The organism is Streptomyces sp. NBC_00670 (genome assembly GCF_036226765.1).
Lineage (GTDB): Bacteria > Actinomycetota > Actinomycetes > Streptomycetales > Streptomycetaceae > Streptomyces.
In genome coordinates this window covers 3,711,679-3,942,364 of record NZ_CP109017.1, presented here as the reverse complement: position 1 = coordinate 3,942,364, position 230,686 = coordinate 3,711,679, and the positions used below count along the sequence as shown (strand labels likewise).

At 72.7% G+C, this 230,686-nt stretch carries 188 protein-coding genes, 4 tRNA genes and 3 pseudogenes (2 of these 195 running past the window's edge); 96 read left to right on the top strand and 99 right to left on the bottom strand.

The genetic code is table 11. The annotated features are described in order from the left end of the window. The 3 genes from clpB to OIE12_RS17510 all read right to left on the bottom strand — a co-directional run. Nucleotides 1-1,863: the 5' portion of an ATP-dependent chaperone ClpB gene (gene clpB, locus OIE12_RS17520; protein WP_329136403.1), read on the bottom strand. It extends 735 nt beyond the left edge of the window; only the first 1,863 of its 2,598 coding nucleotides appear in the window; it begins with the start codon at nucleotides 1,861-1,863; its stop codon lies off the left edge, out of view. A gap of 345 nt (nucleotides 1,864-2,208) precedes the next feature. After that, a complete protein-coding gene (locus tag OIE12_RS17515; RefSeq protein ID WP_030381983.1) occupies nucleotides 2,209-2,565 on the bottom strand; it encodes a hypothetical protein in 357 nt (118 codons plus the stop codon). Continuing rightward, nucleotides 2,562-2,963 (bottom strand): hypothetical protein, encoded by a 402-nt coding sequence (locus OIE12_RS17510; protein ID WP_329136401.1) that lies wholly within the window; start codon nucleotides 2,961-2,963, stop codon nucleotides 2,562-2,564. The genes OIE12_RS17515 and OIE12_RS17510 overlap by 4 nt, the downstream gene beginning before the upstream one ends. Nucleotides 2,964-3,119: 156 nt before the next feature. On the opposite strand from OIE12_RS17510, the gene OIE12_RS17505 reads away from it, so the two are divergent. After that, nucleotides 3,120-4,103, top strand: coding sequence for a helix-turn-helix transcriptional regulator (locus OIE12_RS17505; RefSeq protein ID WP_329136399.1), 984 nt, complete (start codon nucleotides 3,120-3,122; stop codon nucleotides 4,101-4,103). A gap of 86 nt (nucleotides 4,104-4,189) precedes the next feature. On the opposite strand, the gene OIE12_RS17500 is transcribed toward OIE12_RS17505, so the two are convergent. The 7 genes from OIE12_RS17500 to OIE12_RS17470 all read right to left on the bottom strand — a co-directional run bounded on the left by OIE12_RS17500 (nucleotide 4,190) and on the right by OIE12_RS17470 (nucleotide 12,988). Then, nucleotides 4,190-5,224, bottom strand: a complete 1,035-nt coding sequence (locus OIE12_RS17500) for a helix-turn-helix transcriptional regulator (RefSeq protein WP_329136397.1) — start codon at nucleotides 5,222-5,224, stop codon at nucleotides 4,190-4,192. Between the two features lie 274 nt (nucleotides 5,225-5,498). Continuing rightward, a complete protein-coding gene (locus tag OIE12_RS17495) occupies nucleotides 5,499-6,632 on the bottom strand; it encodes a sugar ABC transporter substrate-binding protein (protein ID WP_329136395.1) in 1,134 nt (377 codons plus the stop codon). A gap of 391 nt (nucleotides 6,633-7,023) precedes the next feature. Next, nucleotides 7,024-7,488, bottom strand: a complete 465-nt coding sequence (locus OIE12_RS17490) for a heat shock protein transcriptional repressor HspR (RefSeq protein WP_329136393.1) — start codon at nucleotides 7,486-7,488, stop codon at nucleotides 7,024-7,026. Nucleotides 7,489-7,495: 7 nt separating this feature from the next. Continuing rightward, nucleotides 7,496-8,686 carry a molecular chaperone DnaJ gene (dnaJ, locus tag OIE12_RS17485; protein ID WP_329136392.1) on the bottom strand — a complete coding sequence of 397 codons (1,191 nt, stop codon included), beginning with the start codon at nucleotides 8,684-8,686 and terminating at the stop codon, nucleotides 7,496-7,498. Nucleotides 8,687-8,719: 33 nt separating this feature from the next. Beyond that, on the bottom strand, nucleotides 8,720-9,397 hold the full coding sequence (grpE, locus tag OIE12_RS17480) for a nucleotide exchange factor GrpE (protein ID WP_329136390.1): 678 nt from the start codon (nucleotides 9,395-9,397) through the stop codon (nucleotides 8,720-8,722). Next, nucleotides 9,394-11,244, bottom strand: coding sequence for a molecular chaperone DnaK (dnaK, locus tag OIE12_RS17475; RefSeq protein WP_329136388.1), 1,851 nt, complete (start codon nucleotides 11,242-11,244; stop codon nucleotides 9,394-9,396). The genes grpE and dnaK overlap by 4 nt, the downstream gene beginning before the upstream one ends. Nucleotides 11,245-11,392: 148 nt before the next feature. Further along, entirely contained in the window at nucleotides 11,393-12,988 is a 1,596-nt protein-coding gene (locus OIE12_RS17470; RefSeq protein WP_329136386.1) for an MFS transporter, read from the bottom strand. 259 nt (nucleotides 12,989-13,247) lie between these two features. Between OIE12_RS17470 and OIE12_RS17465 the strand changes: the two genes are divergently transcribed. Then, nucleotides 13,248-13,949, top strand: a complete 702-nt coding sequence (locus OIE12_RS17465; protein ID WP_329136384.1) for a TetR/AcrR family transcriptional regulator — start codon at nucleotides 13,248-13,250, stop codon at nucleotides 13,947-13,949. A 43-nt stretch (nucleotides 13,950-13,992) separates the two neighbouring features. Here OIE12_RS17465 and OIE12_RS17460 read toward each other — a convergent pair whose 3' ends face one another. Further along, nucleotides 13,993-15,018, bottom strand: coding sequence for an undecaprenyl/decaprenyl-phosphate alpha-N-acetylglucosaminyl 1-phosphate transferase (locus OIE12_RS17460; RefSeq protein ID WP_329136383.1), 1,026 nt, complete (start codon nucleotides 15,016-15,018; stop codon nucleotides 13,993-13,995). A gap of 235 nt (nucleotides 15,019-15,253) precedes the next feature. On the opposite strand from OIE12_RS17460, the gene OIE12_RS17455 reads away from it, so the two are divergent. The 9 genes from OIE12_RS17455 (at nucleotide 15,254) to OIE12_RS17415 (ending at nucleotide 26,072) form a co-directional block, all read left to right on the top strand. After that, complete coding sequence (locus OIE12_RS17455) at nucleotides 15,254-17,542, top strand: (Fe-S)-binding protein (protein ID WP_329136381.1); 2,289 nt, start codon at nucleotides 15,254-15,256, stop codon at nucleotides 17,540-17,542. Nucleotides 17,543-17,778: 236 nt separating this feature from the next. Continuing rightward, entirely contained in the window at nucleotides 17,779-19,230 is a 1,452-nt protein-coding gene (locus OIE12_RS17450) for an FG-GAP and VCBS repeat-containing protein (RefSeq protein ID WP_329136379.1), read from the top strand. A 78-nt stretch (nucleotides 19,231-19,308) separates the two neighbouring features. After that, complete coding sequence (locus tag OIE12_RS17445; RefSeq protein ID WP_329136377.1) at nucleotides 19,309-20,784, top strand: FG-GAP-like repeat-containing protein; 1,476 nt, start codon at nucleotides 19,309-19,311, stop codon at nucleotides 20,782-20,784. Between the two features lie 80 nt (nucleotides 20,785-20,864). Then, nucleotides 20,865-21,002 (top strand): hypothetical protein, encoded by a 138-nt coding sequence (locus tag OIE12_RS17440; RefSeq protein WP_329136375.1) that lies wholly within the window; start codon nucleotides 20,865-20,867, stop codon nucleotides 21,000-21,002. A gap of 187 nt (nucleotides 21,003-21,189) precedes the next feature. Further along, nucleotides 21,190-22,425: an FG-GAP and VCBS repeat-containing protein gene (locus OIE12_RS17435; protein WP_329136373.1), complete on the top strand. Its 1,236-nt coding sequence runs from the start codon at nucleotides 21,190-21,192 to the stop codon at nucleotides 22,423-22,425. Nucleotides 22,426-22,510: 85 nt separating this feature from the next. Then, nucleotides 22,511-23,551: a Yip1 family protein gene (locus tag OIE12_RS17430; protein WP_329136371.1), complete on the top strand. Its 1,041-nt coding sequence runs from the start codon at nucleotides 22,511-22,513 to the stop codon at nucleotides 23,549-23,551. Between the two features lie 612 nt (nucleotides 23,552-24,163). Continuing rightward, the gene (thyA, locus tag OIE12_RS17425; RefSeq protein WP_329136369.1) at nucleotides 24,164-25,060 is read left to right on the top strand and encodes a thymidylate synthase; all 897 of its coding nucleotides are present in this window, start codon (nucleotides 24,164-24,166) and stop codon (nucleotides 25,058-25,060) included. Beyond that, nucleotides 25,057-25,605 (top strand): dihydrofolate reductase, encoded by a 549-nt coding sequence (locus OIE12_RS17420; RefSeq protein ID WP_329136367.1) that lies wholly within the window; start codon nucleotides 25,057-25,059, stop codon nucleotides 25,603-25,605. Before thyA ends, OIE12_RS17420 begins: the two co-directional genes overlap by 4 nt. Then, a complete protein-coding gene (locus OIE12_RS17415; protein WP_329136365.1) occupies nucleotides 25,602-26,072 on the top strand; it encodes an HIT family protein in 471 nt (156 codons plus the stop codon). The genes OIE12_RS17420 and OIE12_RS17415 overlap by 4 nt, the downstream gene beginning before the upstream one ends. On the opposite strand, the gene OIE12_RS17410 is transcribed toward OIE12_RS17415, so the two are convergent. The 3 genes from OIE12_RS17410 to OIE12_RS17400 are packed head-to-tail and all read right to left on the bottom strand — an operon-like array spanning nucleotide 26,050 to nucleotide 28,455. Further along, nucleotides 26,050-26,958: a deoxycytidylate deaminase gene (locus OIE12_RS17410; protein ID WP_329136362.1), complete on the bottom strand. Its 909-nt coding sequence runs from the start codon at nucleotides 26,956-26,958 to the stop codon at nucleotides 26,050-26,052. The two genes, OIE12_RS17415 and OIE12_RS17410, sit on opposite strands and share 23 nt — an antisense overlap. Nucleotides 26,959-26,983: 25 nt before the next feature. Further along, a complete protein-coding gene (locus OIE12_RS17405; protein ID WP_329136360.1) occupies nucleotides 26,984-27,610 on the bottom strand; it encodes an adenylyltransferase/cytidyltransferase family protein in 627 nt (208 codons plus the stop codon). Nucleotides 27,611-27,666: 56 nt separating this feature from the next. After that, nucleotides 27,667-28,455 carry a DUF3152 domain-containing protein gene (locus OIE12_RS17400; RefSeq protein WP_329136358.1) on the bottom strand — a complete coding sequence of 263 codons (789 nt, stop codon included), beginning with the start codon at nucleotides 28,453-28,455 and terminating at the stop codon, nucleotides 27,667-27,669. A gap of 347 nt (nucleotides 28,456-28,802) precedes the next feature. On the opposite strand from OIE12_RS17400, the gene OIE12_RS17395 reads away from it, so the two are divergent. The 4 genes from OIE12_RS17395 to OIE12_RS17380 all read left to right on the top strand — a co-directional run bounded on the left by OIE12_RS17395 (nucleotide 28,803) and on the right by OIE12_RS17380 (nucleotide 31,807). Then, nucleotides 28,803-29,489, top strand: a complete 687-nt coding sequence (locus tag OIE12_RS17395) for a response regulator transcription factor (protein ID WP_329136356.1) — start codon at nucleotides 28,803-28,805, stop codon at nucleotides 29,487-29,489. Between the two features lie 113 nt (nucleotides 29,490-29,602). Further along, entirely contained in the window at nucleotides 29,603-31,075 is a 1,473-nt protein-coding gene (locus OIE12_RS17390; RefSeq protein ID WP_443054055.1) for an ATP-binding protein, read from the top strand. Nucleotides 31,076-31,086: 11 nt separating this feature from the next. Further along, entirely contained in the window at nucleotides 31,087-31,692 is a 606-nt protein-coding gene (locus tag OIE12_RS17385) for a hypothetical protein (RefSeq protein WP_329136352.1), read from the top strand. A 41-nt stretch (nucleotides 31,693-31,733) separates the two neighbouring features. Continuing rightward, nucleotides 31,734-31,807 (top strand) — tRNA-Gly (locus OIE12_RS17380). Nucleotides 31,808-31,904: 97 nt separating this feature from the next. On the opposite strand, the gene OIE12_RS17375 is transcribed toward OIE12_RS17380, so the two are convergent. The 5 genes and pseudogenes from OIE12_RS17375 to OIE12_RS17355 form a co-directional block, all read right to left on the bottom strand. Next, nucleotides 31,905-32,627, bottom strand: coding sequence for a DUF5677 domain-containing protein (locus OIE12_RS17375; protein WP_329136349.1), 723 nt, complete (start codon nucleotides 32,625-32,627; stop codon nucleotides 31,905-31,907). A 153-nt stretch (nucleotides 32,628-32,780) separates the two neighbouring features. Then, a pseudogene (locus tag OIE12_RS17370) lies at nucleotides 32,781-33,041 on the bottom strand (tyrosine-type recombinase/integrase); the annotation flags it as partial. Further along, nucleotides 33,038-33,214, bottom strand: a pseudogene (locus OIE12_RS17365) (sigma-70 family RNA polymerase sigma factor); the annotation flags it as partial. The pseudogenes OIE12_RS17370 and OIE12_RS17365, both read right to left, overlap by 4 nt. Then, complete coding sequence (locus tag OIE12_RS17360) at nucleotides 33,165-33,542, bottom strand: Scr1 family TA system antitoxin-like transcriptional regulator (RefSeq protein ID WP_329136347.1); 378 nt, start codon at nucleotides 33,540-33,542, stop codon at nucleotides 33,165-33,167. The pseudogene OIE12_RS17365 and the gene OIE12_RS17360, both read right to left, overlap by 50 nt. A 493-nt stretch (nucleotides 33,543-34,035) precedes the next feature. Further along, nucleotides 34,036-35,073: a hypothetical protein gene (locus OIE12_RS17355; protein ID WP_329136346.1), complete on the bottom strand. Its 1,038-nt coding sequence runs from the start codon at nucleotides 35,071-35,073 to the stop codon at nucleotides 34,036-34,038. Nucleotides 35,074-35,902: 829 nt separating this feature from the next. Here OIE12_RS17355 and OIE12_RS17350 point away from each other — a divergent pair. Together OIE12_RS17350 and OIE12_RS17345 are read left to right on the top strand one after the other, a co-directional pair. Beyond that, complete coding sequence (locus tag OIE12_RS17350; protein WP_329136344.1) at nucleotides 35,903-36,424, top strand: SLATT domain-containing protein; 522 nt, start codon at nucleotides 35,903-35,905, stop codon at nucleotides 36,422-36,424. Nucleotides 36,425-36,426: 2 nt separating this feature from the next. Beyond that, entirely contained in the window at nucleotides 36,427-37,305 is an 879-nt protein-coding gene (locus OIE12_RS17345; RefSeq protein WP_329136340.1) for an SMODS domain-containing nucleotidyltransferase, read from the top strand. Between the two features lie 190 nt (nucleotides 37,306-37,495). Here the strand turns inward: OIE12_RS17345 and OIE12_RS17340 are convergent, their stop codons facing one another. Continuing rightward, nucleotides 37,496-38,716 carry an IS256 family transposase gene (locus OIE12_RS17340; protein WP_329136339.1) on the bottom strand — a complete coding sequence of 407 codons (1,221 nt, stop codon included), beginning with the start codon at nucleotides 38,714-38,716 and terminating at the stop codon, nucleotides 37,496-37,498. Between the two features lie 693 nt (nucleotides 38,717-39,409). Between OIE12_RS17340 and OIE12_RS17335 the strand changes: the two genes are divergently transcribed. From OIE12_RS17335 to OIE12_RS17325, 3 genes are read left to right on the top strand one after another with little or no spacing between them, the layout of a single operon-like run. After that, nucleotides 39,410-40,219: an alpha/beta fold hydrolase gene (locus OIE12_RS17335; protein ID WP_329142017.1), complete on the top strand. Its 810-nt coding sequence runs from the start codon at nucleotides 39,410-39,412 to the stop codon at nucleotides 40,217-40,219. After that, entirely contained in the window at nucleotides 40,219-41,481 is a 1,263-nt protein-coding gene (locus OIE12_RS17330) for a PP2C family protein-serine/threonine phosphatase (protein ID WP_329136337.1), read from the top strand. Before OIE12_RS17335 ends, OIE12_RS17330 begins: the two co-directional genes overlap by 1 nt. Continuing rightward, nucleotides 41,478-41,837, top strand: a complete 360-nt coding sequence (locus OIE12_RS17325; RefSeq protein ID WP_329136335.1) for an STAS domain-containing protein — start codon at nucleotides 41,478-41,480, stop codon at nucleotides 41,835-41,837. The genes OIE12_RS17330 and OIE12_RS17325 overlap by 4 nt, the downstream gene beginning before the upstream one ends. Nucleotides 41,838-42,031: 194 nt before the next feature. Here the strand turns inward: OIE12_RS17325 and OIE12_RS17320 are convergent, their stop codons facing one another. Both OIE12_RS17320 and OIE12_RS17315 read right to left on the bottom strand, forming a co-directional pair. Then, complete coding sequence (locus OIE12_RS17320; protein ID WP_329136333.1) at nucleotides 42,032-42,799, bottom strand: hypothetical protein; 768 nt, start codon at nucleotides 42,797-42,799, stop codon at nucleotides 42,032-42,034. Between the two features lie 264 nt (nucleotides 42,800-43,063). Next, nucleotides 43,064-43,462, bottom strand: a complete 399-nt coding sequence (locus tag OIE12_RS17315) for an ArsR/SmtB family transcription factor (RefSeq protein WP_329136331.1) — start codon at nucleotides 43,460-43,462, stop codon at nucleotides 43,064-43,066. 77 nt (nucleotides 43,463-43,539) lie between these two features. Here OIE12_RS17315 and OIE12_RS17310 point away from each other — a divergent pair, with 77 nt between their 5' ends. The 3 genes from OIE12_RS17310 to OIE12_RS17300 all read left to right on the top strand — a co-directional run bounded on the left by OIE12_RS17310 (nucleotide 43,540) and on the right by OIE12_RS17300 (nucleotide 44,800). Beyond that, nucleotides 43,540-44,013 (top strand): ArsI/CadI family heavy metal resistance metalloenzyme, encoded by a 474-nt coding sequence (locus OIE12_RS17310; protein ID WP_329136329.1) that lies wholly within the window; start codon nucleotides 43,540-43,542, stop codon nucleotides 44,011-44,013. Between the two features lie 152 nt (nucleotides 44,014-44,165). Continuing rightward, nucleotides 44,166-44,381 (top strand): type II toxin-antitoxin system VapB family antitoxin, encoded by a 216-nt coding sequence (locus tag OIE12_RS17305; protein WP_329136327.1) that lies wholly within the window; start codon nucleotides 44,166-44,168, stop codon nucleotides 44,379-44,381. Continuing rightward, nucleotides 44,378-44,800, top strand: a complete 423-nt coding sequence (locus OIE12_RS17300) for a PIN domain nuclease (protein ID WP_329136325.1) — start codon at nucleotides 44,378-44,380, stop codon at nucleotides 44,798-44,800. Before OIE12_RS17305 ends, OIE12_RS17300 begins: the two co-directional genes overlap by 4 nt. 176 nt (nucleotides 44,801-44,976) lie before the next feature. Here OIE12_RS17300 and OIE12_RS17295 read toward each other — a convergent pair whose 3' ends face one another. The 3 genes from OIE12_RS17295 to OIE12_RS17285 all read right to left on the bottom strand — a co-directional run bounded on the left by OIE12_RS17295 (nucleotide 44,977) and on the right by OIE12_RS17285 (nucleotide 47,697). Then, entirely contained in the window at nucleotides 44,977-45,360 is a 384-nt protein-coding gene (locus tag OIE12_RS17295; protein WP_329136323.1) for a DUF6188 family protein, read from the bottom strand. Nucleotides 45,361-45,368: 8 nt separating this feature from the next. Then, nucleotides 45,369-45,614: a hypothetical protein gene (locus tag OIE12_RS17290; protein WP_329136321.1), complete on the bottom strand. Its 246-nt coding sequence runs from the start codon at nucleotides 45,612-45,614 to the stop codon at nucleotides 45,369-45,371. Between the two features lie 502 nt (nucleotides 45,615-46,116). Next, nucleotides 46,117-47,697, bottom strand: a complete 1,581-nt coding sequence (locus tag OIE12_RS17285; RefSeq protein ID WP_329136319.1) for an MFS transporter — start codon at nucleotides 47,695-47,697, stop codon at nucleotides 46,117-46,119. Between the two features lie 123 nt (nucleotides 47,698-47,820). Between OIE12_RS17285 and OIE12_RS17280 the strand changes: the two genes are divergently transcribed. The 3 genes from OIE12_RS17280 to OIE12_RS17270 all read left to right on the top strand — a co-directional run bounded on the left by OIE12_RS17280 (nucleotide 47,821) and on the right by OIE12_RS17270 (nucleotide 51,688). Beyond that, entirely contained in the window at nucleotides 47,821-48,852 is a 1,032-nt protein-coding gene (locus OIE12_RS17280) for an Lrp/AsnC family transcriptional regulator (RefSeq protein WP_329136317.1), read from the top strand. A gap of 197 nt (nucleotides 48,853-49,049) precedes the next feature. Next, complete coding sequence (locus tag OIE12_RS17275) at nucleotides 49,050-50,489, top strand: MFS transporter (protein WP_443053842.1); 1,440 nt, start codon at nucleotides 49,050-49,052, stop codon at nucleotides 50,487-50,489. Beyond that, nucleotides 50,486-51,688, top strand: coding sequence for an FAD-dependent monooxygenase (locus OIE12_RS17270; RefSeq protein ID WP_329136315.1), 1,203 nt, complete (start codon nucleotides 50,486-50,488; stop codon nucleotides 51,686-51,688). The genes OIE12_RS17275 and OIE12_RS17270 overlap by 4 nt, the downstream gene beginning before the upstream one ends. 7 nt (nucleotides 51,689-51,695) lie before the next feature. On the opposite strand, the gene OIE12_RS17265 is transcribed toward OIE12_RS17270, so the two are convergent. From OIE12_RS17265 to OIE12_RS17255, 3 genes are read right to left on the bottom strand one after another with little or no spacing between them, the layout of a single operon-like run. Continuing rightward, nucleotides 51,696-52,412: a response regulator transcription factor gene (locus OIE12_RS17265; protein ID WP_329136313.1), complete on the bottom strand. Its 717-nt coding sequence runs from the start codon at nucleotides 52,410-52,412 to the stop codon at nucleotides 51,696-51,698. Continuing rightward, nucleotides 52,409-53,710, bottom strand: a complete 1,302-nt coding sequence (locus OIE12_RS17260) for a sensor histidine kinase (protein WP_329136311.1) — start codon at nucleotides 53,708-53,710, stop codon at nucleotides 52,409-52,411. The genes OIE12_RS17265 and OIE12_RS17260 overlap by 4 nt, the downstream gene beginning before the upstream one ends. Nucleotides 53,711-53,717: 7 nt before the next feature. Continuing rightward, complete coding sequence (locus tag OIE12_RS17255) at nucleotides 53,718-55,997, bottom strand: MMPL family transporter (RefSeq protein ID WP_329136309.1); 2,280 nt, start codon at nucleotides 55,995-55,997, stop codon at nucleotides 53,718-53,720. 220 nt (nucleotides 55,998-56,217) lie between these two features. Between OIE12_RS17255 and OIE12_RS17250 the strand changes: the two genes are divergently transcribed. Further along, nucleotides 56,218-56,724: a universal stress protein gene (locus tag OIE12_RS17250; protein WP_329136307.1), complete on the top strand. Its 507-nt coding sequence runs from the start codon at nucleotides 56,218-56,220 to the stop codon at nucleotides 56,722-56,724. Nucleotides 56,725-57,249: 525 nt separating this feature from the next. Here OIE12_RS17250 and OIE12_RS17245 read toward each other — a convergent pair. From OIE12_RS17245 to OIE12_RS17230, 4 genes and pseudogenes are all read right to left on the bottom strand, one after another. Continuing rightward, on the bottom strand, nucleotides 57,250-57,972 hold the full coding sequence (locus OIE12_RS17245) for a hypothetical protein (RefSeq protein ID WP_329136306.1): 723 nt from the start codon (nucleotides 57,970-57,972) through the stop codon (nucleotides 57,250-57,252). Nucleotides 57,973-58,049: 77 nt separating this feature from the next. Next, nucleotides 58,050-58,721, bottom strand: a pseudogene (locus OIE12_RS17240) (serine/threonine-protein kinase); the annotation flags it as partial. A 289-nt stretch (nucleotides 58,722-59,010) separates the two neighbouring features. Beyond that, complete coding sequence (locus OIE12_RS17235) at nucleotides 59,011-60,663, bottom strand: subtype B tannase (RefSeq protein WP_329136305.1); 1,653 nt, start codon at nucleotides 60,661-60,663, stop codon at nucleotides 59,011-59,013. Between the two features lie 124 nt (nucleotides 60,664-60,787). Continuing rightward, nucleotides 60,788-61,525: a DUF5701 family protein gene (locus OIE12_RS17230; RefSeq protein ID WP_329136304.1), complete on the bottom strand. Its 738-nt coding sequence runs from the start codon at nucleotides 61,523-61,525 to the stop codon at nucleotides 60,788-60,790. A 150-nt stretch (nucleotides 61,526-61,675) separates the two neighbouring features. On the opposite strand from OIE12_RS17230, the gene OIE12_RS17225 reads away from it, so the two are divergent. The 6 genes from OIE12_RS17225 (at nucleotide 61,676) to OIE12_RS17200 (ending at nucleotide 65,431) form a co-directional block, all read left to right on the top strand. After that, entirely contained in the window at nucleotides 61,676-62,425 is a 750-nt protein-coding gene (locus OIE12_RS17225; protein WP_329136302.1) for a DUF4328 domain-containing protein, read from the top strand. A 71-nt stretch (nucleotides 62,426-62,496) separates the two neighbouring features. Then, a complete protein-coding gene (locus tag OIE12_RS17220) occupies nucleotides 62,497-63,045 on the top strand; it encodes a GNAT family N-acetyltransferase (RefSeq protein WP_329136300.1) in 549 nt (182 codons plus the stop codon). A gap of 165 nt (nucleotides 63,046-63,210) precedes the next feature. Then, nucleotides 63,211-63,564 (top strand): LPXTG cell wall anchor domain-containing protein, encoded by a 354-nt coding sequence (locus OIE12_RS17215; RefSeq protein WP_329136298.1) that lies wholly within the window; start codon nucleotides 63,211-63,213, stop codon nucleotides 63,562-63,564. Beyond that, complete coding sequence (locus OIE12_RS17210) at nucleotides 63,561-64,208, top strand: class F sortase (protein ID WP_329136296.1); 648 nt, start codon at nucleotides 63,561-63,563, stop codon at nucleotides 64,206-64,208. The genes OIE12_RS17215 and OIE12_RS17210 overlap by 4 nt, the downstream gene beginning before the upstream one ends. A gap of 88 nt (nucleotides 64,209-64,296) precedes the next feature. Beyond that, nucleotides 64,297-64,788 carry an RNA polymerase sigma factor gene (locus OIE12_RS17205; protein ID WP_030376802.1) on the top strand — a complete coding sequence of 164 codons (492 nt, stop codon included), beginning with the start codon at nucleotides 64,297-64,299 and terminating at the stop codon, nucleotides 64,786-64,788. Next, nucleotides 64,772-65,431: a hypothetical protein gene (locus OIE12_RS17200; protein ID WP_443053841.1), complete on the top strand. Its 660-nt coding sequence runs from the start codon at nucleotides 64,772-64,774 to the stop codon at nucleotides 65,429-65,431. Before OIE12_RS17205 ends, OIE12_RS17200 begins: the two co-directional genes overlap by 17 nt. Before the next feature lie 26 nt (nucleotides 65,432-65,457). Here OIE12_RS17200 and OIE12_RS17195 read toward each other — a convergent pair whose 3' ends face one another. Continuing rightward, a complete protein-coding gene (locus OIE12_RS17195; RefSeq protein WP_329136293.1) occupies nucleotides 65,458-66,585 on the bottom strand; it encodes a sugar ABC transporter substrate-binding protein in 1,128 nt (375 codons plus the stop codon). A 133-nt stretch (nucleotides 66,586-66,718) separates the two neighbouring features. Further along, a complete protein-coding gene (locus tag OIE12_RS17190) occupies nucleotides 66,719-67,678 on the bottom strand; it encodes a MerR family transcriptional regulator (protein WP_329136291.1) in 960 nt (319 codons plus the stop codon). Nucleotides 67,679-67,838: 160 nt separating this feature from the next. Between OIE12_RS17190 and OIE12_RS17185 the strand changes: the two genes are divergently transcribed. Further along, entirely contained in the window at nucleotides 67,839-69,380 is a 1,542-nt protein-coding gene (locus OIE12_RS17185) for an alpha/beta hydrolase (protein WP_329136289.1), read from the top strand. A gap of 78 nt (nucleotides 69,381-69,458) precedes the next feature. Here the strand turns inward: OIE12_RS17185 and OIE12_RS17180 are convergent, their stop codons facing one another. Next, on the bottom strand, nucleotides 69,459-70,193 hold the full coding sequence (locus OIE12_RS17180; RefSeq protein ID WP_329136287.1) for a TetR/AcrR family transcriptional regulator: 735 nt from the start codon (nucleotides 70,191-70,193) through the stop codon (nucleotides 69,459-69,461). Between the two features lie 169 nt (nucleotides 70,194-70,362). On the opposite strand from OIE12_RS17180, the gene OIE12_RS17175 reads away from it, so the two are divergent. From OIE12_RS17175 to OIE12_RS17165, 3 genes are all read left to right on the top strand, one after another. Next, on the top strand, nucleotides 70,363-71,400 hold the full coding sequence (locus OIE12_RS17175; RefSeq protein WP_329136285.1) for a medium chain dehydrogenase/reductase family protein: 1,038 nt from the start codon (nucleotides 70,363-70,365) through the stop codon (nucleotides 71,398-71,400). 138 nt (nucleotides 71,401-71,538) lie between these two features. Further along, nucleotides 71,539-72,783 (top strand): hypothetical protein, encoded by a 1,245-nt coding sequence (locus OIE12_RS17170; protein WP_329136283.1) that lies wholly within the window; start codon nucleotides 71,539-71,541, stop codon nucleotides 72,781-72,783. Beyond that, a complete protein-coding gene (locus tag OIE12_RS17165) occupies nucleotides 72,780-73,328 on the top strand; it encodes a hypothetical protein (protein WP_329136281.1) in 549 nt (182 codons plus the stop codon). Before OIE12_RS17170 ends, OIE12_RS17165 begins: the two co-directional genes overlap by 4 nt. On the opposite strand, the gene OIE12_RS17160 is transcribed toward OIE12_RS17165, so the two are convergent. After that, entirely contained in the window at nucleotides 73,268-75,853 is a 2,586-nt protein-coding gene (locus tag OIE12_RS17160; protein ID WP_329136279.1) for a tetratricopeptide repeat protein, read from the bottom strand. The two genes, OIE12_RS17165 and OIE12_RS17160, sit on opposite strands and share 61 nt — an antisense overlap. A gap of 198 nt (nucleotides 75,854-76,051) precedes the next feature. On the opposite strand from OIE12_RS17160, the gene OIE12_RS17155 reads away from it, so the two are divergent. The 5 genes from OIE12_RS17155 (at nucleotide 76,052) to OIE12_RS17135 (ending at nucleotide 85,946) form a co-directional block, all read left to right on the top strand. Beyond that, nucleotides 76,052-79,162 (top strand): AfsR/SARP family transcriptional regulator, encoded by a 3,111-nt coding sequence (locus OIE12_RS17155; protein ID WP_329136278.1) that lies wholly within the window; start codon nucleotides 76,052-76,054, stop codon nucleotides 79,160-79,162. A gap of 277 nt (nucleotides 79,163-79,439) precedes the next feature. Continuing rightward, complete coding sequence (sigJ, locus tag OIE12_RS17150) at nucleotides 79,440-80,384, top strand: RNA polymerase sigma factor SigJ (protein WP_329136275.1); 945 nt, start codon at nucleotides 79,440-79,442, stop codon at nucleotides 80,382-80,384. Between the two features lie 173 nt (nucleotides 80,385-80,557). Next, entirely contained in the window at nucleotides 80,558-81,778 is a 1,221-nt protein-coding gene (locus OIE12_RS17145) for an NAD(P)/FAD-dependent oxidoreductase (protein WP_329136272.1), read from the top strand. 135 nt (nucleotides 81,779-81,913) lie between these two features. Continuing rightward, nucleotides 81,914-83,659 (top strand): hypothetical protein, encoded by a 1,746-nt coding sequence (locus OIE12_RS17140; protein WP_329136270.1) that lies wholly within the window; start codon nucleotides 81,914-81,916, stop codon nucleotides 83,657-83,659. 178 nt (nucleotides 83,660-83,837) lie between these two features. After that, nucleotides 83,838-85,946 (top strand): TerD family protein, encoded by a 2,109-nt coding sequence (locus OIE12_RS17135; RefSeq protein WP_329136268.1) that lies wholly within the window; start codon nucleotides 83,838-83,840, stop codon nucleotides 85,944-85,946. 9 nt (nucleotides 85,947-85,955) lie between these two features. Here the strand turns inward: OIE12_RS17135 and OIE12_RS17130 are convergent, their stop codons facing one another. After that, a complete protein-coding gene (locus tag OIE12_RS17130) occupies nucleotides 85,956-86,612 on the bottom strand; it encodes a class I SAM-dependent methyltransferase (protein WP_329136266.1) in 657 nt (218 codons plus the stop codon). Continuing rightward, a complete protein-coding gene (locus OIE12_RS17125) occupies nucleotides 86,599-90,378 on the bottom strand; it encodes a helix-turn-helix transcriptional regulator (protein WP_329136264.1) in 3,780 nt (1,259 codons plus the stop codon). The genes OIE12_RS17130 and OIE12_RS17125 overlap by 14 nt, the downstream gene beginning before the upstream one ends. A gap of 387 nt (nucleotides 90,379-90,765) precedes the next feature. Between OIE12_RS17125 and OIE12_RS17120 the strand changes: the two genes are divergently transcribed. The 3 genes from OIE12_RS17120 (at nucleotide 90,766) to OIE12_RS17110 (ending at nucleotide 94,337) form a co-directional block, all read left to right on the top strand. After that, nucleotides 90,766-91,428, top strand: coding sequence for a helix-turn-helix transcriptional regulator (locus OIE12_RS17120; RefSeq protein ID WP_329136262.1), 663 nt, complete (start codon nucleotides 90,766-90,768; stop codon nucleotides 91,426-91,428). A gap of 183 nt (nucleotides 91,429-91,611) precedes the next feature. Further along, complete coding sequence (locus OIE12_RS17115) at nucleotides 91,612-92,286, top strand: DUF4255 domain-containing protein (RefSeq protein WP_329142011.1); 675 nt, start codon at nucleotides 91,612-91,614, stop codon at nucleotides 92,284-92,286. Next, nucleotides 92,283-94,337 (top strand): ATP-binding protein, encoded by a 2,055-nt coding sequence (locus tag OIE12_RS17110; protein WP_329136261.1) that lies wholly within the window; start codon nucleotides 92,283-92,285, stop codon nucleotides 94,335-94,337. Before OIE12_RS17115 ends, OIE12_RS17110 begins: the two co-directional genes overlap by 4 nt. Nucleotides 94,338-94,388: 51 nt before the next feature. Here the strand turns inward: OIE12_RS17110 and OIE12_RS17105 are convergent, their stop codons facing one another. Beyond that, complete coding sequence (locus OIE12_RS17105) at nucleotides 94,389-95,822, bottom strand: RICIN domain-containing protein (RefSeq protein WP_329136259.1); 1,434 nt, start codon at nucleotides 95,820-95,822, stop codon at nucleotides 94,389-94,391. Between the two features lie 533 nt (nucleotides 95,823-96,355). Between OIE12_RS17105 and OIE12_RS17100 the strand changes: the two genes are divergently transcribed. The 12 genes from OIE12_RS17100 to OIE12_RS17045 all read left to right on the top strand — a co-directional run bounded on the left by OIE12_RS17100 (nucleotide 96,356) and on the right by OIE12_RS17045 (nucleotide 110,684). Beyond that, a complete protein-coding gene (locus OIE12_RS17100) occupies nucleotides 96,356-97,948 on the top strand; it encodes a phage tail sheath subtilisin-like domain-containing protein (RefSeq protein ID WP_329136257.1) in 1,593 nt (530 codons plus the stop codon). Between the two features lie 95 nt (nucleotides 97,949-98,043). Beyond that, nucleotides 98,044-98,493: a phage tail protein gene (locus OIE12_RS17095; protein ID WP_329136255.1), complete on the top strand. Its 450-nt coding sequence runs from the start codon at nucleotides 98,044-98,046 to the stop codon at nucleotides 98,491-98,493. After that, nucleotides 98,493-99,005, top strand: a complete 513-nt coding sequence (locus tag OIE12_RS17090; RefSeq protein WP_329136253.1) for a hypothetical protein — start codon at nucleotides 98,493-98,495, stop codon at nucleotides 99,003-99,005. Before OIE12_RS17095 ends, OIE12_RS17090 begins: the two co-directional genes overlap by 1 nt. Further along, entirely contained in the window at nucleotides 99,002-99,160 is a 159-nt protein-coding gene (locus OIE12_RS17085; RefSeq protein WP_329136251.1) for a DUF6760 family protein, read from the top strand. The genes OIE12_RS17090 and OIE12_RS17085 overlap by 4 nt, the downstream gene beginning before the upstream one ends. A gap of 3 nt (nucleotides 99,161-99,163) precedes the next feature. Then, a complete protein-coding gene (locus OIE12_RS17080; protein WP_329136249.1) occupies nucleotides 99,164-102,802 on the top strand; it encodes a hypothetical protein in 3,639 nt (1,212 codons plus the stop codon). Nucleotides 102,803-102,861: 59 nt separating this feature from the next. Next, complete coding sequence (locus tag OIE12_RS17075) at nucleotides 102,862-103,284, top strand: phage tail protein (protein WP_329136247.1); 423 nt, start codon at nucleotides 102,862-102,864, stop codon at nucleotides 103,282-103,284. 65 nt (nucleotides 103,285-103,349) lie between these two features. After that, nucleotides 103,350-104,063 carry a CIS tube protein gene (locus OIE12_RS17070; protein ID WP_329136245.1) on the top strand — a complete coding sequence of 238 codons (714 nt, stop codon included), beginning with the start codon at nucleotides 103,350-103,352 and terminating at the stop codon, nucleotides 104,061-104,063. Beyond that, nucleotides 104,063-105,982, top strand: coding sequence for a VgrG-related protein (locus OIE12_RS17065; protein WP_329136243.1), 1,920 nt, complete (start codon nucleotides 104,063-104,065; stop codon nucleotides 105,980-105,982). Before OIE12_RS17070 ends, OIE12_RS17065 begins: the two co-directional genes overlap by 1 nt. Before the next feature lie 32 nt (nucleotides 105,983-106,014). Further along, the gene (locus OIE12_RS17060) at nucleotides 106,015-106,467 is read left to right on the top strand and encodes a GPW/gp25 family protein (RefSeq protein ID WP_329136241.1); all 453 of its coding nucleotides are present in this window, start codon (nucleotides 106,015-106,017) and stop codon (nucleotides 106,465-106,467) included. After that, nucleotides 106,467-108,425: a putative baseplate assembly protein gene (locus OIE12_RS17055; protein WP_329136239.1), complete on the top strand. Its 1,959-nt coding sequence runs from the start codon at nucleotides 106,467-106,469 to the stop codon at nucleotides 108,423-108,425. Before OIE12_RS17060 ends, OIE12_RS17055 begins: the two co-directional genes overlap by 1 nt. A gap of 256 nt (nucleotides 108,426-108,681) precedes the next feature. Next, nucleotides 108,682-109,254: a phage tail protein gene (locus OIE12_RS17050; protein ID WP_329136238.1), complete on the top strand. Its 573-nt coding sequence runs from the start codon at nucleotides 108,682-108,684 to the stop codon at nucleotides 109,252-109,254. Continuing rightward, nucleotides 109,251-110,684 carry an NADase-type glycan-binding domain-containing protein gene (locus OIE12_RS17045; protein ID WP_329136236.1) on the top strand — a complete coding sequence of 478 codons (1,434 nt, stop codon included), beginning with the start codon at nucleotides 109,251-109,253 and terminating at the stop codon, nucleotides 110,682-110,684. Before OIE12_RS17050 ends, OIE12_RS17045 begins: the two co-directional genes overlap by 4 nt. 45 nt (nucleotides 110,685-110,729) lie before the next feature. Here the strand turns inward: OIE12_RS17045 and OIE12_RS17040 are convergent, their stop codons facing one another. Next, on the bottom strand, nucleotides 110,730-111,491 hold the full coding sequence (locus tag OIE12_RS17040; RefSeq protein WP_030376832.1) for a DUF4142 domain-containing protein: 762 nt from the start codon (nucleotides 111,489-111,491) through the stop codon (nucleotides 110,730-110,732). A 163-nt stretch (nucleotides 111,492-111,654) separates the two neighbouring features. Continuing rightward, nucleotides 111,655-113,028, bottom strand: a complete 1,374-nt coding sequence (locus tag OIE12_RS17035) for a helix-turn-helix domain-containing protein (RefSeq protein WP_329136234.1) — start codon at nucleotides 113,026-113,028, stop codon at nucleotides 111,655-111,657. Between the two features lie 164 nt (nucleotides 113,029-113,192). Here OIE12_RS17035 and OIE12_RS17030 point away from each other — a divergent pair, with 164 nt between their 5' ends. Together OIE12_RS17030 and OIE12_RS17025 are read left to right on the top strand one after the other, a co-directional pair. Then, nucleotides 113,193-113,387, top strand: a complete 195-nt coding sequence (locus OIE12_RS17030; RefSeq protein WP_329136232.1) for a hypothetical protein — start codon at nucleotides 113,193-113,195, stop codon at nucleotides 113,385-113,387. Between the two features lie 68 nt (nucleotides 113,388-113,455). After that, nucleotides 113,456-117,817, top strand: a complete 4,362-nt coding sequence (locus OIE12_RS17025) for an NACHT domain-containing protein (RefSeq protein ID WP_329136230.1) — start codon at nucleotides 113,456-113,458, stop codon at nucleotides 117,815-117,817. A 12-nt stretch (nucleotides 117,818-117,829) separates the two neighbouring features. Here the strand turns inward: OIE12_RS17025 and OIE12_RS17020 are convergent, their stop codons facing one another. The 4 genes from OIE12_RS17020 to OIE12_RS17005 all read right to left on the bottom strand — a co-directional run bounded on the left by OIE12_RS17020 (nucleotide 117,830) and on the right by OIE12_RS17005 (nucleotide 123,855). Then, the gene (locus OIE12_RS17020; RefSeq protein WP_329136229.1) at nucleotides 117,830-119,227 is read right to left on the bottom strand and encodes an extracellular solute-binding protein; all 1,398 of its coding nucleotides are present in this window, start codon (nucleotides 119,225-119,227) and stop codon (nucleotides 117,830-117,832) included. After that, on the bottom strand, nucleotides 119,224-122,010 hold the full coding sequence (locus OIE12_RS17015; protein ID WP_329136227.1) for a substrate-binding domain-containing protein: 2,787 nt from the start codon (nucleotides 122,008-122,010) through the stop codon (nucleotides 119,224-119,226). Before OIE12_RS17015 ends, OIE12_RS17020 begins: the two co-directional genes overlap by 4 nt. A 4-nt stretch (nucleotides 122,011-122,014) precedes the next feature. Continuing rightward, on the bottom strand, nucleotides 122,015-122,386 hold the full coding sequence (locus tag OIE12_RS17010) for a hypothetical protein (RefSeq protein WP_329136225.1): 372 nt from the start codon (nucleotides 122,384-122,386) through the stop codon (nucleotides 122,015-122,017). A gap of 233 nt (nucleotides 122,387-122,619) precedes the next feature. Further along, on the bottom strand, nucleotides 122,620-123,855 hold the full coding sequence (locus OIE12_RS17005; protein ID WP_329136223.1) for a hypothetical protein: 1,236 nt from the start codon (nucleotides 123,853-123,855) through the stop codon (nucleotides 122,620-122,622). Between the two features lie 244 nt (nucleotides 123,856-124,099). On the opposite strand from OIE12_RS17005, the gene OIE12_RS17000 reads away from it, so the two are divergent. Together OIE12_RS17000 and OIE12_RS16995 are read left to right on the top strand one after the other, a co-directional pair. Then, nucleotides 124,100-125,008 carry a hypothetical protein gene (locus tag OIE12_RS17000; protein WP_329136221.1) on the top strand — a complete coding sequence of 303 codons (909 nt, stop codon included), beginning with the start codon at nucleotides 124,100-124,102 and terminating at the stop codon, nucleotides 125,006-125,008. A gap of 93 nt (nucleotides 125,009-125,101) precedes the next feature. Continuing rightward, nucleotides 125,102-125,890 carry an alpha/beta fold hydrolase gene (locus OIE12_RS16995; RefSeq protein ID WP_329136219.1) on the top strand — a complete coding sequence of 263 codons (789 nt, stop codon included), beginning with the start codon at nucleotides 125,102-125,104 and terminating at the stop codon, nucleotides 125,888-125,890. Between the two features lie 4 nt (nucleotides 125,891-125,894). Here the strand turns inward: OIE12_RS16995 and OIE12_RS16990 are convergent, their stop codons facing one another. Beyond that, complete coding sequence (locus OIE12_RS16990; protein WP_329136217.1) at nucleotides 125,895-126,851, bottom strand: SDR family NAD(P)-dependent oxidoreductase; 957 nt, start codon at nucleotides 126,849-126,851, stop codon at nucleotides 125,895-125,897. 113 nt (nucleotides 126,852-126,964) lie between these two features. Here OIE12_RS16990 and OIE12_RS16985 point away from each other — a divergent pair, with 113 nt between their 5' ends. Together OIE12_RS16985 and OIE12_RS16980 are read left to right on the top strand one after the other, a co-directional pair. After that, nucleotides 126,965-127,804 carry a helix-turn-helix transcriptional regulator gene (locus OIE12_RS16985; RefSeq protein ID WP_329136215.1) on the top strand — a complete coding sequence of 280 codons (840 nt, stop codon included), beginning with the start codon at nucleotides 126,965-126,967 and terminating at the stop codon, nucleotides 127,802-127,804. Between the two features lie 172 nt (nucleotides 127,805-127,976). Next, nucleotides 127,977-128,423 carry a DUF7144 family membrane protein gene (locus OIE12_RS16980; protein ID WP_329136213.1) on the top strand — a complete coding sequence of 149 codons (447 nt, stop codon included), beginning with the start codon at nucleotides 127,977-127,979 and terminating at the stop codon, nucleotides 128,421-128,423. A 68-nt stretch (nucleotides 128,424-128,491) separates the two neighbouring features. On the opposite strand, the gene OIE12_RS16975 is transcribed toward OIE12_RS16980, so the two are convergent. Then, a complete protein-coding gene (locus tag OIE12_RS16975) occupies nucleotides 128,492-130,564 on the bottom strand; it encodes a PhoX family protein (RefSeq protein ID WP_329136212.1) in 2,073 nt (690 codons plus the stop codon). A 267-nt stretch (nucleotides 130,565-130,831) separates the two neighbouring features. Between OIE12_RS16975 and OIE12_RS16970 the strand changes: the two genes are divergently transcribed. The 4 genes from OIE12_RS16970 (at nucleotide 130,832) to OIE12_RS16955 (ending at nucleotide 137,543) form a co-directional block, all read left to right on the top strand. After that, nucleotides 130,832-132,124 carry a VWA domain-containing protein gene (locus tag OIE12_RS16970; RefSeq protein ID WP_329136210.1) on the top strand — a complete coding sequence of 431 codons (1,293 nt, stop codon included), beginning with the start codon at nucleotides 130,832-130,834 and terminating at the stop codon, nucleotides 132,122-132,124. Nucleotides 132,125-132,220: 96 nt separating this feature from the next. Beyond that, a complete protein-coding gene (metG, locus tag OIE12_RS16965) occupies nucleotides 132,221-133,837 on the top strand; it encodes a methionine--tRNA ligase (RefSeq protein ID WP_329136208.1) in 1,617 nt (538 codons plus the stop codon). A 297-nt stretch (nucleotides 133,838-134,134) separates the two neighbouring features. Next, nucleotides 134,135-136,351 carry a protein kinase domain-containing protein gene (locus tag OIE12_RS16960; protein WP_329136206.1) on the top strand — a complete coding sequence of 739 codons (2,217 nt, stop codon included), beginning with the start codon at nucleotides 134,135-134,137 and terminating at the stop codon, nucleotides 136,349-136,351. A gap of 298 nt (nucleotides 136,352-136,649) precedes the next feature. Then, on the top strand, nucleotides 136,650-137,543 hold the full coding sequence (locus tag OIE12_RS16955) for a hypothetical protein (RefSeq protein WP_329136204.1): 894 nt from the start codon (nucleotides 136,650-136,652) through the stop codon (nucleotides 137,541-137,543). A 19-nt stretch (nucleotides 137,544-137,562) separates the two neighbouring features. Here OIE12_RS16955 and OIE12_RS16950 read toward each other — a convergent pair whose 3' ends face one another. Continuing rightward, entirely contained in the window at nucleotides 137,563-138,405 is an 843-nt protein-coding gene (locus tag OIE12_RS16950) for an alpha/beta fold hydrolase (RefSeq protein ID WP_329136202.1), read from the bottom strand. A 146-nt stretch (nucleotides 138,406-138,551) separates the two neighbouring features. On the opposite strand from OIE12_RS16950, the gene OIE12_RS16945 reads away from it, so the two are divergent. From OIE12_RS16945 to OIE12_RS16925, 5 genes are all read left to right on the top strand, one after another. Beyond that, nucleotides 138,552-140,006, top strand: coding sequence for an AAA family ATPase (locus OIE12_RS16945; protein WP_329136200.1), 1,455 nt, complete (start codon nucleotides 138,552-138,554; stop codon nucleotides 140,004-140,006). Nucleotides 140,007-140,152: 146 nt separating this feature from the next. Further along, a complete protein-coding gene (locus OIE12_RS16940; RefSeq protein WP_329136198.1) occupies nucleotides 140,153-140,716 on the top strand; it encodes a hypothetical protein in 564 nt (187 codons plus the stop codon). Between the two features lie 13 nt (nucleotides 140,717-140,729). Next, a complete protein-coding gene (locus tag OIE12_RS16935) occupies nucleotides 140,730-142,055 on the top strand; it encodes a peptidoglycan-binding domain-containing protein (protein WP_329136196.1) in 1,326 nt (441 codons plus the stop codon). Continuing rightward, the gene (locus OIE12_RS16930; protein WP_329136194.1) at nucleotides 142,052-142,783 is read left to right on the top strand and encodes an ABC transporter ATP-binding protein; all 732 of its coding nucleotides are present in this window, start codon (nucleotides 142,052-142,054) and stop codon (nucleotides 142,781-142,783) included. Before OIE12_RS16935 ends, OIE12_RS16930 begins: the two co-directional genes overlap by 4 nt. Next, on the top strand, nucleotides 142,780-143,988 hold the full coding sequence (locus tag OIE12_RS16925; protein WP_329136192.1) for an ABC transporter permease: 1,209 nt from the start codon (nucleotides 142,780-142,782) through the stop codon (nucleotides 143,986-143,988). Before OIE12_RS16930 ends, OIE12_RS16925 begins: the two co-directional genes overlap by 4 nt. 25 nt (nucleotides 143,989-144,013) lie before the next feature. Here OIE12_RS16925 and OIE12_RS16920 read toward each other — a convergent pair whose 3' ends face one another. Together OIE12_RS16920 and OIE12_RS16915 are read right to left on the bottom strand one after the other, a co-directional pair. Next, a complete protein-coding gene (locus OIE12_RS16920) occupies nucleotides 144,014-145,639 on the bottom strand; it encodes a sensor histidine kinase (RefSeq protein ID WP_329136191.1) in 1,626 nt (541 codons plus the stop codon). Next, entirely contained in the window at nucleotides 145,636-146,370 is a 735-nt protein-coding gene (locus OIE12_RS16915; protein WP_329136189.1) for a response regulator transcription factor, read from the bottom strand. The genes OIE12_RS16920 and OIE12_RS16915 overlap by 4 nt, the downstream gene beginning before the upstream one ends. A 280-nt stretch (nucleotides 146,371-146,650) precedes the next feature. Between OIE12_RS16915 and OIE12_RS16910 the strand changes: the two genes are divergently transcribed. Beyond that, a complete protein-coding gene (locus tag OIE12_RS16910) occupies nucleotides 146,651-146,965 on the top strand; it encodes an SH3 domain-containing protein (protein WP_329136187.1) in 315 nt (104 codons plus the stop codon). Between the two features lie 181 nt (nucleotides 146,966-147,146). Here the strand turns inward: OIE12_RS16910 and aspS are convergent, their stop codons facing one another. Then, on the bottom strand, nucleotides 147,147-148,910 hold the full coding sequence (aspS, locus tag OIE12_RS16905; RefSeq protein WP_329136185.1) for an aspartate--tRNA ligase: 1,764 nt from the start codon (nucleotides 148,908-148,910) through the stop codon (nucleotides 147,147-147,149). 236 nt (nucleotides 148,911-149,146) lie between these two features. On the opposite strand from aspS, the gene OIE12_RS16900 reads away from it, so the two are divergent. Further along, nucleotides 149,147-151,318: a SpoIIE family protein phosphatase gene (locus tag OIE12_RS16900; RefSeq protein ID WP_329136182.1), complete on the top strand. Its 2,172-nt coding sequence runs from the start codon at nucleotides 149,147-149,149 to the stop codon at nucleotides 151,316-151,318. An 18-nt stretch (nucleotides 151,319-151,336) separates the two neighbouring features. Here OIE12_RS16900 and OIE12_RS16895 read toward each other — a convergent pair whose 3' ends face one another. The 3 genes from OIE12_RS16895 to OIE12_RS16885 all read right to left on the bottom strand — a co-directional run bounded on the left by OIE12_RS16895 (nucleotide 151,337) and on the right by OIE12_RS16885 (nucleotide 154,119). Continuing rightward, complete coding sequence (locus OIE12_RS16895; protein ID WP_329136180.1) at nucleotides 151,337-152,362, bottom strand: AI-2E family transporter; 1,026 nt, start codon at nucleotides 152,360-152,362, stop codon at nucleotides 151,337-151,339. A gap of 124 nt (nucleotides 152,363-152,486) precedes the next feature. Next, nucleotides 152,487-153,467, bottom strand: a complete 981-nt coding sequence (locus OIE12_RS16890) for a pirin family protein (RefSeq protein ID WP_329136178.1) — start codon at nucleotides 153,465-153,467, stop codon at nucleotides 152,487-152,489. Nucleotides 153,468-153,621: 154 nt separating this feature from the next. Continuing rightward, the gene (locus tag OIE12_RS16885) at nucleotides 153,622-154,119 is read right to left on the bottom strand and encodes an SseB family protein (RefSeq protein WP_006138571.1); all 498 of its coding nucleotides are present in this window, start codon (nucleotides 154,117-154,119) and stop codon (nucleotides 153,622-153,624) included. A gap of 196 nt (nucleotides 154,120-154,315) precedes the next feature. Here OIE12_RS16885 and OIE12_RS16880 point away from each other — a divergent pair, with 196 nt between their 5' ends. From OIE12_RS16880 to OIE12_RS16870, 3 genes are all read left to right on the top strand, one after another. Further along, nucleotides 154,316-156,142, top strand: coding sequence for an acyl-CoA dehydrogenase (locus OIE12_RS16880; RefSeq protein ID WP_329136176.1), 1,827 nt, complete (start codon nucleotides 154,316-154,318; stop codon nucleotides 156,140-156,142). A 160-nt stretch (nucleotides 156,143-156,302) separates the two neighbouring features. Beyond that, nucleotides 156,303-157,625 (top strand): M18 family aminopeptidase, encoded by a 1,323-nt coding sequence (locus tag OIE12_RS16875; protein ID WP_329136174.1) that lies wholly within the window; start codon nucleotides 156,303-156,305, stop codon nucleotides 157,623-157,625. Between the two features lie 183 nt (nucleotides 157,626-157,808). Further along, nucleotides 157,809-158,066, top strand: coding sequence for a DUF6458 family protein (locus OIE12_RS16870; protein ID WP_030376873.1), 258 nt, complete (start codon nucleotides 157,809-157,811; stop codon nucleotides 158,064-158,066). Between the two features lie 45 nt (nucleotides 158,067-158,111). On the opposite strand, the gene OIE12_RS16865 is transcribed toward OIE12_RS16870, so the two are convergent. Next, nucleotides 158,112-159,965, bottom strand: a complete 1,854-nt coding sequence (locus OIE12_RS16865; protein ID WP_329136172.1) for a thioredoxin-like domain-containing protein — start codon at nucleotides 159,963-159,965, stop codon at nucleotides 158,112-158,114. Nucleotides 159,966-160,084: 119 nt separating this feature from the next. On the opposite strand from OIE12_RS16865, the gene OIE12_RS16860 reads away from it, so the two are divergent. Continuing rightward, on the top strand, nucleotides 160,085-160,582 hold the full coding sequence (locus OIE12_RS16860) for an LURP-one-related/scramblase family protein (RefSeq protein WP_329136170.1): 498 nt from the start codon (nucleotides 160,085-160,087) through the stop codon (nucleotides 160,580-160,582). A 30-nt stretch (nucleotides 160,583-160,612) separates the two neighbouring features. Here the strand turns inward: OIE12_RS16860 and OIE12_RS16855 are convergent, their stop codons facing one another. Next, nucleotides 160,613-161,407, bottom strand: coding sequence for a carbon-nitrogen family hydrolase (locus OIE12_RS16855; protein WP_329142009.1), 795 nt, complete (start codon nucleotides 161,405-161,407; stop codon nucleotides 160,613-160,615). A 229-nt stretch (nucleotides 161,408-161,636) separates the two neighbouring features. Here OIE12_RS16855 and OIE12_RS16850 point away from each other — a divergent pair, with 229 nt between their 5' ends. Then, complete coding sequence (locus OIE12_RS16850) at nucleotides 161,637-162,461, top strand: maleylpyruvate isomerase family mycothiol-dependent enzyme (protein WP_329136168.1); 825 nt, start codon at nucleotides 161,637-161,639, stop codon at nucleotides 162,459-162,461. A 37-nt stretch (nucleotides 162,462-162,498) separates the two neighbouring features. On the opposite strand, the gene OIE12_RS16845 is transcribed toward OIE12_RS16850, so the two are convergent. Both OIE12_RS16845 and OIE12_RS16840 read right to left on the bottom strand, forming a co-directional pair. Continuing rightward, nucleotides 162,499-163,812, bottom strand: a complete 1,314-nt coding sequence (locus tag OIE12_RS16845) for an MFS transporter (protein WP_329136166.1) — start codon at nucleotides 163,810-163,812, stop codon at nucleotides 162,499-162,501. Then, nucleotides 163,809-164,513: a GntR family transcriptional regulator gene (locus OIE12_RS16840; RefSeq protein WP_329136164.1), complete on the bottom strand. Its 705-nt coding sequence runs from the start codon at nucleotides 164,511-164,513 to the stop codon at nucleotides 163,809-163,811. Before OIE12_RS16840 ends, OIE12_RS16845 begins: the two co-directional genes overlap by 4 nt. Nucleotides 164,514-164,844: 331 nt before the next feature. Between OIE12_RS16840 and OIE12_RS16835 the strand changes: the two genes are divergently transcribed. Next, nucleotides 164,845-165,768, top strand: coding sequence for a D-alanyl-D-alanine carboxypeptidase family protein (locus OIE12_RS16835; RefSeq protein WP_443054054.1), 924 nt, complete (start codon nucleotides 164,845-164,847; stop codon nucleotides 165,766-165,768). Nucleotides 165,769-165,878: 110 nt separating this feature from the next. Here OIE12_RS16835 and OIE12_RS16830 read toward each other — a convergent pair whose 3' ends face one another. From OIE12_RS16830 to OIE12_RS16815, 4 genes are all read right to left on the bottom strand, one after another. Beyond that, nucleotides 165,879-167,354, bottom strand: coding sequence for a dihydrolipoamide acetyltransferase family protein (locus tag OIE12_RS16830; protein ID WP_329136160.1), 1,476 nt, complete (start codon nucleotides 167,352-167,354; stop codon nucleotides 165,879-165,881). Between the two features lie 10 nt (nucleotides 167,355-167,364). Beyond that, nucleotides 167,365-168,342 carry an alpha-ketoacid dehydrogenase subunit beta gene (locus tag OIE12_RS16825; RefSeq protein WP_329136158.1) on the bottom strand — a complete coding sequence of 326 codons (978 nt, stop codon included), beginning with the start codon at nucleotides 168,340-168,342 and terminating at the stop codon, nucleotides 167,365-167,367. A 1-nt stretch (nucleotide 168,343) separates the two neighbouring features. Continuing rightward, nucleotides 168,344-169,723 (bottom strand): pyruvate dehydrogenase (acetyl-transferring) E1 component subunit alpha, encoded by a 1,380-nt coding sequence (gene pdhA / locus OIE12_RS16820; RefSeq protein ID WP_329136156.1) that lies wholly within the window; start codon nucleotides 169,721-169,723, stop codon nucleotides 168,344-168,346. Nucleotides 169,724-170,220: 497 nt separating this feature from the next. Beyond that, on the bottom strand, nucleotides 170,221-171,825 hold the full coding sequence (locus tag OIE12_RS16815; protein WP_329136154.1) for a protein kinase domain-containing protein: 1,605 nt from the start codon (nucleotides 171,823-171,825) through the stop codon (nucleotides 170,221-170,223). Nucleotides 171,826-172,213: 388 nt separating this feature from the next. On the opposite strand from OIE12_RS16815, the gene OIE12_RS16810 reads away from it, so the two are divergent. Further along, on the top strand, nucleotides 172,214-173,920 hold the full coding sequence (locus OIE12_RS16810) for a Stk1 family PASTA domain-containing Ser/Thr kinase (RefSeq protein WP_329136152.1): 1,707 nt from the start codon (nucleotides 172,214-172,216) through the stop codon (nucleotides 173,918-173,920). A 102-nt stretch (nucleotides 173,921-174,022) separates the two neighbouring features. Here OIE12_RS16810 and OIE12_RS16805 read toward each other — a convergent pair whose 3' ends face one another. Next, complete coding sequence (locus OIE12_RS16805; RefSeq protein WP_329136150.1) at nucleotides 174,023-174,562, bottom strand: bacterial proteasome activator family protein; 540 nt, start codon at nucleotides 174,560-174,562, stop codon at nucleotides 174,023-174,025. A 172-nt stretch (nucleotides 174,563-174,734) separates the two neighbouring features. Here OIE12_RS16805 and OIE12_RS16800 point away from each other — a divergent pair, with 172 nt between their 5' ends. Next, a complete protein-coding gene (locus tag OIE12_RS16800; protein ID WP_329136148.1) occupies nucleotides 174,735-175,601 on the top strand; it encodes a hypothetical protein in 867 nt (288 codons plus the stop codon). A gap of 45 nt (nucleotides 175,602-175,646) precedes the next feature. Here the strand turns inward: OIE12_RS16800 and OIE12_RS16795 are convergent, their stop codons facing one another. From OIE12_RS16795 to pdhA (OIE12_RS16765), 7 genes are all read right to left on the bottom strand, one after another. Next, nucleotides 175,647-176,627, bottom strand: coding sequence for an NAD(P)H-quinone oxidoreductase (locus OIE12_RS16795; RefSeq protein ID WP_329136145.1), 981 nt, complete (start codon nucleotides 176,625-176,627; stop codon nucleotides 175,647-175,649). 86 nt (nucleotides 176,628-176,713) lie between these two features. Next, nucleotides 176,714-177,820 (bottom strand): potassium channel family protein, encoded by a 1,107-nt coding sequence (locus OIE12_RS16790; protein ID WP_329136144.1) that lies wholly within the window; start codon nucleotides 177,818-177,820, stop codon nucleotides 176,714-176,716. Between the two features lie 51 nt (nucleotides 177,821-177,871). Beyond that, nucleotides 177,872-179,368 carry a molybdopterin molybdotransferase MoeA gene (locus OIE12_RS16785; RefSeq protein WP_329136143.1) on the bottom strand — a complete coding sequence of 499 codons (1,497 nt, stop codon included), beginning with the start codon at nucleotides 179,366-179,368 and terminating at the stop codon, nucleotides 177,872-177,874. Next, nucleotides 179,365-180,471, bottom strand: coding sequence for an NTP transferase domain-containing protein (locus OIE12_RS16780; RefSeq protein ID WP_329136142.1), 1,107 nt, complete (start codon nucleotides 180,469-180,471; stop codon nucleotides 179,365-179,367). The genes OIE12_RS16785 and OIE12_RS16780 overlap by 4 nt, the downstream gene beginning before the upstream one ends. Nucleotides 180,472-180,541: 70 nt before the next feature. Then, nucleotides 180,542-181,870, bottom strand: coding sequence for a dihydrolipoamide acetyltransferase family protein (locus tag OIE12_RS16775; RefSeq protein ID WP_329136140.1), 1,329 nt, complete (start codon nucleotides 181,868-181,870; stop codon nucleotides 180,542-180,544). After that, nucleotides 181,870-182,874, bottom strand: coding sequence for an alpha-ketoacid dehydrogenase subunit beta (locus OIE12_RS16770; protein WP_329136138.1), 1,005 nt, complete (start codon nucleotides 182,872-182,874; stop codon nucleotides 181,870-181,872). The genes OIE12_RS16775 and OIE12_RS16770 overlap by 1 nt, the downstream gene beginning before the upstream one ends. Beyond that, entirely contained in the window at nucleotides 182,871-184,046 is a 1,176-nt protein-coding gene (pdhA, locus tag OIE12_RS16765; RefSeq protein ID WP_329136136.1) for a pyruvate dehydrogenase (acetyl-transferring) E1 component subunit alpha, read from the bottom strand. Before pdhA (OIE12_RS16765) ends, OIE12_RS16770 begins: the two co-directional genes overlap by 4 nt. A gap of 175 nt (nucleotides 184,047-184,221) precedes the next feature. On the opposite strand from pdhA (OIE12_RS16765), the gene OIE12_RS16760 reads away from it, so the two are divergent. After that, on the top strand, nucleotides 184,222-184,752 hold the full coding sequence (locus tag OIE12_RS16760) for an Lrp/AsnC family transcriptional regulator (protein WP_329136134.1): 531 nt from the start codon (nucleotides 184,222-184,224) through the stop codon (nucleotides 184,750-184,752). A 35-nt stretch (nucleotides 184,753-184,787) separates the two neighbouring features. Here OIE12_RS16760 and OIE12_RS16755 read toward each other — a convergent pair whose 3' ends face one another. Continuing rightward, on the bottom strand, nucleotides 184,788-185,375 hold the full coding sequence (locus tag OIE12_RS16755; RefSeq protein WP_329136132.1) for a TetR/AcrR family transcriptional regulator: 588 nt from the start codon (nucleotides 185,373-185,375) through the stop codon (nucleotides 184,788-184,790). Beyond that, a complete protein-coding gene (locus OIE12_RS16750; protein WP_329136130.1) occupies nucleotides 185,372-186,886 on the bottom strand; it encodes a 3-hydroxyacyl-CoA dehydrogenase in 1,515 nt (504 codons plus the stop codon). The genes OIE12_RS16755 and OIE12_RS16750 overlap by 4 nt, the downstream gene beginning before the upstream one ends. A 143-nt stretch (nucleotides 186,887-187,029) precedes the next feature. Between OIE12_RS16750 and paaN the strand changes: the two genes are divergently transcribed. Continuing rightward, a complete protein-coding gene (paaN, locus tag OIE12_RS16745; RefSeq protein ID WP_329136128.1) occupies nucleotides 187,030-188,736 on the top strand; it encodes a phenylacetic acid degradation protein PaaN in 1,707 nt (568 codons plus the stop codon). A gap of 279 nt (nucleotides 188,737-189,015) precedes the next feature. On the opposite strand, the gene OIE12_RS16740 is transcribed toward paaN, so the two are convergent. The 7 genes from OIE12_RS16740 to OIE12_RS16710 form a co-directional block, all read right to left on the bottom strand. Beyond that, on the bottom strand, nucleotides 189,016-189,819 hold the full coding sequence (locus OIE12_RS16740) for a TrmH family RNA methyltransferase (protein ID WP_329136126.1): 804 nt from the start codon (nucleotides 189,817-189,819) through the stop codon (nucleotides 189,016-189,018). Next, complete coding sequence (locus tag OIE12_RS16735; RefSeq protein ID WP_443054053.1) at nucleotides 189,816-191,135, bottom strand: HTTM domain-containing protein; 1,320 nt, start codon at nucleotides 191,133-191,135, stop codon at nucleotides 189,816-189,818. The genes OIE12_RS16740 and OIE12_RS16735 overlap by 4 nt, the downstream gene beginning before the upstream one ends. Before the next feature lie 14 nt (nucleotides 191,136-191,149). Then, nucleotides 191,150-191,887: a DUF5819 family protein gene (locus OIE12_RS16730; protein ID WP_443054052.1), complete on the bottom strand. Its 738-nt coding sequence runs from the start codon at nucleotides 191,885-191,887 to the stop codon at nucleotides 191,150-191,152. Nucleotides 191,888-191,979: 92 nt separating this feature from the next. After that, entirely contained in the window at nucleotides 191,980-192,327 is a 348-nt protein-coding gene (locus OIE12_RS16725; protein ID WP_030376901.1) for a rhodanese-like domain-containing protein, read from the bottom strand. Between the two features lie 73 nt (nucleotides 192,328-192,400). Further along, nucleotides 192,401-193,234 carry a J domain-containing protein gene (locus OIE12_RS16720; protein ID WP_329136120.1) on the bottom strand — a complete coding sequence of 278 codons (834 nt, stop codon included), beginning with the start codon at nucleotides 193,232-193,234 and terminating at the stop codon, nucleotides 192,401-192,403. A 24-nt stretch (nucleotides 193,235-193,258) separates the two neighbouring features. After that, nucleotides 193,259-194,710, bottom strand: a complete 1,452-nt coding sequence (locus OIE12_RS16715; RefSeq protein ID WP_329136118.1) for a DUF2252 domain-containing protein — start codon at nucleotides 194,708-194,710, stop codon at nucleotides 193,259-193,261. 134 nt (nucleotides 194,711-194,844) lie between these two features. Beyond that, nucleotides 194,845-194,931, bottom strand: a tRNA-Leu gene (locus OIE12_RS16710). Nucleotides 194,932-195,474: 543 nt separating this feature from the next. On the opposite strand from OIE12_RS16710, the gene OIE12_RS16705 reads away from it, so the two are divergent. The 6 genes from OIE12_RS16705 to pknB all read left to right on the top strand — a co-directional run bounded on the left by OIE12_RS16705 (nucleotide 195,475) and on the right by pknB (nucleotide 203,631). Continuing rightward, the gene (locus OIE12_RS16705) at nucleotides 195,475-196,323 is read left to right on the top strand and encodes an FhaA domain-containing protein (RefSeq protein WP_030376904.1); all 849 of its coding nucleotides are present in this window, start codon (nucleotides 195,475-195,477) and stop codon (nucleotides 196,321-196,323) included. Between the two features lie 10 nt (nucleotides 196,324-196,333). Next, entirely contained in the window at nucleotides 196,334-196,858 is a 525-nt protein-coding gene (locus tag OIE12_RS16700; RefSeq protein WP_030376905.1) for an FHA domain-containing protein FhaB/FipA, read from the top strand. A 128-nt stretch (nucleotides 196,859-196,986) separates the two neighbouring features. Then, on the top strand, nucleotides 196,987-198,495 hold the full coding sequence (locus OIE12_RS16695) for a Stp1/IreP family PP2C-type Ser/Thr phosphatase (protein WP_329136115.1): 1,509 nt from the start codon (nucleotides 196,987-196,989) through the stop codon (nucleotides 198,493-198,495). Between the two features lie 27 nt (nucleotides 198,496-198,522). Beyond that, on the top strand, nucleotides 198,523-199,962 hold the full coding sequence (locus OIE12_RS16690) for an FtsW/RodA/SpoVE family cell cycle protein (protein ID WP_329136113.1): 1,440 nt from the start codon (nucleotides 198,523-198,525) through the stop codon (nucleotides 199,960-199,962). Beyond that, complete coding sequence (locus OIE12_RS16685) at nucleotides 199,959-201,443, top strand: peptidoglycan D,D-transpeptidase FtsI family protein (protein ID WP_329136111.1); 1,485 nt, start codon at nucleotides 199,959-199,961, stop codon at nucleotides 201,441-201,443. The genes OIE12_RS16690 and OIE12_RS16685 overlap by 4 nt, the downstream gene beginning before the upstream one ends. 169 nt (nucleotides 201,444-201,612) lie before the next feature. After that, nucleotides 201,613-203,631 (top strand): Stk1 family PASTA domain-containing Ser/Thr kinase, encoded by a 2,019-nt coding sequence (gene pknB, locus OIE12_RS16680; protein ID WP_329136109.1) that lies wholly within the window; start codon nucleotides 201,613-201,615, stop codon nucleotides 203,629-203,631. Nucleotides 203,632-203,739: 108 nt separating this feature from the next. On the opposite strand, the gene OIE12_RS16675 is transcribed toward pknB, so the two are convergent. The 5 genes from OIE12_RS16675 to OIE12_RS16655 form a co-directional block, all read right to left on the bottom strand. After that, entirely contained in the window at nucleotides 203,740-204,549 is an 810-nt protein-coding gene (locus OIE12_RS16675; RefSeq protein ID WP_443053839.1) for a class E sortase, read from the bottom strand. A gap of 80 nt (nucleotides 204,550-204,629) precedes the next feature. Continuing rightward, nucleotides 204,630-205,988: a class E sortase gene (locus OIE12_RS16670; protein WP_329142006.1), complete on the bottom strand. Its 1,359-nt coding sequence runs from the start codon at nucleotides 205,986-205,988 to the stop codon at nucleotides 204,630-204,632. Between the two features lie 317 nt (nucleotides 205,989-206,305). Next, the gene (locus OIE12_RS16665; protein WP_030376912.1) at nucleotides 206,306-206,944 is read right to left on the bottom strand and encodes an aminodeoxychorismate/anthranilate synthase component II; all 639 of its coding nucleotides are present in this window, start codon (nucleotides 206,942-206,944) and stop codon (nucleotides 206,306-206,308) included. After that, complete coding sequence (locus tag OIE12_RS16660) at nucleotides 206,941-207,138, bottom strand: hypothetical protein (RefSeq protein WP_199806829.1); 198 nt, start codon at nucleotides 207,136-207,138, stop codon at nucleotides 206,941-206,943. The genes OIE12_RS16665 and OIE12_RS16660 overlap by 4 nt, the downstream gene beginning before the upstream one ends. A 93-nt stretch (nucleotides 207,139-207,231) precedes the next feature. Then, entirely contained in the window at nucleotides 207,232-208,107 is an 876-nt protein-coding gene (locus tag OIE12_RS16655; RefSeq protein WP_329136103.1) for a DUF881 domain-containing protein, read from the bottom strand. 153 nt (nucleotides 208,108-208,260) lie between these two features. Here OIE12_RS16655 and crgA point away from each other — a divergent pair, with 153 nt between their 5' ends. Further along, on the top strand, nucleotides 208,261-208,518 hold the full coding sequence (gene crgA, locus OIE12_RS16650; RefSeq protein WP_030376914.1) for a cell division protein CrgA: 258 nt from the start codon (nucleotides 208,261-208,263) through the stop codon (nucleotides 208,516-208,518). Between the two features lie 284 nt (nucleotides 208,519-208,802). On the opposite strand, the gene OIE12_RS16645 is transcribed toward crgA, so the two are convergent. Together OIE12_RS16645 and OIE12_RS16640 are read right to left on the bottom strand one after the other, a co-directional pair. After that, entirely contained in the window at nucleotides 208,803-209,714 is a 912-nt protein-coding gene (locus tag OIE12_RS16645) for a rhomboid family intramembrane serine protease (RefSeq protein ID WP_329136100.1), read from the bottom strand. Between the two features lie 130 nt (nucleotides 209,715-209,844). Then, the gene (locus tag OIE12_RS16640) at nucleotides 209,845-210,378 is read right to left on the bottom strand and encodes a peptidylprolyl isomerase (protein ID WP_329136098.1); all 534 of its coding nucleotides are present in this window, start codon (nucleotides 210,376-210,378) and stop codon (nucleotides 209,845-209,847) included. 188 nt (nucleotides 210,379-210,566) lie between these two features. Here OIE12_RS16640 and OIE12_RS16635 point away from each other — a divergent pair, with 188 nt between their 5' ends. Beyond that, nucleotides 210,567-211,271, top strand: coding sequence for a DUF5324 family protein (locus OIE12_RS16635; RefSeq protein WP_329136096.1), 705 nt, complete (start codon nucleotides 210,567-210,569; stop codon nucleotides 211,269-211,271). Between the two features lie 416 nt (nucleotides 211,272-211,687). On the opposite strand, the gene OIE12_RS16630 is transcribed toward OIE12_RS16635, so the two are convergent. Next, a tRNA-Ala gene (locus OIE12_RS16630) sits at nucleotides 211,688-211,760 on the bottom strand. A 184-nt stretch (nucleotides 211,761-211,944) separates the two neighbouring features. Here OIE12_RS16630 and OIE12_RS16625 point away from each other — a divergent pair. Both OIE12_RS16625 and OIE12_RS16620 read left to right on the top strand, forming a co-directional pair. Then, on the top strand, nucleotides 211,945-212,493 hold the full coding sequence (locus OIE12_RS16625; protein ID WP_329136093.1) for a helix-turn-helix domain-containing protein: 549 nt from the start codon (nucleotides 211,945-211,947) through the stop codon (nucleotides 212,491-212,493). Nucleotides 212,494-212,555: 62 nt separating this feature from the next. Beyond that, nucleotides 212,556-214,151: a serine/threonine-protein kinase gene (locus OIE12_RS16620; protein WP_329136091.1), complete on the top strand. Its 1,596-nt coding sequence runs from the start codon at nucleotides 212,556-212,558 to the stop codon at nucleotides 214,149-214,151. 42 nt (nucleotides 214,152-214,193) lie between these two features. On the opposite strand, the gene OIE12_RS16615 is transcribed toward OIE12_RS16620, so the two are convergent. Together OIE12_RS16615 and OIE12_RS16610 are read right to left on the bottom strand one after the other, a co-directional pair. Further along, the gene (locus OIE12_RS16615; protein ID WP_329136089.1) at nucleotides 214,194-215,576 is read right to left on the bottom strand and encodes a hypothetical protein; all 1,383 of its coding nucleotides are present in this window, start codon (nucleotides 215,574-215,576) and stop codon (nucleotides 214,194-214,196) included. Nucleotides 215,577-215,884: 308 nt separating this feature from the next. After that, on the bottom strand, nucleotides 215,885-216,013 hold the full coding sequence (locus OIE12_RS16610) for a DLW-39 family protein (protein WP_003999697.1): 129 nt from the start codon (nucleotides 216,011-216,013) through the stop codon (nucleotides 215,885-215,887). 261 nt (nucleotides 216,014-216,274) lie between these two features. On the opposite strand from OIE12_RS16610, the gene OIE12_RS16605 reads away from it, so the two are divergent. Together OIE12_RS16605 and OIE12_RS16600 are read left to right on the top strand one after the other, a co-directional pair. Continuing rightward, nucleotides 216,275-216,685: a DUF6344 domain-containing protein gene (locus tag OIE12_RS16605; protein WP_329136086.1), complete on the top strand. Its 411-nt coding sequence runs from the start codon at nucleotides 216,275-216,277 to the stop codon at nucleotides 216,683-216,685. 197 nt (nucleotides 216,686-216,882) lie between these two features. Then, on the top strand, nucleotides 216,883-217,743 hold the full coding sequence (locus tag OIE12_RS16600; RefSeq protein ID WP_329136085.1) for a glycosyltransferase family 2 protein: 861 nt from the start codon (nucleotides 216,883-216,885) through the stop codon (nucleotides 217,741-217,743). Nucleotides 217,744-217,787: 44 nt separating this feature from the next. On the opposite strand, the gene OIE12_RS16595 is transcribed toward OIE12_RS16600, so the two are convergent. The 10 genes from OIE12_RS16595 to dnaA all read right to left on the bottom strand — a co-directional run. Beyond that, complete coding sequence (locus tag OIE12_RS16595) at nucleotides 217,788-218,708, bottom strand: FkbM family methyltransferase (protein ID WP_329142004.1); 921 nt, start codon at nucleotides 218,706-218,708, stop codon at nucleotides 217,788-217,790. A 99-nt stretch (nucleotides 218,709-218,807) separates the two neighbouring features. After that, a tRNA-Ile gene (locus OIE12_RS16590) sits at nucleotides 218,808-218,881 on the bottom strand. Between the two features lie 119 nt (nucleotides 218,882-219,000). Continuing rightward, a complete protein-coding gene (locus OIE12_RS16585; RefSeq protein ID WP_329136083.1) occupies nucleotides 219,001-219,765 on the bottom strand; it encodes a DUF3566 domain-containing protein in 765 nt (254 codons plus the stop codon). A gap of 18 nt (nucleotides 219,766-219,783) precedes the next feature. Further along, nucleotides 219,784-222,378 carry a DNA gyrase subunit A gene (gene gyrA, locus OIE12_RS16580; protein ID WP_329136080.1) on the bottom strand — a complete coding sequence of 865 codons (2,595 nt, stop codon included), beginning with the start codon at nucleotides 222,376-222,378 and terminating at the stop codon, nucleotides 219,784-219,786. A gap of 42 nt (nucleotides 222,379-222,420) precedes the next feature. Next, complete coding sequence (gene gyrB, locus OIE12_RS16575; protein ID WP_329136078.1) at nucleotides 222,421-224,520, bottom strand: DNA topoisomerase (ATP-hydrolyzing) subunit B; 2,100 nt, start codon at nucleotides 224,518-224,520, stop codon at nucleotides 222,421-222,423. A 503-nt stretch (nucleotides 224,521-225,023) separates the two neighbouring features. Continuing rightward, on the bottom strand, nucleotides 225,024-225,629 hold the full coding sequence (locus tag OIE12_RS16570; RefSeq protein ID WP_329136076.1) for a DUF721 domain-containing protein: 606 nt from the start codon (nucleotides 225,627-225,629) through the stop codon (nucleotides 225,024-225,026). Further along, nucleotides 225,626-226,747 carry a DNA replication/repair protein RecF gene (gene recF / locus OIE12_RS16565; protein WP_329136074.1) on the bottom strand — a complete coding sequence of 374 codons (1,122 nt, stop codon included), beginning with the start codon at nucleotides 226,745-226,747 and terminating at the stop codon, nucleotides 225,626-225,628. The genes OIE12_RS16570 and recF overlap by 4 nt, the downstream gene beginning before the upstream one ends. A 79-nt stretch (nucleotides 226,748-226,826) precedes the next feature. Next, nucleotides 226,827-227,702, bottom strand: coding sequence for a phosphogluconate dehydrogenase (NAD(+)-dependent, decarboxylating) (gnd, locus tag OIE12_RS16560; protein WP_329136071.1), 876 nt, complete (start codon nucleotides 227,700-227,702; stop codon nucleotides 226,827-226,829). Nucleotides 227,703-227,998: 296 nt separating this feature from the next. Beyond that, entirely contained in the window at nucleotides 227,999-229,129 is a 1,131-nt protein-coding gene (dnaN, locus tag OIE12_RS16555; protein ID WP_329136069.1) for a DNA polymerase III subunit beta, read from the bottom strand. 921 nt (nucleotides 229,130-230,050) lie between these two features. After that, nucleotides 230,051-230,686 carry the 3' portion of a chromosomal replication initiator protein DnaA gene (dnaA, locus tag OIE12_RS16550; protein WP_443054050.1) on the bottom strand. The gene runs 1,443 nt beyond the window's last position, so the window shows 636 of its 2,079 coding nt (coding positions 1,444-2,079); its start codon lies beyond the right edge, outside the window; the stop codon is at nucleotides 230,051-230,053.

Below are 230,686 nucleotides of genomic sequence, written 5' to 3'. Positions count from 1 at the left end.
CGCCTTGGCGAGTTCCGTCTTGCCGACGCCGGTGGGGCCGAGGAAGAGGAACGAGCCGGTGGGGCGGTCCGGGTCGGCGATGCCGGCCCGCGAGCGCCGTACGGCGTCGGAGACGGCCCGCACGGCCTCGGCCTGACCGATGAGCCGCTTGCCGAGCTCCTCCTCCATGCGGAGCAGCTTCTGCGTCTCGCCCTCCATCAGGCGCCCGGCGGGGATGCCGGTCCAGGAGGCGACGACGTCGGCGATGTCGTCGGAGCCGACCTCCTCCTTGACCATGGTGTCCCGCGCGACCTCTTCTTCTGCCTCGCTGGCCTCCTCCAGGTCGCGCTCCAGGTCGGGGATCTCGCCGTAGAGCAGCTTGGAGGCGGTGTCGAAGTCGCCGTCGCGCTGGGCGCGTTCGGCCTGGCCGCGCAGGTCGTCGAGCTTCTCCTTCAGCTCGCCGACGCGGTTGAGGGACTGCTTCTCCTTCTCCCAGCGGGCGGTCAGCCCGCGCAGCTCCTCCTCCTTGTCGGCGAGGTCGCGGCGCAGCCGCTCCAGGCGGTCGCGGGAGGCGGCGTCGGTCTCCTTGTCCAGCGCCAGCTCCTCCATGCGCAGCCGGTCGACGGCGCGCTGGAGTTCGTCGATCTCGACGGGCGAGGAGTCGATCTCCATGCGCAGCCGGGAGGCGGCCTCGTCGACGAGGTCGATCGCCTTGTCGGGCAGGAAGCGGGAGGTGATGTACCGGTCGGAGAGGGTGGCGGCGGCCACCAGCGCCGAGTCCGCGATCTGCACCTTGTGGTGGGCCTCGTAGCGGCCCTTGAGCCCGCGCAGGATCGCGATGGAGTCCTCGACGGTGGGCTCGGCGACCATCACCTGCTGGAACCGGCGCTCCAGGGCGGGGTCCTTCTCGATCCGCTCGCGGTACTCGTCCAGCGTGGTGGCGCCCACCATGCGCAGTTCGCCGCGGGCCAGCATCGGCTTGAGCATGTTGCCGGCGTCCATCGCGGAGTCGCCGCCGGCGCCCGCGCCGACGACGGTGTGCAGCTCGTCGATGAAGGTGACGACCTGCCCGTCGGAGTCCTTGATCTCCGCGAGGACGGTCTTCAGGCGTTCCTCGAACTCGCCGCGGTACTTGGCGCCCGCGACCATCGCGCCGAGGTCGAGCGCGACCAGCCGCTTGTCCTTCAGCGACTCGGGCACGTCGCCCTTGACGATGCGCTGGGCGAGGCCCTCGACGACGGCGGTCTTGCCGACGCCGGGCTCGCCGATGAGCACGGGGTTGTTCTTGGTGCGGCGGGAGAGCACCTGCACCACGCGGCGGATCTCCTGGTCCCGGCCGATGACCGGGTCCAGGCGGCCCTCGCGGGCGGCGGCGGTGAGGTCCGTGCCGAACTTCTCCAGGGCCTTGTACTGGCCCTCCGGGTCGGGCGTGGTCACCCGGCGTCCTCCTCTGGCCTTCTGGAAGGCCTCCAGCAGCTTCTTGGCAGTGGCACCCTGCCCGGAGAGCACCTCGGCGGCCCGGCCGCCCTTGGCGGCGGTGCCGATGAGCAGGTGCTCGGTGGACAGGTACTCGTCGCCGAGGTCCTTGGCGCGGGCCTGCGCGTCCGCGATGACGGCGAGCAGCTCGCGGTTGGGTTGCGGGGGCGCGACGGTGGAGCCGGTGACGCTGGGCAGGGCGGCGAGGGCGCGCTCGGTGTCCGTGCGTACGGCGGCCTGGTCCGCGCCGGTGGCGGCGAGCAGGTCGATGACGTTCTCGTTGTCCTGGCCCTCCAGCAGCGCGAGCAGCAGGTGGGCGGGGGTGAGGTCCGGGTGGCCCTCCGACACGGCACGGTTGCCGGCCGCGGCGATCGCGTCACGGCTCCTGTTGGTCAGCTCGGCGTCCACGGTTGCGTGTCCCTCCTCGAACTCGAACTCGGTCTGACTTGAGCGGCGTCGACAAAGTTGAGTCTACTCCGCGCAGGTTGAGTTCGGGGAGCGGCCCGGGGAGGCGGCGCGCGGGTGGGTGGGCACGAAGACGGTCGCGCCCGCGCGGCGGAGCCGCGGATCGGCACAGCCCCGCGCCCCTTTTCCTGTGGCGGGCGTCAGTTTTCGGCCATCCGTGGGCGATTCGGAACAAACCCATACCAGGAGGGTTCCCCACAAACTGCAGCGGCGTCACCGTGTTCAGGTCACGGTGACGCCGCTGCGGGGGGAAGCGCCTGAGCGATCTTTTACGACGGGGGAATCGCGTCAGGCACTGCGGGGGGTGGCCGAGATGGTCCTCAGGTCGGGTACCTCGTGGGGGGAGTCGGGAGTGTCGGTGCCGTCCAGCCGGTGGTCGCGCTGGTCGAGGTTGACGAAGATCATGCCGTAGCGGATGGCGCACCGGACCGGCTGCGGCGCCCCCCGAGGCCGTCGCAGACAGCGGTACGCCCGTACGTCCTCGTCCTCGTCACGGGTGACGACGACGGGCTCTCCGAACACGGTCACCATCAACGAGTCACCGGGGTGGGGGATCGCGGTGACGAGGTCGATGAAGTGCCAGCCGGAGCGGTAGGCGGTGGCCATCTCGCGCCGGAAGGACCGGTCGTCGGGCGGAGTGGTCATGCTTCCGCGTCCGTCGGTGCCGACCAGCCGACGTCTCCCGGGTTCGCGACCGGAGCGCCCCAGCCCACGTCACCCGGGGTGGCGGCGGCCTGGATGCCCCAGCCGACGTCACCGGAGGTGGCGGCGGTCACCGCACCCCAGCCCACGTCACCGGAGGTGGTGGCCGGCGCGACGCCCCAGCCCACATCGCCGGACGTGGCGGCCGGCGCGATGCCCCAGCCCACGTCACCGGAGCCGGAGTCGGCGGAGGTCACCGCTCCCCAGCCCACGTCGCCGAGGCCGGCGGACTGCACCGCCGTGGTCGACGCCGTACGGGCCGGGGTGCCCCAGCCGACGTCGAGAGGACCGGCAGCCGCACCACCGGCCAGTGCGACGGCGACGACGGCAGTGGCAAGCACCGAGCGAAGCATTTTCTTCTTCATGGTCGGCTTCGTCCTCACTTGATGGCTTCCTCTCCCCCCGTCTGATGAAGACGATGGCTCATTCAGGCACGTCAATGCCACAGAGGAGATGCATCATGTTCCTGCACGTTCAGGACCCTGGGGGGTGGAGATTTGCCGACAAAGCGCACAAAACCGACACATCCTCACGGCGTGACAGAACTCTGCCCTGAGGGTTCCCGTCTCTACGCCAGTGCGCTGAGCTCCGGGCGCGTCTCCCGGGCGGAGGTGGAGCCCGCTCCCTGCCTGCTCGAATTCGCGCTCCTCCACCCGGATCCGGACGACCCCGACTGGCTCCGTCCGGTTCCCCCCTCGATCGCGCTCGCCCAGCAGATCCAGCCGCTGGAACGCGAGATCCAGGACCGCAGGCGGCTCACCCTCGACCTCGCGGACGCCTTCCAGCCCTTTCTCGCGCTGAGCGCGCAGAAGCCCGCCACCACGCACGCCATCACCGTGCTGGAGGGCAACGCCCGCATCCACGCCGCGCTGGACGTGGCCGTGGCCGAGGCACGCACCGAGGTGCTCACCGTGCAGCCGGGCGGCAGCCGTCCGGAACACATCCTGAGCCAGGCGCTGGAACGCAGCAAGCCGCTCATAGAGCGCGGCCTGGCGATGCGCACGCTCTACCAGCACACCGTCCGGCACAGTCAGAGCACCTTCGCCTATGTGGACCAGATGGCGGGTGCGAAGGTTGAGATACGCACGCTGGAACAGCTCATCGAGCGGCTGATCATCTGCGACGACACCGTGGCGTTCATCCCCGCGCAGGACGACAACCAGATCGCCCTGGAGCTGCGCCACCCCGGGCTCGTGCAGTACCTCATCAAGGTCTTCGAGCACCTGTGGCAGCGGGCGACGCCGCTGATGGACGAGGTGCCCTACGAGTCGACGCCCGAGGGCATCACCGGGGTGCAGCGGTCGATCGCCAAGCTGCTGATCGAGGGGCACGTGGACGAGGCGATCGCGCGCCGGCTGGGCATGAACGTACGCACCTGCCGGGCGCACATCGCCAAGCTGGCGGCCGCGCTGGGCAGCGGCAGCCGGGCCCAACTGGGCTATCTCATCGCCCAGTCGGGGATTCTGGAGCGGGAGCACTGAGGTCCGGAGCGGGGGTGCCGGGGTCTGGGCGGGAGCACTGAGGTCCGGCCGTGCGCCGACGGCGCACAATCGCCGTCGTACGCCCCTCAACGCGCCGTGCGCGCCTCTCCCGCCGGGGCGGGGACCGGGAGGAGTCCCGGGGTGCCCGGCGGGCCGTCCAGGCCCGCCTGGGCGATCCGCACGCCCAGCTGCGTCCGGCTCGCCGCCCCCAGCGTCTCCGACAGCCGCGCGATGTGCGCGCGGCAGGTGCGCACGCTGATCCCCAGCCGCTCCGCCACGGCCGCGTCCTGGTGTCCCTCCGCGAGCAGCGCGGCGATGGACCGTTCGCGGTGGGTGATGCCGTCGATGCCGGTCTTCGGCAGCGGCGAGGTGAGCGGGATCGCGAGGCGCCACAGCCGTTCGAAGACGGTGACCAGGTACTCCACCAGCGCGGGGTGGCGCAGTTCGAGCGCCACCGTCCGGTCGGAGTTGGCGGGGATGAAGGCGACCGTGCGGTCGAACAGGATCAGCCGCTCGGTGACCTCGTCGAGCGTACGGGCCTCGGCCGCCCCGTCCATCAGCTCCAGGTAGGTGTGCAACCCCTGCCCGTGCCGGGCGACATGGGTGTACAGGTCCCGCATCCGCACCCCCCGCCGGCGCATCTCGAGCCCCCGGTGCAGCCCTTCGGCGAGCTCGTCCTCGCGCCGGATGCCGCCCGGCTGCACCGTGAGCACCTCGGAGACGCAGCCGGCGGTCGCCTCGTCCACCGCGGCGCGGATCCGCGGCAGTCCGTCCAGGACGCGGATCGCGGACCGTTCGGCCGGGGGCTGTTCACGGCCGCCGAGCCCGGCGTACCACTCCACGGCGGCGACCGCCGCGCCCACCCGGGTGCGGCTGGCGCTCACCTCGTCGTGCAGTCCGCGCAGCAGCCGGGTCATGACCTCCTGCGGCGGGGTCGGCACCAGCCAGTCCATGTCGTCCGGATCGGGGTGCAGCAGGGCCAGTTCGACCAGGCAGGGCACCGGGTCGGCGTCCGTGCGGGGGATCCGGCCGCGCCGTACGGCCCGGGAGTAGACGCGGTGGCCGGCCTCGCACAGGTGGTCAGCACCGTGCGGATGCGTGTCCGTCCCGTGCCCGGCCATCTCCCACCCCTGGCTCCCGCCCTCGACTTCCCGCGCCGCCCCGGGGCTTCCGTACGCCCTCGGGTTCCCGCGCAGCGCAACTATGCGCGGACCCGCCCGCCTCCGCAACACGGGCCCTCCCCGAGACTGCCCGCGATTGTTCTCGAACAGGCCGGTTTTCCCCTTCCTTCTTCCGGCCCGGCACGGGCGGGAAGCGAAGAACGCGTCGGACGGGGGCGGGAAACGCGGAAGCCCGGCGGTCGGTGACCGCCGGGCTTCCTGACGTGCGTGCGGGCTACTTCAGCCCGAGCCGGTCGCAGTCCGCCTTGTACTTGGCGGTGCAGATCTCCTTGAGGGTCCAGATGCTGTCCTTCAGGACCGTGTCCTGAACGTTGTCCTTGGTGAGGGCGACGACCTGCACCAGCATCGAGGGGATCTTCTTGGTCGTCGGGCTGTCCACGGAGTCGCGGGTCAGCGCGTCGAACTCGATCGACCGGCCCTGCACCTTGGCCACCGCCATCTCCGCGGCGTTGGTGGCCTCCTCCGGGTACGGCTTGTAGACGCTCATGTACTGCTGGCCGGCGATGATCCGCTGCACGGCCGGCAGTTCCGCGTCCTGGCCGGTCACCGGCGGGATCTTGGCGGCGCCGGCCTCCTTCAGCGCGTCGATGGCGGCGCCGGCCATGCCGTCGTTGGCGGAGTACACCGCGTCGATGTTGTCCACGCCGACCGCGGCGATCGCCTGCGCCATGTCCTTCTTGGCGTTCTCCGGCTTCCAGTCGACGACGTCGTACGACTTGACGACGTTCACCTTGTTCTGGAGTTCGCTGAGCGCGCCCTTCTTGAACTGGGCCGCGTTGGGGTCGGCCTTGGAGCCGTTCATCATGACGACCTTGCCGGTCCCCGACTTGCTGCCGAGCGCCTCGACGACGGCACGGCCCTGCACCTGGCCGACCAGCTCGTTGTCGAAGGAGATGTACGCGTCGACCGGGCCCTGCGCCAGCCGGTCGTAGGCGATGACGGGGATGCCGGCGTCCTTGGCCTTGCGCACGGTGGCCTTGATCGCCTCGGCGTTCACCGCGTCCAGCAGGATGATGTCGACCTTGTCGTGGATCATCCCCTCCATCTGCGCGCTCTGCCGGTTGGCGTCTGCCTCGGCGTTGGCGTAGACGACCTTGCCCTGGTTCTTGGTCAGGACACGGACCTGGTCCTTGATGATCGGGTAGTCGAACTTCTCGTAACGCTGGTTCTCCTTCTCCGGGAGAAGCAGGCCCACCGTGATGTCGTTGCCCTTGTCCGGCGTCGCCGAGGCGTCGTCGCTGCCGACGCCGTCGATCAGGCCGCATGCGCTCAGGGACAGGGCCGCGGTCGCGGCGGACAGCGCCAGGAGGGTGCGACGCGCGGTCTTGCGGGTGTTACGAGTGTTCACATCAGGTGCCTTCCGGACAGGAGGGAGCGTGCGCGGGCCATGTGGCTGAAAGCCAACGCGTGCACGGCACTCAGCGTCAAGGAGTACCGGTTAACGACATGGCAACAGCCGTCCTGTGAGAGGTCCGTGAATGATCAAGGAGTAACGGTGCGCATGTCGCTTCGCGTTGTTCATGCAATCACACGAATGACCGCGAGCGTCGAGCAGTCTCACAAGAAGACAGAAAGAGCGGGGAATCGGGGCAAGCCACCGGACGAAAACCCCCGGGAACGACGAGAGCCGGGAGACCCTGCGGTCTCCCGGCTCCCTGGCCGGAATCGGCCCCTCCAGCCTCTGCTGCTCCGTCAGCCGGACGCCGGGCCGGACATCGGCAAAGACGTCGGCCGAGACGTCAGTCGGCGGCCTGCGGGGGCTGGCGCTTGGGGCGCCACACCACCAGCGCACTGGTCTGCTGCACCTCCTGGTACGGCACCAGATCGCGCCGGTAGGAGGCGTGCACCGCCGCCTCGCGCTGCCGCATCGCCGCCGCCGCGCCCTCGACCGTCGACTGGAGCTCGGCCACGCGCTGCTGGAGCGCGGCGACCTGGTTCTCCAGTTCGATGATCCGCTTGATGCCGGCCAGGTTGATGCCCTCGTCCTGCGACAACTGCTGCACCTGGCGGAGCAGTTCGATGTCGCGGGCCGAGTAGCGGCGGCCGCGCCCGGCGGTGCGGTCGGGCGAGACCAGACCCAGCCGGTCGTACTGACGAAGGGTCTGCGGGTGCAGTCCGGACAGCTGTGCCGCCACCGAGATGACGTACACCGGGGTTTCTTCCGTCAGTTCGTACGGATTGCGACGACGACCGGATGTGTCCATGGCGTCCTCATGCTCCCTTCGCGGACTCGAACAGCTCCGCCCGCGGGTCCTCCCCCGCGGTCGCCTCGCGATACGCCTCCAGCGCGTCACGAGCCTTCCCCGACACGTCCTTGGGCACACTCACCTCGACGGTGACCAGCAGGTCCCCGCGGGAGCCGTCCTTGCGGACCGCGCCCTTGCCGCGGGCGCGCATCGTGCGCCCGTTGGGCGTGCCCGGGGGCAGCTTCAGGGTGACGGGCGGGCCGCCCAGGGTGGGCACCCGCACCTCGCCGCCGAGCGCCGCCTCCGCGAAGGTGACGGGGACCGTGACGGTGAGGTTGTCGTCCTTGCGGCCGAACACCGGGTGCGTCCCGACGTGCACGACGACGTAGAGGTCGCCCGCCGGGCCGCCGCGCTCGCCGGGGGCGCCCTTGCCGCGCAGCCGGATCCGCTGCCCGTCGCTGACGCCCGCCGGGATGCGCACCTGCATGGTGCGCGAGGACTTCGCGCGCCCGGAGCCCTTGCAGACCTCGCAGGGGTCCTCGGCGATCAGGCCGCGGCCCTTGCAGTCCGGGCACGGGTCGGTCAGCGAGAAGCCGCCGCCGGAGCCGCGCGCCACCTGTCCCGTACCGACGCAGGTCGGGCACACGCGCGGTGTGCCGTTCTTGTCGCCGGTGCCCGAACAGGCCTTGCACGGCTGCTGGCTGGACATCCGCAGCGGCACCGTGGCGCCGTCGACCGCCTCCGTGAAGCTCAGCGAGACCTCGGACTCCACGTCCTGGCCGCGCCGCGGCTGGGTGCGTGTGCCGGTGCCCGCGCCGCCGCGGTTGAACAGGCCCCCGAAGACGTCACCGAGTCCGCCGCCGAAGCCGCCCTGCGCACCGCCGCCCCCGCCCTGGGCGCCGCCTCCGAAGAGGTCGCCCAGGTCGAAGTTGAACGTTCCGCCGCCGCCGGCACCGGGGCCCGGACGGAACCCGCCGTTGCCGAACAGCGTCCGGGCCTCGTCGTACTCCTTGCGCTTCTTGGGGTCCCCGAGGACGTCGTTCGCCTCGGAGATCTCCTTGAAACGTTCCTCCGCCTTGGCGTTGCCCTTGTTGGCGTCCGGGTGGAACTCGCGGGCGAGCTTCCGGTACGCCTTCTTGATCTCGGCCTCGGTGGCGTCCTTGGGGACGCCGAGGACCTTGTAGTAGTCCTTCTCGATGAAGTCCTTGGTGCTCATCCCCGACGTCCCTCCTTCCTTGCGTGTGCGAGCTCAGCCCTCGTCCGGGCCACCGCTCTCCTTGTCGTCTGCGTCGGCGCCCTTGGCACCCTCGGCCTCGGCGGAGTCCGCCAGAGCCGTCTGCGCGCCGGGCTGGGGCTCGGCGACCGCCACCCGCGCGGGGCGGATGGTGCGCTCACCGAGGCGATACCCCGGCTGCAGAATCGCCACGCACGTCGTCTCGGTGACGTCCGGCGCGTAACTGTGCATCAGGGCCTCGTGGATCGTCGGGTCGAAGGGCTCGCCCTCCTTGCCGAACTGCTGCAGACCCAGCTTGGCCGCCACCGTCTCCAGCGACTCGGCCACCGACTTGAAGCCGCCGACCAGTTCGTCGTGGTCGCGCGCGCGGCCGATGTCGTCGAGCACGGGCAGGAGCTCGGACAGGAGGCTCGCGGTGGCGATCTCCTTGACCGTGACCCGGTCGCGCTCGACCCGGCGCCGGTAGTTCTGGTACTCGGCCTGCAGCCGCTGGAGGTCCGCGGTGCGCTCGCCGAGGGCGGTGCGCACCTGGTCCAGCTGGGCCGTCAGACCGGCCGTCTGAGCGGCGTCCCCGGCCGGGGCCGCCCCCTCCTCCTTGGCGGAGGAGGCGGCCTTCGGCTCGGCGTCGTCGGAGGTCGCGCCGGAGGGGACGTCGGGCTGCTGCTCGTCGAAGCCCGGGGTCTCCTCCGTCACGCGGCACCGTCCTTGCGCTCGTCGTCGACGATCTCGGCGTCCACCACGTCGTCGTCGGCCTTCGGCTGGCCGGCGCCGGCGCCCGCCTCGGCGCCACCGGCGGCCTGCTGGGCCTGGGCGTCGGCGTACAGGGCCTGGCCCAGCTTCTGCGAGACGGCGGCGACCTTCTCCGTGGCGGTACGGATTTCAGCGGTGTCCTCGCCCTTGAGCGTCTCCTTCAGCTCGCCGAGCGCGGTCTCCACCTCCGTCTTCACGTCACCGGGGACCTTGTCCTCGTTGTCCTTGAGGAACTTCTCCGTCTGGTAGACGAGCTGCTCGCCCTGGTTGCGGGTCTCGGCGGCCTCGCGGCGGCGGTGGTCCTCGTCCGCGTACTGCTCGGCCTCCTGGCGCATCCGGTCGACCTCGTCCTTCGGCAGCGAGGAGCCGCCGGTGACGGTCATCTTCTGCTCCTTGCCGGTGCCGAGGTCCTTCGCCGTGACGTGCATGATGCCGTTGGCGTCGATGTCGAAGGAGACCTCGATCTGCGGCACGCCGCGCGGGGCCGGCGGCAGACCCGTCAGCTCGAACATCCCGAGCTTCTTGTTGTACGCCGCGATCTCGCGCTCGCCCTGGTAGACCTGGATCTGCACGGAGGGCTGGTTGTCCTCGGCGGTGGTGAAGATCTCGGACCGCTTGGTCGGGATCGTCGTGTTCCGCTCGATGAGCTTGGTCATGATGCCGCCCTTGGTCTCGATACCGAGGGACAGCGGGGTCACGTCGAGGAGCAGGACGTCCTTGACCTCACCCTTGAGGACACCGGCCTGGAGCGAGGCGCCGATGGCGACGACCTCGTCCGGGTTGACGCCCTTGTTGGCGTCCTTGCCGCCGGTCAGCTCCTTGACGAGCTCGGCGACGGCCGGCATACGGGTCGAGCCGCCGACGAGAACGACGTGGTCGATCTCGCTGAGCTGGATCCCGGCGTCCTTGATGACGTTGTGGAACGGCGTCTTGCAGCGCTCCAGGAGGTCCGCGGTCAGCTGCTGGAACTGGGCGCGGGTGAGCTTCTCGTCGAGGTGCAGGGGGCCCTCGGCGGAGGCGGTGATGTAGGGCAGGTTGATCGAGGTCTCGGAGGACGAGGACAGCTCGATCTTCGCCTTCTCGGCGGCCTCGCGCAGACGCTGGAGCGCCATCTTGTCCTTGGACAGGTCCACGCCGTGCCCGGACTGGAACTGCTTGACCAGGTAGTCGACGACGCGCTGGTCCCAGTCGTCACCACCGAGGTGGTTGTCACCGTTGGTGGCCTTCACCTCGACGACGCCGTCGCCGATCTCGAGCAGCGAGACGTCGAAGGTGCCGCCACCGAGGTCGAAGACCAGGATCGTCTGGTCGTCCTTGTCGAGGCCGTACGCCAGGGCGGCGGCCGTCGGCTCGTTGACGATGCGCAGGACGTTCAGGCCCGCGATCTCGCCGGCCTCCTTGGTGGCCTGGCGCTCGGCGTCGTTGAAGTAGGCCGGGACGGTGATGACCGCGTCGGCCACCTTCTCGCCCAGGTAGGCCTCGGCGTCCCGCTTCAGCTTCTGCAGCACGAAGGCGCTGATCTGCTGCGGGTTGAAGTCCTTGCCGTCCAGGTTGATCTTCCAGTCGGTGCCCATGTGGCGCTTGACCGACCGAATGGTCCTGTCGACGTTGGTGACCGCCTGGCGCTTGGCGACCTCGCCGACCAGCACCTCACCGTTCTTCGCGAAGGCGACGACGGACGGCGTGGTCCTGGCGCCCTCGGCGTTGGTGATGACGGTGGGCTCGCCGCCCTCCAGAACGCTGACGACGGAGTTAGTCGTGCCCAGGTCGATGCCGACCGCACGTGCCATGGTTCTTTCCTCCAGCTGACTTGAGTGCAACGGACTCAACCATGCCAGGGCATAGGTGCTACGTCAAGAGAGGTGAGTGGGCTCGGCTCAACTTATTCGCGGAGGCTCGCGCAGGTCCTGCCCACTGCCGGCGCCGCCAACTCGCGCATCAGGCAGCGACGTTCTCGGTGACCTCTGCATCGTCAGCGGCCCCGGGGGCCGGCTCCTTCGGTCCGCGCAGGGCCGTGTAGACGAACAGGGCGGCCAGGACGGCCGTGCCCACCCACATGGCCTGCCGCCATCCGTCGACGAAGGACTGCTGGGCGGCGTGGACCAGGTCCTGCGCGCGCGGTCCCGCGCCGGGTGCGGCCTCCAGGGCGTTGGCGATGCCGTCGCGCGCGGTGTCCGCGGTGCCCTGCGGGATGCCCTGAAGCCGGCCGCCGATGGAGCTGCGGTAGCCGGCCGACAGCAGCGCGCCCAGCAGCGCGACGCCCAGTGCGGTGCCGAACTCGCGCGTGACGTCGTTGAGGGCAGAGGCGACGCCCTGCTTCTCGCGCGGCAGGGAGCCGGTGATGGCCTCCGTGGACGGCGTCATCGCCAGACCCGAGCCGAAACCCTGGGCGAGCAGGCCGGGCAGGAGGGACGGATAACCGCCGTCGACGGAGACGAACAGCGCCATCAGGGCCAGGCCGACCCCGGTCAGCGCGATACCGCCGGCCAGGGTCCGGCGGACGCCGATCCGTGTCGCCAACCTGGGGGCCACACCGGCGGCCACGATCAGCGCCACGGCCATGGGCAGCATCGCCACCGAGGACAGCAGCGCCGACCAGCCCAGCACGGCCTGGAAGAACGGCAGGAGGACCACGGTGATGCCCGCCTGGACACCGAAGGTCACCAGCAGGGTGATCGAGCCGCCGGCCAGGCCGCGCTCACGGAACAGCCGCACGTCCAGCAGTGAGGCGTCCCGGCGGCGCAGCTCCCAGACCACGAAAATGACGGTGGCACCGAGACCGACGGCGAGGCTGATCAGGGTCACCGGGGCGGTCCAGCCGCGCTCTGGCCCCTCCTGCAGGACGAAGATGAGGCCGACCACCGCGACGGTGGACACCAGCGCGCCGAGGGTGTCGAAGGAATGGCGGGGCCGCTCGAAGGAGTTGGGAACCGACTTCAGCGTCATGGCCATGGCCACGACGGCCAGGACCACCGGCAGGGCGAACAGCCAGCGCCAGTCGGCGGCGTCGACCAGGAACGCCCCCAGGAACAGGCCCACGACGCCGCCGCCTCCGCCCACCCCGGTCCACACCCCGATCGCCTTCCCTCGCTGCTCCTCGGGGAAGGTGGAGGTGATGACGGCAAGGGTGACGGGCATGATCATCGCCGCCCCGACACCGGCGCCCATCCGCGCGGCGATCATCACCTCCGCGTTCGGAGCCAGGGCGCCTGCGACGCTCGCGACGCCGAAGAGGGTCAGCCCGGCGATCAGCATGGGTTTGCGGCCCAAGCGGTCACCGATGGCGCCGAGCGGCAGCAGCAGGGCGGCCAGGACGAGGGTGTAGATGTTGATGATCCACAGGACGGTGCTCTGCGAGGCCCCGAAATCGACGGCCAGGTGGGTCTGGGCCACGTTCAGTCCCGACACCGACGCGATGACGGCCATCAGCGCGACCGAGACAGCGATCAGGATGGTCCGCAACTGACGCGCGTCCGGCGCACTTTCACCGCGCGTGGCAGCGGCTGCCGCCCGGGGAGGCCGGCTCGGGGTCATGGGCACCTCTCAGAAATGGGCACGGTCAGTCAGCGCCGGCGCGTGGCCGGTCGCGGAGTGAGGGGGTCCGGCCGCGGCGGCGCCCTCGGGGCGCTTGCGCGAGTCCGGGATTGCAGCGGTGGCGGTCGCGTCCCGCGCCGCGGGCAATGCCGCGCCAGTGGTGACCGCCAGGGCGTGCTCGGAAGGGATCTTCCGACTTGCTCATCCACCGTAGCGCCGTAAACGGGCGACACCTTCCACTTCCGCTAAAGTGGGAGACATGCCTGCTCAGAGCTCTCGGAAGCCAGGCCGACCACTACCGGCTGCCACCGACGGGCCCCCGCCGCCCGCCGCGGCCACCGGACTGCGCGCCGATGCCCGGCGCAACCGCGACCGCATCCTCGAAGCCGCCCGCGAGGCATTCCGGATCCAGGGAATCGACGTACCCCTCACGACGATCGCCCGCCGCGCGGGGGTCGGCGCAGCCACCCTCTATCGGCACTTCCCCACCCGAGCCGCGCTCGTCACCGAAGCCTGCGCCGCACAGATAGCCGGCTGCGTCGCCATCCTCGACGACGCCCTGGCCGACCCCGATCCCTGGCGCGGGTTCCGCAGTGTGATCGAGAAGGTGTGCGCCATGCAGGCCACCGACCGGGGTTTCACGGCCGCCTTCCTGGCCCAGTTCCCCGACGCCGTCGACTACGAGCGCGACCGCACCCGCGCGGAGACAGGCCTCGCCCAACTGGTGCAGCGGGCCAAAGACGCGGGGGAACTGCGGGCCGACTTCCACCCCTCCGACGTCACTCTCCTGCTCCTGGCCAACAACGCCGTCGTCGGAGAGTCCCAGCAGGCCTCGCCGGCCGCGTCCCGACGCCTGGCCGCCTACCTCCTCCAGTCCTTCCGGTCCGGCCGTACCGAGCCCCTGCCCCCGCCGGCACCGCTGGGGCTCCAGCACATCCACCAGCCTCCGCCCACCCGCTAGCGGGATCGGCCGGCGCTTCCGCGCGGCGTACTCCATGCCCCGCCTACAGCTCGGGGGTGCGGGCTGTGTGGCGGGTGCGGGTGAGTGGGGCTCCTGCGCGCAGTTCCCCCGAGCCATGAGGTGCCCTTCCCGGCCGGCCGCAGGCCAGGACGGTTGTCGCGACCGTTGCCGCCGCGACCCACGCCGCCCATGGTTGGGCACAGTCCAAGAAGACCAGTACCCCGGGAACCGCCGCCCCCGCGGCCAACGCCGCCACCGTCACGACAACCCCCCGGGGCGTGACCCCCATCCCCCGCAGGCCCCGGGCCACGCGGAGCCGCGACAGGCTCGCCACCGGCACCGCGCTCAGCGCCGCCAGTACGCTGCCGCCCGTACCGGGGCCCCGTCCGGCCAGCACCAGGACCGCCACGGCCGCCGGCAGGAAGCCGGTGAACAGCGCGCCGCCGCGCCCGGCGGTCACGCGCGCGGGAGCCGCGTTGTGCATCAGGAACCCGGTGAGCGCGGCGGCCAGCACGCACAGCAGGGCGGCGAGCCCGTCCCGTACGTCGGCCACCGCGCAGGTGCCGAGGGCGAACGCCGTGACGACGCCGACCGCGCCCATCACTCCGTCGGCGTGATCGAGCGCCACGAATCCGTGGGCGACGAGGACGATCCACCCGGCGGCGAGCAGGCCGCCCGGGACGCCGAGGACGTCGTACGGCACCACGAGGGCCGCCGCGCCCGCCGGGACGCCGTGGCGGAGGGCACCGCGCGCGAGGCGCGGCCACCGGCCGGCGGGGCGGGGGCGGGCGGGGCGCAGATCCTCGGCGAGGCCCGTCAGCGCGACGGCCACCGCCGCGAGGAGCACCCGGGTGACCTCGCCGCCCAGCCGCGCCGCCCCGCTCCACTCGCCGACGCCGACCACCGCGCCGACCGTCCCCACGACCGCGAGCCCGCCCACCACCGGCACCCGCCGTCCGCGCCGCCCCACCTTCACGATCCCCGCCCGCAGGCCGGGGCCCCGCAGCAGCGCGCACAGCGCGGCGGCGAGGAGAACGGCGGTGGTGGCGGCCACGATCCCGTAGAGCACGGAGTACACCGTAGGCGCATATGCCGCAATACCGTACGAATAACACGATCCGTTCGTGTGGTCCGCCGACCGGGACGCTCGGGGCACGGTCACGCCGAGGTGCCCCTCAGCGACTCAGATCACCTCGCGTCCGGCTACATTGCGAAGCGAGATGGGGGTAGTCTCGGACGGACTGGATAAGTTACCGCTTAGTAATCTCGAGCTCAGTAACGTCGAGGCCGCCCCAGGAGCCCCAATGCAACTCGCCGCGATCATCGTGTCGCTGGTCCTGATCGTGGTCGGCGTGGCGCTGTTCGGCCGCGCCCTCCTGCAGATCTACACCTTCATGCGGCTGGGCCAGTCCGTGCCGGCCGGGACCCGGACCGACGACCCCGCACAGCGCACGGTCACCGTGGTCAAGGAGTTCCTCGGCCACACCCGGATGAACCGCTGGGGCGTCGTCGGCGCGGCGCACTGGTTCGTGGCGGTGGGCTTCTTCACGCTGCTGCTGACCATCGTCAACGCGATCGGGCAGCTCTTCCGGGCCGACTGGCTGCTGCCGGTGCTGGGCGACTGGGCCCCGTACAACGTCTTCGTCGAGTTCATCGGCACGATGACGGTGCTCGGCATCCTGGTGCTCATCGCACTGCGCCAGCTCTCGCATCCGCGCAGGCCGGGCCGCAAGTCCCGGTTCGCGGGCTCCAACTTCGGCCAGGCGTACTTCGTCGAGGCCGTCATCCTGATCGTCGGCGTCTGCATCTTCATGCTGCACGCGCTGGAGGGCGCCCAGCACCACGTGGACGGCTACGAGGCCTCGTTCTTCGTCTCGTACCCGGTGGTGTCCTGGCTGCGCGGCATGGACCTGAACACGCTCCAGAACCTCACCTACTTCTTCGCCGGCCTGAAGATCGCCACCTCGTTCATCTGGATGATCGTGGTCGGCCTCAAGACCGACATGGGCATCGCCTGGCACCGCTTCCTGGCCTTCCCGAACATCTGGTTCAAGCGGGAGAGCGACGGCGGTACGGCGCTGGGCGCGCTGCAGCCGATGACCTCCGGCGGCAAGGCGATCGACTTCACCGACCCGGGCGAGGACGACGTCTTCGGCGTCTCCCAGGTCGAGCACTTCTCCTGGAAGGGCCTGCTGGACTTCTCCACCTGCACCGAGTGCGGCCGCTGCCAGTCGCAGTGCCCCGCGTGGAACACCGGCAAGCCGCTCTCCCCGAAGCTGCTGATCATGTCGCTGCGCGACCACGCGCACGCCAAGGCCCCCTACCTGCTGGCCGGCGGCGGCAAGTCCATGGAAGGCGAGGAGAAGGCGTCCGAGGAGCAGCTCAAGGACGTCCCCGCCGCCGCCCTCGCGGAGGCCGAGCGCCCGCTGATCGGCACCCTCGAAGAGAACGGCGTCATCGACCCCGACGTCCTCTGGTCCTGCACCACCTGCGGCGCCTGCGTCGAGCAGTGCCCCGTCGACATCGAGCACGTCGACCACATCGTCGACATGCGCCGCTACCAGGTGATGATCGAGTCCGCCTTCCCGAGCGAGGCGGGCACGATGCTCAAGAACCTGGAGAAGAAGGGCAACCCCTGGGGCCTGGCCAAGAAGCAGCGCCTGGAGTGGACCAAGGAGGTCGACTTCGAGATCCCGGTCGTCGGCCGCGACATCGAGGACCTCACCGAGGTCGAGTACCTGTACTGGGTCGGCTGCGCGGGCGCGCTCGAGGACCGCGCGAAGAAGACCACGAAGGCCTTCGCCGAACTCCTCCACATCGCGGGCGTCAAGTTCGCCATCATGGGCGGCGACGAGAAGTGCACCGGCGACTCCGCCCGCCGCCTGGGCAACGAGCCCCTGTTCCAGGAGCTCGGCATGGAGAACGTCATGACGCTCAACGCGGCGTTCGGCGAGGAGATGGACGACGACGGCAAGGTCACGCCGGAGTCGAGGAAGCCGAAGTCGGCGAAGAAGATCGTCGCCACCTGCCCGCACTGCCTCAACACGATCGGCAACGAGTACCCGCAGCTCGGCGGCGACTACGAGGTCATCCACCACACGCAACTGCTCCAGCACCTCGTCGACGAGGGCAAGCTCGTCCCCGTCACCCCGGTCGAGGGCCTGATCACCTACCACGACCCCTGCTACCTGGGCCGCCACAACAAGATCTACACGCCCCCGCGCGAGATCATCGCGGGCGTCCCCGGACTGCGCAACGAGGAGATGCACCGCCACAAGGAGCGCGGCTTCTGCTGCGGCGCCGGCGGCGCGCGCATGTGGATGGAGGAGCGCATCGGCAAGCGCATCAACAACGAGCGCGTCGACGAGGCGCTGTCGCTGAACCCCGACATCGTCTCCACGGCCTGCCCGTTCTGCCTGGTCATGCTGACCGACTCGGTCAACGGCAAGAAGAACGATGGCCAGGCGAAGGAGTCGGTCCAGGTCGTCGACGTGGCCCAGCTGCTCCTGACGTCCGTCAAGACAGAGGTGGACGAACCGCCGGCCGGCACGGGCGACGGCGCGAAGGCGCCGGAACCCGAGCCGGTGAAGTAACCGCTCGTCGAGCTGATGCGCCCGGTTCCCCCGCGTTCCTTTTCCCGGAGCGCGGGGGAACCGCGTTTGTCCGGAACTTTTCCGAACGTACGTACAACCCTCACACCCCCTCGCCGGTCTCCTGATCGCCGAACCCCGGGTGACGCCGAGGACAACCTCAGGCGAACCCGGGCGATACGGCACCCCATTCACGTGGGCGCCCGCGCGGGCGTCCCGCATGCACAGGAGACTTCCGCATGCACAAGCGCTTCGGGCTCACCCTCGCGACGGCCACCGCGGCCGCGCTGACGGGCAGCCTGCTCAGCCTCTCCGCGGCCGCCACCGCGACCGCGGCCCCCGGCACCGCCACCACCGCGGACGCCGACTTCAACGGCGACGGCCTCGCCGACGTCGCCACCTCCGCCGTCCACGCCTCCGTGGACGGCAAGGCGGAGGCCGGCGCGGTCACCGTCCTCTACGGCGGCGGCGGGCACACCACGCTCACCCAGAGCAGCCCCGGCGTGCCCGGCGCCCCCGAGAAGCAGGACTACTTCGGTTCCGACCTCGCCTACGGCGACTTCGACGGCGACGGCTACGACGACCTCGCCACCGGTGCCGGCGGCGAGGACGTCGGCAGCGACGTGGACGGCGGCACCGCCGTGATCCTCTGGGGCTCGGCCTCCGGTCTGCACGGCGGCACCACCGTCAAGGACCCCCGCCCCACCAAGCACGACCGGTTCGGCGGCGTCCTGGAGGCGGCCGACCTCAATGGCGACGGCCACGTCGACCTCGCGCTCGGCACGTCCACCTCCGCCACCGTCGACATCTACCGCGGCGGCTTCACCCGCGCCGGCGCCACCGGCGGCCACTACACGCTCCTGCCGCCGATCGTCAGCGGCGACGGGGTCGGCCTGCGCAACCTGCACTCCGGTGACGCCAACGGCGACGGCGTCGAGGACCTGATCGTCAACGGTTACGAGAACGACTCCGAGGACGGCTACGACGCCAACTACTGGTTCCCCGGGTCCTCCTCGGGCGTCCGCGCCGCCGGCTACCAGAAGCTGCCCGCCGGCTTCGTCACCGACGTCGGTGACACCGACGGCGACGGCTACGGCGACATCGTCTACGGCATCGCCTGGGACGACGGCATCGCGCACGCCCAGAAGGGCGGCGCCGTCCTGATCGGCCACGGCTCGGCGAACGGCCCCGCCGACGGCGTGCTGCAGACCTTCGACCAGGACACCGCGGGCGTCCCCGGCGGCGGCGAGAGCGGCGACTCCTTCGGCGCCGAACTCGACCTCGGCGACATCAACGGCGACGGCCACCTCGACCTGGTCGTCGGCTCCCCGGGCGAGAACCTCACCGGCGGCACGGACACCGGCGCGGTCACCATCCTGTACGGCGCCGCCGACGGCTCCGGCATCACCGGCACCGGCGCGAAGATGATCGACCAGGACACGCCCGGCGTCCCCAACTCCAATGAAAAGGGCGACTACTTCGGCTCCGACGTCCACGTCGACGACCTCGACGACGACGGTCTGGGCGACGTCATCATCGGCGCCAGCGGCGAGAACAGCGACAACGGCGCGGTCTACGCCCTGCGTTCGGGCAGCGACGGCTCCCTGACGGCCTCGTCCGGCATCTACGTCTCCACGGTCGGCATCTCCGGCTCCGGCACTCCGCTCCTGGGCAACAACTTCGCGGACTGACACCGGCGCCGCACACCTCATCCCACCCCACTGACGGGGCACCCGCACGGGTGCCCCCGTGTGTCCTGGAGGACCCACTTGCAGCAGCGCCTCAGACTCGCCCTCGCCGCCGCCACCGCGGCCGCGCTGACGGGCGGTCTGCTCACGTTCACCGCCGCCACCGCCACGGCGGCCGACTCCACCACCGTGCCGCAGGCCGACTTCAACGGCGACGGCATCGGCGACGTCGCCTTCTCCGCCGCCGGCGCGTACGTCTCCGGCCTGAAGAACGCCGGACAGGTCGTCGTCCTGTACGGCACCTCCACCGGCGTCGGCACCGCCAAGCGGTCCGTGCTCAGCCAGAACAGCGCCGGTGTCCCCGGCGGCTCCGAGGCCGGCGACGCCTTCGGCTCCGAGACCGCCTACGGCGACTTCAACCACGACGGCTACGACGACCTCGCCGTCGGCACCCCGCACGAGAAGGTCTCCGGCGACACCAACGGCGGCACCGTCGCCGTGCTGTGGGGCTCGGCCTCCGGGATCACCGGCAAGGGCGTCACCGTGCCCGACCCGGCCGCCTCCTCGCACGACCGGTGGGGCCAGTACCTCGCCGCGGGCGACTTCGACGGCGACGGCCGCGACGACCTCGCCGTCGCCAACTCCTCCAGCACCATCTACGTCTACAAGGGCGGCATCACCTCTTCCGGCGCCGCCGGCACCGCCCGCTCCACCGTCAAGCCGCCCGTCCAGTCCGGCGGCGACACCGGCCCGCTCAACCTCACGGCCGGTGACGTCAACGGCGACAAGAAGACCGACCTCGTCGTGGACGGCTTCGAGACGACCGGCGAGTACGGCTGGAACGCCAACTACTACCTGCCCGGCACCTCCAGCGGCCCGAGCACCGCCGCCGCCAAGAAGCTGCGCCCCGGCGTCATCACCGCGATCGGCGACGTCAACGGCGACGGGTACGGCGACATCGTCTCCGGCGCCTACTGGGACAGCAAGACCTCCGACGGCGTCGCGATCCCCAACTCCTCGGACGGCGGCCGGGCCAACGTCACCTACGGCTCGGCCTCCGGACCGGCGAGCACGGCGACGATCACCCAGAACACCGGCAACGTGCCCGGCGGTTCGGAGAAGGGCGACGCCTTCGCCGCCGAGCTGGACCTCGGCGACATCAACGGCGACGGCTACCAGGACCTGGTCGTCGGCGCCCCCGGCGAGGACCTGGGCGGCGTCACGGACGCCGGCGCGGTCACCGTCCTGTACGGCTCGGCGAGCGGCATCAACACCGCGTCCGGCACGCAGTTCTTCGCGCAGTCCACGGCGGGCGTCCCGGGCAGCGACGAGAAGTACGACGAGCTCGGCCTCGACGTCAAGCTCGACGACGTCAACGGCGACGGCCGCGCCGACCTGGTCGCGAGCTCCTGGGAGAACGCGGGCAACGGCTCGCTCCTCTACCTCCCGTCCAACGGCACGAAGATCGTCACCCCCGGCGCCGGCTCGATCTCCCCGAGCGCACTCGGCGTGGCGACGACGGGCACGCCGAACCTCGGCGCCAACTTCGCCGACTGACGCACGCAGCACTCCCCCCGGGTCCGCGCACCCCGCGTGCGCGGACCCGGCCCCGTCCACCCCCCTCACCGGGAGCCCCCGTGCGCCGCACCCGTGCCCTCCTGCCGGCCCTTCCCCTGGTCGCCGGCCTCCTCACCCCGCTCCTCCTGGCCGTCCCCGCCTCCGCCGCGCCCGCCGCGCACGGCGACGACTTCGACGGCGACGGCTACCGCGACTAGGGCCTGTCTCTCAATTCCCGTCGTCCGCCCGGAGGGCGGGCCGGGCGGCGTCAGGTGCGTGCTCTGGGGGTCCCCCCTGCTCGAAGAGCTTGGGGGAGTGCCGGCCCCTGGCCCTCGTACTGGATGTACTCGGGCCAGGGGCCGGTGCGGCGAGAGTGCGTGCATGGCGTCGCCCGGCAGACGGGAATTGAGAGACAGGCCCTACGCCACCGCCTCGTACGAGAGCGACGGCGGCGGCATCCGCGTCACCTTCGGCACGGCCACCGGACCCGGCACCCGCACCCAGTACATCGACCAGTCGAGCGCCGGCGTGCCCGGCGCCGACGAGGCGGACGACATGTTCGGCGAGATCCGCGCCGCCGCCGACCTCGACGGCGACGGCTACGGCGACCTCGTGGTCGCCGCCCGCGGCGAGGACGTGAGCGGCCGCGAGGACCAGGGCGCGGTGACCGTCCTGTGGGGCAGCGCCAAGGGCCTCAAGGGCGGCACCACGCTCCCCGACAAGGCGCCGAAGCAGTCGTACGGCTACATGGGCGACGACCTGGCCACCGGCGACTTCAACGGCGACGGCAAGCAGGACCTGGCCGTCGTCAACGCCGGCAAGACCTACGTCTACCGCGGCCCGATCACCCGCTCCGGCACCACCGGCTCCGTCACGACGCTGGACAGGACCGGCTTCGACTCCGTCCACCTCATCGCCGGGAAGGTCGACCGGGACTCCAGGACCGACCTCGTCATCATCGGGGACGCCTTCTCGGGGAGCAGGCAGACCGCCGACGCCTGGTTCGTCAAGGGCGGCAAGACGCTCACCCCCGGCAGGTCCCTCCAGGTCAACTCCGGCACCGAGGGCGGCGGCGACGGCGTCATCGCCGACTTCGACAAGGACGGCTACGGCGACGTGGCCGTCGGCACCCCCGGCTGGTCCGGGTACAAGGGCCGCGTCACCCTCTGGTACGGCACCTCCACGGGCCCCTCCACCAGCGCCCGCATCACCCAGTCCACCAGCGGCGTCGCGGGCACCCCGGAGCACGACGACTCCTTCGGCGCGAGCGTGTCGGCGGGCGACGTGAACGGCGACGGCTACCAGGACCTGGCGGTCGGCGTGTACGGGGAGAAGGTCGGCGACGCCGAGTACGCGGGCGGGGTCCACGTGCTGCGCGGCGGCGCCTCCGGCGTCACCGGCAAGAACTCCCAGTGGTTCGCCCGCAACAGCCCCGGCGTGCCGGGCGCCCTGACGAGCGACGAGAGCTTCGGATCCGCCGTCCGCCTGCGCGACACCGACGGCAACGGCCACGCCGACCTGTGGGTGGAGGGCATGTACGGCGGGCTGCGCCTGCCCGGTACGGCGTCGGGCATCACGACGGCGGGCGCCGCCAAGGTGGGCACCCCGGGCTTCGGCCTGGTGGACGGGTTCCTTCAGTAGGGGGCGTCCGGGGGGTCTCCGTACCGGACCCGTAGGGAGAAACCCCCACCTGCCGCCCCGGGACCGCCCGTTGGTCCCCTACGGGATGTCACAGGTCGGACGCAAAGCCGCCCCGGGGAACCGGGGCCGGGCCCGCGGCGCGAGCGGACCAGGTACGTTCGAAGGCGTGGCTGGATTCAGGATCGGACGCGGCGGCCAGAACGGCCGCGCACCTCAGGCGCGAGGGCAGCAGGCCCCGTACGGACAGCAGGCGCAGGCGCCGCACGGCCCGAGCGGCGGCCCGGCCTACGGCTACCCGCAGGCCGGGGCGCCGCAGTACGGCCCCGGCCCCGGGCAGCGCCCGTACGGCGGCGGCCCGCGGCCGCCCTACGGCGCCGCCCCGCAGCAGTACGGCGGCGGCGGCCCCGACCACGGCGAGCCGGAGTACTTCGGCGACGACCCGCACGGCGGCTACGCCCAGGGCCCGGGCGCGGACCCGTACGCGGCGAACAACCCGGGGCACACCCAGGCCTTCTCGCTCGGCGAGGACCACTACACCCAGGGCGACACCTACCGCGCGGGCCAGGCGCCGGCCCCGCCGGTCGGCCCCCGGCTGCACTGGAAGGACCTGCTGCGCGGCATCGTGATGTCGCCTAACCAGACCTTCCTGCGGATGCGCGACTACACGATGTGGGGCCCGGCCCTCATCGTCACGTTCCTGTACGGCCTGCTCGCCGTGTTCGGCTTCGACGAGGCACGCGCGGACGTGATCGACGCCACGCTGGCCAACGCCGTGCCGCTGGTGCTGACGACGGCCGTGGCGATGGTGCTCAGCGCGTTCATCCTGGGCGTCGTCACCCACACCCTGGCCCGTCAACTGGGCGGTGACGGGGCGTGGCAGCCGACGGTCGGCCTCTCCATGCTGATCATGTCCCTCACGGACGTGCCCCGTCTGGTGGTGGCGATGTTCGCGGGCGGCGACGCGTCGTTCGTGCAGATCCTGGGCTGGGTGACCTGGATCGCGGCCGGGGCGCTGCTGACCCTGATGGTCTCCCGCTCGCACGACCTGGCGTGGCCGAGGGCGCTGGGCGCGTCGGCGATCCAGCTCGTGGCCATCCTGTCGATCGTCAAGCTCGGTACGTTCTGACGGCCCCTGCGGCTCGATGACTCGATGACTCGATGACTCGATACGAGAGGGGCCCCCGGCGTCACGCCGGGGGCCCCTCTCACCTCTGCCTCGTCACCTCTTGTCCGCCGTGTCCGCCGTGACCGGTACCGCGCTGCGGAGCCGGGCGCACCGTGGGCACCGGACGAGCCGGCCGGGTCCGAGCCGCTCGGCCTGCTGCATCGGGAACGAAACGGTGGTGAACACGTGCCCTTCGGCACAGCGGACGACGGTGCGCTCCATCAAGTCGTGCGATCCCTTCCCCAAAGCTGCCCTGCCTGACGACAAAAGGCACGTTACGGCATCAAAAAGACGCCCTCGCAGGCGGCACCCCTGCCCCGTGCGGAACGTCGGAACTCCTGAACCGCCCCCCACCGTACGCCCCAACTCACCGGTACACAGCCCTGTCCCGGGGGTGTGGCGCGGCGTGCCGGGGGCGGTTCGCACACGTGCTCCGAGCACGTCACCGGCGGGGCCGCGAGGCGGGTGCGGGGCAGGTCACGGGCCGGGTGGGTGGCTCGGGGGCGCCCGGTGGCCCAGTACCCTGGGGCCCCGAAAGGTCACCGGGACGACGAGCGGGAAGAGGGCAACTCCGTGGAATACGGTGCGTATGCGGACCGTGCGCCTGACGCGCAGTACCGCAGGATTCTGGGCGCCCTCCTTCAGGACGGCATCCCGGTGCCGACCCGGCAGGGGCCCGACGCGCTGACCCTCATGCAGCAGACGATGAGCTTCGACCTGGCGAACGGTTTCCCCGTCATCACGGAGCGCAGCCTCGCCCGTTTCTGGCGCAAGCCCATCGGCGAACTCTGCGCGTTCATCAACGGCGCCCGCACCCTCGACGCGCTCGCCGAGTTCGGCTGCGACTGGTGGGGGCCGTGGGCGAGCGAGGGCAAGACGTCCCGCCGGGGGCTGCCGCCGGGCGACCTGGGCCCGGGATCGTACGGCGGGGCGTTCCACGACTTCCCCACCGCCGAGGGGCCCGGCTTCGACCAGTTCAAGCACCTCGTCGAGCAGCTGACGGAACTCCCGGGCGACCGCACCCATTTCGTCAGCCCCTGGATCCCCCAGTACCAGATCCGCGGCGAGGGCAAGACGCCGAAGACCACGATCTCCCCCTGCCACGGCTGGGTCCACGTCCGCGTGCTCGGCGGGAAACTGCATCTGCACATGTTCCAGCGCTCCGGCGACGTACCGGTCGGCGTGCCGTCGAACATGATCCAGTACGCGGCCCTGCTGCTGATGCTCGAACACCTCACCGGCATCCCGGCCGCCCGGTACTACCACACCATCTCGGACGCGCACGTCTACGCGGACCAGGTGGACCGCGTGAAGGTCATGCTCGACCGCGAGCCGCGCCGGCTGCCGACGGTCACGCTCAACGAGGACGGGCGCCGGGTGACGGACATCCACGCCTTCCGCCCCGAGCACTTCGACCTCGCGGACTACGACCCGCATCCCGCCATCGGCTCCATCCCGGTGGCGACATGATCACCTCTCTGATCGTCGCCGCCGCCGAGAACGACGTCATCGGCCGCGACGGGGACCTGCCCTGGCACATCCCGGGCGATCTGCGGCACTTCAAGGAACTCACGCAAGGTCATGCGGTGGTGCTCGGCCGGCTGACCCACGAGTCCATCGTCGCCCGCCTCGGCCGGCCGCTGCCGCGCCGGACGAACGTGGTGGTGAGCGGGTCGGTGCGGTCGGTCCCCGAGGTGGCGGGCGTGCGCTGGGAGCGTTCGGTGGCCGACGCGCTGGCCACCGCCGGGGCGCTGGAGCGGGCGGCGGGCACGGACGAGGTCTGCGTGATCGGCGGCGCCTCCGTCTACCGGCAGGCACTGCCGTTCGTCGACCGCGTCCACCTCACGCGGGTGCACGTGCGGGTGCCCGGTGACACCCGGATGCCCGAGGGCTGGCTGGACGGCTTCGCGGAGGTCTCCCGCGTCGACGTACCGGGCGGCGGCGAGGTGCCGCCGCACTCGTTCCTGCGCCTCGACAGGGTGCCGCGAGGGGTGCCGGAGAGGGTGCCGGGATGAGCCTGTACTACTTCGGCAACTGCCGTACCGAGGCCCAGCGGGCGGAGATGGAACGGCTCGACGGCGAGGGCGTCTGCCTGTTCTGCCCGGACGTGCTGCGCGCGCACGAGAAGCAGCAGGTGCTGTGGGAGACCGCGCACTGGATGGTCACGCCGAACGAGTTCCCGTACGCCGGGACCCGGCTGCACCTGCTGCTCATCCCCAAGGAGCACGCGCCCGACCTGCTCGACCTCTCCCCCGCGTCCCGCGCGGACTTCTGGGAGGTCCTGGCCTCGGTGCGGGACGAGTACGGACTGAGCCACTACGGCCTCGGCGCCCGCAACGGCGACTGCCGGTACACGGGCGGGACCATCCGGCATCTGCACGTGCATGTGCTGGTGGGGACGGGGGAGGAGACGGCCGGGGAGCGGGCCGGGGAGGACTTCGTTCCGGTCCGGATGAAGTTCAGTTCGACGCCGAACCCGTAGGTCCGTCGGCAGGTACGCCCGCGTCACCTGTCATGTCGACCCACACCAGCTCGACACCGCCCGCCCGCAGGATCTCCTCGCCGTCCAGCATCGAGTACGGCCCGGCGAAGTAACACGCGCGGAACCCCGCCTCGACGACGAGCCGCGCGCACCCCGGGCAGGGGAACGTGCTGACGTAGAGGTCGGCGCCGGCCAGGCTCGTCCCCTCGCCCGCGGCACCGGCCACCAGCGACGCCTCGGCGTGGATGGCGGTGGACAGGTCCGTCCGTACGCCCCGGCTGAAGTCGTTGCGCGGGTCGCCGTCGATGTAGGGCGTGTACTCGGTGGGGTGGTGGTGGTTGTGGGCGACGCGGAGCACCTCGCCGTCACGGGCCGCGACCGCGCCGACCTGCCGCCACCAGTCCGAGCTGCGCCCGGCCTCCCGCCGCGCCGCGGTCATGAACCGCCGGTCCAGCTTGGCGCGCGAGATCCGCTCGTCGAAGCCGGCGGGCCTGCCCGCGCGGCTCCACTCGCGGTCCCAGCGCAGGAACGTCGACTCGAAGCGGAGCTCGGCCTCGTCCGGGAAGTCCGGGCGGGCGGCGAGCAGATGCATGATCTCCTCGTCGGGCAGGACGACGAGACCGGCGCGGACGGCGCCGGCGGCGAGGTCGGCCGGCTCCAGCACCCGCACCTCGGTCCCCGGCACGATCAGCCGGGCGTGCCGCGCGGCCCGCTCGGGGGCGAGGCCGCGGATGTCCTTGGCGAGCTTGGGGAAGACCTCGGCGAATCCGCGGCCGAGCAGCAGGATCTCGTCGGAGTCGGCGTGCCGGGTGAGGAAGTCCTCGTAACCGGCGTGCACGACGGGCAGGTAGAGGATCGTCTGCTTCGTCGTCATCGCTGTCGTCATCGCTGTCGTCATCGCTGTCGTGCGCTCAGTCTTCCTCGGCGAGCCCGTCGCCCGCCTCCGCGGGGCCGGTGCCGCGTTCGGTGAGGCCGAGCTGGATGCGGCGCAGCCGGGCGGAGGTGCTGACCGTCGCCATGCGCTCCAGCACCTCGACGCGGCCGCAGTACTTCGCCTCGAGCTCGGCGATCTCCTCGGCGTCGTAGGTGTCGGCCGTGGCGACGAGCACGTCGGGCCGGACCGCCTCGATCAGGCTCCAGCGGGGGTGGTCGACCTGCTTGAGGGTGACGAGGCCGACGCCGCGCTGGTGCGTGACCATCCGCAGCCGCTCCATCTCGGGGACGGCGGGCCGGTTGGGCCCCTTGCGCTGCCGGATCTTCTCGTCGCTGTCGAGACCGACGATAAGGAAGTCGCCGAATTTCCGGGCGGCCTCCAGATACATGGAATGCCCCTCGTGGATGATGTCGAACGACCCACTGGTCAGCACCACCCGCATCCCGAGTACGCGCAAGGCGTCGACGATCTCGGTGATCCGCCCGTAATCAGCCACGTAGCGCAGGTCGAAATTGGACTCGTCCGCAAACAGATAGTTGCCGAACATGGCATCCTCGCGCGTGAATCCATGGGCCCGCCGGGCGTTCTCGAACCTGCTCGTCATGCTCCGATGGTAGCCGCGCCGCGCACCCGCCCCGTGCCCCCGTGAGCCTCGTACGGTCACACGGCCGGTCCCGTGAGGAACTGACCGTTCTTGTCGTAGGGCCAGGCGTTGGGGACGCACCCGTGCAACCCCTTGATCTGCTGCATCATCACGGGGGCCGGCCGCCCGGCACCCGGGCACGTGACGTGTCCGTGCCCGAGGAAGTGCCCCATCTCGTGGTTGATGATCAGCGCCCGGTAGTCGTGGATCGGCCCGGTGAACGTGGGCGAGCCCTTGACCCAGCGCTTGAGGTTCACCACCACCCCGCCGGGGACCTCGCAGTTGTACTCGCCCCCGGTGTCCTGGTGGATGCCCGCCCAGCACAGGCTGTCCGCCGTCTTCGGCGTCGCGATCTTCACGGTGAGGTCGTGCGGCGCGCCCGCGCTCACCAGCTGGAACGCGTTGCGCGGGTCGTGGGTCCAGCCCTGCGGGGCGCCGAGTATCCCGGCGATCTCCTTCGCGGCGGCGGACGGCGAGATGTCGAGTCCCGTCTCGACCTCCACGACGTAGCGCAGCCGGCGGGACCCCTTGCCCACCGTCTCGCCACTGGCCTGCGCGGTGACGAATGTGCCGCTGCCCCGCAGGGGGACCTCGATCGTGGTCCGGCTCGGCGAGGGGCCGGGGCTTGCCTTGCCGGTGCGGCCGGCGGAAGAGGAGGGGGAGGCGGCCGGGCTGGAGTGGGCGCTCGTGGCCGGCGCCGAGGTCACACCCGTCCCCTGCGGCTTCGGCGCACCGCTCGACGCGTCGCTGCGGCCGTCCCCCAGGAAGTGCACCCCCAGGAGGAGCACGCCGACGGCCGCGGCCATGGCGAGCAGTAGCCGCGGGCCCCGGCGCCGCGGGCGTTTCCGCCGGCGCCCGGACCGGCGGCCGGCTCGGTGCCCGGCCGCGGTGCTGTCACTGGGAAATACGGATTGCCCTTGTCGTGCCGCATGCATGAGAGCCAAAACTCACGACTCGATGTAATGAGGCTTGGCTCATTCGGTCACGAAAGCGCAACAACGCATGGTTCTTTGGTGGGAGTCCGACCATTGCCGATCGTTGCGTAACAGCGGCCGAGCGGTTGGGTAACAGTACCCGGGCGGTTGCGTAACAGCACCCCTCGGGCGACTTTTCCCGGGGCGGTCGTATCGTCCGATCTGCTTACACTGCCGCAATGCCACGGGTTCTGATCGTCGAAGACGACCCCGACGTCCGCACCGCCCTGCAACTGGGCCTGCGGCACCAGGGGCACGAGGTCCTCGCCGTGGGCACGGGCGAGGAGGGGCTGGCGCGGCTGCCCCCCTTCCGGGCGGACGTCGTCGTCCTCGATCTCATGCTGCCCGGCGCCTCCGGTCTCGACGTCTGCCGCCGGATCAGGGAGCGCGACCAGGTGCCGATCATCATGGTGACGGCCCGGGGCGACGACGTCGACGTGGTCGTGGGCCTGGAGGCGGGCGCCGACGACTATGTGGTCAAACCCGTGCGGGCCCGGGTGCTCGACGCCCGGATACGGGCCGTACTGCGCAGGCAGGACGCGTCGGCGCCGGACGGCACGCGGCCCCGGAACCGGACGTACGGCGACCTGACGATCGACCCGGCCGGACTCGTGGTGACCCACCGCGGCGAGACCGTCGCCCTCGCCCCCTCCGAACTGAGGCTGCTGCTGACTCTGTCGGCCTCGCCCGGCCGGGTCTTCAGCCGGCAGCAACTGCTGGAGGCGGTCTGGGAACACGGCTACCACGGGGACATACGGCTCGTGGACGCCTGCGTGAAGCGACTGCGCACCAAGCTCGGCGAGGGGCGCGAACCCCGTTACGTGCGGACCGTGCACGGGTTCGGTTACCGCTTCACGACGCCGTGAGCGGGGGGCGGGGGGTCGGCGGGCCGTCGGGGATCGGCGGGCCGGCGGGGGACCGCGGGAGCGGTGACGGGCAGCGGGGTGTCGGCGGGCCGTCGGGGTTTCTGCGGGCCGTCCTGGTGCGTGTGCCGCTTCCGCTGCGCGGGCTGCGCCCCCGCCTGGTGGCGGCCTTCGTCCTGGTGGCGATGTGCAGCGCCCTGAGCACCGGGGCGCTCGCCTTCCGCGAGGCGCGCACGGGGGTGCTCCAGCAGAGCCAGGACTCCGTCATCCGCCACTTCCGCACGAGCGTCGACGCCGTCGCACCGTACGCCCCCTTCCCACCCGGCCAGTCGGACCTGCAGTCCGTGGTGAACCAGGTGCTGTACGCGAACCGGTCGGCGGGCTGGCAGGTCATGGCCACGTACGGCGGCCTGCGCGCCTACGCGCCGAGCGACGGCTTCGCCGACCTGAGCCCCGAACTGCTCCGGTCCGTGGGGAGCCGGCGTGCCGCGGTGTTCCAGCGCGTGAACGTCGACGGGCACCCCCGGCTCGTCGTCGGCCTGCCCGTCACGTACAGATCCGGGGCCGGCACGGAGTCCGGGCTCTCCGGCATGGTCATGTACCTGGTGGTGCCGCAGAGCACCGAAGAGGGATACGTCAAGGCCATGGTGAGCGGCATCGCGCGGGCCACTCTGGTGGCGCTGGGCTTCGCCGTCCTGCTGGCGCTGCTGGCGGCGAGCGGCGTGCTGCGTCCCGTACGGGCGCTGCGCGGGGCGACGCGCCGGATGGCCGCGGGCCACCTCGACGTACGCCTCGACGTCACCGGCTCCGACGAACTGGCCGAACTGTCCAGGTCGTTCAACGAGACGGCGGCCGAACTGGAGCGCACGGTGGGGGAGTTGCGGCGCCTTGAGGCACAGGGTCGGCGCTTCGTGGCGGACGTCTCCCACGAGCTGCGCACCCCGCTGGCGGCGATGTCGGCGGTCACCGACATGCTGGACCTGGAGGGCGAGACCGGCGACGCACTCCGGCTCATCAGCGAGGGCACGGGCCGGCTGAGCGAACTGGTGAACGACCTGATGGAGATCTCCCGCTTCGACGCGGGCGCGGCCGAACTCCACCGCGACGAGATCGACCTGGCCGAGTCCGTACGGCGCACGGTCTCCTCCCGGGGCTGGCAGGACCAGGTGGAGCTGCGGCTCCCCGCCCCGGGCGCCCTCCGCGCCTGGGTCGACCCGCGCCGGATCGACGTGGTGACGGCCAACCTGGTCGGCAACGCACTGCGGCACGGTGCGCGACCGGTGCAGCTCACGCTGGGGAGACGGAGGGAGAAGGGAAAAGGAACGGCCGAAGAGTGGGCCGTCCTCCAAGTGACCGACGCCGGACCGGGCATAGCCGAGCAGGACCTCCCCCACATCTTCGAACGCTTCTACAAGGCGAGCACGTCCCGGACGCGGAGCGAGAACAGCGGCCTGGGCCTGGCCATCACGGCGGAGAACGTACGCCTGCACGGCGGCCGCCTGCGGGCGGCGAACGCGCCCGGGGGCGGCGCGGTGTTCACGGCCGAACTCCCGCTGCACCGCGAGACGCGCACCGGGGGTGCGGTATGAGGGGCGCGCGCATGGCGACCCTGCTGTCCGGACCGATGGCGGCGGTCGCGCTCGCGCTCGGGGGATGCGGAGTCCCCCCGTCCGACGTCATCGAGGCCGGCGAACCGGCCCACGGCCCGGCCGCCCCCAGTACGGCACCGTCCTCCCCCACCACGGTCTCCCTCTACTTCCTGCGCGACGGCGCACTGACGGCGTACCCGCGACGCCTCGGGGAGGCGGGGAACACCGGAGGCGGCGGAGATGGGGGCGCCGGGGGCGCCGACGACCTGGAAACCGTCGTACGGCTGCTCTTCGCAGGGCCGACCACGACCGAGGCGACGACGGCCACCACGCAACTGCCCCGCCTGACGCACGCGTCCCGGATCAGCACCGGCGAGGACGGCGTCCTCTCCGTCCAACTCCCCGACACCACCGCCCCACTGAGCCGCAAGGCGGTACTCCAACTGGCATGCACGGTGGCGCAGGCCTCACCCCGGAAGACCGACGCCACAGCCGCCCCAACCGTCGCCGCCTCCGGCAGCGTCCACATCCTGGGCAACGGCTGGACGGTGACCCCGTCCCAGGACGCCTGCCCCCTGGCCCACGCGTTGCCCCGTAACCCCTCACACATGGGGTAGAGTGAACGAGCACTCGGGCACGGCCCCCTCCGCCGCCCGGCGCGGGTGTAGTTTAATGGTAGAACATCAGCTTCCCAAGCTGAGAGCGCGAGTTCGATTCTCGTCACCCGCTCCATTTCGGACCCCCAGGTCATTGACCCGGGGGTTCTTTGTTGTCTAGACCGGTGGGCGGGTGCCGCACCACAACCGCACCATAAGGCGAAGTCGCACCCCTAGCTGATTGCAGGAAGGATCGGGATCAGCTCCAGCTCCCTGGCCGTGGAACGCAAGACCTGCTTCCGCGGCTTTCCGTTGACCATGTCATCGAAGGCGCGGCCGGCCCAGATCAAGCACATCGCCACCGTCACCTCCACTACTGAGGACGGCCCCTGCTTCGGATCGCTCCTCAGACTGGGTGGCTCGGTGCTGTACTCGATGAAGGAAGACGCACTAACCGAGCTGGGGTGCGCGTAACCGCAGAGGTATCGGTACACGGTGTAGAGCTGCCTCCGCGGGTCGATCTCGTCGCACTGTGCCTGGAACCGACGAAACACCTCACTCTCGTCGGTCTTCTCCACCGGGTCGTTGTTGATCTGGTCGATCAGGTCCTGAGGCACGTTGAACGCTGTCTGCATGTCGTTGGCTGTCGCCCGGTTCACCCGACCGCCCTCAGCAAAGACTCCGAGTGCAGCGGCGTCGCCCTTCTGGGACAGCCAGTGCAGGCTGACAGTGGTCTCGAACATGGTTCGCAGCAATATCAAGGCTTCATGCGCGAAACCATGATCCACCAGGTGCAGAGCCGCCTCGGCCAGCCGATGAACTTCGGCACACCAGCCATGCCCGAGCAGAACGGAACGGTACTTGCGCTGCTTGGTCTCGATTGGCCCAGACGCCCGAAAGTCAACGATCAGCTTCGCGATGGCATCACGGTACTGCTGCTGAGTGACGTTGCCCATAAGCCTTCCCCCTCATTCGGACTGGGGCGCAGGCTACTTGAACCCGGATCAGCTGGATCACGGATTTTTCCCCCGGCCGTACTCAGAGGCCCTGTACAGCAAACACCGGTGGGAAGACATTGGCTGCCTCCCCACCGGAAGAAGGGTTCGTTGCTACTGCTGACCAGGTTTGCACCGCTTCGCACGTTCGGCGCGTACGAGGTCGTCCAGCCCGGCCGCCACATCCCGTTGCCGCTCCCCGTCGGAGTGCTGGTAGATGCGTGCCGCCTTCTCGGAGGACTGGCCGGCCCGGACCATCGTGTCCTTGAGGGTGGCGCCCGAGCGGGTCGAGAGCGTGTGCCCGGTGTGCCGAAGGTCGTAGAAGCGGAAGCCGTCCGGAAGGCCGGCGGCCACCCGGGCCCGACGCCACTGTCGATCTCCCCCGTGACCGGCACATGCTCCGAGGCGACGCCGAGACCGTAGGAGCGCGCCAGGTCCTCCAGTCGCTTGCCGGAACTGACGTCGTCCACGGCGACGACCGTCCGCCCGCGTTCGTCATCACGCCGTAGCGGAGTGGCAACGGTGACAGCGCCCCGGCCGAGCGACGCGAGCAGCGACAGCACGACCGACCGCATCAGGAGGCGAGCCCGGCGCACTCTCGAAGACGTGCCGGGCGTACTCCGCGCTCTGGAGCATGGTGGGAAGGATGACGCACTGAAACGACCGCACCTGCCGAGCGGACCGAACCTCTTCGTCGACGCTCGCAGCGACGGGAGCCAAGTTGTCTGCCAGTTGGTCAGAACCTGCGGCAGCGACCACGGCGGCGAGGAGGTCACGCACCTCATGAGCCGTCGACTCATCAAGGCCGAGGGCCTCCAGGAGCCGGTCGAGCACGTCGAAGCTCGGAACCATGCGCCCGGTCTCGACTTTGGACACGGTCGGCTGCCCGACACCAGCACGCTGCGCCAACACAGCACCTGTCACAGGCCGGCCTCTACCCGAAGCACACGAAGGCGCCCACCGAGCGCCCTCATCAGCTCCCGCCGCTCACTCCCCATGCCCAGGTTCTACACCACCGGCCAGTCGGACCATGATTCAAACTTTCTCTACTGGTTCAAGGCCCGCGCGCGGCGCGGGCGCGCGCCGCCTCTGCGGCGCGGCCTGCCTCCTGTCTGCGCCCCGACTGGCCGCGCCCGGCGGCGCGCTCGGCGGCTGCGGCACTTCGCGGGAAAAACCCGCTGTGGCTGGGGCGGTCGGCTCCACGGCTTTAGGCAGCCAATTCGGCGCGAGCCTCGAAGATCATGGCCAAAAATCGGGCACTAACGGGCAGGTTCACAAACCTGCCCGATCCGCTGGCTAGCCTAATGGGCCATGATCACTCGCGCCAAATCAGCTCCAGCCCAAAGCCGCTCCACCGACCTATCGAGAATTACCCGTGCGCCGCGCGCAGCTTTTTACGCATCCAGACGGTAAATTCTTCATCGGTGACGTGCGGCCTCAGTGACTCATATGGCAACCCCCCTGATCCTTCCCGATCTTCAGCCAGCATGGCAATTCCCGTAATCACCGGGATGGAAATGAGTTCCATCCTTCGAAATATCTCCTGGCACGCCTCCTGAGCCTTCTCCGTGTAGGTCGAAAGGTAGGCTTGGTGCACCACATCCATCGCATATAGTTCCGAGTATCCAGACCCCAATCGTTCCGTGGACGGCTCGACTCTAACGACGCGCACCCAGGGCAAAGCAGTCATCTTCGGTTCACCGTCGATTACATGAACGCCAATCATGGGCGCCCTAACGACCGCAACCGGGAAGACCGCCCGGACATCGTAGTAGCAGTGCTTGGGCTTCGGTTGACAGACCCGCGAGAAGTGTTTGAACGCCTTCATGAGAGGTAGGGCAATACCTCTGAATGTCTCCTCTCCCGTCAGTTCGATTTTCCCGGACTTGCGTACCGCCTTACTCATGGCGATCGCCCGTGGGGGCTCCAGAGAGAAGGGCATTCCACTGAGTCCCAGGGCATGACTCAAGCGCATGCCGATTGTTATGGGAGCATCAGTGGTTGCGTCGTCTGCGAACCGAATCCCCAATTCCTGATGGGGCATGCCAATGAGGCGAGGGAAGTCACCGCATGGGGCCTGCCGGAGGAAAAAAACAAAAGGAAGCTCAGACTGCTTGCATTCAACTAGCATAGTCAAGTGCGGACGGATATAATCCTGCCCAATGTGATCATACTCGTGATCTATATAGGCATCCAAATTGCGAAACTCTCCGGTGTCTTCATCGATGTATGACCATTCCTCTTGGACTAGCAAAGAGCGTTGGTCAGGGACAAATTTGGATGCGATTGAATCCACGGCAACGGATTGGAGGGGGTAACCTGACGCGGTCACCGCCTTGAGTAGGTCTTCTTCTTTCACTCCAGCGCCCAGTTGATTTTCTTGTGGGTTCTCTGGACTGATTTCCATCTACTCCCCCTTGGTTAGATCTGTCTCAGATTATCTCATCTGTGAGTGATCCCGTACGAGAGATTGGGGAACCCAAGGGAGAGCGACTGGGCACTTGAAAAGGGTGAGCGCCCCCCGGGCCGTCCTCGGGCCGTGGAAGGGCGCTCAACGATGACTAACGCGAGAACTGCTGACAGCTCAGCAGCAGGTCAGGGCGTTGATCGGATAGGCGGCCGCAGGTCACGGCTGCCGGTGATCAGTTGTGGCTGTACCGGGTGTGGCATGCAGGCGCGAAAAGGCCGGCGGACGGGGGTGCCGTCGTTCGGGCTCGACCGCCAGGCAGGACACAGAAGCAGCGCGGCTGATGCCGGTGGGGGTGTAGCGAGGCATACGCGCGCCTGGTCTGTCGGCGCACCCGCCGTCGTGGCTGACTGTCGTCGGCTGAGGTCCATGCTGCTCGCATCGAAGGTGGCGGTCGTCGGTCGAGTGGCTGGGTGATCGCCTCTGGGCCGTCCCTGGGCCGTGCGAGGGTGCCCGAGGCTGACCAACGGCGACCGACAGTGACAGACGGGCCGTAGCCCTCAGTGACGAACCCCCAGGTCCGCGCGCCGTGACGATACGGGTTTCCGCCCAGGGGTGGCGGTCGGGCAAGATGGGGTGTTTCTTGTCAAGTCCGGCTAATCAGGCCGGTTCTGCGCGCCCGAGCATGCTGCACATTGGTGGACATGGCAGAACACCGCATCACATGCGCACCACTGGTCCACCGTGAGCCCAGCCGTCTACACTGGCCCGCTACTCCAGTTGCCCCGTCTTCACCTACTTACACGGTTCCTGGCCCACTGAGGTGTTCGTGTCACTGATCCCCAACGGCATCCCTGAGTCGCACCGAGCCATCGCACAGGAAGCCGACCGCATCCACGAGAGTGCATTGTGGAGTGCTCAAGGACAGTTCGAACAGGCCAAGTTGTGGCGGCTCATCAACCTAATGCTCGGCGTCCCGGCAGCAGCGCTTGCCGCCATCTCTGGCGGAACTGCCCTCGGCGGCGACCTCGGCATATGGCCCGGGGTTTTGGCTCTCATCTCGGCTGCGTTCAGCGCCACCCTGACCACCGTGAACGCTTCGCGTCGCATGACACAGGCACAGGCGTCGGCGAACGCCTACCTTCAGCTGCAGACAGCCGCCCGGCAGTTTCTCACGATCGATCTGGCCGACATGAACCGCGAGGACGCGCGAGACACGCTACGCAATCTCACCAGCACTCGGGACGAGCTCAACAAGACGTCCGACCCACCGGGCCGCCTGGCCTACAAGAAGTCCAGCAAGAACATCAGCGGCGGTGGCCAGAGCTACGCCGCGGACGAGGGGCAGTAGGAATGGCAACGACTACCGTGGCCGCGTTCAACGAGTTCGACATCAAGGTGAAGCCCTCACCTGTCACCTGGACCAAGGTCTACGGGCGCCGAGATGCCGTCGTGAACGTCATCAAGGCTGCGTTTCCTGCCGGGAACGACATCCGCTATCAGTCTCACAAGATCATCGGCTCGCTCGGGCGGAACACCGCCTGCAACCCTGTCGATGACATTGACCTCATGGTACATCTGCATGTCGACCAAGAATTGTGGAACCGAAGATACCGGGACAACTCCTCTGAGTTTCTGTATCGAGTGCGGAAGGTTCTTAACGAAAACTCGCCCGTACGTAAGATTGGCGCTCGTGGCCAGGCTGTGCGGTTCTTTTATTCCGACGGTCTGAGCGTGGATGTGGCACCGGTTGAAAAATACACGAGTGGCGATTACGGCATCCCTGATGGTGCGGGTAACTGGTTGACCACCAATCCCAACAAACACGAGACATACCTCAACGATCGCAACAACACCTTGGATGGCGACCTAAAGAAGATCATCCGGTTTGCCAAGAAGTGGAACAAGGCGCACAGCTCGCGTCTTGCGTCCTTCCATCTTGAGATGCTGGTCGCGCGGACGTACGGAACCTTGGGAAATAACTCAAGGACAGCATTGCGATTGTTCTTCGACTACAACCTTCATAATCTCTCCGTGCAAGATCCCGCCGGATTTAGCGGCGACCTTTCCGCCTACTTGAACTGGGCGAGCAGGGACGCCGTAAATGACAGTCTCAAGAGTGCCCGGGACAGAGCAGACCTGGCATTGGCCGCTGAGAACCGAGGCGACCACCGTGAAGCCATCCGTCTTTGGCGGATCATCCTGGGCAATGACTTCCCTACGTACGGGTGACAGCTCCCACCAGGTACGCGAAAGCGTAGAGGCTGACAGCGGTCACATCCCACAGCCAGCCTCAGCCTTCGCACTCGACTATCACGCCACAGGCAGACATACAACAACGAAGTACAGCAACCGGTAGCGCTCGGCATCGGACCACATAGCTCTCACGGCAGGGTCGCGTCCCGCGTCGTGGTGTAGGCGATCAGTCCTCTGACGTGGTGGGTAGGAGGATCGTGTCGTCGGGGTAGAGGGCGTCCATGCTTTCGTTGGAGAGGTAGCGGCGGGGGAAGGTGATCCATTCGTCGTGGAGTTCGGCGAGGACCGCGGTCGCGAGGCGGAGGACGGCGGGCGGGTTCGGGAAGACCTGGACGACGTCGGTGCGGCGTTTGATCTCGCGGTTCAGCCGCTCCAGCGGGTTCGTGGACTGGATCTTCTTCCAGTGCTGGTGGGGGAAGTCCGCGAACGCGGTCAGATCTTCCTTGGCGTCCAGCAGCATGTCTCTGACCTTGGGGAACTGTCGGCCGAGCATGTCGGCGACGGTGTCGAGTTGGGTGCGGACGGCGTCCGCGGTGGGCTGGGCGAAGACGGTGCGGATCGTTGCGGCGACCATCTCCGCCGAGCCTTTCGGGATCACGGCGAAGACGTTGCGGACGAAGTGGACCCGGCAGCGCTGCCAGGCGGCGCCGAGCATGACCTTGCGGATCGCTTTGACCAGGCCGCTGTGGCTGTCGGAGATGACCAGGCGGACGCCGGTCAGGCCGCGTTTGCGCAGGTGGCGCAGGAACTGGGTCCAGAAGGCTTCGGTCTCGCTGTCGCCGACCATGACGCCGACGACTTCGCGGCCGCCGTCCTGGGTAACGCCGGTGGCGATGACGATGGCCTGGGAGACGATGCGGTGGTCGGCGCGGGCTTTGACGTAGGTGGCGTCGAGGAACAGGTAGGGGAACCGGATGTGGTCCAGCGGCCGGGTGCGGAAGGCATCGAGCTGTTCGTCGAGGTCCGCGCAGATTCGGGAGACCTCACTTTTCGATATCCCGGTGTCGGAGCCGAGGGCTTTGACGAGGTCGTCGACGGAGCGGGGGGAGACGCCGTGGACGTATGCCTCCATGATGACCGCGTAGAGGGCTTGGTCGATGCGCCGGCGGCGTTCGAGGAGGCTGGGGAAGAAGCTTCCGACCCGTAGTTTCGGTATGGCGAGTTCCAGGTCGCCGGCTTGTGTGGTCACTGTCTTCTCGCGGTGTCCGTTGCGCCAGGTGGTGCGGGTTTTGGTGTGTTCGCCCCACTCGGCGCCGATCTTTGTGGTGGCCTCGGCCTCGATCAGTTCCTGCAACAGCCTTTCGGCGACCTCGCGGACGAGTTCAAGACCATCGGCCGAACGTAGTGACTCAAGCAGGCGAAGTAGGTCATGCTGGGACAAGGCCACCGTGCACCCCCTGGGGTCGAACTGCCCGTTCACTCTGGAGAGTTGCACGGTGGCCTGCCAGTTGAGCAGGGAGCAGTCACCGGCAGACGGTGCAACCAAGGGAGCAGAACCCGCGCACTCAGCCGCGGAGATCCCCTACACCACACAGCGGGACGCCATCCACGGCAGCCTGTATGACCTCCAACAACCGAACTCTCTAGAGTTACGGATCAGAAGGTTGCGGCCGTGGTGTGCGCAGCATGGCCGCACCACAAGCGCACCAGATCGAGCGGGGAACAGCGGGGAGCCACGAGGAAAGCGACCAGGCGCGACCAGCCCATGACTCAGACGTTCCCCCAGGTCAGCCGCCGAACCGGCCGCAAGTGATCGCAGCTTCCCAAGCTGAGAGCGCGAGTTCGATTCTCGTCACTCGCTCCACACGAAACCCCCAGGCCAGAGGCCCGGGGGTTCTTTGTTGCGTGGACCGGCGGGTGGGCTGCGCACCACAACTGCACCAGAGGCGTCGATGCGGGCCAGGGCGCTCCGTGCGACGCACGTGAACTGTCCCGGCTCTTCCTCGGCCGGCTGAGGGTTCCGGGGTCCGACCCCCGACTGCCGGTTCCGTCGTCTCGACGCCGTGTCGGGGAGGGCGCCCGGCCCTCACGCTGCTGGCTGGGAATGTCCGCCCGGGAGGTGTCTGCGAGCATGGACCGCATGGATGTGCGGAGCAGGAACCATGTGACGGTGACCGGGCGCTCCGGGGGGCCGGTGGTGATGCTGGCGCACGGGTTCGGATGTGACCAGAACATGTGGCGGCTGGTGGTGCCGGCTCTGGAGCGCGACTTCACGGTGGTGCTCTTCGATCACGTGGGCGCGGGGCGCTCGGACCTGTCGGCGTGGAGCCGGGAGCGCTATTCGACGCTCGACGGATACGCCGACGACGTGCTGGAACTGTGCCGGGAGCTGGCGCTCGGCCCCGTGACGTTCGTGGGGCACTCGGTGAGCGCGATGATGGGCGTGCTGGCCGCCGTGCGGGAGCCCGAGGCGTTCGCCGGGCTGGTCCTGCTCGCCCCCTCGCCGTGTTTCGTCGACGACCCGGAGACCGGTTACCGGGGAGGGTTCAGCGCGGGGGACATCGAGGAGCTGCTGGAGTCGCTGGAGGCGAACTATCTCGGCTGGTCGGGTGCCATGGCCCCGGTGATCATGGGCAATCCGGAGCGGCCGGAGCTGGGTGAGGAGCTGACCAACAGTTTCTGCCGCACCGACCCGGAGATCGCGCGGGTCTTCGCCCGGGTGACGTTCCTGTCCGACAACCGCGCCGACCTGGCGGAGGTGAGGGTGCCGACGCTCGTGGCGCAGTGCTCCAGCGACGCGATCGCCCCGCCGGAGGTGGGCGCGTTCGTGCATGCGCGGATTCCGGGGAGCCGGCTGGTGACGCTGAACGCCACGGGACACTGCCCCCAGCTCGCCGCGCCCGAGGAGACCGCCGCCGCCATCGCCGACTTCGCGGGAGCCGCCCGGTGATGTCCAAGACCGACGACGGAGAGGACGGCCCCTGCCGGGGTGACGAGCCGGCGGATGAGCAGGCGCAGTTCTCCGCGCTGCTGGAGGACAGTGCCGAGGATCTGTACGAGCACGCGCCCTGCGGCTATCTGTCCACCCAGCTCGACGGCCGGATCGCGAAGATCAACGCCACCCTGCTGGACTGGCTCGGCCACCGACGCGAGGACCTGGTCGGCCGCAAGCACTTCTCCGACCTGCTCACCGTCGGTGGCCGGCTCTACCACGAGACCCACTTCGCCCCCCTGCTCAGGATGCAGGGCGAAGTCAACGGAATCGCCCTGGAGCTCAAGGCCGCCGACGGCACCCGCCTGCCCGTCCTGATCACCTCGACGGTGAAAACGGGCAGCGACGGGCAGCCGTTGCTGATCCGCACCACCGTCTTCGACGCCCGCGACCGCCGGGCCTACGAGGCCGAACTGCTGCGCGCCCGCCGGGAAGCGGACCGCGAGCGCGACCGTCTCCAGACCCTGGCCACCACCCTTCAGGAAACCCTCCTGCCGCCCGCCCTGGTCGACGTCCCCGGCCTGGACGTGGCGGCCCACTACCACATCGCCTCCACGGACAAGGTCGGCGGCGACTTCTACGACCTCTTCCCCCTCGATGCCGGCACCTGGGGTCTCTTCCTCGGCGACGTGTGCGGCAAGGGCGCCGCGGCCGCGGCCATCACCTCCCTGGCCCGCTACACCCTGCGCGCCGCCGCCGTGTACGACCCCGACCCGGTCGCGGTCCTCGGCAACCTCAACACGGTCCTGAACCACGAGTACAACGGCGCCGACCCCCGCTTCTGCACCGTCGTCTTCGGTCTGCTCACTCCCGACCGGGGTGGTTTCCGGATCACCCTGGCCAGCGGCGGGCACCCACCCGCCCTGCTGATGCGCGCCGACGGCACCGCCGACTTCCTGCCCACCCCGGGCGGACAGCTCATCGGCGTCCTGCCCGACGCCCACATCGCCACCACCACCGTCCACCTGGCGCCCGGCGACACCCTGCTCCTGCACACCGACGGACTGACCGAGGCGCACACCAACGCCACCGCGGGAAGCGAGGACCGCTACGGCGACGACGCCCTCCTCGACTTCGGCCGCGCCCTTGCCCCCACCACCGCCTCCCGCACCGTCAGCGCGGTCCGGGACCTGCTCGACACCTTCGGTACCGGCGTGGACGACGACACCGCCGTCCTCGCCGTCCACGCGCCACGACCTCCCAGTGGAGAGCAGCAGTGACCAAGCACCTGACCCTCCACACCCGCACCACCACCGCCGGGCCGGTCGTCGAGATCGCCGGAGACCTCGACTACGACACCGCCGGCCAGGTCCGCGCCGCCCTGCCCGGCCTCGGCCTGCGCCCCGGTCAGCAGCTCGTCCTCGACCTCGGCAGCCTCTCCTTCTGCGACTCCAGTGGCATCACCGTGCTCATCGCCGCCCGCAACCACGCCTTGGCCGCCGGTGCGAGCATCGCCCTGGCCGCGGTCCCCGACCGTGTGGGCCGTATCTTCCGCATCGTCGGTCTGGAGCAGGTCTTCCCCACCCACCCCACCGCCCAGGCCGCCGAAGCCGCCTGGCGGCCCGCCGGCGGCTGATCGGGGAACGCGGATCCGCCCGGACGTGGGGCGAGTTCGCCGAGCAGGCCGCGGATGTGCTTCTCGATCTCGTCGCGGATCGGGCGCACCGCGCGCGCACCGCTTCCGCAAGGCGTCGCGGCTCAGACCTCTTCGGCGCTCAGGCGTGGATGCTCGGCGGTGAGCAGTCCGATGTCCTCCACTTTCGCCGGTTGTCAGTAGCGGTGGCCGGGCCAGTGCGGGTCCGTCCAGCGGGCCTCGCCGGTGAGGCCGAGCAGCCGTATCCGGTGCCGCAGGTCTGCCGAGGCGCCCGACTCAGGGAGCCGCACCGCGGCGTGGTCGAGGAGCCAGGCGACCAGTTCGGCGCGCATCCTCTCCTCGTCGTGCTCGTACCAGCCGCCCTCCCACGGCAGGTTGTCTCCCAGGAGCTCGTACTCCCATTCGGCGACCGCCTCGGTGAGGCGCTGGTCGCTGAGGTGGCCGGTCTGTTTCTCCCAGTCGGCAAGCCAGGGGCCGGGCGTTCCGGATGCCTCGGCGCACATCGCGAAGACCTGGTGCGCCGGGACGGCCGCATCCGGATCGGTGAGGCTCTGGACCCACCAGGCGTGCAGGAACTCGCGTACCGGGGCGGCGTGCTCGTCGGGCCACCGCTGCCAGCGGCCGCGGGCGAAGGAGCATCCCGCCTCCTCCAGTCCGAACAGGGGCTCCACCTGGCCGGCGACCAGGGCCCTGGCGAACTGCGGCAGGATGCGGCGCAGCACGGCCGCGTGATCAGTCCAGTCGATGGCCTGCCAGGTCCGGCCCAGGAGGTCCGGGTCCAGTTCCACGTCCGGCGTCCTCAGAAGGGCGAGTTCCTCCGCGCTTCCCCAGTGGCAGTCGCAGTTGTACTCGTCCGGATGTGCCGTCATGCCGCGGAAGGTGACGGAGAGGTTGTCCAGGGCGGCGCCGAGGCGGCGGCGTGCGGGATGGTCGGTCAGAGGCATGGTCGACGTACCGGCCTTCGAGGACTCCGTACGGCTTCCGCCGACCGAAGATCGCCACGTTACCCGGTGAGTCGGGCCTCGCAGTGGCCGCCGTGGGACGGGGGACCGCGGTGAGCCAACGGCGACGGCGACGAGCGCCTGCCTCCGTGTTCTCTCTCACCGGGGCAGGCCCCTTTCGCGGCCGTTCAGGAGAGGCGCGAAGGTGCCTCCGGACCGGTCATCCGCCGCCCATGAATGCGGGCGGACGCCCCTGCACGCCGCTCCTCACCCCACCGACGCGGGATGCTCGGGCAGTGACGCACCGGCCGGACGTGTGAGGATGCCGGCGAGGTGGTCGGTCGTCTCCGGGACGAGCCAGTAGTAGACCCAGGTGCCACGCCGCTCGCAGTCGATCAGGCCCGCCTGCCGCAGCAGTTTCAGGTGGTGGGAGATCGTCGGCTGGGAGAGGTCGAAGGCCGGGGTCAGGTCGCAGACGCAGACCTCTCCTCCCGGTCGTGAGGCGATGAGCGACAGCAGGCGCAGTCGCACCGGGTCGCCCAGCGCCTTGAACACCTTCGCCAGTTCGACGGCCTGGCCCTCGTCCAAGGGAGTGGTCAGCAGGTCGGGGCAGCATGCTCGGGCTTCGTCGCTCCGGCCGAGCACCACCCGCGCTTGATTCGACATGCTTCTATGTTGACACCCTTCGATCCAGCGCGCAATCTTGCATTGACAGACATCAATGCAAGTGGATGGGAGCCGTCATGTCTCGCGCTCAGCTCGCTCTCCGTGTCAGTGACCTGGAAGCGTCGATCACCTTCTACTCGAAGCTGTTCGGCGCCGAACCGGCCAAGCGGCGCGAGGGCTACGCCAACTTCGCCCTCACGGAGCCCCCGCTCAAGCTCGTGCTGATCGAGGGTGAGCCCGGTGAGGAGACCCGGCTCGACCACCTCGGTGTCGAGGTCGAGTCCAGCGGTCAGGTCAGCGCCGCCACCGCCCGGCTCAAGGGCGCCGGCCTGGCCACCTTCGAGGAGAACGACACGTCCTGCTGCTACGCCCTCCAGGACAAGGTGTGGGTGCATGGTCCCGGGAAGGAGCCGTGGGAGGTCTACGTCGTGAAGGCCGACGGCGACACCCTCGGCAAGAGTGCCGACCCGGACGCCGGCGGCGACGGCTGCTGCACCGGCCAGGCCGGCGAGGAGAGCCCGGCGGCGGTCGGCTGCGCCTGCGGGCAGTGACCCGAACGGCCGGGTGGCAGTGGAACGGCCATGACGACGGCGGTCGTCCTCGGCGCCTGCGGGGATCGAGGACGGCAGCCGCTGCGGCGCCTCTCTCAGCTATCGAGCGAGATATAATTTACGGCAGGCTTTATATCCAAGGAGATGCGCTGATGAGCAGGACAGTGATCGACCTCGACGATCAGCTGGTCGCGGACGTGGCCCAGGCGCTCGGTACCAGCACCAAGAAGGAGACGGTGAACACCGCGTTGCGCGAGGTGCTGGAGAACCGGCGGCGTGCTCTGGCGCTCGCCCGGCTGAGGGCGGCGGCCGGCGAGGGGGCCTTTGACCTCGATCTCCTGGAGGACAAGGGGAACTACCGCAGGTGAACGCCGCACAGTTCCTGATCGACACCAGCGCGCTGGCTCGTCTGCTGCGTGGCGACGGCGAGCAGTACGGATGGGACCAGGCGACGGCCGCCGGGCTCATCGCCACCTGCCCCATCACCGAGCTGGAGTTCTTCTCCAGCGCACGTTCCGCGGCCGACCGTGCGCAAGGCATCGACGACCTGCGTCTGCTCTTCGGCTGGGTGGCGGTCGACGACCGCGCGTACGACCGGGCCTGGCAGGTCCAGGAGATCCTCACCCGGCGAGGGCAGCACCGCAGCGCCGGGCCCGTCGACCTCGTGGTGGCGGCCACGGCCGAGTTGCAGGGGCTGACCCTTCTCCACCGCGACCGGGACTTCGAGTGCGTCGCCGCCATCACCGGCCAGGCGCTCCAGTGGTACGGCCCGGAGGCCGGCAAGTGAGCCGAGGCTCCGGCCGGTTGTCGTAGGCCCTGGCCCCTTGTCCGCGGCTGACCGTGGTCGGGACCGGTCGCGTCGCCCTGGGGCACGTGGCGCGGTCAACTGCGTAATCGTCCAGCGCGCCCGGTGCCACCTTGGCTTCCTGAGGTGAGAGCGCGGGGTACGCGGGTTGGCAATCCTCAGCGTTCCCAGTGCTCCTCGCCGCCAGGTCCGACGGTGACAGGGGCGATGCCGCGGCCGATCAAGTGCCACGATTCGAAGTGTGGATCGGGTGCCACCCGCAAGCGGGCACCGGCGCGGAAGTCGATGCTCAGGGCTCCGCGGCCTTGGACGTCAACGGCTGTGACCGGCTGCCCGAGCAGGCCGAGCACCGGGGGTATACGTACTCCTGCTCCCGGCTCCAGTTCATGCCATGCGCCGCCTGCATCGCGGAGCCGGAACGACGTTTCTACGATCAACTCGGCGTCCACGCCGCATTTCTCGCCCACAGCAGGCGCCCTCAAGCAGAGGCGCACTTGATGATCGAACACCACCCGGTCGACGACGGAGCCGATCAGTGACATGGGCACCCTCACTCTGTCTCCCGGCCGACGGCTCTCAGCTCGGCTTGTCGTCGACGGGTGTGCGCCGGCAGATCGTTCTTGATGGCCATGACGTCCTCGACCGGTATCCGGACGGGTGCGCAGTACTGCGCGTCACATGACCGCGGGAAGGTGCCGTCAATGAGTGAGATACCGCTGAGAACCACCGCGCCGTCATCGTCGATCTCGGTGCACAGGACCGGGTGGAAGGAGCAGTCCTCGTAGATGTCTCCCACTCGGATCCCGGCGGGGTTGCGAGGGTCCGTTACCCAGCCGTGCCGCGTCTCGGTCTGCAGCCACAGCGGCAGGCCGAAGTAAGGGTCGGTGGCTTCGCCCCGCCCTCGGAAGAGGCGAAGCCCTTGCCCGGCCGCGTCCCGCGACAGACCGCACGTCCTGCAGACAAGACGGCGACGCGCGAACACCGAGGGAGCCGCGTCGTCGGCCGCGGGCACCGCCGGGGCGACGTGTGCTGGGCCGGCGCACCTCGGGCAGCGCACGAGTACGTGATCGATGAAGTGGTACTTCGTGTGCCGAGCGTCTCGGAAGCGCGAGGGCGGGAGCATGACGCCAGTATGCGGATGCGGTGCTGTCGGTCGCCGACGACTGTCACCCGCGACGGTCGGGCACTGGCGGGCGGCAGTGACCACGCACGCTCGCTCCCGCCGGAGGCGTGCCGAGTAGGTGGCCGCTCAGGACACCTTTCTCCTCATCAAGTGACCTGACCGAGGGCGGGGCCCGTCAGTGGGGATCGGCGGCCGGGTGCTCCGTCGTGGGGTGGTCGTGTGCGGGGGTGGGCCGGGGGGCCGCGGTGGTCGGGCGGGGGGTTGGGCGTACGGCGAGGAGGACTGTCAGGGCGCCCAGGGCCGCTGCCAGGGAGGAGAGGAGGAAGACGCGGTCCAGGGCGGTGGCGAAGGTCTCGTGCAGGAGGTGTTCGGTTGCCGGGCGGTGGGGAGCGGGGGTCGCGGCCAGGAGGTGGTGGGCCTGGCCTGCGGCCAGGGCGGAGGCGGTTCGGTCGGGGTTCGGGACCATGCCCGATGCGCCGAGTACCTGCGACGCGCGGCTCGTGAAGACCGCGCCCAGGACCGCGATGGCCAGCGTCATGCCCAGTTGGCGGAAGGTGTTGACCGCCCCGCCCGCCATCCCCGCCTGCCGCGGCGGTACGGCGGAGGTGGCCGCCGAGACCAGGACCGGGGTGGCCAGGCCCACGCCGATCCCGGTGACCACGAGGCCCGCCACCAGGGACGCGGCACCCGCGCCGGCCGTCATCCCGGCGCGCAGCAGCGCCATGCCGGCCGCGATGCACACGAGCCCCAGCCCGATCGGCAGTCGCGGGGCGAACCGCTGGATGTGGCGGCCCGCCCCCGCGGCCACCAGGAACGAGGCGCCGGCCAGCGGGGTCAGGGCCAGACCCGCCGCGACCGGGCCCAGGCCCAGGACCGACTGCAGCCACACCGACACCAGCACCAGGCAGCCGAACGCGCCGCCCTGCAGCAGCAGCGCGCCGCTCATCAGGCCCGCGAACGACGGGCGGCGCAGCAGCGCCGGGTCCAGCATCGGGGTGTCCCCGCGCCGTGCCGTGCGGTGCTCGATCACGACGAACGCGGCCAGGGCCAGGACGGTGCCGGCGAAGGTTCCGAGGATCTCCGGCGAGGTCCAGCCCGCCTCCGGGCCGCGGATCAGTCCGTAGGTGAGTGTGGTGGCGGCGAGGGTGAAGGTCGCCGCTCCGGGGAGGTCGATGCGGACGGTGCCGGACGACGCGTCGAGCGGCGCGTCCGGGCGTACCACCCGCACCGTCATCGCGATGGCCACCGCCGCGATCGGCAGGTTGACCCAGAAGATCGCCTGCCAGCTCAGGTGCTCCGTGAGCAGGCCGCCCAGCAGCGGGCCCGCCGCAGCGGCGGCACCGTTGGCCGCGCCCCACACGCCGAAGGCCGTGCCCCGGTCCCTGCCCCGGTACGACGAGATCAGCAGGGCGGGCGCCGTGGCGAACATGGCGGCGCCTCCGACGCCCTGCACCACCCGGGCGGTGATCAGTACGCCGGCGTCGGGGGCCAGCCCGCACACCAGCGAGGCCAGGCCGAAGAGGCCCAGGCCGTAGACGTAGAACCGCCGGTGCCCGAACCGGTCCGCCAGGGAACCGGAGGCCAGCAGCAGGGCGGCGAGGGCCAGGGCGTAGCCGTCGATCACCCATTGCAGGGAGGTGAAGGAGGCGTCGAGGTCGTCGGCCATGCTGGGCAGGGCGACGTTCACGATGGTCACGTCCACCAGCAGGATGAAGGCGCCCAGGCAGACGGCCACCAGGGGCCACCACTTGCGCATGTTCTCTCTCCGTTCTCCACGACGGACCGGTCGGACGCCGGTCGTTGTTCGAGACTGGGGTCACTGCGAGTGAATCGGGGAGTCAGGGGTTGTGAGTTGCTCGGATCCGACATAATCAGTGGCGTGAAGACGTATCTCGACATCCCTGTCGACGCTCACCGAGAGCTCTCGGACGACGAGACCGCGCTCGCGCACGCCCTTCAGATCAACGGGCGGGCCTCGTTCAAGGAGATCGCCGACGTGCTGGGGGTGTCCGACCAGACCGCCGCGCGGCGGTGGTCGCGGGCCCGGTCCGCCGGGAGGCTGCGGGTGCTGGGGCTGACCGATCCGCTGCGGCTCGGTGACTCCTCCTGGATCGTGCGGATCCGGTGCACGCCCGACGCGTCCGCCTCCATCGGGGAGGCACTGGCGCGGCGCCCGGACACCACCTGGGTCACCCTCAGCTCCGGCGGCACCGAGCTCGTCTGTGTGGTGCGGGCCCGGGGGCCCGGGCTGCGGGAGCCGCTGCTGCTCCAGAAACTGCCGCGCACGCCGCAGGTGATGGATGTCTCGGCCCACTGCCTGCTGCACATCTTCTTCGGCCGGGACCTCAGCTCGATCAACAAGAGCGGGCCGCTGACGCCCGCGCAGGTCGCGGCGCTCGAACCGGCTCCGCTCGGGCCCGAGCCGGCCGCGGACGCGGCCCCCGTGGCACTGGACGACGGCGACCGGCAGCTCCTGGATCTGCTGGCCCGGGACGGCCGGGCCGCGCCGGGGGAGCTGGCCGCCGCGACGGGCCTGTCACAGTCGACGGTGCGCCGCCGGATCGCCGAGCTCCGGGCCGCCCGCGTCCTCTACTTCGACGTCGACTACCACCCGGACATCCTCCAGCGGAACTTCCGGGCCGTGCTGTGGCTGGAGATCGATCCCGCCCGCCTCGCCGAGGCGGGACGGGCGCTGGCCTCCCATCCCGAGGTGCCGTTCGCCGCCGCCGTGACCGGCACGACCAACCTCTACGCCAGCGTGTCCGTGCCGGGCGTGCAGCACTTCTACCGCTATCTGACCGGGTCGGTGGCCACCCTGCCCGGGCTGCGGCACACGGCCACCGCGCCCGTCCACCGCACCCTGAAGGGTCCGGGGCCCTACCTGCCGACGACGGCGACGGCGACGGGGTGAGCCCGTCGGCGGCGACGCGGTGAGCCCGCCCGGGATGTGGTGCGAGGGCACCAGGCGGCGGCGGTGGCTGGTCCGGCGGCACCAGGGGCGGTCGGGGTGCGGGGACGATGCCGGGGCCGGGTGCCGGGGGCGAGTGTGGACGGGCGCGGGGATTCCGCGCAGTCCCTCTCGCCTCGCGGCATCTGGAGTGATCACCCGTGTCCGAAGCCGTCCCGCCCTCCGCCCGTATGGGGAAATCGCCGATCGCCGCCCTCGGTGTGCTGGCGCTCGCCCTGGGGGCCCTTCAGTCGGTGCTGGACCCCGCGTTGCCGTTGCTGCAACGGGAGTTGGGGCTCAGTCCGTCCGAAGGGGCCCTGGTCGGCAACGTGTTACTCGTCACCGGCGCGGTCGTCGCGCCCGTCGCGGGCAAGCTCGGCGACCGTTACGGCGGCAAGCGCGTACTGGTCCGGCTGATGGCCGCGGTCTCGGCCGGCGGGCTGCTGGCCGCGCTGGCGCCGAACCTGCCGGTGCTGCTGGTCGGTCAGGTGCTCCAGGGCGTCATGGTGGGAGCGCTGCCCCTCTCCTTCATCCTGGCGCGCAAGAACCTCCCGGCAGGGCGGTCGCAGGCGGCGATCGGGGTGGTCCTCGCGTTCTTCACGGGCGGCGGCATGGTGGGCACGCTGTTCGCCGGGCCGGTCGCGGAAGGGCTGTCCTGGCACTGGATGTTCGCCCTCCCGACGGTCGTCGTCATCGTGGCGACGCTGGCCGTGATGCGGCTGATGCCGCACGATCCCCCGGTCCGGGCGGAGAGCCCGATCGACTGGCCCGGCGTCCTCCTGCTGAGCGGCGCGCTGCTCACGTTCATGATCGGGCTCGTGCGGGTGACGGGCTCCGGCCTGTCGCCGCTCGCCGTCATCGCCCTCACCGTGGCCGTGGCCGGCCTCGTGACCGGGTGGGTCGTCGTCGAACGCCGGACGGCCGCGCCGATGGTCGACCTGCGCATGCTGGCGCGGCCCGCGATGTGGCACGCGTGCGTCCTCACCCTCGTCGTCGCCACCGGTTTCGGGATGACCGCGCTGCTGGTTCCGCAGATGTTCGCGATACCGGGCGACGGGTACGGCTTCGGGGCCGACACCACCGACATCGGGCTGCTCCTGCTGCCCGGCGCCGTCGCCGGGTCGCTGGCGGACTCGGTCGGCGGCATCGCCACGCGGCGGTTCGGACCGCGTGTCGTGGTCGTCGTGGGCAGCGTCGTCGCGGTGGCCACCCTGTTCGCCCTGGCGTCGCTGCACACCGCCGAGTGGCAGCTCGTCCTCGCGAAGGTGCTGACCGCGTTCGCCGCGGGCGTCGGCACCACGGCGCTGCTCGCCGGCGCCGCCACCGACGTCGAGGCCGGGGACACCGGCATCGCCACCAGCCTGCTCGTGGTGACCCGGGTGATCGGTATGGCCGTGGGCGCGCAGGTCGCCGCCGCGATCCTCGACGCCGGGGCCGATCCGGTGACGGGCATGCCGGCCGAGTCGTCCTTCGTCACCGGTTTCACCGTGGCCGGACTCGTCGCCGCCGTGTCACTGCTCGCCGTCCGACTCACGAAAAGCCGTACCTCGAAGACCCGTACCTCGAAGACCCGTACCTCGGAAAAGGGAGCCACGGCATGACCGTCGACACGTCCGTGAAGCGAAGCGTTCTGATCTCCGGCGCCAGCATCGCCGGGCCCGCGCTGGCGTACTGGCTGCACCGGTCCGGACGGTTCGAGGTCACCGTCGTGGAGAAGGCGGGCGCGCTGCGCGGCGGTGGCTATCCGATCGACATCCGCGGGACGGCGGTCGAGGCCGTACGGCGGATGGGGCTGCTGCCCCGGCTGCGCGAGGCGCACCTGGACGCGCAGCGCCTCACCTTCCTCGACGCGGGCGGCGACGTGGTCGCCTCCGTGAAGGCGAGCGCCGTGGCCGGCGGGGTGGCGGGGCAGGATCTGGAGGTGCGGCGCGGGGATCTGGCCGCGCTGCTGCACGCCTCGGTCCGTGACGACGTGGAGTTCCTGTTCGGCGACTCCCCCGACACCCTGGAGGAGTCCGGGCACGGCGTCGACGTCACGTTCCGCGGCGGGGCGCGGCGGACGTTCGACCTGGTCGTCGGCGCCGACGGCATGCACTCGCGCACCCGCGCGGCCCTGTTCGGCCCCGAGGAGCGGTTCCACCGGTACCTCGGCTACTGCTTCGCCCTCTTCACCATGCCCAACGCCCTCGGGCTCGACCGCGAGATCATGATGTGGAACACCCCGGGCCGGGCCGCGGCCCTCTACGCCACCGGGGACCACGACGAGGTGCACGCCTTCCTCACCTTCCACCGCCCCGAGCCGCCGTACGAGGCCCTGCGGGACCCGGCGGCCGGGCGGGAGCTGTTCGCCCCGGTGTTCGCGGACGCCGGGTGGGAGGTCCCGGCCATGGTCGGCGCGCTGCGGGACGCGGCGGACCCGTTCTGCGACACGGCCGGGCAGATCCGGCTGCCCTCCTGGTCCCGGGGCCGCGTCGCCCTCGTCGGCGACGCGGCGTACGCGCCCTCGTTCCTCACCGGGCAGGGCACGAGCCTCGCCCTGGCCGGCGCGTATCTGCTCGCCCACTCCCTGGTCACGCGGCCGGACCACACCGCCGCCTTCGCCGCCTACGAGCACGGGCTGCGCGAGTTCGTCGCGCTGAACCAGGGGCTGGTCGACAGCGGCGAGGCCCGGCTCTTCCCGGCCACGGCCGAGGCCCTGGAGCGGCGGAACGCGATGCTGCGGGGTCTGGTCACCCTGCCCGCCGCCCCGCCCCGGCCGGCCCACTCGGCCCTGACACTGCCGGAATTCCCGGCGGCGTGACGCGTGTCTACTGGTCGGGGCCGGCCTGGGCCAGCCCCGTCCGGTAGGCGATGACGACGAGCTGGGCCCGGTCGCGGGCCTCCAGCTTGGTCATGGCGCGCTGGACGTGGGCGCGGACGGTGAACGGGCTGAGGAACATCCGTTCGGCGATCTCCTGGTTGGACAGTCCGGTCGCCACCAGGGCCACCATCTCGCGCTCGCGCGGGGTGAGCACGGCGAGCCGCGCGGAGTCCTGCGGTGCGGCCTCGTCCGGCGTGGCCAGGAAGCGGGCGACGAGGGAGCGGGTCGCGGCGGGCGACAGCAGGGTGTCGCCGTCGGCGATCGTGCGCACCGCGTCCGCCAGGTCCTCGGCCCCGATGCCCTTGCCGATGAAGCCGCCGGCCCCCGCGCGCAGCGCCTGGGCGACGTACTCGTCGGTCTCGTACGTGGTGAGGATCAGGACGCGGGTGCCGCGCAGTGCGGGGTCGGCGCAGATCTGCGACGTGGCGGTGAGGCCGTCCACCTCGGGCATCCGGACGTCCATGATGACGACGTCCGGGCGCAGTTCGCGGGTGAGCCGCACCGCCTCCCGGCCGTCGCCCGCCTCGCCGACCACGGTGATGTCGGCGGCGGTGTCCAGGAGCATGCGGAAGGCCCCGCGCAGCAGGGCCTGGTCGTCGGCGAGCAGTACGCGCAGCGGCCCGGCGCGCCCGGCCCCTTCGCCGTCCGTTGCCGTGTCGGTCATCGGTCTCCTTCTGTGGACGTCTGACTGGGCTGCGGCAGGGGCAGTTCGGCGGTGACCAGGAAGCCGCCCCCGGGGCGGCCGCCCGCGTGGAGGCGGCCCCCGACCGCGGTGGCGCGTTCCCGCATCCCGATCAGACCGTAACCGGGCGGGCGTTCCGGCACGACGGGCAGACCCGGCGTCCGGTGGGCGCCGCGTCCGCCGTCGTCGGCGACGGTGAGGACCACCCGGCCGGGGTGCCAGTCGAGGCCCACCCGGGCGCTCCCGGAGCCGGCGTGCTTGGTCACGTTGGTCAGGGCCTCCTGGACGATGCGGTAGGCGGTGAGGTCCAGGCCCGGGGGCAGCGGCCTGGCCGTGCCCTCCTGCCGCAGCGTCACCTCCAGGCCCGCGCGGCGGAAGTTCTCCAGGAGCATGGGCAGCCGGGACAGCCCGGGCGCCGGCTCGTCGGGCGCGACCGCGTCCGCGGTGCGCTGCGCGCCGCCCGTGGCCCGGTCGTCCCCGGTCTGGCGCAACAGGCCGACGGTGGCGCGGAGTTCGTCGAGCGCGTGGCCGGTGGTCTCGACGAGTTCCCGCAGGCTCCTGCGGGTCTGCTCGGGACGGGTGTCGAGGACGTGGACGGCGACCTGGGCCTGGGCGTTGGCCAGGGTGATCTGGTGGGCCACGAGGTCGTGCAGTTCCCGCGCGATGCGCAGCCGTTCCTCGTCCACCCTGCGGCGGGCCTCGCTCTCCCGGGTCTCCTCGGCCCGGCGGGCCCGCTCCTCCACGGCCGCGAGGTAGCCCCGCCGGTGGCGCACCGCCTGCCCGAGCAGACCGGCCACCAGGGGGGAGGCGGCCGCCACGGCCATCCTGCTGGCGTCCGCCCAGGAGAACCCGTCGGACAGCGGGATCGAGGAGACCAGCAGCACCCCGGCGGCGAGCGACACCACGGCCACCGCCCGCCGTTCGTCGCGCGCGGTGACCGTGCTCGTGCAGGTGTAGGTGGCGATCAGGGCGGGAGCCATGATCACGGGGGTCATCAGCAGGGTCAGCGGCTGCACCAGGGGCGCGACCGCCGTGGTGGCGGCCAGGACCGCCAGGGGCCTGCGGTGCCGCAGCGGCAGCGGGGCGCAGGACACCAGGGCGACGGCCCAGGCGTACAGGGGCGGCGGCAGGGAGGCGGTGTCGTCGGTCCGGATGCCCCCGGCGAGCAGGCAGAGCACGAAGGCGGTCGCGGTGACCGCCGCCTCCCGCCGCCACGCGCCGCGGGAGCGCGGGCCGCCGCGCCCGCGGCCGGCCCGGCTCCCGCCACTCGCGTGTGCCATCTCCCGGTCAGCCCCGGCCGACGGGGAACGGCCCCCGCACCACCGCGTCCGCTCCCGGCCCGACGGGCGCCGGGCCGTGCCCGCCCAGGGCCTCGCCCTCGATGTCCACGTTCGGCAGCACACGGTTCAGCGTACGGGGCAGCCACCAGGCACGGTGTCCGAGCAGCGCCATGACGGCGGGGACGATCGCCATGCGGACCACGAAGGCGTCGAAGGCGACGGCGGAGGCCAGGCCGACGCCCATCGTCTGGATGGTCGGGGTGCTGATCCCGACGAAGCCGCCGAAGACGCTGATCATGATGACCGCCGCCGCGGCCACCACCCGCCCGCTGTGCCGGAACCCGCCGACGATCGCCTCGTCGGGGGCCGCGCCGTGGACGTACGCCTCCCGCATCCGGGAGAGGAGGAAGACCTCGTAGTCCATGGCGAGGCCGAAGACGATGCCGATGATGAGGATCGGCATCAGCGACATGACCGGCCCGGTCTGCTCGATGCCGAGCAGGTCCGCCGCCCAGCCCCACTGGAAGACGGCGACCAGGACGCCGAAGGCGGCGCCCACCGACAGCAGGAAGCCGAGCGCGGCCTTGACCGGGACCAGGATCGAGCGGAAGACGACCAGGAGCAGGAGCACCGCCAGGCCGATGACCACAGTCAGATACGGCAGGAGCGCGTCGGCCATCGCCTCGGAGATGTCGATGTTCAGCGCGGTCTTCCCGGTGACGAAGACGTCGGCGCCGGACTCGGCCCCGGCGCCGGAGGCCTTCTCCCGCAGCGCGTGCACCAGGTCCTTGGTCTCGGTGCTGTTCGGCGCGGTCCTGGGTACGACGGTGAGCAGTGCCGTGTCCTTGGTCCTGCTCAGCACGGGGTCGCCGACGGAGGCGATGCCGTCCACCTTCTCGACGGTCTTGACGACCCGGTCCGTCGCGGCGGCCGGGTCCTCGGACCGGGAAGTGTCCACGACCACGGTGAGCGGGCCGTTGAAGCCGGGGCCGAAGCCCTCGGAGAGCAGGTCGTAGGCGCGGCGCTGGGTGGTCTCCACGGACTTCGACTCGTCGCCGGGCAGGCCGAGTTCGAGGCTCAGCACCGGCGCGGCGACGACGCCCAGGCCGAGGACGGCGGTGAGCAGTACGGCCGCCGGGCGGCGCAGTACGAACCGCGCCCAGCGGGTGGCGAACCCCTTCCTGTCGGTCGCGGTGTGCGGACGCGCGGCACCCGGCCGCATCGCCTTGCGCAGCGCGCGGGGCAGGACCCTTCCCCAAGCTCTCGGCTTCGCTCGAGCAGGGGATGCCCCTATGCCGAAAAGGCCGAACAGCGCGGGCGTCAGGGTCAGGGCGACGAGCACGGCGAGCGTCACGGCGCCGGCGCCGCCCAGGCCCATCCTGGTGAGCTCGGGGATGCCGACGACCGACAGCCCGGCCAGGGCGATGACGACGGTCGCGCCCGCGAAGACGACGGCGGAGCCGGCCGTGCCGACCGCGCGTCCCGCGGCCTCCTCGGGCGCGTGGCCCCGGGCGCGTTCGTCACGGAAGCGGGAGGTGATGAAGAGGGCGTAGTCGATGCCGACGGCCAGTCCCAGCATCAGCGCCAGGATGGCCACGGTGGACGACAGGCCGAGCGGCACGGACAACGCCGTGACCAGGCCGAAGGCGATGGCCACGCCCAGCAGGGCGGTGAGCAGCGACAGTCCGGCCGCGACCAGCGAGCCGAGGGCGAGGACCAGCACGACCGCGGCCACCGCCACGCCGACCAGTTCCGTCGTGCCGCCGGGCTCCTCCTCGGAGTCCAGGGCCGAGCCGCCGGTCTCCACGGTCAGCCCCGCCTCCCGGGCGTCGCCCGCCGCGTCCTGAAGGGCGTCCTTCGTCGCGTCGGTCAGATCGACGGCGTCCACGGTGTAGGTGACCGTGGAGTACGCGATCGTGCCGTCCTCGCTGACGGCGCCGGTGGTGAAGGGGTCGGTGGCCGACGCGAACTGCGTGCCGCCGTCCAGGGAGCCGAGCGCCTCCTCCACGGCCGCCTTGTTCTCCTCTGCGGTGATCCGCTGCCCGTCCGGGGCCCGGAAGACCAGGCGGGCCTCGGCGCCCTGGGCGTTGGCGTCCGGGAACCGCTCGTCGAGCAGGTCGAACGCCTGTTGCGACTCCGTACCGGGCATGGCGAGGTCCTCGTCCTCGCCGGCCGGCGCCGTGGCGGCGGCCCCGATGGCCAGCACCAGGGCCGCCAGCCAGAGCACGGCCACCCGGCGCCGGCGCCGGAACGCCCACCGTCCGATCCGATGAAGAAACGTCGCCACCTGTGCTCACTCCAGACACCGTCGGGCAAGGGAACGCGCGGGATTCCCGCGCCTGTCCACACTCGCCGCCGGCCCCCCGGCCGGGCATCGTCCGCCGACCCCGACTCCGCCTGGTGCGAGCGGACCAGCCGACGGCGCGTTCTGGTGCCTGCGCACCACGCCGGGAGCGGCCCGCCTGGCAGAGTGTGGGGGGCCATCGCTGCGGAAGGGGCTGGTGACCATGACCGTGCTCGCGTGGATCGTCGAGGGCAGCTGGCCCGCCTGCGTGGATGCCGCGCGCCGGCATGCGGACGAGGGCGAGGACGTCGTACTGCTGCACGTCAGCGGGGGCGACGCGTCCGGGGTCGCGCACGGGGCGTTCGCCGGGCTGCTCGGGCGGGGGCGGGGCGGCCAGGATCCGGGCGCGCGGGTCGCGGAACTCGGGGCCGACTCCGCCGGGCGGCTGCTGGACGCCGCCGCCGAGCGGCTCGGGCGGCCGTGCGTGCGCCGGGAGCGGCAGGGCCGCATCGAACGGGAGGTGGTGCACGCCGCCGAGGAGGCCGACCTGCTCGTCGTCGCCCGCGACGGCGACCGCGACCGCCTCGGCCCGCACAGCCTCGGCCCGGCCGCACGGTTCGTCGTGGACCACGCGCCCTGCGCGGTCCTCCTGGTCTGGCCGACCCCGGCACCGGGTCTGGAGACGATGCCGCCCCCGCCGCCGCATCCACCGCACCCGCCGCGGCACTGAGTCCCGCGCGGGGGCATGCGCGGGCGGACGCACGCGGGACCACCCTGGCCCGGACGCCCGCAACGCGCGGCGCGCACGGGCGGGGGCGGTCGGGATGCCGCGCCGGTCCCGGACCGTTGCCGCGGGTGTCGGGCGCGGGTGGGTGCGGGGCGCACGGGATCCTCGCCGGCTTCGGGCCGACGACTCCCGAGCCGCCGGCCGAACCCCCGGCGGGCACGGGGCCACCCGGGCGCGGGGCCCCCGGACGCGGACGCCTGCGGGGCTCGGCGCGCACGGGCGGGGGCGGTCGGGATGCCGCGCCGGTCCCGGACCGACGACTCCCGAGCCGCCGGCCGAACCCCCGGCGGGCACGGGGCCACCCGGGCGCGGGGCCCCCGGACGCGGACGCCTGCGGGGCTCGGCGCGCGGGGCCGTCGGGATTCCGTCGGTTCCGGGCCGGCGGCGGCCGGGGCGCTCCGGGTGCGCGGCGGCGCCCCGGCCGGGCCGTTGCGGCGGGCGAGGGCGTCGGCGGTGGGTTTCGCGGCCTCAGTCGTCGCCGGGGGTCGGGGTCGACGAGGCCGTGCCCGTGCCGTCCGTGCCCGGTGGGGACGTGGTGTCGTCGTCCCCGCCGAACCACGCCATGCCGAGCAGCATCGCGCCGACGAAGAGCGCCACGCCGGCGAGCAGCGCCACGATCCGGGTGCGCCGGCCGGCCAGGGTGTCCGCCACGGACGGCTGGCGGCCGCGCCGGCCCCGGTGGGCCGAGGAGGCGGGGCCCGCGGTGGCGGTCGGCAGCTTGTACGTCGTCGGCGGTCCCGTCTCGGCGGAGCCGCCCGGGCCGGACGGCGGGCCGGGGTACGCGGGCGCGGCGCCCGGACCGGCGCCGTGCGCCGCGGCGTGCCCTCCGCGCCGGGGCCCGGCCGCGGGTGCCGGGGTACGCGCGCCCGCGCCCGCCGCGCCACCGCCCGGCGCGTACGCCTGGGCGCCCGCGCCCCTGCCTGCTGCTGCGGGAACGCCCCCGGCTCCGGCCGCCCCGACCGTCCGGACCGCTCCGCCCGGCCGGACCGCTCCGCCCGGCCGGACCGCTCCGCCCGGCCGGACCGCCCGGGGCCGTCGGAGCGTCCCGCGCGCTCGGGTCGCCCCGCGCGCTCGGACCGTCCCGCCGCCCGCCGTCCCGTCCCCGACGCGCCCGGCGTCCGGGGCGCGCCCGGCGTCCGCGATGCCGCGCTCGGTGTCACCGCCGGGAGTGGTTCCGGGCGGCCCTGCCACGCACCGCCGCCGAACCACTCCGCGACCTGCCGTGCCGTCGGCCGGTCCTCGGGCCGCTTGGCGAGCAGGCCGAGCAGGTAGTTCTCGAAGGCGGGCGGCAGGTCGACGCCGAGGTCGCGCGGCGGCACGGGCGGCGTGTCGAGGTGGTGGTGCAGCACGGCGACGGGGCTCTCGCCCTTGAACGGCGTGCCCCCGGTGAGGAGTTGGTAGAGCACGCAACCCAGCGAGTAGACGTCGCTGGCCGGCCCGGCGGACTGGCCCAGCGCCCGCTCGGGCGCCAGGTACAGGCTGGTGCCGACGATGTGCCCGGTACGGGTGAGGGCCGCGCCCGGGTCGTCCATGAAGCGGGCGATGCCGAAGTCGGCGATCTTCGTCGTGCCGTCGGCGTCCACGAGCAGGTTGCCCGGCTTGATGTCCCGGTGCACGATCCCCTGGTCGTGCGCGACCGCGAGCCCGGCGGCGGTGTGGGCCGCGATGCGCGCGACCCGGTCGGCGGGCAGCGGCCCGTTGTCCTTGAGGATCCGGGCCAGGCTGTCGCCCGCGACCAGCTCCATCACCAGGAACAGCCCGCCCTCGTACTCCCCGAAGTCCAGGACCCCGACGACGTTCCCGTGGTGCAGCCGGCCGGCGGTCTGGGCCTCCAGCCGGAACCGGGAACTGGCGGTCGGGTCGGCGTCCTGGCCGAGCATGAGCTTGACCGCCACGTCCCTGCCGAGCGTCTCGTCGGACGCCCGCCAGACCTCGCCCATCGCGCCGCGCCCGAGGGCGGTGTGCAACCGGTACCGGCCCGCTATCAGCACCTGTGTTCCAACCTCATCCCGTGAGACGCCGTACCGGCACACGGGTGTCCGCGGGGCCGCGCCGAGGGTCTGGGGGCGCGCCCGCGGACCGACCGTCCGTCGGACGACTCGATCGCCGCCGGCCATGACGCCGCGGGGCCGCGGGACGATGGTGGGGGTGCCGGAGCGGTCCAACCTTACTGGCCCGGGAGCGCTCCTGGATCATGATCCCGACAGGTGCGGACGGGATCACACGGCCTCACTTCCGCGTGGCACCGCACACCTTGGCGATCCAGGCGATGAAGTCGCCGGGGTCGGTGTTGGCGCCGTGCCCCTGGTCCCAGTAGTAGCGGTGGTCGACGTCGTCGCCGAGGCCGGCGAGCGCGGCGGCGAGGTTGGCGGAGACCGTCAGCGAGGTGTCGGAGTCCTTGGTGCCGAGCCGGATCCACCAGTGCCTGGCCCGCTGCGGGTTGGCCTTGCCCACCAGGAAGTGCATCGGGTTCATCAGCCGCAGCTGCTCGGGGATGTCGGCCGCGAGCCGCTTGGCGGTGGTGCCGCTGGTGTCGTGCTTCAGGCTGTACGCCGTGAAGTGGCGGGCCTCGGTGGTGCCGGCGCCGAACTCGTTGTTCTCGCCCGCGGAGAGGTCGAAGGCGTCGAAGGCGGGGACCGTCTTCTTCCGGGCGCCCACGTGGGCGAGGAAACCGGCCCAGGTGAAGGTCGCCTGCTCGCCGTCCCAGGTGAGGAAGGGGTTGGCGGCGAGGTAGTCGGTGCGCGCGGAGTCCGAGAGGCTCTTGAGGTAGGTGGTCGCGGAGGGCTGGAGGTACTGCTTCAGCAGGTAGTCGTCGTAGTTGCGGGCGGTGAGCGGGCCGAAGCCGTCCCTGCCGCGCAGCTTGAGGCCCGCCTGGTACTCGGCGAACTGGGCCCTGAGCTGCTTGGACACCGTCTGGTCGACCTGCTTGCCGGTGCTCAGCTCGTTGCTGCCCCAGTTCCACTCGTAGGCGCCGTCGGCGTGCTCCAGGTCGGTGATCGGGCACCAGTCGCCGCTGGCGAAGATCGCGTCGGAGGCGTCGGCGGCGCCGATCTCCTTCAGGTGGGTGTCGTAGAGCGGACTGTCGCCGGAGGCGCCGAGCAGCGCGGAGAGGGCACCGCCGGCGCTCACCCCGCAGGAGACGATGCGCGCGGTGTCGCCGGGGATACGGCCCTTGTTGGCCCGTACGTAGCGGACGGCCGCCTTGAGGTCGACGATCGCGGCGGGGGCGGTGCCGTACCACTCGCCGGCGGAGTTCTTGAGCGTACGGCCGCGGGCGCCCGGCTCGACGACGACGTACCCCGCGACGAGGGCGAGCTTCGGCAGGCTCACCATCTCACCGCCGTTGACCATGGCGTTGCCGCCGGACTGCACCTCGCCGGTGCCGGTGCCGCCGCTGCTCGATGCGGTGGGGGCGGGGCTGCCGCTCGCGCCCCCGGTGGGCATGCCCGTCATGCCGCCGCCGCCCACGCCGGTCGCGTCCGCCACCGAGGACGGCATGTAGCCGCCGACGGAGTTGGCGAACAGGATCGGGGCGCGGGAGGCGTCGACCTTCTTGCCGTCGATCTTCACCGGGACGTTGACGTTGAGGCTCTGGTACTTCTCGTCGACCGGCTTGGCGACGTAGGTGAGCGCCTTCCAGAAGTGGTACGTCACCTCGTGGTCGGCGCCGTCGGCGTCCGTGAGGGTGGCCGTCAGCTCGGTGTAGGCGTCCGGGTCGAAGACCAGGGAATCCGGGGTGGAACCGGCGGACGTGGACGCCGCGGCGGTCGACGCGGTGGTCGACGCCTGGGCGTTCAGGGTGATGCCCCCGACCGCCACGGCTCCGGCCCCCGCCCCGATCCCGAGCACGACCGACCTTCGCTTCACTGCCCTGTGCTTCACGGTGTGATCTCCCTTCGCGGCACGGCGAACCCCTGCGGGGTGTTGCACTCGCGAACGTAGGGAGACGTCACCAAAATCGTCAACAATTTGGCCGGGCTTCATGGGAAACCCATAGGCGGGGCGGTCAGGGAGCGACCGGGTGCGGGCCCGTACGCCCACCCGCCGACGCCATGCCCAGCCAGGTGTGCGGGTTGCCCTCCCAGCACCAGCCGAGCTTCGGGGCCCGCTTGCTGATCCACAGCGCGGGCACGCGGCGGTCGCCGCAACGGGAGCCGCCGAGCGAGTAGCACTTGTTCTTGGCCAGCGTCCCCGGGAACTGGGTGAGCAGGGCGATCCCCTCCTCGATCGTGAGCGGGGTGCGGCCCCGCCGCGCGATCTCCGCCATCGCGTCGCGCGGGACGGCGCCGCAGAACTCCTCGCCGCGTTCGACGTCGTGCAGCAGATGGGCCCGGCCGTCCGGGAGCCCGACCTCCGGGGTGGCGACGAAGCGGTCCAGGGAGCCGGGCTCGAAGAGGCGGTCGACGAAGCCGGGCAGCCTGCCGCCGGACAGGGTGGTGCGTGCCATCAGCTCGTCGACGGGGACGAGCTGCCGGGTGACGACCAGCACGAACGGGACGCGTCCGGCCTCCGGTGCGTACGGCGTGCCGGCACCCGCGGTCGCCACGGCGGCGGGGCGCAGCGGGGCGAGCAGTTCGGCGAAACGTTCCGGCGTGTGTCCGGCCGCCGCGGGGTGGCCGAGCGCGGTGAGCCGGGCGAGCTGCCGGTCGAACTCGGCGCCGGGGTCGTAGGGGGCGGCTTCGGTGTGGGTGGCGGGGGTGGTTGGGGTGGCGGCTGTGGTGGGTGTGCTGCGGGCCGTGGTCATACGCGGCTGTCCCTCTCCCCTTGTCGGTTCTCCGGGGGCATCGCGCGGAGGGCGTCCGGCGTTTCACCCTTCCGAGGGATCAAGTGAGCTTTGTGTGCCCGCCGTTGTGTGCGGCGGATGCGCGCGGGGCCGGGGTGCGAGGATGGCCGCGTGAACGATGAGAGCACGCGTACCCCGGTCCTGCGCCCGACCCGGGGCGCGGCGCACTTCGCCGTCGGCGCGCTCGCCGTCGCCGGTGCCGCCTGGACGGCCCGTGCCGTCTGGCAGCTCCGGCTCGGTGCCGCGGGCATGCCGGACTCCGGCCCGCCCGACCAGGGCGGCGGCAGCCACCGCGGGCTGACCTCGCTGGAGGACGGGTACCACCTCGTCAGCGCGGCGGGCGACATGGTCACGCTGCTGTGCGCGGTCGCGTTCCTCACCTGGCTGTGGGCGGTGCGGGACAACGCGCGCGCCCTCTCGGGCGAGCCGCCGCGGTACTCCTGGGTCTGGGTCTACCTCGGCTGGGTGCTGCCGGTGGCCAACCTGTGGATCCCGCGCGGGATCGTCGCCGACATCCACCGCCGCAGCGCGCCCGGCGAGCGGCTGCCGCGGGTGGTGAACTGGTGGTGGGGGCTGTGGCTGATCGGCACCCTGACCGGCACCGGCCTGATGTACACCGTCCCGACGGACAAGGTCATCGAGCGCGCCTACGACAACCTCGCCCCGCTGCTCGCCGCCGACGCGGCCGTGGTGGGCGCGGCGGTGGCCGGCATCCTGGTCGTACGGGCCCTCACGGCGGCCCAGCAGCGCCGGATCGACGGCGGCGGTGGCGACGGCGGGGCCACCGGACCGGCCGGGGGCCCCGCGGCCCCGGACACCGGTTCCCGTACCGCCACCCCGGCCGGCGAGGCGTCCTCGTAGAGGCTGTCGCGGAAGCCCCGCCGGAAACAATCCGGTTGTGCCGTCCACCGGGCCCGCGATACCCATGCCGGGTGATACGTGGCGCGAAGACGGGCCTGCGGGCCCGGACCGAGGCGGATGTGGCCCTGCTGCACCGGGAGTTGTACGAGGACGTGGTGCACCGCACCCGTGCCGACGACCAGCCCTGGCAGCCGATCGCGGCGGACTCGGGCCACTCCCCGTTCGCGGTGGTCGAGCCGTCCGAGGACGCGGCGCGGTTCTCGGTGGTGGAACTGGCCTCGGACGAACTGGCCGGCTCCGCCTCCGTGTGGGGCATCGACACCCACAACCGGTCGGCGCACCTCGGCATGGCCCTGCGCCCCGCCTTCCGCGGCCGGGGGCTCGGCACCGACGCCGTCCGCGCACTGTGCGAGTACGGCTTCGCGGCCCGCGGACTGCGCCGGCTGCAGGTGGAGACCCTGGCGGACAACGCCCCGATGATCGCGGCGGCGCGCTCCGCCGGGTTCACCGTCGAGGGCACGCTGCGGCGTGCGGCGTGGGTGTACGGGGGCTTCGCCGACGAGGTCGTCCTCGGGCTGCTCGTCGAGGAGTGGGCCGGCGCCGGCGGCAAGGCGTCCTGAACTCACCCAAGGCCTCTCGGACACGCCCCACGGCGCCCCAAACACACCCCCGCGCGCCTTTGCCGGCTCTTTACAACCCGGCGCCGGGGTGCGTCGTCTCTCCGCTCGATTCGTGAAACAACCCGTCCGGTCCTTGCCGGGCGGGACGACGGAAGAGAGCGATCGATGCGCCGAACTGTCCTGAGTGTCATGGCACTTGCCTGCACCGCCGTACTGGCCGGCACCGTGCAGCCCGCGTTCGCCGACGCCACCCCGACCCCGAGCACCGGCAAGGAGGCCACCGCCGCGCCGGCCGAGCGGGACGGGCACGACGCCGTCAAGGCGGAGCCGACCGACGACGCGAACGCCCAGGTCGCCGTCAAGCCGCGGGGTGCCGCCGACACCGGTGTGGCCGACGACTCGTCGTCCTCGGGGTCGTCGAACCAGAACGCGCTGGTCGGCGGCGGCGCCGCCGCGCTCCTCGCCGCGGGCGGCGCGACCTTCCTCGTGGTGCGGCGCCGCCGGGCGACCGGGGAATGACCACCGCGCTCTCCCGGCGCGCCTTCGCCAGCGCGGCCGCGGCCCTGCTGCTCGCGGGCTGCGGCGGCGGTGGCGAAGGGGTGCGCAGCGAAGGGGCGGCCGGCCCGGCCCGGAGCACGGCGGCGGGTGGCGAGAGCTCCGCCGGCCGCGACGCCGGCTCCTCGGCTCCGGCCGACGCCGCGCGCCCCCTGGCGCGTTCGGCCCCCGTACGGCTGCGGATCCCGCGCATCGGCGTCGACACCCCCGTCATCCGGCTGGGCCTCGAGGCGGACGGCACCGTCGAGGTGCCGCCCCTCACGGCGCACGACCGGGCGGGCTGGTACGACAAGTCGCCGACCCCGGGAGAGACCGGACCGTCCGTCCTGCTCGGCCACGTCACCGTCGGCCAGTACGGCGACGGCGTCTTCCGCCATCTGTCGGAACTGCGCCGGGGCGACCGGATCACGGCGGGGCGGAAGAACGGCACGACGGCCGCGTTCACGGTGACCCGGGTACGGACCGTCGACAAGGCGGACTTCCCGACGGACGAGGTGTACGGCGACGTCGACCGGCCGGAGCTGCGGCTCATCACGTGCGGTGGCCCGCGCTCCGGCGACGGCTACCGCGACAACGTGATCGTCTTCGCGGCCCTCGACGGGGGCTGAGCCGAGCCTCCCGGAGGCCGGGCGTCCGGGCAACTCCCGCCGGGCGCCCGGCATCTTCCCTCACGTGCCCCCACGACCCTGGAGAGCGTTGAAACGGTCCCGTGAGAGGGCGGCGTCCGAACTGTTCGCCGCCCTCTACCCGCGCCTGGCCGGCTGGTGCCGCCGTCTCGTCGACGACGACGGGACGGCGCACGAGATCGCCTCCGAGGCGTTCACCCGGCTCTGGGCCCGCTGGACGTCCGTGGACGAGCCGCGCGGCTTCCTCTACGTCACCGCGGCCAACCTCGTCCGCGACCACTGGCGCAAACTGGAGCGCGAGCGCCGCGCCGTGCGCCGGGTCACCACGGAGGCGGCGCTGCGCCCGCACGCCGAGCAGGACGACCCGTCGGTGCGGCTGCTCGTGCAGGCGCTGCCGGAACGGCTGCGGGTGCCGATCCTGCTGCACTACTACGCTGACATGCCGATCCGGGAGGTGTCCGCGCTGACCGGGCGCAAGGAAGGAACCGTCAAGGCCGACCTCCACGCGGCCCGCGAACTGCTCCGCGTCCATCTGAGGAGAAGCCTTGACCACACGCTTTGACGCCGACCCGGACGGCCCGGACGGCTTCCGCGGGGGCGGCGCGGCGGGCGGCACGGGCGGTTCCGGCGGGCCGGACGACGTGTTCCGGATGAACGGGGCGGGGGCGGACGGGGCCGAGGATCCGCTCACGGTGATCCTCCGGCCCTTCTCCGACCGTGCCGACCTGCTCGGTCCGCCGCCCGGCCGCTACGAGGCGATCCGCCGCACCGCCGCCCGCCGACGGCTGCTGCGCGCGGCGATCGGTGCGGCGCTGACCTGCGCGGCCGCCGTCCTCGTCGCCCTGCCGCTGCGGCTCGGGACGGCCGAGGGGCCCGCCTCCCCGACCGTGCCGCTCGCCCCGCCGCCCGCGACCGGCGGGAGCACGGCCACGACCGGGCCCCGGCCGACCGAGGAACCCACGACGTCCGGCACCGACGCCCCCGGCGGGCAGGACGCCTCCGACGCCGGCCCGTCGGCGAGCCCGCTGGTGCCGGGGGAGTCGGAGTCGGGGCTCCTGGTGCCGTCGGCGCGGACCGGGACGTCGAAGCGGACCGCGGCGAAGGAGCGGTCGGCACAGGCGGATCGGTCCAAGGCGGCGGACCGCTCACAGGACTCCTCCGGCGCGGTGCCGAGCACGGATGCCACGGACCCCACCACCCGCTGAACCGGAGCCGGCGACGCGCTCCTGACTTACGTCAGCCCGATCTCCTCGCACTTCGCCGCGTACGCGGGCGTGCAGATGTCCCGCACGGTGTAGACGCCGTCCTGGATCACCGTCTGCGCGATGTTGTCCCTGGTGAGGGCGACCACCGGGACGAGCATCGACGGGATCCCCTTGCGCGTCGGGCTGTCCACCGAGTCGCGGGTGAGCGCGTCGAACTCGATCGAGCGGCCCTGCACCTTGGTCACCGCCATCTCGGCGGCGCTCTCGGCCTCCCGCCGGAACGGCTTGTAGACGCTCATGTACTGCTCCCCCGAGACGATCCGCCGCACCGCCGCGAGGTCGGCGTCCTGCCCGGTCACCGGGGGTATCCGGTCGGCCCCGGCCTTCTTCAGGGCGTCGATGGTGGCGCCCGCCATGCCGTCGTTGGCGGAGTAGACGGCGTCGATGTCGTCGAGCCCGACCGCCTTGATCGCCTTGCGCATGTTCTCCGCGGCGACCTCGGGCAGCCACTCCCGGGTGTCGTACGACTTGGCGATGACGACGTTGTCCTTGAGCTCGTCGAGGGCCCCCTTCTTGAAGCGGGCGGTGTTCGGGTCGCTGGGCGAGCCGTTGATCATGACGACCTTGCTGGTGGCCGCGTGCTCGCCGAGCGCCTTGAGCAGGGCCTGGCCCTGCACCTGGCCGACGAGTTCGTTGTCGTGCGAGACGTACGCGTCGATCGGGCCCTCGGCGAGCCGGTCGTAGGCGATCACCGGGATGTGCGCGTCCTTGGCCTTCTCGACCTGCGCGGCGATCGACCCGGAGTCGACGGCGTCGACGAGGATCACGTCCACCTTGTCGGCGATCAGTCCGGCGAACTGTTCGCTCTGCCGGGACGCGCTGGCGCCGGCGTTATGGGCCACGACCTTGCCCTTGCCGTGGGTCAGGGCGGCGATCCGCCTGGTGATGAGGGGCTGGTCGAAGTCGTCGAAGCGGGCGGTCTTGTGGTCGGGCATCAGAAGGCCGACGGTGAGATCGTCGCCCTTCCTCGGTGCCGCGGCACCGCTGCTGCCTGCGTCGACGACACCACAACCGCCGGCCAACAGGGCCGAGGCGGTCACGGCGACCGTGCCGACACGACGACGAACGGCGGACCCGTGGGGGGTTCGGAACATCACTCGGAGCCTTCCGGGCGGAACAGAGACGGCCCCACTGTGCTGCCCCCGCAACCCCCCGTGCGGAAGCTTCCCGGACTCCGTACGGAATCTCCTCATGGACGGTGCGCCCCTCCTGGCGGGGGCTGTGGGTTCAGGCCGTCGGCGCGGTCTCGGTGTGCAGGGACCGCAGCAGCCAGTCGTGGGCGGTGCCGGGGGTGGGGGCGGAGTGGGGGTCCAGGGCGGTGATCAGGTGCCAGTACTCGTCGAGGCGGGGGTCGGCCGCGAGTTGGGGGGCCAGGGCGCGGCGGAAGGCGGGGGTGTCGCGGGTGCCGTAGGCCTGGGCGTAGGCGGAGACGAAGCCGTCGAGTGCCTCGCCCGGGTGCGGTGCGCGGCCCGCGCGCAGCGGGGCCGCCGCCAGGTCGTACGCCTCGGCCAGGCCGGCGTACAGGACGCCCGCCCGCGCGCCCCCGGCCCGCCGGTGCGCCTCCGGCTGGGGCTGCTCGGTGCCCGTGCAGGGGCGGGACGTCAGGGCGTGCAGCCGGGCGAAGGCCAGTACCTGGGCCGGCTCCGGGTCGGCGGGCGGCTGCGGGACCGCGACGTCCAGGAACGCCGCGACCGCGCGGGCCGGCATCCGGGCCGGCAGCCAGCCGCGCCAGAACCGGGCGATCGCGGCCGTACTCGGCGGCGTCGTCACCGCGCCGACCAGGCGCAGCCGGTCGGCGCGCTCCCCCGGCGGGCACTCCCGCACCAGCCGCAGCGCCGCCTCCCGCCAGCGCAGCGCCGTCAACTGCGAACCGAGCTCCCGCAGCTGCCCGTCGACGGCGTCCTCAAGGAGCCCCTCCGCCAGCACCTCGTCCTGCGGTACGCCGTCGGACGGGCCGCCCCGCGGCAGCACCCGCCGCACCTCGGGCACCCCGAGGCCGAGCCCGCGCAGCGCGCGGATCAGGGCCAGCCGGCCGAGCGCGGCGGGGCCGTAGCGGCGGTGGCCGCCCGCGCTGCGGGAGGTCTCCGGCAGCAGTCCGCGGTCGGAGTAGAAGCGGACCGTCTTGACGGTGACGCCCGCGCGCTCCGCGAGTTCGCCGATGCTCCACAGTCCGTCGTCGTACGGCACGGCGGTGGGCCTCCCTCCGGCTCCCCAGGAGCCCGCGCGCAGGGGCGCCTTACGGGTTGAACCTCCCCCAGGGGGAGCCCCTACCGTACCGGCGGGCGCGGCCGGGCGGATGGTTCCGGGCGCCGCCGACGGCGTACGACGACAGTGTGAGGAGAGGGCCGTGACCCCCGTATTCGTCCTGGTACCGGGCATGTTCACCGACGCGCACGTATGGGAGGCAACCGCCCGCCGGCTGACCGCGGCGGGCGCCGAGGTGCGGGCGGTGACGCTCGCGGGACCCGGGCGGGCACGAAGCGCTGCCGGCCCGGCGGTGGATCTGGAGGCGCACATCCGGGACGTGTGCGCGGCGATCGACGCGGCCGGCGCCCCGGACGGCCGGGAGGTCGTGCTCGTCGGGCACGACTACGGCATCCACCCGGTGCTGGGCGCCGCCGACCGGCGGGCGGGCCGGGTGACCCGGATCGTGTTCCTGGACGCGGGGATGCCGCGGGACGGCGTCCCGCCGCTGGCGGCGGTGCCGGACCAGTCCCTGCGCGCCCGGCTGGCCGAACGGGCGGCGGCCGGCGGATCCGACGGCGAGCTGCCGCCCCCGGCGCGCGAGGAGTGGACGCGGTGGGGCAGCACGGCGGGCGTCCCCAAGGAGGCCCTGGACCGGCTCACCGCCCGGGCCGCGCCCCAGCCGCTGGGCACGCTGTTCCAGCCGCTGCGGCTGACCGGCGCGGCGGCCGCCGTACCGACCACGGGCGTGCTGTGCACCGCGAGCGGCGTGGGCATCGCCATGGTCCAGCAACTGGTGGACCTCGGCGACCCGGCCCTGCGCGCGCTGACCGCCCCCGGGGTGACGTTCTTCGAACTCCCCACCGGCCACTGGCCGATGCTGTCCTGCCCCGCCGACCTGGCCGACGTCCTGCTGCGGGCCGCCGCGGGCGAGGGACACGCGCTCACCGCGCCGGGCGAGGCGGAAACCCCCGCGCATCTCCACCCGTTCCCCCTCCAGGCACCCGAACTGCCGCGCGAGCGGCGGGAGAACGTGGACCTGTACGTCCCGGCGGCGGCCACCCCGGACGGTCCCCGCCCCGCGGTGCTGTTCGTGCACGGCGGGCCGGTGCCCGCCGGGGCCGAGCCGGCCCCGCGCGACTGGCCGGTCCTGACGGGCCACGCCCGGTACGCGGCCGGGCAGGGCGTGGTGGGCGCGGTCGTCGCGCACCGGCTGCACGACGTGGCCGACTACGCGCGCGCCGCGGCGGACGTCGCGGCGGCCGTGGACCTGGTCCGCTCGGACCCGCGCGTCGACGCCGGCCGGATCGCGCTGTGGTTCTTCTCCGGCGGCGGCCCCCTCATGGCGGAGTGGCTGGCCAAGCCGCCGGCGTGGCTGCGTTGCCTGGGCGCCGCGTACCCCGTCCTCGCCCCGCTGCCGAACTGGGGGATGCCGGCGGAGGACCGGTTCCATCCGGTGCGGGCGGTCGCGGACGCCGGTCACGCGCTGCCGCCGCTGGTACTGCTCCGGGTGGGCCTGGAGTCGCCGGAGATCGCGGCGACCGTGACGGAGTTCCTGCGGACGGCGGCGGAGCGGGAGGCGGACGTGCGGGTGGTGGACGTCCCCCACGGCCACCACGGGGGCGGCCCCGCAGACCCGGCCGACGAGTGGCGGGCGGCGGTACGGGAGGCGATGCGCGCGGTGGTGGCGCACGTGACGGCCTGACCGGTCGCCCGTAGGCGAATCCCGGCCGCCCGTAAGCCGCTTCGGGTGCCCGTAAGCCGCTTCGGGCGCTCCCGCTCCTCAGCCGCCGGCCACCAGCGCGTCGAGTTCCGCCTCGAAGAACAGCGCCGGGTCGAATCCCATCCCGGTGAACTGCCCGGCGAGTTCCAGGGAGAGGGCGCCGTGCAGCCGGGTCCAGAAGGACAGCGCACGGTGCAGCACGGCGGGAGGGGCGGGCCGGTCGCCCGCCCACGCGCTGTACTGCCCGAGGTGCACGGCGAACGGCACCTCGGGAGAGCCGGGAGAGCCGGGGGAGCCGGGGAGGGCGGCCTGGGGCAGCGCCGCGCAGGCGTCGAGCACGAACGCCATGGTCTCCCTGGCGAGGTCGGTGGTGTCGTCCGGCGCGTGGTAGCCGGGCACGGGGGTGCCGAAGACGAGGAAGTAGCGCTGGGGGTCGGCCAGCGCCCACCCGCGCATCGCGTGCGCCAGCGCGCGCGCCTCCGCGCCGGACGCGGCGGCTTCGGAGGCCACAGAGGCCGCGAAGGCCCCGGAGGCCGCGCGGAAGGCGTCGACGAGGCTGCGGTAGCCGTCCCTGATCAGCTCGGTGATCAGCTCGTCCCGGCCGGCGTAGTACCGGTAGAGCGCGGGCCCGCTCATGCCCATGCGCTTGGCGATCGCGTTGAGGGAGAGCCCGGGGGCCCCCGCGGTGGCGATCTGTTCCCAGGCGTGCGCCTTGATCTCGGTCCGCACCTGCGCGCGGTAGCGCTCACGCGGTGTCGCCGCGCCCGCGGCGCTCCCCGCCGTCTCCTGCCGCATGTCCGCCGCCTTCCCGTGCCCGTCCCCGCGCACGATCCTCGCCCCGCCTCACTCCAGTTAGAAGCTATCACGAACGCTATTGACACTACGCGGGCGAGAGAGTTACAACTTCTAACGAAGCAGACAGCGGATAACGCCAACAACGGAGTCACGCACACCGGAGGCCCTCATGCATTCCACGGAAACCGAAGAACTCGTCGAGGTCGTCCTGCCGGGCAAGGTCGAGCCGGAGGGGCTGCGGATCCGGCGCGGGGCGGTACCCGCGCCCGGCCCCGGCCAGGTGGTGATCCGGATGGAGGCGACCGGCGTCTCCTTCGCGGAGCAGCAGATGCGCCGCGGCAAGTACTTCGACCAGCCGCCGTTCCCCTTCGTCCCCGGCTACGACCTCGTCGGCACCGTGGCCGCGACCGGCGAGGGCGTCACCCCGGCGCTGACCGGCACCCGGGTGGCCGCGATGGTCAAGATCGGCGGCTGGGCCAGCCATGTCGTCGTGGACGCGGCGGATGCCGTACCGGTCCCGGACGGCGTCGACGCGGACCGGGCGGAGACCATGGTCGTCAACGGCATCACCGCCTGGCAGATGCTGCACCGCACGGCCCGCGTCCGCGCCGGGCAGACGGTGCTGGTGCTCGGCGCCAACGGCGGCGTCGGCTCGGTCCTCGTCCAGCTGGCACGGGCGACCGGAGCCAGGGTGATCGGCACCGCCTCCGCCCGCCACCACCAGGTGCTGCGCGACCGGGGCGTCACCCCCGTCGACCACCACACGGAGAACATCGCCGCACGCGTCCGCGAGCTGGCCCCCGGCGGGGTGGACGCCGTCTTCGATCACGTCGGCGGCCCCGGCATCGTCGACTCCTGGCGGCTGCTCGCCCCCGGCGGCACGCTCGTCGCGTACGGCACCGCCTCCACCCGGGACGACGAGGGCTCCAAGCAACTGCCCGTCCTCAAGCTGCTCGCCCGGGTCTGGCTGTGGAACGCCCTGCCCAACCGCCGTCGCGCCCGCTTCTACAACATCTGGGCCGGCCGCAGGAACGAGGCCCGCTTCCGCGCCCGTCTGCGCGCCGACCTCACCCAGGTCTTCGAGGCCCTCCGCCGCGGCGACATCACCGCCCAGGTCGCCGCCCGCCTCCCCCTCACCGAGGCCGCCGAGGCCCTGCGCCTCGCGGAGTCGGGAACGGTGGCGGGAAAGGTCGTGCTCCACGCGTGAGCCCGCCCGCGCCGCCTCGCGCCCCCCCATTCCCTTGCACGGCAAGGGCGTTGCAAGGAGAGTGCAAGGAAAGCGCCGTAACCGCCGGGCAGCTCCCCGTCGTCCGCTGTACGCAGTGACGGAGTCACGGGGGTTCGTATGTCCGTACCAACGACGAGAACGGCGTTGATCGAGCAGGGGCACTGGCTGACGGTGCGGGACTGCAAGCGGGTCCTGGTGGTCGCCCACACGGTGACCTTCGCCCAACGGCTGCGCGAGGTCTTCGAGTTGCTGGAGGCCGATCTGCGCGTCCAGCTGATCTTCACGGTGGCGCCGCACGCCTTCGGCAGTGGCACCGCCGAGTTCCTGCACGGCCTGGGCATCTCCACCGTGCCCTGGGAGGAGGCACTGCGGGCCGAGTTCGACCTCGTGCTCGCGGCCGGCCTGCGCGGAGTGCACGAGCTGCGCGCCCCGGTGGTCCGCATCGCGCACGGGGCGGGGCACATCAAACCGCTCACCGACGTCTCCGGCCTGGCCCCCGGGGAGCCGAGGGCGCCCGGGATGCTGAGTCCCCGGCATCTGCTGCACGAGGGGCGGCTGGTCCCGGCGGCCCTCGTCTACGCCCACGAGCGGGCCCTGGAGGAGCTCGCCCGGTCCTGCCCCGAGGCCCTGCCCGCGGCCCAGGTCGCGGGTGATCCGTGCGTCGACCGGATCCTGGCGGGCCGGCCCCGCCGCGCGGCCTACCGCCGTGCGCTGGGGATCGAGGACGGACAGCGGCTCGTCGTCGTCACCTCCACCTGGGGGCCGGCCTCGACGTTCGCCCGGCTCGACTCGCTGCTGCCGCAGCTGCTGGGCCGGCTCCCGGGCGACGGCCACCGCGTCGCGCTGCTGGTCCACCCCAACGTGTACGCGGGACATGGCGTCCGGCAGGTGCGCGGCTGGCTGTCCGGCCGCCGGGACCGGGCGATCGCGGTGCTGCCCCCGGAGGCCGACTGGCAGGCGCCGCTGATCGCGGCCGACTGGATCATCGGCGACCACGGCTCGCTCACCGCGTACGGCACCCTCACGGACGCGACGCTGCTGCTGACCCCGGGGCCCCGGCGCGAGATGGCGGCCGCCTCCCCGGCGGCCCTGCTGTCCGCCGTGGCCCCGGTCCTCTCGCCGCTGCACCCCCTGGCGGAGCAACTGCGGTACGCGGCGGAACTGCGCCGGCCGGGGCAGTACGACCACGTGGCCGCGTCGCTGTCGTCGGCGCCGGGGCACTTCCACCGGCGGGTGCGGACGGCCGTCTACCGGCTGCTCGGCCTGGGCGAGCCCGCCCACCCGCCGTTCGTCGCGCCGCCCCCGCCCCCGCCGCCACTGGCGCGGTGGGAGGTCACCGCCGGCGACGGGACGGCACGGTGAGCGGCCCGGCGACGGCGGTCGGCGCGTGGGTCACGGTGTGCTCCGTCGGCCCGGCCGGGAGCCCGGTGGTCGTGCGGACCGTCCCGCTGCCGCCGGGCGCGTGCCCGGGACCGTCCGGTTGCCGGCACGCGCCCGGGCCGTTCCCGTGCGACGTGCACCTGCGGGTGGCGGCGGAGGGTACGGGACACTCCCGGCTCAGGGAGCTCGCCGACGTCCTGGTCAGCCGGGTGCCGCTGCCCCCGGGCGCGGCCCGGCTGCGGGCGCTCGCGCTGCTGGCCCGGCATCCCGGGTGCCGGACCGTCGCGGTGCCGGTACGGGCCGCGACGCCGGTCGTCGGCGTACGCGACCGCACGGGCGCCGTGCGGTGGGTGCGGCCGCTCACGGCGGGCGGGGCCCCGCCCTCCCCGCACCTGGCCGGTTCCCTCGCCCACGCATGGCTGACCCGGTACGGGACGCCGGACGCCGCCGGGCGGGCCTCCGGAGGTCACTCCCGCCGCAGCCGGGCCTCGAGGCGGGCCGCGTCCTCCGGGTTCAGCGTCCGGTAGAGGTCCAGGGCGGCCGCGTGGTGCCGCAGCGCTTCCTCGTGGTCGCCCCGGGCCTCGGCGGACCGGCCGAGCCACTCCAGGCAGCGGGCCTCCCACTCCACGGAGCGGGCCTCCCCCGCGCGAAAGCGCCCCAGCGCCTCGCGCAGCCGCCGGGCGCCGGCGTCGTGGTCGCCGGCGCGGTCCACGACGTGGCCGTGGAGGGCGAGGACGCGGGTTTCCTCGTACGTCTCCCCGAGCGCCCGCAGTTCGGCGCCGGCCCGCTCCAGGTGCGCGGCGGCCGTGGCCAGGTCGCCCGCGGCCAGCGCGGTCTCGCCGAGGCGCCGCCGGGACAGGGCCGCCCCGCGCCGCTGCCCGGTCGACTCCCGCAGCCGCAGGGCGTGCGTGAAGTGCTCGCGGGCCTCGTCGAGGCGGTGCGTCAGCAGGGCGAGGTGGCCGAGGCCGTTCACCGCCTGCGCCTGCTGGCGTACGTCGCCGTCGGCCGTGGCCTGCTCCAGCGCCTGCCGGTACCAGTCGGCCGCCTCCGGGAAGTGGCCGGCGTCCCGCAGGCCGATCGCGCCGGAGGTGAGCATGCGGCCCTCGCCCCGCCGCGCGCCGGCCCGGCGGGCCGCTTCCAGGCCGAGGCGGTGCGCCTCGATCCACATCCCGGACGGCCGCAGCCGCAGGAACAGCGGCCAGAGCAGATCCGTGAGGGTCCAGCAGGAGGTGTGCAGTCCGGCGTCGGCCGCGTACCGCACCGCGCCCATCAGGCCGTGGCGGTGCGTGTCCAGCCAGGCGAGCGCCTCCTCGGGGCCGTCGAGCGGGGCCGGGGAGACCTCCGTCGCGGGGAGGTCGTGGCCGGGCAGCCGGTGGCCGGGGCTGAGGAGGTGCTCCGCCGACGCCGCCGTGACGAGGCACCAGTCGAGGAAACGGCGCAGTACGCCTTCCCGCGTGCGGGCGTCCTCGTCCGCCTCGCCGAGCCGGCGGGCGTGCGGCCGGACGAGGTCGTGGAAACGGTAGGTGCCCGGTCCCGTCTCCTCCAGGAGGTTCGCCTCCAGAAGGGCGTGGACGGCGGCATCGGCCGCGTCGGCGGCGCCGGCCGTGGCGGCGGCGGTCGTGGCGGCGGCGGTCGTGGCGGCGGCTCCGGCCGCGCTACCGCTCCCGGTGCCGCTCCCGGTACCGGACCCCGTGCCCGGTGGCCCGGCCCCGTCGTCCGCGAGGGCGGTCAGGAGCGAGAGGTCGTAGCGGTCGGCGGGCAGCAGGCCCATGCGGCGGTACAGGGCCCGGCCCTCGTCCGGCAGCGCCCCGTACGACAGGTCCAGCGCCGTACGCAGCACGGAGTCCCCCTCGACACGCAGCGTCTCGACGTCGCCCCGCGCCCGGGCCAGCGTGCCGGCCAGCGCGGCCACGGAGCGGTGCGGGCGCAGGGCGAGGTGGGCGGAGGCCAGGGCCAGCGCCAGGGGCAGCCGGCCGCACAGCCGGACCACCTCGCGGGCGGCGGCCGGCTCCCGCGTCACGCGCGCCCCGCCGCCGGCGGCCAGGAGTGCGACGGCCGCGTCGGCGGGGAGGCCGTCCAGCCGGTGCACGGACGCGCCGTCGACGCGCAGACCGGTCAGGTTGGACCGGCTGGTCACCACGGTGAGACCGGCCGGCGAACCGGGCAGGAGCGGGCGCACCTGGGCGGCCGTGAACGCGCTGTCCAGGAGGACGGCCAGCCGCAGCCGCGAGGTCAGCGACCGCCACAGCGCACCGCGCTGCGCGAGCCGGGCGGGCACCGAGGGGGCGCCGAGCGCGACCAGGAAGGCCTCCAGGACGACGGACGGGGGGACGGGCTCCTCGGTGGTCCTGCCGCCCAGGTCCGCGTAGAGCTGGCCGTCGGGGAAGTCGTCGGCGTGCGCGTGCAGCCAGTGGGCGGCGAGGGTGGTCTTGCCGACCCCGGCGAGTCCGCTGATCACCAGGAGCTGCGGGGTGTGCGCGGGCCACTGGGCACGCAGGGCGTCCAGCGCCCGGCGGTCGTCCTCCCGTCCGGTGAACCGCGCGGTCACCGGGGGGAGTTGACGGGGGATGGGGAGGCGGGGCGGGGGCACCGGGGGCGACGTGTGGAAGTGGAGGCCGCCGTGGACGTCCCGGGCCTGCACGGTGGGTCCGTGGAGCACGGAGTCCCCGCCGATAACGTTGGCCGTCGGCGCGGGGCCGGGGTGGCTGCTCAGCCAGGCGGTGAGGGCGTGCCGCGTCGGCGCGTCCCGCGCCGCCACCGCCGCGAGCGCCCGGGCCAGCCCACGCCAGGACTCCGTCCCGTCGGCCCGGTCGTCGGTCCCCTCCGCCCCCTCCGCCCCGTCAGCCCCGTCAGTCCCGTCCGGCCGTGCTCCGCCGGACCGCGGGGGCCAGAGCCGGGTCACCGACGGCTCCGCGCGGCCCGCCGTGTCCACCACGCGGGCAAGTTCGCGCCACGCCGCGGACTCCGGTCCGGTCCCGCACGCGGCCATCGCCGACAGCAGGGCCTCGGATCCGCCGGGCCCGTCCGGTGCGCCGGGGGAGAAAGCACGCACGTGCGCGGCCCCTTTCCGTCCCCGGGAGTCACCTCCGCCGCCGGCAGCGGTACTCCCTCTTCGGTCAGGATGTGAACGGTTGCGACTATTTACCGGTCAACTTTGAGCGCACAACGTCCCCTTCTGGTCGTCGCTGCCAGGTCTATGCCACGCTCGAATGCTCGGCAATCACATGTCCTACCGGCGGGGAGGACGCTGGTGGAGTTCGAGATCAGGATTTCGGGGGCCGTGGAACTCCGCGCGGCGGGCCGGCGCGGCGATCTGCGGTCGACGAAGACGAGGGTCGCGCTCGCCGCCCTCGCCTGGGACGCCGGCCGTACGGTGAGCGTGGACACCCTGATCCACCGCATCTGGGACGACCACCCGCCCGGCAAGGCCAGGGAGGCGCTGCACGCGCACGTCTCCCGCGTCCGCGCCGCGCTGCGGGCCCTCGGGGAGGACGCGCCCACGCTCCGGAGCGGCACCAACCTGTACTCCCTGGAGACCGACCCGGACCGGGTCGACCTGCGCCGCTACACCACCGCCGTCGAACGGGCCCGCGCCCTCCGGGACGGCGGCGACGCCGAGGGCGCCCTGCGCCTGCTGGACCGGGCGGAGGACCACTGGCACGGGGAGCCGCTGGCCGGCATCACCGGCTCCTGGGCCGAGCACCTGCGCGCGGCCGCCGGCGAGACCCGGCTGGTGGCCGCGCTGACCAGGGCCGAGATCCTGCTCGACGGCGGCAAGTACACCGACGCCGTACCCGTGCTGCTGCCGCTGGTCGAGGCGCGCCCCGTGGACGAGGCGCTGGCCGAACGGCTGGCCGTCGCCCTGTACGGCAGCAACCGGACGGCCGAGGCCACCCGGCTGCTCCAACGGGCGCGGCAGCGGGTCGTGAAGGACATCGGACTCGACGCCGGGCGCGGGCTGCACCGGGTCCACCAGGGGATCCTGGCCGGGACCCCCGCCGCGGTCCTGTTCCCCCGCGCCGTGCCGGAGGAGAGACCGGCCCCCCGGCCCGCGCGCCGGGTCCCGGACAACCTGCCGCGCGACGTCCCCTGGGCCGGGCGGCGCGAGGAGCTGCGGCGGCTCACCGCCTCGCTCTGCGAGGAGCGGGGCGCCGCGGACGACGTCGTGACCGTCGAGGCGATCCACGGCATGGGCGGCGTCGGCAAGAGCGCCCTGGCCGTCCACCTCGCGCACCGGCTGCGGGACCGTTTCCCCGACGGGTGCCTCTTCCTCCACCTGGGCGGGGACTCCACCGGCCGGACCCCCCGGACCCCGGTCCGTGCGCTCACCGAACTGCTGCGGCTGCTCGGCACGGCCGCCACACAGCTGCCGGGCGACCTCGACGAACTGGTCGCGCTGTGGCGGGCGGCGACGCGTGACCGCCGGATGCTGGTCGTGCTCGACGACGCCACCTCCTCCGCCCAGGTGCGCCCGTTGCTCCCGGGTGCCTCCCCGACCGCGGTCGTCGTCACCAGCCGGCGACGGCTGCCCGGACTGCCCGGGGTGCGGCCCGTCTCGCTCGACGTGCTCCCGCCCGAGGACGCGGCCGCGCTCTTCACCCGACGGCTGGGCCCGCGGGCCGGCACCGACGCCTCGGACGTCGCCGGGATCGTCCGGAGCTGCGGGCACCTCCCGCTGGCCGTCGAGATCGCCGCGAGCCGGCTGCTGGCCCACACCTCCTGGACCACGTCCGACCTCCTGCGCCGGCTGGCCGGTGCCGACGGCCGCCTCGCCCAGCTCCGCGACGCGGAGCGGTCCCTGACGCACGTCTTCGCCGTCTCGTACGACGCGCTCGACGCCGACCAGCGGCTGGTGTTCCGGCGCAGCGGACTGCACCCCGGGGTCGGGTTCTCGCCGCACGCGGTCGCCGCGCTCACCGGGCTCCCCCCGGCCACGGTGGAACGCGTGCTCGAGGAACTCCTCGCGCAGTCCCTCGTCTCCGAACCGCTCCCGCACCGCTTCACCATGCACGACCTGCTGCGCGACTACGCGCGCACGCTCGTCGCCACCGGTGGGGCGGATTCCGCGGCGGAGGTACGGCGGGCCGAGCACCGCCTCGTGGATCACTACCTGCACGCGGCGGACCGGGCGGACCGGCTGGCGTACCCGTTCCGTTCCCGGATGGATCCGGACGACTCCCGGATGGATCCGGACGGTCCCCGCACGGATCAGGACGGCGGACCCACTCCTCCTCCCCCGCACCCGGACATCACCGACGCGCGCTCGGCGGAACGGTGGCTGATCACCGAGTCGGCCAATCTCCTGGACCTCGCCGCGCGGCTGGCGAGCCAGGGCACCGAGCGCGAACTCGCCCTCGGCGTGCATGTCCTGGCGGGTTTCCTGGACATGGAGGGACACCTCGCGGCGGCCGAGCCGCTGCTGCGCCGTGCCGTCGCCCACTGGCAGGCGGCGGGCGACAGGGCGGCCGAGGCGCGCGCCCTGCTCGACCTCTGCGCGGTGTACACCCACGGCTCCCGGTACGAGGAGGCGATCGCGACCGCGGAGACGGCACGTGCGGCCGCACGGTCCGTGGGGGACCGGTTGCTGGAGGCCGAGTGCGTGCACCGCATCGTGATATCCCTGTGGCAGACGGGGCGGTACGCACCGGCCAGAGCGCTTCAACAGGAGTCTCTCGATTTCCTGTCGCAAACAGGAGACGCATTACGGATCGCGCGCTGCCGCAATGTGCTCGGCATAGCCCACCTCCATCTCGCGGAACACGACGAAGCACTGGCGTGCTTCACCTCCGCGCTGGCCGAATTCCGGGAAATAGGGGACGAGCGGGGCCGATACAGCGCATTGAACAACATCGCGGAAGCGCACAGGAAGTCGGGGCGCATGGAATCGGCGGAAAGCGCTTATCGAGAGGCGCTGACGGTCGCCGAAGGACTCGGGAATCCGAGGGACCGGGCCACGCTCCACATCAACCTGGCCTCCGTCCTGGACGCGCTCGGCCGGACCGGCGAGGCGCTCACGCTGTACGGCACGGCGCTGCCGGTGCTGCGCGAGGTCGGGGACCGGCGCACGGAGGGCATCGCGCTCACGCGGATCGGTGCGGCGTACCGTGCGGGGGGTCGCGTCGAGGACGCGATACGCCACCTGCGCACCGCACTTGGCGTGCTGCGTGACATCCACGCGGCGGGCGAGGAGGCGGAGGCCCTGTTCCAGCTCGGCCTCGCCGAGCGCGACGCGGGGCGCACGGCCGAAGCCGCGGCCCACCTGGAGGCCGCGGCGGCGGCGAGCAGGCGCCTGGGCGCGACGGCGGAGGAGGAACGGGCGGTTCGGGCGCGGGGGGAGTTGCGGGGCGAGACCGCCGGCTGATTCCGCCTTTGCTGCTCACCCCGGACGAGTAATGATATAACTTCGTCCGGTGGAGCCGCCATGGACCGCCTCCCGGACACAAGCACCAGAAAGCACCCCATGCCCAAATTCAAGAAGTATCTGCCCCATTTGCTTGTCGCAATGACGTGCATAGCGTATGCGGTTACCGTTGGAAGCGGACCGGCCCACCTCATCGCATAAAGAAAAACCCGGTGCCCGGAGTTGCCCTCGCAACGCGATGTCGAACCGGGCACCCTCCGGCGGTTAGGATCCGTTCATGGTCCTGACCCCGCGCGACGTGGAACGGTTCGAGGCGAGTCGGTCCCGGCTGGGGGCGCTCGCCTATCGGTTGCTCGGGTCGGCGAGCGAGGCCGAGGACGTCGTACAGGAGACGTTCCTGCGGTGGCAGGCGGCCGACGCCGACCGGATCGACGTGCCCGAGGCATGGCTGACGAAGGTGCTCACCAACCTCTGCCTCAACCAGCTCACCTCCGCCCGCGCGCGGCGCGAGACGTACGTGGGGCAGTGGCTGCCCGAGCCGCTGCTCGACGGGGACCCGATGCTCGGGCCCGCCGACACCGCCGAGCAGCGGGAGTCGGTGTCGTACGCGGTGCTCGCGCTGCTGGAGCGGCTCGCCCCGAAGGAGCGGGCCGTGTACGTGCTGCGGGAGGCGTTCGGCTACCCGTACCGGGAGATCGCCGGGGTCCTCGGCATCACGGAGGCGGCGGGGCAGCAGCTCTTCCACCGGGCGAAGAAGCACCTCGCGGAGGGCAGGGTGCGCAGCGAGGTCGACGCGGCCGCCGCCCGGCGGGTCGTCGAGGAGTTCCTCGCGGCCGCCACCAGTGGCCGGACCGAGCCGCTGGTCCGGCTGCTCACGGACGACGCCGTCGCGATCGGCGACGGCGGCGGGAAGGTGCCGGCCCGCACCAAGGCGTTCGAGGGCGCGCTCGCGGTGGCGACGTTCCTGCGGGGACTGTTCAAGCCCGGCAAGGGCAAGCGCGCGCTGGTCGGCGGTTCGCCCGGGATCTGGGCGACCACCGCCAACGGGGGGCCCGCGCTCGTGGCGGCCGTCGACGGCCGGATCGTGGGCGTGCTGTGCCTGGAGATCACGGCGGACGGCATCGCCGCGTTCCGTTCCCAGGCCAACCCCGACAAGCTCGTCCGCGCGAGCCGGCGGTGGGCGGCCGGCGACCACGGGGAGCCGCTGCTCCACGCGTTCTGAGGACCGTGGGGCCGCGGCCCGGGGCCGTCCGGCCGTGCTGTGAGGTGCTTCACACCGCCGTCCTGTCAGGAAACGGCGGGCCGTCCGGTTCAAGGGGCGACACCACGACGTCCGGCGGACGTCCGACACGGGACCGCCCGGACGCCAGGAGCGCGCGAGACAGGAGTACGGACATGCAGCACCGCATCGTCGTCCTCGGAGCCGGTTACTCCGGGGCCATCGCCGCCGGACGCCTCGCCAGGCGGCTGCGCCGCGAGGACGTCGCCCTCACCCTCGTCAACGCCGAACCCGACTTCGTCGAGCGCGTCCGGCTGCACCAGCTCGCGACCGGGCAGGAGCTCAGGCCCCGGCCGTTCGCCGAGATGTTCGCGGGCACGGGCGTCGAGCTGCGGCTCGGGCGGGTGACGGGGATCGACGTCGAACGCAAGACGGTCACCGTGGCCGCCACGGACGGCACGGACGGCACGGACGGCACGGAGGAACTGGCCTACGACTCCCTCGTCTACGCCCTCGGCAGCGGTTGGACCGACCACGGCGTCCCCGGGGTCGCCGAGCACGCCGACGAACTCGCGAGCCGGGCCGGGGCGCTGCGGCTGCGCGCCCGGCTGGCCGGGCTGACGGCGGGGCAGCCCGTGCTCGTGGTCGGCGGCGGCCTCACCGGGGTGGAGGCCGCGACCGAGATCGTCGAGGCCCGCCCGGACCTCGACGTCGCCCTCGCCGCGCGCGCCGGACTCGGCGACTGGCTCTCCCCCAAGGGAGCCCGGCACCTGCGCAAGGTCTTCGGCCGGCTCGGCATCACCGTGCACGAGCACACCGACGTCACCGGCGTCGCGGCCGGCCACGTCAGCACCGCCGCCGGCACCCGGCTGCCGGCCGCGGTCACCGTGTGGACCACCGGCTTCGCCGTCCACCCGCTCGCCCGGGACACCGGCCTCGAGGTCACCGACGACGGGCAGATCGTGGTCGACGGGACGATGCGCTCCGTCTCCCATCCGGACGTGTACGCCGTCGGGGACGCGGCCATGGCGATGGGCGACGGCGGCAGCCCGCTGCGCATGTCCTGCGCCACGGGCGTCCCCATGGCCTGGCAGGCCGCCGACGCGCTCGCCGCCCGGCTGACCGGGGGCAAGCTCCCGAAGACGTCGCTGCGCTACTTCAACCAGTGCGTCTCGCTGGGGCGGCGGGACGGGCTGATCCAGTACGTCACCGCCGACGACCGCGCCGTCAGCGCGGCGCTGACCGGGCGGCCGGCCGCGCTCTACAAGGAGGTCGTCTGCCGGGGCGCGGCCTGGGGCGTCGCCCACCCGACGCTCGCCGTCCCGTCCCGCCGCCGCCCCGTCGCACGGCAGGATGTCGCCGCCGCGCGTGACCTGCCGGTCGAGGAACCGGCGTAGGGCGGCGGGCGCGGGCGCGGGCGGGGCCGGTGAGTGACCCGTCCGTCCGCGCTCGGGTGGCGGGGGGTGGGGGGCGCGCCTAGAAACGGTCATGTCGTGCTGTGTGTGCATCGGAGTAGAAGGCGACCGGCGACCATGACGATGAACCCTCCCCGCGACCTCCGCGACTCCTCCGGCACGGGTCCTTCCGGGCACGAGCCCGTACGCGCGCTCGTGCACGCCGCGGTCGCCTCGCGCTCGATGAACGAGGTGCTCGCGCTGATCGCGCTGCTGGAGCGCAGACCCGACGGCGACCGGGCCGCCCGCGAGGTCGTACGCGCCGCCACGGCCGACCGCCCGGTCGAGGACCTGGCCGACCTCATAACCCACCTGACGAACCCACCCCGCCCGACACCGGCTCCGACGACCGGCCCGGTGGCCGGTCGAGGAAGCGGCCCGACGGCCGGCCCGGAAAGCACCCCGGCGGCCGGCCCGACCGGCGGCCCGGGGAGCGGCCCGCCCGGCGGCCCCCCGGACACCACCGCGACCGACCCGGCGAACGGGCCGGTGACCGGTCCGACGGCCGGGCCGGTAGCCGGCCCGGCGGCCGGACCCGCGGCCCGCCCGGCGGCCGCGCCGGTGGGCACTCCGCTCCCCGGGCCGGTGCACACACCGGCCACGCCCCCGGCAACCGGCCCGGTGAACGTCCCGGCAATCGTCCCCACGACCGGTCCGGCCGACGTGCCGGTGGCCGACCGGACGAGCGGCCCAGCAAGCAGCGCCCCGATCGGCCCGGCGCACACTCCCGCGACGGCCCCGGCGAACGGCCGGATGGCCAACCCGACGGACGGCCCGGTGGCCGGGCCCGTGAGCGGCTCGGCGCACGGCCAGGAGGCCGGTCCGGCGAACGGCTCGACCGGCAACCCGGCGCACGGCCTCCCCGCCGGCCCGGCGGCCGGACCCGCACCCCGTCCTGCGGACAGCCCGGCGGCCGACCGTGCGACGAGCCCGGCACACGGGCCGGTGGACGGGCCGGTGGACGGACCCGTGACCGCTTCGGCGAACGGCTCGGTCAGCAGCCCGGCGGCGGAGGTCCCCGCGACCGGTCGGCCGGACGGCCCGACGGCCGACCCCGCGCTCCCTTCCGCAGACGGCCGGGCCGTGGAAGGTGCGCTCCCGGCCGGACCGGTGCGGCCGGACGCGCACCGGGAGCAACCGCCGGACGCCACCCCCGAGTTCGACTGGCTCGACGAGGAGTGGGCCGCGCGGAACGGGTACCGGACACCGGAGCGCCGGGCGCCGTCCGGCACGGACGAGAAGCACACCGGGCGCGGGCGCCAGGACGGCCGTCGCCCCGGACGCCGGGGCGACGGACCGAACGGGCCTCGGGAGCGCGGGTGGCTCACGCGGTGGCTTCGTGCCGTAGGCGGGTTCGGGGCGGCCGTCTGGCTGGGGTGGATCGCCGCGCTCGGGCTGGTCGTGTGCGGGGTGGTGCATCTGCCGTTGCGCGCCGGGGCGCCGTCGGCGTACGCGCCGGGGATCTCGCTCGGGATCAGCACCCTGTGCCTGCTGCTCGGCGCCGCCCTGGTCGTCCGCAGGACGACCGTCGCCGTGCTGGCGGCGGGCGTGCTGTTCCCCGCGCTGCTCGCCGTCGCGCATCTCACCGCGGGCCGGCTCGCCTCGCCCCTGCTCGCCGACGTCCTCGCCACCGGCGGCGACGGCGCCGCCCTCGCCGCCGCCCTGGCCGCCGTGCTCGCCCTCGCCGCCCTCCTCGGCGCACTCGCCGGGGAGGGCGGCAAGGGCAGGACCACGCGCGAGGAACCCGGGGAGTCCGAGACTCCCGGAGTCTCCAAAGCTCCCGAGGAGCCCGTGCCGGCGTCCGTGCGCGGCGACGGCTCCTGACGTGGATGTCCCCCACACCGATTTCCGCACTCCGCCACCCCGGCGGGGCCCGTGAGGGCTATGGTGCCTGCGGAGCGTTGCGTGTGTCCTACATCACTCAGCGCTACGCACAGGGGAGGCAAGGGGTCGCCGGGGGGTCCGGGCGGCCGTGCACCGTGGGGGGCGCATCGTGTACGACATGGTCAAGGGAGCCAACGTCGGTCTCGGCTCGTTGAGCGAGGACATCGGTTCCGTACTGGTGAGTCTGGGCTGGAGCAGCCCCTCGGGGGAGGGCGACGCGGACGTGTCCGTACTGCTGCTGGACTCGGGCGGCAAGGTCCGCAGTGACGCGGACTTCTACTTCTACAACAACCCGGTGGCCGCCGACGGAAGCGTGCAGCTGCTGGGCAAGTCCCCGACGGAGGACGGGGACGAGGACCGCATCACCTTCGATCTGACCGCCGTTCCGGCGGAGATCGAGCGCGTCGTCGTCGCGGCCAGCCGGGACGAGGGAGCCCTTTTCGGTGAACTGCACGACGTACGGCTGACGTTGGCGGACGCCTCCGGGGAACGGCTGCTGCGCTACTGCGTGGAGGGCGCGGAGGACGTCGGGGCGCTGCTCTTCGGCGAGTTGTACCGGCGCGGCGGGGAGTGGAAGTTCCGCTCCCTCGGCCAGGGCTACGCCTCCGGTCTCGCGGGACTGGCGACGGACTTCGGCGTCGACATCGACGACGATGCGCACGACGACGCGAACGAGGGCCCGGGCGGCCAGGACGCGAACGGGCTCCCCGCCGGCGACGTGCAGGACGTCGGGAACGCGCCCGCCGCACCAGGCGCCCAGCCGGCGCCCGCCCCCGGTCCGTTCCCGTCCATTCCCGCGCAGGCCGTCGCCGAGCGCCCGGTGGAGGCGGCCCCCGCACCGGCCCCCGCACCGGCCCTCGCCCCGGCGCCCACCGCCGCCCCGCCCGCGCGCAGACCCCGTACCGCGAAGAAGAAGGTCACCCTGCCCAAGGTGGCCAGGAAGTCGCTGGCCGAGAACGAGTCCTGGCGCACGGCCCGGCTCTTCCCCGCCTCGGCGCTCAAGAGCGACCGGGAGCGGGAGACCCGGGCGACCTCCGTACTGCTGTCGGTGATGGCGCAGGTGCCGGAGTTCGGGCGCCGGCTGACCGCCGCGTTCGGCGCGCCGGCCGGCCGCATGGAGACGTTCACCGAGGTGACCCTCCCGCACGGGGACGCCCCGCGCCGCCCCGACGGGGTGATCCGCGTCGAGCGCGCGGGCAAACTGTGGACCGCGCTGGTCGAGACGAAGACCAACGGCAACCCGCTGAAGTCCGAGCAGGTGCAGGCCTACGCCGACATCGCCGCCCGGCGCGGCTACGAGGCCGTCATCACCCTCTCCAACGACGTCGAACTGGAGGGCAGCCCGCTCGTCGACATCAAGACGGACCGCCGGCGCAAGCACAAGGTGGGCCTGTGGCACCTGTCGTGGGCCGAGGTGGCGCACCAGGCGCAGCTGCTGATCCGGCACGAGGGCGTCGGTGACGCGGCCCACGCCTGGCTGTTGCAGGAGCTCCTGCACTACCTCCAGCACGACAACTCCGGCTGCCACGGCTTCCAGAACATGGGCCCCGCCTGGGTCCCCGTGCGCAACGGCATCGACGACGAGACGCTGTGCCAGGGCGACCCGCGCGCCGTGCAGGTGGTCGAGAGCTGGGAGCGGCTGGTGCGGCAGGTGTGCCTGCGGCTGGGCGGGGAGCTGGGTCAGAAGGTGCTGCCCGTGCAGCGGGCCCGGCGCGGCACGGACGCCCGCACCCGCCGCACGGCCCTGGCCGACCGGCTGTGCCACGACGGACGCCTGGACGCCGAGCTCCGCGTCGAGGGGCTGCCGGGGGTCCTCGCCCTCTGCGCGGACCTGCGCACCGGGAGGATCCGGACCTCCATGGAGATCGGGGCGCCCGACCAGGGCTACCCGCTGAGCTGGGCGAAACGGCTGATCCGGCAGCTCGCCGAGGCCCCGGCCGACACGCACGTCGAGACCCTGGTGGCGGACGGGGCGTCCGGCCCCCGGGGCACACTGGAGCGGCTGCGCCCGGAACCGGCGGACCTGCTGCCCCGCAACGGGGCGCAGATCACCGGGTTCCGGCTGTCGCTGCTGCGCGGCATGGGCAGTACCAGGGGCACGGCCGAGTCGGGCTTCATCCGCAGTGTCGACGACTCCGTGGACCGTTTCTGCACCCATGTCGCCGTCCACCTCGACCGCAGGCCCCCGCGCGTCCGTGCGCCCCGGCAGGAGCCCGCGCCCGCGTGAGCCGCCCGTTCAGGCGGACGGGGCCCTGCGGGCCAGCAGGTGAACGCTGTCGAACTGGCGGCGGTCCGTGGGGCGGGGTCGCTGGATGGTGCGGGAGAGCTCGGTCAGGCCGTTGTCGCCGAGGAGTGCGGCGAGGTGGTCGGGGGACCAGCGGTGGGCGAGGGTGACCGTGTGGTCGAAGGACTGGGTCGGCACGGAGGGGTCCTCGGTGGCCCAGAAGGCGAGCAGGAGGTGGCCGCCGGGTGCCAGGACTCGGGCGAACTCCGCCAGCAGGGCGGGGAGTTCCGGCGGCGGGGTGTGGATGATCGACCAGCGGGAGAGGACGCCGGCCAGCGTGCCATCGGGGAGGCCGAGCGCGGCCATCGAGCCGACGTCGAAGCGCAGGGCGGGGTGGGCCCGGCGGGCCAGGCCGATCATCGCGGGGGAGGCGTCGACGCCGTACGCCTGAAGGCCCAGTCCGCTCAGGTGCGCGGTGACGTAACCCGGGCCGCACCCCAGGTCGGCGACGGGGCCGCCGCCGTTCGTGCGGACGAGCTCGGCGAAGGCCGCCAGCAGTCCGCGTTCCAGGGGGTGGTCGCGCAGCGAGTCGCGGAACATCTCCGCATAGGTCGCGGCGACCTCGTCGTAGGCGTCGCGGGTGGTGGTGAGGGCGTCAGGGGCGGCCATTGTCGTGACAGTAGTCCTTGTCGAGGGGGCGCGCGGCGGCGTTGCCGAGGGCGGTGCGGAGCTGGGCCCGGCGGCGGATGCCGAGCTTGCGGTACGTGCTCGTCAGGTGGGTCTCGACCGTGCGGCGGGCGACGTGGAGGAGGCCGGCGATCTCCGTGTTGGTGTGTCCCGCCGCCGCGAGTTCCGCGATCCGGCGTTCGCTGCCGGTGAGCGCGTCCGAGCCCGTGCGGACGGCGGCCGGCCGGCGGGCGCCGCCCTCCCGCAGGGCCGCCTCGGCCGCGGCCGCCAGCCGGACCGCGCCCCGCCGGACCGCGCGGTCGGCCGCCTCGCGCAGGGCCGCACGGGCCTGGGAGCGCTCCCCCGCCGTGATGAGCAGTCGCCCGCGCGAGATCAGCGCGGCGATCAGCTCGTCGTCGACGGGTGCCGTCCGCAGCAGCCGGACGGCCTCCTCGGCGAGGTCCAGACCGCGCCGGCCGCCGGTCGCGGCGGCCAGCACCCGCAGGGCGCGGCCCACCGTGCGGGGCGTGTTCCACACCCGGGCGAGCCGCAGCTCCTCCTCGGCCAGGGCGAGCGCGTCCCGGGGGCGGCCCAGGGCCAGATGGCACTCGGCGGCGGCGGTCCGCCACGGGGTGAGCGCCGGGCTGACCTCGTCGCGCGCGGCCTGGCTGCGTCCGCACTCCAGGAAGTCGTACACCGCGCCCGCCGGATTGCCCGCGGCGGCCCGCTGCACGCCCCGCGCGTACAGGAAGCGATTGCGCTCCGGGGAGTCCGGGGTCCGGTCCAGATCGAAGGCGGCCACGAACCGCCCGGCCTCCCCCACCCGCCCGGCCGCGACGAGCGCGAGCACGGCGTGCGCGTCGGCGACCCCCGGCTGCCGGGGCCGGCCGTCGGCCGACGCGGGGTGGGCACCGGGGGGTGGGGGGTACGCCCCCGCCGGCGCGGGGGACGCCCCCGTCGGCGCGAGGAACGCCCCGGCCGGCGCGGGGAACGGCCCCGCCGGCGCGGGGAACGGCCCCGCCGGCGCGGGATACGCCCCGGCTGGCGCGGGATACGCCCCGGCCGACGCGGGGGACGCCCCGGCCCGCGGGGAGAACTCCTCGGACGGCGGGGGGAACTCCTCGCGGAGCGGGGGGGCGTACGGCCCGGCGCCCCTCGGGGCGTTTCCGGCCCGCGCGTGCTCCGGCGGCACCTGCCCGTCCGGCTCGTGCTCCGGCGGCACCTGCCCGTCCGGCTCGTGCTCCGGCGGCACGTGCTCCGCCGGGTCGTGTCCGGCCGGCCCGTGCTCCGCCGGCCCGTGGCCCGCCGGGCCGTGGCCCATTGGCACGTGCCGGTCCGGCGCCTGACTGCCCGGCACCTGACCCATCGGCACGTGCCGGTCCGGCATCTGTCCCACCGGCTCGTGTCCCGCCGCCATCTGCCCCACCGGCTCGTGCCCCGCTGACACGTGTCCCGCCGCCGTCCGTCCCACCGGTCCGTGTCCCGTCGGCCTCTGCCCAGTCGGCTCCTGTCCCGTGGGCCCCTGCCCCACCGGCTCCTGTCCCGTGGGCCCCTGCCGCACCGGCTCCTGCCCCGTGGGCCCCTGCCCCACCGGCTCGTGCCCCGTCGGGTCGTGTCCGGCCGGGCCGTGCCCCGGCGGGTCGTCTCCCGCCGGACCGTTCGGCGTGTGGCGCGGCAGGGTGTACGTGCCGCGGGCTGCCGCGAGGTCGGCGCGGACGGTCAGGAGGATTTCGTGCACCGGGTGCAGCAGGTGCGCGCACTGGCCGGCCAGGCCGTGTTCCACGAGTTGGCCGGCCGAGTCGAAGTCGTCCGCCCAGAGGGCGACCACCGCCGCCACGGCGACCAGTAACGGTTCGCCCTCCGGGTCGGCCGGCTTCTCGAGCAGCAGCCGCAGCCGCCGTCGCGCCTCCTCCGCCGAGATCAGCCCGGCCGCCGCCGCGTGCCGTACGAGCAGGGCGCGGCCCGCCGTGCCGGCCGGCTCCGGACAGCTTTGGTCCTGCTCGGCCAGCCGGGCGTACGCCTCGCGGCGCAGCCCCCGGTCCCGCTCGGCGAGCAGCACGGCGGTGGCCCGTACGGCGCGCACCAGCTCCGGACGGTCGGAGAGCCCGTCGTCGTCGAGGCCGTGCAGCGTCTCGACGGCGGCCCGGGTCTGGCCGTACCGGGCCAGCGCGGTGCCGAGGGCGACGCCCGCGCGCACCCGGTCGGCCGGCTCGCCGGGCAGCCAGAGCGCCTCGGTGAGCCGCGGCACGCCGGTGGCACGGACCGCCGCGGGCCGCCCGTCGGACCGGGTCCCGGCCGGTCCGACGGGCGGCAGCCCCGGCGGCAGGCCGGGCTGCGCCCCGGACCACGCCGAAGACGGGCCCCCGGACCACGCCGACGACAGACCCCCGGCCCACCCCCCGGACTGCGCCGCGGCGAACTCCAGGGAGCCCAGTTCGGTGAGGACCCGTTGCCGTACGGGCTCGGACAGCGGTTCCCGCAGGACCCGGCGCAGGAAGTCCGTGGCGTCCTCGACGCGCCCGTCGCGCGCGGCCTCGTGCGCCGCGTCCCGCAGGACGTTGACGATCCAGGGCCGGTCCGCCGTGTCGGTCCGCAGCAGCTGCCGGGCGACGGCCTCCGTGTCGTCGCCCCGGCGCCACAACGTGTCGGCGGCCGCGAGATGCGCGGCCCGGCGCCGGCCGGCGGGCCAGCCGTCGAGCACCGCGTCCCGCAGCAGCCGGTGCGCCCAGCGCGGCCGGCCGGAGGCGTCCGGGTGCAGCAGGCCGAGCCCGGTCATGGCGGTGAGCCAGCCGGCCACCCGCGCGGCGTCGGCACCGGTCATCCCCGCGAGCAGCTCCGCGAGTTGCGCGGTGAACGCGGGATGGGCGGGTGCGTGGGCGCGGGTGGAGCCGTGCGGCGAGGCGGGGACGGGCGGCCCGTCCGTGCCGTCCGTCCAGGTCTCCTCCAGCGCGGCGAGCGCCCGGGCGACCTCGGTCGTACGGGGCCCGGCGCACTCCAGCCACCAGGACACCGCCGCCCGGTACGCCCCCGGGTACAGCAGCGCGGAGGAGTCCGGCACGGCGACGGCCCCGCTGTCGCCGAGGTCCCCCAACAGGGCGTGCAGCAGCAGCGGATGGCCCGCCGAGGCCCGCACGCAGCTCTCCGCGCACGACCAGCGCCCGCACTCGGCGAGCGAGCGCACCAGCAGCGCCGTGGAGCGGGCGGACAGCGGGGCGAGGGTGTGGGTGCGGACCAGGTCGGGCGGGAGGGGGTGGGCCAGCCCGGGGGCGGGCGGGGTGATGTCGTACTGGCTGCGTTCGGTCACCAGCAGCAGGACCGGTAACTGGTCGATCCGCCGGGCCGCCTCCACCAGCCAGCGGCGGGAGGCCCCGTCGGCCAGGTGCACGTCGTCGATGGCGATCAGGACGGGGGAGTGCTCGGCGAACTCGCGCAGGCGGTGCAGCAGCCGGGTGGTGACGACCCGTTCGTCACCACCCCGGAAGGGCGCGTACTGGCCTGGTTCGGGGCAGCCGGGGACGTCGGGCACGGGGCTCAGCAGGCGCATCAGGGAGGCGAAGGGGTGGGCACCGTCGACGGCGGAGCAGCGGGCGAGCATGACGCGCATGCCGTGCGCGGCGCCGTCCCGGGCGGCGGCCTCCAGCACGGCGGTGCGGCCGGTGCCGGTGGCACCGCGCAGCAGGACGAGCCGGCCGGTGCCGGCGCGGGCACGGGCCGCCTCGGTGGCGATCAGCTCGCTCACGTCCCCGCGCTCGGTCAGCGGTCCGGGCATGTGCGCCTCCTTTCGGTGAACGGCTCCCCCGACAGCCTCGGAAAACTCCGCGAAGCCCACCGGAGAACGGCGGGAACACGGGCGGAACTTCCGGAGATTCGGGGGGAACTCCCGAACAAGGGGACGAGCAACCGGGGGCCGAGGTGCCCGGACGTGCCGTACATCACGTGGGCGGGCGGTCCGTTTTCCTGTCCCGGGGGCCCATGGACGTACGGGTCGCGCCGGTGTCCAGTGAGGTGGGGCGCACCGCGCCACCACGACGGCACGACGGCACGCCCGTTCTCGTGGTGTGCCTCGTGGTACTCCACGATTGCCCCCGCATCCCTTGCCGGGAAGCCTGGAGGATCCGCCGGGAGAGCGGCGGACCACGCGACAGGGGAGTCAGGGATGCGCAGCTCATTCGGTACGACGGACGACGGTCCGGGGGGACCCGTGCACCGGGTGCCCGTCATCGTCCACGCCCCGGACCCGATCTCCCGGGAGGGCGTGCTCAGCCAGCTCCGCCGGCACCCCGAGATCGACCTGCGCACGGAGAGCGGCCCCGGCACCGTCGCCCTCCTGGTGGACGACTCCCTCGACGAGGCCGACCTGACCCGGCTGCGCCGCATCGTGCGCAGCGAGGGCGCCCGCGCGGTCCTCGTCGTCGGCGGGATCCGCGAGGCGGAGCTGCTGGACGTGATCGAGTGCGGGGTCGGCGCCATCGTCTGGCGGCACGAGGCGACCGCGCACCGGCTGGTGCAGGCCGTGCTCTCCGCCGCCCGCGGCGACGGCGACCTGCCCGCCGATCTGCTCGGCCGGCTCATCGACCAGGTCGGCACCCTGCACCGCGGCGCGGCCGGCCACCCGGCCACCCCCTCCGTCGGCCTCGTGCCGCGCGAGGTGGACGTCCTGCGGCTGGTCGCCGACGGGTTCGACACCTCGGAGATCGCCGGCAAGCTGTCGTACTCCGAGCGCACCATCAAGAACGTGATGCATGGTCTGACCACACGTCTGCATCTGCGCAACCGCGCGCACGCCGTCGCCTACGCCCTGCGCGAGGGCTACATCTGACGGGCCCGGAATCCGACGCCCCCGGAGGACGCGGAGGCGAAAAGGGCACCCCCGGGCGGCCCCCCGGGGCACTCCACTCTGCCCGCACGCCGTCCCCGCGGACCCGGCGGCGACCGGGAGCGGGCAGGCACGATGGAAACGGCCGGCAGCGGCCGGAACAGGTACGACGGCGGGAGCGCGACGGTGATCCACGAGGTGGACGAGGTCCTCAAGGACCTCCTCGGCGGCGGCGCGCTCGCGGGATCCGGCGTCGACATCGCCCTGGACGCCCCGACCCGCGACTGGGCCGCCCGCCGCAACGCGCCCACCCTCAACGCCTATCTGTACGACATCCGCGAGGACGTCACCCGGCGGCACCGCGGGCACATCTCCGTCCGTGACGAGCGGGACGTCGTCGTCAAACACCGTCAGCCGCCGCGCTGGTTCCGGCTGTCGTACCTGGTGACCGCGTGGACCAAGCGGCCGCAGGACGAACACCGGCTGCTCTCGGCGGTACTGGCCACCCTGCTGCCCCGCGAGACGCTGCTCCCCGCCGAACTCCCGGGCCCGCTGCGCGCGCTGGGGCTCTCGGTGCCGCTGTCGGTGGCCGGGGTGCAGACCGAGGCGCGCTCGCTGGCGGAGATCTGGTCCGCACTCGGCGGGGAACTGAAGCCGTCCGTGGACCTCGTGGTCACCGTGCCCTTCCCGGCGGTCCCCGAGTACGACGCCGGACCGCCGGTCACGGAAGGGGCCGTGGTCCGTGTGCGCGACACCTCGGGCGAGCCCGACATGGAGACGGCGCAGCGGACGGGCCGGACCCTGGAGGAACGGGGCCACCGCCCGCACCGGATCGCGGCGCGCACGGAGCGCGAGCGGTGACCGCACCCGTCCACGGCTCCACGGATCCCGGTTTCGCCGCACACCCCGCCGACCCCGCGGGAGCGCTGCTCGCCCGGCTCGCCCGGCTGCGGGAGCGGGTCGCCCTGCTGGTCGACCGGCGCGCCGCCGACGACCCCACGGCCGACGATCCGCTGCGCGGGCTGTACCTGTCGGAGGAGGCCGTACGACGGCACCTGCTGCTCGCCGCGGAGACCGGCGGCGGCGAGGCGCCCGCCGGACGCGCCGCCGACGCTCCCCCGCCGCCCGGTGACCGGTTCACCGGGCTGGCCGCCCGGCTGGGCCTCGGCGAACTGGACGCCGCCGTGCTGCTCCTGGCCCTCGCGCCCGACGTGGACCGCTCCTTCGAGCCGCTCTACGGCTACCTCAACGACGACGTCGGCCGCCGCCGCGCCACGGTGGGCCTCGCGCTCGACCTGTGCGGGGCGCCGGCCCACCGGGCCGGGGCGCGGGCCCGGTTCCACCCCGCGGCGCCGCTGACCGCGCGCGGACTGCTGGTGGTGGAGGAGGCGGAGCGGCCCTTCCTGACCCGGTCGCTGCGCGTGCCCGACCGGGTCGTCGCCCATCTCCTCGGCGACGACACCCCCGACCCGGAGCTCACCCCGCATCTGCGCCCGCTGCCGTACGACCACCACGAGGCGGCGGAGGACGGGGAGTTCGCCTCCTTCACCGGCCGGCTGGCCGCCCGCCTGGCGGCACCCGGCCCCGGCGCCGTCTATCTGCGCGAGCGGCGGGAGGGCGAGGGGACCGCGTGCGCGGCGGCCGCCCTGCGCGCGGCCGGGCTCGACGCCCTGTGCTTCGGCGGACCCGACGACCACGTCGCCGCGCTGCTGCGCGAGGCCCGGCTGAGCGGCCGGGCGCTGCTCGTGGCCCCGCTGCCCGCGGACCCCGGCCCGCTGCTGCGCGAGCTGACCGCCGCGCCCGACGTGCCGGTGCTGCTGGCGGACACCCGCCCGTACGACCCGCACTGGTGCCCGCGCGACCCCCTCGTCCTGGACGCGCCCCGCCGCCGCACCGGCACCCTCCCGGCCTGGGCCGCAGCGCTCGGCGACCCGGCCGGCGCCCCCGGTTTCGACCTCGCCGCCACCGTCGCCCCGTACCGGCTCGGCGGGGAGCGGCTGGAGCGGGCCGCGCGGGCCGCGCACGGCCTGGCCGCGTTCGACGGGGCCGCGCTGACCGCCGGTCATCTGCGGCTCGCCGCCCGCCAGCAGTCCGCCTCCGGCCTGGAGAAGCACGCCCGGCGGATCCGCCCGGACGTCGACTGGAGCGACCTCGTGCTGCCCGCCGCCCCGCTCGCCCAGCTCCGTGAGCTGGCCCTGCGCGCCCGGCACCGGGAGCGGGTCCTCGGCGACTGGCGGCTCAGCGCGGGCGGCGGCCGGGGCCGGGGCGTGCTCGGCCTGTTCGCGGGCGAGTCCGGCACCGGCAAGACGCTGTCCGCCGAGGTCGTCGCCGCCGAACTCGGCCTCGACCTCTACGTCGTCCAGCTCTCCTCCGTCGTCGACAAGTACGTGGGCGAGACCGAGAAGAACCTGGAGCGGATCTTCACCGAGGCCGACCGCACCGACGCCGTGCTGCTCTTCGACGAGGCCGACGCGGTCTTCGGCAAGCGCTCCGAGGTCAAGGACTCGCACGACCGGTACGCCAACATGGAGAGCGCCTATCTGCTCCAGCGGCTGGAGTCGTTCGACGGGATCGCGCTGCTCACCACCAACCTGCGCGCCAACATCGACGAGGCGTTCACGCGCCGGCTCGACCTGGTCGTCGACTTCCCGTTCCCCGACGCGGGGCAGCGGATGGCGCTGTGGCGGCACGGCCTGGAGCGGGTGCCGGTGGCGGACGGGACGCACTCCGGACTCGGCGCGCTCGCCCGGGAGTTCGAGCTGGCCGGCGGATCGATCCGCAGCGCGGTGGTGACGGCGGCGTACCTGGCCGCCGGGCGGGACGCGGTGGTCACCCCGGCGGATCTGCTGGAGGGGGCGCGGCGCGAGTACCGCAAGGCGGGGCGGCTGGTGCCGGGCGAGGGCTCCTGGTAGCGCCCGCCCCCGTGACCGGGTCCGGCTCCACCGGGGCCGGACCCGCCCGGCTCACTCCTGCTCGGCGGGGTCGATGATCATCCACTCCTGGTCGTCGTCGTTGGAGCAGTCGAACAGGGTGAGGTTGGTGCCGTCGCCCCCGTCGCTCAGCCCGGCGACGTCCAGGCACTTGTCGTCGCTCGCGGCGTTGCGGATCCAGTAGGCGCCGCTGTCCTGCCGGTCCAGCCACCACAGCTGGTTGTCGGCGGTCGTGCCGTCGCACGGGTACTCGGTGATCGCTGACGGGACCGGCGCCGCCCCTTCGCCCGGCAGGTCCATGCAGAGCTGGTCCTTGTCGTTGCGGATCTGGAAGAGGTCGGTGCCGGCGGGGCCGCCCTTGCGGTCGATCACCTCGAGGTTCCACAGCTGGTTGTCGGCGTCGGTGCCGTCGCAGGTGTACTCCTCCACCTGGCCGTCCTGCGTGCCGCTCTCGAAGCCGGGGATGTCCGCGCACTTGGAGGTGGTCGTGTTGCGCAGCAGGATCCTCGTCGCGGGCACCACGGGTTTCACCTTGTGCTCCGGGGCCTTGGCGCCCCCGCCGCCGCCCCCGCCGCCCCCGCCGCCTCCGTCGTCGCCACCGTCGCCGGTGTCCTTGTCGCCGTCGGACCCGGGCGGGGCGGACGACTTCGGCGGGGCCGGCGCGGAGGGTGCCGGCGGGGGCGCCATGGCCGCGCCCGCCTCGGCCGGCTTCTCCGCGGCACTCGTCCGCACCGACGGCTGGTAGGCGATCCACAGCATGAGGAAGGTGAGGCCGAGGGCCAGGAACAGGCCGCAGGCGGTGGCCAGCCAGCGGGGCAGGAATCCCCGCTGGACGTACGTCCCCTCGGCCGGCAGCGGATCGGTGCCGGACCGCACGACGTTCAGCGTGTACGGCCGCTGCTCCTTGGACCCGAACCAGATCAGGCGCCGCGGCTTCAGCGTCGCCTTCACGAAGGCGGCGCGGCCGGGCCCGATCCGTACGTTGCCGGGGTGGATGGTGTAGGACAACTGGTCGCCGGTGTCATGGCCGTTGACCGACGCCGTCACCTCGGTGTTGCCCAGATTGTCGATGGCCAGCCTCGGCCGCCCCCGGAACCGCCCCTTCACGGTCGGCGGCACCAGTTCGGCGCGCAGCTCCGTGAACGGGGTGATGGTGAGGTTGCCCTCCGGGACGGTGGTGGCCTCCGGGTGCTCGGTGGGGGTGATCCGCACCGCGTACGGGTTCGGCCCGGCCGGGGCGTCGGGGGTGCGGGGCGGGGCGAAGGTCAGTTCGACGGTGCCCGTCGTGCCCGGGTAGAGCCGCAGGGTCGCCGGTTCCACGACGGCCCAGGGGGCCACCTCGCCGACCGCCTCGAAGCGGTACTCGTCGACGACGTCACCGGTGTTGCGCAGACGCAGCCGTACCCGGGTGCTGCCCCCGGGGTCCACGGTCGCCGAGGCGGGTTCCAGGGAAGTCCACAGACTCATGCGGCCAGGCTACGAACAGCCGCGAAACGGCACGGCGCGGACAGGGGCGGGCCGCGTGCCCGAAGGGCCGGCCGGCACCGGCCGCCCGGCCCTCGACGGGACCCCCGGGAGTGCCCCCGCGGCCCTTCCCCGGGAAGGGGGCCGCCGGTACAAGGACAGGAGGGTGACCGAGCACGACCGCACCCGTGCGAACGCTCCGAACCGTTCAGCCGGTCCGCGGCGACCGGTGCGGCGCCCTCTCCCCGTACCCGCCGGGACCGCGCGCCCCGAACGGCGCCGTGCCGGGCGGCACGTGGGGCGGCGGCCACGGACCCGCCGGGGCCGCGCGCCGGTGAGCCGGGGGGCGGCCGGGGCCGGCCCGGACGCCCGTGCGTCGGGGGACCGTCGAGGTGGCACTGCCCCGGGGAGAGGCGGCGCGCGCACTTTCGGGCAGCTCGAGTGCCCCCGCTTCTGCACCGCCAGGCGTTTTCGGCCGGTGCTCCGCGCGCGAGGGTGGAGGGCACTCTGACTCGTACCCCCAAGGAGCGCGGAACATGCCGTCCTATCTGTCGCCCGGCGTCTACGTCGAGGAGGTGGCCAGCGGCTCGCGCCCGATCGAGGGGGTGGGCACCTCGGTGGCGGCCTTCGTGGGGCTCGCTCCGACCGGCCCGCTCAACGAGCCGACGCTGGTGACCAACTGGACTCAGTACGTCACCGCGTTCGGTGACTTCACCGACGGGTACTACCTGGCCCACTCGGTGTACGGCTTCTTCAACAACGGCGGCTCCGCCGCCTACGTCGTACGGGTCGGCGGGTCCGCCGAGGACGCCGCGACGACCGGCGACACCGCCCCCGCCGCCGTGTCCGGCTCCGCCGCCCCCGCCGCGCTGCCGCCCGGCGAGCCCCGGCAGCTCGGCACGTTCAGCGTCACCGCCGTCGCACCCGGCCGGCACGGCGCGCTCAGCGTCGAGGTCGCCGACCCGGAGGGCGAGGGCCCGGCCGAGCGGTTCAAGCTGATCGTCAAGGACGGCGGCAAGCCCGTCGAGTCCTTCGACGTGAGCGCGAAGAAGGGCGGCCGCACCTACGTCGTCACGCAGGTCAAGGAGCGCTCCAAGCTCATCACCGTGACCGAGGCGGCCCCCGCGGCGCAGCTGGTCCGGCCCGAGAACCAGACCGTCGAGCTGCCCGCCGCGGCCACCGCCGCCCCGGCCGTCCCGGACGGCGCGGAGCAGGCCCACCCCGGCCCGGCCCAGTACCTCGGCGACTCCGCCGACCGCACCGGCTTCGGCGGCCTGGAGGCCGTCGACGAGATCTCCATGGTCGCGGTGCCCGACCTGATGGCCGCCTACCAGCGCGGCGCGATCGACCTGGAGGCCGTCAAGGCGGTCCAGCTCGGTCTGATCGCCCACTGCGAGCTGATGGGCGACCGCGTCGCCGTCATCGACCCGCCGCCCGGCCTCAACGCCCGTCAGATCCGCGTCTGGCGGCAGGAGACGGCCGGTTACGACTCCAAGTACGCGGCCCTGTACTACCCCTGGATCAAGGCGTTCGACCCGGCCACCGGCCAGTCCCGGGTCATCCCGCCGAGCGGCCACGTCGCCGGCGTCTGGGCCCGCAACGACTCCGAGCGCGGGGTGCACAAGGCGCCCGCCAACGAGGTCGTGCGCGGCGCGGTGGACCTGGAGATCCAGATCACCCGCGGCGAGCAGGACCTGCTCAACCCGATCGGCGTCAACTGCATCCGCGCCTTCCCCGGCCGCGGCATCCGCATCTGGGGCGCCCGCACCCTCTCCTCCGACCCGGCCTGGCGCTACCTGAACATCCGCCGGTACTTCAACTACCTGGAGGAATCCATTCTGCTGGGCACCCAGTGGGTGGTGTTCGAGCCGAACGACCACAACCTCTGGGCCCGTATCCGGCGCAACGTCTCGGCGTTCCTCGTCAACGAGTGGCGCAACGGCGCCCTGTTCGGCCAGAGTCCCGAGCAGGCCTTCTACGTCAAGTGCAACGAGGAGACGAACCCGCCGGAGTCCGTGGACCTCGGCCGGGTCATCTGCGAGATCGGCATCGCGCCGGTCAAGCCGGCCGAGTTCGTGATCTTCCGGCTGGCCCAGTTCTCCAGCGGCAGCGGCGAGCTGGAGGAGTAGAGGAGCGGGGGAGCGGGCGGAACCGCCCTCCCCGGCCCCTGCCCACCCTTTGAGAAGCCCTTTCAGAAGGACCAGAAGGACAGGTAAGCGAACTCATGGCTCTCCCCAAGGCAGAAGACGTCCTCGTCGCACCGAATTTCGGGATCCAGATCGACGGCGTGATGATCGAGTACCTCAACTCGGTCAACGGCCTCCAGGTCGAACAGGACGTCATCAAGTACCAGCAGAACCAGGGCACCACCGGCCGCAGCAACGTCACCCTGATGCCGGGCGTGGGCAAGGACGGCCAGGTCGACATCGAGCGCGGCGCGAGCCAGTCGGACGCGTTCACCCAGTGGATCAAGGACTCGCTGGACGGCAACATGGGTGTCGCCCGCAAGAACGCCACGATCATCCTCATGGACTACGAGGACAACCCGGTCAAGCGCTGGAACCTGCGCAACGCCTGGTGCAGCAAGATCGTGATGAGCACGCTGAAGGCGGGCGACACCTCGCCGGTCACCGAGACGGTGACCATCGTGTTCGAAGACCTGGTCATCGAGTAATGCGACGTTCGGCTGTGGGTGCGCCGCGTGCGCGCACGGCTGCCGAGGCGGCCGCGGCCGACCGGTCCGCGGCGGCGGGAGCCGAGGTCCCCCCTCAGGCTCCCGCCGCCGCCCCGCCGGCGGACGTGGCACCGCGGCAGACACTGCGCACCGAGTTCCCCTTCGAGCTGCCCCGCGGCTACGTGGACGACGCCGGCACCGTGCACCGCGAGGGCGTGATGCGGCTGTCGACGGCGCGGGACGAACTCGTGCCGCTGCGCGACGTGCGCGTCCAGCAGAACCCGGCGTATCTGTCGGTCGTGCTGCTCGGCCGGGTCATCACCCAGCTGGGCACGCTGCCGAACGTGCACGACGGGATCGTGGAGAGCATGTTCGCCTCCGACCTGGCGTTCCTCCAGGACTTCTACCGCCAGATCAACGCCGAGGGCCACACCCGGGCGGCGGTTCAGTGCCCGCACTGCTCCGAGTCGTTCGAGGTGGAACTCGGCGGGAGCCGCCTGGGGGAATCGTGACGTACGCGACCGACCGGCTGCACGAGGAGATCGCGTACGTCGCCTACCACTTCCACTGGAGCCTGGAGGCGATCCTGGACCTGGAGCACCACGACCGCCGCGGGTACACGGAGCGGATCGCGTCCTTCGTGACGCGGTCCGCGGTGGAGGGCTGAGCCGTGGGTCTCCTGGACCGTCTGCGTGGCCGGGGCGAACGCCCGGCCGACTCCGCGGGATCCGCCGGGGCTCCGTCGGGGGCGGGGGCGACGGCGCCGTCCGCACCGTCGGCGTCCCCGGCGCCCGCGCCCGCCGACGCGGTGCCCGTACCGGCGGCGCGGCCGGCCGGGTGGCCGGGGCTGCCGCCGATCCAGCGGTCCGCGGCCGGGCCCTCCGGGGTCGCCGACCGCGGCTTCGGCGGACGCCTGCCGACGTGGCAGAACCCGTCGTTCACGGCGTCGTCGTCCCTCGGTGTCCTGAGCACCTCACCGGCACGGCTGCTGCCGCCGTCGCCCGAGCCGACGGGCGCCGGCGGTCCGGTGACCGGTCTGGAGCGGACGGCGAACGCCCCCTCCCGGACGGCGGCTCCCGGTCCGGCGGTGCAGCGCGCGCCTGCCGTGCCGCTGCGGGCCGTTCCGACGGCCGCGCCGGACGGTCCCGGCGGTGGGCGGGCCGGCGGGGAGTCCGCGCTGCCCGTGCGGCGGGCCGCCGTGCCGTCCTTCGGCACGGAGGTGCCGGTGTCGCCGCCGGCACCGGCGCAGGGCGTCCGGGTGACGCCCGCCCCGGCGCCGACCCGGACCAGCCCGCTGCTCAAGGCGCCGGCCGCCGCGCCGGCCGTGCAGCGCCGGTCCCTGCCCGCGGCGCGCCGGTCCACGCCCCCGGCCACCGCGCCCCGGCCGGCGCACGGCGACGGCGGGGGCGGCGGCAAGGGGGACGACAGGGGAGGCGGAACACCCGCCTCCCCCGGCGCCGTTCCCCCGCGCACCTCCCCGGCCACCGCCGACGCCCACCTGCCGGTACAGCGAGCCGTGCGGGACGCGGGCGCACCCGCCCCGGGCGGCGGCGCCGCGCCGGCGCCTCCGGTACGGCGCGCCGAGGGGTCGACCGGGCGTGACGCGGGTACGCCCGGCACGCCGCCGGCCGTCGCGCCCGCGCGGCCGGTCACGAGCGACCCGGGTACGCCGCTCCCGTCCGCCCCGGTGCAGCGCCGGACGGCGAACCCCGCACCGCCGAACCCCGGCGGCCCGCCGGCCGCGGGGGACGCGGGCGCGCCCGGCACGCAACGCCGGCTGTCGTCCGGGCCCTCGTCGGAGGCGGGTGCGCCGGCCCCGGCGCAGCGCAGGGCCGCCACGCCCACGCGGCCGGTCACGCGCGACCCGGGTACGCCGCTCCCGTCCGCCCCCGTGCAGCGCCGGACGGCGAACCCCGCACCGCCGAGCCCCGGCGGCCCGTCGGCCGCGCGGAACGCGAGCACGCCCTCACCGGATGCGGGCGCACCCGCCCCGGCGCAGCGCCAGGTCACCGCGCCCACGCGACCGGTCACGAGGAACGCCGGTACGTCGGCTTCGCCCGCCCCCGTGCAGCGCCGGACTGCGGACCCCGTGCCGTCGAACCCCGGCGCGCGCGACGCGGGCACGCCCGGCACGACGCCGCCCGCGGGGCAGCGCCGCGCGTCCGACGCCGCGACGGCGTCCCCGCGCGAGACGGGTGGCCCCACGCCGGGCCGGCGCGGCACCCCCGCACAGCCACTCACGCGCGACCCCGGGACGACGCCCCCGCCCACCCCCGTGCAGCGCCGGACGCCCGACCCCGCGCAGCCGGGCAGGCACAACCCCGCCGGCACGTCGTCGGGCAGGCGGGACGCGGGTATGCCCGGCACGACGCCGGCCGTGCAGCGCCGGGCCGTCACGGGCGACGCGAACAGCACGTCGGCCGCACGGGACACCGGCGCGCACAACGCCTCACAGGCGTCGCCGCGTGAGACGGGTGGCCCCACGCCGGGCCGGCGCGGCACCCCCGCACAGCCACTCACGCGCGACCCCGGGACGACGCCCCCGCCCACCCCCGTGCAGCGCCGGACCCCCGACCCCGCGCAGCCGGTGACGGGCGGCCCGGGCAGCACGCCGCCGGGCGCCCGGGACACGGGTACGCCCGGCACGACGCCGACCGTGCAGCGCCGCACTGCCGACTCCGCGACGGCGCCCTCGTCCGAGACGGGCACCCGCCGACGCCAAGCCGTCGAGCCCGTGAAGCTCACACGCGACCCGTCCCGCACGCCGACCGCACGGAACGCGGGCGCGTCCGGCACGACGCCGGCCGTCCAGCGCCTGGCCGCCGACACCGCGACGGCCGCCTCGCGGGAGACGGGCGCACCCGCCCCCGTACAGCGCCGGGCCGTCGAGCCCGTGCCGCTCACACGCGACCCGTCCCGCACGCCGACCGCACGGGACGCAAGCGCGCCCGGCGCGACGCCGGCCGTCCAGCGCCTGGCCGCCGACACCGCGACGGCCGCCTCGCGGGAGACGGGCGCACCCGCCCCCGTACAGCGCCGGGCCGCCGCCCCCGTGCCGCTCACGCGCGACCCGTCCCGCACGCCGACCGCACGGGACGCAAGCGCGCCCGGCGCGACTCCGACCGTGCAGCGCCAAGCCCTTGCCTCCGTCCCGCTCACGCGCGACCCCAACCGCACGCCGACCGCACGGGACGCGGGCGCGTCCGGCACGACCCCGGCCGTCCGGCGCCCCGCGGCCGACCCCGCGACGGCGCCCTCGCCCGGGGCGGGCACACCCGCCTCCGTACAGCGCCGAGCCGTCGACCCCGTGAAACTCGCGGGCGATCCCGGCACGACGCCCCCGTCCACCCCCGGGCAGCGCCGGACGGCCGACCCCGTGCTGCCGGTCGCGGGTGCCTCGGGCGGCACGTCCGCCGTGCGTGACCCCGGCGCGGCGCAGGCCGTACAGCGCCGCGTCACCGACGCCCCGGCCGCGTCCCCGCGCGAGGCGGGCGCACCCGCCCCGGGCGGTACGTCCGCCGTGCAGCGCCTGGCCGCCGACCCCGCGACGGCACCCTCGCGCGCACCGCGCACCCCCGCGCAGCCACTCACCCACGGCCCCGGCACACCGCCCCCGCCCACCCCCGTGCAGCGGCAGCCCGCGGGTGCGGCGTCCGCGGCGACGGCGTCCGCCGGGCCCGGCGCCTCGGACGCCGGTGCCGCGCCCGTCCAGCGGGCCTTCGCCGCCCCGGGGCCGGCCCGCCGTGCCGGGCTCGGGGCGCCGCTGCCCTCCGCCCCGGCCGGGCCGGAGCCGGGCGGCACGAGGAGCCCCGACGGCGCGGCGTCCCGGCGCGCCGGGCTCGGGGCGCCGCAGGTGCGGCGGGACGCGGCCGCCGGCCCCGTACCCCTGCGGGCCGCCGCGTCCGGCACGCTCTCCGCGCTCCCGCTGACCTCCCTCACCCCGCCCGCCCCGCCCGGGGAGCCGGCGGCCGTGCAGCGCTCCCAGCCGCGGTCGGCCACCGGTGCGCTCGCCGCCGCCGCGGCGGCCACCGTCGCCTCCACGCTGGGCAGGGTCCCGGCGTCGCGGGACGAGGAACCGCCGCCGGCCTACACCGCGGTGCCGCTCGACGGGAACGAGCAGCGGCCCCCCGCGGACCCGCCGCCCGCGTACACCCGGGTGCCGGCCGGGTCCTTGGACCCGAAGGACCTGACCGACTTCCAGCTCGACGAACTGGCGCACCGGATCATCGGCCGCGTCACCCGCATGCTCCGCACGGAGCTGCGGATGGACCGCGAACGGATCGGCAGGCTCCGCGACGACCGCCGCTGACGCACCCCTCCGCCTCGAAGACACCGAACGCACCGAACGCACGCGAAAGGCCGCCCCCGATGTCCCGCACGGACCCCGGTTCCACCATCTGGTTCACCCTGTCCATCGACGGCCAGAGCCTCGGCTACTGGAACGGGTGCGAGGGGCTGTCGTCCCAGGTCGAGGTGGAGCAGCGCCCCGAGGGCGGCAACAACGGCTTCGTCTGGCAGTTGCCGACCCGCATCACCTTCTCCCACGTCCGGCTGACCCGTCCGCTCACCCCGGACACCACCAAGGTCGCCAAGTGGATCTCCTCCGTGCAGACCGGGATCAAGCGGCCCACCGGGACCATCGTGGCCCGGCGCGCGGACGGTTCCGAGATCGCCCGCTGGGGGCTGCTCGACGTCCTGCCGGTGAGCTGGCAGGGCCCGTCCTTCGACGCCGGCAGCCCGGCCGTCGCCACGGAGGTCCTGGAGATCGCCCACCACGGCTTCACGGACTGATCCCCCGCCACCAGCAGGGAGACCGGCAACGCCGGCGCACCCCACCGGAACGAAAGGAGCGGCACATGGCCAACGGTGCCGGCAAGAGCCTCGTCCACGCCACCCTCGCCATCCACGAGCCGCCCATCGGCGACAGCCCCTCGCCGGGCGCGCTCATCAAGAACTTCACCCTCCAGTTCAACCCGGCGCAGCTGACCCTGTCCCGGCAGGCCGAGTGGAAGAACACCCCGGCCGCCAACACCCGGGACGGCTCGATCCCGGAGTTCATGGGCCCGGTGGCCCGGGAGATGACCGTGGAGGTCTTCCTGGACTCCTCCGACAAGCCCGGCAGCAACGCCGTGCTGAAGCAGGTCGAGGCGCTGATGGACTGCTGTGTGGTGACGGCCAGGAGCAAGGCCGCCGACAAGCCCTCGCCGCCCTGGGTGATCTTCCAGTGGGGCTCGTTCGCCACGGCCCGGTTCATCTCCTACGTCAGCTCCGTCGAGGCGTCGTACACGCTGTTCGGCACCTCCGGCGTCCCCGTCCGCGCCACCTGCCAGGTGTCGCTGCACGAACTGCCGCACGCCACCCCGGGGCAGAACCCGACCTCCGGCGCCCTCACCGCCCAGCGCGTGCACCGCGTCGTCGCCGGCGACACCCTCCAGTCGCTGGCCTGGCAGGAGTACGGCGACGCCTCCGCCTGGCGTGACATCGCCGAGGCCAACGGGATCGACGACCCCGCCCGGCTGGCCAACGGCACCGATCTGCTGCTGCCCGCCACGCAGGAGGTGCACCGCTGATGCCGCCGCTGACGTACTCCAACATCATCAAGGTCAAGTTCAACGGGATGGAGCTGCGCAAGACGATCGCCCCGCTGCTCGTGGAGGGCTGGGTCGACCAGGGCGTCGGCGTCCCCGCCGCGTTCCGCCTCACCTTCCGCGACCCCAACCGCACCCTGCTCAAGCGGCTCGGCGTCACCTTCGGCACCGACGTCGTCCTGACCCCCGTCGCGGGCGGCAAGGGCGCCGCCGATCCGCTGCTGACCGGCGAGGTGACCGCCCTGGAGGCCGACTACGACGGCACCGGCTCCTTCACCGTGATCCGCGGCTACGACCTCGGCCACCGGCTGCTGCGCCGGCGCCGCGTGGCCGCGTACACCAACGAGACGGCCTCCTCCATCGTCCGCAAACTGGTCGGCCTCAACAGCGTCCCGGTCGGCCGGATCGAGTCGACGAAGGCGCAGTACGAGTTCATCAGCCAGTCCAACGTCACCGACTGGGACTTCCTCGCCCGGCTCGCCGACGAGAACGAGATGGTGATGTCCCTGGACGCCAGGGGCAACTTCAACTTCGTCTCGCCCGAGCCGTCCTCCGGCGCGCCGTCCCCGGAGACCGACGGCGACAAGAGCCCGTTCGTCCTCCAGGCCCGGCACGACATCCTGCGGCTGCGCACCGGCGTCACCGCCGCCGACCAGGTCGCCGAGGTCGAGTCGCGGGGCTGGGACGTCAACCTGGCCAAGGAGATCGTCGCCACCGCCCCGGCCACCACCAACCCGGGCTTCGAGATCGGCGCCACCCCCGGCGGCGCGGCCCGCTTCTTCCGGCCGACCAAGCTGGTGCAGACCGCCACGCCCTACGACAAGCAGGCCGAGGTCACACACGCCGCGAAGGCGCTCGCCGACGACGTCTCCGCCTCCTTCGCGGAGGTGGAGGTCACCGTCCGCGGCAACCCCAGGCTGCGGCCGGGCGTCCCGGTGGCGCTCGCCGACACCGGCGCCCCCTTCGAGGGCAAGTACACCGTCACCTCCGTCCGGCACGGCTTCGGCGCCGGCCAGCACTACGAGTCGGCGCTCACCGTCAGCGGCCGCCAGTGGCGCTCGCTGTACGGGCTGGCCTCCGGCGGCACCGAGAGCGCGCCCCGGCTGCCCAGCGTCGCCAACGCCGTCGTCACCGACGTCACCGACCCGCTGGGGCGCGGCCGGGTCAAGCTCACGTTCCCGTGGTTGGACGACACCTACGTCAGCGACTGGACGCGCTCGGTGCAGCTCGGCGGCAGGAACGGCGGCGGGTTCTTCCCGCTCGACGTCGGCGACGAGGTGCTCGTCGCCTTCGACCGGGGCGCCCTGGACCACCCCTTCGTCCTCGGCGGTCTGTACAACGGCCGGAACCAGGAGACGAAGAACGACGTGCCGCTCTACCACGGCGCCCGCAACCAGGCCGCCCGGCACACCCTCTCCGACCGCACCGGCAACCGCGTCGACCTGCTCAGCGCCAAGCTGGCCCGCAAGCAGGGCGTCCGCATCCAGTCCGGCGACGACAAGCTCGTCATCAACCTGGACCGGACGAACACCGAGATCAGCGTCGACAGCAAGGGCACGGTCAGCATCAGGGGCAGCCACTCGGTGTCCGTCGAGGCCGGCACCAGCCTGTCGCTCAGCGCCGGGCGCTCCCTGAGCATCAAGAGCGGCGGCCCGATCAGCATCCAGGGCGGCAGCATGATCAACATGCGCAGCGCGGGCCAGATCGCCGTCAACACCGGAGGCGCCCTGAACATGGTGGCGGGCGGCGCCGCGACCCTGACCGGCGGCGGCGCCACCAACATCACCGGCGGCGGCACCCTGCAGCTCAACTCCGCCTCCACCAGGGTCGTCGGCGCGAGCTTCTCGGTCCTGTCACCCTCGTTCAAGGTCGCCATGATCCCGATGCTGGGTGCGTCATGAACCTCTCCCGCACAAGGCAGGTGGCTTGACTCATGGCCGAACAGTTCGTCGGCTCCGGCTGGTCGTTCCCGCTGCGCATCGGGCCGACCGGCGGCATCGCCCTGGTCAGCGGCGAGAAGGAGATCGAGGAGTCCATCCGGCTGATCCTCTCCACCGCGCCGGGCGAGCGGCCGATGCGCCCCGAGTTCGGCTGCGCCATCCACGACCTGGTCTTCGCCCCGGTCAACGAACAGACCGCCGGCCGCATCCAGCACGAGGTCCACCTCAGCCTGGACCGCTGGGAGCCCCGCATCGAGGTGCAGGACGTGGAGGTGTCGGTGGGTGCCGAGGAGAGCACCCTGCTGATCGACGTGAGCTATTCGATCCGCGGCACCAACAACCCGCGCAGCCTCGTCTTCCCGTTCTACGTCATCCCCTCCCACGAGGAGCCGGGCGCACCCGCGCCGTCCGACGGCCCCGGCCACCTCCCCGAAAGCGACCTCTGATGCCCCTGCCCTCCCCCAACCTGGACGACCGCCGCTTCCAGCAGTTCGTCGACGACGCCAAGCGCTACATCCAGCAGCGCGCCCCGGAGTGGACCGACCACAACGTCTCCGACCCCGGCGTCACGCTCGTCGAGACGGTCGCGCACATGGCCGACCAGATCGTCTACCGGCTCAACCGGGTCCCGGAGAAGAACCACCTCGCCTTCCTGGACCTGGTCGGCATCACCCTCTTCCCGCCCAGCGCGGCCCGTACGGACGTCACCTTCTGGCTGTCCGCGCCGCAGGAGGAGGCCGTCTCCGTGCCCGCCGGCACCGAGGTCGCCACCCCGCGCACGGAGAGCGAGGACGCGGTCGTCTTCGCCGTCGAACGGGACCTGCGCATCGTGCCCAGCGCGCTGCGCCACCTGGTCGTGCAGCACAGCGGCGAGACCGTCACCGACCACACGCACGATCTCGCCGAGGGCACCGACATCGGGTGCTTCGCCGAGTCGCCGCGCCCCGGCGACTGCATGCTGGTCGGGCTCACCGCCGCCGCGCCGCACTGCGCCGTCGTCCTCGAACTCGACAGCCGGGTCGACGGCGTCGGTGTCGACCCCCGCCAGCCGCCGCTGGTCTGGGAGGCCTGGTCCGAGGACGGCTGGCAGCCGTGCGAGGTCGACCGCGACGGCACCGGCGGACTCAACCGGCCCGGCGAGGTCGTCCTGCACGTCCCCGGCAGCCACGTGCTCTCGCGCACCGGCGGCCACGAGGCCGGCTGGCTGCGCTGCCGGGTCACCGAACCGCTGCCCGACCAGCCCTTCTACACCACCTCCCCCACCGTCCGCTCGGTGGAGGCCTGCACCATCGGCGGCACCACCGGCGCCGTCCACGCCGAGACCGTCCACGACGAGGCGCTCGGCGAGTCCACCGGCCTGCCGGGGCAGCGGCTGCGCCTCGCCCACGCCCCCGTCGTCGGCGACACCCCGCCGGTCCTCGTGCAGAGCGCCGAGCACGACGGCTGGGTCGACTGGGAGGTCGTCCCGCACTTCGCGGCCTCCCGCCCCGACGACCGGCACCTCACCCTCGACGCCACCACCGGGGAGATCGCCTTCGGCCCCTCGGTGCGCGAGGCCGACGGCAGCCTGCGCCAGTACGGCATGGTCGCCCCCAAGGGCGCCGTGCTGCGCGCCCGCCGCTACCGCATCGGCGGCGGGCGGGCCGGGAACGTCGCCCGGGGCGCGGTCCGGGTGCTGCGCACCTCCATCCCCTTCGTCAGCGAGGTCGTCAACCGCGAGGCCGCGCGGGGCGGCGTCGACGGCGAGACCGTCGAGGAGGCGAAGGTACGCGCCCCCATCACACTGCGCGCCCAGGAGCGCGCGGTGACCCTGCGGGACTACGAGGAACTCGCCCGGCGCGCCGCCCCGGAGACCGCCCGCATCACCTGCCTGGAGGGCGAGGAGAGCGACTACGGCTCCTACGCGATCCGGGTCCTCGTCGTCCCCCAGGCCGTGCCCGACCCGGGCGGGCGGCTGCGCTTCGAGCAACTCGTGCCCGGGGACGCGCTGTTGTCCCGCATCACCCGGCACCTCGACGAGCGCCGGCTGATCGGAACCCGGCTGGCCGTGGGGCCGCCGTTCTACCAGGGGGTGACGGTGGTGGCCACGGTGCACACGTTCCGCGGCGTCGACACGGACCGGGTGCGCCGGCAGGCGCACGACGCGCTCTACCGCCACCTCGACCCGCTGACCGGCGGCGCCGACGGCAAGGGCTGGCCGTTCGGCCGCCCGGTCCAGTCGGGGGAGATCTTCGCGGTACTGCAACGCGTCCCCGGCGTCGAACTGGTCGACGAGGTCACCCTCCACCCCGCGGACCCCCTCACGGGAAAGCGCGGCGACCCCACGGACCGCATCGACCTGAGCCGGCCGTCGCTGGTCTTCTCGTACGACCACCGCGTCCGAGTGATCGGCGACGCGTCATGAGCCGCCCCGAGGCCGACGGCGCCCGGCGTACGGCGCCTGCCCCGACGAACGGCGAGTGCGCCGGCCTCAAGGGGCGCGCCCTGCATGCCGCGCCCCTCCAGGAGAACGGCGAGCACGCCAACCCAAAGGGGCGCGGGGCTGTGACATGTGCGGCTCCGCCGCGCGGGCGCGACAAGCCACAACGGACCCGCAGCCGCGCACGCGCAGAAGTCCCCTGCCCGGAGGGCGCACGGGCCGTGTCACGGGGAGGTACCCCATGAGGGGGTCCGTCGACGGGCTCGGGTCGTCCGCTCCGCTGGGGCTCAACCTGCCCGCCGTCTTCGCCGACGACGACCTCGCCCAGCGCTTCGTCGCCGGCCTCGACGAAGTCCTCGCCCCGATCCTCAACGTCCTCGACTGCCTCGACGCCTACTTCGACCCGGCCCTCGCCCCCGTGGACTTCGTCGGCTGGCTCGCCGGCTGGGTCGGCGCCGAGACCGACGGCACCGACCCCGGCCGTCCCCAGCCGGAACCCCGGCTGCGCGCGGCCGTCGCCGCCGCCGCGTACCTGCACCGCGTCCGCGGCACCCGGCGCGGCCTCGCCGAAGCCGTCCGGCTCGCGTTCGGTGCCGAGCCGGAGATCACCGAGAGCGGCGCCGCCGCGTGGAGCGCCCGCCCCCTCGGCCCCGTCCCCGGCGCCCCCCGCCCCCGGCTCCACGTCCACCTGCGGCTGCCGGATCCCACCCCCGCGGACGCGCACCGCCTCGACGCCCTCGTCGCGGCCACGCGCCCCGCCCACATGCCCTACACGGTTCAGGTGACCGCCGCCGAAAGGAAACCGGAGAAATGACCACCCAGAACTGCGCCGAGTGCGGCACCCGCGCGGAACCGGGCCAGTCCTTCTGCGACGGCTGCGGTGCCGTACTGAGCTGGACCGACCGCGCCGGCACGGACAGCGCCGGCGCCACCGCACGCCCGGCCGGCACCGCCCGCCCGGCCCGCCCCGCGCTGCCGACCCGCCCCGCACCGGACGCCCGCCCCGCACCGGCGGCCGGCGCCGCGGCGACCGACACCCGCTCCGGCGACCCGACCTGGGACGCCTTCTCCCGGGCCGACCCCGCCGACCCGCTCCTGACCCGCAGGCCCGAGTCCGCCGAGCCCTCCGGGGCGGCCGCCGCGGCCCCCGGAGCCCCCGAGTACCTGGACGGGCCGCCCATCCCGGGCTCCCCGGACGGGGAGGACGCCGGGGACTCCGCGGACACCGGCGGTCCCGGGGCCACCGGCGGCACGGGCTCCACCGGGGACGTCGAGGACATCTACGACACCATCCCCACCCCGGCCACCCCCACCCCGGCAGCCCCGGCCCCCGCACCCGACGCCCTGTCCGACCGGGCCCGCTCGCTGCTGGTCCCCGTCGACGACCCCGGCCCCCGCACCGCCCCACAGCCGAACGTCGCCCCGGTGCTGCCCGGCGTCCCCGTGGCCGACCGCCCCGAGGTGCGCGCCCCCGGGCACGCCCCCGGCGCACAGGGCGGCCCGCCCTGCCCCTGGTGCTCCACGCCCAACCACCCGGACCGCCACTACTGCGTCCGCTGCGCCATGCCCCTGGCCGGCGACGGCCACACGGCCCCGGCCCACCGCCCGTGGTGGCGCCGGATCACGGACTTCCAGAACCGCGAGGCACCCTGGGCGGGCGACCGCCCGCGCCTGCGCCGCACCTTCGACCGGGTCCTGACCTGGGTGGTGGCCGCGCTCGTGCTGACCGGTCTGGTCTTCGCCTGCTTCCAGATCCCCAAGGGCGTCCAGGCCACCCGCGACCACTTCGCCAAGCGCGCCCCGCTCTCGCCGGACGGTGTCCGCGCCTCCCGTTCGTACCCGGGCCACAAGCCGGAGCTCGTCTTCGACAAGCTCAACAACACCTGGTGGGGCCCGGGCGTGGTGGAGTCCGGCAAGGGCGAGTGGGTGGAGGCGCGCTTCGCGCAGCCCACGCGGCTGCTGGACCTGCTCATCACCTCGGGCGTCTCCACCCACGCCGACCAGCTCAACCAGTCCGCCCTGCCGCACCTCGTCGAGGCCCGGATCACCACGGCCGACGGGCGCACGACCACCCGGACGCTCAACCTCGACCAGGCGGCCGGCGCCCAGCGCCGCGCCTTCCGCGCCCGGGACGTCGTCGCCGTCCGCTTCACCATCGAGTCGTCGTACGCGTTCTCCAGCAAGAAGCAGGTGGCGCTGGCCGAGATCGAGTTCTTCGGCCCGTCGAACGCGAGCGGCTCCTGAAGACGCCGGGGGCCGAGGACACCGGCCCCCGGCTCATTCCCCGGCTCAGCCCGCCGGCTTGGTGACGTTCCCGGCGCCCGGGGTCGCCGGGATGACCGTGGCCGGGGGAGTGAAATTCGGCGGCGGCGTCAGCGGCTGCACGGCCGTGCCCGGCTGCGCGGGCGGCGGGGTGAGCTGGTCCTGGGAGAGCTTCGGCGGCGTCGTCTCCTGGAACAGCACCTGGTTGAAGTTGACCAGCCCCGTCGCCTCGAGAATCGTGATGTGGTCCAGGACGGTGATGTTGGCCTGGTTGGCGAGCTGACGGACCAGCGTGTTCTCGGTGTTGGCCCGGATCTTGGCGATGGTCGAGAAGATCTGCCCGTGGGTGACCCGCAGGATGTTGGCGAGGTCGGAGTCGAACTGCTTGCCCTTGTCGGACTTGAGCGTCGCCACGAAGCCCTGCTGCTGCGGACTGGCCTGGTTGGGCAGCGCGATGTTCAGCTGCTGGGCGACCCGGCGGTCGGCCTCGTCGAGGGTGGCGTGCCCGTTGACCAGGTGCTGACCGGCGGTCCGTACGGCCTCGGTGGTGCCCTTCTGCAGGGCGAGTTCACCGGCGGGCAGTTCCCACAGCCCGGCCGCGCGCACCTTCACCACGAAGTCCCGGTCGGCCTCGGTCAGCGGCCCGCTGGGGGGGTTGGCGATCACGCGGCTCGACTGGGAGGCCGTCGTCTGGAACCCCAGCATGGTGGGGTAGGCGATCGCCGCCATGGTGAGGGCGAGGGCACCTCCGACGAAGAGGGTTCCCGCCGCGCTACGTGAAATGCCCATGGCACCTCTCCTGCTCGCGTCATCGCTCCACCGCGGGCGGAGCCGGACGCCCAGAGATACGGACGCGTCGCGCGGAAGCGCCTAAAGAGCAGGCAAAATCCGCAGCACCGTCACGTGTCACGCGTCACAGGCCCCGTACAGCCGGGCGACGGCCTCCGCCCGGCTACAGCGGGGGCTGGGCCGGGGCCGGGCCCAGGGTGGTGGTGCCGGGGGCGGTGCGGTGGCCGAGGCCGGTGCGATAGGCGTCCAGGGCGGCCTCCACACGGTTGGTGCGGCGCAGCAGATCGCCCAGCAGGCGGCACAGGTCGGCCAGATCGCCGGCGGCGCCCGCGCGTTCCAGCAGGCTGAGTGCGCGCACGTAGTGCTCCTCGGCGGTGTCGGTGTCGCGGGCGTCCTCCGCGATGATGCCGAGCAGCCGGTGCGCGGCGGCCGCGTGCACGGCGCCGCGCTCGGGGGAGAGGCCGCCGAGGACGCCGTGCAGCAGCTCCGACGCCTCCTCGGACCGCTCCCGCCGGTGCAGGACGTCGGCCAGTTCCACCGCGACCTGGCTGCTGTAGAGCGCGGCCCGCTTCTCCGACAGCATCGCGAGCGCCTCCCGCAGCTCGCTCTCCGCCCGCTCCAGCCTGCCGTCCTGCGCGTACAGATACCCGCGCATCCAGTGGCAGTTGGCCAGCTCCGTGCGGATCTGGAGCTGACGGTAGAGCTCGGCGGCCTTGGCCAGCGAGGTGTCGGCCTCGGCGATACGGCCCTCGGCGATCAGCGTGCGGGCCACCGAGCGGTGCATCCGGGCGAGCAGCGCCGGGTCCTCGACCTGCGGGGCGAGCGCGAGCGCGAACTCGGCGGCCTGCGCGGCCCGCGCGTGCGTGCCCATGTCCATGTACGGCCCGATCGCGCTCGCGTACAGCAGCAGCAGCGCGTCCGGATCGTGCAGCCCGGACCGGTTCAGCTCGTCGAGAGTCGTCTCCAACAGATAGCAGGCATACCGCAGTTCACCCGCCAGATAGTGGGCGACCGCCCGGCCGCGCACCGCCGGGACCCGGGCCGGCAACGGCGCCCCCGCGTCCGTCAGACACCGTTCGGACCGCTCGAAGAACTCGCGCGCCTCGGTGACGTCACCGGTGTCCATGGCGCACTCGCCGAGCCCGAGCAGTGCGGCGGCCCGCTCGGCGGGGAGCGCGTGCTCCTCCGCCTCGGCGAGCAGCGCGGCGTACCGCTCGGCCGCCACCGACGCCTCCCCGGTGGCCAGCGCCCGCTGCGCGTCGGTCAGCCGCAGCCGCAGATCGGTGGCCAGGTGGGGCGGGCGTCCGGTGGCCAGCTCCTCGAAGGCCACGCCCAGCCGCTCCGCGATGTGCCGCAGCGCCGGGTCCGAGGCGCGCACCCGGCCGGCCTCCAGGGTGGAGATGTACGCGGGGGTGTACGCGGGCTCCGCGAGCTGCCGCTGGGTCAGCCCGCGCGCGGTGCGCAGCCGCTGCACCCGGCGGCCGATCACCTCCGGCCGGTCACGGTCCTCCTGCTCCCCCGCCGCGTGTTCTCCCACAGCCCCAACTCCCCCTGGATCCCTTGTGGTCAGGCTCCCACAGGCTCTACGTTAAGCGCCGTATTAAACACGCTTAACGAAGCACTGTCATGCGACGCCGACGCCAGCGCCGTCGTCCGGCCGCCGCCGCCCGCCGTACGCCCGCCGACCTTGCGAGGTTCCCCATGACCCGAGGCACGTCCGCGCGATACGTCAGAGGACTCGGCGCCGCGCTCATCGCCGTCACCGCCCTGCTCCTGGCCGCCAACGCGGGCCCGGCCCGCGCGGGCGACGACGGCACGACGACGGTGCACCAGGTGGACGACACGGGGGTGTCGGGGGTGCCGGGCGTGTCGGGGGTCTCGGCCACGGGCCGGTGACCGCCGCCGGGCACTGAATCCGCCCGGATTCCTGGGCCTTCGGCCACCGGGTGCGCGATGATGCGCCGGTGGTGAACTCGGGGGAGGGGCGCGGGGTTTCGCGCCGGGGTCTGGTCGCGGGGTGGGCGGCGCTGGTCGTCGTCGGATTGACTGCGCTGTATCTGAGCGGACCCCGGCTGTCGGCGTCGGTGGGCACGGTCGTCGCGGTGACGGCGCTCGGCGGGGCGGTGGTGTCCGGGACCCTCCTGTTCCGGGGCCTGTTCCGGCGGAGGTCCGCCCCGCTCCTCATGCGCCGCTCGCTCCCGCACCAGCTGGACGCACACCTCCTGTCCCAGGTCCGCGTCGTCGAGTCCGACGCGCTGCGGCGGCTGGAGGGAGTGCTCTCCCCGCCGCTGATCGTCCCGGGCCCGGACGGCCGGCCGAATGCCCTCTCCGGAACGACGGTGTACTGGAGCCTGGCGGAACTGCACCGAACCCGAAGCCGCAGGCGGGTCGTCCTCGTGGGGCCACCCGGCTCGGGCAAGACCACCGCCGCCCACCGCTTCGTCCTGGACCGGGCGGAGAATCACCAGGACGGCGAACCCGTGCCGGTCCTGGCCGACCTCTCCACCTGGGACCCGGCCACCACGGGCGTGCAGGAGTGGTTCGTCTCCGCGCTCGCCGGGCGCTACCGCCTGGAGGAGAGCGAGGTACGGCCCCTGGTGACCTTGGGGCGGATCCTGCCCGTCCTCGACGGGTTCGACGCGATCCCCGCGCCGCAGCGCGACACGGCCGCGACCCAGCTGCGGGGGTGGCTGTCCCGCTCCGAGGGCCACGTCGTGACCTCCCGCGGGGAGGCGCCCGAGGTGAGGCGGCAGCGGACCATCGGGTTCGCGGTGGAGCTGGGTCCGCTCCCGGCCCCCACGGTCGCGAGCCACCTCACCACCGTGGGCGGGGACCGCTGGACGCCCGTCGTGCGCGCCCTGGGGGCACACCCGGACGGCCCCCTGGCCCACGCCCTCTCCTCCCCCTGGCTGCTCTCCCTCGCGGTCAGCGGTTACGCGGACCCGAGCCTCCGCGACCCCGCCGAACTGACCGGCGACCGCTTCCCCGACGAGGACGCGATTCGGCAACGGGTCCTCGACACCGCCGACCCGACGGCGACCATCGAGGGCGACAGCGGCAGCAACCGGCGGCAGCGCCTGGAACTTCTCACCGACGCAATGGGCGGCGAGGACGACGGGCTGCTGCTGTGGTGGCGGATGGCGCAGAAGTACGGCTCGCGGAAGCTGTGGGCGGCGCTCGCGGTGGTGCTGGTGGGTGTTCCGCTGTCGTTGACGTTCGTCGCCGACGGCCGCTTCGGCGGACGGCTCGCCTGGACACTGCTGGCCGTGTCCTTCCTGCTGTTCACCCCGCACGTGCGCAGCGCACCCGTACGACTGCTGCGTCCCCGGGTGCTCCGTGCCGTGGGCGCGGCGGCGGTGGCGTACGGGTGCGTGTGGGGTGCGTCCCTGGCCGACTTCCCGAGTGCCCGGCCCCCGGTGCTGTCCTCGCCCTCCGGTCTCGTCCTCGTCGCCGCCTGCCTGTGCGCCGGATACGTCGTCGTCGCCACGCGCTCGGACACCGAACCTGCCACGGGCCGGACAACGGGTGACCTGCGCGTCAACGGACGGGTGGCACTGGCCAATGCCTGCGCGTTCACCGTGCTCTTCTGCCTCCCCGCGGCCCTCACCACGGACGGTGGTGGCTGGCAGACACTGCCGTGGTACGTCCGTATCGCCCTGCCGTCAGGCGTGTTCGCCTTCACCCTCCTCGTCGGCACCGCCTGGGGACGGTACCGGCTGACCCATCTCCGCTTCGTCCTCAGCGGGGACCTCCCGGTGTTCCTGGGCCGGTTCCTTGCGTCGGCGGAGACGCACGGCCTGCTCGCCCGCGCCGACGGCTACGGCCGGGGTTGCCACGCGTTCCGCAACGACCTGGTCCGCACCGCGCTGGCCACCGGAGGTGCGCACCGGCTGCCCCACGTACGGGCCGTGCAGCTCGCGGCCGCGGAGATCCGGGCGGAGACCGTCGCCCTGCCGGAGGCCGTCGCTTACCTGACCTACACGGCGGACGGTGACGCGGAGACGTACGAATGGGAGGCGGACCGGTTCGGAGACCGCGTCGGCTCCGTCCTCGACAACGAGCTGCGCACGGTCGCGGACGCCGGCCGGTCCGCGTACGAGCGCTACCGGCAGGCGCGCCGGCGGATGACCGAGTCGCTGCGCGGGCCCCGGTGGGCGCGGCCGGCCACCGCAGGGTGGTACGAAGCCGGCTCGATGGTTGCGGCAGTTGTGGCCTTCTCCACCGGCCCCGGGGCAGGGGCCCCCGGCGGCATGTCCCAATCAGCGCTTATCGCGCTGGGTATTCCGGTGGCCTTCTTTGGACTGGTCGGGCGTATCGGGGATTTCCTTCTCCTACCCAGATGGAGGCTGGTCGTCCCCCACGTGCCGACCCGGTCGACTGCCCCTCCGATCGGTGAACGATTGATGCTTTTCGGCGGCCTTAGCCTCATCGGGCTGGCGCTGCTGCCGCCCCTCGTACCCGACCACGTCCGCCCCTACGTCCTGTACACCGCCGGCACCCTCGCCCTCCTCCTCGCCCTCGCCTGGCTCTACGCCCGCCCCTACGCCACCCGCGCCCGCGCCGCCCGCAGTGAGGACCCCGACGACTGGCCCGAGGCGTCGGAGCCCCGGTACCGGGACGCCGCGCGGCAGGCGCGGCAGGACTGGCTGACCGCCGTCGCGCGGGACGGGCTGATGCCGCTGCTGCGGGGGTCGCTGCGGGCCGGGGACGACACCTCCGCCGTGCCCGTGCTGCCCACCGTCGATCCCTCCCGGCTCACCGGGAGCCGCCGCTCCGACCAGTTCGTCGGCACCTCCGCCACCGCCGAGATCGACTACCACCTGCGCGAACTCGACAGCGCCAGCATCGGGATCAGCGGGCCGCGCGGCGCGGGCAAGTCCAGCCTGATGCAGCGGTTCTGCACACCGGGGCCCACCTCGGCCGCCGACGACCTGCTCGTCCTCGTGCCCGCGCCGACCTCGTACGACCCCCGCGAGTTCCTCATCCACCTGTTCGCCGAGGTGTGCCGCGCGATCACCGGGGAGGCGCCCGGTGCCGACGGGCGCCCCGGTCCCGTCCCGGGCCGCCGCGCCGCGCTGCTGCACCGGATCGGCGCCGCCGTCACCACCCTCGCGGGCCTCGCCGTCGTCCTCGGCACACTGTTCCGGCCGCAGTTGGCCTCCGCCGCCCACCGGGTCACCGGCCACCCGCACGCCCTGCTCGTCGCGGCCGGCGTGCTGCTCGTCGCCGTCGGCGTCGGCTGGTCGCTCGCCCCGTTCACCGGGCCCGACCGCCGCCGCCGCGGCACCCCGCGCGGCGGCGCCGAGGCCTCGGCCGCCGCGCATCTCCGGCTGCTGCACTACCAGTTGACGTACCAGCACGGCCGCACCGCACAGCTCGCCCTGCCCGGCGGGCTGCAGGTCTCCGACGCCGGGCAGACCCAGCACACCCGGCAGCTGCTCACCTACCCGGAACTGGTGAGCCGGTTCCGGGAGTTGCTGGACCAGGTGGCGCTGGAGCGGCGGGCGCTCGGTGGGCGGGTCGTCATCGGGATCGACGAGCTGGACAAGGTCGGCAGCGCGCAGGAGGCCGAACGCTTCCTCAACGACCTCAAGGCCGTCTTCGGCATCCGGGGCTGCCACTTCCTCGTCGCCGTCTCCGAGGACGCGCTCACCGCCTTCGGCCGGCACCTGCTCGACGTGCGGACCGTCTTCGACAGCGCCTTCGACCGGGTCGTCGCCGTCCGTCCGCTCGACCTCGCGCAGGCCCGGGAACTGCTCGAACTGCGGGGCGTCTGGCTGCCCGACCCGTTCCTGTGGCTGTGCCAGATCCTCTCCGGCGGGCTGCCCCGCGATCTGCTGCGCGCGGTGATGAGCCTGGCCACGCACCGCGCGCTCGACCAGCTCACCGGGCTTCCCCGGCTGGCGGAGCGGATGATCGAGGACGACGCCCGGGCCGTGCTCTCCGCGCAGACCCGGCACGCGGCCGGCCTGGAGGGCGCGACCGCGCCCGCCGTCGCCCGCTGGATCGCCGACGTGGCGCAGGGACCGGCGGCGGCGGACGACTGGGAGGCGGCGCTGGGCCGGGTGCCCGCCGTACCGCCGGACGAGTACGAGACGGCCCGTGTCGTCGCCCAGGTCCGCGCCTACCTCGCGCTCGGCGCGACGCTCCTGCGCACCTTCACCGGTACGGCCGTGACGGTGGCCCGGGGGCGGCGGCCCGACGGCGCCGTGGACCACCTCACCGGCGCCCGTGCCGCCCTCGCCACCGAACCGGAGGCGTCCTGGGCCGCGGTGGTCCGCCACCGCGCCGGGGACCCGCCGCTGCCGGCGCTCCCCGAGCCGTAGCGGACGGCCCCCTCAGTCCCCCAACGCCTCGCGCAGCGCCGCGTCCAGGCGGTGGGCCAGGGTCGCGTCGCTCGGCGGGGAGTCGCCGAACAGGGGGCCGAGCTCCTTGGTGAACGTCTGGGTGAAGGCGCCGTACAGAGGGGTGCGGGGGCGTTGTACCGCGCTCTTCAGGGCGGGCAGGAGCGTGTCGCGGGCGTAGGCGGGGCGGCCGGCGCGGTCGCGGGGCATGCGGTCGGCGCCCTCGCCGGTCGGGGACGGGGTGGGCGTGGCGCCGCCTGCGTCGGCGAGGCGGCAGGTGACGTCGTCGTCGGTGTACGCCGACTCGCGCGTCGCCGCGAATCCCGCGTCCAGCAGGCAGCGTTCGCTCTCCTCGCTGGTGAGGAACGCGACCAGCTCCCGCGCCATGCGGGCCCGCGGCGAGGACGCCGTCACGGCCAGGTCCTGCCCACCCAGCACCGCGTGGCCGGGCAGCCGGGTGACGCCCACCTGGTCGGCGTCGAACGTCTGGTGGAGCGTGCGGTAGACGTACGGCCAGTGGCGCAGGAACGCGGTGCGGCCCGCCGCGAAGTCGGCGAGCGAGGTGTCCTCGCGGGAGCGGACGGCGTTCCCGAGCGTGTACAGCTCGTCGGTGCGCTTGCCCAGTTCGACGATCCCGGCGGTCAGTTCGTCCACGGTGCCGTCGTACCGGCCTCCGCCGTCCGTGAGGGAGAAGTCCTTCGTGGCGCTGGCGAACGCCTCCAGCGCGTTCACCGTAAGGCCCTCGTAGTCGTCCAGCTGCGTCGTCCAGCCCTTCTCGTAGCCCTTGGGCGGCTTCTTGCCGACAGTCCGGACGAGACCCTGCAACTGCTCCCAGGACAGATGCCGGTGGTCCAGGTCGCGCCGCTGCACGTTGGCCGCGCGCAGATAGTCGCGGCGGTAGTACAGCAGACCGACGTCGCTGTTGAACGGCACCGCGTACACCTTCCCGGCCCAGCGGGCGGTGCCCGCCACCGACGGGACGACATCCTTCTCGATCATGTCCTCGGGCAGCGGCCGGATCAGCCGCGCGGCGGCGAACTCCGGTACCCACGTCACGTCCAGGTTGACGACGTCGTACTGGGCGCTGCCCGACTGCAGCGCCCCGAGCAGCTGGCTGCGCTGCGCGTCGGCGGAGCCGGGGAGTTCGACGAGCCGGGCGCGGAAGCCGTCGTCCTGGTGGACGCGGTTCCAGGCCTCGATGAGCTGCTGCCGGACGCCGTCCCTGCCGGTCACGTCCCGGCCGCTGGCCACGACGATGTCGCCGGGCTCGTCGTGCGCGGTGGCGCCCGCGGTCTCGGGACCGGGCCCGCCCCCGCCGGTGCAGCCGGCGAGGACGCCGAGAAGGAGCAGCGCCACAAGGGCGGCCGCCTTGCGTGTACACGCTCCCGTCATCCGTCCTCCCCCGTTCCCGTCCGCGCGACCTCGTCCTTCAGACCCGCGCCGACGTCCCCGCCGGCGTCCAGGCAGCGGCCGCCGCTCGCCTCGGAGATCCGGGCGTCGGGGCGCGCGGGGGCGCAGCCGCCGTTCGTCAGCGACACCATCACCACCGGGATCGCGGCCGTGCGCGCCTTGTCGAGCAGCGTGTCGAGGCGGGCGCCGGTGAGCCGGTCGTCGTCCTCGTCGTCGGTGAGATAGACGATCAGCTCGGGCCGGTCGTCGTCGGTGCCGCGGCCCGTCATGTCGTCGAGCGCGGCGCGCAGCGCGGCGTACGGGTCGGACTCCGCGTCGCGCACGGCGGCCTCGCGGTCGAGGGTGCGTTCCGCCGCGGCGCGCCGGTGCGGGCCGAAGGAGAGCAGCAGCCGGTACGGCTTCTTCGCGCCGGGTTCGGAGGCGACCCCCCACACCCCGTACTCGTCCTGGTCGCCGAGACCGCCGAGGGACTGTTTCAGTATCCCGGGGCCGCCGCTCGGGCCCTGCCACTGCCCGCCCATGGAACCGGAGCTGTCCAGCAGGAACAGCACCCGGCCGGGGCCGTGCGCGCCGCGGTAGGAGGCGAGCGCGGACTCCATCGGCTCCCGGTCCGCCCCGCCGGGCAGCGCCCCGGGCTCGCGCAGCACGCCGTGCGCGGTCCGGCCCTCGTCGAGCAGCGCGTGGCCGCCGGCCGCGGCGCGGAACCCGGCGGCGCCGAGCACCCGCTGCCCGCCGTCCGGTTCCTTCAGCCAGTGGTAGAAGTCCTCGACCGCCCCGGTGCGGCGCGGTTCGTCGCGGTCGGCGTCGTCCCAGTGGACATGCACGAAGGCGGGCTCGACGCCGGGGACGTCCGAGGGGTACTCGGCCGTGCGCGCCACCCGCGTGGTGTGCGCGCAGCCGACGCCGCTGCGCAGCAGGAACTCGGGGACGAGCGCGGTGGTACGGCGGTCGACGGCGCCGCTCTCGGGCAGCGCGCACAGCAGGTCGACGGCGGTGGACGAGGGCGGGCCCGCCTGGGCGACGCGCTGCTCCCCGGCGGCGACGCCGTCCCCCGACGGGCCGTACAGACCGATCGTGGAGAGCAGTGCCGCGTCGGTGAACTCCGGGTCGGGGCGGCGCACCTCGGCGTCCCGGTCGCGGTCGGTGAGGGCGGTCAGGAGGGCGGCGAGGGTACGGCCGGACCGGTCGCCCGCGGGGGCGGCGAGCCGGTCGGGGACGGCGAGGACGAGCGGGGAGTGGGCGAGCGTGCCGAGGGTGCGCAGGACGGCGGCGTACGAGTCGGTGTCCCGCTCGGCGGTGACGCGGGCGACGTCGGCGCGGGAGGCGGGGATCCACACGTCCGGCTGCGCGCCGACGTCCCGCTGCGGGTTGGTGTCCTCGTCGCGCGGGTCCCGCCAGTCCTCGGTGCGCTGCCGCAGCGCGGTGACGACGTCGGCGGCGCCCGCGCTGTAGACGGTGATCCCGGTGCGCCGGCAGCCGTCGGAGCCGGTGTTGGCGTCGGAGGTGAGGTAGGCGTCGGCCGCGTCCCGCACGGAGTGTTCGAGGTCGGGGTCGGTCAGCACGCGCAGTTCCAGGGGTGGGCCGCAGGAGGGGTCGCCGCCGGGGCCGAAGAGGGCGTAGCCGCCGAGGGAGGTGGCGAGGACGGCGAGCGCCAGGGAGAGGACGGCGGCGCGGCGGCGGGTGCGGTGGGGGTGGGGGCCGGGGCGGTCCGGAGCCGGGCCCCGGGAGGCGCCGCCCGGGGCCGGCTCCCGTAAGGAGCCTCCCGGGTCCTGCCGCGAGCCCCCGTCGAGGTCCCGCAGGCCCCTGCCCAGGCCGGTCAGGGCGAGGGTCACCTGGCCGGTCCGCAGCAGGGCGGTGCCCAGACGCCGCAGGAACGGCTCGCGGGCGGGCGGCCGGGGAGCGGGGAGGAGTGGCTTGGGGGTGGGGTCGGTGCCAGGGCTGGGGTCGGGATCGGAGCTGGGGCCGGTGTGGGTGCCGGTGGTGTTCCGGTTCGGTGCGCCCGTGAGCGGTACCGACGGGCCCGGTTCGGACCCCGCCACCAGCAGCACGTCCTCCTCGCCCGCCGTCCTGCTCTGCGGGGCCCAGGGCTCCTCGCGGAGCGTGCGGTGGTGGGCGCGCAGATGGCTGTGCAGCGGCTCCCACAGGTCCTGGAAGGCCATCGGGTCGCCGCTGCCGAGCAGGTGGACCAGCTGCTCGGTGAACGGGGTCGGCGTCGTGTCCGGGCCCGCGTCGATGCGGTGGTTGGCCTGCACGCTCATCAGCAGCGAGATCCGCCACTTGTCCGGCAGCGTCTCCCACACCCGGGCCGCGTTGCCCGCGAAGCAGCAGTCCAGGATCACGACCACGTGCCGCGCCCGGCTCGTCGCGAGCTCCGTCAGCACGCTGCTGAACGCGTCCGCGCCCGGGAACACCGCGTGCTCGCCCGCGACCACGCGGGCGTTGCGCAGTTGCAGGAACAGCTCGTTGCCCGCGCTCGGGATCGCCCCGTGCCCGGCGAAGTAGAACAGCAGCAGCCCCTCGGCGTCCCGTACCGCCGTGCGCAGCGCGTGCCCGAAGCGCTCCTGCGAGGGCGAGCGCGCGACGGTGATCTCCCCGTCCGCGAACACCCCGCCCCGGCGCAGCACGTCCCGCAGCCGCGCCACGTTGTGCTCCACGGCCGGGAGATGGCCGGGCACGCCGTCGGGCTGCGGCTTCGTGTACTTGTACGCGGACACGCCGACCAGCAGCGCGCGGTTGGCGTGTCCGCGCGGGTCGAAGGGGTCCACGGGGCTACCCCTCGTCGGGGGTCACCGCGTCGACCCGGCCGTCGGGGGGATCGCCGCGTTCGACGTCGCGGCGGTTCTCCTGCCAGGCGCTGAACGCCCGTTCGACGGTGACCGTGACCCGGCGGATCAGTTCGCCGGAGGCGCCGCCGACGAACGCGAGGAAGATCTCCATGCCGAGGCCCATGGGGCTGCCACGTTCGACGGTCGCGGTGGTGTCCGAGCGCATCTGGATGAGCAGCCTGCCCTCGCGTACCAGCGCCTCCAGTGGCTGTTCGCGTTCCAGCCAGCTCTTCAGTGCGTCGATGTCGCTGTCGTCGGCGGTGCCGGACAGTCGGACACGGATCCCCTGGTCGGCCACGCCATCCCCCTCAGCCATGACTCCCCATCATGGCACCAGGGGGTACGAGACGGGAGGGGCTTCGCCCCTTCCGACCCCATTGAGGAGTTTCTCGGCCGCGACGCTCCACCCGGCACGGGGCTTCGCCCCGTTTCGCGCGGTTCCCCGCGCCCCTGAAAGACTGGGGCCGGCCCCCGATCTTTCAGGGGCGCGGGGCTGTGTCGATGTGCGGCTCCGCCGCGTGAGCGCGACAAGCCACGACGCACCCGCAGCTAGGAAACGTGCTGTACCGACGGCTCGCCGCTCGTCGGGTCCACCCCGTCGAGTTGCTTGAGTCGCTCCCGTACGTGCGCGAGCGCACCCTCACGCCGCCCCGGAACCCGCTCGCGCAACTCGGCCAGCTGCGCCCCGAGTTCGCGGGAGTGCTCCACGTCCTCGATCCGCGCCCACTGATGGTGGGCGTGATCCACCGCGTTCTCGACCGCCACCGCGTCCGGCGCCTGCCGGGCCCACAGCCGGGTCGTGGCCACCGCGAGCCAGGTACGGCAGCTGCGCACCGGGTCCCCCGCGAACATCGCGAGGTCCGCCCGTACCTCGGACCAGTGCAACGCCTCCTCGGAGGCGGGCCCGTGCGCGCTCAGCGCCTCCTCCTCGTACCGCGCGGCCAGCGCCTCCGCCTCCTCGTGCCGTTCGGCCTGGACGGCGGCGGTGAGGGCGGCGTGCGGATCGGGCTCCGCCGGCGCGGGCACCGGTTCGGGCACGGCGGGCGCGGCCCCGGGCACAGGCGCCGGCACCGCCTCCGCACCCGGTGCCGGCCTCGGCACGGGCACCGGAGCCGCGACCGGTGCCGGCACCGCCGCCCCGGCGCCCGCCCCCGCGTCCCACGTCAGGACGACGTCCCCGTACGCCCCCGTCTCCTCCGCCAGCCGCGCCAGCGCCTGCTGGTGGAGCTGGGGGAGCGGCGGCCGGTGGCCGCTGCGCAGCAGCGTGGCGACCGCCTTCATGTACGTCGGCGCCGCGACCGACCGGCGCGGCGGGGGCGGCGCCAGGCGCCCGTACAGGCTCACGCCCGGCCCGGCGGTGAGCGGCCGGGCGGCGAGGTGCTGCCAGGTCTCCGGGTCGGCGTGCAGGTCGACGACGAGCGACGTGGCGCCCGGCGGCCGCAGCCGCAGCTCCTCGGTGATCCACTGCCAGGGGAAGCCGGTGTAGCGCACGGTCGCCGGCGTGGAGCGGGCCAGCGCCACGTGCGGAAGGTGCTGGCGCCGGTCGAGCTGGAGCTGGCCGGTGAGGAAGACGGTGAGCGGCGCGGGCGCGGCGGCGGCGGCCCGCAGCCGGGTCAGCACGGCCTGCGGTTCCAGCGGGTCGGCGAGCTCGACGACATTGGCGGTCTCCGTGCCGGACAGCACCGCCGGGGCGACCGCCGCGAGGACGGGGAGCACGGAGGCCGCGTCCACGAGGCGCCCCTTGCCCGCCGGTGAGGCCGCGAGGAGCAGCACGGTTCCGGGCATCGTTCCCTCCCCCATCGAATGCATCGAACGCATCTGAACGCACCCGACGCACCTGAACGCATCCGGATCCTTCCGTATGCGTCGGTCACGCAGGTGCGCGTACGTCCGTCCAGCACGGTAACCCGCTGGGGGCCCCGGCGGGGGCGTCGGGGGCGCGAACATCCGATGCCGGGGCCGCAGTCGGCCCACCCCGATCAGCCCATTCCCGCTCGCCCCCGGCCCGCCGCTCCGCTTCGCTTGACCCGTGTCCCGGAGTTCCGCCCGTCCCCCGATCGCCGCCCTCCTCCTCGTCATCGCCTGCCTGCTCGTCCCGCTGTCCGTCCTCGCGGTCTGGGCCACCCACGGCATCGGGGACACCGCCCGCTACGCCGCCACCACCGCGCCGCTGGCCACCGACACCGAGGTGCGCGACGCCATCGCCGCGGCCGTCACGGACGACATCATGCGGGAGATCGACGTGGGACCCCCGCTGCGCGCCCCCGTGCACGCCTACGTGCACGACGCCGTCGTCTCCTTCACCGGCACCGAGGCGTTCCGCTCCGCCTGGGGCACCGCCAACCTCGCCGCCCACGACGCCGTGCTTGACGCCCTGCGCGGCGACGGGGACCGGGACGTCCCCGTCACCCTCGACCTCGCCCCCGCGACCCGGCAGTTGAAGGAGCAACTGGTCGACGACCACGTGCCGTTCGCGGAGCGCATCCCCGTCGAACACACCCGTATCACCCTGCTCCCCGCCGACCGTCTGACCCTGTTCCGGAAGGGGTTCCACGTGCTCGAATTCGCCGGTTTCTGGCTGCCGCTGGCCACGCTGGTGTGCGCCGTCGCGGGCATCGTCGTCGCGGTGTCCCGGCGCCGCGCGGTGATCGCCGTCGGGCTCGGCACCGCGCTCGGCGCCGCGCTGCTGGCGCTCGCCGTCCTCGTCGGCCGGGTGCTGACCCTCTCCGGGCTGCCGGACGACGTCTCGCAGCCGGCCGCGGGCGCGGTCTACGACGCGCTCACCGACACCCTGCGCACGGTCTCCTGGGCCCTGCTCACTACCGGTCTCGCCGTCGCCGCCGCGGCCTGGCTCACGGGCCGGTACGCACGCCGCGGGCAGCCACCGGCGACGCCGGTGCCGGTCCCGGCGGACCCGCCGACCCGGGCCCACGTCTGACCCGACGCGCACCCGCACGAGCGCCGCGCGAGCCGCCCGCGTCCGGGCGGATCTCCGTTGCCCCGGCCCCGATCCCGACCCTAGGGTCGCCCCATGCCCCCCTTCCTCGCCTGCGAGGACACCGGGAACCCCACCGGTGCCCTCCCCCTGGTCCTGGTCCACGGCCACCCCTTCGACCAGAGCATGTGGGCGCCCCAGCTCGCCGCCTTCTCCGCCGGCCGCCGGGTGATCGCCCCCGACCTGCGCGGCTACGGCGCCTCCCCCGTGCCGGACGGCACCGACGCCGTCACCCCCCTGTCCGTCTTCGCCGACGACATCGCCGCCCTCCTGGACGACCTCGGCGTCGAACGCTGCGTGCTCGGGGGCCTGTCCATGGGCGGCCAGATCGTCATGGAGTGCTGCGCCCGCTTCCCCGACCGCATCGCCGGCCTCGTCCTCGCCGACACCTCCCCCACCGCCGAGACCGACGCCGGCCGCGAGGCCCGCAACGCCATGGCCGACCGTCTGCTGCGCGAGGGCATGGGCGGGTACGCCGACGAGGTGCTGTACAAGATGGTCGCGCCGTACGCGGACCCCGAGGTCGCCGCGCACGTCCACCGCATGATGACGGCGACCGACCCGAGGGGCGCCGCGGCGGCCCTGCGCGGCCGGGCCCTGCGCCCCGACTACCGCGATCTGCTCACCCGCCTCCCCGTGCCGGCCCTCGTCGTGGTCGGCACGGACGACGAGTTCACGCCCGTCCCGGACGCCGAGGCCATGCACGCCGCCCTCCCCTCCTCGACCCTGGAAGTGATCGAGGGCGCCGCCCACCTGCCCAACCTGGAACGCCCGAGGGCCTTCAACGCGGCCCTGGAGCGGTTCCTGGCGACGCTGGACGCCTGACGCATCAGCTCAACGGACTCACCTCCGCGAGGAGTTGTTCCGTCGCCTCCCACAACCGCCGCTCCCGCTCCCGGTCGTGGGCGACGGGACGCACCTCCGTCACCCTGTCCTTCAGCACGAACGCGCCGTCCCGCAGCCCGGCCCACCGGTCGTCGAGCACGACCGAGGCCAGCTTCGGGCCGGAGCCCTCCGGGGTCGACACCCCGGGCAGCCGGCCCAGTCCGCGCCCCATCGCCTGGAAGACGGCGGGCGCGCCCCGGCTCAGCGCGCTGCCGGGCATCCATCCCGGCTCGAACACCAGCACGTTGACGCCGGTCGCGGCACGGCGCTGGAGCTCGTGGGCGTAGTACAGGAGCGCGAGCTTGGCGTCGGCGTAGGCGGTGCCGGACGCGGTGAAGCCGGGGTTCTTGTCGCCGGTCGCGGGCCGGGCGAGTTCGAGGGGGTCGCGCCACTTCGCCTCGGGTACGCCCATCAGCTTGCGGTAGAGGTTGGCGCTGTAGACGTTCGAGCCGAGCAGGACGACGCGGGCGGGCGCGGCGAGCGAGCCGAGCAGCTCGCCGATGAGCAGGGCGTGGGCCAGGTAGTTGACGGCGAACGTCAGCTCGTGGCCGTCGGCGGTCGCGGTGCGGACGTCGGCCGACATGGTCCCGGCGTTGGCGACGAGCGCGCGCAGCGGCCGTACCGCCCCGGCGTCGAGCAGGGCGCGGGCGTCCGCCGCGGCGGCGCGCACGTCGGAGAGCCGGGCCAGGTCGCAGCCGATCCCGTGGACCCGCGCCCCGAGGGCACGCGCCTCGTCGGCGACCCGGGTGAGGTCCGCGCCGACGCGGCCCACCAGCAGCAGGTCGGGGCGGTCGGCCGCCGGGCGGCCGGCCATGGCGAGGACGGCGGACCGGCCCAGGCCCCGGGTCGCTCCGGTGAGCAGGACGGTGCCGGCGCCGATGCCGGATTCGGTGGTGGTCATGGGTCCGACCCTCCGCGAACGGGCGGTGCTCAGCCAGCCGTCCCGTTGTCCTGGGTATGCCAGGGCCAGGACAAGGGCGGGACAACGGCGGCGCTCCGGCGCACACTGGGGCCATGGAGACGTGGGAGTTCGGCCGGACGGTACGCCGCTGGCGCGAACGCGTCACGCCGGAGAGCGCGGGCGTCCCCGTCGGCCGGCGCCGACGCGCTCCCGGGCTCCGCCGCGAGGAACTCGCCGCGCTCGCCGGGGTCTCGGCCGACTATCTGACCCGGCTCGAACAGGGCCGGGCGACCGCGCCCTCCGCCCAGGTGGTGGAGGCGCTCGCGCGGGCGCTGCGCCTGTCCGAACCGGAACGGGAGCTGCTGTACCGGCTGGCCGGACACACCGTCCCCGGCCCCGAGGTCGTCCCCTCCCGGCTCGCGCCGAGCGTGCGCCGGCTGCTGGACCGGCTGGCGCACACCCCGGTCGCCGTCCACGACGCCAGCTGGAACCTGCTCCTCGCCAACGGCCCGTACGACGCGCTGATGGGCGCCACGTCCGCCTGGCGCGGCCTCGAGCGCAACGCCGTCTGGCGCAACCTCGCCGGACCGGCCGGCCGTGTCGTGCACACCGCGCGGGAGCAGGCCGAGCACGAGGCGCGGCTCGTCGCCGACCTGCGGCTGACCGCGCTGCGCTACCCGGGCGACCGGGCGCTGCGACGGCTCGTCGGCGCGCTCGCCGAGGCCGCCCCGCGCTTCACCGAGCTGTGGGACGCCGACGTCCCGCCGCCCCTGCCGGGCCCCTCCCGGCGCAAACTCGTGGAACATCCCGCGGCCGGCCGGATGACGCTCGACTGCGACACGCTCCTGGACGCCCTCGACGATCTGCGCATCACCGTCTACACCGCCGAGCCCGGCACGCGGGACGCCGAACGCCTCGCGGTGGCGCTGGGCACCGGGGCCCTCGTCGAGTAGGCCACGGGCCGACCTCTTCGCACGCAGGTACGAATACCGTCACCCGTTCGGCCCAGCCCCCCGCGCATCCGTCCCCCTTCCGGGTGAAGCTGCCGGTGAAGGCACCCACCTGGTCGGCCGAGCGGACGCCGAGGGCCGACCGGCCGAGGAGAAGCCCAGGAGACGAGGCCCCATGGTCCAGTACACCTCTTCCACCCCGCATCAGCGCCGCTCCGCCTGGGCGACCGGCGGCACGGTCTTCGCCGGCGTGCTGATGATGGTCACCGGCATCCTCGGCGTGCTCAACGGCATCGCCGGGATCGCCACGAACGACGTGTACGCGCACGTCGGCGACTACGTGTACAAGTTCAGTCTCACCGGCTGGGGCTGGATCCACCTGATCATCGGCGCGCTGCTGGCGCTGGCCGGCTGGGCGGTGCTCTCCGGCGCCGCATGGGGCCGCGCGCTCGGCATCGCGCTGGCGGCCCTCTACATGATCGAGTGGTTCCTCTTCCTGCCGTACGCCCCCGTCTGGGCGCTCATCTCCATCGCCCTGGGCGGCTTCGTGATCTGGTCCCTGGCCACCTCGGACCGGGCCGCCACCGGCAAGGACCGGACGACGCCCACCTCGCCCCGGTAGCGCGGACCCGGGCGGGGGCGCGGCCGTCCACCAGGCCGCGCCCCCGCCCTCCCCCGGCTTGCCGGAGCTCAGACGCCGACGTCCTCCCCGTCCGCGCGCCACACCGCGACGACCGCCGGGCGGACGATGCGGCCGGGGCCGTCGGGCCAGGTGCTGGCGGGCCGGTCCACCGTCGCCCCGTCGACCTCTCCCGGGTGCTGCACGGCCACCAGGACCCGGCGGTCCTGCACCAGCGGGCCGCAGGTCTCGGCGCCGGTCGGCACGGTCAGGAACTGCTTCAGCTCCCCGCGCCGGTCGCCCTGCACCGCGACGCCGAACAGGCCGTCGTGGGAGCCGAGCTGGTTGCCGTCGGTGGAGATCCACAGGTTGCCGTGCGGGTCGAAGGCGACGTTGTCCGGGCAGGAGATCGGGCTGACCCGGTCCTTGGGGAAGCCCGCGAAGTAGGTGGAGGAGTCCTCCGGGTCGCCCGCGACCAGGAACAGCGACCAGCCGAACGTGGTGGCGTCCGCGCGGTTGCGGCGCTCGGTGAGCTCCAGGACGTGCCCGTGCTTGTTGGCGTTGCGCGGGTTGGGCTCGTCGGCGGCGGCGTACCCGCTCTTGCCGCGGTTGGTGTTGTTGGTGAGCGCCACGTACACCTTGCCGGTGCGCGGGGAGGGCTCGATGTCCTCGGGGCGGTCCATCTTGGTGGCGCCCGCCTTGTCACCGGCCAGGCGCGTGAAGACGAAGACCTCCTCGGCCGTCATGCCGTCGACGTGCGAGACGGCGCCCTTGGCGGTGGCGGTGGCCAGCGGGATCCACTCGCCGCCGCCGTCGAACTCGCCGTCGGCGGGCAGCTTCCCGGTGCCGTCGATGTCGCTCGCGGGCGAGTCGCCGGTCAGGCGGGCGACGTAGAGGGTGCCCTCGTCGAGGAGGGTGAGGTTGTGCTCGCGGGCGGCGCGGCTGTTGCCCTTGCGCATCCGCTTGCTGCCGACGAACTTGTAGAAGTAGTCGAACCGTTCGTCGTCGCCGGTGTAGACGACGGGCCGGCCGTCGTCGGTCATCCGCACGGTGGCCGCCTCGTGCTTGAAGCGGCCGAGCGCGGTGTGCTTGCGGGGCGTGGAGTCGGGGTCGTACGGGTCGAACTCGACGACGTAGCCGAAGCGGTGGACCTCGTTGGGCTCCTGGGCGAGGTCGAACCGCTTGTCGAACCGCTCCCACTTGCGCTCGGTGGCGCCGGTGCCGATCCCGTACCGGGTGTCCGTGGCGCGGGAGCCGTTCGCGAAGTACTGGTTGAAGTTCTCCTCGCCGTGCAGCGTGGTGCCCCACGGGGTGGTGCCGCCGGAGCAGTTGTTGAGGGTGCCGAGCACCTTGCGGCCGGTGCGGTCGGCGGAGGTCTTCAGCAGGTCCGAGCCGGCGGCGGGACCGGTGAGGCGGAACTCGGTGGTGGCGGTGACGCGCCGGTTGAGGTGGTGCCGGGGCACGGCGACGAGCCGCCCGGTCCGCCGGTCCCCCTCCACCACGACGGCGGACAGCCCGTGCGCGGCCCAGGCGACCTCGACCTGCTGCCGGGTCGGGTTCTCGGCGTCGTACCCCCGGAACATCAGGATCTCGTCCGTGTACTCGTGGTTGGCGACGAGCAGCTGCCGGCCGTGCTCACCGGGAAGCGGGAGGAGAGCCAGGAAATCGTTGTTGTAACCGAACTGCCCGGCCTGCGCCTTGGCGGTCTGGTGCTCCGGGTCGAAGGCGGGCGCCCCGCGCAGAATCGGTTCTCCCCAACGGATGACGACGTTCTGCCGGTAGCCGTCGGGGATGGTGACCGCGTCGGCGGTGTTCGGCGCGACGGCGTCGAAGCGCAGCCCGCGGGCGGCGCGGCGGCCGCCCTTCCCGGCGGCACCCTGGCCGCCGTGAGCAGCCGGGGTGGCGCTCGCCCCGGAGCCACCGGCGGTGACGCCGACGGCCCCCGTCGCGGCGACCACGGCGGTGACGGCGGCCCCGCGCAGCAGCGCGCGCCGGCGCACGGCACCGGCGATGACGTCGCCCACGTACTCGTTGTCGCTGGTGTTGGGCACCTCGTGGAAGCAGGCGTCACCACAGCGGAACCGACAGGTCAGGGCGGACCGTCCGCCGGGATGCGAGCCGATGAGCGGCAGCAGCTTGGGCACGTTGCACTCCCCATATTTTCCCTTGGTGTCGGCGTGACGTTAGGGGCGGTGCGTGTGCGGGAGCGGGACCCTCGCCCGAACGGCCGGTGAACGCGTGGTGGCCGTACGGCGATGGAATGAACGGACGGGCAGCCGTACGGCGTTCCGGGGCAGCGGGCTACGGCGGTGGTCGTACCCTGCCGAAGATCACCAGCCGTGACCGCTAACCTTACGTGTCCGTCCTGGCCAGGGATTGACGGGCTTCACCTCATGCGAAGGGTTGCGCTGATGGGACTTCTCACTCTTCTGCGGAATGCGTTCGGCCGCTCACGCAAGGGGCGCAAGGACGGAACGGAGAGCGTGGTGACGGCGGAGCCGGAGCGGCTCCCCGCGCAGGAGACGGCACCGGTGGCGGCCCCCGAGGAGCCGGCCCCGGCACCCGCGCCGAAGGTTCCGTCCCCGGCGGCGGAACCGACGCCGGCGCCGAAGCCCACGGCGCACGTGCCGGACCCCCGCCAGGAGAGCGGCGAGAGCCGCGACGAACACGACCTGGTGTCGGCGGCGTTCGACAACGTCACGGTCCCCAAGCCGACAAGGCCGGCGGACGAGACGGAGCCGGCACCGGAACCGAAGCCGGAGCCGGTGGTGACGGAGGAGCCGGAGCCGGTGGCGGCGGAGGAGCCGGAGCCGGTGGCGGCGGAGGAGCCGAAGGCGGCCGAGGCCCTCGAACCGGAGCTGGAACCGGCCCCCGAGCCCGAACCCACAACCGCCCCCGCCCCCACCCCCGAACCCGAACCCGCGGCCGCCAATGACGAGGAACCCCCACAGGGGCCACCCGCACCCGACGACGAGACCGCCACGGGTGGTGCGGGCGGGAAAACAAACGAGGCCGAAGGCGAAGCCGAGGCCGCAAAAAGGAACCCGGCGACGCCCGCGTCGCGCATCCGCACCACCGCCCCCGCCCTCAGCACCGCCTACAAGGCCGCAGGCAACGCCCTCCGCCGCCACGACCTCACCGGCACCCGCGCCAAGGTCCACCTCGTCCTGGACCGCTCCGCCTCCATGCGCCCGTACTACAAGGACGGCTCCGCCCAGGCCCTCGGCGAGCAGACCCTCGCCCTCGCCGCCCACCTGGACCCCGAGGCCACCGTCCACGTCACGTTCTTCTCCACGGAGCTGGACGGCACCGGCGAGCTGACCCTCGCCGCACACGAGAACAAGATCGACGAGCTGCACGCGGGCCTCGGCCGCATGGGCCGTACGAGCTACCACGCCGCCGTCGAGGCGGTCCTCGCCCGGCACGCCGAGGAGCCCGCCGGCACCCCCGCCCTGGTGATCTTCCAGACGGACGGCGCCCCCGACGCGAAGACCCCCGCCACGCAGGCCCTCACGGACGCGGCGGCCAACCACCCCGAGGTCTTCTTCTCCTTCGTGGCGTTCGGCGAGCACGAGAACAAGGCGTTCGACTACCTCCGCAAGCTGAAGACGGAGAACACGTCCTTCTTCCACGCGGGCCCCACCCCCCGGGAGCTCACCGACAAGGAGCTCTACGAGGGCGTACTGGCGACCTGGCGCCCGTAGGCGTCCCGGGGCGGGCGGCGGCCCACGCCATACCCGGCTGCGCCCGCCCCGAAACGCATGTGAAGCCACCATCTCCGGACCAGTAGGATTTCGACCATGGCGGCCACTGGATCCGAGAAGCAGGGGGCGAAGGCGTACTACGTCTCGACCCCCATCTACTACGTCAACGACGCTCCTCACCTGGGCCACGCCTACACGACCGTCGCAGGCGACGTGCTCACCCGCTGGCACCGTCAGCGCGGCGAGAAGGTGTGGTACCTCACCGGCACGGACGAGCACGGTCAGAAGATCATGCGCACGGCCGAGGCGAACGGGGTCACCCCGCAGGCCTGGGCCGACAAGCTCGTCACGGAGTCCTGGGAACCCCTGTGGGAGCACCTGGACATCGCGAACGACGACTTCATCCGCACCACGCAGAAGCGGCACACCGACCGCGTCCAGGAGTTCGTGCAGGACCTGTACGACAAGGGCGAGATCTACAAGGGCGGCTACGAGGGCCCGTACTGCGTGGGCTGCGAGGAGTACAAGCTCCCGGGTGAACTGCTCGACGGCGAGGGCGAGTTCGCGGGCCAGAAGCTGTGCCCGATCCACAAGAAGCCGGTGGAGATCCTCAGCGAGGAGAACTACTTCTTCAAGCTGAGCGAGTACACCGACAAGCTCCTCGCGTACTACGAGGCGAACCCCGGCTTCGTCCAGCCGGAGTCGGCGCGCAACGAGGTCGTGAACTTCGTCCGCCAGGGCCTCCAGGACCTCTCCATCTCCCGTTCGACGTTCGACTGGGGCATCCCGATCCCCTGGGACGAGAAGCACGTGATCTACGTGTGGGTCGACGCGCTGCTGAACTACGCGACGGCGGTCGGCTACAACGAGAACGAGCAGAAGTTCGAGGAGACGTTCCCGGCCGACGTGCACCTGGTCGGCAAGGACATCCTGCGGTTCCACGCGGTGATCTGGCCGGCGATGCTGATGGCGCAGGGCCTGCCGCTGCCGGGGAAGGTCGCGGCGAACGGCTGGCTGATGGTCGGCGGCGAGAAGATGTCGAAGTCGAACCTGACCGGCATCAAGCCGCAGGACCTGACCACGCACTTCGGCGTGGACGCGTACCGGTGGTACTTCCTGCGCGCGATCGCGTTCGGGCAGGACGGCAGTTTCTCGTGGGAGGACTTCTCCGCCCGCTACACCAGCGAGCTGGCGAACGACTACGGCAACCTGGCGTCCCGCGTGGCGGCGATGGTCGGCAAGTACTTCGGCGGCGAACTGCCGGAGTCGGCGGCGGACGGCGAGGCGGAGGCGGCGGTCCACGCCGGCCTGACGAAGGCGGTCGAGACGGCGGACCGCGCGATCGGCGAGGATCTGAACTTCCAGGGCGGCATCCTGGCCATCTTCGACTTCGTCAAGCAGGTCAACGGCTACCTCACGGAACAGGAACCGTGGAAGGTCGCGAAGGACACGTCGCCGGAGGGCAAGGCCCGCCTGGCCACGATCCTCTATACGGCCGCGGAGTCCCTCCGCGCGATGGCGGTCCTCCTGAACCCGATCATGCCCGAAACGAGCCAGAAGCTCTGGGACTCCCTCGGCGCGGAACCGCACCTGGGCCCCCTCGCCGACCAGCACGTCCAGGAGGCCTCCCACTGGGGCCGCCTCCCCGCCGGCGCGACGGTCACCAAGGGCGCGGTCCTCTTCCCCCGCCTGGAAGAGAAGCCGACGGCGTAGAACCGGGCGAGCCTTGCCAGCCATCACCTTGAGGAGGGCCTGGGACAGTTCCCAGGCCCTCCTTCGCGTCCACGCAAAGCCATAGCAAGCGCTCCTGCCTGGTGGTTGCGGGAGAGGCTTCCTCACCTCGTGATCGCTATCGAGCAGACTCGTGGCACCCATCGTCGTGTCTCACCAGGTTCGATGAGTCACGCGATTTTCTGCGTACGCGCCTCTACCGCAAAGCCTTGACCGCGCTACAGTGTCCTGCCACAGATCAGCGGACCGTGCCTTCCACTACACGCCTGGGGGAGCCAAGTGAACAAGGCCGTGATCGTAGGTATCGACAGTTATCCCAACGCACCGTTGTTCGGCTGCGTAAACGATGCCAAGGACATCGCAGACTGCCTTACTCTGGAACAGTACGACTTCGACAGTAAGCTTTTACTCAACGGTCGCGCCACTCGCAGCAACGTTCTGCGGCACCTGCACGAGTTGGCCTATGGCGAGCAGGAAGGCGGTACTCTCCTATTCTATTTCGCCGGACATGGACAAGTCCTCGGGCAAGCGGGAAACCTCGTCACACACGACGCTGAAAGGTTCGACCCGGGTATCTCACTCAGCCATCTGGCACAGATCATGGAATCGGCCAGCGGCAATTTTGACCATGTGGTTACTATCCTCGACTGTTGCCACGCTGGTTCCGCATACAACTGGTCGAACAGTAGGCCACTACAGGCCGGAGACATCGAGCGAGAAGTCCCGGCGGTGAATGAGAGTCGCTGCATCCTCGCAGCCTGCCGCCCCGAAGAAGGGGCACAGGAAAGACGCGGCCGCGGTATTTTTACCGACGCTCTGACCAGTGCGATGCTCGGAGACGCGGTCAACTGGAACGGCGATGTCACACTACTAGGCATCTACGAGTACATCACCGCAGCCCTCTCTTCGGACTCACAGACCCCAGTCTTCAAGGGCGACATCGCGGGGACTGTGGTGCTTGGCACAGGATTCCCCAAGCGGGAAGGACCGCCTATCGACAGAAGTGAACTATCCCAGAATCTCGCCAAAGCGCACCATCTCGTCGACCAATACCACTACCTTCAACTGTCCGAACTGTCCGAACGAAACGTCCGCCTCCAGCAAGGTTCCAGGAAGTGTTCCGTCGAACTGGAGCGGGTGGTCCACTGGTTCGATGAGACCGAGAAGGCCCTCCCGGATCTACGACGCAACACAGACTGGTCAAACCTGGTCGCCCGGGTGCGCGAATTCAGGAAAAATCTCGCTGACATCAGCGTCGGCGAGGAGACCCGGTTCGGCCGCGTTCTAAGACACCTGGGGCATGGCGGATACGGGCACGTGTGGGAGTTGGAGGGAGAGGACGGCAGACGCTATGCCATGAAGGTTTTCCATGGCAACGAACTCGACGACGAGGTGAAAGTTCGGCGTTTCGCAAACGGATACTATAACATGCGGAAGCTGAAGCACCCTTACATCGTGAGGGTGCATGAAATGCTGGCTGCACCTTACGGGTTCCTGATGGACTCAATCCCCGGAGACAATCTGAGAAAGGCTTATATTGATCGCACGGATCCCGAGGCCGTCCTCCAATTGATGATCGACGTCTGCGAGACCGTGCAGCACGCTCATTCTCAATCGGTCAGGCACCGAGACATAAAGCCAGAAAACATTATCGCCGACTATGACGACAGTGGCCGCCTAGCGCCTTACCTGACCGACTTCGACCTCGCGTACCACGAGACAAACCGCACGGTCACGACAAACATTGGCGTTGGTGGCGTTATCAACTATGCCGCTCCTGAGCAATTGTTCGAACCCAACGCGAGGACGGCCCGCAGCGAAACTGTGGACGTCTTCAGCCTCGCCCAGTTGATGTTCTTCGTGATCACAGGAAGAGACCCCAGCGGCGAGAACTTCGCCAAGAATCTGGAGATTCTCACTCACGACCTTGGCAGTTGGATCGATGACCGTGCCGCCAAAGCCCTCATCGACCTCTACCGAAGCTCCACTTCTAAGCAGCCGAGCGAACGGCCGCAAACTGTCGTGGACTTCGTAAGTGAACTGCGTCGCGCAGAATCCGTAATTCAGGTCGCCAGTGGAACGGACAAAATAACCGAAGAAGATCTCTGCCGCCGCATCGGCCAGCTGTACGCCGGGCTCAACAACTACTCGGCAACCGAGGGTGAATGTCGGATGAACAGCCGATCCGGCCAAGTGGAGATAGTGGCTCGAATCAGAAACATCAACAGCAAGGGTATGGCATCCCTAGAACTCGAATGTGCTGTCACCGACAAGATTCCGGTACCTTCCCTGAAATCGGGGCGGTCGGCTCGTGACTCCATAAACATGCGCCTGGACAGAGTCGTCGCCAAACTGCCCGGAGTCCAGCGGCATGCCGGCAACAAGGGTGCCTATCAAGTCTATTTCAATGTGAACGACGTCACACTGGACGTCGGGGGCGTAAATCGTGTGGCTGACATCCTCGCCAAAGTCGTGGCGGGTATTGAGCAGTGGTAGACACCATCCTTCTGCGCGACAACCAAGTCCTGTGCCTGTCCCGCCTCCGATGCCACAAGAATTTTTGGCTCGCACCACAGGCGACCACTGAGGTCAGCTAGGTCCGGGCTCAGGCAGCGAGTTGTGCGCAGGGACTTCACTCGCGCCATTGCGGCGAGTTGAGAGGCCTCGTCAGGGGTCTGGGCCGAACTGACCACCGGCACCCCGATCGTCGCCTGAACTCCCACTCGCACCCCGAACGGGTGAACGTCGCCGTTCACCCGGGCGGCGCACACGTTGATCCACCTAGGTTGCACACATGGTCACATCGACACATGAGGTCTCTCACCGGATCTTTCAGGAGCATCCGGAAGTCCTCGCCCCCGTCTTCGAGGCGCTGGGGCTGCCGCCACCGGCGAAGGCCCTGATCAACGCGCTCACGCCGGATGTCACGGAGATCCGCCCCCTGGAGCGCCGGGTGGACACCGTGCTGAAGGTCGACCCTTCCGAGGGGGACGGCTTCCTCATCGCCGTCGAGGCCCAGACGAAGAGGTCTCCGGACAAACAGATGAACTGGGCCTACTACGTCGCATACCTGTACGCGAAGTTCGGCGTGCCGGTGCTGCTCGTCACGGTCTGCCGGAGCAGGTCGACGGCGAAGTGGGCGGCAGGGCCCTTCGAGTGCCGAGTCGGTCCGTGGTCGACTCAGGTCACACGGCCGTTCGTGCTCGGTCCGGACAACGTCCCCGAGATCACGGACGAGTCGATGGTCGCCCGGGAACCGGCGCTGGCGACGGTCTCCGCCATCGTGCACAGCGAAAGCGGGAAAATCGGCGCCATACTGAACACGCTGGCCCACGGAATGCGGTCGTTCGACGCGGCCACGGCGAAGTACTGGTGCGAGTTCGTGGAAGTGGGCCTGGAGGACACTCCGGCCCGCACGACATGGAAAGGTCTGCAAAAGATGGTCGGCACTTACTTCCCCGGCAGGGGAACACTCTTCGAGGAGACGTTCCTGGAGGGTGAGGCGCGGGGCGAGGCCAAGGGGGTCCTACGGGTCCTGGAGGTACGGGGGATTCCGGTGTCAGATACCGCCCGGGAACGCATCCTCGGTTGCACCGACCTCGCGCTGGTGAGCGACTGGCTGGACCGCGCCGGCACGGTGGAACGTGCGGAGGAGTTGTTCGACGAGGAGGCGTCCGCAGACGCCTGAGGGGCGGACGCGGGGCGGGTCAGGGCGCCGCGAGGAACGCGGCCAGGGCCCCGGCCGTCTCCTGCGGTGCCTCGATCTGCGGGTAGTGGCCGGTGCCCGGGGGCACCGTGAACGTGGCGTGGGGGCGGCGTTCACGGAGGCGGGGGAGGACGTGGGCGCCGCTCACCGGGTCGTCGGGGCCCCATACGAACAGGAGCGGGCCCTCGTACTGTTCGAGTGAGGTGATCCAGCGGGCGGAGTGGGTCCAGCGGTCGTCCATGTAGCGGAGCAGGCGCGGGGCCAGGCGCTGACCGTTCTCGTGGGCCACGGACGTCCACATGTCGTGCAGCACCTCGTCCGGCACGGGCCTGGACAGGACGCCGCGCAGACCGGCGGTGAATCTCTTCTCGTCGGTGAGGCGGGCCAGGAGCGGACCGACGCGGCTGTGCAGCAGTCGCTGCAACGGGACCGGGCGGTGCAGGTCGGGGTAGAGGCCGCCGTTCAGCAGGGCGGTGCGGGTGATACGGCCGGAGTCGCGGGCCAGCAGTTCCTGGGCGACCGAGACCCCGTAGTCGTGGGCGACCAGCATGGTCGCGTCGATCTCCAGGTGGTCCCACAGGGCTTCCACCAGGTCGGCCTGTTCGTGGATCGAGTACCGGTGGCGGCGCGGCTTCGCACTCTGCCCGAAGCCGAGCAGGTCGAGCGTGGTGACCCGGCACCCGGCCGCCACCAGGTGCGGCACGGTCGCCGCCCAGTCGTGGGACGACGTGGGAAAGCCGTGCAGCAACGTCACCGGGCGCCCGGCACCGTCCTGCCGGACGAACAGGCAGTACCCGTTCACCTCCACCTGCCCGCCACCGGCGATCCAGTCGGCATATCTCATGGGTGGTCTCCCCTGCGTCGGCCGGCGACACGGTATCGGTTGGGTGGAGGAGTGGGGGAAAGATCGGCACTGCACGCCGTGGGGCATCTGGGTAGATTAGATCTACGTAGATTCCATCTACCTACCGCCATCCACTGGAGCACGCCATGGCCACCCCCTTCGTAGGTCGCCGGACCGAGCTGGCGGCCCTGCGCAAGCGGCTCGACCGGGTCACCGCCACCGGCGCCGGCACCGCCGTCGCCGTAAGAGGACGGCGGCAGGTGGGGAAGTCACGCCTCGTGCAGGAGTTCTGCGACCGGGCCGGGCGGCCGTACGTGTTCTTCACCGCGACCAAGGGCGCCTCGTCCGTGGAGGGGATCTCCGACTTCCTCACCGAGCTGGAGGAGTCCTCGCTCGCCGTCGATCCCGAGCTGTTGCCGGCGCGCGCGCCCTCGAGTTGGTCCGACGCCTTCCGCCTTCTGGCCGCCGTACTGCCGGACTCCCCTTGCGTCGTCGTCCTCGACGAACTGCCGTGGCTCGCCGAGCAGGACCCCGTGTTCGACGGGGCGCTGCAGACGGCCTGGGACCGGCTGCTCGCCGGCCGCCCCGTGCTCCTGCTGCTGCTCGGCAGCGACCTGCACATGATGGAGCGGTTCACCGCGTACGACCGGCCTTTCTACGGCCGGGCCGACAGCATGGTCCTCGGCCCGCTCAACGTGGCCGAGACGGGCGACGCTCTCGGCCTGGACGCGGCGGACGCCGTCGACGCGCACTTGGTGTCCGGAGGGCTGCCCGGCATCCTGCGCGCCTGGACGCACGCCACCCCCGCCCTCGACTTCGTCCGAGCCGAGTGCGCCGACCCCGCGTCTCCGCTCTTCGGCGTCCCCGAAGCCGCCCTCATGGCCGAGTTCCCGGCACCGGACCAGGCCCGCCGGGTCTTGGAGGCGGTGGGCAGCGGCGACCGTACGCATGCCAACATCGCCGCCACCGCCGGCAGCCGGAGCGGTGCGCTGCCCTCCGGAATACTGTCCCCTCTGCTGCGGCGGCTCACCGACGAGAAGCAGGTGCTCGCCTCGGACGCGCCCCTGTCCACCAGCCCCGGCAAACCCGCCCTCTACCGGGTGGCCGACAGCAACTTGCGCCTCTACCTCGCCGCGCTCCGCTCCGCGCAGGCGCTGTCCCGGCGGGGCCGCCCCGAGGCCGCGTACCGCGTGGTCGAGCGGCGGTGGGCGGCCTGGCGCGGGCGGGCCGTCGAGCCGCTCGTCCGCGAGGCGCTCGAACTGGCGGCCGTCGACGACGACTTCCCCTGGCCCGACGCCGAGGCGGTCGGCGGCTGGTGGAACCGCCGGTTCTCCCCCGAGATCGACCTCGTCGGTGCCGACCGCGCGCCGGTCGCCGGCACCGTCTTCTTCGCCGGGTCCGTGAAGTGGCTCGGCTCGCCCTTCGACCGGCACGACCTGGCCGCGCTCGCTCAGGGTGCCGTCGAGATCCCCGGTTTCGAGCCGGGGGCCGCGCGCCTCGCCGTCGTGTCGCTCACCGGCACGGCGGATGCGGTGACCGGTGACGACGCGGTCGGGCTGGTGTGGGGAGCGCGGGACGTGGTCGACGCCTGGCGGGGGTGAGCGCCGTACCGGCACGGCGAAGACCCGGGCCCGCGACGGTTCTTGATGGGTTCTTCATGGGTTCTTCATGGGTCGCGTTCTACCTTCGTCGCCGGTCGGCCGGGACAGGCCGTGACGGTCGTGACGGTGCGGAGGGGGTCGTGGGGATGGGTGCGCGGTGGTTCGGGGTGTGGGCGGCCGGGGTGGCGGTCGTGGTCGTCGCCGGGTGCGGTGGGGGTGGCGGGGGTGACGGGGAGGTCGCCTCGGCCGGAGGCGGCAAGACCTCCGCCGGGGCCTCCAAGGACTCCTCCAGCGAGCTCGCCGACTACGTCGACGCCCAGCGCAAGTGGGTCGACTGCCTGCGCGAGGCCGGGCTCGACGCGCCCGACCCCGACGCCCACGGCAAGGTCGACCTCGGCGACCAGTCCAAGTGGAAGCGCGACCCCAAGGCGCTCAAGGCGCAGGAAAAGTGCGCCGACCTCAGCGTGCCCGTCCCGGACAGCGTCGAGAAGGCGCAGCAGCCCGAGCTGTCCAAGGACGAGATCCGCAAGAACGAGGAGTACGCCACCTGCATGCAGGAGCACGGCGCCCCCGACTTCCCCGACACCGACGACAGCGGCCACTTCCGTGACGTCACCTGGGACTCGACCTCCGCCGGGGCCAAGCGCGCCACCCGCGCGTGCGCCTCGGTCATCGGCGTCCCGGCCGACGCCCCCTCCGCTCAGGGCTGACGGGGCGGGGGTCATGGAGCAGCTCACGAAGGACGGCGACGTCGACGCCGGGGGCGGTGCGTACGACGTTCCGCCCCGGCGGCGCAAGCCCCTGCTGATCGGTGCCGGCGTGCTCGTCGTCGCCGTCGTCAGTGTCGTCGGCGCGCTCGGGCTCGGCGGGGGCGGCGGCCCGGACGACGACGCCGCCGCGCCCGGGCGCAGCAGTCAGGTCGTCGCGGTCACCCGCGCCACCCTCACCGACCGCACCGAGATCGACGGACAGCTCGGCCACGGGCCCCAAGTGCCCTTCCCGGTCAAGGCCGAGGGCACGGTGACCTGGCTGCCGGCCACCGGGAAGACCGTACGGCGGGGGCAGCAGGTGCTGCGCGTGAACGACCGGCCGGTGGTGCTGCTGTACGGCAGTCTGCCGATGTACCGGGAGCTGGGGGTGCGGCAGCCGACCGCCAGTAACGAAGACACATCCGCCCCGGCCAACGGTGCCAAGGCCTCCTCGGCCGCCTCCCCGGCCGCTTCCCCTTCCGCCCCCGCCGCCCCGGCCGCCGATCCCGCCCCCCTGCACGGCATGGACGTCAAGCAGTTCGAGTCGAACCTCAGTGCGCTCGGGTACTCCGGGTTCACCGTCGACGAGTCGTACACCACGCTCACCGCCAACGCCGTCAAGCGCTGGCAGAAGGATCTGGGGCTGCCGGGGACCGGCCGCGTCGACGCCGGTGACGTCGTGTACGCGCCCGGGCCCGTCCGTATCTCCGGGACCAGCGCCCGGGTCGGGGACGCCGCCTCCGGCAACCCCGTCAGCTACACCAGCACCTCCCGCATGGTCACCGTCAGCGCCCCCGCCAACGACACCGACTGGGCCCGGCGCGGCAGCGAGGTCTCCGTCGAGCTGCCCGACGGGCACACGGTCACCGGCACCGTCGCCAGCCTCGGCTCGGCAGCCTCCTCGTCGTCCGGCGGCGGCGAGGGGGACGACGGAGGGTCCACGAGCGGCGGCTCGGACGGGGGTTCGAGCGGTGGGGGCAGGGCCGCCACCGTCTCCGTCGTCATCACGTTCGACGACCAGGACGCCCTGGGCCGGCTGCAGAGCGGCCCGGTCACCGTCCGGCACACGGAGAAGCAGCGCAAGAACGTGCTGGCCGTCCCCGTCGCCGCGCTCACCGCGCTCGCCGAGGGCGGCTACGGGCTCGAACTCGCCGACGACGGGACGGAAGAGGGCACGAAGGAGGGCGGCTCCGGGGCCGGGCGGTTCGTCGCCGTCAAGACCGGGCTGTTCGCCGGGGGGCGGGTCGAGGTCAGCGGGCCCGACGTGCACGAGGGCATGAAGGTGAGGATCCCCAAGTGACGGCCCAGGGGTACCAGGAACCCCCGGAGACCGTCGTCGCGTTCGAGGGCGTGGCCAAGAGCTACCCGGGCGGCGTCACCGCCGTCGCCGGCGTCGATCTGAGCATCCGGTACGGCGAACTCGTGTGCCTCGTCGGCCCGTCCGGCTCGGGCAAGTCCACGATGCTGCATCTGATGGGCACCCTGGACCGGCCCTCCGCCGGCCGTATCGCGATCGACGGGTACGAGGTCGCCGGGCTGTCCGACCGCGAGCTGTCCGCGCTGCGGGCGCAGCGCATCGGGTTCGTCTTCCAGCAGTTCCACCTGGCCGTGGGCGTGCCCGTGCTCGACACCGTCGCTGACGGGCTGCTGTACGCCGGCGTCCCGGCGCGCGAGCGGCGGCGACGGGCCGCGCGGGCGCTGGCCCGGGTCGGGCTCGACCACCGGCTCGGCCATCTCCCGCACCAGCTCTCCGGGGGTGAGCGGCAGCGCGCGGCGGTCGCCCGCGCCGTGATCGGCGAACCGGCGCTGCTGCTCGCCGACGAGCCCACCGGCAACCTCGACTCCGCGTCCGGCGCCGCCGTCCTCGCGCTGCTGCGCGAATTGCACACGGCGGGCACGACGGTCGTCGTCATCACCCACGACCGGGAGATGGCGCGGGAGTTCGACCGCCGGGTGGAGCTGCGGGACGGCCGGATCGTCGCCGACAGCGCGCACCCGGCGCCCGTGGGAACGGAGGCCGGGCGATGACGGCGCCGGAGAGGGGCCCGCTGCGCCCCGCCCGGCTGCGCCCCGCCGACTTCGTCCGGCTCGGCGGCACCGGCCTGCGCACCCGGCCGCTGCGCGTCTTCCTCTCCGCGCTCGGCATCGCCATCGGCGTCGCCGCGATGGTCGCCGTCGTCGGCATCTCCTCCTCCAGCCGGGCCGAGGTCGACCGCCGGCTCGACGCGCTCGGCACCAACATGCTGCGCGTCGCCCCCGGTCAGGCGCCGGACGGGACGACGACCCGGCTGCCGGCCGAGTCCGTGCCGATGATCCGGCGCATCGGACCGGTCCAGCGGGTCGCGGCGACCGGCGTCCTGAAGGACGCGGCGGTCTACCGCAACCGGCACATCCCCGTCGGCCGCACCAGCAGCGTCCAGGTGGCCGCGGCCTGGTCCGGGCTGCTGCCCGCGGTCGGCGGCGAGCTGCGGACCGGGCGGTGGCTGACGGAGGCGACCGAGGAGTACCCGGCGGTGGTGCTCGGCGCGCAGGCGGCCCGCCGGCTCGACGTCTACACGCCCGGCACCCGGCTGTGGCTCGGCGGCCAGTGGTTCGCCCTGGTCGGCGTGCTCGACCCGGTGCCGCTCGCACCGGAGATCGACGGCTCGGCCCTGGTCGGACGGCAGGCCGCGCGCACCTACCTGGGCTTCGACGGGCATCCGTCGACCGTGTACGTACGGACCCGCGACGACCGGGTCGGCGCCGTGCGCGACGTCCTGGCGGCCACCGCCAACCCGGAGAAGCCGAGCGGGGTGCTGGTCTCCCGGCCCTCGGACGCGCTCGCCGCCCGCGAGGCCGCGGAGTCGACGCTGACCGGGCTGCTGCTCGGCCTGGGCTCGGTGGCACTGCTGGTGGGCGGGGTCGGGGTCGGCAACACCATGGTCATCTCGGTGCTGGAGCGCCGGCCCGAGATCGGCCTGCGGCGCGCCCTGGGGGCGACCAGCGGGCAGATCCGGGGGCAGTTCGTGTCGGAGTCACTGCTGCTGTCCGCGCTGGGCGGACTGGGCGGAACGGTCCTCGGCACGGCGATCACGGGGGTGTTCGCGTCGGTGCGGGGGTGGCCGACGGAGGTGCCGGTGTGGGCGACGGGGGCGGGGCTCGGGGTGACGCTGCTGATCGGTGCGGTGGCGGGGCTGTACCCGGCGGTACGGGCGGGGCGCCTGGCCCCTACGCAGGCGTTGGCGGGGCCGTAGGGCGCCTCGTGGGGTGGGGGCGCCCCTAGGTAAGTGCAGCCAGCGTCACCGTGAACGTCGTGCCGGCGCCCACCTCGCTCTCCACCTCCACCCTCCCCCCGTGGTCCCGCACGATCTGCCGGGCGATGGACAGCCCCAGCCCGCTGCCCCCCGTCGCCCGCCCCCGCGCCGCGTCCGCGCGCCAGAACCGGTCGAACAGGTGGGGGAGCTGCTCCGCCGGGATCCCCTTGCCCGTGTCCGTCACCCGCAGCACCGCCGCCCCGTCCCGCCGCTCGGCAAAGAGCGTCACCGTGCCCCCGGCCGGGGTCGCCCGCAGGGCGTTGCCGACGAGGTTGCCGACGACCTGCCGCAGCCGGTCGGCGTCGGCGTGGACGTGCACCGGATACGGCACCCGTGTCCGCAGCGTCACCCCCGCGGCCTCGGCCTGCGCGGCGTGCGCGGTGCGGGCGGCCTCCAGCAGGTCGCCGAGGCCGACGTCGGCGCGGTGGTAGGTGAGCGCGCCCGCCTCGGCCAGCGCCAGGTCCTGGAGGTCGTCGACGATGCGCTGCTGGAGCAGCGCCTCCTCGTGCAGGGAGTCGAGCAGTTCGGGCGAGGCGTCGACGACGCCGTCGCGCAGCGCCTCCAGATAGCCGCGCAGATTGGCCAGCGGGGTGCGCAGTTCGTGGGCGATGTCGCCGGTGAGCCGGCGCTGGCGTTCCTCGGCGGACTGCAGGGACTCGGCCATGCGGTTGAAGGCCCGGCCGAGCTCGGCGATCTCGTCCCGCCCGGAGACCGGCACCCGGCGGGCCAACTCGCCCTCGCCCAGCCCCCGGGCGGCCGAGGTCAGGGCGCGCACCGGACGCAGTACGGCCCGGCTGAGCAGCAGCGCGCCGAGGACCGCGACGAGGGCGACGCCCGCGGCGACGGCCACGGTGGGCGCGGCGGCGAGCCCGGCGGGCGCCTCGCCGCGGAAGCCGAGGGCGACCTGGAGGCGGGGCGGGGCGAGCGTGGCCGTCCGCTCGGTGAAGACGCGGCGCAGACAGGCGGTGAACCGTTTGTCCGTGGACTCGTCGGCGCAGGGGGTCAGGGCCTCGTGGTCCTGACCGGCGTGCGGGTCGGCGCCGGGGTCCGGGGCGGCGCAGCTGGCCGGGGGCCGGTCGGCGGTGACCCTGGGGATGCCGAGGGCGTCGGGGCGGGCGGTGACGGTGGCGCCGGCCCGGGTGAGGCAGGCGGCGTAGGTGACGGCGGAGCGGTACTCGGCGAGCGCGGTCACCGTCCGTTTGACCGAGGCGCGCCGCACCGGTCCGGCGGGTATCCGCAGCTGGGGCCGGGGGTCGACGACGACCGGGGGCTGCCCGCCGGGCTCGCGCGGGGTGCGGCCGGTGAGGGCGTCGGAGTCGGCGAGGAGGACGTCGTTGTCGGTGACGACACGGATGCGCTGCCCGGTGTCCTTGGCCAGCGTGCGCACGGTGGGGGAGACGCCGTCCCAGGTCCCGTGCGCGAAACCGTAGCTCCGGAGCGCCTCGGTGATCCGGCTGACGTCCTGCCGGCCGGCCGCGACCGACTCCTTGACCTGGCTGGTGGCCTGGCGCAGCGTCAGCCAGGCGGTCGCCCCGGTGGCGGTGAGCGCGATCAGCGCCAGCAGCGCGAGGACGCGCAGCCGGAAGCTCACGGTGCCTCCCCGGCGGTACGGGGCCCGGGCCCTGCCGCCGGTCGCGGGGTCAGCCGGTAGCCGCGCCCGTACACCGTCTCGACGTGCCGGGTGCCCCCGCGCCCGCCGCCCCCGTCCAGCTTGCGGCGCAGGTTCATCACATGGGCGTCGACCGTGCGCTCCAGTACCTGCTGGTCGAAGCCGAAGACGCGGTCGATGATCTGGGCGCGGGTGAAGACGCGGCCCGGCTCGGCCGCGAGGAGGGCCAGGATCGCGAACTCCTTGCCGGTGAGCGGCACGGGCGCGCCCGCCGCCGTCACCTCGAAGCGGGCGGTGTCGATCACCAGGTCGCCGACGGTGAGGACCGGTGGCCGCTCCCCCTCCGCGGGCCGCGCCCGGCGCAGCAGCGCCCGCACCCGGGCGGTGAGTTCGCGGGGGCTGTACGGCTTGGTCAGATAGTCGTCGGCGCCCAGGTCGAGGCCGAGCAGCAGGTCCTCCTCGGTGCTGCGCGCGGTCAGCAGCAGGATCGGCACCCGGGACTCCGCGCGCAGGACGCGGCAGACGTCGAGCCCGTCGACGTGCGGCATCATCACGTCGAGGACGAGCAGGTCGGGCCGGGAGGCGCGGGCGCGGTCGATCGCGGAGCGTCCGTCGGCCACGACCTGGACGTCGTGGCCCTCCCGCTCCAGGTAGATGCGGATCAGTTGCGCCTGTTTCACGTCGTCCTCGGCGACGAGTATGCGAGCGGGCAACGCGACTCCTTCGACGGCCATTCCTCGGGATTCCACAACGTACCAGAAGGGGAATTCCGGAATCCGTGAATCCAGGTGGGCAGGGAGGCCCATGTTTCCGGACACGCAACGGCAAGAAACAGACATCCCGCGCCGGAATCATTTCTTCAGCACGTGCGGTGTCGAATCGTAACGGCAGCAACAAGGACAGAAGAAACAACAGAGGAAACGACAGAAGAAAAACGACGATGGGGGAACAATGAAGCGTCGATTCGCAGTCGTTCTGCCGACCCTCGTGGCCGTGGCCGCGAGCCTGCCGATCGCTCTGGCCACCACGCCGGCGTCGGCCGCCGCGTCCTGCGGCAAGACCGTCTCCGACAAGGACGGCAGTTCCTGGAACAAGACGGCCGACGGGGCCAACGAGCGCAGCGGCTCCAGCACCGGTTGTGCGATCAACGGGATCGCCTACAACACGCAGCGGCTGGACTACCACTGCTTCACCATCGCGGGCGACTACACCTGGACGTACCTGCGCAACGACAGCACGGGTGTGTACGGCTGGGTCCGCGACGACCTGCTGAGCGACTACGGCAGCGGGGTGTACTGCGGCTTCTGACGCCGCGGCAGGCAAACGGAACGGGCAGGAAGAAGGGGCGGTCCGGCCGGACCGCCCCTTCGCCGCGTGCACCGGCGCGCGATTTCCCGCGCGCCGGAGAAGCGGAATTGCGTACGCCGGAGAAGCGGAAGTCCGTACGCCGGAAAAGCGGAATTCCGCGTTACCGCGTCGCGCCGCCGAATTACTTCGGCTGCGGCTTGCGCACCGTCAGATGCAGTTCCCGCAGCCGGTTCTCCTCCAGCTCCGTCGGCGCGCCCATCATCAGGTCCTGGGCGTTTCCGTTGAGCGGGAAGGCGATGGTCTCGCGGATGTTCGGCTCGTCGGCGAGCAGCATGACGATGCGGTCCACGCCCGGGGCGATGCCACCGTGCGGCGGGGCGCCGAAGCGCAGCGCGCGCAGCATGCCGGCGAACTCGCGTTCCACCGTCTCGTGGTCGTAGCCGGCGATCTCGAACGCCTTGAGCATGATGTCCGGCTCGTGGTTCCGGATCGCGCCGGAGGACAGCTCGACGCCGTTGCAGACGATGTCGTACTGCCAGGCGAGGATGTCCAGCGGGTCCTGGTTCTCCAGGGCGTCCATGCCGCCCTGCGGCATCGAGAACGGGTTGTGCGAGAAGTCGATCTTCCCGGTCTCCTCGTCCTTCTCGTACATCGGGAAGTCGACGATCCAGCAGAACCGGAAGACGTTCTCCTCGAACTGCCCGGCGCGCTTGGCGGCCTCGACCCGCACCGCGCCCATGATCTTGGAGACCTCGTCATACTCGCCCGCGCCGAAGAACACCGCGTGCCCGGCGGCCAGCGAGAGCCGCTTGGTCATCTCCGCGACGTTCTCCTCGGTGAGGAACTTCGCGATCGGACCGGTCAGCGAGCCGTCCTCGCCGACGCGCACCCAGGCCAGGCCCTTCGCGCCCTGCTCGACCGCGTACTCGCCGAGCTGGTCGAAGAACTTGCGGGGCTGGGCGGCGACGTCCGGCACCGGCAGCGCGCGCACGTGCTTGCCGGCGAACGCCTTGAACTCCGAGCCCGCGAAGATGTCGGTGAGGTCGACCAGCTCCAGCTTGGCCCGCAGGTCCGGCTTGTCCGAGCCGTACTTGGCCATCGCCTCACGGAAGGGGATGCGCGGGAACGGCGAGGTGACGTGCCGGCCGCCGCCGAACTCCTCGAAGAGGTCCGTCATCAGCTTCTCGATGGGCTGGAAGACGTCCTCCTGCTCGACGAAGCTCATCTCCACGTCGAGCTGGTAGAACTCGCCCGGCGAACGGTCCGCGCGGGCGTCCTCGTCGCGGAAGCAGGGCGCGATCTGGAAGTAGCGGTCGAAACCGGAGATCATCAGCAGCTGCTTGAACTGCTGCGGCGCCTGGGGCAGGGCGTAGAACTTGCCCGGGTTGAGGCGGGAGGGCACGACGAAGTCGCGAGCGCCCTCGGGGGAGGTGGCGGTGAGGATCGGCGTCGCCATCTCGTTGAAGTTCATCGCGGCCATCTTGTGGCGGATGGCGGAGATGACCGACGTGCGCAGCAGGATGTTGCGGTGCATGCGCTCGCGGCGCAGGTCCAGGAAGCGGTACTCCAGGCGCCGCTCCTCGTTGACCCCGTCCTCGGTGTTGATCGTGAACGGCAGCGGGGCGGCGGCGCCGAGCAGCTCGACCTCGCCGACCTCGACCTCGACCTCGCCGGTCGGCAGGTCGGGGTTGACGTTCTCGGTGCCGCGCGAGACGACCTTGCCGTCGACCCGGACGGTGGACTCCTTGGACAGCTTGTCCAGGGCCTCGTAGGCGGGGGTGCCGGGGCGGGCCACCAGCTGGGTGATGCCGTAGTGATCGCGCAGATCGATGAAGAGGATGCCACCCAGGTCGCGCCGATTGTGCAGCCAGCCGCTCAGCCGGACGTCGGAGCCGACGTCAGAGGCGCGGAGCTCGCCGCAGGTGTGGGACCTGTACCGATGCATCGTCGTTCATCCAGCCTTCGCGGATCGGGGTCTGTGAGGCGTCCCTGCCCCGCGGTCTTCGCCGTGGGCGCACGGTGCATGTTTCACGTGAAACACCCCCAGCGTACCGGGCACCCGAAGCCCGCTCTCCCCCCTTCCCGCGCGGGAGCGCGGACGGCAGCACCGGCGGGAGGCGGCTGTGGCACCCGGCCCGGCAGCGGTGGCAGCGTCCGATCACTCGTTCCTACAGTGGGACAATGCGCACTGGTGAGCCCCTGCCCGCCGTGGGGGAGGTCCTGGCCTCCCTCGCCACCGGGCTGTGGCGCTGGGACGAGGCCGAGCGCCTCGTCATCCTGGACGCCGAGGCCGCGCGACTGGTCGGGCTGCCCGCGGAGCCGGCCACGCTCGGCGAGGCCGGGATGCGGGCGCGCTTCCACCCGGTGGACTGGAGCGAGGTGGACGCCGTCGTCCAGCTCGCCCTCAGCGAGGGCACCATCGCCGAGATGCGGCTGCGAGTGATGGACGAGCACGGCAGGGTCCTGCGCGTCGTCCGCAGCCGCTCCCGCCCCTCCCTGGACCCGGCCACCGGCGAGTACCGCCTGGTCGGCACCATGCAGGAGGTCACCGAGCCCGGCCCGGGCGCCGCCGTACGCACCTCCGTCACCGGTGACTGGCGCCGCTCGCGCGAGGCGTTCCTGCTGGACGCCGGGCGCGCGCTCGCCGAGGCCCGCTCCACCCAGGAGGTGCTGCGGGTCGCGGCGGGCCTGTCGATGCCCGGCTTCACCCCGGACGGGCAGGCCGTGTTCGGCGTGCAGGGCGACCATCTCACCGTCGTCGGCCACCACGGGCAGTCCCCGGGCGACGAGAGCCCCTTCGTCGACATGCCGCTCGCCACCGACTACCCGGCCACCGAGGTGGTGCGCACCGGCCGCGCCGTCTACCTCTCCTCGCCTGCCGAGTACAAGGCCCGCTACCCCGCCTCCTGGCCGCTCGCCGCCCGCTTCAACCGCCAGTCGTGGGCCTTCCTGCCGCTCACCGTCGCGGGCAGCACGATGGGCACCTGGATGGCGGGCTTCACCTACCCCGTCACCTTCACCCCCGACGAGCGCTCGGTGCTCACCACGGTGGCCCGGATGCTCGCCCAGGCGCTGTCCCGCGCGGAGGTCGCCGAGTCGGAGCGGGAGCTGACGGAGGGGCTGCAGCGCTCGATGCTCCCCCGGCTCGGCCCGCAGATCCCCGGCATGAAGATCGCCGCCCGCTACGTACCGACCGGCGGCGGGCTCCAGGTCGGCGGCGACTGGTACGACATGATCCCGCTGCCCGGCGGCGGGGGCCGGTTCGCGCTGGTCATGGGCGACGTCCAGGGGCACGACGTACGGGCGGCGGGGCTCATGGGCCAGCTCCGCATCGCCCTGCGCGCCTACGCCTCCGAGGGCCACCGCCCCGATGCCGTCCTCACCCGCGCCTCACGGTTCCTGCACGGGATGACGTACGGCGACGACGGCTCCGACCTGCGCTTCGCGACCTGTCTGTACGTCGAGGTGGACCCGGCGACCGGGATGCTGGAGATCGCCCGGGCCGGTCACCCGGACCCCGCGATCCGCATGGCCGACCGCACGGTGTTGCTGCGGCCGACCTCGGGCGGACTGCCGCTCGGTATCGACCCGGACGCCGACTACCCCACCACCCGGCTCGTCCTGGAGCCCGGCGAGACCATGCTGATCTGCACGGACGGCCTGATCGAGACCGGCGGGCACGACCTGGACACGGGGTGGCGGCGCATCCGCCGCATCCTGGAGGAGCACGACGGCGACATGGAGGAGCTCGCCGACGCCCTCGTGCAGGGCGTGCACGGGCCCTCCTCCCACCACGCCACCGGCCCGCTGGCCGACCGGCGCGAGGACGACATCGCGGTCCTGCTGCTGTGCCGGCTCGGGCCGGGCTGCGAGTGCGACGCGGCGGACGGTGCGGGCGGTGCGGTCGCCGGCGCCCGGCCCGGCGTACGGCGGGCGGTGCGGCGGACCGCGCTGACCGTCGCGCAGGCCGAGCCCGAGCGGATCGCCGGGGCCCGGCAGCAGCTCCGGGAGCTGCTGCACGACTGGTCCTCGGCGGACCAGGTCGACTCGGCGGTGCTGCTGCTCTCCGAGATGCTGACGAACGTGCTCGTGCACACGGACGCGGATGCGTTGCTGGTGGCGGAGGTCGGTGGCCGCGGCGGCACCGGCCTCCGCGACCGCGGCCGCACGGTGCGCGTCGAAGTCACCGACGTGAGTGACGATCTGCCGCACAAGCGGGATCCGGGGGAGCTGGCGTCCTCCGGGCGGGGGCTGGTGCTGATGGAGTTCCTCGCGGACGGGTGGGGGGTGGATCCGCGGGGCGAGGGGAAGACGATCTGGTTCGAGTTGCGGGAGCGGCCGGATCCGGCGTAGCCGGACCGACTGCCGTGCCTACTTCTGACCGTCCCGTACCTCGTGCGCCGCACCGAACGCCGCCGCCGTGAGCGGGACCGCCAGGAGCATGCCGAGGATGCCGGCCACCGACGCGCCGGCCGCGAGGGCCACCAGGACCACCGCCGGGTGCATCCGCACCGTACGGCTCTGGATCACCGGCTGGAGCACATGTCCCTCGATGAGCTGCACGGCGACGATCACCCCGAGCGCCCACACCGCCACCGCGAACCCCCGGTCGGCGAAGGCCACGAGCACCGCCACCGCACCGGAGAGGAACGCGCCCAGGTAGGGGATGTAAGCGCCCACGAACACCAGCGCGCCCAGGCCCACCGCGCCCGGCACCCGCAGTCCGAGGAGCCCGGCGGTGATGAGGGCCGCGTCGATCAGCGCGATGAACGTGGTCCCCCGCATGAACCCCTCCACCGCGCCGAAGGCCCGCCGTGCCACCGCCTCCACGGTGTCGGCGCTGTCGTACGGGGAGAGCGCGCGCAGCCCCCGTACGGCGCGGTCGGCGTCACGCAGGAAGAAGAAGACGAGCAGCAGCGCGAGGATGGCCGTGGCGATGGTCTCGCCGACGTAGCTGACCCCGGTGACGACGCTGGAGACCGCGCTGCCGCTGAACCTGCCGAGCAGCTTGCGCGCCTCGTCGGCGAGCGAGTCCACGGAGGCCCCGGACGACCCGAAGTGCCCGGCGACGTCCTGCGCGGCCTTGCGGACGGAGTCGATGATCTGGGCGCCGTTGTCGATCAGCGCGGAGACGACGATGTAGAGCGCGCCGCCCACCACGGCGACGACGGCGACGCAGGTCACGAAGGCGGAGAGCGAGCGGTGCACGCCCACCTTGACCAGCCGCCGGTGCAGCGGCGCGAGCAGGGCCGCGCCCAGCAGGGCGAGCAGCACGGGGACGACGGCCGGGCGGAACACCGCGCACAGCTCCACCACCACCCAGCCGACCCCGGCGACGAGCAGCGCCACGACGCACCAGGCGGCGAGCCGTCGCACGGAGTCGGGAAGCACCTGCACGCCCCCAGCCGATCACGCGGCCGGCGGCCCTGCCCGCCCGGACACCCGCCCGGGTGACCGGGCAGGACACGAGGCAGGGGGCGGTTCCGCCGGAACCGCCCCCTGCCTCACTCCCGCGTGCCCGCTACTCCCCGGCCGGGCCCTGCTCGGTCATCCCGTGGACCGCCGGGACCGTGCCGAGGCGGCCCTTCTGGAAGTCCTCGAACGCCTGCTGGAGCTCCTCGCGGGTGTTCATGACGAACGGCCCGTAGTGCGCCATCGGCTCCCGGATCGGGCGGCCGCCCAGGAGCAGGACCTCCAGGTCGGGGGTGTTCGAGTCCTGCCGCTCGTCGGCGCGGACGGTCAGCGCGGAACCCGCGCCGAAGACCGCAGTCTGCCCGACGTGCACCGGGCGCCGGTCGGTGCCGACGCTGCCGCGTCCGGCCAGGACGTAGGCCAGTCCGTTGAAGTCCTCCCGCCAGGGCAGGGTGACCTCGGCGCCGGGCGCGACCGTGGCGTGGACGAGGGTGATCGGGGTGTGGGTGATGCCGGGGCCCTCGTGCCCGTCCAGCTCACCGGCGATGACGCGGAGCAGCGCGCCGCCGTCGGGAGTGGTGAGCAGCCGCACCTGGCCGCCGCGGATGTCCTGGTAGCGCGGGGCCATCATCTTGTCGGCGGCCGGGAGGTTGACCCACAGCTGGATGCCGTGGAAGAGACCGCCCGAGACGACCAGGGACTCCGGCGGCGCCTCGATGTGCAGCAGGCCGGAGCCGGCCGTCATCCACTGGGTGTCGCCGTTGGTGATGGTGCCGCCACCGCCGTGGCTGTCCTGGTGGTCGAAGGTGCCGTCGATGATGTAGGTGACGGTCTCGAAGCCGCGGTGGGGGTGCCAGGGCGTGCCCTTCGGCTCGCCCGGTGCGTAGTCCACCTCACCCATCTGGTCCATCATGATGAACGGGTCGAGATGGCGGTAGTTGATCCCTGCGAACGCGCGGCGGACCGGGAAGCCCTCCCCTTCGTAGCCGCTGGGCGCGGTCGTCACGGCGAGCACGGGGCGGGCCACGGCGTCGGCCGGCGCGCCCACACGCGGGAGGGTGAGCGGGTTCTCGACGGTCACTGCAGGCATGTCGGTACCTCCTTGTGCTCGAAGTCTAGTTGAACGTTGAACTTCCTGCCACCCGGAACGCGGAGAGCCCGGAGGGCATTCCCTCCGGGCTCCGGGTGGTCCTGCGCCCCGTACGGGGCGCGGGCCCCTCTATCCGTCCGCGCAGCGATGGCGTCTAGCCATACATCCGCCGCATCGCGAACTCGACCATCTGCTCGACCGACTTCGCGTCGAACACCATCCGGTGCTCCCCCTCCATGTCGAGGACGAAGCCGTACCCGGTCGGCAGCAGGTCGATCACCTCGGCTCCGGTGATCACGAAGTACTTGGACTCCTTGCCCGCGTACCGCCGCAGCTCCTTGAGCGAGGTGAACATCGGGATCACGGGCTGCTGGGTGTTGTGCAACGCGAGGAAGCCGGGGTTGTCGCCGCGCGGGCAGTACACCTTGGAGGTGGCGAAGATCTGCTGGAAGTCCTCGGCGGTCACCTGGCCGGTGGTGAACGCGCGGACCGCCTCGGCGAGCGAGGGCGGCGACGGCTCGGGGTACAGCGGCGGCGTCTGGCCGTAGCCGCCGGGCATCTGCCCGCCGGACATCTGGCCCCCCGGCATCTGTCCGGGGATGTCCTGCGGCGAGGCGTACTGCTGCGCACCGGTGTTCTGGTAGCCGTACATGCCCCACAGCGTAATGGGCGCCCCCGCCCCGCGAACCGGGGAACGGACGGGAAACGGACGGAGAGGGGTCGGCCACACCACGGGTTCGGGGGTTGCTTCTTATTACCGACGGGTAGCATCATCGGAGCTACTTATTGGTACGTGAAGCAACCGCGAGGAGTCCGCACCTCGCCGATCCCGCAACGGAGCCGTCGCCATGGGCCACTACAAGCCGAATCTCCGCGACATCGAGTTCAACCTCTTCGAGGTGCTCGGCCGCGACAAGCTGTACGGGACCGGCCCGTTCGCGGAGATGGACGTCGACACCGCCCGGAGCATCCTCGAGGAGCTGACCCGCCTCGCGGAGAACGAGCTCGCCGAGTCCTTCGCCGACGCCGACCGCAACCCCCCGGTCTTCGACCCGGAGACCAACACCGCGCCCCTGCCCGAGACGTTCAAGAAGAGCTACCGCGCCTTCATGGACTCCGAGTACTGGCGGCTCGGCCTGCCCGAGGAGATCGGCGGCACCACCGCCCCGCCGTCCCTGATCTGGGCCTACGCGGAGCTGATCCTGGGCGCCAACCCGGCGATCTGGATGTACTCCTCCGGCCCCGCCTTCGCCCGCATCCTCTTCGAGGAGGGCACCGAGCAGCAGAAGCGGCTCGCGAAGATCGCCGTCGACAAGCAGTGGGGCTCCACGATGGTCCTCACCGAGCCGGACGCCGGCTCGGACGTGGGCGCCGGCCGCACCAGGGCGGTCCAGCAGGAGGACGGCTCCTGGCACATCGAGGGCGTGAAGCGGTTCATCACCTCCGGCGAGCACGACATGGAGGAGAACATCCTCCACTACGTCCTCGCCCGCCCCGAGGGCGCCGGACCCGGCACCAAGGGCCTCTCCCTCTTCCTCGTCCCGAAGTACCTGTTCGACTTCGAGACCGGCGAGCTGGGCGAGCGCAACGGCGTCTACGCCACCAACGTCGAGCACAAGATGGGCCTGAAGGCCTCCAACACCTGCGAGATGACCTTCGGTGACCGCCACCCCGCCAAGGGCTGGCTGATCGGCGACAAGCACGACGGCATCCGCCAGATGTTCCGCATCATCGAGTTCGCCCGCATGATGGTCGGCACGAAGGCGATCTCCACGCTCTCCACCGGCTACCTCAACGCGCTGGAGTACGCCAAGGAGCGCGTGCAGGGTCCGGACCTCGCCAACTTCATGGACAAGACCGCGCCCAAGGTCACCATCACCCACCACCCCGACGTCCGCCGCTCGCTCATGACGCAGAAGGCGTACGCGGAGGGCATGCGCGCGCTGGTCATGTACACCGCCTCCGTGCAGGACACGATCGCGGTGAAGGAGGCCGAGGGCGAGGACGCCACCGCCGAGCACGCCCTGAACGACCTGCTCCTGCCGATCGTCAAGGGCTACGGCTCCGAGAAGGGCTACGAGCAGCTCGCCCAGTCGCTGCAGACCTTCGGCGGCTCCGGGTTCCTCCAGGAGTACCCGATCGAGCAGTACATCCGCGACGCCAAGATCGACACCCTGTACGAGGGCACCACCGCGATCCAGGGCCAGGACTTCTTCTTCCGGAAGATCGTCCGCAACCAGGGCGCGGCACTGAACTCGCTCGCCGGGGACATCAAGAAGTTCCTGGAGCTGGGCACCGGCGGCGAGGAGCTGGCGGGCGCCCGCGAGCACCTGGCCAAGGCCGCCGTCGAGCTGGAGTCGGTCGTCGGCCTGATGCTCACCGACCTCGCCGCCACCGAGCAGGACACCAGGAACATCTACAAGGTGGGCCTCAACACCACCCGCCTGCTGCTCGCCTCCGGTGACGTGATCGTCGGCTATCTGCTGCTCAAGGGGGCCGCGGTCGCCGTCGAGAAGCTGGAGACCGCCTCCTCCCGGGACCGGGCCTTCTACCAGGGCAAGATCGCGGCAGCGAAGTTCTTCGCGGCCAATGTCCTGCCCGGTCTGACCCTGGCCCGCAAGCTGGCCTCCGGCGTCGACCTGGACCTCATGGAGCTGGACGAGTCCGCTTTCTGACGGACCGTCCGCAGCAGGCAGCGACCGTGCTACGCGGGTAACTTCGCCCCGGTCCGTCCGGGGTCCGCACGGCCCGGCCTGTCCGACCTCCACACCGTCCTCACCAGGGCCCGCTCCTGATCCCCGGGAGCGGGCCCTTCGCCGTCGTTAAGGTGAACCCATGCGCACATCCCCCCGCTTCGACCGCGGCCACACCGACGACCTGATGTCCTTCGTGACGGCGAGCCCGTCGCCGTACCACGCGGTGGCGAGCGCCGCCGAGCGGCTGGAGAAGGCCGGATTCCGGCAGGTCGCCGAGACGGACGCCTGGGACGCGGAGACCCCGGCGGCGTCCCCCGCCGGCACCGGCGGCCGTTACGTGCTGCGCGGTGGCGCGCTGATCGCCTGGTACGTCCCCGAGGGCGCCGCCCCCCACACCCCCTTCCGCATCCTCGGCGCCCACACCGACTCCCCCAACCTGCGGGTCAAGCCGCTCCCCGACAGCGGCGCGCACGGCTGGCGGCAGGTCGCCGTCGAGATCTACGGCGGCCCGCTGATGAACTCCTGGCTCGACCGCGACCTGGGACTCGCCGGACGCGTCGTCCTGCGGGACGGCTCCACCCGCCTCGTCGACGTCGACCGGCCGCTGCTGCGCGTCCCCCAGCTCGCCATCCACCTGGACCGCTCCGTCAGCTCCGACGGCCTCCAGCTCGACAAGCAGCGCCACCTCCAGCCCGTGTGGGGGCTCGGCACCGACGTGCGCGACGGCGACCTGATCGCCTTCCTGGAGCACGAGCTGGAGCTCTCCGCCGGCGAGGTCACCGGCTGGGACCTGATGACGTATCCCGTGGAACCGCCCGCCTACCTCGGCCGCGACCGCGAACTGCTCGCCTCCCCCCGCCTGGACAACCTCCTCTCCGTGCACGCCGGCGTCGCCGCGCTGACCGCCGCCGCGGCCTCGCCGGAAAACCTCACCTCCATTCCCGTCCTCGCCGCCTTCGACCACGAGGAGACCGGCTCCCAGTCCGACACCGGCGCCGACGGACCGCTGCTCGGCTCCGTCCTGGAGCGCTCCGTGCTCGCCCGGGGCGGCTCCTACGAGGACCGGGCGCGCGCCCTGGCCGCGACGATCTGCCTCTCCTCCGACGTCGGCCACGCCGTCCACCCCAACTACGCCGAGCGGCACGACCCCACGCACCACCCCCGGGCCGGCGGCGGACCGATCCTCAAGGTCAACGCCAACAACCGCTACGCCACCGACGGTTCGGGGCGGGCCGTGTTCGCGGCGGCCTGCGAGAGGGCCGGCGTGCCCTTCCAGTCCTTCGTCTCGAACAACTCCATGCCGTGCGGCACGACCATCGGCCCCATCACCGCCGCCCGCCACGGCATCCGGACCGTGGACATCGGCGTCGCCATCCTCTCCATGCACAGCGCCCGCGAGATGTGCGCCGCCGCCGACCCGTACCTGCTGGCGAGCGCCCTGACGGCGTTTCTGGAGGACTGAGCCGCCGCGCCCGGCCCAGGCTCGGGCCGCCGGGACCGCCTCCCCACACCCCGTCAGAACCCCTCCACCGGCTCCCGTTTCCGCCCCCTCGCGACGGGCGGGAGCCGGGGTTCCGCATGCCGGTGCGCCCCGGGGGTACCCGAACGGGGCCGGAGGTTCCGGCACGACAGGGAGGGCAATCTCATGGGCCTGGGCGGATGCATCATCCTCATCGCCGTGGGGGCCATACTCACGTTCGCGACCGACTGGCACATGAACGGTGTCAACCTCGATCTCGTCGGACTCATCTTCATGATCGTCGGACTCATCGGGGTCACCACGTTCAGCAGCATCGCCAGGCGCCGCCGCGTCATGGTGCCGCCCACGACGACGGTCGTCGAGGAGGAACGGCACCACCACCATCACACCGGCGACGGCTACAGCGACGGGTACGGGGTCTGACGGCCGCCGGGCCCCCGTGCCCGCCGCGTGCGCCGCGCGCGGCGCTCAGTCGGTCCCGGCGGTGTCCATCCCCGCCAGCACCAGCGGCAGCCGGTCCGCGCCGCCCTCGGTGACGCGCACCGGGACGCCCCAGTCCTGCTGGTGGACGTGGCACGCCGGGTACTCGTTGGCCGGACCCGCGGCGGAGCCGCTGTCGGACGGCGTGTCGCAGGAGGCAGCCATCGCCGAGACGTGCAGCACGCCCTCGGATATGGACGAATCCAGCTCCAGCGTGCGGGCCAGGTCCGTGCCCGCGCCCTCGCCCGCCCGCAGCAGCTCCGGCGGCGTCGAGGAGACCAGCAGCCTGGTCGACGGACCGTAGCGCGTGTCCAGCTTCTGGCCGGCCGGCGCCTGGAAGATCACGTCGAGGCGCAGCGCGCCGGGCGCGACCTCCGTGGCCGCCCGCTGCGTGCGGTGCGCCACCGCGTCCACCCGGACCGCCTCCTCGGGCAGCCGCAGCCGGGTCAGCCGGTGCCGCGCCGACTCCACGACCACGATGTCCTCGCCGACGACCACCGCGTCACTGGGCTCGCGCAGATCCGTGGCGAGCGTGGTGACCTCGCCCGTCGCCGGGTCGTAGCGGCGCAGCGCGTGGTTGTAGGTGTCGCTGACCGCCACCGAGCCGTCCGGCAGCGCCGTCACCCCCAGCGGGTGCTGGAGCAGGGCCTGGTCCGCCGCTCCGTCCCGGTGACCGAAGTCGAACAGACCGGTGCCGACCGCCGTGTGGACCGCCCCCTCGGGGTCGACCCAGCGCAGCGCGGAGGTCTCGGAGTCGGCGAGCCAGAGCCGCTCCTTTGTCGCCGCGAGGCCCGAGGGCTGCGCGAACCAGGCCTCGGCGCCGGGCCCGTCCACCAGCCCCTCGTTGGTCGTCCCCGCCGCGGCCTGGACCGTGCCCGCCTCGGGGTCGTACGTCCACAGCTGGTGCACGCCCGCCATCGCGATCCACACCCGGCCGCCGAACACGGCCACGTCCCACGGTGAGGACAGGTCCACCTCGCGCGCCGGGCCGGAGGTGGGCGAGCCCTGCCACCACTGCCGGCCGGTGCCCGCGAGCGTCGTCACCTCGCCGGTGGCGACGTCCAGGCGGCGCAGCGCGTGGTTGACGGTGTCGGCGACGACCACCGCGCCGTCCGCCAGCAGCGCCAGGCCCTGCGGCTCGCTGAACGTCGCCGCGTCGGCCGGGCCGTCCGCGAAGCCGCGCACGCCGGCGCCGATGCGCCGCACCACGCTCTCGCCGTCCGCCGCGAGCTCCACCAGCTGGTGCCGGGTGGTGTCGCTGACCAGGAGGTTCCCCGACGGCAGCAGCAGCGCCTTGCCGGGGAAGCGGAGCGTGGTGGGCTGCGGCTCCGGCGCCACGTACGGGCCGTCGCCCCGGCGCAGGGTGCCCTTGGCCGCGTGCTCGGCCTCCAGCTCCTCCACCAGCTTCGCTATCGCGTGCGCGTGCCCCTCACCGGCGTGCTGGGCGACGACGTACCCCTCGGGGTCGATCACCACCAGCGTGGGCCAGGCCCGCACCGCGTACTGCTTCCACGTGGCGAGCTCGGGGTCGTCGAGCACCGGGTGCTCCACCCCGTACCGCTCCACGGCGTCCACCACCGCCTGGTGCTCCGCCTCGTGCACAAACTTCGGCGAGTGCACCCCGATGATCACCACCGTGTCCCGGTGCTTCTCCTCCAGCTCCCGCAGCTCGTCCAGGACGTGCAGACAGTTGATGCAGCAGAAGGTCCAGAAATCCAGGACGACGATGCGTCCCCGCAGGTCGGCGAGGGTGTACGAGGTGTCGCCCGTGTTCAGCCAGCCGCCCTTGCCGACCAGCTCGGGGGCCCGGACCCGGACGCGCCGGGATGTGCTCTCACTCATGCGTCAAGGGTGGCACGACCGCGCGGAAAGCCTCGGAGCCTGTGGATAACTTCGGCGCCCCCGGTCCGTCCGCCCACTGGCGGCGTTCCGGGGCGGGGCGCCGGGGAAGCCGTAGGAGCATGAGATTCCTCGTACGCGACCGGCTTCTCGGCATCGGTGACGACTACTGGATCGAGGACGAGCACGGCTCCAAGGCCTTCCTCGTCGACGGCAAGGCGATGCGGCTGCGGGACACCTTCGAGCTGAAGGACACCCACGGCACCGTCCTCATCGACATCCACCAGAAGATGTTCGCGCTGCGCGACACGATGGTGATCGAACGGTGCGGCGAACCCCTCGCCACCATCCGCCGCAAGCGGCTGTCGCTGCTGCGCAACCACTACCGCGTGGCGCTGGCCGACGGGAGCGAGCTGGACGTCAGCGGCAAGATCCTCGACCGGGAGTTCGCCGTCGAGTACGACGGGGAGCTGCTGGCGGTGATCTCGCGGCGCTGGCTGCACCTCCGGGAGACGTACGGCGTGGACGTCGTCCGCGAGGACGCGGACCCGGCGCTGCTGATCGCGGTGGCGGTGTGCGTGATCCATCTCGCGGAGAAGGAACGGGAGGGGGAGGACTGAGGCCCTCCCGCTCTTCCGCGCGGGAGGGGGCTACCGGGCCGGCGGGTTCAGGCCCAGGACCCGGTCCTTCAGTGCCGGGAACTGGTCCCGCGTCTTCGCCACCTTCGCCGGGTCGAATTCCACCGTGAGGATCTCCTCGTCCGGGCCGGCCTCCGCCAGGACCTCGCCCCACGGATCCACCACGATCGAGTGACCCGCCTGCGGAACCCCGGCATGCGTCCCGGCCGTTCCACACGCGAGGACGAAGGACTGGTTCTCCACGGCGCGGGCCCGGGCGAGCAGCGTCCAGTGGGAGCGGCGGCGTTCCGGCCAGCCCGCCGGGATCACCAGCGTCTCGGCGCCGGCGTCGACGAGCCCGCGGAACAGCTCGGGGAACCGCAGGTCGTAGCAGGTGGCCACGCCGAGCGTGGTCTCCGGCAGGGCCACGGTCACCAGGGCGTCGCCCGCACCCATCAGTACGGCCTCGCCCTTGTCGAAGCCGAACCGGTGGATCTTGCGGTAGGCGGCGGCGAGTTCGCCGGAGGGGGAGAGGACGAGTGAGGTGTTGTACAGCCGCCCGTCGGGGCCGCGCTCGGGGACCGAGCCCGCGTGCAGCCAGACGCCCGCCTCGCGCGCCGCCCGGGTCATCGCCTCGTACGTCGGGCCGCGCAGCGGTTCCGCCTCGGCGGCGAACACCTCGTAGGCGAAGGCCCCGGTGGTCCACAGCTCCGGCAGGACGACCAGATCGGCACCCGCCTGTTCCCGTACGAGCGAGGCGACGCGGGCGCGGCGCGATTCGACCGATTCGCCCTCTTCTGCACCGATCTGGATGAGGGAGGCGCGCACACTACCACCGTCCTGGCATTCGACCCGTCCGTCCGGGCCTACGATCGTCACACGAAAGCACTGCCGGGGTGCCCCACAGCAGCGTAACTTAACGTCCCTGGACACCCGCTGACAGACGTTGACACGACGCTGGGGGCCACCGCAGCAGCACTCCGTCCACCGACAACGCCGTCGGCGACCGCCGCCGCCACAACTGCCCGCGCACCGACCGCCCGAGGGGTCCCGTTCCGTGAGTCTGCATCCCACCCTCCAGCCCTACGCCGACGCCTGGACCCACTCGATCGACGCGATATCCGAGCTGGTGCAGCCGCTCGTGGAGGGCGAGTGGAACCGGCGGACCCCGTGCCCGGCCTGGTCGGTCCGCGACGTCGTCTCGCACGTCATCGGGATGGAGTGCGAGATGCTCGGCGACCCCCGGCCGATCCACACCCTGCCGCGCGACCTGTTCCACGTCACCAACGAGCACCAGCGGTACATGGAGATGCAGGTCGACGTCCGCCGGCACCACACGGGCCCGGAGATGACCTCCGAGCTGGAGTACACGGTCATCCGCCGCAACCGTCAGCTGCGGAACGAGACGCGGGAGCCCGGCACCCGGGTGCGCGGCCCCCTCGGCAGCGACCCGACGCTGGAGGAGGCCATGCGGAACCGGGCGTTCGACGTGTGGGTGCACGAGCAGGACCTGCGCGCCGCGCTCGGCCGCCCCGGCAACCTGGACTCCCCCGGCGCCCACGTCGCCCGGGACCTGCTGCTCGCCGCGCTGCCGAAGGTCGTCGCCAAGGACGCGGGGCTGCCGCCCGGCTCGGCGGTCGTCGTCGACGTGCACGGCCCGGTGGAGTTCCTGCGCACGGTCCGGGTGGACGAGGAGGGCCGCGGGTCGATAGACGGGGCGCCCTCGCTGGGCCCGGTGGTGAGCCTGACGCTGGACTGGGAGACCTACGTACGACTGGCCTGCGGCCGGGTCACCGCGGACGCGGTCGCCGACCGCATCAAGGCCGAGGGCGACCCGGAACTGACGGCGGCGATCCTGCTGGCGTTCGCGGTCACGCCGTAGCGGACGGGCCCGCGCCCCGGCCGGGGCGCGGCACCCCTCACACCACCGGTACGTGCACCGTCTCCACCCGGCTCGCCACCAGCCGCTCCCGTTCGCGGACCGCCACGCGGCCGCGCAGCCGCAGGATCTGGCTGATGCCGAGCGCCTGGAGGACGAAGACCGCGGAGAACGCCACCGTGTAGTCGTCGCCGGTCGCGTCCAGCAGCACGCCGATCGCGAACAGCGTCGTCATCGAGGCCACGAAACCGCCCATGTTGGTGATTCCGGAGGCCGTGCCCTGACGTTCGGCCGGGTTGGCGGGCCGGGCGAAGTCGAAGCCGATCATCGACGCCGGTCCGCACGCGCCCAGCACCACGCAGAGCACGAGCAGCAGCCACATCGGCGCCCGGTCGCCCGGGTACAGCAGCGTGGCCGCCCACAGCAGGGCCGTCGCACCCACCGTGCCGAGCGCCAGCGGCAGCCGGGCCGCGTTGCGCCGGGCCACGAGCTGCCCGTACACCAGTCCGAAGCCCATGTTGGACAGCACCACCAGGGTCAGCAGCTCACCGGCCGTCGCCCGGGACAGCCCCTGCGCCTCGACGAGGAACGGCAGCCCCCACAGCAGCAGGAACACCATCGCCGGGAACTGCGTGGTGAAGTGCACCCACATGCCGAGCCGGGTGCCGGGCTCCCGCCAGGAGGCGGCGATCTGCCGGCGGACGTAGGCGGCGCCCTGGTGCGGGACGGGCTCCGGCTCGAAGCCCTCGGGGTGGTCCTTGAGGAAGAGGACCAGCAGGACGAGGACGACGACGCCGGCCAGCGCGCTGCCCGCGAAGGCCGCCGTCCAGCCGATCCCGTGCAGCAGCCGGGCGATGACGAGCGTGGAGACCAGGTTGCCCGCCATGCCGGCCAGCCCCGCGAGCTGGGCGACCAGCGGACCGCGCCGGGCCGGGAACCAGCGGGTGCCGAGCCGCAGCACGCTGATGAAGGTCAGCGCGTCGCCGCAGCCCAGCAGCGCCCGGGAGGCGAGCGCGGTGCCGTAGGACGGGGAGAACGCGAAGCCGAGCTGGCCCGCGGTGAACAGCACCACGCCGATCGTCAGCACCTTCTTGGTGCCGAGCCGGTCGACCAGCAGGCCGACGGGTATCTGCATGCCCGCGTAGACCAGCAGCTGAAGGATCGAGAAGGTGGACAGCGCCGAGGCGTTCACATGGAAGCGGTCCGCGGCGTCCAGGCCGGCGACGCCGAGGGACGTACGGAAGATGACGGCGACGAAGTAGACGGAGACGCCGATCGACCAGACGGCCATCGCGCGCCGACCGCCGGGCGGATCGCCGGGCAGGCGGAGCGAGGCGCCGGAGGCGGTACTCATCGCAGCTCCCCCCGGGCCAGGTGGGAGAACCAGCTGACGTGGCCGTGCAGCAGGCCGACGACCCGGTCGGCGTCCCCGGCGCGCAGCGCGTCGAGGATCTGCCCGTGCTCGGTGAGCGTCTTGGTGATCCGGTCGGGGTGGGCGTGCATCACGGCGACGCCCATGCGCAACTGCCGGTCGCGGAGCTGGTCGTAGAGGCGGGAGAGGATCTCGTTGCCGCCGCTGCGCACGATCTCGGCGTGGAAGCAGCGGTCGGTGACCGCGGCCTCGGCCAGTTCACCGGCGGCGACCTGCTCCCGCTGCCGGGCGAGCAGTTCCTCGAGCCGGGCGAGCAGCGCGGGCGGCGCGGGCACCGCCTTGCGGGCCGCGTGCGCCTCGACGAGCTGCCGGGTCTCGACGACGTCCGCGATCTCCTGGGCGGAGACGGGCAGCACGAGGGCGCCCTTCTTCGGGTAGAGCCGCAGCAGGCCCTCCACCTCGAGCCGGAGCAGTGCCTCGCGCACGGGAGTGCGCGAGACGCCGACCTCCTCGGCCAGGCCTCCCTCGGTCAGCAGCGTCCCGCCCTCGTAGCGGCGCTCCAGGACACCCTTCTTGACGTGCGCGTACACACGGTCGGCGGCCGGCGGCCGCTTGGCGGTCGGTGCGGCGGGGTGCCGCTCGGGTGGCGTGTCGGGGACGGTGGCGGCGGACGGCGAAGGCATGCGCACAGCATAGATACAACACGTACGCATGCCGTGCCGCGTCCAGAGTGTGGACGAGCGCCGGGCCGGTGTGACATACCTCCCGGAGACCGGTGCGGCGCATTTCCCGGAGACCCGGTGTGACGGATCCTTCGGAGACCCGGTGTGACGGATCTTCCGGAGACCCGGTGTGACGGATCTTCCGGAGACCCGGTGTGACGGACTTCCCGGCAACGGTGCATCCTTCTGTGCTACTTACTCGTCTGACGAAGTGGCGGCTTTTTCATCTCGCCGCCCTCCAGGGGCATTTCACCGCATCACGGTGCAGTCGCAGCCCATGCGGCGCACAGCGATGCAAGACGACGCAATCGGAGCGTTCACGTTGATTACCGCCATTAGGGGCGCTCGGCTCCGCAGGGTCACCGCCGCCGTGGTCACCACCGGCGCCGTGCTGGCCACCGGGGCCCTCACCGCGGCTCCCGCGCAGGCCGTCACCAAGCCTTCGATCACCGCCAAGGGCGGGTTCGTGATGAACAACGGCACCGGCAAGTCCCTGTACACCAAGAAGGCCGACACGAAGCTGTCGACCGGCTCCACCACCAAGATCATGACGGCGAAGGTGGTGCTGGCGCAGTCCAACCTGAACCTGAATTCCAAGGTCACGATCCAGAAGGCGTACAGCGACTACATCGTCCGCAACAACGCCTCCTCCGCCCATCTGATCGTCGGCGACAAGGTGACCGTCCGTCAGCTCCTGTACGGGCTGATGCTGCCCTCGGGCTGTGACGCGGCCTACGCGCTCGCCGACAAGTTCGGCTCCGGCTCGACCCGTTCGGCGCGCGTGAAGTCGTTCATCTCCAAGATGAACAAGACCGCGAAGAGCCTCGGGCTGACCAACACCCACTTCGACTCGTTCGACGGCATCGGCAACGGCAGCAACTACTCCACGCCGCGCGACCTGACCAAGCTCGCGAGCAGCGCGCTCAAGAGCTCCACCTTCCGCTCGGTGGTCAAGACCAAGTCCACCAAGCAGAAGGTGACCACCAAGAGCGGTGGCTACCGCTACATGAACTGGAGCAACACCAACCCGCTGCTCAGCGGCTACAGCGGCACCATCGGCGTCAAGACGGGCTCGGGCCCGGAGGCCAAGTACTGCCTGGTCTTCGCCGCGACCCGGAACGGCAAGACGGTCATCGGCACGGTCCTGGCCTCCACCTCCGTCGCCAACCGCACCGCCGACGCGAAGAAGCTGCTCAACTACGGCTTCGCCGTCTGACAGCCGCACCCGGCCGGGACCGGAACGCTCGGGACCGGCCCGGACACCGGGAAGGGGCCCGTCGGCATCGCCGGCGGGCCCCTTCCGCGGTCATTGCCGCGTACGACCGGTCAGCCCCAGGTGATCAGCCGCTTCGGGCGCTCCAGGACCGCGGCCACGTCGGCCAGGACCTTGGAGCCCAGTTCGCCGTCGACCAGGCGGTGGTCGAAGCTCAGGGCGAGGGTGGTGACCTGGCGCGGCTTCACCTTGCCCTTGTGGACCCACGGCTGGAGCTTGATCGCGCCGACCGCCAGGATCGCGGACTCGCCGGGGTTGAGCAGCGGCGTACCGGTGTCGACGCCGAAGACGCCGACGTTGGTGATCGTCACCGTGCCACCCTGCATGGCCGCCGGGGACGTCTTCCCCTCGCGGGCCGTGGCGACCAGTTCGCCGAGGGACGCGGCCAGTTCCGGCAGCGTCCGGGCGTGCGCGTCCTTGATGTTCGGCACGATCAGACCCCGCGGGGTGGCGGCGGCGATGCCCAGGTTGACGTAGTGCTTGACCACGATCTCCTGGTTGGCCTCGTCCCAGGAGGCGTTGATCTCCGGGTGACGCCGGATGGCGACCAGCAGCGCCTTGGCGATCAGCAGCAGCGGGTTGACCCGCAGCCCCTGGAGTCCGTACTCCTCGGGGGACCGCTTGAGCTCCTCGACCAGCTTCATCGTGCGCGTCACGTCCACCGTCACGAACTCCGTGACGTGCGGGGCGGTGAACGCGGAGCCGACCATCGCCGCGGCCGTCGCCTTGCGGACGCCCTTGACCGGGACCCGGGTCTCCCGCGCGGCGTCGTACGAGACGGCGACGGCGGGCGGCGCGGCCTGGGGGACGGCCTGCGGAGCGGCCGGGGCCCGCGTCGGCGCCTCGGCGGGGGACGGGGCCGCCGCCCTGTGCACGTCGTCGCGGGTGATGACGCCGTCGGGGCCCGAGGGCGTCACCGCCGTCAGGTCCACGCCCAGGTCCTTGGCGAGCTTGCGCACCGGCGGCTTGGCCAGCGGGCGCGGTCCGCCGTGCCCGTTCAGCCCGGATCCGGGCTGCTCCGGCGCGGGTTCCGGAGCCGGTGCCGGTTCGGCGACCGGTTCCGCCGCCGGGGCGGGGACGGCCCGCGCCTCCTGTGCCGGGGCGGCCGGCTGCTGCCCGGGCTGGGGCTTGCGGGGGCGGCGGCGGGTGGCGGACTCGGCGACGCCGTAGCCCACCAGGACCGGCTTGCGGCCCTTGCCCTCCGACGCCTCGGGGGCCGGCTCCTCGGCCGCCGAGGGCGCCTCCTGGACGGGGGCCTCGGCGGCGGCTCCGGCCACCGCCACCGCGATGATCGGCGTGCCCACGTCGACGGTGGTGCCCTCGGCGAAGTGCAGCTCACGCACCACTCCGTCGTAGGGGATCGGCAGTTCGACGGCGGCCTTGGCCGTCTCGACCTCGCACACCACCTGGCCGTCGCTGACCGTGTCGCCGGGCTGGACGTACCACTTGAGGATCTCGGCCTCGGTGAGCCCCTCGCCGACGTCCGGCATCTTGAACTCGCGTACGGACGCGTCAGTCATCGTCGTCACGACCCTCTCCTCAGTACGCCAGCGAGCGGTCGACGGCGTCGAGCACCCGGTCCAGGTCCGGGAGGTAGGACTCCTCCAGGCGGGCCGGCGGGTAGGGGGCGTGGTAGCCGCCGACCCTGAGCACCGGGGCCTCCAGGTGGTAGAAGCACCGCTCGGTGATGCGGGCGGCGATCTCCGCGCCCGAACCGAAGAACACCGGCGCCTCGTGCACCACGACCAGGCGGCGGGTCCGCTCCACCGACGTCTGGATCGAGTCGAAGTCCAGCGGGGAGATGGACCGCAGGTCGAGGACCTCCAGGGACCTGCCTTCCTCCGCGGCGGCGTCGGCCACCTCCAGGCAGAGCTTGACCATCGGGCCGTACGCCACCAGCGTCACGTCGCTGCCCTCGCGGGCCACCCGGGCCTTGTGCAGCGGGCCGGGGATCGCCTCGGCGCTGACCTCGCCGCGGTCCCAGTAGCGCCGCTTGGGCTCGAAGAAGATCACCGGGTCGTCGCTCTGGATGGCCTGCTGCATCATCCAGTAGGCGTCCGACGCGTTCGACGGGGAGACCACCTTCAGGCCCGCCACGTGCGCGAACAGCGACTCGGGGGACTCCGAGTGGTGTTCGACCGCGCCGATGCCGCCGCCGTAGGGGATGCGCACGACGACCGGCAGCTTGACCTTGCCCAGCGAGCGGGCGTGCATCTTCGCGAGCTGCGTGACGATCTGGTCGTACGCGGGGAAGACGAAGCCGTCGAACTGGATCTCCACCACCGGGCGGTAGCCGCGCAGGGCGAGGCCGATCGCGGTGCCGACGATGCCGGACTCGGCGAGCGGGGTGTCGATGACCCGCTCCTCACCGAAGTCCTTCTGCAGCCCGTCGGTGACGCGGAAGACGCCGCCGAGCTTGCCCACGTCCTCGCCCATGACGAGAACCTTCGGGTCGGCCTCCAGGGCCTTGCGCAGCGACTCGTTGATCGCCTTGGCGATCGCCATCTTCTCGGTCATTTCACATGCCCCCTTCCGCGTCCGCGAACGACGCCTGGTAGGCGGCGAACTGGGCGCGTTCCTCGTCGACCAGCGCGTGTCCGTCCGCGTAGGCGTTCTCGAAGATGGCGAAGTGGTCCGGGTCCGGCATGGCACGGACCGCTTCGCGCACTCGTCTGCCCAACGCCTCGCTCTCCGCCTCGAGTTCCGCGAAGAATCCCTCGTCCGTGTGGTTTGCGGCGGCGAGGTGGGCACGCAGCCGGGCGATCGGGTCCTTCGCCTCCCAGGCGGCCCGCTCGTCGTCGTGCCGGTAGCGGCTGGGGTCGTCGGAGGTGGTGTGGGCGCCCATCCGGTAGGTGAACGCCTCGACCAGCGTGGGGCCCTCACCCCGGCGGGCCCGCTCCAGCGCCCACTTGGTGACCGCGAGGCAGGCCAGGACGTCGTTGCCGTCGACGCGGACGCCCGGGAAGCCGTAGCCCTGGGCGCGCTGGTAGAGCGGCACGCGGGTCTGCTTCTCGGTCGGCTCGGAGATCGCCCACTGGTTGTTCTGGCAGAAGAACACCACGGGGGCGTTGTAGACCGCGGAGAAGGTGAACGATTCGGCGACGTCGCCCTGGCTGGAGGCGCCGTCCCCGAAGTAGGCGATCACGGCCGCGTCGGCGCCGTCCTTGGCGATGCCCATGGCGTAGCCGGTGGCGTGCAGCGCCTGGGAGCCGATGACGATCGTGTAGAGGTGGAAGTTGTTGCTGTTCGGGTCCCAGCCGCCGTTGTTCACGCCGCGGAACATGCCGAGCAGATTGGTCGGGTCGACCCCGCGGCACCAGGCGACGCCGTGCTCGCGGTAGGTCGGGAAGACGTAGTCGTCCGGGCGGGTGGCGCGACCGGAGCCGATCTGCGCGGCCTCCTGGCCGAGCAGCGAGGCCCACAGGCCCAGCTCGCCCTGGCGCTGCAGCGAGGTGGCCTCGGCGTCGAACCGGCGGGTGAGGACCATGTCCCGGTACAGCCCGCGCAGGTCCTCGGGGGTGAGGTCGGCGACGTACGGGTCGTACTCGGCGTTCTTGATCCGCTTGCCCTCGGGCGTCAGCAGCTGGACGAGGTCGGTCTCGCCCGCGGCGGCCGGTGCGGCGCCCTTCGGGCCGGACTTCGCGGCGGTCTGCTTGGCGGCGCGCGGCTTCGCGGCGGCGCGCTTGGTGCCGCCGGTACCGGCGGCGCCCGCGGTCTTCGCGGTGGTGCGGGTGGTGCGGGTGGTGCGCTTGGTTCCGGTGGCGCCGGTCTGCTCGTCCGCCGAGCCGGCGCGCTCGCCGGCCCCGCCGGCCGAGCCGGCCCGCTCGGTGCCGGTGGCGCCGGCCTTGCCTCCGGCGCTGCGTCGCGCCTTGCGCGCGGCAGTGCTCTCCACGGTCACGTGTGCTCCTCCGTCGGTCCGGCCCCCGGGTTCGCCGGGTGCCTGGGGTCTCCCCGGCCCGTTCCGAGCCCGGGAGAGCGGCTCGCCCGCTCCTGTGGGGCGCACGGGGTGGGTGCGGCCCGGTCGGGAACAGGCGTGACAGGTGCCCCGGCGAGCGCCCTGCGGGACAGCACGTTACCCAGTGCTCCACATTTCTGTGAAACCCCTTCTGACCTGCGATTTTGCTTGGGCTTCCAAGTAAATCGAGAAGTCGGGAACAGATGCTGGTCACAGCCTTGCAGGGGGCCGGAACAAGGGCACGTTATCCCGGTGAGCCGCGTCACGTGAAGAGTTCGCCGCCGGTGGGGGCGATGATCGCGGTCGCGGCGGATGTCCCCCGGAAACCCGGAAAAATCACCCGTTCCACCCGTTCCCACCCGTTGCGTGCGCAGGGCGGACGCGAACGGGCCCCGGCCGCGGCGATCATGCCGCGAGCCGGGGCCCGTTCCTTGTGCCGCTTACGGCCCGGCGGGGTTGTCCTCGTCGCCGCCGTCGTCCCCGCCGGCGGCCGCGTTCCCGGCCGAGGACGCCTCCGAAGTCTGGCCGCCCCCCGACGGTGTGTTCTGCCCGGCAGGGGTGGACGCCGCCCCACCGGCTCCGCCGTCCCCGTCCCCGTCGCCCTCGCCCGTCGACTCGTCGTCGCCCGGCGTGGTCGCCGTGTTCGACGGCTTCCGGGTGTAGTCGTTCGACGGCGGCTTGGCCGGCTCGTAGTTCGATCCCGAGTTCGACCCGGTGTCCTCGTCCGAGGAGTCGTCGCTCTGCGTCGCGCTCGGCGTCGTGCTGTCGTCCTTCTCCTTGGTCGACTGCGACGTCGTCGGCGACTCCTTGGTGCCGCCACCGCCCCCGCCGCCCCCGGAGCTGTTGAGCGCCAGCGCCACCCCCGCCACGACGGCGATGACCGCGAGCGCCGCGAGGATCCACAGCTTGCCGCGGCCGCTGCCCCGGTTGCCGCGCCCCTCGAAGCCGCCGTCGTCCCCGCCGCCGTACGGGGGCAGGATCGGCTGCGGGACGGCCGCGGTGCCCGAGTCGCCGGGGTGCGGCAGCACGGTCGTACCGGCCAGACCGGCCGCCGGAGTGTGCCGGCCGTCGGGGGCGCCGACCGGGCCGGTGTTCCAGGTGCCGGTGTGGCCGCCCTCGTCGTAGAGCATCTGAAGCCCGTACTGGACGAGCCCGCGCATCTCCTCTGCCGTCTGGAACCGGTCGTCCGGCTCCTTGGCGAGCGAGCGCATCACCAGTCCGTCGAGCTCCGGCGGGCAGCCGTCGGAGGTCTGGGACGGCGGCACCGGCATGTCCTGGACGTGCTGGTAGACCACCGACAGCGGGGTCTCGCCGACGAACGGGGGCCGCAGCGCGAGGAGTTCGTAGAGCAGACAGCCCGTCGCGTACAGGTCGGAGCGGTGGTCGACGGCCTTGCCGAGCGCCTGTTCGGGCGAGAGGTACTGGGGGGTTCCCATGACCATGCCCGTCTGCGTCATCGTCGTGGACGCGCCGTGCAGCGCGCGGGCGATGCCGAAGTCCATGACCTTCACGGCGCCGTTGTGCGTGATGATGACGTTGGCCGGCTTGATGTCGCGGTGCACGATGCCGTGCTGGTGCGAGTAGGCCAGCGCCTCCAGGACGCCGGAGACGATGATCAGCGCCTGCTCGGGGCCGGGCGCCTCGGCGTTGAGCAGCAGGTCCCGGATGGTGCGGCCCTCGACCAGCTCCATCACGATGTACGGGACGGACTGGCCGCCGACGACGTCCTCGCCGGAGTCGTACACGGCCACAATGGCATGGTGGTTGAGGCCGGCGACCGACTGCGCCTCGCGCGTGAAGCGGGCCTTGGAGACCGGGTCCTCGGCGAGGTCGGCGCGCAGCAGTTTGACCGCGACCGTGCGCCCGAGGCGGACGTCCTCGGCCGCGAACACCTCGGCCATGCCGCCCCGGCCGAGCCGGTGGGTCAGCCGGTACCGGCCGTCGCCGACCAGTCCGCCGTTGCCCCAGTTCTCCGGTGTCTCCGACATGCCGCCGCCACTCGCCTCCGGGTCGGACGGGCCCTGGGCGCGCTGCGTCTGTGCCATCAGTCCTCGCCGTCGTGTCTTCCCGCGGTCTGCGCGGTGGTTGTCACGGTCTTCCGTCGGGTCACGCTACAGGCTCCGCGCGAAGCGACGGTCCCCGTTGGATTTCGAGTGGACCGGCCATGAAACCCGGCACGGGTCCCTCCGTGCAAATTCTGTGTACCGGGGGTAGGCCACCTGTAACGCTTGCGCGACGCTTCCTTCGCGTAGGGTCACGGATCGGGCACCGAGCTTGACGTGTCGGTGCCCTGGGGCAGACTTGGCCGGGAATGAGCCAGTCGATCAGTTATCAGCCAGTCGCCCGGTCGGGAGCGCACCGGTCGGAGGCGGGCGGGGAACGCGGGAGCAGGGGTTTCCCCTGCTGTCGCGACGCCGATGGGGGACGCAGAACATGAGCCAGGACGGCCAGAGCCGGTACGCGGGGCGATCGGTGGCCGGAGGCCGCTACCAGCTGCGCGACCTGCTCGGCGAGGGCGGCATGGCCTCGGTGCACCTCGCCTACGACTCCGTGCTCGACCGGCAGGTCGCGATCAAGACGCTGCACACCGAGCTCGGCCGGGAACAGGCCTTCCGTGAGCGGTTCCGGCGCGAGGCGCAGGCCGTGGCGAAGCTCACGCACACCAACATCGTCTCCGTCTTCGACACCGGCGAGGACACCTCGCTCGGCGACACCGCCGGCGGCACGGGCACGCCGACGCCGTACATCGTCATGGAGTACATCGAGGGCCGCCCCCTGGGCTCGGTCCTGGAGTCGGACATCCAGCGGTACGGCGCGATGCCGGCCGACCAGGCCCTGAAGGTCACCGCGGACGTGCTGGCGGCCCTGGAGATCAGCCATGAAATGGGGCTGGTGCACCGGGACATCAAGCCGGGCAACGTGATGGTGACCAAGCGCGGCGTGGTGAAGGTGATGGACTTCGGCATCGCCCGCGCCATGCAGTCCGGCGTGACGTCGATGACGCAGACCGGCATGGTCGTCGGCACCCCGCAGTACCTCTCGCCCGAACAGGCGCTCGGCCGGGGGGTGGACGCGCGCAGCGACCTGTACTCGGTCGGCATCATGCTCTTCCAACTGGTCACCGGACGACTGCCGTTCGACGCGGACTCGCCGCTGGCGATCGCCTACGCGCATGTGCAGGAGGAACCGCCGGTCCCCTCGTCGATCAACCGCTCGCTGCCGCCGGCGGTGGACGCGCTGGTCGCCCGCGCGCTGAAGAAGAACCCCAACGAACGCTTCCCCAGCGCCGAGGCGATGCGCGACGAGTGTCTGCGGGTGGCGGCGGCGGTCACGTCGTCCGCGCCCAGCATCGTGCCGGGTACGCAGTCGCAGTCCGGGGCGGGGGTGGGCGCCGCGGTGTTCCCGCCGGTCGACGGGGCGGCGTCGGCCGGTCCGACGGGGCCGGTGCAGACGCCGTACCAGCCGCCGACGCCGCAGCCGAACCCGTACGGGGGCCCGTCGCCGGTGCCGGGACCGCAGTCCCCGGCGTACGGCTATCCGCAGCAGGGCGGTTACGGGGCACCGCCGCCGCAGCACACCGGCGGGTACGCGCCGCAGCAGGGCGCCTCGACGCCGCCGCCGTACGCGATCTCGCCGCAGGGGCCGGCGTCCGGCGCCGGTGGTCCGGGCGGTTCCGGCGGCTCCGGTCAGAAGGGCAACCGGGGCGTGATCATCGGCTCGGTGACCGTGGCGGTCGTCGCCGTCCTCGGACTGGTGATCGCGCTGGTCGTGAACAACGGCGGCGGGGACGACGGCAAGGCCGACCGCGCCCGCGCCTCGGCCTCCGCGGAGGCGTCGCGCAAGGCCGGGCACAAGGGCCCGGACACGACGAAGACGATCGAGAAGACGAAGTGCACGGAGCCGGGCACGTCGTACGACGACGCGGACAAGATCGTCATCCCGAACTTCCAGTTCAAGAACCTGGCGTCGGTGAAGGAATGCCTTCAGGCCGCCGGCTGGCAGTACGAGATCATCGACACGGACGAGAACACCTACGGCGAGGACACGGTCATGGACCAGTACCCCGCCGCCGACACGGACGCCGACCCCAAGAACATGCCCAAACTGAAGCTGACGGTCTCCACGGGCGACCCGGCGTAGGGGGCTGGGGGCGCCCCGTGAGGGGCGCCCCACAAGGGGCGGGGCTGTGTTTGATGCGAGAAACTCGCCCGAACCCTGCCCCCTCCTACGGCCGACCGCAGGTCAGAGATAAGGCCCCCCGGACCGGCCCCCCTGCCGGGGATCCTCCTCCCCCTCACCCCCCACCCCCGGCGGCAACGCCCGCCGCATCTGCTCCAACTGCGCCCTTGCGGCCATCTGCTGCGCGAACAACGTCGTCTGAATGCCGTGGAACAGCCCCTCCAGCCACCCCACCAACTGCGCCTGCGCGATGCGCAACTCCGCATCGCTCGGCGTCACCTCGTCCGTGAACGGCAGCGACAACCGCTCCAGCTCCTCCACCAGCTCGGGAGCGAGCCCGTCCTCCAGCTCCTTCACCGAACTCGCGTGAATCTCCCGCAGCCGCTGCCGGCTCGCCTCGTCCAGAGGAGCCGCCCGCACCTCCTCGAGCAGCTGCTTGATCATGCTCCCGATCCGCATGACCTTGGCGGGCTGCTCCACCATCTCCGTCACCGGGATCTCGCGGGAGTCGTCGTCCCCGGTGCCGCCGAGCGCCATGCCGTCCTGGCCGACGACCAGGATCTGAGGGTTCTCCGGCGACCGTTCGTTCCTCGGCATCTCCATACCGCCATTGTCTCGCACGGACCCGGCACCCCACCGTGCCGCCCCCACCCCCGGGCGCCCCGCCGGGCCCCCGTGCCCGAACGGGCGGCGCCGGAGTGCCGTACCGCACGCCCCGTGTGACGCTGAGGACGTCGATCTTGGCGCCCGACGAGCACGGGAGGGGGTCCTGCGGGTGACTCAGTGGTCCCGCAGCCGACGCGCACCCCACGCGCGACACACACCGCCCCGCACCCTCCACACCCTCCACACCCTCCGCACCGCGGCCCTGCCGCTGGCCCTCACGACGGCCGCACTCCTCGCCGCACGGCCCGCCGGGCCCGCGTACGCCGCCCCGGCCCCGCCCCACCTGCGGACGGCCGCGCACACCGCCACCCCCCGGGAGCCGGAGAGACCGGACGCCACCCCCCACCACCCGCACCCCGGCCACCAGGCCCCCGCCCGCCCGCACGCCCCGGCACCGGACCGCCCCACGCCACCGGACCCCCCGCATCCCGGAAAACCAGACCGCCCGGACGGCCACGACCACCCGGAACACCCCGGCGGACCTCCCGGGGCCGAGGACAAGGACAAGAACGAGAACGAGAACGACGAGGACCCCGGCACCGGAAACGGAACCCGCAGCCCCGAACCCCCCGCACCCACCCCCCGCCCCACAGGATCCACCGGACCCACGGGCACGGCGCCCGCGTCCCCACCCGAGGAATCCCCCGGCGCGGAACCCCCCGCCGACGCCGCGGACAAGGAGCATCCGCACACCCCCCACCGCTCCCACGACTCGGGCCCCGTCCCGACCACCGGCACCGGTGGCCGGGACGGTGACCAGTCCGGCACGGGCGCCGGCACAGGAACCGCCACCGGCGACCCGAGCCGCACCCCCCGGGCCTCCGACGAGGCCGCCGCCGAGCAGCCGCTCGCCGCGCCCCGCCGGTCCGCCGCCGCGCGCATGACGCGGATCCTGCCGCTCGGCGGCGGACTGATCCTCATCGGCCTGGGCCTCGCCCTCGCCCTGCTCGCCGTCCGCGTCCGCCGCGCCCCGTAAGGGGCCTGGGGTCTGTCGCGGCCGCCTGCCGGGCGGCGGCAGGCCCTACGGCGCCACCAGCAGCACCTTGCCGATGTGCCCGCTCTCCTCCAGCACCCGGTGGGCCTCGGCCGCCTCGCTCATCGGCAGCTCCCGGTCGACGACCGGCCGCACGTGGCCGTCCGCGAGCAGCGGCCACACGTGTTCCCGTACGGCCGCCACGATCGCCGCCTTCTCGCCCAGCGGCCGGGCGCGCAGGGAGGTCGCGCTGACCGCGGCCCGCTTGCCGAGCAGCGTGCCGATGTTCAGCTCGCCCTTCGTGCCGCCCTGCATGCCGATGATCGCGAGCCGCCCGTTGACCGCGAGGGCGTCCACGTTGCGCTCCAGGTACTTGGCGCCCATGTTGTCGAGGATGACGTCGGCGCCCGCCCCGTCGGTGGCCCGGCGGACCTCCTCCACGAAGTCCTGCTCGCGGTAGTTGATCAGCACGTCGGCGCCCAGGTCCGCGCAGAAGTCGAGCTTCTCCTTGCTGCCCGCGGTCACCGCGACCTTCGCGCCGGCCGACTTCGCGAGCTGGATCGCCATGGTGCCGATGCCGCTGGAGCCGCCGTGCACGAGCAGCGTCTCGCCGGGGCGCAGCTGGGCCACCATGAACACGTTGGACCACACGGTGCAGGTCACCTCGGGCAGCGCGGCCGCCTGCCGCAGCTCCAGACCCGCGGGCACGGGCAGCAGCTGGCCGGCCGGGACGGCCACCTTCTCGGCGTAGCCGCCGCCCGCGAGCAGCGCGCACACCTCGTCGCCGACGGCCCAGCCGGACACGCCCGGGCCGAGCGCGGCGATCCGCCCCGCGCACTCCAGGCCCGGGTACGCGGGGGCGCCGGGCGGCGGCGCGTAGAAGCCCATCCGCTGCATCAGGTCGGCGCGGTTGACGGCACTGGCCACCACGTCGACCAGCACTTCGCCCTCGCCGGGCTCGGGTTCGGGGACCTCGGCCCACACCAGCGCCTCGGGTCCACCGGGTTCGGGAATCGTGATCGCGTACATGGGGCCGACGCTACTCCCCGGGCCCCGGCCCCGCCCGTGCCGAGGCGGCGGACACCGCTGCCCGGGCCTCGCGGAGGCGGCGGACGCTATTCCTGCGGCAGCCTGCGCAGGTCGGGGGTGAGCCGGGTGCCGGACGACGACCGGACGATCGTGATCAGCCGGTCCGTCACCTGGAGTCCGCCGATGGACGGGTCGTCGTAGCCGAGCACCCGGTGTCCGCGGACGACGCTCACCACCAGATCGTCCGTCTCCCGCACCCCGCGCCCCACCTCGGCCTTTATGACGGGCCGTTCGACGATGTCGAGGCCGCTGCCCTGCTGGATGAGGTCCTCCATGACCACACCGGCGGTGGGGCTGAGCACCGAGAGCCCGAGCAGCCGGCCGGCCGCGCTGGCGCTGGTGATGACGGCGTCCGCCCCGGACTGGCGCAGCAGCGGCGCGTTCTCCTCCTCCCGCACCGCGGCCACGATCTTGGCGCCCCGGTTCATCTGGCGGGCGGTGAGCGCCACGAGGACGGCCGTGTCGTCGCGCTGGGTGGCGATGATGATCTGCCGGGCGCGGTGGGCCTCGGCCCGGCGCAGCACATCGCTGCGGGTGGCGTCGCCGATCACGCCCGCGTAGCCGTCGGCGGTGGCCGCCTCGATGGACTTGGCGCTGGGGTCGACCACGACGACCTGGTCCTTGCCCAGGCCGGTGGCGCACACGGTCTGGATGGCCGAGCGTCCCTTGGTGCCGAAGCCGATCACGACGGTGTGGTCCCTCAAGGCCGCCCTCCAGCGGTTCTGCCGGAACTCTTCCCGGGTGCGCTCGGTGAGCACCTCGAGAGTGGTGCCGACCAGGATGATCAGGAACAGCACGCGCAGCGGCGTGATGACGAGGATGTTGGTGAGCCGGGCCCCGTCGCCGGCCGGGGTGATGTCCCCGTAGCCGGTGGTGGAGAGGGTGACGGTGGCGTAGTAGAAGGAGTCGAGCAGGTCGACGCCGTCCCCGACGTTGTCGTGGTAGCCGTCCCGGTCGAGCCAGACGGTCATGGCCGTGACGACGAGGACGAGCAGCGCCAGCAGCAGCCGCTTGCCGACCTGGCGGATCGGGCGGTCGACGACCCGCCGCGGCAGCCGCACCTGTGCGGTGGCGAGATGCTCGTCCGGCTGGCGGGCGATGGCGTCCCGGCCCGGAAGTTTCACGTGAAACACTCCCCGTTTCGCTGCACGTGAGGTGCGGTCCTCGGTCGGCCCGCGGGGGCCTCAAGCGAGACATACCCCGATCCCCGCCAGGGCCCAGGGTAGATCCAGCAGTTCCAGCTCCGCGCCCGGCCCCGTCCCCCCGGGCGGTACGACCGCCAGGGCGTCGGCGGCGGCGATGCCGCGCAGCATCGCCGGGCCGTTGAAATGCAGCGGCACCGCGTACTCGCCGCGGACGGTGACGGGCACCAGCCGGGTGTCGTGCGGGTGCCCCTGGACGGCCTCCCGGACGGGCAGTGTGTACGGCTCCGGGGCCGGGCGCCCCGCGAGGACGCGCAGCAGCGGTTCGGCGAGCGTGCACAGGCCCGAGACCGCCGCGAGGGGGTTGCCGGGCAGGCCGACCAGGTACTGGTTCTCGCCGGTGCGGGCCAGCAGCATGGGGTGGCCGGGGCGCACCTGGACGCCGTCGACGAGGAGTTCGGCGTCGATCCGGGCCAGGGTGGGGTGGACGTGGTCGACCGGTCCGGAGGCGGTGCCGCCGGTGGTGACGATCAGGTCGGCGACGGAGCGGGTGACCGCCTTGCGCAGCGCCTTCTCGTCGTCGCCGATCCGGCGCACGGCCACGATCTCGGCGCCGAGCGCACGCAGCCAGGGCGGAAGCATCGGGCCGAGCGCGTCCCGGATGAGCCCGTCCTTGGGCAGGCCCTCGGTGAGCAGCTCGTCGCCGAGGACGAGGACCTCGGCGCGCGGCGGCGGCAGGACGGCGAGGGTGTCGTACCCGGCGGCCGCGGCGAGGCCGAGCACGGCGGGGGTGGCCACGGTGCCGGCGGGCAGCAGATGGTCGCCGCTGCGGCACTCCTGGCCGCGCGGCCGGATGTCCTGCCCGTGGGCCGGGTCGCGGGAGGCGTGCAGCCGTCCCTTGTCGTCGGTGCGGCCGTGCTCGCTGCGCAGGATGGCGGTGGTGTCCGGTGGGATGCGGGCGCCGGTCGCGATGCGGACCGCCTCGCCGTCGGCCAGCGGGCCGGGACCGGCGTGGCCCGCCAGGACGCCCTCCTCGCGCACGTCCCAGGGGCCGGGTCCCGCGACCGCCCAGCCGTCCATGGCGGAGGTGTCGAAGGAGGGCAGGTCGGTGAGGGCCGGCAGCGGGGCGGCGAGGACGAGGCCGAGCGCCTTGTCCAGCGGCCTGGTGACGGGGGCCCGCGCGGGGACGGAGCGGGCGGCGCGCTCGGCCAGGGCGCGGGCGCGGGGCCAGGGGGTGGCCGGGCGGTGGCGGTGCGCGGGGGCTGCGCCGGAGCCGGCGGTTCCGGCGGTTCCGGCGGTTCCGGCGGGGGAGGGGGACGGGGCGAGGTGGGTGCCTCGGGGGTCCGTGGGAGGGGCGGGCCGGTCGGGCTCGCCGCGGACGAGGGCGAGGGCCTCCTCGATGTCGGGGTCCTGCGGCAGGGCGGGGCGCGTGCGGGCTCCACCGGAGTGGGGACCACCGTCGCCGCGGGCCATGGCCAGGGCCTCCTCGACGTAGAGTTCGCCGCCGTCCTCGGTCTCCCGGGCTCCGCGCCCGGTCATCCGGCGTCCGGTCCGGTGCCGTCGCGGTCGCCGACCGGGCCGCTGCCGCCGGTCGCGGCGCCGGGGGCGCCGGTGGCGGTCGGGGCGGTGTCGGCGGCGGTCGGACCCGCGTCACCGGCGGCGGGTGCGGTGCCGGTGGCGGCCGGGATGCCGGTGGCGTTGCCCATGCCCTCGGCGGCGGGGGCGGCCGCGTTGGCCGCGTCGGCCCCCCGGGCCTCGTCGGCCCAGCGCAGGGCGAGGGCCGCGGCCGTGCGGGCGGCCTCGGCGACCGCCTCCGGGCCGCCGCCGGCGCGGCCGGCCGCGTAACCCGCGAGGAACGTGGTCAGCGGGGCCGCCGGGCGGGCCACGCCGTGCGCGGCGTCGCGGGCGAGGTCGAGCAGGACGCCGGTGTCGACGTCGAGGTCGATGCCCAGTTCGTCCTTGACTGCGGAGATCCATTCATCCAACACGTGCCCATGCTCCCTGATCCGTGCTCTGGCGGCGGCGATGTCGTCCCAGGTGTCGCAGTCGAAGGACGCGACGGGGTGGTCGGCGCGGGTGAGACGCAGCGCGCCGGTGAGCCGGCGCAGCGGCAGCCCGCCGAGTCCACCGCGGTCGGCGGGCCCGGTGTGCTCGGTGTGCTCGCCGTTCCCGGCTGCGAGCCGGGCGAGTTCGCGGCGCAGCGCGTCGGCGCGGTACGCGGCGACGAGCGGCTGATCGCGGCCGTCGGCGTCGCGGAGCAGCGCGCCCTCGGCGCCGCTCTCCTCGAGGGCCGCCGTCAGCCGCCGTACCGTCGCCGCGTCGAGGAACGGCAGATCGGCGGAGAGGACGACGACGACGGGGGCCGTGGTGTGCCGCAGCCCCGCGTCGAGCGCGGCGACGGGGCCGCCGCCGGGCGGCTCCTCGCGCGCCCAGCACACGGGGCGGGCGGTCGGGCGGGGGTCGGCGACCACCACGGTGACGGCCGCGCCGGCGCAGGCGGACAGCACCCGGTCGAGCAGCGCCCGGCCGCCGACCCGGACGCCGGGCTTGTCGGCGCCGCCGAGCCGCCGGGCGGCGCCCCCGGCGAGCACGACGGCGTCGAAGGCACCGGCAGCGGCGGCTGCGGGCTGGTACGCGGTCACCCCCCGAGTATGGGCTCCCACGGCCCCGGCGCCGTCACGGGGGCACCCGTGGCGGCGGCCGCTTCCGCGTTCACAGCGTGCGCAGGAGCACCGCCGGCTGCTCCACGCAGTCCGCGACGTACCGCAGGAAGCCGCCGGCCGTGCCGCCGTCGCACACCCGGTGGTCGAAGGTGAAGGAGAGCTGGACGACCTGCCGGACCGCCAGCTCCCCTTCGTGCACCCACGGTTTGGGGGCGATGCGGCCGACGCCGAGCATGGCGGCCTCGGGATGGTTGAGGATCGGCGTGGAGCCGTCGACGCCGAACACGCCGTAGTTGTTCAACGTGAAGGTGCCACCGGTGAGTTCCGCGGGGGTGAGGGTGCCGGTGCGCGCGGCCTCGGTGAGCCGGGCGAACTCGGCGGTGAGCGACTCCGCGTCGCGTGCGTGGGCGTCCCGGACGACGGGGACGACAAGTCCGCGCGCGGTCTGCGCGGCGAACCCGAGGTGCACCTCGTCGAGCCGGACGACCTCCCTGGCCTCCGTGTCCACGGTCGAGTTGAGGTCCGGGTACCGGGCCAGCGCGGCCGTGCAGATCCGTGCGAGCACGGCGAGGAGGGAGATCTTCGGGCCCCCGGCGGCGTTCATCGCCGTGCGGGCGCGCAGCAGTTCGGTGGCGTCGGCGTCGACCCAGCAGGTGGCGTCGGGGATCTCCCGACGGCTCCGGGCCAGCTTGTCCGCGACGGCGCCACGGACACCGCGCAGCGGGATCCGGGTGCCGTGCACGACGCCCTCGTCCGGCACGCCGGGGGCGGGCGCGGCCGTGCGGGCGCGGGCCGCGTCCGCGCGGAGCGCGTCCTCGACGTCCACGCGCAGGATCAGCCCGTCGGGCCCGGACCCGGCCAGCCGCCGCAGGTCCACGCCGTTGTCCCGCGCCAGCCGCCGCACCAGCGGCGAGATGACGGGCACGGGCCCGTCACTCCGTACGTCGACGAACGCGTCGGCCTCGACGGCCGCACCCGGGCCGGTTCCGGCCGAGGCCCCGGGATCCGCGGCCGCCACGCGCCCCGGCGCGCCCTGCGCCGGGCGTACCCGGCGGCGGCGGGACGGTGCCGCGCTCGTGCCGTAGCCGACCAGGACGTTGCCCGAGGAGTCGGGGTCGGCGGTGGCGTCGGGGGTGCCGACCGCGACCGTGAGGAGGGGGGCGCCGACCGGCAGTTCCGTGCCCTCCTCGCCGTAGCGGGCGGTGATCACGCCGGCGTACGGGCAGGGGACGTCGACCATCGCCTTGGCCGTCTCGACCTCGACGACGGCCTGGTCGACGGCGACCACGTCGCCGACCTCGACCAGCCAGCGGACGATCTCCGCCTCCGTCAGCCCCTCGCCGAGGTCCGGCAGCCGGAACTCCAGCACCTGCGCCATCAGCTCTCCGCCTCCCACTGCAACCGCCCGACCGCGTCCAGGATCCGGTCGACGCCGGGCAGATGGTGCCGCTCCAGCATCGGCGGCGGGTACGGGACGTCGAACCCGGCGACGCGCAGCACCGGCGCCTGAAGGTGGTGGAAGCAGCGCTCCGTCACCCGGGCCGCGATCTCGCCGCCGGGCCCGCCGAACCCGGTCGACTCGTGCACCACGACCGCGCGCCCGGTGCGCCGCACCGACGCGCACACCGTCTCGTCGTCGAACGGCACCAGCGAGCGCAGGTCGACGACCTCCAGCTCCCAGCCCTCCTCCCGCCCCGCCTCGGCCGCCTCCAGGCAGACGGGCAGCGACGGGCCGTACGTCAGGAGCGTGGCGCTGCTGCCCCGGCGCCGCACCACCGCGCGTCCCACGGGTTCAACGGCCGGCGGGTCCTCCGGGTTCCAGGTGTCCTTGGACCAGTACAGCCGCTTCGGTTCGAGGAAGACGACGGGGTCGTCGGAGGCGATCGCCGCGCGCAGCATGCCGTAGGCGTCGGCGACCGTGGCGGGGGTGTACACGTGCAGCCCCGGGGTCGCCATGTAGTACGCCTCGGAGGAGTCGCTGTGGTGTTCGACCCCGCCGATGCCGCCGCCGTAGGGGATACGGATGGTGAGCGGCATCGGCATCGCGCCGCGTGTGCGGTTGCGCATCTTGGCGACGTGGCTGACGAGTTGTTCGAACGACGGGTAGGCGAACGCGTCGAACTGCATCTCCACGACCGGCCGCAGTCCGTACATCGCCATGCCGACGGCGGCGCCGAGGATGCCGGCCTCGGCCAGCGGCGTGTCCGTGCAGCGGTCCTCGCCGAACTCCGCGGCCAGCCCGTCGGTGACCCGGAAGACGCCGCCGAGCGTGCCGACGTCCTCACCCATCACGTGCACGGCCGGATCGGCGGCCATCGCGTCGCGCAGCGCGCGCGTGAGCGCCTGCGCCATGGTGGCGGGCTTGACGGCGACGGTGGTCATCGGCCGTCCCCTTCCCGTACGGCGGCAGCACCGGCGTCGGCCTCGGAACCGGACGCCTCCGCCTCCAGTTCCGCCCGCAACTGCTCCGCCTGCTCCCGCAGTTGCGGGGTGGGCCGGGTGTAGGTGTGGGCGAAGAGGTCCATGGGGTGCGGGGCGGGGTCCTCGTGCATCCGGGCGCGCAGATCGGCCGCCATGGCCTCGGCGGCGTCCCGCGCGGCGGCCCTGGTGTCGTCGTCGAGCAGCCCGCGGTGCGTCAGTTCGTCCTCCAGGAGCACGATCGGGTCGTGCGCGCGCCAGGTCTCGACCTCCGCGTCGGACCGGTACCGCCCGGCGTCGTCCGCGTTGGTGTGCGCGTCGACCCGGTAGGTGACCGCCTCCACCAGCGTGGGACCGCCCCCCTCGCGCGCGCGGCGCACGGCGTCGGCGAGGACCTCGTGCACGGCCGCCACGTCGTTGCCGTCGACCAGGCGGCCCGGCATCCCGTACCCGACGGCCTTGTGGGCCAGGGACGGGGCGGCGGTCTGCTTGGCGAGCGGCACGGAGATCGCGAAGCCGTTGTTCTGGACCAGGAAGACGACGGGCGCCTGCCACACGGCGGCGAAGTTGAGCGCCTCGTGGAAGTCGCCCTCGCTGGTGCCGCCGTCGCCGACCAGGGCCATCGCCACCACGTCGTCGCCCTTGAGGCGGGCAGCGTGGGCGAGGCCGACCGCGTGCGGCAGCTGCGTCGCCAGCGGGGTGCTGAGCGGGGCGACCCGGTGCGCACGGGAGTCGTAGCCGGTGTGCCAGTCGCCGCGCAGCAGCGTCAGCGCCTCGACGGGGTCGACGCCGCGGGAGACGACGGCGAGCGTGTCGCGGTAGCTGGGGAAGAGCCAGTCGCGCTCCTGAAGGACGGCCGCGGCGGCCACCTCGCAGGCCTCCTGGCCGGTGCTGGAGGGGTAGACGGCGAGCCGCCCCTGCTTGGTCAGCGCCGTCGCCTGCGTGTTGTAGCGGCGGCCGGCGACCAGCTGCCGGTACAGGCGGAGCAGCAGGTCGGGATCGGTCCCCCCGGCCGCCCCGGTGCCCAGCACGCGGTACGGCCGCGCGTCGGGCAGCAGCGGCGCGGGATCCGTACGGGGCTGCCAGGCGGGCGGCGGGGTCGGCCGGTAGGCACCCCGCTGCTCCATGACCGTCATGACGGCACCTCCTCGTGGGAGCGGCTTCGCGACGCGCCACGGTTGTGACGCGCCTCACCTACCGATTGTTCGGTCGTCGGCACATTTTGGCTACAGGGGCCTCCAGGCTGTGGACAAACGGTTCTCCACAGCCTGAGATGGACGCAGGACGTCCATCGCGGAGAGGCGGGGGTGCATGTCATCTGAACAAATGGCCGACGGAGCCGACCCCCGGACCGACCCGTCGGCTCCGGCCACGACGGCCGGAACCGGTCCCCCCGCCCGTCCGCTGGACGCGATCGACCGCGACATCCTGCAGATGCTCCAGGCCGACGGCCGTGCCTCGATACGGTCGGTGGCCGAACGCGTGCACGTCTCGCGCGCCAACGCCTACGCGCGCATCAACCGGCTCCTGGACGACGGCGTGATCCGCGGCTTCGGGGCGCGCGTCGACCACGAACGCGCCGGGCACGGGACGTCCGCGTACATCACGCTGCGGATCGTGCAGAACTCCTGGCGGACGGTCCGCGAGCAGCTGCGGCTGCTGCCGGGCGCCTCGCACATCGCCCTGGTCGGCGGCGACTTCGACGTCCTGCTCCTCGTCCACACCTCCGACAACCGGGCGCTGCGCGAGCTGGTGCTGACCCGGTTGCAGGCGATCCCGGAGGTGCTGGGCACGCGCACGCTGCTGGTCTTCGAGGAGGAGGACCTGGAACCGCAGAGCTGACGGGGCGGCTGCCCCAGCCGCTTCCGGACCCCGGCTCAGCCCGCCCGCAGCCCCGCGAACGCCATGCGGACCACCGCGTCCACGACCTCCCGCTCGGCGGTGCCGCGCCCGTCGGGCCGGTACCACTCGACGATCGAGTTGATCATCCCGAAGAGCAGCCGGGTCGCCAGCCGCACCTCCACGTCCCCGCGCACGTCCCCGTCGGCCGCCGCCGCCTTCAGCAGCTCGGCCACCCGGTGGTCGAACTCACGCCGGCGCTCCAGCGCCCACCGCTCGGTGCCGGTGTTGCCGCGCACCCGCAGCAGCAGCGTCACGTACGGCAGTTCGGTGGTGAGCATCTCCACCGTGCGCCGCACCACGTACTCCAGGCGCTCCACCGCGCGCCCCTCGCGCGCGGGGGGCTCGTCGAGGATGCCGAAGAGGCCGTCCAGCGCCCGGCTCACGGCCCGGCGCAGCAGTTCCTCCTTGCCGCTGACGTGGTGGTATATCGACGACTTGGAGATGCCGGCCGCCTTGGAGAGGTGCTCCATGGAGGTGCCGTCGTAGCCGCGCTCGTTGAAGACCCGCACCGCCACCGAGAGCAGGCTCTCCGGGGTGTACGTGTCGCGCCGGGCGGTGGTCATGAGGTGCCCTCCCGCGTCTCGGAGGCGTACGCGTGGCGGTACAGCGCGAGGGACGGCGCGTAGCGGCCGGAGGGGTCGCGCAGATGCAGGTCGTCGAGGAGGGCGTACGCCCAGTTGCGGCCGAGCCTGCGGCTCCACTCGAAGGGGCCGAGCGGGTAGTTGACGCCCAGGCGCATCGCGGTGTCGATGTCCTCCTCGGTGGCCACGCCCTTGGCGACGGCGTCGTGCGCGAGGTCGATGATCCGGGCCACCGTACGGGCGACGATCATGCCGGGGGCGTCCCCGATGACGCTGACGTCCTTGCCGAGCGCCTGGAAGAGCCCGATGGCGCCGGAGAGCGTGGCCGGGGCGGTGTCCTGGGAGGCGGACAGGGCGATGCGGGTGGCCCTGCGGTAGTCCGGGGCGAGGTCGAAATAGACGACGTCCCGGAACTCCACCGAGGTCTGCCCGTCGGCCAGGGCGAGCTGGCCGCCGCCGGGCAGCACCAGGCGGGTGCCGTGGTCCTCGTCCTCCTCGCGCACCGGGATGCCCGCCTCGCGGATGAGGGCGAGCAGTTCGGCGGCGGGGCCCAGGTCGCCCTCGACGACGACGTGGGCGGGCGGCTCCGCCTTGTCGGCGGTGTGCGGTTCGGGGCGCTCGGCACCCTCGGCGTAGTCGTACCAGCCGTGGCCGCTCTTGCGGCCGAGCCGGCCGGACTCCACCAGCCGCCGCTGGGCGAGGGACGGCGTGAAGCGCACGTCCTGGAAGAAGGACCGCCACACGGAGTGCGTCACCGACTCGTTGACGTCCTGGCCGATGAGGTCGGTGAGTTCGAAGGCGCCCATCCGGAAGCCGCCGCACTCGCGCAGCACCGCGTCGATCGTGGCCGGGTCGGCGGCCTGGGACTCCAGGACGGCGAACGCCTCGGCGTAGAAGGGGCGCGCGATCCGGTTGACGATGAACCCGGGGGTGTCGGCGCAGGCCACCGGCGTCTTCCCCCAGGCGCGTGCCGTGCCGTACGCGCGCGTGGCCGACGTGACGTCCGTGGCGAACCCGGAGACGACCTCGACCAGGGGCAGCAGCGGGGCGGGATTGAAGAAGTGCAGCCCGACGAGGCGGCCGGGGTTGCGCAGGGCGCCGCCGACGGCCGTGACGGAGAGGGAGGAGGTGTTGGTGGCGAGCAGGCAGTCGTCGTCGACGACGTCCTCCAGGGCACGGAACAGTTCCTGCTTGGTCTCCAGTCGCTCCAGGACCGCCTCGACGACGAGGGAGCAGTCCGCGAGCTCGGCGAGGTCCGCGGCGGGCCGCAGCCGGGCCACGGCCGCGTCCCGGTCGGCGGCCGGCATCCGTTCCTTCGCCACGAGCCGGTCCAGCCGGGCGGCGAGCGCGGCGGCCGCCTCCTCGGCCCGGCCCGGGACCGCGTCGTACAGCCGTACGACATGGCCCGCGACCAGCGCCACCTGGGCGATGCCCTGGCCCATCGTGCCGGTGCCGACGACGGCCACGGGGCTGCTGAGGTCGAGTCCTGTCATGTGCGCGATCCTCCCGCACGGAGTTGTCCACAGATGCGGCGGACCCCCTTGTCCCGACCGATCGTTCGGTTACTCTAGCCGTGTCCGCCCGTCCCCGCCCCTGTTCCGTCCACGTTCCCGCCCAGGTGAGGAGTTGGTTCCGCATGACCGCCGAACCCGTCGCGCACCGGCTGATCACGCAGCACCGGCCCACGCTCGACAAGGCGCTGGAGGCGATCCGCACGCGCGCGTACTGGTCGCCGCACCCCGAGCACCCCAAGGCCTACGGGGAGAACGGCAGCCTGGACGCGGGCGCGGGCAAGGCGGCCTTCGACGCCCTGCTCGGCACCCGGCTGGACCTCGGCCAGCCCGGCACCGACGACTGGGTGGGCGGCGAGGTCTCCCCGTACGGCATCGAGCTGGGCGTGACGTACCCGCACCCGGACGTGGACGTGCTGCTGCCCGCGATGCGGGCCGGTCAGCGGGCCTGGCGGGACGCGGGCGCGGAGGTGCGCGCGGTGGTCTGCCTGGAGATCCTCAAGCGGATCAGCGACCGCACGCACGAGTTCGCGCACGCGGTGATGCACACCTCCGGGCAGGCGTATCTGATGGCGCTCCAGGCGGGCGGCCCGCACGCCCAGGACCGCGGTCTGGAGGCGGTCGCGTACGCCTACGCGGAGCAGACCCGCACCCCGGACACCGCGTCGTGGACCAAGCCCCAGGGCAAGCGGGACCCACTGGTGCTCACCAAGACGTTCCGGGCCGTGCCGCGCGGCATCGCCCTGGTCATCGGCTGCAACACCTTCCCGACGTGGAACGGCTACCCGGGCCTGTTCGCCTCCCTGGCCACCGGCAACGCGGTCCTGGTCAAGCCGCACCCGCGCGCGGTGCTCCCGCTGGCACTCACCGTCCGGACCGCCCGCGAGGTGCTCGCCGAGGCGGGCTTCGACCCCAACCTGGTCGCGCTGGCCGCCGAACGCCCCGGCGAGGGCCTGGCCAAGACGCTCGCCACCCGCCCCGAGGTGAAGATCATCGACTACACGGGCTCGACGTCCTTCGGCGACTGGCTGGAGACCCACGCCCACCAGGCGCAGGTCTACACGGAGAAGGCCGGCGTCAACACGGTCGTCGTCGACTCCACCGACGACTACAAGGGGATGCTCGCCAACCTGGCGTTCTCGCTCTCCCTCTACAGCGGCCAGATGTGCACCACCCCGCAGAACCTGCTGATCCCCCGCGAGGGCATCACCACGGACGCGGGCCCGAAGACGTACGACGAGGTCGCCGCGGACGTGGCCAGGGCGGTGGAGGGCCTGCTGGGCGACGACGCACGGGCGAACGCGCTGCTCGGCGCGCTCGTCAACCCGGACGTCAAGGCCCGGCTGGAGGCCGCGTCCGGCCTCGGCGAGGTCGCGCTCGCCTCGCGCGAGGTGGCCCACCCCGACTTCCCGGACGCGGTGGTCCGCACGCCGGTCCTGGTGAAGCTGGACGGTGCCAAGCCGGATGCGGAGGCCGCGTACCTCAGCGAGTGCTTCGGCCCGGTCTCCTTCGCCGTCGCCGTCGACTCCACGGCCGACGCGCTCGACCTGCTGCGGCGCACGATCCGCGACAAGGGCGCGATGACCGTCGGCGCGTACACGACCTCCCCGGAGGTCGAACAGGCCGTCGAGGACGTCTGCCTGGAGGAGTGCGCCCAGCTCTCCCTCAACCTGACGGGCGGCGTCTACGTCAACCAGACGGCCGCGTTCTCCGACTTCCACGGGTCGGGCGGCAACCCCGCGGCGAGCGCGGCGCTCTGCGACGCGGCATTCGTGGCCAACCGCTTCCGGGTGGTGGAGGTACGGCGCCCTTCCACGGGCCTGGGCGCTTGAGAGCTCGGGTGGGTGGGGTTCATTCGCGGGTGCGGGTCCGATGTGGCTGATCGCGCAGTTCCCCGCGCCCCTGAAAAACAAGGCGCGGGGCCGTATCTTTCGCGCGGCTCCGCCGCGGTGTGCCCGAGCACTCACCGTGCCCCGAAAGGGGCGCGGGGAACTGCGCGAGAAGTCCCCACCCACCCGCACTCCCCGCTCAGCCCCACCCACCCGAGCTCTCCCGGGGTCGAAGGGGCGGAGCCCCTGGAGGACGGGAAGGGTAGGGGCGGCGGGGGCGCATCACACCGCCCCCGCGCTCCAGTGGAACAACGCCATCCCCACGCTCGTCGCGAGGTTGTAGCTCGACACCTGCGCCCGCATCGGCAACGCCACCAACCGATCCGCCCGCCCCCGCACCTCCGACGACAGGCCACTCCGCTCCGACCCGAACGCCAACAACGCATCGTCCGGAACCCGCACCCCCCGGATGTCCTCCCCCTCCGGATCCAGCGCCCACAAGGGCCCGTCTGGCAACTCCTCGACCCCCAGCCGCTCCACCGCCGTCGCGAAGTGCAACCCCGCCCCACCCCGCACCACCGCCGGATGCCAGGGGTCGAGCGTCCCGGTGGTGACGACCCCCGTCGCCCCGAACCCCGCCGCGAGCCGGATGACGGCCCCGGCGTTCCCCAGGTTGCGCGGATTGTCGAGCACGACGACCGGCGCACGCCGCGGCGCATGCGCCAGCGCCCGCAGATTCGCCTCCCGCGCCGGCCGCTCCGCGAGGGCGGCCACCCCCGTGGGATGCGGCCGGGCGACGAGCGCCCGGTAGGCGGACTCCGGGACCTCGGTCAGCAACGCCGCCAGCCCCTCGCGCACGTCCGGCGCCAGCTCGTCGGCGAGCGCGAGGGCCGCCGCCCGGTCGGCGGTGACCGCCACGGGCACGCGGGCGCCGAACCGCAGCGCGTGCTTGAGCGCGTGAAAGCCGTCGAGCAGCACGGCCCCGTCGGCACAACGGCGCCACAGCCGCACAGCGGCCTCGGCGCCGGACGACGGGCCCGCCGCCCCGGGGCCGGAAGACGAGGCCGCCACCTCGGGATCGTTCATGCGGTGAACCCTACGTGCGACTCCGCGGCCGGCTCCTCCGTCCGCGGCCCCGGCACGACCGCCCCGCCGCCCCGCGCGCCACGGCCGAGGCGGGCGGACACCGCCCGCCGCCCCCGCAGCGCCCAGCCGCCGACGCGCCGCAGGAAGGACGTCGGCAGGAACACCGCGTCCGCGGCGATCATCGCCAGCGAGAAGAACGGCAGCCCGAGCAGCACGGCGATCGCCGCGTGCTCGGTCATCATGACCACGAGCAGCGCGTTCTTGACCCGCCGGTTGAGCAGCGTGAACGGGAACGCGACCTGGACGATCACCGTGCCGTAGGTCACCAGCAGGACCATGACCCCGCCGGCGCCCAGCAGCTGCGAGAGCGCGGGCCAGGGCGAGAAGTAGTCCAGGTGCAGCGGGTAGTAGACGGCGGTGCCGTCCTGCCAGCGCGAGCCCTGGATCTTGTACCAGCCGGCCGTCGAGTAGATCAGGCACGCCTCCGCCATGACGACGAGCAGCGCGGCGTTGTGCGCGAGGTTGGCGACGACGTCCAGCAGGAGGCGCGGCTCGCCGCCCGGCGCCCGGCGCCCGGCGTACCACCACAGGCCCTGCACCGCCCACAGGCCCCAGAACACGACCGCCCAGCCCGCGGTGAGCTCCCCCGCACCGCTCGCCACGGCCAGCGCGACGCCCAGCACGGCCCACAGGGCGGGACCGGCGCGGTCCGGCGCGAGAGCGGAGCCCCGCGCGCGGGCGGCGCGGGCCCGCCGCTCCCGGCGCTCGTCCAGGGACCACACCTGGGCGCACCGCGTGAACACCAGGTAGATCGCCATCAGATGGATGACGTTGTCGCCGCCGTCGCCCATGAAGACGCTGCGGTTCTGCAGCGACAGCACGCCCACCATGAACAGCACGGACGCGGCACGGGTGCGCCAGCCCAGCAGCAGCGCGACGCTGGACAGCACGGCCAGCGCGTAGACGAGTTCGAACCAGGCCCGGCTGTCGGACCACATCAGCACGGTGAACGCGTGGTTCTCCGCGATCAGCCGCTCGGCCAGATGCCAGCTCCACGGCCCGTCGGGTCCGTACAGCTCAGCGCGGTGCGGGAACTCGCGCAGCAGGAACAGCAGCCAGGTCAGGGAGAACCCGATCCGGACCACCGCGCTCTGGTACGGCCCGAGCGCGACCGCGGTGGCTCGGGCGATCCCGCGCGCGAGGGGGGCGGAGAGCCGCCGCGGAGGGGTGGAGGTGGAAGCGGGAGCGGGAGCGGCAGGAGCCGGAACGCCGTTCGCGTTCCCGTGGGCCCCGTCGGCCCCGTCCTCGCCGCGCATGTCGTCGTGGTCCCTCACGCGTCCGCCCCCGTCCCGTCGTCGTTCTTCGACAGCGTCCACCAGGGGAGCACCCGGTAGACCGGCTTGTCGGAGACCTTCTCCCCGCTCCAGTCGGGCGGCTGGACGTTGGTCGTGCTGGACCGCAGCTGGACCCGGGTCACGGTGTTCTCGCGGACGTCCGCCGACAGCCGGTCCAGGCGGCGCGCGACGATACGGCGCAGATAGCTCTCGGAGAGGTCACCGCGCGTGCCGGACGGACGACCCGCGTTGTCGTGCGAGGAGACGTAGAAGTCCCAGGCCCGGCGCAGCTCGTTCTGCTGGGTGTGGCTCGGCAGCGGGTTGTGCAGGATGTCCGCCCCGTCGAGCGCGGACAGGTCGTACCAGCCGGTGGTGCGCACGGCGCCACCGTCGGTGCGCAGGTCGGCGCGGACCTGGACGTCGATGTTCTGCTGCAGCGGATTGGGCGCGAACAGCTTCCAGTTCTGCTCGAACTCGGGGTAGATCCAGTCGTCGACGGCCTGGCCGTGCTGCTTGGTGAGCGTGTTGGCGGGCGCGACGTGCAGGAACACCATGCTCAGGTGCACGAGCGTGCCCACCGCGACGACGGCGAGCGCGAGCGCGGCGGCTATCTGGTAGCGCGGCGAGAGCGCGGTGATCCCGGCGGGGGCGCGGTCGGGGGGCGGGGCGTCCTCCGCCACGGTCGGTGCCCCGCCCTCGTCGTACCTGTCCATTCCGCCCCGTCTCCCCAGCAGTCGTCCCGGTCACCGCGCGGTCGTGCGCACCGGAACGGTACTCAGCCCCACACGTCCCGCACAGCTCCGGGAGCACGACGGCGACCGTCCGGCTAGAGAACGAAGCCCGGCTCGCCCTTGTCGTCCACGACCGGGCGGCCCCCCGCCGCCCACGCCTGCATGCCGCCGTCGACGTTCACCGCGTCGACGCCCTGCTGCGCGAGGTACATGGTGACCTGGGCCGAACGCCCGCCCGAGCGGCAGATCACATGAATCCGGCCGTCCTGCGGGGCGGCCTCGGTCAGTTCGCCGTAGCGGGCCACGAAGTCACTGAGGGGGATGTGCAGCGCCCCGGCGGCATGGCCCGCCTGCCACTCGTCGTCCTCGCGGACGTCCAGCAGGAAGTCGTCGTCCTTGAGGTCCGCGACCTCGACCGTGGGTACACCAGCTCCGAAAGGCATGGCCCCGACGCTACCGGACCGGGCCCCCGGGCGTACGCCGTCCCCACAGGGGCCGTAGGGGACCCGTACGCGCTCAGTCGCGCCAGCGGGCCAGTTCGGCCTCGCGCTCGGCGACCTGGGCCAGGAGCTGCTCGGCGACCTCGTCCAGGAGGCGGTCGGGGTCGTCGGGCGCGATCTTCAGCATCGACCCGATCGCGCTCTCCTCCAGCTCACGGGCGACCACCGTGAGCAGCTCCTTGCGGCGGGCGAGCCACTCAAGGCGGGCGTACAGCTCCTCGCTGCGGCTCGGTCCGCGCTCCGCGGGGGCCGGGCCCGCGGCCCACTCCTCGGCGAGTTCGCGCAGCTGGGCCTCGTCGCCGCGGGCGTACGCGGCGTTGACCCGGGTGAGGAACTCCTCGCGGCGCTTGCGCTCGTCCTCGTCCTGGGCGAGGTCGGGATGGGCGCGGCGGGCGAGTTCGCGGTACCGCTTGCGGGCCTCGTCGCTGGGGCGGACCCGCTCGGGGGGGCGTACGGGCTGGTCGGTGAGCATCGCGGCGGCCTCGGGGAAGAGGCCGTTCTCGTCCATCCAGCCGTGGAAGAGCTCCTCCACGCCGGGCATGGGCATCACGCGGGCGCGGGCCTCGTCGGCGGCGCGGCGGTCCTCGGGATCGCCGGTGCGGGCCGCCTTGGCCTCGGCGATCTCGGCGTCGAGTTCGTCGAGGCGGGTGTACATCGGGCCGAGCTTCTGGTGGTGCAGGCGGGAGAAGTTCTCGACCTCGATGCGGAAGGTGTCGACGGCGATCTCGAACTCGATCAGGGCGTGTTCGGCGGCCTTGACGGCCTGCTCGAGCCGGTCCTCCGGGCGCGGTTCGGGCGAACCGTCCGCCGACGGTTCGGGTGCGGTGGGCTCGGCTTCGGGCGTCGTCACCCACCCAGCGTAAGACACGGCCCCTCAGACGCCCGTCTCCGCCGGCACCCTGCCGGCCGTCACCGCCGCCACCAGTGCCGCATGGTCCCGTTCGACGCCCTCCGCGTAGGCCACGGCGAACGCGGCCATCGCCTCGTCCAGTTCCTCGTTCTTGCCGCAGTAGCCCGCGATCAGCCGCGGGTCCGCGCTGTGCGCGTGGGCGCGGGCGAGGAGCGCGCCGGTCATCCGCCCGTAGTCGTCGATCTGGTCCGCGGCGAGCGCCGCGGGATCCACGCTGCCCTTGCGGTTGCGGAACTGCCGCACCTGGAACGGCCGCCCGGCCACCGTCGTCCAGCCCAGCAGGATGTCGCTGACGACCTGCATCCGCTTCTGCCCGAGCACCACCCGCCGCCCCTCGTGCGGCACCTCCGGCACGGCGTGCCCCGCCGTCGCCAGATGCGGCAGGAGCGCCGAGGGGCGCGCCTCCTTCACCTGGAGCACCAGCGGCTCGCCCCGGTGGTCGAGCAGCAGCACGACGTACGACCGCGTGCCCACGCTGCCCGTGCCGACGACCCGGAACGCCACGTCGTGCACCGCGTACCGGGCGAGCAGCGGCAGCCGGTCCTCCGGCAGCGTCGTCAGGTACTCCGCCAGCGACGCCGCCACGGCCGCCGCCTCCGCGTCCGGCACCCGGCGCAGCACGGGCGGCGCCTCGGTGAAGCGCCGGCCGCCCGCCCCGTCGTCCTCCGTGGACTTCGCGGCGAACCGTCCACTGGTGTTGGCGCGGGCCTTGGCCGAGACCCGCTCCAGGGTGCCGAGCAGGTCGTGCGCGGCGGTGTGGGAGACGAGCTCCTCGTCGGCGATGGCGTTCCAGGCGTCCAGGACCGGCAGCTTGGCCAGCAGCCGCATGGTGCGCCGGTAGGCGCCCGCCGCGTCCCGCGCGGCCGCCGCGCACGCGTCCTCGCCGGCGCCCGCCTCGCGCCCGGCCAGCACCAGCGAGGCGACGAGCCGCTTGAGGTCCCACTCCCAGGGACCGAACACGGTCTCGTCGAAGTCGTTGAGGTCGATGACGAGGCCGCCGCGCGCGTCGGCGTACAGGCCGAAGTTGGCCGCGTGGGCGTCGCCGCAGATCTGGGCGTCGATGCCGGTGGCGGGGGTGCGGGCGAGGTCGTACGCCATCAGGCCCGCCGAACCGCGCAGGAAGGCGAACGGCGACGCGGCCATCCGGCCGACCCGTATCGGCGTGAGCTCGGCCAGCCGGCCGCGCCCCGACTCCTCCACGGCGCTCACCGGGTCCGGCCGCTGCGGGGCGGGCGTGTACGCGGCGTGCGCCTCGCGGGGCACCCGGTGGCGCAGCGCCTTGCCCTCCTTCTTCGGCGACCCCGGCGCGGAGCGCACGGCGAACCCCTCCACGTGCGGAATCCGCACCGCTCCCGCGCCCGCTTCCACTCCGGTACCGGTCACCCCGACCGCCTCCCCCACACCCGTGACGCACATCGATTGCGGCACGACCGTACAACCGTGATCACCGCCCCGGGCGCCCACCCCGTGAGATACCTCACGACCACGCCCCGCGCAGGCCCCCGGAACGGGGAAAGTCCCCCAGGTCCGAGACCTGGGGGACTTCCGTGTGGTGCGCGAGGGGGGAGTTGAACCCCCACGCCCTTGCGGGCACTGGAACCTGAATCCAGCGCGTCTGCCTATTCCGCCACCCGCGCATTGGGTGTGTCCTCGGGTTCCGGCCGGTCTTTCGCCGCCGTCGCCCTCCGACATGCAGAAGATTAGCACGCTGCGAAGGGTGGGTTCACCTCGCTTTCCCCGGCCCCGGGACCCCTGTCCGGCACGTCCCCCGCACCTCGCGCCCTCCCCGCCGCCCCCTGCCTCTCCTCCCGCCGGCGCCCGTACCGGCCCCTTCCGTATCAACGCGCCCCCCGTCACGTATCAACCTCGTACCGGTCCCGCCCGTCTCCCCGGAAGCCGGGCGGGCTCCACAGCCGGGTGCGGGACACTGGTCTCCGGCCGCCTCTACGATCCCCCCTGCGGGACACCGTCCCGGAAGGAGTTCGAAGCGGGGCCGTACCGGGAATCCGGACCACCGGGAGCCGGGACGTTCCGACACCCTTCGACCGGGCCGACAGGGGGAACCAGCCGATTTCCCGGCGCGTGGATACGATCAGTAAGCAGTACGAGCAACACGGGCGGCGCGAGCCGCTCGGGCGGTACGAGACAGGGCAGAGCGGCAACGACGGAGGAGGTGCCCCATGGGAGTCCTGAAGAAGTTCGAGCAGCGTCTCGAAGGTCTGGTCAACGGCACCTTCGCCAAGGTGTTCAAGTCGGAGGTCCAGCCGGTCGAGATCGCGGGCGCGCTGCAGCGCGAGTGCGACAACAACGCGACGATCTGGAACCGCGACCGCACGGTCGTCCCCAACGACTTCATCGTGGAGCTGAGCGCACCGGACTACGAGCGCCTCAGCCCCTACTCGGGCCAGCTCGGCGACGAGCTGGCCGGCATGGTCCGCGACTACGCCAAGCAGCAGCGCTACACCTTCATGGGCCCGATCAAGGTCCACCTGGAGAAGGCGGAGGACCTGGACACCGGTCTGTACCGGGTCCGCAGCCGCACCCTCGCCTCCTCCACCGACCAGCAGGCCCCCGGCGGACGGCCCGCCCCGGCCGCACGCCCCGGCGCCGCCCCCGGCGGCTACGGCTACCCGCCGGCCGCCGCGCCCGCCGGAGCGCCCCCCATGCCGTCCGCGCCGCCGCCCGGCGGACGTCCCGGCGCCGCGCCCTACGGCTCCCGGCCGCCGTCCGCCCCCGCGGGCGGCGGACGCACCCGCCACTGGATCGAGATCAACGGCACCCGCCATCAGATCTCCCGCCCGACGCTGGTGCTGGGCCGCAGCACCGACGCCGACGTGCGGATCGACGACCCCGGCGTCTCCCGCCGGCACTGCGAGATCCGGACCGGAACGCCCTCGACGATCCAGGATCTCGGGTCCACCAACGGCATCGTGGTGGACGGACAGCACACCACCCGCGCTACGCTCCGCGACGGCTCGCGGATCGTCGTGGGCAGCACCACCATCATTTACCGGCAAGCCGAAGGGTGAAGCGGGGGCAATGTCAGAGCTGACCCTCACGGTCATGCGGCTGGGTTTCCTGGCCGTACTGTGGCTGTTCGTGATCGTGGCCGTGCAGGTCATCCGCAGCGACCTGTTCGGTACGCGCGTCACCCAGCGGGGGTCGCGCCGGGAGGCCGGGCGCCAGCCGCAGCAGCAGGCCCAGCGCCAGGCGGCGGCGCCCCCGCCGCAGCGCCAGCAGTCCGGCGGCGGCGGGCGGCAGCGCCGCGGCGCCCCGACCAAGCTGGTCGTCTCCGAGGGCACCCTCACGGGCACCACGGTCGCCCTCCAGGGGCAGACCATCACGCTCGGCCGGGCACACGACTCCACGATCGTGCTGGACGACGACTACGCCTCCAGCCGGCACGCGAGGATCTACCCGGACCGGGACGGCCAGTGGATCGTCGAGGACCTGGGCTCCACCAACGGCACCTATCTCGACCGGACCCGGCTGACGACCCCCACACCGATTCCGCTGGGCGCGCCGATCCGCATCGGCAAGACCGTCATCGAGCTGCGGAAGTAGTGCTACGTCATGAATGAGCGCGAGCGGAGCGAGCATGCGGCGGCGGGCCGCGAACCGGCCCCCGGCGCGCTCCCGACCGGAGGGTGGGCACAGTGCGGATGTACCCGGAGCCGACGGGCGAGGTGCGCATGAGTCTGTCACTGCGCTTCGCCGCCGGATCGCACAAGGGCATGATCCGGGAGGGCAACGAGGACTCCGGATACGCCGGTCCCCGCCTGCTCGCCATCGCGGACGGCATGGGCGGCCAGGCCGCCGGTGAGGTCGCCTCCTCGGAGGTGATCTCCACCATCGTCGGGCTCGACGACGACATCCCCGGCTCGGACATTCTCACCTCGCTGGGCACCTATGTGCAGCGCGCCAACGACCAACTGCGCGCCATGGTCGAGGAGGACCCCCAGCTCGAGGGCATGGGCACCACGCTGACCGCGCTGCTGTGGACCGGGCAGCGGCTCGGCATGGTGCACGTCGGCGACTCGCGCGCGTATCTGCTGCGCGACGGCGTGCTGACCCAGATCACACAGGACCACACCTGGGTACAGCGCCTGGTCGACGAGGGCCGCATCACCGAGGAGGAGGCGACCACGCACCCGCAGCGGTCGCTGCTGATGCGCGCCCTGGGCAGCGCCGAGCACGTCGAGCCCGATCTCTCCGTGCGCGAGGTCCGGGCCGGCGACCGCTATCTGATCTGCTCCGACGGGCTCTCCGGCGTCGTCTCCCACCAGACGATGGAGGACACCCTCGCCAGCTACCAGGGCCCCCAGGAGACCGTGCAGGAGCTGATCCAGCTCGCGCTGCGCGGCGGCGGCCCCGACAACATCACCGTGATCATCGCCGACGTCCTCGACCTGGACGCCGGGGACACCATGGCCGGGCAGCTCTCGGACACGCCGGTCGTGGTCGGCGCCGTCGCCGAGAACCAGAACCACCCGCACGACAACGGCATCATGCAGACGCCCGCCGGCCGCGCCGCCGGCCTGGGCAGGCAGGGCCGGGGCCAGGGCGGCGGCGGCGAGTTCGGCCCGCCCGGCAGCGGCGACACCACCGGCTACGTGCCCACCGGCAGCTTCGGCGACTACACCGACGAGGACTTCGAAAAGCCCCGCAAGGGCCGCAGGTGGGTCAAGCGGAGCCTCTACACCCTGCTGGTGCTCGCCGTGATCGGCGGCGGCGCCTACGGCGGCTACCGCTGGACCCAGACGCAGTACTACGTCGGTGCCAACGGCGACCACGTGGCGCTGTACCGCGGCATCAGCCAGGACCTCGCCTGGGTGAATCTCTCCAAGGTGCACAAGGACCACCCCGAGATCGAACTCAAGTACCTGCCGCCCTACCAGCAGAAGCAGGTCAAGGCGACGATCGCCGAGGGCGGACTGCCGGACGCCGCCTCGAAGATCGACGAGCTCGCGGTGCAGGCCTCGGCGTGCGAGAAGCAGGCCGCCCGGGAGAAGGCCGAGAGCGAGAACAAGACCAGCAGCCCCAAGGGAACCGCCACGAACTCGCCGGCGTCCAAGGGGACGCCCGACCCGTCGAACACCAAGTCGCCGGACAAGTCCAAGACCGCACCCACTCCCAACCCCGGCCCCAGCCTCTCGGAGGAGGAGCAGAAGGTCGTCTCGCTGTGCGGTAAGCAGCAGTAGGCAAGCCGTGAGGGGCCCTGTCACACGATGAGCAGTACTACCAACACGTCGACGCACCACACGTCCACGATCGGCTCGATCGGCACGCCGAGCCGCCGCAACACCGAGCTGGCGCTGCTGCTGTTCGCGGTCGCCATCCCGGTGTTCGCCTACGCCAACGTCGGCCTCGCCATCAACGACCAGGTGCCGCCCGGGCTGCTCGGCTACGGCGTCGGCCTCGGCCTGCTGGCCGGCGTCGGGCACCTCGTGGTGCGCAAGTTCGCCCCGTACGCGGACCCGCTGATGCTGCCCCTGGCCACGCTCCTCAACGGGCTCGGCCTGGTCGTCATCTGGCGTCTGGACCAGTCCAAGCGGCTCCAGGCACTGCCCACCTTCGTGTCGGCCGCCCCCAGACAGCTGCTCTACACGGCGCTGGGCATCGCGCTGTTCGTGGCCGTCCTGGTCTTCCTCAAGGACCACCGCGTCCTGCAGCGCTACACCTACATCTCCATGGTCGCCGCGCTGGTCCTGCTCGTCCTGCCGCTCGTCCCGGGTCTCGGCGCCAACGTCTACGGCGCCAAGATCTGGATCTCCATCCCCGGCCTGGGCACCCTCCAGCCCGGTGAGTTCGCCAAGATCGTGCTGGCGGTCTTCTTCGCCGGCTACCTGATGGTCAAGCGGGACGCGCTCGCCCTGGCCAGCCGCCGCTTCATGGGCCTGTACCTGCCCCGCGGCCGCGACCTCGGCCCGATCGTCGTCGTCTGGATCATCTCCATCCTGGTCCTGGTCTTCGAGACCGACCTCGGCACCTCGCTGCTGTTCTTCGGCATGTTCGTCGTCATGCTGTACGTCGCCACCGAGCGCACCAGCTGGATCGTCTTCGGTCTGCTGATGTCCGCCGCCGGCGCGGTCGGCGTCGCCTCCTTCGAACCGCACGTCCAGCAGCGCGTCCAGGCCTGGCTCAACCCGCTGCACGAGTACAAGCTCAGCCAGCAGGGCGTGGTCGGCCACTCCGAGCAGTCCATGGAGGCCCTGTGGGCCTTCGGCTCCGGCGGCACCCTGGGCACCGGGCTCGGCCAGGGCAACTCGGACCTGATCAAGTTCGCCGCCAACTCCGACTTCATCCTCGCCACCTTCGGCGAGGAGCTGGGGCTCGCCGGGCTCATGGCGATCCTGCTGCTCTACGGGCTCATCGTGGAGCGCGGCGTGCGCACCGCCCTGGCCGCCCGCGACCCGTTCGGCAAGCTGCTCGCCGTCGGCCTGTCCGGCGCCTTCGCGCTGCAGGTCTTCGTCGTCGCCGGCGGTGTGATGGGCCTCATCCCGCTGACCGGTATGACGATGCCCTTCCTGGCGTACGGCGGTTCCTCCGTCATCGCCAACTGGGCCCTCATCGGCATCCTGCTGCGCATCAGCGACACCGCGCGCCGCCCGGCCCCGGCCCCCGCTCCCAACCCCGACGCCGAGATGACCCAGGTGGTCCGCCCGTGAACAAGCCCCTGCGCCGCATCGCGATCTTCTGCGGGCTGCTGGTCCTCACGCTGCTCATCCGCGACAACTGGCTCCAGTACGTCAAGGCCGACAGCCTCAAGGACGATCCCCTCAACCGCCGGGTGGCCATAGCCCGTTACGCCACCCCGCGCGGCGACATCATCGTCGGCGGCACCCCGATCACCGGGTCGGCCAAGACCTCCGGGGACAACTACAACGACTTCGCGTACAAGCGCACGTACAAGGACGGCGCCATGTGGTCGCCCGTCACCGGCTTCGCCTCGCAGGCCTTCGGTGCCACGCAGCTGGAGTCCATCGACGACGACTGGCTCACCGGCGACGACGACCGGCTCTTCTTCCGCAACACGCTCGACATGATCACGGGCAAGAAGAAGCAGGGCGGCAACGTCGTCACCACGCTCAACGCCGCCGCGCAGAAGGCCGCCTACCAGGGCCTGTCGAAGGTCGGCGGCAAGGGCGCCGCCGTCGCCCTGGACCCCGAGACCGGCGCGATCCTCGCCCTGGCCTCCTACCCGTCGTACGACCCCTCGTCCTTCGCCGGCAACCGCGACTCCGACACCAAGGCGTGGAGCAAGCTGCTGAAGAAGAACGACGCGTCCGAGCCGATGCTCAACCGAGCGCTGCGCGAGACCTACCCGCCGGGCTCGACGTTCAAGGTCGTCACCGCCGCCGCCGCGCTGGAGAACGGGCTCTACGACTCCGCGGACCAGAAGACCGACTCCCCGCTGCCCTACACGCTGCCGGACACCACGACCGAGCTGAAGAACGAGGGCAACATCCCCTGCAAGGACGCGACCATGCGCGTCGCCCTGCAGTACTCCTGCAACACCGTCTTCGGCAAGATCGGCGTCGACCTCGGCAAGGACAAGATGGCCGACGAGGCCGAGAAGTTCGGCTTCAACGAGGAGCAGTTCACGCCGACCCGCTCCAACGCCTCCGTCTTCCCCACCAAGATGGACCGCCCGCAGACCGCGCTGAGCTCGATCGGCCAGTTCGAGACGGCCGCGACCCCGCTGCAGATGGCCATGGTCGCCTCGGCGGTCGCCAACGACGGCAAGCTGATGAAGCCGTACATGGTCGACAAGCTCCAGGCGCCCAACCTGGACGTGATGTCGCAGACCGACCCGGAGGAGATGAGCCGGCCGCTCAGCGAGGACAACGCCCAGGTCCTGCAGTCGATGATGGAGACCGTCGTCGAGAAGGGCACCGGCACCAACGCCAAGATCGACGGCGCCACCGTCGGCGGCAAGACCGGTACCGCCCAGCACGGCGTCGACAACAGCGAGAAGCCGTACGCCTGGTTCATCTCGTACGCCAAGATGCCCGACGGCAGCAAGCCGGTCGCCGTGGCCGTCGTGGTCGAGGACGAGAACGCCAACCGCGACGACATCTCCGGCGGCGGTCTGGCCGCGCCGATCGCCAAGAACGTCATGCAGGCGGTCATCAACAGCAAGAAGTGACCCCCGTCACGTCCCCTTCACATCGGTGCACGTTGCGATACCGGTCCTGTATCGGGTGCCGGGAGTGGCCAGGTCACGCAGAGCGAGCCGGGTACCGTAGGCCCGGCAGCACACCGCCTCACCGCACGCGGGTGTGGTCGGGACCGACGGAGAGGGCTGGTAGGTAACCATGGAAGAGCCGCGTCGCCTCGGCGGCCGGTACGAGCTGGGCCAGGTGCTCGGCCGTGGTGGCATGGCCGAGGTCTACCTCGCGCACGACACCCGGCTCGGCCGCACCGTGGCGGTGAAGACGCTGCGGGCGGACCTCGCGCGTGATCCGTCGTTCCAGGCCCGGTTCCGCCGGGAGGCCCAGTCGGCCGCCTCGCTCAACCATCCCGCGATCGTCGCGGTCTACGACACGGGCGAGGACTACGTCGACCAGGTCTCGATCCCGTACATCGTCATGGAGTACGTCGACGGCTCCACCCTGCGTGAACTGCTGCACAGCGGGCGCAAGCTGCTGCCCGAGCGGTCCATGGAGATGACCATCGGCATCCTCCAGGGCCTGGAGTACGCCCACCGCAACGGCATCGTGCACCGCGACATCAAGCCCGCCAACGTCATGCTCACCCGGACCGGCCAGGTCAAGGTGATGGACTTCGGCATCGCCCGTGCGATGGGTGATTCCGGCATGACGATGACGCAGACCGCGGCCGTCATCGGCACCGCCCAGTACCTCTCCCCGGAGCAGGCCAAGGGCGAGCAGGTCGACGCCCGCTCCGACCTGTACTCCACCGGCTGCCTCCTCTACGAGCTGCTGACGGTCCGGCCGCCGTTCGTCGGCGACTCCCCGGTCGCCGTCGCCTACCAGCACGTGCGCGAGGAGCCGCAGCCGCCGAGCGTCTTCGACCCCGAGATCACGCCCGAGATGGACGCGATCGTGCTGCGGGCGCTGGTCAAGGACCCCGACTACCGCTACCAGTCGGCCGACGAGATGCGCGCCGACATCGAGGCCTGCCTCGACGGCCAGCCCGTCGCCGCCACCGCCGCCATGGGCTCGGTCGGTTACGCCGGCTACGGCGACGACCAGGCCACCACCGCCCTGCGCACGGATCAGGCCCCGCCGACCACGATGCTGCCGCCGGTCAACCCGGACGACGGCGGCTTCGGCTACGACGACCGCCCCGACCGGCGCCGCCAGAAGAAGTCGAACACCTCGACGATCCTGCTGGTCGTGGCCGGTGTGCTGGTGCTGATCGGCGCGATCCTCATCGGCAAGTACCTGTTCACCGGCGACGGCGCCAACGACGGCAAGGTCACCGTCCCGAACTTCGTCGGACAGAGCCTCAGCGACGCGCAACAGCAGGCCGACAACGTCGACCTGAAGCTGTCCACCACCAAGAAGCCCTGCGACGACCAGCCCAAGGGCAACATCTGCTCGCAGACCCCGGACGCCAAGTCGGAGGCCGAGAAGGGCGACACCATCGACGTGGTGGTCTCCACGGGCGCGCCCAAGGTGGCGGTGCCGAGCGTGGTCGGCGACAGCCTCGACGACGCCACGTCGAAGCTCGAGGACGACAAGTACCAGTTCAACGTCAAGACGAAGACCAAGGAGTCCTCGGAGGAGCCGAACACCGTCCTCGACCAGGACCCGGCGCTCGGCACCGAGGTCGAGAAGGGTTCCACGATCACCCTGACCATCGCCAAGGCGGAGTCGAAGTCGACGGTCCCGGACGTCACGGGCCAGGACTGCGACACGGCCAAGGGGCAGATGGAGCAGAACGACCTCACCGGCAACTGCACCGAGGTCGAGACCGACGACGCCTCGAAGGTCGGCAAGGTCATCCAGACCTCGCCGCAGGCGGGCACCAAGGCCGACAAGGGCTCCCAGGTCACCATCCAGATCGGCAAGGCGAAGGAGCAGGAGCAGGTCCAGGTGCCGAACGTGATCGGGCAGCGTCTGAAGGCCGTGAAGGAGGCCCTGCAGAACGCCGGTCTGAACGTCGGGACGATCAACGGCTCCCAGGACGACAACGCCTTCGTGATCAGCTCCGACCCCGGACAGGGCAACACGGTCGCCAAGGGCACCACCGTCAACCTGACCACCGCCGGCGGCGGCGGGGGCAACAACAACGGCGGCGGGAACGGCAACGGCGGCGCCAACTTCTTCGGCGGAATCACCGGCACGGCGTTCCGCACGCAGGACTGAGCCCCGCACGGTACGGCGAAGGCCCTGGCACCCGGGAGCGGGTGGCCGGGGCCTTCGCCGTACTGCTTCGTGCCTCGAGCTTCGCGATGCGTGACCGGGCCGGGGCCCTCAGTCGAGTTCCTTCGGCGGGGTGCGGTCGGCGTCGACCTTGTCGACGCGGACCAGCTCGCCCCAGACCACGTAGCGGTACGTGGAGGTGTAGACCGGGGTGCAGGTCGTGAGCGTGATGTAGTGGCCGGGCTTCTTCACGCCCGCCTGCTTCGGCACCGACCCGAGGACCTTGACGTTGTACTTCGAGGTCTCGGGGAGGATCGCGAAGACCTTGTAGACGTACCAGTCGTCCTTCGTCTCGAAGACGATCGGGTCGCCCTTCTCCACCTTGTCTATGTTGTGGAACTTCGCCCCGTGGCCGTCCCGGTGCGCGGCGAGCGCGAAGTTGCCGGTCTTGTCGGTGGTCGGCAGGGTCGCCTTGACGGGGTCCGTGTAGTAGCCGGCCACACCGCCGTTGAGGACCTTCGTGGACGTGCCCCTGCGGACCAGCACCTCGCCGTTCTTCATCGCCGGCACGTGCAGGAAGCCGATGCCGTCCCCGGTGTCCAGGGCGCCGGGGCCCTTGCCGTCCTTGGAGGCGGCCCAGTTGTGGCGGACCTTGTCGGCGCGCTTGTCGGCCTGGCGGTCCGCTATGACGTTGGTCCACCACAGCGAGTAGACGACGAAGAGGCCCAGCACCAGGCCGCCGGTGATGAGGAGTTCGCCGAAGACCCCGACCGCCGTGGCGACCGGTCCGCCGCGGCGGCGCCGGTCGGCGCGGCCGCGGCCCGTACCGGCGTTCCCCGTACCGGCGTTCGCGTCCGGGGCCGGGTCCGGTCCGGTTGACGGCACGTCGGTCCCCTCGTCGCGGCCGGTCGTCGCTCCCACTGCATCCGCCCCGTCTGTTCCGTCTGTTCCGTTGTCCGTACGTCCTGCTTGGCGCGCACACGCTACTGGACGGGCCGCCGCTACTGGACGAGCGCGTCCGGCTTGCCCTTGCTGCGCGGGCGTTCCTCGACCATCTTGCCCCAGACGATCAACCGGTACTTGCTGGTGAACTCGGGCGTGCAGGTCGTCAGCGTGATGTACCGGCCCGCCTTGGTGAAGCCGGAGCCCGCCGGGACGGGGTCGAGGACCGCCGTGTTGGAGGGGGAGGTCACCGGGAGGACCGAGGCCATCTTGTACACGTAGTAGGTGTCCTGCGTCTCCACCACGATCGAGTCGCCCGCCTTGAGGCGGTTGATGTAGCGGAAGGGCTCGCCGTGGGTGTTGCGGTGGGCGGCGAGGCCGAAGTTGCCCGTCTTCGCGTCGGGCATCGCGGTCTTGAGCGTGCCCTCGCCGTAGTGGCCGACCATGCCCTTGTCGAGCACGTTGGTCTTGCTGACGCCCTCGGCGATGGGGGCGACGACGTCCAGCTTGGGGATGTGCAGGATGGCGAAGCCCTGGCCGGGCTCGAACACGCCGGGGGCGCGCTTACCGCTGGCCCAGTCCTGCTGGAGGTGTTCGGCGGCGCTGCCGGCCTCCTGGTGCGCACGGACGTTCGACCACCAGAGCTGGTAGGTGACGAAGAGCAGCATCAGCACGCCGGCGGTGATGAACAGCTCCCCGACGGCCCGGCTCACGAGCACACCGGTCCCCGGCCGCCGGGACCGCGCGGCTCGACGTGCCTCCACGCGGGAGAGCGGGGGTGCTGCGCCGTCGGGCCCCCTACTCAGTTGCTCCGCGGGGCGGCGGCCGTGCCGCTTGGCGGCTTTGCGCCGCTCGGCCCGCCCGCCGACGGCCGCGCCCCCGACCGCGGCGGCCCGCCGCTGCGCCTCGGCGACGGCGGAGGGTCCCAGGGCCATGGTCTCGTCGTCCCCGGCGGCGGCTCGGGGGCCGTCGGCGACCCCCGGCTCCTCGGCCGGCGCCCGCACGCCCACGGGCGACTCGGGCCCACCGTCCACCGGCCGCACGTGCCGCGCGGGACGGGCGCGGAGGGCGTCTCCGGCGGCGGGACCGGCCTGCCCGAGAGCTCCCGGCCCCGCGGCTCCCGGCCCTGCGGCGCCGGGTCCGGGGACGCCGGGTCGGGCGCCGGGTCCCGCCGGGCGGGCCGGTCCAGGGGCCGGGCTTCCGCCGTAGGCGTGCGAGCCGCCGAGACCCGCGGCGGGCCCGACGGGCCCCGTGGGCCCGGCAGGTCCGGCCGACCGGCCGTCCGCCGTCGGTCCGGCCGGACCGGTCCGCCCGGAGGACGGGGCCCCCGGCCCGCCGTAGCCGGACCCGGGGGTGGATCCCGCCGGCCGGCCGTACGCCGGCGCGGACGGCCCCGCCGGCCCCGCGACCGGGGGCAGCGGCCCTCCGTACGGTGCCGCGCCGGGGCCCGGCGGCGTGCCGTAAGGGGGCGTGCCGTGCGGAGGCGTATCGGCGCCGTACGGCGGCAGGAGCGCCGTTTCGTCGGCGGGGTACGGCGGGAACACGGCCGTACCGTCCTCGGCGTACGACGGCCGCACCGTCGTACCGTCGGCGGCGTACGGCGGGAGGACCGCCGTCTCGTCGTACGTGGCCGGGGCCCCGTCCCCGTACCACCGCTGCTGCCCCGCCCCGTAGGGGGAACCCTGGGGGCCGGCGCCGCTCGCGGTGCCGGTGTCCCGCTCGGGGCGCAGCGCGGTCACGCCGTGGCCCTGCCCACCACCGGGGCGAGCCCCGCCGACCGCGCCACGGCCTCCTCGTCGCCGCACTCCGCCAGCCAGTTGGCCAGCATCCGGTGGCCGTGCTCGGTGAGCACCGACTCGGGGTGGAACTGCACGCCCTCGACCGGGAGTTCCCGGTGCCGCAGCCCCATCACGATGCCGTCCTCCGTGCGCGCGGTGACCTCCAGCGCGGCCGGGACCGTCGTCGGCTCGGCGGCCAGCGAGTGGTAGCGCGTCGCGGTGAACGGCGACGGCAGCCCCGCGAAGACGCCCGTGCCGCCGTGCACGACCGGCGAGGTCTTGCCGTGCAGCAGTTCCGGCGCCCGGTCGACCACCCCGCCGTACGCGACCTGCATCGACTGCATGCCCAGGCACACCCCGAAGACCGGTACACCGGTCGCGGCGCAGTGCCTGACCATGTCGACGCAGACCCCGGCCTCCTCGGGCTTGCCCGGGCCCGGCGAGAGCAGCACGCCGTCGAAGCCGTCCTGGGCGTGCGCGGTCGACACCTCGTCGTTGCGCAGCACCTCGCACTCCGCGCCCAGCTGGTACAGGTACTGCACGAGGTTGAAGACGAAGCTGTCGTAGTTGTCGACGACGAGAATGCGCGCGCTCACTGGTTGTCCACCGTCACATCGTTGAAGGGCAGCAGCGGCTCGGCCCAGGGGAAGACGTACTGGAACAGGACGTAGACCACGGCCAGAATCAGTACGAGCGAGAGGAACGCCCGTACCCACGCGTTTCCCGGCAGATGCCGCCAGATCCAGCCGTACATGCCGTCCCTTCCCTCGTACCACGGCACCTGACTCACGCCGCACGGCACCAGACTAACGGCGCGGGGGCCCGGGTTTCCGGGCCTCGGGACCACTTCACCGCCGACGGGTGCGGTTTTACGGGGCCGGCGTCACTCCACGGGCTCGGCGTAGTGCAGGTCCACCGTGCCGTTGTAGCCGGGCAGGGTGACGGTTCCGTCCTCGGTGACCTTCCAGCCGAGCCCGTAGACGTTGACGTAGACCATGTAGTTCTGGATGGCGGGGGAGGCGGCGAGGGCGTCCTGGAGCTTCTCCGGGTCGCCGACCGCGGTGATCTTGTAGGGGGGCGAGTAGACGCGGCCCTGGAGGATCAGCGTGTTGCCCACGCAGCGCACCGCGCTGGTGCCGATCAGCCGCTGGTCCATGACCTTGATCCCCTTGGCCCCGCCCTTCCACAGCGCGTTGACGACGGCCTGGAGGTCCTGCTGGTGGATGACGAGGTAGTCGGGCTGCGGCTCGGGGTAGCCGGGCAGCTTGGCCGTGGCGTTGGGCGGGGCGTCGTCGAGGGTGACGGTGACGGCGCCGCCCTTGAGCGGGCGGGTGCCGGCGTTCTTCTCCAGCGCGGAGAGCCGGGCGGAGTCCGCCTTGGAGTCGCCGCCGGCGGTGCGCTTGGCGAGGGACTCGACGTCGTCGCGCAGGCTGCCGTTGGACTCGTCGAGGCGTCCGTTCTTCTGGCTGCGCTCCTGGATGAGGTCGGAGAGTTTCAGCAGCGAGGCGTCGGTGCGGAGGTTGGTGCCCTTGGCCGTGTTGAAGCTGGTGAAGAAGAGCAGCCCGGCGAGCGCGAAGACACCCACCGTGAGCACCCGGGCCGGGGGGAAGCGGCGCGGGCGGGCGGGGACTGAGTCCGCGGAGCCGTCGCAGGGCGCGGCCGGTCCGGCGGATGGCGGGACGGGACCGGCGGACGGCGCGGAGGGGCCCGTTCCGGGGGTGCCGGAACCGGATTCGGGGGAGTCGGCCGAATTGCTCAACGTACCCTTATCTCCTTGGACGCCATGGAAGCACTACGCTAACGGACGCCCGGGGGAGTGTTGAGGGGCCCTGGTCCGACCCCTTGTACGCTGCTCCGGACCTGCCCCCGTTTCCCTGCGCGGCCACGCAGCGCATCGACAGGAGAGACCCTCGTGCCGAAGTCACGTATCCGCAAGAAGGCCGACTACACGCCGCCCCCGTCGTCGAGGCAGGCGGCCAGCATCAAGCTGACCAACCGCGGTTGGGTCGCGCCCGTCATGCTGGCGATGTTCGTCATCGGCCTGGCCTGGATCGTCGTCTTCTACGTCACCGACGGTTCACTCCCGATCGACGCGCTCGACAACTGGAACATCGTGGTCGGCTTCGGGTTCATCGCCGCCGGGTTCGGCGTCTCCACGCAGTGGAAATGAGGTTGTCCACAGAGTTTTCCACAACCCCGGCGACCAGTGGAAAAAGAACGACGATCTGTGGATAACTCCTCGGCCGTTGACGCCGGTGTGACAGACACACCGGAAGCCGGAAACCTGTTCGCCCCCTGGCTCACCTGCGGAAACTCCGTTCGGTAACAGGGGGCGCGGCTGTTCTCCACGGACCGCACAGGATTCGCCACTCGCTGTGGACAAGGCTGGGTACAACCCGGCGCGCGGCACCCCGTGCGCGCCCCCTCCGGGTGCGCTCGCCGGGGGCCGACGGCTCAGGTGAGCTGCGCGGTTCTGACCACCGTCATGACGATCACGGCGGCCAGCACCAGCGCGCACGTGCCGTACTGGATCAGCGCCCGGCGCTCACGCGGTGCGTGCACCATGGCGTAACCGATCACGACACCGGCGACCAGTCCGCCGATGTGCGCCTGCCAGGCGATGCCGCTCCAGCCGAACGTGAGGATCAGGTTGATCACCAGCAGGGCGATCACCGGACGCATGTCGTAGTTGAGCCGGCGGACGAGCACCGCGGTGGCGCCGAACAGCCCGAAGATCGCACCGGAGGCGCCGAGCGAGGGCTGGTTGGGCGCGGCGAGCAGATAGCTGAGCGCGCTGCCGGCCAGTCCCGAGACCAGGTAGAGCGCGAGGAAGCGGGCGCGGCCGAGGGCCTTCTCCAGCGGGGCGCCGAGCCACCACAGGGACAGCATGTTGAAGATGATGTGCGCGTATCCGCCGTGCAGGAACATCGCGGTCAGCAGCCGGTAGTACTGGCCCTCCGCGACGCCCTCGAGCGGGCTGTAACCGGTGTAGGAGGCCTGGCCGAGCAGTTCGAAGCGGTTGGTGAAGTCGTCGCCGACGCTCTGCTGGACCAGGAAGAGGGCGAGGTTGAGCCCGATGAGGATCTTGGTGACCAGGTTCGGATCGGCGGTGACCGTGCCGCCCGCGAGGGTGCGGGGGCGGGTGACCGCGTGCGGGTGACCGGTGCCGGAACCCTGGCGGACGCACTCGGGGCACTGGAAGCCGACGGAGGCCTCGACCATGCACTCGGGGCAGATGGGGCGCTCGCAGCGGGTGCAGCGGATCCCCGTCTCGCGGTCGGGATGCCGGTAGCAGACGGGCAGTTCCGAGGAGCCGTGCGGGTTCTCCTCGCGCGGCCCCCGCGGGCTGCCTGGCGCCTGGTCCATGCCACTCCCCTTCTCGGGTCCTCTTCGTCCTCCGTACGACGGCGTTCCCCGCCCCCGTGGTCCTACGGACTCTACGGACGGAAGGGGCGCTTGGTTCCCCCGGTCCCCCCGGTTCCCCGGAACCGTCTCCTCAGGACTGCCGGGTCTCCACGACGACGGTCTCCAGGACGACGTCCTCGACCGGGCGGTTGGTGCGGGGGTTGACCGCGGTGAGGGCGATGGCGTCCACGACCTTCTGCCCGGCCGGACCCGCGACCTCGCCGAAGATGGTGTGCTTGCGCGTCAGCCAGGTCGTCGGGGAGACGGTGATGAAGAACTGGGAGCCGTTGGTGTTCGGCCCGGCGTTGGCCATGGCCAGCAGATACGGCCTGTTGAAGGACAGGTCCGGGTGGAACTCGTCGTCGAACTGGTAGCCGGGGTCGCCGGTGCCGTTGCCCAGCGGGTCGCCGCCCTGGATCATGAAGCCGCTCATCACGCGGTGGAAGACCGTGCCGTCGTAGAGCCGGGCGGTGGACTTCTCGCCGGTGGCGGGGTTGGTCCACTCGCGCTCGCCCGTGGCGAGCTCGACGAAGTTCCGGACCGTCCGGGGCGCGTGGTGCGGCAGCAGCCGGATCTCGATGTCGCCGAGGCTGGTCTTCAAGGTGGCGTAGAGCTGCTCGGCCACGATGTGCCTTCCGTTGTGTTCCTGTGCGTGTCCGATCCTCGCACGTCCGGCGCCCCGCGTCCGCCGCTCCGGCCCGTCTTCCGTGACCCGGATGCCCGTCCCCGCCATGCCCGGTGCCCCGTCCGCAGGCATGATCCGTAAAAGGGTGGAAAGTCGAATTACCGTACGCCACCGAGGAGGAGGAACCCGTGACCCGCATCGACAGCGTGCGCGCCGCGACCGGTTCGGCGAAGGACAGCGTGCTGCACGCCGCGGAAGTGGTGGCGCCCTACGCCGACACGGCCAAGGAGAAGGCCGCGCACTACGCGACCGAGGCTCGCGTACGGCTCGCGCCGAAGGTGTCGCAGGCCGCCGAACAGGCCCGCGTCCAGTACAAGGCCCAGCTCGCACCCCGTCTCGAACAGGCCCTCGCCCATGTGCCGCCGAAGGTCGACCAGGCCGCGCAGGAGGCCGCCGCGCGCACCCGCAAGGCCGCCCGGCAGGCCGCCGAGTACTCACGGCCTCGGATCGAGCAGGCGGTGGCCGCGACCGGCCCCGTCCGCGAGGAGGCCGCCGCCCGCTCCGTCGCCGCGCTCGCCGCGCTGCGCGGTCAGGTGTCGCCCAAGGACGTCCGGCGACTGGTCCGCAAGCAGCAGCGCAGGGCCCGCGCCGGACGGCTGGCCAAGGGCATGCTGATCGCCGGCGTCCTGTCCGGCGGTGCCGTCGCCGCCTGGAAGTGGTGGGACAAGCAGGCCAACCCGGACTGGCTGGTCGAGCCGCCCGCCGCGACCGAGGTCCCGGCCGGCGGACCGCTGACGGCGGTCGACGGCAGCGGCAAGTCCGTGCTGGACCCCGAGGTCCAGGCGAAGCAGGCGGAGGACGAAGCGGCGAAGGACCGCGACGACCGCCACTGAATCCGGCTCCGCCCGGGTCCGGTTCTCCGGGCAGGGGTGTGGGGCGGAAGACCTCCGGGTCTTCCGCCCCACACCCCTGCCGTCGTTTCACGTGAAACCACGTGCGCACGGGCCCGTTTACGCCCTCGGTGCGCGATGACGTTTGCAACGTCCCAAGTGCGCGAGTTCCACAGGGAGACCACTAACGGAGTGCTCTCTTCTGGTTACGCGCTTCACGTTGATCCAGCTCACACGGTGAGGGCCCGACCCCGTCGAGGCGCCCGGGCTCCGACCGGGCCACCGGTCCGACCAGTCGGCTTCCGTTCACCGCGTTCCGTATTTGCGCAAAGAAAGCAAACAGTGAGCGCGGAACGCGGCCGCAGGGGCACAAAAGAACCGGCCGGCTGCCCGAAAGGGCAACCGGCCGGCCGCGTGCGTGGAGCCTAGGGGAGTCGAACCCCTGACATCTGCCATGCAAAGACAGCGCTCTACCAACTGAGCTAAGGCCCCGGAGGGGTGGCGTCCGGCCGCCGGAATGCACCTGCCGACGGGCGCCGGGGACCAGAGTACCGGGTCACCCCGGGTATCTCGCAAAAAGAGGGGGGTCCCCGGAAACGACCACGCTCCGTAAGATGCTCGGCGTGGTTCGCTGTAGCGAACCGCAGTCCTTGGGGAAGCGCGATGGGGAGACGCAATGGACGCCGCACAACAAGAAGCCACCGCAAGAGCGCGGGAGCTTCAGCGGAACTGGTACGGAGAGCCGTTGGGGGCGCTCTTCCGTAGGCTCATCGACGATCTCGGTCTCAACCAGGCACGGCTCGCGGGCGTCCTGGGGCTGTCCGCACCGATGCTGTCGCAGCTGATGAGCGGTCAGCGGGCCAAGATCGGCAATCCGGCGGTGGTCCAGCGGGTGCAGCTGCTGCAGGACCTGTCGGGACAGGTCGTCGACGGCAGTGTCAGCGCCGCGGAGGCGACCGAGCGGATGGAGGAGATCAAGAAGTCGCAGGGGGGCTCGGTGCTCAACAACACCACGCAGTCGACGAACAGTTCGGGTGCGCCCACGGTCAAGCGGGTGGTGCGCGAGATCCAGTCGCTGCTGCGCTCGGTGGCCGCCGCGGGCGACATCATCGAAGCGGCCGACACCCTCGCCCCGACCCACCCCGAGCTGGCAGAGTTCCTCCGGGTGTACGGCGCCGGACGCACCTCCGACGCGGTCGCCCACTACCAGTCCCATCAGAACTGACGCCGCCGGCCCGGCCGCCACGCCGACGGCGGGCCGGGCCGAAGGGAGCGCGTCGCACAGTCATGGGTGAGGTCTTCGCCGGACGGTACGAGCTGGCCGACCCGATCGGCCACGGGGGAGTCGGTGCGGTCTGGCGCGCCTGGGACCACCGGCGGCGCCGGTACGTGGCCGCCAAGGTGCTCCAGCAGCGCGACGCCCACGCCCTGCTGCGCTTCGTGCGCGAGCAGGCGGTGCGCATCGACCACCCGCATGTGCTGGCCCCGGCGAGCTGGGCCGCCGACGACGACAAGGTCCTGTTCACCATGGACCTCGTCGCCGGCGGTTCCCTGGTCCACCTCGTCAACGACTACGGGCCGCTGCCGCCCGCGTTCGTCCGCACGCTCCTGGACCAGCTGCTGTCCGGGCTCGCCGCGGTGCACGACGAGGGCGTCATCCACCGGGACATCAAACCCGCCAACGTGCTGCTGGAGGCGACCGGCACCGGCCGCCCCCGGCTGCGGCTGTCCGACTTCGGCATCGCGATGCGGCTCGGCGAGCCCCGGCTGACGGAGACGGACTACGTCGTCGGGACGCCGGGCTACCTCGCGCCCGAACAGGTGCTCGGCAGCGAGCCGGACTTCCCCGCCGACCTGTTCGCCGTGGGGCTGGTCGCGCTGTATCTGCTCCAGGGCGCCAAACCCGACGCCCGGGCGCTCGTGGAGCACTTCGTGGCGCACGGCACGCCCAGCGCCCCCCGGGGCGTCCCCGACCCGCTGTGGCAGGTCGTGGCGAGCCTCCTCCAGCCGGACCCCGCGGCACGGTTCCGCACGGCCACGGGGGCGCGCAGGGCGCTCGCGGCGGCAGCGGAGCTGCTGCCCGCGCCGGGCGACGACGGCCCCGACGAACAGATCGAGATCTTCGACCAACTCGGGCCACTGCCGGAGGGGTTCGGCCCGCAGGGGCCGCTGGGACGGGGCGGGCGGCCCGCCGCGGGGACACCGGCGGGCGGGGCCGTACACCCTGCCGAGGGCGTGCCGACGGGCGGCGGCAGCGGAGCGACGACGGCGGACGGGGCGAGTGGGCCGGTGCCCGCGCGGCCGCTCGTACCTCCGTTGCCGCCGCTGCCGCCGCCGCGGCTGCCGGCCCCGGGGGCGCCGGAGGCGTCGGGCCCGCCGTCCGCGACGCCGTCCGTCACACCGTCCGCAGCGCCGGACGCGGTGGCGCGGCAGGTTCCGCCGCCTCCCGCCGAGGCGCCGGATCCGACTCCCCCGCCGCAGCCGTCGACGCCGTCACCCTCACCGTCATCGTCGGCGTCGCCGTCGCCGGACGGCATGTCGGACACCGGCAGCTTCCACCTCCCTCCCCCACAGCCCCGGCCCGAGCCCGCACCCGCACCGGAACCGACGCCCCCGCCCCCGTCGTCCCCTCTGCACCTCGCACACACCTACGTCCCGACGGCCGGCGTACGGACCGTGCACCAGGCGTACGGCGTCGCGGTCGGCGCCCCGGGCGCCGTCCTGGCGCCGACGGCCGAGCGCCCCCCGGTGGACCGGAGCCCCGGACGGCACGGCCGGCGCGCGGCCCGGCGGCCCGGCCCACCGGCCCGGATCGCCGTGCCGGTGCTGCTCCTCGCGCTCGTGTGCTACGCGGTCGGGTTCTGGGCCCTGACCCGGATCTGACAGCTCGACCCCGTTCGGACGCGGGGCGCCGAAGCCTCTCGCTCAGCCCGTCCCGTACGGCCGCCGCCTGCGGCTCAGCACGGTCCACAGCGCGAGCCACAGCACGAGCAGGCTGCCCGTGCCCAGGCCTCCCGCGGCGACCAGCCGCATCGTGCCGTTCCCCCCGCCGCCGGCCCCGCCGGAACCGGAGCCTCCGCCCGCTCCGGCCGCCGTCTCCTCCCGGGCCCCGCCGGTGACGCCGAAGACGCCGGCCGGCGCCGAGCGCCCCACGTACGCGGGCCCCGGGCGCGCGCTCCCGCTCACCCGTATCCGCAGCGTCAGCCCGAACGGCCCGTCGCCGAACCGGTCCTCGACCGGGGTGCCGAGGTGCACCGCCAGGTAGTACCAGCCCGCGAACCGCATCGCGCCGACCCGGTCCACGGAGGCGTACCGGTTCTCGTACGCGACCGGCGGCAGCGGGCGCAGCGCGGCCGTGGTCTGCTCGCCGCCGTACCCGGTCTCCGCGTCGTCCACCCGGCCGCGCACGGGGTTGTACAGGGACATCGTGAGGGCGGTGCCGAGGAAACCGCCCTCGCCGCCGCCGTCCGTACCGCTGCCGAGTTCGGCGGTGGCGTAGAGCTGCTGCCCCCAGTCGACGGGCACCTTGTAGAAGAGCGTCTGCCCGGGCCGTACAGCGTCCTTCCAGACGCCCCGGCCCAAGGCGCGGGCCTCCGCGAACCCGGCGCCGCCCGCCCGCCGTACCGGGTCACCGAGCACGGGTTCGGGGGAGGCGGAGTTCCAGCTCTCGGGCGCGGTGCCGCCGGCCCCCCGGGGCGCGGGTTCGCTCACGTAGTCGAGTTCGAGGTCCCAGTCGTCGGGGGAGGACGAGGCACCGGCGGTTGTCGAGGCCCCGCGCCGCTCGACGACCGCGTAGTACGCCCCGGCGCCCCGGCACAGGTACGAGCCGCCCTCGCCGGTCAGCCGCGCGGCCCAGGCGGCGACGGGGTGGGCGCTGCGGGTGGGGCCGAAGTGGACGGTGTTGGTGGAGCAGACGTGCCCGTCGGCGTCCTGCACGGAGACCCGCAGGCCGTCCGCGGCCGAGACGCGGGCGCCGGGGCGGGGGACGGCGGTGGCGGAGACGTAGGCGTTCGTACTGGCGTCGAGGTCGAGCCGGTAGGAGAGCGTGGCGTCGTCGGGGAGGGTGCTGCGGTAGGTGCGGCCGGCATCCAGCCGGACGGCGTCCCCGGTACCGGTGGCGCCCCTGACCACCTGGTCGTCGTCCCCGAAGGCGTACGGGTACGAGGCGTCGGCCGGGACCGCGGCCGCGTACGGACCCGCCGCACACAGCGCGGCGGTCAGGGCGGCGCACACGGCGGCCGACGCACCGCGGCGCCGGCGGGCCGGGGGCGCCACGGGCAGCCGCCCGCTCTCCGTACGCCGCCGCATTCCACGCCCCCTCGTCGTCGCGCCCCACCGTGGGCCCCGGCGTGGGCCTCACCGTGGGCCTCGTCGAGCGCCCCACCGCGTGCCTCACCATGGCCCCGGACCGCCGCCCATCCTGCCCCGCACGGCCACCGGTCATCCCCGCATTTCGCACAGGCGGCCGAAACCGTCCCCCGGACCCGCGCCGCCGCGTCGGTTTCCCGGGCCGCAGCCCCCGGACAGCACAAAACCCCGACCGCGTCGGCGGTCGGGGCCTGTTCACGACTGCTGTCCGTCGTACGACTGCTGTCAGTCGGTACTGGTACTGCTCCTCACGAACCCGTGGGCACGGAGTCGGTCGCCTCCGTCCACAGATCCTGCTCGGCGCGATCCGCCTGGATCTGGCGGTACACGAGGAGCCCGCCGATGGCGGCCAGTGCGACCAGGAGAAGCTTCTTCACCGCGCGACCTCGTCTTTCCTTGACGTAGGGGACCTCTGGCGCCCGACTATACACACCGACCGATATCGATCGGTGACCTGCGTCGGCCGCCCACATCTGCCTGTTTTTCGGCCTCTTGGGCAAGTTCCCGGTCCTTCTGCCGCCAACCGGGTGGTGTTCATCCGACGATCGACGCGCCACGGGCGTCGGTCCCCCACTTCGGGATCCGCATACACATCATGAGCAAAGTACGCAAATCGCCCGACCCGAAAGTGAGGGGCCATGGCCCGCACCACGGTCATGAAGCTGTGGACCGCCGTCGTCACCGCCTTCCTGGCGCTGTGCACGACCCTCGGACTGATCACGACGACCGCCGCCGCGGCCGTACCCCGGAGCGAGCCGGCGCGCAACACCGGCGCCACGACGACCGTCGCGACGGTGCCGCAGCCGGCACATCTGGCCAGGCCCTGGAACAGCTCCCTGCCCCCCACGATGAAGCAACGCATCCGCGCCGAGGCGCACGGTTCCTCCCCGTCCTGCCGCCACCGCAGCCCCTCCGACACCACGGTCACGGACGACACGGCCGCCGACGCCCCGGCCGCCCTCCGCACCGCCGAGTCCCCGGCCGCGCACGCGGCCCCGTCGGCCGACGCCGCCCCGCCCGTCCGGCCCCGGCACCCGCTGCAGCGCTGAGCCCGACGCGCAGCCACCGCACAGGACCCGACAGCACCACCGCACACCGACCACCGACCACCGACCGCACCGATCTGCGTACCCGCACAGCAACGCGAAGACCCCGACCAGGCCGGTCGGGGGTCTTCGCGTTGTGTTTGGATCGGATGGCTTGGACGGATCGGACGGATCGGCTCGTATTGGAGCGGTGAGCACCCTTGCCCCAGCCACATGAAGCGAGCGAAGAGAGCGCGGACCGGACGGACGCGCGCCGGGTCCGGCGCATCACCGTCGTCACCGCCGTGCACGGCCCGTCCGCCCGGTTCCTGCCGGACGCCTTCGCCTCGCTGCGCACACAGCGGCTCCCGGACGGCTGGGAGTGGCACTGGCTGATCCAGGAGGACGGCGCGACGGACGAGGTCCGGCGTCACGTCCCGGACGACGAGCGGGTGACGTTCCGCCAGGGCCGCCGCGGCCGGACCGGCGGCCCCGGTGTGACCCGCACGATGGCCCTGGCCCACGCGGACGGGGAGTATGTGAAGGTCCTGGACTCCGACGACCAGTTGACTCCGGGCGCCCTCGCCCGTGACCTGGCCGCCCTGGAGGCCGACCCGGCGCTCGGCTGGGCCACGTCTCGGGCGCTCGACCTCCTCCCCGACGGCTCCACCGTCGGCTTCCCCGGCGACCCCGCGCCCGGCCCGGTCGAGCGGCGGGCCGTCGTCGACCACTGGGCGGCGCACGACCACCGGGCGCAGGTGCACCCGGCGACGCTCTGCGTACGCCGCGACCTGCTGCTGGCGCTGGGCGGCTGGATGGCGCTGCCGGCCTCCGAGGACACCGGCCTCCTGCTGGCCCTCAACTGCGTCGCCCGGGGCTGGTTCACGTCCGAGGTCGGGCTGCTCTACCGCAAGTGGGAGGGCCAGGAGACCGGCCAGGACACGCACACGGACGCGGCGGAGCGTGCCGCGCGGACGGCGGTCGTCGCGGCGAGGGCGCGGGCGCTGGAGGGGCTGCGGTGGCACGGGGGCCTTCCGCGCCCGCGCGGCGAAGCCGCGGACGTCACGGCCCCGCGCCCCTGAAACGGGCGCTGCGCCCCTTGAGACAGGCGCTGCGCCCCTCCCCCTCAGACCAGCCTCTCCGCCTCCACCCGCGAGAAGACGAGCTCCGTCTCGCCCGTGAGGGCGCCGCGCAGGCGAACGGGGGGCTCGGGCCTGCGCAGGGCGCGCGGATAGCTCTCCGCCGCGTAGTCGTTCGGCAGCCGGTACGCATGGAAGCCGTGGTTCCGCATGATCGCCCTCAGCTCGTCGGCGCTGTCGCCGAGCTGGGCCATGCGTTCCGGCGTGACCTCCATGACGACCTCGGCGTCCGGCCGGAGGCGGTCGAGGAGCGGTTCCATGCCCCGGACGACGCCGCCCTCGGCCCCTTCGACGTCCACCTTGATCACGCGGGCGGTGGCGACCTCCTCGGGCCGGAGGAGGTCCGCCAGCGGCACCGCCTCGCTCTCGAACGTGGATTCGGCCGGCCCGTCGTACGGCACGATGCTGTTCGCCCCCATGTTGCGGGAGCTCGCGAGCACGAAGGTCAGCGTCCTCCGGCGGTCGGAGACGGCGGCGTTGACGGCGCGCACGTTGGCGCACCCGTTGAGCCCGGCGTGCAGCAGGACCCGCCGGTGGAAGTCCGGCGACGCCTCGACGGCCACCACCCGCCCCGCAGGACCCACGAGCCGGGCGGCGAGCACCGCGTACACGCCGATGTTGGCCCCGACGTCGACGAAGCCGTCCCCCGGCCGCAGCCGCCCCCGCAGCCAGTGGGCCATGTGCGGCTCCCACTCCCCGAAGAGGTACAGATAGCGCTGGATCAGGTCCTGCGTGTCGACGGCGAACCGGGCCCCCGAGCGCGTCTCGACGAGCCGGCGCCGCGGATGCTCCCGCAGATACGGATTGAGGACGCGCCCGGCCAGCAGCGCCTTCCCGAAGCCGCCCGGCGCGTCCCGCACGTACCGGCGCCCGAGGGTCACCAGCGCCTCGGAGAAGTACCCGCCCATCCCGTCCGCCTCTCCCACGCCCGCCCCTGCCCACACCGCGGCCAGAACGAAGAGCGGGCGCCTCCCGCCTGGGAAGCGCCCGCTCTCTCGATTCTTCTGTGGGGCTAACAGGATTTGAACCTGTGGCCTCATCCTTATCAGGGATGCGCTCTAACCAACTGAGCTATAGCCCCGCCGCGCTCTGCGGTGGTGTGCCGCGCGCTGACTCCTGAAGATTAGCGCACGACGTGGGCAGTCCCAAAATCGATTGCCCGGGACCGCCCCGCACCGCGGACGTGGGGCCACGACCGGCCTATTCGTCCTCCGCCAGCGTCAGCTCGATGCCGCCGACGAAGCCCGCCGAGAGGTTGTAGATGAAGGCGCCCAGCGTGGCCAGCGCCGTCGCGAGGACGACGTCGATGACCGCGATGATCGCCGCGAACATCAGGACGTGCGGCAGCGACAGATAGGCCTGGAGGTCGAAGCCGTTCGACTCGTTCGAGCCGGTGGCCTCGGAGATCGTGCCGCCGACCGTCGAGAAGACGCCCATCGCGTCCATGACCATCCACAGCACCGCCGAGGCGACGATCGTGCAGACGCCGAGCGCGATGGAGAGCAGGAAGCTGACCTTCATCACCGACCAGGGGTCGGCCTTCGACACGCGCAGGCGCGCCTTGCGGGTGCGGGGTGCCGTGGTCGCGCCGGTGCGCGGGCGGCGCACGGCGCCCGCGGGGGGCGTCTGGTAGGCCTGCGGGGGGTGGTAGGGGCCCCCGGCGCCCTGCTGCGGCTGCCGTTCGCCCGGCAGCGGCGAGCCGGCCGGAGCGGGCTGCTCCGCACCGCCGGCGGACCGGCCCTTGCCCTTCTTCTTGCCCGCGGCGCCGCCGGCGGGCTGTCCGGCCCGGCCGCCGCCCGTCGCGTACGGCTGGGTCCCCGGACCCCGGGTCTCCGTCACAGTTCCCCCCTGGGGTCCATGAGTCTCCTGGGAGTCGGCCGCATCCGCGGCGGAGCCACGGCCGCCGCCGTCCGTTTCCGTACCCGTGGGGGTACCGGTCGATCCGGCGCCCGTGGCTCCGCTCACGATGACTCACTCCTCGTGCTACTCGGAAGAGGGCGCCTCGCCCTCGTCCGTGCCGGTGGTCGCGGGACCTTCGGCGGTCTCGTCGACGGCCACGTCGCCGTCGACCTCCTCCGCCTCACGTCCCGCCTCGGCGTTGCGAGCGATGCCGACGACGGCATCGCGCTTGCCCAGGTTGATCAGTTGGACGCCCATGGTGTCACGGCCCGTCTCCCTGACCCCGTTGACTCGCGTGCGAATCACACCGCCGGACAGCGTGATGGCGAGGATCTCGTCGGTCTCCTCGACCACCAGCGCGCCGACGAGCTCCCCCCGGTCCTCGACGATCTTGGCGGCCTTGATGCCGAGACCGCCGCGCCCCTGAACGCGGTACTCGTCCACGGGGGTGCGCTTCGCGTACCCGCCGTCCGTGGCAGTGAACACGAACGTACCGGGTCGAACAACATTCATCGAGAGCAACTCGTCGCCCTCGCGGAAGCTCATCCCCTTGACGCCCGAGGTCGCGCGGCCCATGGGGCGCAGCGATTCGTCGGTGGCGGTGAACCTGATCGACTGGGCCTTCTTGCTGATCAGCAGCAGATCGTCGTCCGACGAGACGAGTTCGGCGCCGATCAGTTCGTCGTCACTTCCGTCCTCCCGCTCACGCAGATTGATCGCGATGACGCCACCGGAACGCGGCGAATCGTAATCCTTCAGAGGCGTCTTCTTGACCAGACCGCCCTTGGTGGCGAGCACCAGGTACGGCGTGGCCTCGTAGTCGCGGATGGCGAGGATCTCGGCGATCGCCTCGTCCGGCTGGAAGGCGAGCAGGTTGGCCACGTGCTGCCCGCGCGCGTCCCGGCCGGCGTCGGGGAGCTCGTAGGCCTTGGCCCGGTAGACGCGGCCCTTGTTGGTGAAGAACAGCAGCCAGTGGTGCGTGGTGGAGACGAAGAAGTGGTCGACGATGTCGTCCTCCTTCAGCTTCGCCCCGCGCACCCCCTTGCCGCCGCGCTTCTGGGCCCGGTAGTCGTCGGTCTTGGTCCGCTTGACGTAACCGCCGCGGGTGACCGTGACGACGATGTCCTCCTCGGCGATCAGGTCCTCGATGGACATGTCGCCGTCGTAGGGCACCAGCTTGGTCTGCCGGTCGTCGCCGTACTTCTCGACGATCGCGGCGAGCTCCGCGCTGACGATGCCGCGCTGGCGGACCGGCGAGGCCAGGATCTCGTTGTACTCGTTGATCTTGGCCTGGAGCTCGTCGTGCTCCTGGACGATCTTCTGGCGCTCCAGGGCGGCCAGTCGGCGCAGCTGCATCTCCAGGATGGCGTTGGCCTGGATCTCGTCGATCTCCAGGAGGTTCATCAGGCCGCCGCGCGCGACCTCGACGGTCTCGCTGCGCCGGATCAGCGCGATGACCTCGTCGATCGCGTCCAGCGCCTTGAGCAGACCGCGCAGGATGTGCGCCCGCTCCTCGGCCTTGCGCAGCCGGAACCGGGTCCGGCGGACGACGACCTCGATCTGGTGCGTCACCCAGTGGCGGATGAACGCGTCCAGGGAGAGGGTGCGCGGCACGCCGTCGACCAGGGCCAGCATGTTGGCGCCGAAGTTGGTCTGGAGGTCGGTGTGCTTGTACAGGTTGTTCAGGACGACCTTGGCGACCGCGTCCCGCTTGAGGACGATCACCAGGCGCTGGCCCGTGCGGGAGGACGTCTCGTCGCGGACGTCGGCGATGCCGCCGATCCTGCCGTCCTTCACCAGGTCGGCGATCTTCTGCGCGAGGTTGTCCGGGTTGACCTGGTAGGGCAGCTCGGTGACCACCAGGCACTGGCGGTTCTGGATCTCCTCGACCTCGACCACCGCGCGCATGGTGATCGAGCCGCGGCCCGTGCGGTACGCCTCCTCGATGCCCTTGCGGCCCACCACCAGGGCGCCGGTCGGGAAGTCGGGGCCCTTGATGCGCTCGATCAGCGCCTCCAGGAGTTCCTCCTGGGGGGCCTCGGGGTTCTCCAGGCACCACTGGGCGCCGGCCGCGACCTCGCGCAGGTTGTGCGGCGGGATGTTGGTCGCCATGCCGACCGCGATGCCCGCCGAGCCGTTGATCAGCAGGTTCGGGAAGCGGGCGGGCAGGACGGTCGGCTCCTGGGAGCGGCCGTCGTAGTTGTCCGTGAAGTCGACGGTCTCCTCGTCGATGTCGCGGACCATCTCCATCGACAGCGGCGCCATCTTGCACTCGGTGTACCGCATGGCCGCCGCCGGGTCGTTGCCCGGGGAGCCGAAGTTGCCGTTGGAGTCCACCAGCGGCATCCGCATCGACCACGGCTGCGCGAGGCGGACCAGCGCGTCGTAGATCGAGGAGTCGCCGTGCGGGTGGTAGTTGCCCATGACGTCGCCGACGACGCGGGCGCACTTGTAGAAGCCGCGCTCGGGGCGGTAGCCGCCGTCGTACATCGCGTAGAGCACGCGGCGGTGGACGGGCTTGAGCCCGTCCCGCACATCGGGCAGCGCACGCGAGACGATGACGGACATCGCGTAGTCGAGGTAGGAGCGCTGCATCTCCGTCTCGAGCCCGACGGGCTCGACACGCTGGGCGATGACGCCGCCCTCTTCAGGGGTGACGGGAGTGTTCTCGTCGGCCATTGCTGGTGAAGATCCTTCCTTGTGCGGTCAGCTGAGACCGACTCAGATGTCGAGGAACCGGACGTCCTTGGCGTTGCGCTGGATGAACGCGCGCCGGGCCTCGACGTCCTCACCCATGAGGACGGAGAAGAGGTCGTCCGCCTGCGCGGCGTCGTCGAGGGTGACCTGGCCGAGGACGCGGTGGTCGACGTCCATCGTGGTGACCCGCAGCTCCTCGGCGTTCATCTCGCCCAGGCCCTTGAAGCGCTGGATCGAGTCGTCGCGCACGCGCTTGCCGTTGTTGCGGCCGAGCTCGATCAGCGCGTCGCGCTCGCGGTCGGAGTAGGCGTACTCGAAGTCGTCCCGGCCCCACTTGATCTTGAACAGCGGGGGGCGGGAGAGGAACACGTGTCCGGCCTCGACGAGCGGGCGCATGAAGCGGAAGAGGAACGTCAGCAGCAGGGTGTTGATGTGCTGGCCGTCGACGTCGGCGTCGGCCATGAGGATGATCTTGTGATAGCGGAGCTTCTCGATGTCGAAGTCCTCGTGCACACCCGTGCCGAAGGCGGAGATCAGCGCCTGGATCTCCTGGTTCTGCAGGATCTTGTCGATCCGCGCCTTCTCGACGTTGAGGATCTTGCCGCGGATCGGGAGGATCGCCTGGTACTGCGGATTGCGGCCGGACTTGGCCGAGCCGCCGGCGGAGTCGCCCTCGACGATGAAGATCTCGCACTTGGTCGGGTCGTTGGACTGGCAGTCCGACAGCTTGCCCGGCAGCGACGCCGATTCGAGCAGGCCCTTGCGGCGGGTCAGGTCGCGCGCCTTGCGGGCCGCCACGCGGGCGGTGGCCGCCTGGATGGACTTGCGGATGATGTCCGCGGCCTCGTTGGGGTTGCGGTCCAGCCAGTCGGTCAGGTGTTCGTGCACGACCTTCTGGACGAAGGTCTTCGCCTCGGTGTTGCCCAGCTTGGTCTTGGTCTGGCCCTCGAACTGGGGCTCGCCCAGCTTGACCGAGATGATCGCCGTGAGGCCCTCGCGGATGTCGTCGCCCGTGAGGTTGTCGTCCTTCTCGCGCAGCAGCTTCTTGTCGCGCGCGTACCGGTTGATCAGACCGGTGAGCGCCGCGCGGAAGCCCTCCTCGTGCGTGCCGCCCTCGTGGGTGTGGATGGTGTTGGCGAAGGAGTACACGCCCTCGCTGTAGCCGTTGTTCCACTGCATCGCGACCTCGACGGACAGCATCCTGTCCTTGTCCTCGGCCTCGATGTCGATCACGGAGGGGTGGACGATGTCGCCCTTGCGCGCGTTCAGGTACTTCACGAAGTCGACGATGCCGCCCTCGTAGTGGTACGTGACGGACTTGACCTCGTCCTTCTCGTCGGCGCCCGCCTCGTCCGCCCCGGCGGTGGCCTTGGCCGACTCGCGCTCGTCCGTGAGCCGGATCGTCAGGCCCTTGTTGAGGAACGCCATCTCCTGGAAGCGGCGCGACAACGTCTCGAACGAGTATTCGGTGGTCTCGAAGATGTCGCCGTCGGCCCAGAACGTCACCGAGGTGCCGGTCTCCTCCGTCGCCTCGTTCCTGGCGAGCGGGGCGGTCGGGACACCGAGCTTGTAGTCCTGCGTCCAGCGGTGGCCGTCGGTGCGCACCTCGACGGCGACCTTGGTGGAGAGCGCGTTCACCACGGAGACGCCCACACCGTGCAGACCGCCGGAGACCGCGTAGCCGCCCCCGCCGAACTTGCCGCCCGCGTGCAGCACCGTCAGCACGACCTCCACGGCCGGCTTGCCCTCGGAGGGGACGATGCCCACCGGGATGCCGCGGCCGTTGTCGACGACCCGGACGCCGCCGTCGGCGAGGATCGTGACGTCGATCGTGTCCGCGTGACCGGCCAGCGCCTCGTCGACGGAGTTGTCCACGACCTCGTACACCAGGTGGTGCAGACCGCGCTCACCGGTGGAACCGATGTACATGCCGGGTCGCTTGCGGACCGCGTCAAGACCCTCGAGCACGGTGATGGCGCTGGCGTCGTACGCGGGCGGGACCTCGCCGGCGGCGGAGCCGGGGGAAGAGGTCGGGCCCGGGTCGTGCGCGCCGGCGTCGGTGGACGGGATGTTCTCGTTGGGGTTGCCGGAATCGGCCACGAAGCGCCCTTTCTGGCACAGCACAAGCCAAACTCTCGGCGGGTGACCGGAGCGGCTGCGGCATGTTGCGTTGGTAAGCCTTGCTCAGCGTTGCTCGGTGTGTGCTGGTGTGTGCTCGGTGTGTGTCCCACAAGTGGGGCGGGATTGCTTCCAGTCTACCGGTAGCGCCGACAGTGATGGGGGTTTGCCGGTACCTGGGTTCGCATGTGCCGCCCTCAACCGGGCTCGGCCGACTCCCCATATTCGGAACGGGGCTCCAAGAGGCTCACAGCGGCACTCAGCGCTTCCGGGTGTCAACCCTCCGCAAGAGGGTCCGCAGGGGCCCGTTCGCAACCGCGTTCGTTCCGTTTTCCGGGCCCTGACGTGCGCTTTCGCGGCATTGGTACCGGGTTGGTGCCGGGTCGGGGAGGGCGTACGGCCGCCGGATCGCGCCGGCGGGCGGCTCGGCCGGCGCGGGGCGCCCGCGCGGGCGTGCGAGCACCGGCCACGAGCACGACCCGCTCCCGGCCGGAAAGACGTGACACAGCTCACCCGTAGGTATCGCCCGGGCCGGTGCTCCCGGGGGCGCGCAACGGCCCGTAACGGCGGGCGGGACCGCCGGGACCCTGCACCTTGATCAGCCGGACGGTGCCCTGGCCGAGGTCCTGGTTGAGGCGGGCCAGCAGCTGGGGGGCGAGCAGCCGCAGATTGGTCGCCCACGCCGTGGAGTCGCAGCGCACGGTCAGCACCCGCTCGTCCTCGTCGTACCGCTCCGGGACGCAGTGCCTGGCCAGCTCCTCGCCGACGATCGCCGGCCAGCGGCCCATCACGCCGCCGACCGCGGCGGGCGCCTCCCAGCCCCGCTCCGTGATCAGCCGGTTGATGGCGGCGCCGAGCGCCAGGGGGTCGCGGCCGTCCCTGCGCGCGCCGGAGCGCGCGCCGCCCTGGCGCCGGCCGCTCCGCCGTTGCTGCGCCGCCGCCTCGCCGCGCGCGCGGGCCTGCTCCTTGGCGGCGCGCAGGGCGACGCGGGCGAGGTCGACGCCGGAGGGTTCGGGAGAGGTGCCGGGGGCCCCAGGGGGGCCGGGGATGCTGCCCGGCCGTGCGCCGGGTGGTGTGCCCGGCTGTGTGCCGGGGGCGGGCTCGTCCGTCGTCATGCGCGCTCCACCGTTCCCCCGGACACGGCGTACCGCGCCCCCGCCAGCACATGCGGTACGTCGTCGTCGACCGCGGCGGTCACCAGTACCTGCTCGCCGGGCGCGACCAGTTCGGCCAGCCGCTCGCGGCGCCGGACGTCCAGCTCGGCGAAGACGTCGTCGAGGACGAGCACCGGCTCGTTGCCCTCGGCCCGCAGCAGGTCGTACGACGCCAGTCGCAGCGCCAGCGCGTACGACCAGGACTCGCCGTGCGAGGCGTACCCCTTGGCGGGCAGCTGCCCGAGCTTGAGCAGCAGGTCGTCGCGGTGCGGGCCGACGAGCGTCACGCCGCGCTCGATCTCCTGCTTGCGGGCCTCGGCGAGCGCCGCGAGGAGCTGTTCGTGCAGGTCCTCACGGGTGTGCGCCTCGCCGGGCGCGGACGGCTTGTACTCCAGTCCGACCGGGCCGCCGCCGGGCGCGAGCTGTTCGTACGCCTTGTCGGTGAGCGGGCGCAGCGCGGCGATCAGGTCCAGTCGCCGGGCGAGCAGTTCGGCGCCCGCGCGGGCCAGGTGCTGGTCCCACACGTCGAGCGTGGACAGGTCCAGGGAACGGCCGCCGTGCCGCCGGGCCAGCGCGGCCGACTTCAGCAGGGTGTTGCGCTGCTTGAGCACCCGGTCGTAGTCGGAGCGCACCCCGGCCATGCGCGGGGAGCGGGCGGTGATCAGCTCGTCCAGGAACCGCCGGCGCTCCCCGGGGTCGCCCTTGACCAGCGCCAGGTCCTCGGGCGCGAACAGCACGGTCCGTACGATGCCGAGCACGTCGCGGGGTCTGACCTGCGAGGACCGGTTGATGCGGGCGCGGTTGGCCCGGCCGGGGTTGAGCTCCAGCTCGACCAGCTGCTGCCGCTCGCCCTGCCGGACCTGGGCGCGCACGATCGCCCGCTCGGCTCCCATGCGCACCAGGGGGGCGTCGGAGGAGACGCGGTGGGAGCCGAGCGTGGCGAGGTAGCCGACGGCCTCGACCAGGTTGGTCTTGCCCTGGCCGTTGGGGCCGACGAACGCCGTGACGCCCGGGTCGAGCGGGACCTCCACGTGCGCGTAGGAGCGGAAGTCGGCCAGCGACAGATGCGTGACGTGCATGGTCGTTCGCCGACCTCCCCAGCCTTCGGGTGCTGCTTGCTTCTCTTCCGGCGTCCGCCGGGCGCCTGTTCCGGCGGTGCTACTTCTTCTCCACCGCGTGGCCGCCGAACTGGTTGCGCAGCGCGGCGATCATCTTCATCTGCGGCGAGTCCTCCTGCCGGGAGGAGAACCGCGCGAACAGCGAGGCCGTGATCGCGGGCAGCGGCACGGCGTGGTCGATGGCGGCCTCCACGGTCCACCGGCCCTCGCCGGAGTCCTGCGCGTACCCCTTCAGCTCCGCCAGATGCTCGTCCTCGTCGAGGGCGTTGACCGCGAGGTCGAGCAGCCAGGAGCGGATGACGGTGCCCTCCTGCCAGGAGCGGAAGACCTCGCGCACGTCCGTGACCGAGTCCGCCTTCTCCAGCAGCTCCCAGCCCTCGGCGTAGGCCTGCATCATCGCGTACTCGATGCCGTTGTGGACCATCTTCGCGAAGTGGCCTGCGCCGACCTTGCCGGCGTGCACGGCGCCGAAGTCACCCTCCGGCTTGAGCGCGTCGAAGACCGGCTGGACCCTGGCGACGTGCTCCGCGTCGCCGCCGTACATCAGCGCGTAGCCGTTCTCCAGGCCCCACACGCCGCCGGAGACGCCGCAGTCGACGAAGCCGATGCCCTTGGCGGCCAGCTCCTCGGCGTGCTTCTCGTCGTCCGTCCAGCGGGAGTTGCCGCCGTCCACGACGATGTCGCCGGGGTCGAGCAGCTCGGCCAGCTCGTCGACCGTGGACTGGGTGGGGGCTCCGGCCGGAACCATCACCCAGACCACGCGCGGGGCCTCCAGCTTGCCCACCAGCTCCTGGAGGCTGTGGACATCGGCGAGGTCCGGGTTGCGGTCGTACCCGATGACGGTGTGACCGGCACGGCGTATGCGCTCGCGCATGTTGCCGCCCATCTTGCCGAGGCCGACGAGACCGAGCTCCATCAGTTGTTTTCCTTAGGTTGCGACGTGGCAGGGAGGCACTCGTGTGCCGCGCCCGAGCCTAAACCCGGACGCGCCCGCACATCCGTGGGCATACGCGCTCAGACGTAGCCGTCACCTGGGGTTTCGCCGGTGGAGTCCGGAGCCGACCGCGCGGGGCGGCGGGCGACGGGCCGGGCCGCTGGGCCGGGTGCGGCCCGGCCCGGGAGCCTCAGCCGCTCAGCCGCACCGGCATACTGCGGTCTTGTGGGGGGACGACCCCCACACCCCCAGCCGTCGGCCGCGTGACTGAGCCGCACTCAGCCGCTCAGCCGCACCGGCATGATCAGGTACTTGTAGGCCTCGTCCGCCTCCGCGTCCAGCGCCGGCTTGCCGCTGAGCAGCGCCGGCTTCGTGGACGTCGTGAAGGAGAGCTGGGCGACCGGGGAGTCGATCGCGCTCAGGCCGTCCAGCAGGAACGTCGGGTTGAAGGCGATCGAGATGTCGTCGCCCTCCAACTGGGCGTCGACCCTTTCCACAGCCTGTGCGTCGTCGCTGGAGCCGGCCTCCAGGATCAGCACGCCCTGCTCGAAGCTCAGCCGCACCGGGGTGTTGCGCTCGGCGACCAGGGCCACGCGCTTGACGGCCTCCACGAAGGGGGCGGTCTCGATCACGGCGACGCTGTTGAACTCCGTCGGGAACAGCGTCTTGTACTTCGGGAGGTCGCCCTCGAGCAGCCGCGTGGTCGTACGGCGGCCCGCGCCCTCGAAGCCGATCAGGCCCTCGCCCGCACCCGAGCCGGACAGCGCCAGGATGACCTGGTCGCCGCTGGTGAGCGCCTTGGCGGTGTCCTGGAGCGTCTTGGCGGGCACCAGGGCGACCGCGGAGATGTCGGGGTTCTCCGGCTTCCACAGGAACTCGCGGACCGCGAAGCGGTAGCGGTCGGTGGAGGCCAGCGTCACCGAGTCGCCCTCGATCTCGATGCGCACACCGGTGAGCACCGGCAGCGTGTCGTCGCGGCCGGCCGCGGTGGCCACCTGCTGCACGGCGGAGGCGAAGACCTCGCCCGGGACCGTGCCCGTGGCGTTGGGCATCTGGGGCAGCGAGGGGTACTCCTCCACGGGCAGGGTGTGGAGGGTGAAGCGCGAGGAGCCGCACACCACCGTCGCCCGTACACCGTCTGTGGAAATCTCCACCGGCCGGTTGGGGAGGGCGCGCGAGATGTCGGCGAGCAGCCGGCCCGAGACGAGGACCGTGCCCTCCTCCTCGACCTCCGCCTCCACCGACACCCGTGCGGAGACCTCGTAGTCGAAGCTGGACAGGCTCAGCGCCCCGTCCTCCGCCTTCAGCAGCAGGCCCGCGAGGACCGGCGCCGGCGGACGGGCCGGGAGGCTGCGCGCCGCCCAGGCCACTGCCTCCGCGAGTACGTCGCGTTCCACCCGGATCTTCACCGTTGCCGCCTCCTGCTGTTGCCGGCGTCTGTCGCCCTGCTGGCCTTCGTCTGGTCGCGGTGTCGTCGGCCCCTGCCGGGGGAAGAGCACCGGGGAACAGTCTGACGCACGGCACTGACAGTAGGTGCCCCTCGGGGTCAAGTCGTGACGAGGGGCGGTCGGGCAGCCGAGGGGCAGTTGTGCACAGGACCCGCTTCGAAACGGATTCCCCGCTCTAACTGGTTGGGAGTAGTAGTAGGGCCTGTGGATACCGTGGATAACCTCGTTTTCCCAGCTCAGAGCGGGAATTTTGTCCACTGCCCCTGTGGGTGGCACCCGTGGAAAACCGGGGGTCCCTGTGGAGAACAGAAAGTTCTGCACACACCGTGCACAGGGAGGGCCGACTTCTCCCCAGACGCGTCCCCAGTTTTACCCGGGTTACCCACAGCCCAACCCGGCAGCTTCCTGTGACCTGTTTCACTCGACACGGTGAGAGGCGCCGTCGGCTTGCCGAACAGTGGACAGGGATGTGGAGAAACCGCCGTTCGCTGGGGACAACGTGCCCGCGCCTGTGGGTTGCCCGTGGACAACCGTGTCCCCAGCCTGTGGATCCCCGCTCTGTCCACAGCCTGTGGAGATCGTTCGTCCACGAATCCACAAGGTACTGACCTGCGGTGATCCACTGCGGGCGGGGGTGCCTGTGGACACAGTAGGGACAACTTCGCGGTCCCCAGGGTGTGGACGCGAAAAACCCGCCGAATCTGTGGAGGAAGGCCGTAACCCCGGGGCGGATTCGAACACCGCGAACGCGGGTGCGGGCGGGGCAAGCCGTGCGGGAGCCGGGGTGTGCGCGGGCCGCGGGGTGAGGAACGGTCCGGCACGACGACGAGGGCGCCCCCGGGAACCGGTCCCGGGGGCGCCCTCGTACGTCGTCGGCCGGCGTCAGTCGCCGTTCTTGATGCGGTTGGTCAGCTCGGTGACCTGGTTGTAGATCGAGCGGCGCTCGGCCATCAGCGCGCGGATCTTGCGGTCGGCGTGCATCACGGTCGTATGGTCGCGGCCGCCGAACTGGGCGCCGATCTTCGGCAGCGAGAGGTCCGTCAGCTCCCGGCACAGGTACATCGCGATCTGCCGGGCGGTGACCAGCGCACGGCCGCGCGAGGTGCCGCACAGGTCCTCCACGGTGAGGCCGAAGTAGGCCGCCGTCGCCGCCATGATGGCCGGGGCCGTGATCTCCGGGGCGGTGTCCTCGCCGCCCGGGATCAGGTCCTTGAGGACGATCTCGGTCAGCCCCAGATCGACCGGCTGCCGGTTGAGCGACGCGAACGCCGTCACCCGGATCAGCGCGCCCTCCAGCTCGCGGATGTTGCGCGAGATGCGGGAGGCGATGAACTCCAGAACCTCCGGCGGGGCGTTGAGCTGCTCCTGCACCGCCTTCTTGCGCAGGATCGCGATGCGCGTCTCCAGCTCGGGGGGCTGGACGTCGGTGATCAGGCCCCACTCGAAGCGGTTGCGCAGCCGGTCCTCCAGGGTGACCAGTTGCTTGGGCGGCCGGTCGGAGGAGAGCACGATCTGCTT

Coding starts and splice junctions, on each gene's coding strand:
- OIE12_RS17330 (WP_329136337.1), top strand. CDS start 40,219: ATGTCCAAGACCGACGACGGAGAGGACGGCCCCTGCCGGGGTGACGAG.
- OIE12_RS16980 (WP_329136213.1), top strand. CDS start 127,977: ATGGTCCAGTACACCTCTTCCACCCCGCATCAGCGCCGCTCCGCCTGG.
- OIE12_RS17075 (WP_329136247.1), top strand. CDS start 102,862: ATGTCCCGCACGGACCCCGGTTCCACCATCTGGTTCACCCTGTCCATC.
- OIE12_RS17130 (WP_329136266.1), bottom strand. CDS start 86,612: ATGGCCGCCCCTGACGCCCTCACCACCACCCGCGACGCCTACGACGAG.
- dnaK (WP_329136388.1), bottom strand. CDS start 11,244: ATGGCACGTGCGGTCGGCATCGACCTGGGCACGACTAACTCCGTCGTC.
- OIE12_RS16935 (WP_329136196.1), top strand. CDS start 140,730: ATGGAGCAGCTCACGAAGGACGGCGACGTCGACGCCGGGGGCGGTGCG.
- OIE12_RS16870 (WP_030376873.1), top strand. CDS start 157,809: ATGGGCCTGGGCGGATGCATCATCCTCATCGCCGTGGGGGCCATACTC.
- OIE12_RS16860 (WP_329136170.1), top strand. CDS start 160,085: ATGAGATTCCTCGTACGCGACCGGCTTCTCGGCATCGGTGACGACTAC.
- OIE12_RS17065 (WP_329136243.1), top strand. CDS start 104,063: ATGCCGCCGCTGACGTACTCCAACATCATCAAGGTCAAGTTCAACGGG.
- OIE12_RS16845 (WP_329136166.1), bottom strand. CDS start 163,812: ATGAGTACCGCCTCCGGCGCCTCGCTCCGCCTGCCCGGCGATCCGCCC.
- OIE12_RS16595 (WP_329142004.1), bottom strand. CDS start 218,708: ATGGGCGGGTACTTCTCCGAGGCGCTGGTGACCCTCGGGCGCCGGTAC.
- OIE12_RS17465 (WP_329136384.1), top strand. CDS start 13,248: ATGCCTGCTCAGAGCTCTCGGAAGCCAGGCCGACCACTACCGGCTGCC.
- OIE12_RS16750 (WP_329136130.1), bottom strand. CDS start 186,886: ATGACAGGACTCGACCTCAGCAGCCCCGTGGCCGTCGTCGGCACCGGC.
- OIE12_RS17060 (WP_329136241.1), top strand. CDS start 106,015: ATGGCCGAACAGTTCGTCGGCTCCGGCTGGTCGTTCCCGCTGCGCATC.
- OIE12_RS17500 (WP_329136397.1), bottom strand. CDS start 5,224: ATGGCCGGGCACGGGACGGACACGCATCCGCACGGTGCTGACCACCTG.
- OIE12_RS17420 (WP_329136367.1), top strand. CDS start 25,057: ATGATCACCTCTCTGATCGTCGCCGCCGCCGAGAACGACGTCATCGGC.
- OIE12_RS17230 (WP_329136304.1), bottom strand. CDS start 61,525: ATGACCACGGCCCGCAGCACACCCACCACAGCCGCCACCCCAACCACC.
- OIE12_RS16695 (WP_329136115.1), top strand. CDS start 196,987: ATGAGTCTGTCACTGCGCTTCGCCGCCGGATCGCACAAGGGCATGATC.
- OIE12_RS17455 (WP_329136381.1), top strand. CDS start 15,254: ATGCAACTCGCCGCGATCATCGTGTCGCTGGTCCTGATCGTGGTCGGC.
- OIE12_RS17260 (WP_329136311.1), bottom strand. CDS start 53,710: ATGGCACACGCGAGTGGCGGGAGCCGGGCCGGCCGCGGGCGCGGCGGC.
- OIE12_RS16880 (WP_329136176.1), top strand. CDS start 154,316: ATGGGCCACTACAAGCCGAATCTCCGCGACATCGAGTTCAACCTCTTC.
- OIE12_RS16900 (WP_329136182.1), top strand. CDS start 149,147: ATGCGCACTGGTGAGCCCCTGCCCGCCGTGGGGGAGGTCCTGGCCTCC.
- OIE12_RS17005 (WP_329136223.1), bottom strand. CDS start 123,855: ATGCCCGGAACCGTGCTGCTCCTCGCGGCCTCACCGGCGGGCAAGGGG.
- paaN (WP_329136128.1), top strand. CDS start 187,030: ATGACCGCCGAACCCGTCGCGCACCGGCTGATCACGCAGCACCGGCCC.
- OIE12_RS16990 (WP_329136217.1), bottom strand. CDS start 126,851: ATGACCACCACCGAATCCGGCATCGGCGCCGGCACCGTCCTGCTCACC.
- OIE12_RS17395 (WP_329136356.1), top strand. CDS start 28,803: ATGCCACGGGTTCTGATCGTCGAAGACGACCCCGACGTCCGCACCGCC.
- OIE12_RS17355 (WP_329136346.1), bottom strand. CDS start 35,073: ATGGAAATCAGTCCAGAGAACCCACAAGAAAATCAACTGGGCGCTGGA.
- OIE12_RS17320 (WP_329136333.1), bottom strand. CDS start 42,799: ATGCCTCTGACCGACCATCCCGCACGCCGCCGCCTCGGCGCCGCCCTG.
- OIE12_RS16815 (WP_329136154.1), bottom strand. CDS start 171,825: ATGGCACAGACGCAGCGCGCCCAGGGCCCGTCCGACCCGGAGGCGAGT.
- OIE12_RS16770 (WP_329136138.1), bottom strand. CDS start 182,874: ATGACCACCGTCGCCGTCAAGCCCGCCACCATGGCGCAGGCGCTCACG.
- OIE12_RS16995 (WP_329136219.1), top strand. CDS start 125,102: ATGCCCCCCTTCCTCGCCTGCGAGGACACCGGGAACCCCACCGGTGCC.
- OIE12_RS17385 (WP_329136352.1), top strand. CDS start 31,087: ATGGCGACCCTGCTGTCCGGACCGATGGCGGCGGTCGCGCTCGCGCTC.
- OIE12_RS17090 (WP_329136253.1), top strand. CDS start 98,493: ATGCGACGTTCGGCTGTGGGTGCGCCGCGTGCGCGCACGGCTGCCGAG.
- recF (WP_329136074.1), bottom strand. CDS start 226,747: ATGCACGTCACGCATCTGTCGCTGGCCGACTTCCGCTCCTACGCGCAC.
- OIE12_RS17125 (WP_329136264.1), bottom strand. CDS start 90,378: ATGCCCGGACCGCTGACCGAGCGCGGGGACGTGAGCGAGCTGATCGCC.
- OIE12_RS17415 (WP_329136365.1), top strand. CDS start 25,602: ATGAGCCTGTACTACTTCGGCAACTGCCGTACCGAGGCCCAGCGGGCG.
- OIE12_RS16970 (WP_329136210.1), top strand. CDS start 130,832: ATGGGACTTCTCACTCTTCTGCGGAATGCGTTCGGCCGCTCACGCAAG.
- OIE12_RS16705 (WP_030376904.1), top strand. CDS start 195,475: ATGGGAGTCCTGAAGAAGTTCGAGCAGCGTCTCGAAGGTCTGGTCAAC.
- OIE12_RS17050 (WP_329136238.1), top strand. CDS start 108,682: ATGAGGGGGTCCGTCGACGGGCTCGGGTCGTCCGCTCCGCTGGGGCTC.
- OIE12_RS17170 (WP_329136283.1), top strand. CDS start 71,539: ATGTCCGTACCAACGACGAGAACGGCGTTGATCGAGCAGGGGCACTGG.
- OIE12_RS16835 (WP_443054054.1), top strand. CDS start 164,845: ATGCAAGACGACGCAATCGGAGCGTTCACGTTGATTACCGCCATTAGG.
- OIE12_RS17175 (WP_329136285.1), top strand. CDS start 70,363: ATGCATTCCACGGAAACCGAAGAACTCGTCGAGGTCGTCCTGCCGGGC.
- OIE12_RS17120 (WP_329136262.1), top strand. CDS start 90,766: ATGCGCAGCTCATTCGGTACGACGGACGACGGTCCGGGGGGACCCGTG.
- OIE12_RS16795 (WP_329136145.1), bottom strand. CDS start 176,627: ATGTACGCGATCACGATTCCCGAACCCGGTGGACCCGAGGCGCTGGTG.
- OIE12_RS16805 (WP_329136150.1), bottom strand. CDS start 174,562: ATGGAGATGCCGAGGAACGAACGGTCGCCGGAGAACCCTCAGATCCTG.
- OIE12_RS17145 (WP_329136272.1), top strand. CDS start 80,558: ATGCAGCACCGCATCGTCGTCCTCGGAGCCGGTTACTCCGGGGCCATC.
- OIE12_RS17450 (WP_329136379.1), top strand. CDS start 17,779: ATGCACAAGCGCTTCGGGCTCACCCTCGCGACGGCCACCGCGGCCGCG.
- OIE12_RS17285 (WP_329136319.1), bottom strand. CDS start 47,697: ATGCGCAAGTGGTGGCCCCTGGTGGCCGTCTGCCTGGGCGCCTTCATC.
- OIE12_RS16570 (WP_329136076.1), bottom strand. CDS start 225,629: ATGACGACGGACGAGCCCGCCCCCGGCACACAGCCGGGCACACCACCC.
- OIE12_RS17140 (WP_329136270.1), top strand. CDS start 81,914: ATGACGATGAACCCTCCCCGCGACCTCCGCGACTCCTCCGGCACGGGT.
- OIE12_RS16760 (WP_329136134.1), top strand. CDS start 184,222: ATGTCATCTGAACAAATGGCCGACGGAGCCGACCCCCGGACCGACCCG.
- pdhA (WP_329136136.1), bottom strand. CDS start 184,046: ATGACGGTCATGGAGCAGCGGGGTGCCTACCGGCCGACCCCGCCGCCC.
- OIE12_RS16740 (WP_329136126.1), bottom strand. CDS start 189,819: ATGAACGATCCCGAGGTGGCGGCCTCGTCTTCCGGCCCCGGGGCGGCG.
- OIE12_RS16955 (WP_329136204.1), top strand. CDS start 136,650: ATGGTCACATCGACACATGAGGTCTCTCACCGGATCTTTCAGGAGCAT.
- OIE12_RS16725 (WP_030376901.1), bottom strand. CDS start 192,327: ATGCCTTTCGGAGCTGGTGTACCCACGGTCGAGGTCGCGGACCTCAAG.
- pknB (WP_329136109.1), top strand. CDS start 201,613: ATGGAAGAGCCGCGTCGCCTCGGCGGCCGGTACGAGCTGGGCCAGGTG.
- OIE12_RS16690 (WP_329136113.1), top strand. CDS start 198,523: ATGAGCAGTACTACCAACACGTCGACGCACCACACGTCCACGATCGGC.
- OIE12_RS17310 (WP_329136329.1), top strand. CDS start 43,540: ATGTCTCGCGCTCAGCTCGCTCTCCGTGTCAGTGACCTGGAAGCGTCG.
- OIE12_RS17180 (WP_329136287.1), bottom strand. CDS start 70,193: ATGCGGCAGGAGACGGCGGGGAGCGCCGCGGGCGCGGCGACACCGCGT.
- OIE12_RS17010 (WP_329136225.1), bottom strand. CDS start 122,386: ATGGCTGAGGGGGATGGCGTGGCCGACCAGGGGATCCGTGTCCGACTG.
- OIE12_RS17250 (WP_329136307.1), top strand. CDS start 56,218: ATGACCGTGCTCGCGTGGATCGTCGAGGGCAGCTGGCCCGCCTGCGTG.
- gnd (WP_329136071.1), bottom strand. CDS start 227,702: ATGGAGCTCGGTCTCGTCGGCCTCGGCAAGATGGGCGGCAACATGCGC.
- OIE12_RS16625 (WP_329136093.1), top strand. CDS start 211,945: ATGGACGCCGCACAACAAGAAGCCACCGCAAGAGCGCGGGAGCTTCAG.
- sigJ (WP_329136275.1), top strand. CDS start 79,440: ATGGTCCTGACCCCGCGCGACGTGGAACGGTTCGAGGCGAGTCGGTCC.
- OIE12_RS17040 (WP_030376832.1), bottom strand. CDS start 111,491: ATGGGCATTTCACGTAGCGCGGCGGGAACCCTCTTCGTCGGAGGTGCC.
- OIE12_RS16755 (WP_329136132.1), bottom strand. CDS start 185,375: ATGACCACCGCCCGGCGCGACACGTACACCCCGGAGAGCCTGCTCTCG.
- OIE12_RS17195 (WP_329136293.1), bottom strand. CDS start 66,585: ATGTTCCGAACCCCCCACGGGTCCGCCGTTCGTCGTCGTGTCGGCACG.
- OIE12_RS17210 (WP_329136296.1), top strand. CDS start 63,561: ATGACCACCGCGCTCTCCCGGCGCGCCTTCGCCAGCGCGGCCGCGGCC.
- gyrA (WP_329136080.1), bottom strand. CDS start 222,378: ATGGCCGACGAGAACACTCCCGTCACCCCTGAAGAGGGCGGCGTCATC.
- OIE12_RS17095 (WP_329136255.1), top strand. CDS start 98,044: ATGGCTCTCCCCAAGGCAGAAGACGTCCTCGTCGCACCGAATTTCGGG.
- OIE12_RS16810 (WP_329136152.1), top strand. CDS start 172,214: ATGAGCCAGGACGGCCAGAGCCGGTACGCGGGGCGATCGGTGGCCGGA.
- OIE12_RS16605 (WP_329136086.1), top strand. CDS start 216,275: ATGGCCCGCACCACGGTCATGAAGCTGTGGACCGCCGTCGTCACCGCC.
- OIE12_RS16890 (WP_329136178.1), bottom strand. CDS start 153,467: ATGCCTGCAGTGACCGTCGAGAACCCGCTCACCCTCCCGCGTGTGGGC.
- OIE12_RS16715 (WP_329136118.1), bottom strand. CDS start 194,710: ATGTGCGTCACGGGTGTGGGGGAGGCGGTCGGGGTGACCGGTACCGGA.
- OIE12_RS17400 (WP_329136358.1), bottom strand. CDS start 28,455: ATGGCCGCGGCCGTCGGCGTGCTCCTCCTGGGGGTGCACTTCCTGGGG.
- OIE12_RS16950 (WP_329136202.1), bottom strand. CDS start 138,405: ATGAGATATGCCGACTGGATCGCCGGTGGCGGGCAGGTGGAGGTGAAC.
- OIE12_RS17490 (WP_329136393.1), bottom strand. CDS start 7,488: ATGGACACATCCGGTCGTCGTCGCAATCCGTACGAACTGACGGAAGAA.
- OIE12_RS17055 (WP_329136239.1), top strand. CDS start 106,467: ATGCCCCTGCCCTCCCCCAACCTGGACGACCGCCGCTTCCAGCAGTTC.
- OIE12_RS16700 (WP_030376905.1), top strand. CDS start 196,334: ATGTCAGAGCTGACCCTCACGGTCATGCGGCTGGGTTTCCTGGCCGTA.
- OIE12_RS17030 (WP_329136232.1), top strand. CDS start 113,193: ATGACCCGAGGCACGTCCGCGCGATACGTCAGAGGACTCGGCGCCGCG.
- OIE12_RS17375 (WP_329136349.1), bottom strand. CDS start 32,627: ATGGGCAACGTCACTCAGCAGCAGTACCGTGATGCCATCGCGAAGCTG.
- metG (WP_329136208.1), top strand. CDS start 132,221: ATGGCGGCCACTGGATCCGAGAAGCAGGGGGCGAAGGCGTACTACGTC.
- OIE12_RS17335 (WP_329142017.1), top strand. CDS start 39,410: ATGGATGTGCGGAGCAGGAACCATGTGACGGTGACCGGGCGCTCCGGG.
- OIE12_RS17070 (WP_329136245.1), top strand. CDS start 103,350: ATGGCCAACGGTGCCGGCAAGAGCCTCGTCCACGCCACCCTCGCCATC.
- OIE12_RS17045 (WP_329136236.1), top strand. CDS start 109,251: ATGACCACCCAGAACTGCGCCGAGTGCGGCACCCGCGCGGAACCGGGC.
- OIE12_RS17470 (WP_329136386.1), bottom strand. CDS start 12,988: ATGACCCCGAGCCGGCCTCCCCGGGCGGCAGCCGCTGCCACGCGCGGT.
- OIE12_RS17410 (WP_329136362.1), bottom strand. CDS start 26,958: ATGACGACAGCGATGACGACGAAGCAGACGATCCTCTACCTGCCCGTC.
- OIE12_RS17315 (WP_329136331.1), bottom strand. CDS start 43,462: ATGTCGAATCAAGCGCGGGTGGTGCTCGGCCGGAGCGACGAAGCCCGA.
- OIE12_RS17020 (WP_329136229.1), bottom strand. CDS start 119,227: ATGACGGGAGCGTGTACACGCAAGGCGGCCGCCCTTGTGGCGCTGCTC.
- OIE12_RS17305 (WP_329136327.1), top strand. CDS start 44,166: ATGAGCAGGACAGTGATCGACCTCGACGATCAGCTGGTCGCGGACGTG.
- OIE12_RS16615 (WP_329136089.1), bottom strand. CDS start 215,576: ATGCGGCGGCGTACGGAGAGCGGGCGGCTGCCCGTGGCGCCCCCGGCC.
- OIE12_RS16825 (WP_329136158.1), bottom strand. CDS start 168,342: ATGACCGAGAAGATGGCGATCGCCAAGGCGATCAACGAGTCGCTGCGC.
- aspS (WP_329136185.1), bottom strand. CDS start 148,910: ATGCATCGGTACAGGTCCCACACCTGCGGCGAGCTCCGCGCCTCTGAC.
- OIE12_RS17430 (WP_329136371.1), top strand. CDS start 22,511: ATGTCACAGGTCGGACGCAAAGCCGCCCCGGGGAACCGGGGCCGGGCC.
- OIE12_RS16785 (WP_329136143.1), bottom strand. CDS start 179,368: ATGACCGGGCGCGGAGCCCGGGAGACCGAGGACGGCGGCGAACTCTAC.
- OIE12_RS17405 (WP_329136360.1), bottom strand. CDS start 27,610: ATGACGAGCAGGTTCGAGAACGCCCGGCGGGCCCATGGATTCACGCGC.
- OIE12_RS16875 (WP_329136174.1), top strand. CDS start 156,303: ATGCGCACATCCCCCCGCTTCGACCGCGGCCACACCGACGACCTGATG.
- OIE12_RS17105 (WP_329136259.1), bottom strand. CDS start 95,822: ATGAGTCTGTGGACTTCCCTGGAACCCGCCTCGGCGACCGTGGACCCC.
- OIE12_RS17265 (WP_329136313.1), bottom strand. CDS start 52,412: ATGACCGACACGGCAACGGACGGCGAAGGGGCCGGGCGCGCCGGGCCG.
- OIE12_RS16985 (WP_329136215.1), top strand. CDS start 126,965: ATGGAGACGTGGGAGTTCGGCCGGACGGTACGCCGCTGGCGCGAACGC.
- OIE12_RS17345 (WP_329136340.1), top strand. CDS start 36,427: ATGGCAACGACTACCGTGGCCGCGTTCAACGAGTTCGACATCAAGGTG.
- OIE12_RS16940 (WP_329136198.1), top strand. CDS start 140,153: ATGGGTGCGCGGTGGTTCGGGGTGTGGGCGGCCGGGGTGGCGGTCGTG.
- OIE12_RS16620 (WP_329136091.1), top strand. CDS start 212,556: ATGGGTGAGGTCTTCGCCGGACGGTACGAGCTGGCCGACCCGATCGGC.
- OIE12_RS17515 (WP_030381983.1), bottom strand. CDS start 2,565: ATGACCACTCCGCCCGACGACCGGTCCTTCCGGCGCGAGATGGCCACC.
- OIE12_RS16735 (WP_443054053.1), bottom strand. CDS start 191,135: ATGCGCGGCGAGGACGGGGCCGACGGGGCCCACGGGAACGCGAACGGC.
- OIE12_RS17215 (WP_329136298.1), top strand. CDS start 63,211: ATGCGCCGAACTGTCCTGAGTGTCATGGCACTTGCCTGCACCGCCGTA.
- OIE12_RS16865 (WP_329136172.1), bottom strand. CDS start 159,965: ATGAGTGAGAGCACATCCCGGCGCGTCCGGGTCCGGGCCCCCGAGCTG.
- OIE12_RS16945 (WP_329136200.1), top strand. CDS start 138,552: ATGGCCACCCCCTTCGTAGGTCGCCGGACCGAGCTGGCGGCCCTGCGC.
- OIE12_RS17135 (WP_329136268.1), top strand. CDS start 83,838: ATGGTCAAGGGAGCCAACGTCGGTCTCGGCTCGTTGAGCGAGGACATC.
- OIE12_RS17270 (WP_329136315.1), top strand. CDS start 50,486: ATGACCGTCGACACGTCCGTGAAGCGAAGCGTTCTGATCTCCGGCGCC.
- OIE12_RS16925 (WP_329136192.1), top strand. CDS start 142,780: ATGACGGCGCCGGAGAGGGGCCCGCTGCGCCCCGCCCGGCTGCGCCCC.
- OIE12_RS17100 (WP_329136257.1), top strand. CDS start 96,356: ATGCCGTCCTATCTGTCGCCCGGCGTCTACGTCGAGGAGGTGGCCAGC.
- OIE12_RS16885 (WP_006138571.1), bottom strand. CDS start 154,119: ATGTACGGCTACCAGAACACCGGTGCGCAGCAGTACGCCTCGCCGCAG.
- OIE12_RS17295 (WP_329136323.1), bottom strand. CDS start 45,360: ATGTCACTGATCGGCTCCGTCGTCGACCGGGTGGTGTTCGATCATCAA.
- OIE12_RS16645 (WP_329136100.1), bottom strand. CDS start 209,714: ATGGACCAGGCGCCAGGCAGCCCGCGGGGGCCGCGCGAGGAGAACCCG.
- dnaJ (WP_329136392.1), bottom strand. CDS start 8,686: ATGAGCACCAAGGACTTCATCGAGAAGGACTACTACAAGGTCCTCGGC.
- OIE12_RS16840 (WP_329136164.1), bottom strand. CDS start 164,513: ATGCCTTCGCCGTCCGCCGCCACCGTCCCCGACACGCCACCCGAGCGG.
- OIE12_RS16775 (WP_329136140.1), bottom strand. CDS start 181,870: ATGGCGCAGGTGCTGGAGTTCCGGCTGCCGGACCTCGGCGAGGGGCTG.